Below are 226,312 nucleotides of genomic sequence, written 5' to 3'. Positions count from 1 at the left end.
TAGGGGCTGGGGGAGACAAGGCCTTTAGGCCTTCTGTTGCTCCATACCAGCTTTCAGGGCGCGTTCGACCGTGGAGATCAGGGAGTTTTCATCCCAGGGCTTGTCGATGAAGGCATAAACGCCCAAACGCTGAGCTTCAATCACCATGTCTTTTTGGCCGTAGCCGGTGTGAATAATGAACGGGATATTCTGGCCGTTTTCACGCATCCACTTTAGGACATCCAGACCGGATTTCTTGGGCATCTTTTCGTCAGATAAAACCGCATCGAATTGATGAGACTTCAACAGGTCAATGCCTTCGATGCCATTGTTGGCGCGGTGGATTTCAGAGGCGCTGTCTTCAAGCAGGGACGACAAAACCTCCAGAAGTTCGGATTCGTCGTCAATAATCAGAAGGCGCCCTTTTATGGGTGCGGATGTGTTCGTAAGCATGTCCCCATTATGGCAAAAAACGGGCGCGGGGTCATGGCCCTAGAGGCTTAAGATCAGTCAATTTTTTTTGTTCATACCCCCCTGCTTAGGGGGCATAACAAGGCGATGTCTTTATTTGCTTTTTGAGGAGTTGGTGATCTTGTATTCACCGGCCTTGGAAATCGCCGCCTGAATTTGATCCTGAGAAATACTCACTCCCGATTTCGGAGAGATCACGACTTTGCCCACAGTGACGTCACACTTTTCCAGTCCTTCCATATTGCACACCTGCGCCTTGATCGCGCGAGCACAGGAACCGCAGTGCATGCCTTCCACATTGTAAGTGATTGTTTCAGCCAAAGCGGTTTGGGAAAGCATTAGGGTTGCGGCGGCTAAGAGCATTTTCATCGGGGACTCCTTAATGGGTCAGAGACTATACCCACTTTAGGAGCTTGAATAGGTGAATCTGGGGAGGTGGAGAAGGGTTTTTGCTTAAAAAGAGGGCATTAAGCGGCAGGTTACAAGATTTTTAAAAAATCTTGTTGTATTGCTCGGATAGCTTGGCTATAAAAGATTCTCCAAAACGCCACTGGGGTGGTAGTTAAGTTGGTTATAACGTCCGCCTGTCACGCGGAAGGCCGCGGGTTCGAGTCCCGTCCACCCCGCCATTTTTTCCGAAAAATGGCCAAAATCACCGAAGCTGAGTCTTCGGTTTTTTTATGCCTAAAATTTGCCGTGATTAAACTGACCTTGTTAAATTAAACAGCTCAGTCGATGTAGGAACTTCCGTATTTTTGAAATATGGACTTCAATTTGCCCGAAGTTTTGATTTCGTCGATGGCTTTATCCAAAGCTGCTTTTTTTACGCGACCTTTTCGACTGACAGAGCAGACTATAGGGTAATCGCGCAGGAAAAACTCTTCTCTGTTCTTAGTGATGTTGGGGTGATTCAGACGGAAGTAATCGATAAATATTTGGTCTGTAACGACGTATTGGATACGGCCACTAGCAAGCTTCTTTAGATTGCCCTCTTCAGAAGTATTGTCTTCACGTTTGATTTTACCGGACTCAAAATAAGGATCCAATGACGGGTAGACATACTGAAGTATCGTTCCGATGGTTTTACCCTCTAAGTCACTTATTTTTTTTGGCATGGGTGAGGGGCCTAATATAATTTCTCTTTTAATAAAAAGTGTTTTAGAGAAATCATGCTTGCCAACGGCATCATCCCACACGGTGCTTGTATAGCAGAGGATATCTAATTTGCCCTGGAGCAATAATCTATTAAGTCGGTAATGGGTCACCGTCCTAAAACTTGCTTTGCGTTCCATGGCCTCGGCCAAGGCGTTGACATAATCGACGATAAGGCCTTCGTGCTTTCCTTTATTTCCAAATACTAAAGGAGGAGCAAGTCCTTCGGGAATTGCCGCTCGAATTTCAGTCTTGTCTTCCGCTAGCACTGTATGTGACTGCGTCAGAATGAAAAAAAACAATAGAAAGATCTGTTTCATTTGCAACGTTCATTTTATTCGACTTCACAATGAACCTCAACAAATGAAAAGGGCGAGGCAGGCTTTCAAGAGCATTTGTAATTTTCGAGAAGCTGTTGATCTTCAAACTTTAGATTTTTTTGAGTTGCCCACCATTCGTCACCAACGGCCTTGATGAGCCCGGCCTTGAAAAGTACATGAAGGCTCGCCTCGCTTTGATTCTTTCAGCCAGGGGTGCAACATAATGTTTCTATGGTTCGAGCGAATCTTCTTTACAAACTTTCTTCCCGGGTCGATGTTGGGGCTTGTTACGAGATTTTTCCGAAAGGACAAGGACCCCAGATGAACACAGAGCAAAATTCAGAAAAAGCTGAGCAGGCAATACGCAAGAAAACCCTCTGGGTCTTGGGATTGACCTTTATTTTACCAGTATTGATCACTCTGGGGTTTATCTATTACGTCGTGTCCACGGACGCGAAGTGGTTTTAAGAATTCCATCAACTTAGAAATAGTAAAAAAGGAAGTCGATGGACTTCCTTTTTTTATTTGTGATTTTGAACTACCAGTTTTGCTTCTATCACCCGGATTCTTTCGTAATCTGAGAACACCTTGTCGCGATCTCCACTTAAAGCAATAATCCCGATACTGGTAAGGTAGTCGACCGTGTGGGGGACAATGTCGCCGTTCTTAAACCAGATGAAGGGTTTTAGCAGGGTGGGAAGCATATGGACGTCTTCAAGGGCTTCGGAGTTTGCAATGGTTCCCGCCGCAGGCGATCTTAGAAAAAACGGCATCACCGTTTTCTTGAACACAAAGTCTTTATTGGCAACATCCCCATCAGCATAGATTTCAACCAGCTTGTCGGCCTGACTGCTGCCAGTGGCTTCTCGGGCAAAACCGACCGTGGGACCTCCTAACATTCTGGCGCCGGTCTCAATCAGGCGGGGACCTTTTGCTGTCAGCATGACTTCCGTATGCGCCGCCCCCCAACGAATTCCCAGAGCATCCAATACTTGTTTGGTGTATTCAAACAGCTCGCCGTAGGCCTCCTGGTTGAAATCCAGAAACTCGACATGATCGTAAACCGTTTTGCGGTCTTCTGTAGAGGCTTTGGTGTATCTGATCAAGTGCACCGGATAGTGCTGGCCATTTGCGCTGACCGTACCCACCGCGAACTCGGTGCCCAGGGCTTGTTCCTGTACGACCACGGTTTCACTGATTTTTCCAGTCAGAAAAGACGGCTCGCTTAAGATATGATGGAAGGCTTTTTTCCAGTCTGCGCCAGCGGGAATGTGAAAGACCTTGTCACTGCCAGCCGAAATCGGTGGTTTGACAATGAGGGGCGTATCCACCAGATCGTTTTCATGCAGCCAGGCGGTCACCGCACTTTCAGAATCAGTGTTCAGGGTTTTTAAATAGGGAACTCCCGCTTCCGCCAGTGCCTCTTGCATGTGGGCCTTGTGTGTCCGGTGTAAGGTCCTTTTGGGATCATTGGCAAGGTCAGGGGTTAAGGCGGCTGATAAAGAATCTGCCAGTGGAACGCCAGCATCGGCCCCGGGGATGATGGCCAGAGGATTGTATTTTCTAAGAACCTCTGCCAGGTCCGGTTGGTTGGGAATCACTTCGGCAAAATCTGAATTTTGTACTTCGGTGCCGAAGCCGCGATGGTCAGACTTAGTCGAAGGGAACGTGATGGCGATGGCCGGGATGCCGCGGGCTTTGAATGCCGGGGCCAGCTCTGTTCCGGAAGACCGGGGGTCGACAATAACGATGGGCCTTTTCATGGGTGATGCTCCTTTATTTTTTCCAGAAGCGAAGTGATATTTTCCAGTGAAGCTGTGGCTTCGATGTAGGAGTCAGGTCGGACCAAAACAGCCTGATTGGAATAGCAGGAATTTTTGTTCCAGTATTTTGCTGCCTCCTGATCTTGGGATATTTTTATAACATTCACAAATTCCGGAACCTGCACCGAGGCGGCGTTACCAAAGATCAGCAGCGTAAACTTTGAATAGTCCAAAAGAGAGTAAAGACGAAGCGACCTAGGACCATCATAAACCTCTTGGTCAAACAAGCGCGAACCTGCCAAGCCCTCTTGGCCATAACGAATTCCCATTCCGGTGATGTTGCCGGCACGCTTTTGTACAATTTTGACATAGTCTTGCGCGTGCGTATTGTTGTCGGAATACTTGGTTGAACGCACAAGTTCACCCGAGGTCGCAATCACGCTTTGAGCCACAGGCAGGCGTTCTGATTCATAGCTTTTTAAAAGCTTTTTGTCGGCGCCGTTATTGATCACCATGTTCATCTTCCACATCAGGTTGAATGCATCAGCAAGACCGGTGTTCAGTCCCTGGCCTCCGTTGACGGAGTGGATGTGGCAGGCATCCCCGGCCAGAAAGATGCGATCTTGTGCGATGAATCTTTCGGCGACGGATTCTTTGACTGAAAATTGGGAAAACCAAATGATTTCGTCAAAAGTCAATTTATGCGGAGCCATGGCGCGATTGATTTTTGCGATCGCGTCGTCCATGGAAAAGTCCTTGGTATCCATTCGCACATAGAAGCGGTCGATGTTTCCTTCGCGGGGAATCCAGGCGACATCCGAGGTTTCGGCCTGAAAAACGATGATCTCTGGAACTTTGGCAAAGTCCGTATTGATGACGCCATCAAGGACGGCCCAGACGATCTGCGGGCGGACGATTTCAAAAGGAATTTGAAAATGTTCGCGCACGAAGGATCTGTTGTTTTAATCGATGAGCCTGAAATCAGTTTGCACCCAAATTGGCAGGTGGATTATATCAATTTCTTGAAGAAGATTTCGGCGAAATTTCGAGATTGCCACTTTGTTATAGCGACCCACTCACCTCATGTTGTTTCAGGTGCAAGTTCTAAAGAATCAAAAGTTATTTCATTAAAGTACGTAAACGGTAGTTTGGCTGTGGATGAGATCAAATATGAATTAGGCGGTTGGTCGGTGGAGAAACTGCTATTGGATATTTTTGGAATTCAAAATGTCTCTAACTCTGAATTTGAGAGACAGGTCGCTCAGGCCATAGAGCTAATTGCTGATCCTGAGTCTCCAAATCGGAAGGAAAGGTTGATGAAGTTAGTCAATCGCTTTGAGCAGTTCGAGCTCGCTCCCTTGGATCCATTACAAGATTTAATTGATGACGCAAAAGAGGTCATTGGTGATATCTCTTAATTGTAACTTTAGAACGCCTGCAAAATTTCGGGGCGCTTTGAGTAGAGCGTATAAACTGTTGAATAATCAGGATGTTAATAATATATGGGACAACGAGACTCTCAGGGCTAACCTTTCCGCTCAAGACAAAGATGATTTAGAGGAGTTCAGGAAACTCGTCAAAGAAAAGCTAATTTCCAGCTTTGGGCCATATTGTACTTATTGCCATTGGTATGGAACCTCGCCCGGTGTGTTCCATATTGATCACTTCGTGATCAAAGCAAACAAGGCTGGTTTAGGGAGATTTACATATTGTCACAAAAATTTGATTTTAAGCTGTGCTGCATGCAATATCTCAAAGGGAAGAAAGAAGACATTTGATGATAATTCGGTGATACCTGTTACTCTGAAGTATCAATCACTGCCGTTTATCGTGTTTCATCCATACTTGCATAAAGCAGCTGACGAGTTTTCTTTTTACAGGGCGACGGTTGCTGGGAAAACAAAAAGAGCAGAGCGGTATCTAGGTATGATTGGTTATTACGATGAGCGTCAGCGTCGTCAGATAATGAATCAACTTAAAGAACGAAGAATGGCAAGTGAAGATCGAGATAAAGTGCGCTTAATTATTTCTAAAACGCGGCGATCCAGAAAATAAAATGAGTCGGGAGTGTGAATCCTTAAAGTTACCCTAGATTTCGCGAAAATGGATATGTCATTCGGGGGAGGGTAGGGGCGTATCTGCTTTAAATTCTATGTTTTTCTAATGTTTTATTGCTATTGCGTTAGTTCCTTGTATCCCTCAGATGAGTTCTAAAATCGTCCCATACGGCCCGCCATTTTTTCCGAAAAATGGCCAAAATCACCGAAGCTGAGTCTTCAGTTTTTTTATGCCTGAAATTCGGTCTTAGTTATTATCTGCCAACGCAACTCAAAACTCAAAACCCATCCCCGGAGGTATAGAGAATATCTTCGAGAAGATCCAGATTTTCTCCGCGGGCAGGCTGCTTGTGGTTTCAAGTCGTACCGAGGCTGGTTGCCCATTTCCTGCGTAAGAGATCAGAATTTCAAAGGAAGGGACTGCGATCCAACCATTTTCGTCTTCAGGTTCTCGAGCCCAATAGGAAAATTTGACCGTGGATTCTTTAGTGACCAAGTGTTGGCTGTGAACAGTAAACGGATGTTCGTCCTGAGGAAGTAGAAAATGAAACGAAGATTCGCCATTGTTGATGACAATGGCCTTCTTGTCGGCACTTAAGCTCAGCGAACATTTTCGATTCTGCTCCTGATTGGTTGCCGGATCTTTGATGATACAACTTTCGTTGATGGCTTGATATTTGACCCAGCCAATCAGATTTTTTAAGTCTTTAGCTCCATTGTCTTCAGCCGGTCCCATTCGCAGCGCGGAGCCCACGACTCTTTCATCGAAGCCAAGGCCAAGAAGATGCACTAAAATTTCGTCCGAAGTTTTTTCTGAAGCGGAGTCCATCAGCAGGTGGGTTGCCTCGCGGATTTTGGGATAGTCCGACGCTGTCAAAACCGAGTACAGGGATTTCGGTTTGGCGGAGGTTGTGTCGGCACAGAATGGGGACTCCGGGAAAAGATCCTTCATACGCAGGCAGTAGGCATTTTTGAGAGGCGCAAAATCTTCCGGATTTTTATCGCCGATGTTACGAACTTTAGACAGAACATAAAGGTCCATGACCGTCTCATGAATAATCAGATAGGCTTGAGTTTCTGGCGACAGGTTGTTGAATGCAGCACTGTCGATCCAGACTTCGCCCTCGGTCTGAAAGGCATACTGTTCATAATCCTTCGTTCTGAATTCCATCCCCATCTTTTCAGCATCAATGCGATTCAGCTTCTGAGGAACGAAAATCCAGGTTTTCTTTTGTAGTACATTCAACAGAGATGGGTTGAAGGAAGAGGTTCTTTCCAGAACCTTGTTGATCTCTGTTTTCCAGATGTCGAGGGTTTCAAGTTTGGTGATGTATTGTTCGTACATTTTCGAGTTAAAGCCAGTGCCGCCACCGCCATCCCCGGTGTTTCCGCCACCTCCACTGGTTTCGGTAGGGCCGGTGCTGGTGTGCTCACTGGGTTGACAGGCGACGATAAACGTCATGAAGCCGCAAAGAAGCCAGGGCATAAGGCTCAATAAGAATCTGTTTCGCGATGCTTGCATGGTCATATTCGGCTCCTGCCACTTTGAAGAGCAAGTGCCGTGCCCCGCCATTGGTCCCGAAATCTCAATATGAGACAGGAACAAGGTCTTAATTTTTTGCGTAAAAACCGAAAAACAGGTCGGGCTTTGTTTACCGTTAGTAAACTGGGGGCATGCTGGATATCTACAACTACGATGACTACAGGCTTTTCCTTAAGGACGTTCTTCAATCACAAGAACGCACTGATAAGAAGTACCGGGGACGGCTGGTTGAAGCCATGCGAATCAGTACCTCGTTGTTTTCCCAAATCCTGAAAGGTGAAAAAAATCTTTCTTCAGAACAGGGGTTGGAGGCTGCGGCTTTCTTCGGTTTCGGTGACAAAGAAACCGATGTCTTTATGCTGATGATCGAACTGGGACGAGCGGGCTCCGTCAAATTACAGTCGCGTCTTAAAAGCAAGATCCAAGTTCTACAGTCAGAGGCCAAGTCTATCAGTGCCCGTGTTCCGAAAGATGTTGTGCTAAGCGATGTTGATAAGGCCACTTATTATTCCTCCTGGCTTTATACTGGTGTCAGAAATCTGTTACCGACCCCTGCGGGAAAAGAATTGAAAACCATTGCCGAAAAGTTGGGTGTGCCCTTGGAAAAAGTGGACACGGCCATTCAGTTTTTGATTGAAGTGGGTTTGTGTGAAAGAAAGAACGGTCAGCTTTACTATAAGCAAGGCTTTACGCATCTTGATTCAACTCATCCGATGATTTTAAGGCACCATCAAAATTGGCGCCAGAGAGCCATTTCGAAAATGGATTTTTACAAAGACCCCCATGTTCACTATACAAGTCCCATGTCGTTGTCTGCCGAAGGGGCCGAGAAGATCCGGGACTATCTGCGTGCAAACATCAAGGAAATCATCAACTTATCGCGCGACGGGGGCCCCGAGGTCGGCTACTGCCTTAATATAGACTGGTACGAATACTGACTTTACCAAAAGTAAACTGAAACCCGGCCGTTTTAACCAACCGGACTTCGCGAAATTCTTTCGAGTTCTGTAAAAAGCTTCTTATGCGAAATGCATCGTATGAGGAGTTGTTATGAAGTTTTCCAAGTTGATCTTCGTGTTCTTGGTTCTGGCTCAGACGCAAGCCTACGCCGGACCGTTATGTCTGAATGACCGGTACCAGCCGAAATGGACAGCCGAGGCTTTGGCTGAACAACTGCAATCCCTTCAAGAGCGAGCCCAGGCGGCAAAGCCTCTGTGGGCACGTCTTCAGGGTGAAGACCTTCTGATTAAAGAAGACACGCTTCTGATCCTTCCCGAAAATCAATCTCAATATCGGATTGGCAAAATGACCGTCCGAAATAATGCCATGATTTTCTACGCTCAAAATGCGCGGCTGGTTGTGTCAGAGGTGATGAAGTCCTCACGCGTTCAATTAATGGATGTGGCGGCGCTGAATTTGTCAGCGGAAATAGATCGCAACCATCAGCTTGTTTCTTTAAGCGAGCTGAAAAACAACCCTGATCAGGCAGAGCCATTCAAAAAGTGCAGTCTGATGTCCTGTGCAAGTGTTGCCGCAGCCAATGGAGGTCACGGCGGTGCCGGAGGCAATGGTCGTGATGCCGGGGGAAAAATAAAATGGGGAATTCCCAAATCCACACCCAGCTCTGACGGAGGAGCGGGATCTGCTGGAGGCGCCGGGGCGAATGGTCGCAATGGAGACAACGGTGCTCAGGGCGTTGCGGGACTTAATGCTCATAAGCTTTTCATGCAGCTTGAAAATGTGGACTTGTGCAGCGGGGTGGAAATTGTTGCTGCCGGTGGGGCCGGCTTAGCGGGACTTAAAGGTCTTAACGCGCAGGATGGCGGGCAAGGCGGCAGCGGCGGCAAAGGCGGACGCGGTGGCGGAGCCAAGTGGGATCGCAAAGCCAGTCGCGGTGGGCGCGGTGGTGACGGCGGTGCGGGAGGCAACGGAGGTCATGGTGGCTTTGGCGGCGACGGTGGCAAAGGCGGCGACGGCGGTCTGGTGGTCATTGTAGTGAAGCCAAGATTTCTGGATATGGTGAAAGTGAATGACAACATCAATGTGCTGGTCGCTGGCGGGAAAGGCGGGCCGGGTGGAGCCCAAGGGCTTGCGGGCAAAGGTGGTCGTGGTGGCCTTGCTGGCGAAGGTGGTAATGGGGGAGACGGTTCCGTCTTCAGTCATGGCGGCAACTCGGGTCTTGCCGGAAGTGCGGGCAAGCAAGGTCTGGATGGCAAGGACGGCCAAGAAGGTCGCCCCGGTGTGGAAGGCCGCGAAGGACTTGTGACCCGGGCCGAGATTTATATTTCAAACGATATCTCAATTGAGAGCTTTCAATTTTAATAAGGAAAATGATCATGAAAAATTTTTTTAAAAAATTGATTCCTTTGGCCGCGTTCGTGACTTTTGCGGATCCCGCTTCAGCCCGGATATTGGGGGACCCTTCAGAAAGAACACGTGTTTTGCTTGAAGACCAAAAATTTCTTTGCAGTCAGGATGAAACCCTCGTGATTAACGGGGATGTGGAATTCACGCGCAAGAATGAAGACCTTCATAAAGCACCTCTGAATGTTGATTTGATCTGCAAAAACATTGAATTCAGAAACGGGGGAAGAATTCTGACTCAATCAAATCTGCAGATCGTTGCCGACTCTATCACGGGCTTCATGAATGTTGAAAGCATCCGAGGATTAAAAGGACAGCAAGGTGAATTTGCCTCTGCGGTGCTGGAGCTGGCCAATAATGGCTCGGCTGGGGCACGAGGTGCCAATGGCAGGGCGGGAAGCCTGACAGACTCTCCTGATGACGGAGGACGTGGTCAACACGGTTACAACGGTATGGATGGGCGTGACGGAAATAACGGAGCCCCGGGCGCAGCGGGAGGCCATGCTTCGGATATCGTGCTAAAAATCAACAGAATCGAAGGCACAGTAGGCTTTCGCATCCGCGCTGTTGGTGGCGAGGGTGGCACTGGTGGTAAAGGCGGACGCGGACAGCAGGGTGGTAACGGCGGCGTCGGAGGTGAAGGCGGTCGTGGTGGTCATCAGAAGTACGCGATTTGGAATCGTTCCGGAGATGGCGGGGACGGAGGTGATGGCGGACACGGCGGAAATGGGGGGAATGGAGGAGCCGGTGGTGACGGAGGACGTGGCGGCAACGGCGGCAAGATCGCATTGTACGTTGCGGAAGTCTTCAACACGCTGGAGCTGACCGGGGATGAATTCGATAACCGTGGAGGCCCTGGAGGCCAGCCCGGCATGGGAGGCGAAGGTGGTATCGGTGGTACAGGCGGTGATGGTGGCAAGGGCGGTTCTTCCGGAGCTGCATTGGTGACCACTCGTTGCGAGATTCCTCCTTGTGAAGGCGATAATGGCCGTCATGGGAAAAGAGGCCTTGACGGTAAACCGGGACTGGCGGGTCCTCAGGGACGCTTGGGACAAGATGGATTGGCTGGAGTCAAAATTCTTGATCCAAAGTTCAAATTTGTGAAATCGGTACCAGACGACTACTTCGACAGGCTGCCAGAACTGGGAACTGAAAAGAATCTAAAAATATTCAGAATGAAACTTCCTTAACAGGCGGGTAAAGTTATGAAAAAAATTATTCTATCGATATTGCTACTATCAGTGCCGACGTTCGCGCAGACCATCAGCTACAGCGAAAATAGCTCCTTAAGGCTGGGGGCTGGTGTAGATATGGATCACCCGGACAAAGCCCGCGCAAATTGCGTTAAAAGCACAGATCGCGAATGGCTGGATGGGAACACGCCGGTTTCGACTTCGTTCGATCTTAGTATGATTGAAACTTCCAATGAGCTGGAAAGAAAAATGAATTTCGATATTCAGCTGAATGCGGCGGGGACAATCAAGGCCGTGAACATCGACAGTCAGAATTCTTATCGTGTGATTCATAAGTTTTTGGAAAATAAGAACAGTTTGAACTTTGCGCTGACCGCGGAATTTTCCTACGGGCGCAAAGGCCTGACGGAAGAATCCCTGAAGCCCGAGTACCAGACCCTGCTGAATGATGGCAAGTGGCAGGAAGTTTTAAGAAGATGCGGGACTCATTTTGTTTCCGAAGAAATTCACCGTTCCAAGGTGATAGTGCTGATTCATGTGAAGAATTCCCGCACGGAGGACATTAAGGAAAAAATTCTGGATTTGAAGAATAAGTTGAAAGTTCCCAAGTTGAATTTCGGTGCGGATCTTAATGTTCAATATAAAGAATTTATCCGCAAGTTGGATAAGATTGGTTCGGTTGAGGTGAAGGTGGTTTCTGTCGGCGGGCAGGGTGCGGATGCGCTGGGTGTCTTTGCCAACGAAATTGCGGTGGATGATTTGCAAAGTATTAAAAATGCAGCCGAAAGATACTTCAGCAGCTTTACTATCGAGAACTCCCCGGTGTTTGCTTATGTCGTGAAACCACTGGATATATTCGAGGGGGCGGAAAATATCCATCCAAAGCAGAAAAAGTGGCAGCAGTTAAAGATCCTGGCAGACTGGCTTTTTGAGCACGAGGAGCTGCTGACGGAAATCAAAAGCATGCAAGCAAGGGCCAGCAGAGCACTTTATGTCGGGTATTTTGAGCCCAAACTTGCCGCCCTGGAAGCAAAGATCAACGAGGTCCGATTCCGCGCGGAAGAATGTCTGGAACGCTACAACTGTGACAACCTTCCTGCTGTGGCACCATTCTCTGTTCAGGTCCCGTCAAGGGCTGTTGGGGCCGTAGCACTGAACACACAGTGTGGGTATTTACCAGTGAGAAATTCGCGAATGCAGATTCTCAGTGATGTGCGTGTTGGGCTGGATGTTGACTTGATGTATTCAAAGGACATTGAAAATATAGAGATGTTCCGTCTGGATCAAAATGGTGAATTCCAAAATGCAAACTACGGACAAAATGAAGAGATGGTCCTCGCAAACAATATTCTGGAATCCGAAGTGGGACGGGTAAGAAGATATCAATCCGTGAATGAGTTTTCCGCGAATCATGTGCTTTCGGACCGAGCCATCCTGTCGGCGCAGGACAGTGTCGGAAAGGCCCAGGAAATCTTCAATGCGGCTTTCAACTCCGTTTACATCCTGAAGATCAGATTCAAGCAAGGACAGGACCTGACGCAAATTTTGGGCGCTCCTCCCATGAAGGACTGTTCTGTATCCAAATAGCAGAGAACTGACGGGAGCCTTCCGGCTCCTGTCTGGCTACCGCCAAAAAAACAAGATGTTTACGAAACCGAATTTCTCTTTTTCAGTTCTTCCGCATTTGAATATCCTTGGTTGTCTTTATACCTATTTGTTTTAAATCTTCGTTTCGGGAATAATAAAAGAGCAAATACGAAGATCGCGACCAAGCCCGCCCAGAATACTCAGGATTTTCCTTTACAAATGTTCCTGTCTGTTCAAAGTTAATAGCGGCATTTTCTTTTGAAAAAGGGACAGGCATGAATACGGACAACGACTCTCAGAAGGCAGAAAAAGAAGTACGTGTTAAAACTCTATGGGTCCTTGGACTGACTTTTGTGTTGCCGGTGCTGATCACCTTGGCGGGTATTTATTACGTCCTATACACTGAGGCTAAATAAGCGGGTCTTGCTTTTACAGCAGCCCATGGTGTTTTAGGGGGATTGTTTCAGGAATGGTGATAAAATTTTGTTAGAACTTAAAGACACGCCGCGGGCATCCTGCTAGGATAGGACCAATTCAAGGAGTCTTCATTGAAAACAAAAGTTCTGATTGCATTGTTCATGTTATTTATTGCCTCCTGTACAAGTGTTCCGACAAGGGAAGAAAACCTTGCCGCGACAGAAAAGGCAACTTCTCGGGCACTCGATCAAAATCAAGGACTTTTTCAGGCCTGCGTTCAAGACGCGGTTCGACGCTCCCCAGGGCTTAAGGGAACCGCCACGCTGGTGTGGATTCAGAATGACGAAGGCTATGTCAGAAGTCCGCGTATTCGCGATATGACCTTTAAGGATGCGGATTTTGAAGACTGCGTCCTTACTAAAATCAAGTCCATGCGCTTTCCGCCTTCTGCAGAAGATTCCAGAGCCAAGGTCAGTCTTGAGCTGATCGTTCAGTAGGCCTGGATGTCTATGACTGCCAGGCCCGCTTTGCGCAAACGGAAAACGATAGACCCTTGTCCGACGTGTTTTTTGCATCGTCAGCGTTGCATTTGTGATTCGATCCCGAAGCATGACCTGAAAACCCGGATCATTCTGATCATTCATGCCAAAGAACTTAAGCGAACTACAAACACGGGGCGGCTGGCACTTCATGCGCTGGTTAATTCAGCCATGTATGTGCGAGGGCAATCCACCGAGCGTCTGGATCTAAGCTCTTTGTTGGTACCAGAATATGAAAGCTATGTGCTGTTTCCTTCAGACGATGCTGTGAACTTGGAAGATATTAAGCCGCAAAAGCCGATTCAACTGATTGTGACAGATGGAAACTGGCGTCAGGCCAGTAAGCTCAATACCCGGCACCCGGAACTTAGTCATCTGCCGCGTGTGAAAATCGGCGCTGCCAATACGGCCCGCTACCATTTACGCAAAGAGCACTTTAGCGAGGGGCTTTCCACGCTTGAAGCCATCGCGCTGGCTTTGCGAATCGTTGAAGGCGAGGATGTCGGGGACAGTATGCTGGATTTGTACCGGAAAAAACTTGCCGCAACCTTACAGGGGCGTGGGCAGAACGTGAGTTTTTAGCGGTGTTTAATCATCAGGGCCTTGGCTGTTGACGTTTTGATGGTCGGATCAGTATAGTCGGATTTGTGATTGGGGAAAAGACAATGAAAAACAAAAAATGGTTCGCCGTTAAAACGCTTTATATCACTCGTGCCGTAGGTAAATCCAGTGCCAAGGGCAAACAGGCTTTTGCAGAGCTGCTTGAAGAGCGCGTGGTTCTGTTTCAGGCTGCAAATGCCAATGCTGCGGTAAAAGCGGCGGAAAAAGATGCCAAGGAATACAGTCAATACACATATACTAACTTTGAAAATCAAGCGGTGCGCACAGAGTATCTGAATGCTTGTGACGTGTTTGAGCTTTATGAAACTCTGGAAAACGGTGTTGAGCTTTTTGCTTCAACAGAAGTTTTGACAAAAAAAGCTTCCAAGGCAGATTTGATCGTTCGCAAACTGGGACGATTGGAAACTCAAAGCACGATTAAGATGCGCAAAAGATTTATGAGCAAGGAACTAGGTTCCTACATCTAAAGATCTAGGAAAAGCCCCGGGAACGGGGCTTTTTTGTTACAAATCTTTATCTTGGATTTATCCCTGCCACAGGCTTAAAATTTCAGAAATTATGCCGTTTTGGGGGTCACTATGAAGGTTGGGATTTTTATCTTAAGTCTGTTCTTTGTCAGTATTCTTTCCGCCAAGGAAAATGAATATGTAAAACCCTCCGATGCGGAGTTGAAGAAAACACTCACACCGTTACAGTACCAATGCACCCAGCAGGCTGCCACGGAAAGACCTTTTGATAATGCCTACTGGAACAATAAAAGAGATGGCATTTATGTTGATATCGTCAGTGGAGAGCCGCTTTTCAGCTCGACAGATAAATACGACTCCGGAACGGGGTGGCCCAGCTTTACCAAACCCATTGATGACAGCGTAATAGTCACTCGACCGGATCATGAGCTGTCAGTTGAACGCACAGAGCTGCGCTCGAAAAAAGCCAATTCCCATTTGGGACATTTATTTGACGACGGTCCGAAGGATAAAGGGGGCAAGAGGTTCTGTGTGAACTCTGCAGCCCTGAAGTTTATTCCGTTAGAGGAAATGGAAGCCAAAGGCTATGGTCGCTATCTGTCGCTGTTCCCGAAAAAGGAAGAGAGAAAGAAAAAGTAATCTGCCCTAGTTTGTCACCCCATTAGGGAGCTAACAGCTTTAAGTGCTTTAAAATGATTATAAGCCATCTGGTGCGGGCAGGCCCCTTGCAGCAGCAGGTGGTGGTATAAAAAATTGGAGGCCTTATGAAAAAGTGGATCTTGTTTTCTTTGATGTCAGTTTTTGCGTCATCTGCCCTGGCGGATGGAACAATCACTTGCAAAGGCTTTGATGCTGTTAAGAGCAAGACAGAGGATGTTCTGATGATCGAAGCGGATATCGCCATTCTTCTGACGGTCTCCAACGATGAAGGCTTCCTGTCACCACGCTGGCAGAATGGTCAGGTAAAGGACTACGCCAATGACAAGTATGTTGTGACTGTGGATCATGACAATAAAACCATCACCACTGAAAACCGTCTTAGCGGCAAGAAGCAGATTCACACAGATGCCAAGTGTCGCTATAACGGTGAGCCCGACGAAGAATACTAGTCCTACTGAATATCCAGAACAAAATAGCCATCAAAAGCCGAACGATCTTCTGTCGCAGTAACAGTCGCGTTCGGATTTTTTGTTGTGTAAAGGTCCGTGGTGAAACCTGCGATCACGGCTTGGATGTAAAAATCATCTTCTATGGCCAATTCTTGGATGTCGAAAGAGTTGTTCACTACAATGTTCTGTAGCGGCCTGCCATTTCTGCTAATGATGAACGTTACGGATGACATCGTCGTCTTTTGGAACTGCAAGACATTTGGGCTGGAGGACGGAAGTGCTATCACATTAAATTCGTAAGCACCCTGAGACGGAACCTGTATCACCTGGGCAAGGAATTGGGTAGGACCGGAAACATCCAGAGGGGCCGAAGTGTAAGTGTTGCCGTCGATAATGGTTACAGCTGTCACTTGAAAGGTATCATCTGTGGGAATGAATACTTGAGAGTCGGGTGCAATTGAAGGTATGCGGGCGATGACCAGACGTCCTTTCATGACAGTGTAATTCGCTGGATAGCCCGTCTGATTTTTAAGTGTCATACCAGCCTGACTGAACAGTGGAAGACATAGGATGACCGTCATTAAGGCTGCTTTGATATTCAAAAATACTGATTTCATAGAATCCCCCATAAATGGCGTTTGTTATACCTTCAAATAAAGCATCGACCATGCCGGGCTTTAGGGGGCATCAAATGTGTTTTTATTATATCTGAATACGGGGCTGCCGAAATTCCGGCAAGGCCCCCTGTCGGGGGACTGGCGCTCTGCCGGGAACTCGGCAGAGCGACCCACAAGACCATCGTGGGTAAGACTTGTGGCACCAGCATGATGTTGGTGCCGCGGCTTTGCTTAGTTGGCGCTCAACTTCAGGATTTTGCTTTTGATCTCTCGGGTGCGGGTCATATCTGTTGTCAGAACCGCGGCCTTGTCGTACATCGCCTTGGCTTCCTTGTTCATGGCCTGCATCGAATACGCATCTGCTAAATGCTCAGCGATGATACTGGCAGAGGATTGATAGCCGTAGGCTTTTTCCAGAATCTGGATTGATTCAGAAAACTTTTTCTGTTTGAAAAGAACCCAGCCCAGTGTATCCAAGACATAGCCATCCGTCGGCTCCAACTCCAGAGCGCGACGGGCCAGTCGTTCAGCTTCAGGCAGATGCTGGTTCAGTTCGGCCAATGTGAAGGCCAGATAGCTCATGCTTTGCACGTGGTTAGGCTCTATTTCCAGTACCTTTTTCATCTGCGCGATCATCACATCCTTTTTTCCCAGTCGATCTTGCATCAAGGCATGCTGGAAAAGAAGACCCACATTGTGAGAGAACTTTGTCAGCCCCTCTTCCAGAACGCGGGCAGCCCCCAGATAATCTGACTTTGCATCCAGCAAAGAGGCGTACATTGTATAAACCTGAGGCTTGTCGGCTTTTGCTTTAAACCCTTTGGCTGTGATATCCAAAGCTTGATTGAGTTTTCCCTGACCTTTCAGTAAATGGGCGGCATGCACAATGGCCTCACTGAAGTGGGCACTTGACGACGGAACCTGCATGTATTCGCGAATGGCATTTTCCGCCTCGCCGGTTTCTTCATAAACGGCGGCAAGATAATAGCGAGCCGTATCCGCGTTCGGAGACTTGGTCACGATGTCCTTTAGTTTGGCTGCCGCCTGATGGAATCTTTTTTGTTCAATCAAAAGAAGCGCCATCTTTAGCTGAGTGTCACCAGACCCTTCAGAGTTTCCGGCAATGAGTTCCAGCTGCTCATAAGCTTTATCGGATTCTCCATTTTCAATATAAATTTGGGCAATGATGTCAGCCACGCTGTGGTTGAAACGGCTTTGCTTTTGAAATTCAAGACAGAATGAAAGAGCTTTGGCACGCTCGTTATTCTGCAAGTAAAAGTTTGCCAATGATACGGCAGCATCCTCAAAATCAGGCTTGATCTGCAAAGATTTTTTAAAGGCCTTTTCCGCGGCGACTTGGTGCACAGACCCTTTTTGATCCAGGCGGATCAGGCCAAGGTAGTAGTGTGCCACATGGGGGCTGTCATAGTTCGGGTTCTTTAAAAGTGACTGGAAATAGTGTTCGGCCTTTTTAAAGTCTTTTTTATCAGCATACAAAGAACCAATGTACACAGGGGCTTCATCATTTGTGGGTTGCAGGCGCAGAACCACATTGTACTGCGCAATGGCCTTGTCGTAGAGCTTTTCGGCGGAATACAATCCACCTAAAAATAGATGTGCTTCGATGTTCTTGGGGTCTGTGGCCACGGCTTGTTCAGCATGGAAGATGGCTTTCGGCATCTTGTCGGTTTTTAAGTATTCTGCCGACAGGCGCATATGAATGGTAGAGGATGTCTGATCCGCAGTTAGAACCTTTTCGAAGGACTCGATGGCACGGGCCGCATTTCCTTCCCGGCTATAGACTTCACCCAAAATAAAATTGTAGTCAGCATCTGTACGAACACTGACGGAATCCGCCACGGAAGCGGGAAGAAAGATATTGTGTTCAGGGGATTTCGTTAGCGGGGATTCTTTCGTGGGTAAGCTTCCACAAGCGGTCAGGGCGAGCAGAACGGCGATACTTGCAGGGGTCTTGAAGGATGGGCGCATCGATTCTCCTTGTCAGATTGCATTGTAAAGAACTTTACAAATTTAAAATGAAATTAATGATCTTCGTCACAAGGACTCGTCTTTGATCATAATGAGATCGCCGGAAACCTAGGCCAATAGGGGGTTTTATGACGAAGAAGAATCTGAATAATCGTATCTTTCGAGAATAACCTGGCATAGCCTGAAGGCGACTTTTAGCGAAGGAGTTTTTTATGCAGACCTCACAAGCCAAAGGCACTCAATCTTCAGTTCACAAGCAATCCACACCGACAGCAAAGCTGTTGGAGATGGATCGCAAGTTTAATGTCCCCGTCGATCAGCTTTTTGCCGCATTCGCAACTTCAGAAAGTTTAAAGAAGTGGTGGTGGCCGGAAGGAATTTATACAGATCAAGTTGATCTGGAGTTCCGTGAAGGGGGCCGATACTTCATCAATATGAAAGGTTACGAACAAGGCTCCGGTGGAATGACCGGGCACTTTGAAGAGATCGTGACAAATCAGCGCATCGTGATGACTGATCAGTTTGCGGACACGGATGGAAATGCCATTTCCCCTGAAGAAGCCAAGATGCCGGGACAGTGGCCCGAGATGGCATATATCACCTTTGAATTTGAAGCTTTGGACAACAACACAAGTCGCTTCAAGCTTTCTCAAGAAGGAATTCCCAATGAGTTTCAAAAGGATTGTATCCAGGGCTGGTCCGAGTCCTTTGATAAGCTTGAAAAATACCTAAGCGACCGCCGCCATTAGGGGTCGCATTCTGTCGGTTACATTCCTTTGTTGCGGCGCAGGGGTGAGGTGGGCGTCTTTCAGAGCGAACAGTCGTTCGCTTGAGCCCACATTTGATTTTCATCTGTCTTCTGAATCCGGCATTTATTGGACAAAAAAGTCTGCTGATTGATACCCCTTGGTGATCTTGAGATTCGACAGGGGGGACTGTGAATTCAAAGTCTTTATCGCTGATGTTGGTTTCGCTTTTACTGCAATCCTTTGCAAATGCACAAGGGGTGAGCAGTGTTGAAGAAAAATCCTATCTATTGGATGCCATTCAGGTAACTGATGAAAAGGAAGACGGCAAGAACCGCGCTTACGAATCCATCAATTCAGAAACAGTCATTCCCCGAGCAGACCTTCTTAAAGGCAATCCACGGGATGTCAGTGAAATTCTGCAAAAAGTCCCCGGCGTCAGTGTTATTGGCGGCGGCGAACTGCAAAATAAAAAGATCTCGATCCGGGGCCTTGATGGTTTTCGGGTTATCCAGAAAGTCGATGGGGCCCAGCGCGCAGAATCCACCCAGGATGGCATGGCCTCTGGCGTGGCTGTTGAGACCGAAATGCTTTCAGACATCACTGTTCAAAATGGAGCTGACTCGGTGAGCTCCATCAACGGCGCCATTGGTGGAACGATTCAGTACAGAACTATCACACCGGAAGACATACTTATTGGGAAAGAAAATGTTTCCACAAAAGTCAAAGTGGCAGGTGATTCTGCCACGGAAGGTACGGCGCGCTCGGTTCATACCGCAGCCCGTATCAATAAAACATCCTCGGTTTTGGCAGGGGTGACTTTAAGAAACAGCAGTCGCGTGGAATCAGGTTCTCCGAATGAATCCGACGACAGTCGTCAGACTGAAAGTGGGGAATCCAAGCGCAGCACCTATCTTGGGAAATACGTTCATCAAACGGGCACTGCAAAGACGGACATTAAAGCCGAGTATTCCGATACGCAAAGCAATGATGCTGCTTACCTTGCGGGTTACGAAGAATCCAATTCGGACTATCGCAGCACCACTTTTGAAGCGGTGGTTAACCACGAGCAAAGTCTTAGTTCTAACTTCAAGTACGAATTCCTTTCCTATTTCAATAAGACGGAATCCATTAAAAACACGCACACGGCTTTCCGGGGGACGCAGTCCACGGTGGGCCGGGTGGAAGACCGCTTGGAAAACGGCGGGCTGAAGCTGGCCGGAGTTTCCGTGTTCCCGTTGTCACCGACATTGATGCTTCAGTCAAAAAACGGAATTGAAGGTGTGGGAAGCCGGATTTCTGAAGATGACGGCACGAACAGTCCGTACTTTGGGGAGTCTCAGGGATATGATGGCAGCGTGTTTTCAGAAAACAGTCTTAGTATCGCAGAGGATAAGGTGGTGCTGATGGCCGGGGTCCGCTACAGCAGTTATCACCGCGAATCCAATAAGCTGAGCTTAAACAGCCCCAGCCGTGATGATGATACGCTGTCCAGTATGGTGGGTGTTTCCTATGCTCCGGCAGATTGGGTGAAGATTTCTGGTAAATATGGAGTTTCCAATCGTGCACCGAATGTTCGTGAGATGTATTACGGCACGGGAAAGCCGTGGCGCTGTCATCGTCCGTCGAAGGAATGCACCAGCACCCCGAATCCGGCTTTGAATGAAGAGCGTGCGCTTTCCAAAGAGGTTTCGGTCTTGTTCAAAACCCCGGACTCTGTCGAGCCACGTCGTTTGAAGGTGACTTACTTCGACGAAACCATTGGTGACTATATTGAGTGGATGCCGGAAATGTACCGGCTTGAAAATGGCAAACGTATTCCGGCGGGGCCGGCAACTGCCACGCACCGGGATTATAGATACCGTAATCTTTCGACTGTTCTGCGTCGTGGGGTGGAAGCACAGGCTCAGATGGATTGGGGCAATTGGGAGTTTGAAACCATGTATTCCATGATTCGCATGGATTGCAAAGACTGCCCGGACATGTACACGGCCACCACGCTGAGCGAACCGCTGGTATCGGCTCCGGCGGACAAGTTTGGAGTTGCAGCAGGTTATGAGTTCCGTTCTTTGAATCTGGAAGTCGGCGCAGACGCTCAGTTTGTAAGCGCGCAAAGAAATCTTTCTGAAAGATATTTGTTGGCGGGGTATGGTACGCCATCTTACGATGTGTATGGTTTGAATATGCGTTGGTCACCACGAGTTCGTGAACTGGGCCGCTTGGATGTCGGGCTTGGAGTCAGCAATTTGTTTGACCGCAAGTATTCGGTTCATAACAGCCCCAGCGGGACATTTGAACTGGGACGAAACTACAGTCTGTCGCTGGCAGCGGTATTCTAATTTTTAGGAGATTAAAATGAAAAAGATGATCTTTGTTCTTGTAACTGTTTTCTCCATGAGTGCTTTTGCGGATAAAAATTTCGGGGCAGGGGCCAAGTTTGCCGATGCGGTGCCGATGTCCAAAATCATGAAAAATCCCGAATCCTACGTCGGTAAAGAAGTGACAGTTTCCGGAGTGATCGTGGATGTCTGCGAAAAACGCGGCTGCTGGATGCAGTTGACCAGTGACTATCAAAACGAAAAAGTCAGAATCAAGGTCAATGACGGAGAGATCGTTTTCCCTCTTGAATCCCGTGGCAAAAAAGCGGCAGCCAAAGGGGAGTTTAAAAAGATCAATCTGTCATTGGAACAGACCAAAAATTATTTGCAGCACATCGCTGAAGAGAACAAAAAGCCCTTTGATCCAGCCTCTGTAAAAGAAGCCATGGTGGTTTATCAGGTTCAAGCCACTGGCGCTGTGATCCAGGGGAACTAAGAAACATGCAGCGATCCGGTGAAAACGGCGTTGATTGGCGAAAAAAGTTGTTCGTCCTGAACAGGTCTTTTCACCGGGATATCGGCTATTTCTGTGTTGGTTTGATTCTAATTTATGCGATCTCTGGAATCGCCGTGAATCATATTGATTCCTGGAATCCGAGCTATGTTATCACCAGGTCCGAGCAGGCGGTAAGTGATCTGCCAACGAATCCAGAGTCTGACGAGTTTGAAAAGGCCTTGTCGCAAAAACTTGGGATCACCACTTCTTTCCGCAGCCGGGTGCGGGATACTCAGGAAGAGATTATTTTCTTCTATGAAGGTTCCCGCGTCGTGTGGAACGAAACCAAACAACAGGCCTATGTGGAAACCACCGAGAAAAGACCGGGCCTGTTTTTCGCAAACTATCTGCATCTAAATAAAGCCAAACGCGTATGGACCTATGTCGCCGATGTATTTGCCATACTGCTGATTTATCTAAGCCTCTCGGGACTGTTTATGGTCAAAGGCGCCAACGGCTTCGGCCGCCGCGGCTGGGTTTTGGTGATTGCGGGGTTAGTCATTCCGCTGGCGTTCTATTTTCTTTATGTTTAACTAAGGCTATTTATGCAGCCAATGATCGCAACAGGACAGATCGCCTGTGCGGCTTTGCATTCCTGAAGTTCCTTCTCTGACTGCGGCTGGCGGTACACGTAGGCTGAGGCTTCAATGTCATGGCTTCGGAAATTGCTGGGGGCCTCTTTCCAGCAGGCTCCGCAGCTTAGGCAGTCGGCTCCCACAAAGAATTGGGGGAAGTTGACGGGGTTTGCGGTGTTTTCCTTTTCCATAAGATCTCCAACAGGGGGGACGATCTTAGATTACGGAAAGAGCGGTCCTTCGGCGTTGATCCGGATCAAAAAAGAACAGGTTTTTTACAACCTAGGACTCCATCCGCCCCACGAAGGACAGGCGCGGGCATGATCTGAAGGGCCGCGCAGAAGGCCCCAGCGGTATTCCGCTCGTTCATTGGGGTTGTTGGAAATCCATCCTGCAAACAGACGGCGCTTGAATTCGGCCATGTCCATGCTGCGGCTGGAAGAGTAGGTCACCACACAAACAGAGTCTTCCGTGACATTCTGTACAGGCATTTGTCGGGCTTCACTGGCAGCGCTTTGACTGATGTATGGGAAAATCTTGCGCAGCCGGGCCTTCTGATCAGCACTTAAATCACGGCCGTCATTGCGTTGAAGCACTTCCCTGTAAGAGCGCCGTAACAACATCAGATCATCAAAGATCCGTTCGTCCCGACTGGGGGAGGAATAAATATCAAAGGCTTCATAGGACATGCAGCCTGGATACTGACGTTTATAGGAAAGCGCATCGTTAACGTAAGATACACGGTCTTTAAATCCGACACAGACGTTGTCGATCAGCCGCGTGATCATTTGACCGTCCTCTTCGTCGCGCAACTTCAGACGAGATTGCAGGGTCTTGGCCCAGCTTTGCAGTGGAATACGGAATTGTTCTGTGCTGTAGCCGGGGACTTCCCAAATGGGTTTACCAAGGCTGGCAATAGGCCGCCAATAGCGGAATCCCGCCCCGCTGGAAGAACTGTAGTCGCCTTCAAACACCCAGTTTGGATTGGGCCAGGACTTTCGTTCCTGCATTCCAAAACCGGAATGTGACCCGACAACAGAATTGTAAACCAGATAAGGAACACCGATGGGCAGAATTTCTTTGATTGTCCATGAATGGTGATTGACGGGAGTTGTTGTCAGCACGCCTCCAGAGCGCATGGTTTTTCGACCAATAGCCACCGGATAGGTGTCAGAAGGCAGCGAGCGTGTACTGCCGGTTTCATGGATATAAAGCAAAAAACCGCGAACGCGATCAATTTCCCGCAAGCGATCCCAACGGCTCATTTTATTGGAAATCCGTGACGATGAATATGTGGGATCTTTCATGGCAAAGGGAAGACGATGTTCGTAGGCAAAGATAATTCGCATTGAATAAACGGCATCGGCGCAATCCACACGAAGACCATAGTAAGGATTGGATTGCCCGTTGGGAAGCTGCGTGCGGGAAAAGAAGTTCTTATTCCATTCGCTTTTAACCCAGGCAGAGTAGCGGTTTTCCCACTCTTCAGACCACTGGTTGACATCCGTCCAGACAGCGGCGTTGCTTAATGATCCCAGCAGAAGAATTGTGATCTGTATCATCATTCGTGTCATGGCTTCACTCCGTACTATATGAAACCATGATCCAGATAAGCCTCCACATCTTCATTTTTGTTCTTGTTAAGAATCTAAGGCGGGGTCGAGTGTTGCCTTACAAGGGCAAGATCAGGATATTCACCTTGCGGCTGTCGCGACTGATGATTTCCAAAGCATAGTTGCTATTGGCTTTCAGTTTAAAGCGCAGGGATTTGTTCATGGTGCTGCACCCCCGAACCGGTCCCCAGGCGTCGGCTGTCAGGGAAACATTTTTGTCAGCAAGGTCCAGAACATTCATGCGTGGGTAAAAGTCGGAAAGGATATAGTAGTCTCCATCCTTAGAAACTGTGAATTGGACAAAGCCACTTGAGTCCTGGTCCTTCTGCTGAAGATAGACAGAGAAACGGGTTGCTGCCTTTATCATCGGAGCATCTTCCTGCGCCCTTGCAGAATGGACTTCTTCAGGTGGCTTTTGCCAAAGACTGTAAGCATCTGGTGGAACATTTTTTCCAGTACAACCAGTTGGAAGAGTGGTTGTACTGGCACAGCCAAAAGTGAAAAACAAGCTTAAGAAGATGATCAAAAAGCGCAGAGTCATAAATATCCTACTTACCGCGAAGATTTTTGCCATGAACATCACGATAAGATGGGAAGTTCCCCAAAGCTGTGGCCTCATAAACTCCGCGAGCCACCGCACGCGCCAGGCAGTCGGCAGCAACCAAGCCGATACGATTCACCAGATCTGCGCGCTCTTTAATATCCTGACCCCACATGCCGGTGGAGGCAGCAAATACGGTGTCTCCGTCAAACGGGGTATGCACCGGACGGATCGAACGGGCGTAACCGTCCTGAGCCATGATCGCCACACGCTGGGCTTCCGATTTTGTCAGGCGCGCATTGGTGGCCACAACTCCGATGGTGGTGTTTTCCCCCGCCAGACTGTCCAGCGGAGATCCCGTCCAGGCCTCTGCGGCAGAATTAAAATCAATAGAGGATGTTGGCACTGGCTGACCTCCCATTTCGTTGGCCTGCTCAAAGGGCCATGCCCAGAATGAGGACTGGCCCGGCATAATCGGACTGCCGACGCAGTTCACAGCCACAATGGCACCAACTTGCAGTCCGTCTCCGGAAATAGAAGAGGCACTTCCCAAGCCGCCCTTCAATGGACCGGCTTTGGCCCCGTAACCTGCACCGGCACAGCCTAGTTTAAAATCCAAAGACGCTGCATCCAGAGCTTTACGACCCAGTTCTGCGTAAGGGGATTTATCATTCCAGCTTTTGTTGCCTCCATTCAGCAGATCAAAAAGAACCGCACTGGGAACAATCGGGGCGCGGGCCGGGCCAATAGGGAAGCCGATACCACGGGACGCCAGCACATCTGTCACTGCAGAGGAGGCGCCCAGGCCGAAGACCGAGCCCCCACTAAGAACAATGGCGTCAATTCTATCCACCAGACAGCTGGGATTCAGGGCATCAGTGTCACGAGTTCCGGGAGCTCCACCGCGAACATCGACTGCTGCCACAGCCGAAGCATCAAAGAGAAGTACGGAAACGCCACTCCATACTTGGGTGTCTTCTGCTTGGCCGACGCGGATGTTTTCGACGTCAGTGATAAGATTGCGGGGGCCAGGGCGGAAGTTGTATTTCATCTGGGAATCTCCTTGTTGTCGTTGCTTAAAGAAGACCTAATGATATGCAAACGCCCCTGACCCTGCAAGTTCTATAAGGTGGCATAATGCTCCCACCTCGGTTGGTATCAGCCTTGCTAAAGGAAAGCCCCGGGGGGAATTTATGAAAATCCAATTGTTAACAAGTTTGATCTTTTTGTCTCTGTGTAGTCATTCCATTCTGGTGAAGGCCGCAGAACCGTCGCAATCTGAAAAACAACTTCTTGAGGAAGTCGAGCGTCGTCGCATTCGCGCAGGACAGGCTGAAGCCACAGAAAAGGTTGTCGCCGTGGGGATCGACCAAAATGACTGTGTGGAACAAGCCCGCTATCGCGCCAGCCGTATTAGCAGTGCCGTGCTAAGTCGCTGTGACAGTGACGCGCGTGAATTCTACCGCTGCGAAATCGTGGCCCAAAGAATTGTGCAATATCCGACTTACATTTCCTCTGTATCAGGTTTTGGCGACTATAATGAAAACAAAACGACAGAGGAGGCATGTCGCAGTTCAGCTATCCATGAGGCCGAGCGTGATGCCTTGTCGGATTGTTCTGAAAAATACGGAGTAAGCTGTCAGATCACTTCTCGCGGAACAGTGACCAGTCACAGAGCTTATGAACGTCGCAGATACTTTATCATGGGGCCTAAAGAGCTAAGACACGAATGTAAAGCCAATGCCGCCGCAGAGCCTGCTTCTCAATACCGTTATCAGTGTGCTGTGGAAGTTGTTGCCAAGGCCCGTTTGTAAGACGCAGAATAAGAGGCATGACAAAAAGATTCTTTTTAGCTGTGCCGGTGTTTTTAGTTGTTGTGGGTTGCGCTTCATTGAAAGCACCTCTGCGTTCAGATGCCCTTTGGAATATTATCAGTGAAAAATGCCTGCCTCTGGCAAAATCAGGGGATCAGGCGAAAAATCCCTGTATCGAAGTGAATCTGGCCAAGGGCGAGCCCCATGGCTATGTTGTTTTTAAAGACCGGGTGGGAGAGCTGCAATACCTTCTTATGCCCACCGCTAAAATTACCGGCATTGAAAGTGCCGAGCTGCTAAATTCCGATGTCACCAATTACTTTGATCTGGCCTGGAAGGCGCGCAGCTATATGGAAAGAAAGCATGGGTCCGCCATCGCTCCGGAGGCGGTATCTTTGGCCGTTAATTCTCAGTACGGGCGCAGTCAGAATCAACTGCATATTCACGTATCCTGTCCCAAACCGGAAGTACAAGCGCAAATCGCCAAAGATCTGATGCTGTTTCATGCCGGATGGGCTGTGGTGCCCGGTGGAGTTTTGGGACACGAATACTTCGCCAAAAAGATTTCCGTACAGGACTTGGAAAACAAAAATGCTTTCAAGTTGCTGGCAGAGGAAGTTCCCGGCGCCAAAGAGCACATGGGTGAGTTCGGCCTGGCCTTGGTGGCTGTAAAAAATAAAGCGGAGCCTTTAAGTCTGGTTCTGTTGGCAAGTCGGGTGGATCGTACCACGGGCAGCCGGGGGTCCATCGAGGAAATCCAGAATCACGACTGTCCCCAGCTTAAGGTTGCAAACAAGTAAACTGGGGAGTGGGGCCTCACAACGAAGCTGTGTGAGGCCCATGTTTCTGCGTTTTTCGGGAACAGCAAAGTCTTTGGACAGTCTTGGACATTTTATCGTTTTCCCGCGTGGGGTCTTGTAACCCGAGAGAATCTTTAATAGAACTCCTTATCCAATTTTACCAAGGAGCCTATTATGAAAAAGATTGTCGTTGTCGTGTTATGCAGTCTGGGAGTGTCTTTCACCGCCTCCGCTAAGCTGGTGAAAATGACTGATGCTGAAATGGGTGAAGCCACCACAGGACAGATCGTTTATCCGACTTTCAGTGTGGCCCAGGCCACTATCATTTTGGAACTTCTGGCAAACAATGATCAGTCTGTGGCCTTGTTGACTAAAAAAATCAATCAGCGTCTTTTGCAGTTGCAGTTGGAACAGGTCGCTGAAGCGCACATTCAGTATCTTCTTCGTCGTATTAACGCGGTGGAGTTTTCTGATGTGATGTTGCACAATAACCTGCAGATCGTAAATCAAATGATGATCAACAATCATTTCTATGAAAAGCAGGTTCTGGCCGATGCGCAAAGACGCGCGATCATTCAGACCTTTATTTCCGCTGTCGTGAACTCCAACTTGCAGAAAAATCCTTCTGTTGGAAATATTCTTGCGGTTGTTAGTGTCTTAAATCCAAATGCGCTGTTGCAGCAGTATCCGGGCTTAATCACTCCGATTTATAGCTACGGTAAACCCAACACTCCTAATATTGATATCCGTCCCAATAACTAATGACTTGTTTGGCAAAACTTCTTTTATTGCTGGTGGCTGTGGGCTGGACTGTTCCGGCTTTCAGTCAATCAGTTGCACCACGCCCTTTGATTTTGTGGTTGCACGGCTGCACGCAGTCGGCGCAGGAATTCATGGACCTGACGGGCCTTGCGGAAAAACAGCAGTGGATGGGGCTGGATGCGATCATCTATACTCCCGAGCAGTCTGTTCTTAAGAATCCATTGACCTGCTGGAACTGGTTCCTGCCTGCCAATCAAAAGCGCAATCAGGGGAAGCTGAAGGAAATCACAGACCATATTCAAGAACTCGTAAAAAAAGGTCTGGTGGACCCGGAGCAAATCTATGTGGGTGGCTTTTCCGCCGGAGGTGTGCTGGCGGCTCACTTTGCCTATTGTTATCCGGATATTTTTAAAGCCGCCCTAATTCATTCCGGCGCCCCCTACAGAATTTTAAGCCGTTACAGACAGGGCGAAAATGACCTGGGCGAAAAGGCCCTAAAATGCAGTCGCGACATTTCCCACAGGAAATTGCAGGAAATCATCATCGTGCGCGGTGAAAAGGACAAGATATCCACCAGCAGTCATGCCCAGAAGTCTTTGCAGCAGGGACTTTATTTTTTGGATCATTCGGATGACGGTCAGCTGAATTCCTCTTTCACGAAGGTCGCAGATTCTGAAGATTTCATTCGTTGGAAGGCTTCCGGGGGTGCGATGGTTTCTTATATTCGTGTGCCGGGCATGGGGCATGCGTGGAGTGGCGGGGCCGCGGGATACACCTTTGCTTCGCCGAACACCTTCGATGTGACGATTCTTTTTCTCAGTATGATAAAGTCCCGTTCCCGCTAAGCGTTCGCACAGAAGTTCGAGACGCTTTGTCTTAGGACCTCTGTACTTTTTTGAGACAAGGTCTCCCCTGATATTTCACAATGAGTAGAATAATAGTCAGATATCCGGGGGGATGTGTGAAAAAGAATAGGTTGGCGGCTTTGGCCGGGGCGTCCATATTGGTTCTTTCTTTTCAGAACTGTGCACCGCAAAGTTTGCGTTTTGATATGGACTCTGAAACGGCCTATCGAATTGACGGTGAACTTCCCGAAAATGCCAAAGTGTCTGAATTCCAAACGGAAGAATCTGTGGAATACCCATCGACACAGTTGGTTCTGGTGGTCGATAACTCTCAAACAATGAAGCAATCACAGGAAGAACTGGTGGCTCGCATCGACGGCCTGCTGGCCTCTTTGGCCACGAAAAAGGTGACTGTGCAGCTTATGTCCACCTCCAGTTATCTTAACGCCTCTGGCACTTTGATTTATGGAAGTCTGAAGACAGGCAGTGAAGTTTATGTGAACGACATTTCAGAGCTGGCTGCCAATGACACTCAAGCCATTACTAAAACGATTTATGGTGGAAGTCCGCAGTCTATCGTGCTGGACCCCCGCGATTCGGCGTCTGTTCGTCAGTCTCGCGTGAATAGTATCAAACAATCCGTGCTGAATATGGGAACGGCGGGAAGTGATAATGAGTCCGCTCTGTGTTCGATTGTTCAGTGGGCGACAAACAAATATCAGAAACCAGCGACAAACGAAAAGGTGGTCTTCTTCGTTCTGACGGACGAAGACAATTATCAAGGTCGTCACTGTATGAACGATCTGGTTTATAACTATGACCGCACAATGTCTGTCGTTTATAAAAGAGTCAGCATCCCATTTACGTTCACTGGGGTGGGTTATCGTGACGGAGTCAGCACGAACGTCGAAACGCGCACTTTCTACGGTTACAATTATCTGGCAAAAGGACAAAGTGAAGTGGGCCTTGCAGGACAGAACTGTCAGGGCGAGGACTTAAAGCGTGTTCAGGACAGTATGGCTGCACTGGTTGGCAAGACGGCCTCTTATAACGGGGTGAATTTCCATTTTAACGAGGTTCAGCTGACTGAGTGCAAATACACCGAAGTCGCTTCCACATACTATGTCGAGGAAAGCGAAGGTCTGACTGATTATTGTTCTCAGGCCTATCGTGGGCATGCGAATATTATGGCTTATCTTGCTTCCATTTACCCAGGGACTGCGGTGACTCAGGCCTGCAAAATGACGGGTCCAACAGGGGTGCGCCGTGGGATTGTACGCTCGGGGTATTTGCTGGAGGGTGGGACCGATGTTGCCGCGAACTTCCTTAGCGATATTTCCAAGACGGCTCTGCAAGGAAACTACTTTATGGCGGTGGTGGGCAATACCCACGGTCAAAGCTGCGAGCTGAAGACCGGGCAGTCTTATGTGGAAACCTTTGAACGCCTGCAAAGCTCCAGTCCTGGTGTTGTGCAGACCTATTCCTTGTGTCAGGACGACGACGGTTATAAAAAGGCCTTTGATAAAATCGCTTCGTCTGTTTCGTATATCAGCCAGGAGTTTCCTTTGGAGATTCCAGAGGGTATGAAGGTTCGCGACGTGCTGTTAAAGCGTAAGAGCGGTACAGAGCTTGAAAAGGTCCGGGCCGATCAGTACGATGTGGCTGATGGTAAAATCAAATTCAGCCTGAAACTTGCCAAGGGAGACAAACTGACAGTCGTTGTCTTCTAAGGCGCAGAGCGGCGGTCCCCGGAATCTCAACGACAAGGCTGATTTCTCCAGTGACATCGTAAATGGTCGTCAATACCATGAACGGATGATCAGCTTTTCTCAGATGAAGTTCTCGCGGAAAATCTTTGTGGCTCTTTTTGGAACCGGAGCCGGGGCAGCCATCATCATCTGTCTGATTTTAAATAGCACCTTATCGAATTTCCGAATCAGCGAATTTGAGGACTCTTACGTTGACCACATGAACTTGCTGGCCAAGGCTTTGTCGCGGGTCGAAGAGTCTCAGGCACGTATTGCGTCCAATGCTGGTCAGTTTTTGCAGATTCAACACGCCCAAGGACAACTGACGCTTCTTAAAATTCACGACATGACAAGGAACCTTGGCGTGAGTCGTATCACTTTATACGACCGTACCGGCAGTCAGGTCTTAATGACATCGGCGGGAAAGCCGGGATCGTTGTCTGTTGATTTTCCCAATCAGTCTTTTGAGTCCGTTTATCAAAGTGCCTTGGTGCGCGGGGAGGACGGGCAGGTCGGTCAGCATACGATCATGCCCAGTCTGGACAAAAGGAATCTGATCGAAGTGGTGATTTACTTTGATGACGTGACCCAGCTTCTGCGCGAAATGGCAGAACATGACGAGGACAATCTTTCCATCGAGCTTGTAGGTATCAAGGGTGAGTCTTTGGGGCATATTCAAAAACCGGGTTTCGTCAGAGCCTGGGATTTGAGCGAAGGCCTGAAGTGGAAAGAGGGCGTTCACTGGTTTGACGATAAAATGGTTGTGATGACTTCGGTCAAAAACGACAACCTAAGACATTATCGCCTGTTGACCACAGTGTCCGCCAGAGCCCTGAATGCAGAGCTGCACAAAATGCAAATCACGTTGCTGATTCTGGCGGCGGTGCTGATTGTTCTTTCCGGCTGGCTGTCGGCGATACTGACAAAAACCCTGCTTCGCAAGGTGGAAGCCATTCGAGGGTTGCTGAATCAGATCTCGGTAACTCAAGACTATTCCCATCGTGTGGATGTGACTGCCAATTCTCAGGATGAACTCAATGACTTGGGTCAGAATCTGAACAACATGCTGGCAACCTTGCAGTCGCATCAGGCGCGTTTGATCGAAAGTGAGCGGGACAAGGCACGCACGCAAGTGGCGGCGCAGGTGGCGCACGACATTCGCAGCCCTTTGATGAGCATGAACATGGCACTGGCACAGATTGAAACCTCTCAGCAGGAACCATTGGCGATTCTGAAAAGTGCCATCGCCAGAGTGGCGGGAATTGTGCAAAAGCTGTCGGCATCAACTGTCAAAGCTGATGAAGAACCTGCGACAGAAGCCCCCAAGTTGACCTTGATGGAGCCTTTGATTTTAAGTGTTTATAACGAACACCGCGTGCGCAAGCTGGATAGTCAAAAAATTTCTTATCAGGGAATTTCCATGACTCCGCATCTGTGGAGTGTTGTGCAGGTCATTGAACTGCAAACGGCATTTTCAAATATGATCAATAATGCCTTTGAGGCCGGAGCGACCGAGGTGTCTTTACTTCTGACCGAGGCGCCAAAAAAATGGACACTGGAAATTAAGGATAACGGTCAGGGGATTCCTACCGAGATCATCGAGCGCATTTTTGAACGCAGTTTTACCTCTGGCAAAAAAACCGGAACTGGGTTGGGCTTGTTTCAAGCTAAAGCCGCCGTGGAATGGTGTGGTGGTTCTTTGACGGTTCAGAGTATTCCCGGTCAGGGAACAAGCTTTATTGTCGAAATTCCCCGTGAGAAACCCCCAGCCTGGCTGTGTACTTCGCTGGAGCTGGCGCAGGGGCAGACCATTGCCTTTGTGGATGATGATCTGAATATTCTGAAAACCTGGCAGGAAAAGTCCCAGGCTTTGGGGCTGAGTGGGGCTGTGTTCTTTGACTCGGTCAAAAAGTTTGAAATGTACAGACAGCAGAACCCATGGTCTGAAGAGGCCATTCTGGTGATTGACCAGAATCTGGGGGACAGCAAAAAAGGTCTGGATGTAATTCGTGAAATGGCCTTGGAGCAAAGGGCTATTCTGTGTACGACAGATTTTGATGAAAAGTGGATTCAAGATCAGGTTCGCCAGAACAAGGCGCGTCTGATTCCCAAGCTTTTGGTTTCTCCGTTTGAATTAAAGATAAGGAATTCATAATGCGTATTCTTATTGTTGATGACGAAACACTGGTGCGTAAAACAATGCAGTCTCAGATTCCGGAGCCCCACAAGGTTCTTTTGGCGGATTCCATGGAAGAGGCTCTGGAGGTTCTGGATCGTGAACTGGTCGATCTGGTTTTTACGGATCTGTCTTTGGATGAATCCTCCGACCGTCAGGGGTTGCAGTTGATTCAGGAAATTTCCAAAAATTATCCTACCACGGTTGTTGTGGCGATGACAGGGCATGATGAGGCTCATTTGGTCGAAGCCTGCATGAAAGCCGGGGCAGTGGACTATCTGCTAAAGCCTTTTGATGCCAAAACTTTGACTCAGGTGTTGCGTAAGGCGCCGGTTCTGCATCGTCTTTTGCGTCGTAATCAGACTTTGAAACATCAAGCGGGTTCGCGTTTGGTGAAGCACATCAATCTTTATACGAAATCCCCGGCATTCAAAGCGGTTCTGGAAACGGCCAAAAAGATCCGTGGATCAGGTCAGTCAGTTCTGATTCGCGGGGAAAGTGGTTCGGGTAAAGAAATCATGGCCCAGTATCTATGGAGCCTGGAAAACGACAACTCTCGTCCATTTATTGCCGTAAACTGCGGGGCGATCCCGGGCCACTTGGCGGAATCCGAACTGTTCGGTCATAAAAAAGGTGCTTTCACCGGTGCCACGGAAACCCGCGCTGGAAAGTTTGAAAGTGCTGACGGAGGCGACATATTCCTGGATGAGCTTGCGACTTTAAGCATGGATCTTCAAGTAAAGCTTCTGCGTGTATTAAGCAGTGGCGACATCTATCCGGTCGGTCAGGACGTGGGCAGAAAAGTAAATTGCAGAACCATTGCGGCCACCAACGAAAATCTGGAAGAGCTGATCAAGGAAAAGAAATTCAGAGAAGACCTGTTCTTTAGAATTAAAAACTTCACTGTCACACTGCCACCACTGCGTGAACGTAAAGAGGACATTCTGGATCTGGCGCAAGAATTCCTTAGAAACGGTAACTATCGCGACAAACATCTAAGCCCGGAAGCTGAAAATTTGCTGCTGACTTATTCATGGCCGGGAAATATTCGTGAATTGAAATCCGCGATTGAAGTGGCCTGTGTGCTGGTGGATGGCAGTGAAATCAAACCATCAGACTTGACGCCGCATCTGGTACAGTCTGCTCCGGTTTATGAAGAGATCATCAAAAGCACATCTGTCGCAGAAATAGATGAAAAGGCCCTGGAGGGCCGGTACAGTCATGTCGTTTCTGAATTTGAACTGAAGCTGATTGAGTTTGCCTTAAAGAAAAAAGGCTCTGAATCTGCGGCAGCCAAATATCTGGGCGTTCCGCGCAGCACCTTGGGTGATATTCGCCGTCGTTTGCAGGGTCTTAAGAAGTAAACCACGGGCTGCCGGGCTCTCGGCAGCTTTCCGAAAACCCGGCAGGACTCCCTGCCGGAATCCCGGCAACGAGTGCCTCAACTCGAAATGAAGCGATTTCTACAGAAAAAATCAGTGGCACCAACAGTGCTTTAGTGTCTGGCATCAGATCAACAACGACGTTGAATCTGCAACCGCCAGGGACGGCGTAACGTAAGGAGTTCGTTATGAAAGCACAATATCAAACATTCGTTAACAAAGCTGAAGAAACATTCTCTAACATCTTGGCCTTGAATGGTCTTTGCGATCGCGACACAGCCTTGCATCTGCAAGCTGTAGTGCAGGAATTCTATCCGCAGACTTTCGGTCTGAGTGCTTTGGATCTGCACTCTGGACGTGGCGTGGGTGCCATGGCTCTGGCAGAGATGGGCTTTAACGTGGCTGCTTATGATATGTACAGAAACTCCATTTCCATTCTGCAAAGAATTGCCTTGCAACAGGATCTGAATATCTCATTCGGAATGGGCGGGGCCTTTCAAGCCGAAGCTTTGGATCAAAAATTCGATTTGATCCACGACGGGGACTGCCTGAACACCATGATCAATGAAATGGATCAGATGCAGTATCTGATTAGTTTGCGCAATATCCTGAATATGGCTGGAAAACTTGTGATCACCGTGAAAGTGCAAAGTAAAACCTATGTTCCGGAAGAGGGATTTGAATCTGTGCGCATGGATGAAAATCACATCCTGTGGAGACAAACCCCAGAATGTGATATTCCGGGCGTGAACGAACATGAAAGCAAATTCTGGACTGCCCACAAGTGGGTTCCGCCAGTGGATGTGGTTCTTAAAAAAGTGCAGGCTTTGGGGTTCCAAATCCTGTCCGAGGATCTGGAAATGGTTCCCGGTAATAATCCGGCGGTCTTGCGCCTGACTCTGACTCCACAGCTGGCAGTTGGTGAGGCTAAAGGGGCGTAAGTGATAGTCTGGAAAGAAAGGTGCTCTGAGTGAGCACCTTTTTTGTTTCAGAATGAGAATATGACGCGGATAAAATTATTAACTCCTTAACAAGGCCGGGGTGGAAGCCGATGAGTGATCCATGAAGTTTCGTGAACGTTCGCTCATACTTCTGACTCTGTCGTGTTTCCTTAGGGGATGCACCATGTATCTTTTCGCCGATTACGCCAATAATCGCATTCTGTTGCTTAAATAGCATCCCCGGCCCGGCGCGTGGGGGTTGACCCTTTAAAAATTGAGAATAGACTTCAGAGCAGGATAAAGAGGTATTTATGCTGTTCACAGATGAAGTCTATAAAAACCGTCAAGCCAAAGTGGCCACTGCCTGGAAAGATCTTCTGGGGTCTGCGGATTTAATTTTGGTTCACAGTGGTGAATCCGTCCAGAAACCCGGTGGGCTGGATCAAACCTATGATTTCCTGCCGCATCCGTCGTACTTCTGGTTGTCAGGGCACCGTCGTGCAGAGGGCGTAATGGCCTACTCTTTGACAGAAGGCTGGATTGAATACCAAAGACCTTTAAGCCCCGTGGACATCGTCTGGGAAGGTGCCGAAGGGAACTTCGTGTGCGAACATTCCCTGGAAGATTTGAAAAAAAAGATTTCCGGTGGCACTTACAAGCGCATTCTTCATTTGGGGCAAATCACAACGGGCACGGCCACAGACGAAATCACCCGGGAGCTTGCCATTCGTCTGGATCAAGTGCGCCGTCGCAAGGGGCCGGAAGAGGTTCGTCTGATTCGCCAGATTGCTGAAATGGCTAATGCCGGTTATACGGCTTTAAAAAAGGCCATCCGCCCGGGAGTCTCAGAACGCGAATTGCAACTTCATTATGAAAATGCGGTGTTGATGGCTGGTGCTGACAAAATGCCTTATGGTTCAATCGTCGGCAGCGGTGAAAATGCGGCGATTCTGCATGCAGTTCCCACTGCCAAAAAAGTGACATCAGGCGAATTAATTCTGGTCGATGCAGGGGCTGACGTAGAGGACTACTGCGTCGATATCACGCGTATGTTCACCGTGGATGAAAAGTTCACGTCCCAACAACAGGAAGTCTATGATCTGGTTCATCAGGCGCACAAAGAAGCCGTGAAAATGTGCCGTCCGGGCACAGAGTGGCGCGACGTGCATATGAAATCCGCACGCGTGATTGCAGAAGGCCTGAAACAATGGGGCCTGTGGAAAAGCTCGGTGGATGCAGTTTTGGAGTCCGGGGCGATTTCTGTGTTCTATCCTCACGGTGTGGGGCATTTGGTGGGCTTAAAGGTGCGTGACACCGGAAATCCGGAAAATACAAATCCAAAAAGATACTATGGATCTCGCTTGCGTGTGGATCTAGCCTTGGAAAAAGACTATCTGATCACTGTAGAGCCGGGGTGCTATTTCGCCCGTGCCTTTATCGAAGATCAGGCGATCCGTGAAAACTACAAAGATCATATCAACTGGTCCGAGGCGGAAAAGTGGAAGACCTTTGGGGGGGTACGCATCGAGGATGACATCCTGATCACCGATGGCGACGCCGAAAGTCTGACCGACTGCGTGCCGAAGTAATGCCAATTGAGGCCAGGCCCTGTCTTTATTTCATGGCAGGTCTTTAAGAAATGGGCTCAGCTCTTATCTGTTCGTATCTGAGCCCGGGCACAATTCGTGGACCTATGCCCTTGTTACATTCAACAAGGGACAGGAATATGTATAAAAAGTGGACAGATAAGCTTATTTCATACTTCGTACTTCTTTCTTTCGCAGGTGCGATGGCACCGATGACGGCTCATGCCGCTTCAGACCTGGATGCTCTTTATGATTCTCAGGCCGAAGTGGAAAGCATTGAAGCCAATCTGGATGAAGCCAAAGGCGGATTCAATCAAAGCAAAGAAGAGCTGCAAACAGCCCGTACCGATCTAAAGGCCACTACTCGCAAGAACAAAGAAACGGCGGCGCGCACCAGTCGTGAAATTCAGCGTCTGCAAAATGAGCAGGCCAAAAATGCCAAAGAAACAGGTGTTCTTACCGGCAAGATCGAAGTCTTGAATAAAGAAATCAAAAAGAACGAGCAGGAAGAAACCCGCGTTCGCACGAAGGCCGAAGCCGTGGCGGCGAAACTGGACAACACTCGTAATAATTATGAAAACTCTGTAGAACAACGCCGTAAAACTTTGCAGTCTTTGAAGCAGACAAATGCGGATTTGGCTAATTTGCAGGTGGAATTAAAGGACTTGCAACAAAAGCACAAGGCGGCGAAAGCGGCAGAACAATCCAGTGCCCGCTCCTTGAAGTCGGCTCAGGCAAGTCTTGATAAGTTTGAAGCCTCTGCCCGTAAAGAAGCCCGTCGTTTGGATGATATGACCAAATCTGCCCTGGCGCAGGCTGAAAAGAACAACCACAAAGCTGATGTGTTGATGGAAAAGAAAAAGCTGATGGAAGAAGCTTTGGAAAAGAAACGTCAGCGTCTTAGCGAAGCCAAGGAAAAGCAAAAGAAGGCTTTGGCTCGCGTCAGTTCCAACTAATTTTTTTGATTCCGTCATCCTGTGAAAAGGGGCTCCTGGCAGCCCCTTTTTTTATTTGTCTCAATTCAGGATTTTATGAAGTGCCAAAGCCATTGGCTTTCTCGTCCCCTTCACGAGGGGATGAATGATCCCGGGCGGTCGCCGGATCAGGACTGGCTGGCGTTGCTGGAGGCGGCGTAATGCTCAGCTTTGGTTGGGTCAGAATCGTGGCAATCACTAAAACTAAAATAATCAGAATCACATATCTGGTACGCATACGGTCGCCCCTTCGGAATATGGATTTGGGTATTGCAAAGCCGTGCCGTGGCTCGTCTGCATTTTATCCACCGCAGGGCTCGCCAAAGATTAGACAGCGTTTAGGCGCTGGACAAAGCCCGGTAAGTGTTCGAATCAACATCGAAAACACTGTCCCCCTGAGATGAAATTGTACAATCCCCATGCTCTTTCAGCAGATTATGGAAGATCACTGTAAAGTCCTTGGACGCGGCGTGAAATAGCAAAAGAATTCAGGACAGACCCGCGGTTCTTGAATATGCTTTTTGCCATCAGAAGGGGACACTATGAAAAAACTCGTATTTTCATCGCTGTTGGTGGCATTGGCGATGCCAGCATTCGCAGGAACTTTGCCTGAATATGCCGCGCCAGAGCTTTTGGTGCGTGTTCACTTTATGGACACTTACAATCTTCCACCTTTGACATATCTTAGTAACACATCGCCTGCGATTAATAACCACGGTGATGTGGCCATCAAGCTGATGGCGGTGGATGGTATGCCCAACCAGGCCATCTGGTTTAAGCCCCACAACACCCCGGGAGAAGTGATTTATATCGCTCCCGACGATCACTACGTCACCGATCCGACAGTGAACGATCGTGGACAAGTGACCTTCAGTCCGTTCAATGATTTTGAAAGTCTGGGTATTTTGGCTTACGACAGCCACACTAAAAACACCGAAATGAAAGTGTCCGGTCCGGAAAACAAGATTGCTTATGCAGGCTATGCACAGACTCTGAATGACGGGACGGTGATCTTCCGTAATTTCGCAAAAGATTTTGATCGCAGTTTTGTCGAATACAAGGATTCCTACGTCACTATTGCCCGTGAAGGGGAAAGACGTTTTGAAACTCCGGCGGCTTATCTGTTCCGTCCGGCAGTGAACGATAAAAAACAGTGGGCCTTTAAAGTGCGTCTGGGCGAACGCGGTGAAATCAGTGATGCCCAGTCAGATCAGATTCTGCTGTTGCAAAGAAAAAACAACGGGGAATACCAAAAAACCCTTATTGCTCAGGATCGCAAAGGTGACCCCAACTCCAACTACATCGGTTTTGGCAACACGTTGGCTTTGTCCCAAAACGGCATGGTTGTTTTTGTGGGGCATCTTCCGGACAAGCGCAAATCTTTGGTTTTGTATAAAGACGGCGAACTACAATCTTTGGTCACCGAGGGGCTGGATGATATTTCCGAGCTGGAGCTGTTCACGCCGCGCCTGAATTCCTCGGGCATGGTCGCTTTCAGAGCTAAAAATTCCAAGGGCCTGCGTGGTCTTTATGTCGCCAATGAATTTGCAGTGAAGCGCCTGTTGGGCGAAGGTGACAGCATCATGACTGACAAGGGCTTTGGATACATTCTGTTGCAGAAGGATTTCCCGGGCTTTGCAGGGGACATTGATTTCAATGAAAAGGGAGAGCTGGCTTTTGCCTGCGTCCTGGCTTCGCCGGATAATAAAATCATTGGTGATGCGATCTACAAACTGTCGCCGAAATAGTTGTGTGAAAAAGGACCCGGAAGGGTCCTTTTTTTATCGTGCGCATTCATTCAGCAGCTTTTCACAGCGGTCGATAATCGTGGCCCGAATTTTATCCCGATGCTCTATAAATTCCGGAAGCTTTGTGGTTTGCACGATCTTGTAAAGACTGATCGTGCGGACCAGATCAACCAAGCGTTGCTTCTGGGGCCCCTTGGACAGGGGATACTTCGGGATGTCCGTATTGTCTGAAACGGCACGCAGAACCGCCTCGGTCCAGTCGATTTCAGTCTGGGTCAGATAGATTGTGGGAACAAAGCCGCTTTTTTGCAGGGCCTTTTCTTCATTTTTAATTTGTGTTTGCAACCAGCGCAGTTCGCTGACGATTTTATCCAGCTCGGCATCATATTTTTTGCCGAACAATCCAAACACCGTTTTCTTCCAGGCGGCACAGAAGTCCTCGAACTCGATATTCTCGGCCTTTTCAAAGAAGGGCGGATGCGTGATGTAGTGCAAAGTTTTTGTCAGCACATCCATTGAAATCACCGCGCTGTCTGTTTTATATCCCACGCGCATCAGGTTGTGAGCCCAGTTGGCCAACCCGGCGACAGAACGTGAACTGACACTGGCCGTGCGGAAATTTAAATGGAAACCGGCAAAGACCGAGCTGTGCATCGGACGGTCCAGCAAACGATCCAGTTCACTTTTGCGGCGATCATGTTTGGGAAGGGCAAAGAAATGATCCAGATGTTCGGAAAATTTCTCAAAGCTTTCGGACCATAAGTTTTCCTGCTGGCAGGTTTTGTACAACTGAAAGGCTTTGGCCTGACTGGGTTCGGCTTCGTCCAGCAGGGCGTTGATTTTTTCTTCAATCAATCTTGGAAAGTTCTGCCAAAGCTCTTTGATCATAGACCTAAGTTTAGCACGAAGTTTTTCCAGAAGTGGGAATCTGTTTTTTTGTCGAAGTTTTTGACGATTTCCTAATTGCGCACGCGGGTCAGAATCTCATTCAGCAGGTTCATGTCCACGGGCTTGCTTAGATAGCCGTCAAAGCCATTGGCCAGACAGCGAGTCTGCCCCTCGACACTGGCTTGCGCGGTCAGTGCCACAATAGGCTGACGGTATCCTTGTTCACGCAGCTGCGAAGTCGCTTTGTATCCATCCATCACTGGCATCTTAATATCCATCAGGATCACATCGTAGGGGCGAGCCAAGGCCTTGCTGACGGCCTCTTGTCCATTCTCGGCTGTTTCCACCACTGCATCCTGGCGTTTCAGATAACGAGTCATCAGGGCACGCAGGTCTTCGGAATCATCGACCACCAGAACATGGCGGTCCTTTAAAAAGCCTGTTTCCCTGGCAAGTTTAATTCGCTCTTGCATTTGCATTTTTGTCGGTCCCGGAGATATCAGCTTTAGATTCTGAATCTTCCCCAGCTTCAAAGAAAATTCAAACGTACTGCCTTGTCCCGGGGCTGAGTGCAGCAGGCGCAGTTCTCCGCCCATCATTTTGGCAAGACGTTCTGAAAGAGCCAGCCCCAAACCTGAACCCTGAAGCCGTTGCACTTCCGCGCTTTCTCCGCGCACGAAGGGTTGGAACAGATTTCTTTGGGTGGCCTCGTCCATGCCCATGCCGGTGTCAGACACTGTGATGGACAGGGTGCCTTCCATTTCAATATTGGTGGAAAAGGCCACACGCACGGTGATAGTGCCCTCGCGGGTGAACTTCACGGCATTGGAAAGCAGATTGATCAGCACCTGACGAAAACGCACGGAATCCGATAGAATGGTTTCGGGAATTTGCGTGTCATAGGAAATTTCCAGATGATGCTTTTCCTCTTCCAGTGCAGAGCGGATAACAGACAGGGAGTCTTCCAGTTCGTGCATGGGATTCATCGGGGCTTTTTGGATATATAAACGCTTGGTTTCGATTTTGGAAAGATCCAGCAGGTCATTCACCAAAGACGCCATAAAGTTACCCTGACGATAAATCGACTGCACGTCCCGGCGACTTTGTTCATCCAGCGAATTGTTGCGCAGCAGAGTTTCTGCAAACCCCACAATCGCGGCCAAAGGTGTGCGTATTTCATGGCTGGCATTAGCCAGCAAAATGGATTTGGCGTTGTTGGCGGCTTCGTGCAGATCGCGGTCCCGGCGCAGATTTTCTTCGTTGCGTTTTGTGGTGATATCCCAGGCGATTCCGGTGGCACGATAAGGTTCGTTTTCTGAATTGCGATAGAATTTTCCGCGCAGGGCAATGTGACGGTCCTGATCATTGGCGTCTTTGATCAGGGCTTCAGAATCCAGATCCGTGGTGGTGCTTAAGGATTCTTCAAGGATGGTTTTTAGCTGGCTGGTGCCCTCGGGGAACAGGGCCGAGTTTCCTTCGCAGTGAACAGTGTCATTGGGAATATCCCAGTCCCAGCTTAGGGCATCTGAAGAGGCCATTGACATGCGCAGATGTTCTTCATTTTTTTGCAGTTTTGAATCCAGAGTCAGCAATTGAATCAGGGCGATGTGCAGGTTTTTTCCGATGACCACCATTAAAAAGCAATAAACCGAAATCAGCCCGCCGACGGGAATGTGATAGGGCAGATCGGAAAATAAATAACCCAGTCCCCAGAACGCCATCGCAGGAATCACCACACAAGCCATGGCAATGCGCGAGGATACATAGGTGATCATCGCCCCGGCAGACATCGAGCACACCAGCAGGGCGGTGATAATCTGTTGAGCGGTGTCGCCATAAGGTGCCAGCCAGCCAATGGTTCCCCAGCACAGACCGGAAATGCCCAGCAGAACATACATGGCATAAAGCCAGAAACGAGTCTGATGAATGTATGTCAAAGAGGTTTTGATTTTATTCCAGCGGCGTAAAAAGACCAGACGGACAGTGGCGGAGGAAAGTAAAACCACAGTCCAGCCAATTAGATAGGCATGAGCAATATTGTCCCAGGCGATGTAAACGTAAACCGAAGCATTGGCAAGAATCGCCACAATACCAGTGACGTTTTGCTGGTAAACCAGATCGACTTTGCGGATAGCAAGGTCCAAAGATTCCTGATTGGTTTTGTTCGGAGAATGAGTCTTTAGATCCGTCTTTGCCATTTAATGCGATAGTACAATTTTGTCCCTATGAATTCAAATTGCATCCGATCCATGTTGGAAGAGGTGATGAATTCGTTCCCATTTTTCACAAGGCGGGGCCTGAATGGAAATTTTTTCCCCGCTCCATGGATGTTGCAACTCAATGGCTGTGGCCTTCAGACAAAGTCCCTGAATTTGCAGGGTGTCGCGGAAGAAACGATTGTGATGGGAGTCCCCGTGTTCAATGTCACCCAAAAGTGGATGCGCAATGCGGTCAAAATGCCGGCGGATTTGATGCCAGCGGCCCGTAATGGGATGGACTTGCACCAATGAATAGCGCGAGGTCGGATACTTTTTGCCGACGGGATAAGGAAGCTCAATTTGTGCCAGTGTCTTGTACTGGGTTTGAGCTTCAACAGTGATACGCCCTTCGTCAGCCTCCAAAGGCAGATCAATCAGTCCTTCCGGTTCAACGTACCCACGCACAACGGCCTGATAAGTTTTGTGCATCTGGCGTTCTGCAAAAAGGCGATTCAGTTCGCGGGCTTTGTCCCGGGACATTGCAAAAAGCAAAACACCACTGGTCGGAGCATCCAGACGGTGCACAGGAATGACATCTTTTTTCATCGTTCGGCGCAGATGATAAAGACAGATCTTTTCCTTCGGGACGGGATAGGGGGACAGTTCCGGAGGATGAACGAAAAAGCCCGCAGGTTTGTCGATCGCAAAAAAATGTTCGTCCTGATAAAGCAGGCGGAAGGGGAGTTCCATAGGCGCGTAGATTAGGCGTTTTGCAGTGTGAAAGCGAGAAAAATGTGGCGTAAAGAGGACACCTTTGCTTCAATAGCTCCATGAAAATGATGGGCCATCGCGGGGCACGGGATCGTGCGCCGGAAAATACGCTACGTTCCTTTGAATTTGCCTTGCAGTCCGGGGTTAAAGCAGTCGAGTTTGATATTCACGAAACTCTGGATGGGATGTGGGTGGTTCATCATGACGACACCTTAAATCGCACGACCACGTCAGAAGGCAAAGTGGCCTTTAAAACCTGGACAGAGCTTTCTGAAGTGCGTACCAAAGAAGGGGACCCCTTGCCACGTTTGGAAGAGGTCTTGAAGTTATTTTCCACCAGCTCCATGGAGCTGCAAATTGAACTTAAGTCCTTTGGGAACTACGCTCAGTTGGGCGATCTTTTACGCCAGTTCGGAACGACTGAAAACATCACGGTGATTTCTTTTAATCATCGCTGGCTGTTGGATTTTAAAAATAAAAATCCGCAGATTAAAACCACCTGTTTGTTGTTTGGACTGCCGACCAACCCGGTGGAGATTGTGCAAGCGGCCAAGGCGAATGGATTGTCCTTAAGTGTGAATTGGATTGATTCGCAGCTTGTCAAAGAATGCCATGCGGCGGGACTGAGCGTGACGGCTTGGAATGCAAATGATGTCGAAGTCTTTGGGAAGATGAAGGAAATAGGCGTGGACTATCTGGGGACAGACGTTCCCTTTACGGCTCTGCACTGGAATTAGAGCTTCCTTCCAATTAGAACATGTGCTCTAGTTGCAGTCATAAAAATGGAGTTTTTTATGACGAAGAAGAGAGTCGCCAAAGCCAAGTCACCACGCACGCAAGCTATTCATGGCGAGTTCCTGTCCAAATCCTGGGAGTTTTCTCACCATCTGATTCCGCCGATGACGGCTTCCACGACGTTCCGTCTGGAATCGTTGCAAAGGGGAGCTGAGGGCTTTAGCACTTTCGGGGCTCCGTCTGATAAAGAAAAGCCGATCTGGATTTACGACCGTTTGGAAGAACCCACAACTAAAATGCTGGAAGACCAACTGGCCCTTTTGGAAAAGGGCGAATGCGCTGTCACCTTTGGCAGCGGGATGGGGGCCATTGCTTCCACGTTGATGTCGTTGCTGACCAGTGGTCAGAAAGTTGTCGCTCATAAAACTTTGTACGGATGCACTTACAGCTTGCTGACGAACTGGTTGCCTCGTTTGGGAATCCGCCATGCCATGATGGATGTCAATGATCTGAAGGATCTGGAAGCCGAGCTGGCTGATCCGACCACACGAGTGGTGTACTTTGAAACCGTGTCAAATCCGATTCTGGAAATCGCTGATCTGGAAAAAATCACGGCTCTGGTCAAGACGGCTAATAAAAAACGTTCCAAAGAAGAGCGTATCTACACCGTCGTGGACAATACTTTTGCAACGCCGTGGGCATTGCGCCCGATAGAGTGGGGCGTTGATTTCGTTATTCAAAGTTTGACGAAAAATATTTCGGGCTTTGGCACTGAAATGGGTGGCGCAGTGATTGCCCCGAAATCCCATGAAAGCATGTTGCGTGTGGCCCGTAAGGATTTTGGTGCGATCATTCATCCGTATTCGGCCTGGCATATTCTGGTTTACGGGATTTCCACGCAGGCCATTCGCTTTGAACAACAGCAGGACTCAGCCATTGCCGTGGCAAAGTTCCTGGAAAGCCATCCGAAAGTTGAAAGCGTCACGTATCCGGGGTTAAAAAGTCACCAACAGCACAAGCTGGCCAAAAAGTACCTGAAATCCCCGGAAGGTAAGTTTGCTCCGGGCACGATGATTTCCTTCAAGCTGAAAGGTGACATGAAAAAGTGTCAGAAATTTGTCGATGATATTGCGACAAATTCCTATGCCATCACTTTGGCGGTGAGTTTGGGACTGACGAAAACTCTGATCGAGGTTCCGGGCTTTATGACCCATTCCGCAATTCCCGATGACAAGCGTGATCACAGTGGTATTGACCCGCGAGCGATCCGCCTGAGCATCGGCCTTGAAAATGTGGTGGACATTATTGGGGATCTGTCCGAGGCGTTAAAGAAGGTCTAAGACTGTCCTCTTGAAGTTTCTACTGTCCATTTTTTTGACAGTGAACTATCCGTAGGGGGCTGGCGGATCTTGCGGTATTCTTCCCGGAATATTTCTTTCGGGAGGAGCCCTTTTGAAGTCCGGCAAACTCATACTGACATTCTTGTGCCTGTTGCTGGCGGCGTGCTCCTCTAAAAACGAATCTTCGCTGGCAGCCTTTCCCCAGGCCATTGTTGGTGGGGAGGAGTCCGGTCCGGGCGATGCTGTCACCCAATCCACAGTCTCTTTGATTGCCAATATTGCCGGTGTGCCGGTGTCGGTGTGCAGCGGTGTTTTGATTTCTTCCAATCTGGTTTTAACCGCTGCTCACTGTGTGGTGAATTTTGATCAGTTGCCGTTGACGGTTTATTTCGGGGTAAAGTTGCCAGCGACTTTTGCAGATCCCGGTTTCGTGGCTGTCAGCGAGGCCACCTTTCACAAACAATACACCCGAGTCAAAGATGCCTGGGGTCGCTATGTCACAAGCCTGAACGATGTGGGTCTGCTGAAGTTAACTGGCGCACTGCCGGACGAAGCCCAGCCTGTGGGTATTTTAGATCCGGACACCAAGCTGCCAGCGCAGACTTCGCTCCTGTTGGCCGGCTATGGCATTGTGAATGAAATTGGTGAGGTGCAGGCGGCGACAGGTTTGAATAAAGTACGTGTGCCTGTGGTGAAAGTGGAAGGCTCTATTCTGGTGGCTGATCATCGAGCGGGGCTGGGGGCTTGCCGTGGGGATTCCGGTGGTCCTGCATTTTTAGAAAGTTCCACAGGGCTGGTTCTTGCGGCCATCACCCGCGGTTCCCATGAAGCGGCCCTGGACTGCCGCAGTTTCGGTGAATACACCAGTGTCTCTTATCACAAAGAAATGATTCTTGATCAGGCTCAACTGATGCAGGCAGAGGCGCCGAAGTTTATAGCTGTGCCTGAGCTAAACTAGAAATTTGTCTGTGCTGACAAGGTCAGCAATCGCTCCATTCCCGGATACAGATAAATATGGCCGTACTGTGTGGGTGATTCTTTCCAGTATTTTTGATTCAGCACATTTTCCACGGCCAGTCGAAGCTCTGTGCCTTTATCCATCGGACCGAAACGATAAGTGCCCCCCACATCCCAGCGTGTCCAGGCATCAAGCATGATGGAATTATCCACAACCACGGCGCGTTCACCTTCATAAGATGCTCGTGCATCAAGGCTTAAACCCGGCACGGAGGAAAGATAATAGACTCCGCGAAGGCGCACCGTGTGTTCCGGAAGATTTACCGGACGTTTGCCGTTGATCGTGGGATTTAGCGCGCTGTCCGTCCGTGCAGCCTGTAGCCACATTCCTGAAACGGTGAGCTCTGTTTGCGACCATTTTTTTTCTAAATCCAGTTCAAGTCCCTGATGCACAGCTTTGCCATCAATTTGGAAATCGGGGCGTGCATCTTCGACAACGGGGCGACTGATGTGGAAGGCTGCCAGTCCCCAGCTCCATGTTTCGCTGCTTTGGCGCAAGCCCAGTTCAAACTGTCTGCTGATCACATCCGGCACAAACTGTCCGGGGGAGGAATACCCGCTGCGATTGGGAGTGACGTAAGTTTCAACCCCTTCGCCATAGCTGATATAGGTCAATAAATCTTCAGAGATTTGATAAGACAAAGCCACCCAGGGCAGAACAAAATTTTCCCGGAAGCTGGTGGCGCGGGAACCATCAGTGCGAACACTGCTGCGTTCGATATCAGTCACCCGCACGCCCAGCCAGCCTTTCCACGCACCAAAAGAAGCCGCATCATGGAAAAAGAACTCGGAAACGGCAGAATCACGATCGGTGTTTTCATCGTTGAGTGTTCCGTTCCCCGGCAATTGCACACGGCCATTGATGTTGCCGGTGCCGACAAAGTTATAGGCCTGTCGTTGATAGTCTTCCTGCATTTTTGCGCCAATATAGCCGGCATTTAATTGATGCAGTATCTGTCCTGTTTGCGTTTGCAACTGCAAGGCGGTTTTGACTGATTGGGTGTTGCGACGCTCGTTATCGCTGCGGAAATCATACATATCAAAACTGCCATCAGAACAATAGCGATCATAATTATTTTCAGCCGAACAGCCATAGGGGTAGGCCAGGCGGTCATCGGTTTTTAAATTCTGAATTCCCGCCGTGGTGGTCCATATCAGATAAGGATTTAATTTCTGTGTCCAGCGCAGGGTCGCGGTCAGAGCTGCAAATACCACAGGTTCGGACCAGGATTGGTTATTCAGATTCACACGGGGATTTTGAACGGAAGGCAGTGTGTTTCCCAAAAGACTGAAGGCCGCTTGCGTGGGCTGGGATTTGCGGGACCATTCAATATCAGATTCCAGCAGGGAATTTTCCGGGGCTCGCCAGTCATGGGCAAGACTGATAACAGACCTATGGCCGCTGGAACTATCAATCGGCGGACGAAGATTTTCGTGGGCGACGTTCAGACGATAGCCAAACTGTTCGGCTCCGCTGACCCGGCCCCCAGTGTCAGCCCCCAGCAGCCAGTTTCCTTCAGAGCTGATTTCTGTATTGAACACTAAAAGCGGCTTGTCGGTCGGGCGTTTTACCACGAAGTTGACCATGCCGCCCGGGGACGCAGATCCGGCTTGAATTCCACTTAGTCCTTTAAGCACTTCGATACGATCTTTGTTGTCCAGAGGAATGGAGGTCTGTGCATTTATCGGCAGCCCTTCACGCAGAAAATTGTAGCGGTTATCCAGAGTAAAACCACGAATGGAAAGATAGTCCCAATAACCGGAAGCATTGTAGCTGTCCGTCACAGAAGCATCCAGTAAGGTGACATCAGAAAGGCGATGCACGCCCTGGTCTTGCAGAGCTTTGGTTGAAATGATCCGCGTGGACAGGGGAAGGTCACGGAAGGGGACATCAAATCCCAGGGCATCCAAAGAGCTGCTGTCTTGATCTTGCACTGTCACTGTGCCCAGTTCATCAGCCACAACGGTCATTGGGATTAAAAAAGCGGCAAAAAGTAAAAGTGATTTTTTCATGTCCATTCCCTTGGGGCAGGGAAGGCGAAAACAGAAATCGCATGTTTCTGTTTTCAGCTTCCCTGCGCGAGCATTATCTCTATCAGGTTCAAAGGGTTAATCTCAGCCGGGACTGCAAAGTCCCAACACCCCTAGCGTTTCGGGAGCGTTATGGGCCATGGCCCCCATCTGAGTCAAATCTTTTCTGGCAAGGGCAAAACTTGGCGTTATTTTTAAGAATTCCATTTCTTTCCGGGAAGTCATGCTAAGCTTTATATATGACGCCGAATCAAGAGTTGCTGTTTTCATTTTTAAAGATCCCCCCGAACGGCGAGGAGCTGCCCTTTCGCACCCTGACCGCCGAGGAAAAAGCAGCCTTTTATGTGGACCTGACTTTTTTGGAATCAGCCATCAGGTTTATGCAGGATGAACAGTGGCTTTTAGCCAAACAGACCGACTTCTCTGAACAATATCAAAACTTTCTTCACGGCATCTTTTCCTCAAATCTTCTTTCGCTTCAATATCTTCAGGAACTTCTGGCTGCATTTACAGCCAAACAATTTAAATCACTGGTAAAGCGTGCCGAAGAGCAGGAACGATATTTTATCGCACATATTCGCCAGATGCCCGTGGACGAACAGCGACGTTTTATGCGCAAGGCTTTGCAGCTGATGGTGCAGGTGTTTCAGCACGAGCATGTTCTGGTTCAAGGCGGAAACATCCGGGCTCGGTCCCTGGCGTTTTCCCTGTATCGTACCTTTGATGGGCTGGATCAGATTTTCGGATTGGACTATTCCGCCGACATTGGCATGAAGACGGATTTAAAGATCAATGAAAGACTGTATGAAGGCGCAGGGCTGGGCGTACAATCCTCTTATTCAACATTGCTGACAGCTTTACGGGAAATCAAACCTTCGGAAGGGTGTCGGTTTATTGACCTGGGATCAGGTTATGGACGGGTGGGGCTGGTGATCGGCTTCCTGCGCCCGGATATTGATTTTATCGGCTACGAATACGTCAAGCATCGCGTGGATATTTCCAATGTTTCAACGGCTAAGTTCGGGCTGGAAAAAAATGTCCATTTTTATACTCAGGATCTGGCAGAAAAGGATTTTAAAATTCCCGAGGCCGAGGTTTATTATCTGTATGATCCCTTCAGTAAAGAAACCTATTTGCATGTTTTAAATCAACTGGTCGAGGTGTCCCGGCATCGTCGCATTGTGGTGGTCACCAAAGGCAATGCCCGCTTGTGGCTGCAAGAAGTCGCCGATCAGGAAGGCTGGCCTCCCGGCCGGGAATTTGATCAGGGAAATCTTGCGATCTTTGTCAGCCAATAGATTATTTGGCGAACTTGACTTGAAACTTTTGTCCTTTGATACGCCCATCGCGCAGTTTTTGTAAAGCTGTGTCGGCGACTTTGTTGGCAACAGCCACATAGGAAATACGATCCTGAATTTCAATCTTGCCGACATCCGCACCGGACAGTCCGGCGTCACCAGTCAAAGCCCCCAGAATATCCCCCGGGCGAAGTTTGTCCTTGCGACCGCCCGAAATGGAAATGGTCTTCATCGGAGCTTCGCGCAGATTTTTGTTCAAGCCATATTGGTTTTTGAATCCCAGTGACGGGCGCTGGAGCTTAACTCCCGTCAAATCACTGAAGGCAGTCAGCTTCAAAGTGTCTCGGGGGTGGGCCAGTGTGACGGCGATTCCGCTTTTGCCGGCCCGACCTGTGCGCCCGATGCGATGAACATAGATTTCAGGGCTTAGCGGCAGATCAAAATTCACCACCAGTTCCAGATGATCAATGTCCAGACCACGGGCTGCGACGTCGGTGGCCACTAAAATACGATGAGACTTGTTGCGGAACAAAGCCATCACACGGTCACGCTCGCGTTGTTCCATGTCTCCGTGCAGGGCTCCGGCCGGAACGCCCTGGCTGGTTAGCAGTTCGGCAATACTGTCCACAGCAAGTTTTGTATTGCAGAAGACAATGGTTGAATCTGAAGGATGCTGTTGCAGCACGCGCATCAGGGTGTTGGTTTTGTCGTCATCTTCGCTGTCATAGACAATCTGCTCGATGGCGTTGGTGTCATTCTCTTCCTCGATGGTCACTTGGGTGACATGGCGCTGGTATTTACGACTAAGATGTTCGATGGATTCAGGGAAGGTGGCAGAGAAAAAGACCGTCTGACGTGACCCTGGAAGGTCCCGCATGACGGTTTTGATTTCATCGGCGAAACCCATATCCAGCATTTTGTCGGCTTCATCGAGCACCACTGTTTTTACACCGGAAAGATCCACACGACTGCGAGTCACAAAATCCGCCACGCGCCCCGGAGTTCCCACGGCAATCTGCACTCCGTTTTCCAAAGACTGCACCTGTTCGCGACCGGACTGCCCCCCGGTCAAAGACAGAACTTGCAAGCCGGGCATGCGGCGGCCCAGTTTGCGGATTTCACCCACGACCTGTGCTGCCAGTTCACGGGTGGGGCACAGAATCAGGGCTTGTAAATAAGCCTCTTCAATTTTTATTTTGTTTAAGATGGGCAGTGCAAAGGCGGCGGTCTTGCCGCTGCCGGTTTTTGCCTGACCAATGATGTCCTTGCCAGCCAACAGCAGCGGCATGCTCTGCTGCTGAATGGGTGTCATCTCTGCAAAGCCCAGTTCCTGAAGTACTGTCAACAGTTCTGAAGAAAGCGGCAGGGATGAAAAGTGATTTTCAGACACAGAAACCTCGATGAAAAATTGAAGTTATTCCTTAGCAGAATTTGCAATGAGGGGCCAATAAAATGAGCCGGTAAGAAATAGATTCCCGAAAGGGGGCTTTTGTGGCATCACTGGCGTCACTATGGTTCAAATTGGTCAGATCAATAAGCTTAAAGTCATTAAACGTGCAGAGTTCGGGGTTTTCCTTGATGGAGACAGCGATGGCGAAATTCTTTTGCCTCGCCGATACGTGCCGGAAAAATGCGAGCTGGGTGACGAGCTGGAAGTTTTCGTCTGTTACGACTCTGAAGATCGTCTGATGGCGACGACCGAGATGCCTTTTGCCATGGTCGGAACCTTTGCCAACTTGCGTGTTAAATCTTTGGAGCGAGTCGGGGCCTTCCTGGACTGGGGGCTGACGAAGGATCTGTTTCTGCCTTTCAGCGAACAGACGCGGGACTTGAAAATGGGGCAGTATGCTGTCGTGTATTTGTATCTGGATAAGAGTGATCGTATTTCTGCATCCATGCGTCTGGAGCGCTTCATAGACAAAGAGCCCGGCACCTATGAGCCCGGTCAGGTTGTGGACCTGTTCATCGCTGCGAAAACAGATCTGGGATATAAAACGATCATCAACAACCGCCATTGGGGGATGTTGTTTGGGAATGAAGTTTTCCAGCGTTTGGATTATGGACAGAAGCTGCAAGGGTACATCAAGAATGTGCGTGACGATGGCAAGATTGATCTGACTTTGCAGCAGCAGACCGGATACAAAGCTGCTGCCGGTATTGCAGAAAAGATTTTGCAGGTTCTAAAAGAGCGCGGCGGTTTCCTGCCGATCAATGACAAGACCGATGCCGAAGTGATCTATGACCTCTTTGGGGTCAGTAAAAAGAAGTATAAAATGGCCTTGGGCGGGCTGTACAAGCAGCGTCTGGTGACAATCTCGGACGATGGATTGCGCCTTACCGGGCCGTCCTAGACCTGGCGGCGGGGGCACACCTTGGCTCCCTTGGAACTGCCTGTTTTGTGGGTTTTTCTGTATAAGTATTTGATTTTATGAATATTTATTGAATTTTTAGCGTTCTAGCCTGTACTTCGGGTCGGACCGGAATTTCTCCAAAATCTGCTCATTTGCACAAAACCTATTTTAATTGTTTCACTTTTGCCCGGAAGTTCGCTAGAAAATCTATCTAGAAGAATTTAGTCTCTGGAGAGTTTTCGGGCATAGGGCCCAGGACCTCTTAAGAGCTTCCCAAAAGCAAATCTTAGGAGGTTTATATGGGTAAAAAAATCTACGTTGGAAATCTGTCTTATTCACTTGATGATCAGTCTTTGGCTGATACTTTCGCTGAATTCGGTAACGTTGAATCTGCACGCATCGTGATCGATCGTGAAACTGGTCGTTCTAAAGGTTTCGCATTCGTTGAAATGTCAACTGATGACGAAGCTGCAACTGCAATCGCTAAATTGAACGGCGTTGAGTTGATGGGTCGTGCGATGAACGTATCTGAAGCTAAACCAATGGCTCCTCGTGAGAACCGTGGTGGCTTCGGTGGCGGTCGTGGCGGCGGCGGCGGTGGCCGTGGTGGCTTCGGTGGCGGTCGCGGTGGTAACCGCGGTTAATTTGAGATTTTCATCTTAAATTCCAAAGGGCAGGTTGATAAAACCTGCCCTTTTTTTATTTCCCCATGTCACATCTCAATCTGTCCTCAGAGCCAAAATATATTGGCATCTTCTTTGAAATAGTTTCCGTAACAGAGTTTTCTGGTGGCAATGAGGCCCCAGAGATTTCTTGGGGGGATTATGATTCGACGCACACTTCTGGCAGCTTTTTTCCTTTTGATTTCCTATCAGTCCAAGGCCGCACAAATTGGTTTTGTTGAAACTGCAGGAAATGCGTGCGAGTTGACTCCCGGTCGTTATGATCTGCAAGCCGCAGGGGAAGGTCGTGTCGTGATCCCCTCGGGTCTTTATGTGAAGAAAGAAGAAAACAGCCGCATCGCCCGAGGTACATGTACTTTCGCACTGACCTTGCAGGCTGAGCGCGGGAAAAAAATCATCGTGAAAGACAGCCGACAGTTATTAAGTCTGCGTGCTTATCCTCAGAATACCAAGGTGCGCGCCGAACTTGAAATCTTTAAGGCCGGGTCTCAGGGAACAAAGCAAGGCCTGGAAGCGCAAGCCACCGCGACAGCAGAAAAGCTGACCCAATATCTGGGACAGCAGGATGTGATTGTTGAAACGGCCTGCGGAGGTTCGGAAATACTGCGCGGAAATCTTTCTGCGACCATCATGGGTGAAGGCAAAGCCCGCGCCTTTGCCAAGAATCTGACTGTGGCGATTGAAGAGGTGGCTTGTCAGTAAGCCACGCACCACGGGCGGGGTGTAATAACCTTGGTGATTTCATTGGCCCGCATATACAGAAATTCAGGTCCCACCGACAAGCGCAGCCGTTCCCGGCGTTGAGAAATGCGTGAAACGGTGCGGATCTGGCCGTACCCCAGACCATCAGTCACCACTGCGCCACTCATTCCCTTTAAATTCCACTTTACTGTTTTCCCGGCAATGGGATTCACATCAGCATCTGTCAGGATCGTGGACACGGTTCCCTCTGTATCCCGGCAGAGCAGTCGGAAGTGCAGAACTACAAAGACCTCTTTGTGACAATCCTGATTGCGGGAATATCCGTATCCGGCCTCGCAGGTGTTGAAAACTCTTTCACTATAACCAAGTTCCTCTGAACCGCGGTCCAGCCCCAGAAAGGTCTGAAGGGCGACATAATCAATTTTGGCCGGGGCTTCTGGTTCTGTCGTGGCTGTCGCTGGCACAGTGGGAGAAATTTCTTTTTTGGGAGAGCTGCTGCATCCTGCAAGAAGGCATACCAAGGCTGCAAAAATCCACTTCATAGTCGTCACCTCAAATCTTCAAATAGGGTAGGTCAATTCTGGTAAATTACAAAGCGATCTATTTTGGATAAATTGTAAAACTATTTTACCGTCAAAGGATAATAACGGAGGACCTATGTTTAAGTTCTTAAGTAAAGGTCTTGTGCTGCTTTTGGTGGGAATTCATTCTGTTTCAGCTCAGGTGGACCCTATTGCCATTATTATTCGCAATGCCAAGGGGGAGCAGGTGGGGAATGCCACGCTTTCAGAGGTGCCTAATGGTGTGCGGGTTCAGATGGAGTTAAACAATCTTCCTCCCGGTCCCAAGGCTTTTCACATTCATGAAAAAGGACTGTGCACCCCACCGGATTTTAAATCCGCAGGATCTCATTTTGCACCGGACAGAAAGGTGCATGGCTTTAAAAGCAAGGGTGGCCCTCATGCCGGAGACATGGAAAATCTGACGGTTAAAGAGGATGGAACGGCTCAGATTGATATTGTGAATCCGATGATAACGATCCGGGCCGGGAAAAATTCAATCGTGTCTGCCGAGGGAACATCGCTGGTGATTCACGCTAAAAAAGATGATTATCGCACACAACCCGCAGGCAATGCGGGAGATCGCATCGCCTGCGGCGAGATTAAGTCACCACCGGAAACGAAGCCGGTGATTAAATAATTTATTTTGCAAAGGCGTAAATCAGGCTTCCGCCTTTCAGCAGGCCGATCACTTTATCGCGCAGATTGTTGGCCACGGCGGGACAGCCCCAGCTGCGGCCCTGAATCACGCTGGATTCACGCACGTAACTGGCGCCATGAATAACCACAGCGCGGGCGCGGGCGTTGGAATTCGTGCTGGAAAGTCCATCCAGTTTTAAAGATAAACCATGCTTGCCGGAATAAGTTTCCGCGGCACGATAGTAGCCCAGGGAACTGGCGTTGGAGCCGGACTTGTTACTGAATTTTTCAGCATAACCATCGTGGTTTGAGTCCGAGCCTTTTCCGTGGGCGGTATGGATGGCCCAAACCTCACCAGAGGCCATATTAACGATAAAGAAGCGGGCCTGGGTGGAACGTTTGCCGAAATCAATCAGGGAAATGTATTTCGTGTTTTTAAAGCGGGACTGATTTTTTTCAAAGTACACCACCGCTTCTGCCAGTGCCGTCGTATTTATCAGGCGCTTGGGATCAAGGTGATCGTATTTTTTCAGGATGCTGGCGGTGTCAGTTGTATTCGCCTCAGTCCCTACCGTCGTGGTGTCTTCAGTTTCAGTGTTGTCGATATCCGCAGCAGAGTCAGTTTTTTCAGTATTGGGAAGTCTCTGTTCGGTTTCGGTGTCGTCAGGAAGTTTTTCGGCAGCGCTGTAGTCTTCGCCAGAGCAGGCTGCCAGAGTCAGGAAAGTCGCGCCAACAAGGGAAAATTTGGTGATCAGGTTCATTCATCCTCCGTGATGAAGTGTTCAGTTCTTGGAAGGATGCTAGCTGACATGTGTTAACTGACGGAAAAATAGTTACGGGAACATAATTTTTAGGACCAAATGCCATGCGGAATCCGAATACACTCGGAATATTCCTGTCCAAAGTTCAGTGAACAAACTCAGGTTCGATGACAAAGTCCTGTGCGGGCTTAAGAGACAGCAAGGTTGCGGGTTTGGGGTTTTTATCCGGAGCAGGAAGAGTATTATGAAAGCATGAACTTGCGATGAATGAAGTTAGCAATAACAGAAGCTCGCAAGGACAAAGAGGAACGTGAACGGATCAAATGTTTGATCCCTCGCTAAAAAAGGAGAACTAACGAGCCATATGTTTCTTGGAAGATGAAAATAGAGATTGCTTTTCAGTGTCTCTGATTGAATTCAAAAAAGAACATTTCGTTTCCTCCAAATCCTCTGTGCCCATGTGTTTTTCACATGGGCATTATTTTTTAAAGGCACCGGAGAAAATGCTTTTTATACTGGGAGCTCCAACAAAGGAGTTCCTATGAATATCTGCGGGTGGTTTGAAATTCCGGTCAGCGATATTGGGCGTGCGATGAAATTCTACGAACAGTCTTTCGGTGTCACCATGAAAACCATGGAAATGGGGCCGACCAAGATGGCGTCTTTTCCCTGGACAGAAAAAGACGAAGGGGCCACCGGTGCACTGGTACAGGGGGATGGCTACAAACCTTCACATAGTGGCAGTCTGGTTTATCTGAGCGTTCCCAGTATCGAGGACACGCTTCAGAAAATTGAAACCAAAGGCGGAAAGACCCTGTCCCCCAAAAAAAGTATTGGTGAATGGGGCTTTATTGCCACCTTTGAGGACTGCGAGGGCAATCGTGTGGCCCTGCATTCCCTGAAGTAGGTATTGTTGAAAGCCAATTAAGAGTCCCGCAGGGGATTCTTGCAAAGTGGGAGGGGCTTCGGGTAGAAGTCCCCTCATGAAAACACTGATTTTGTCCTCCCTTTTATTCTTGTCTGTTCAGGCTTCTGCCGTGCAAAAACTTGTCTGTGTTCCCGGTTACGAGGAAATGCGCAAGGATGCGGTGATCGAAGTCACCTTCAAATATAATATTGATCCGCTAAAACCTTTTGTCGGTCGTTATGATCTGGGGGCGGAGCTGACCTTTAAAGATCTGGTCACACGTCAGCTGTACACGCGCCCGGACCTTGTGATGCGCCCTGAAGCTAATACCGCTGACGTCAGCATGCGTGGCGGAGCTGCCGGGATGGTTCACCTGCGTTTAAGCCCGGTTTTGAAAAATGGCAGCTTTGCCGGTCGTTATACAGGGGATCTGTTCATCAACGATCTGGATGTACGAGCTTATTATAATTTAGTTGGCACATCCAAAGAGCCCGGTATTCTTTGCGAAGCACACTAAGGTCTTCATTATTCATCCATAGTTTCAAAGTCCCGTCCTGAATCGGGACTTTTCCACCATACCTCCATATTTCCCTTCTAACCTGAACGGGAAACAGGAGGTCGTCATGACTCTAAAACAAGTCCACAAAACTGTATTTGCCCTGTCCGTGTTGTTGTCCCTTACATTTTTTGGGGCGCAAGCCTCAGCCCAGCAGCAAAAATCCCACGAGGCGATGCGAGAAGCTTTCCGCGCCTGCAATGAAGAGCTGGGAATTGAAAAGCCCGAACCCGGTCAGCGCCCTCAGGCTCCTGATGAAGAAACCCGTGCTAAAATGGATGCATGTTTAAAGGAAAAAGGATTTGAGCCACCGTCTAAGTTTGGCCCGGGGCCTGGTGGCGGTCGTGAAGGTCAGGAACGCCCCGGTGGGGGCGTTCGCTAAGTCTCTGCGGGCTTAGTTGCCGCAGACCTGATCCAGAGTCACCTGGTCTTTGTCCGGATTGAAGATGCGGCCCAAACGGCCTTTGATACCACCGGAGCTGCGGCGTTCGATTTCGCAATTATCCACTTTTGCGAACTGATCAGAAATCATCAGACGGTGCAGGCTGACACGCAAAGTGTTCAGCGCCGTCTGGGCTTTTACTTTCGTCATGATGGAATTAGTCAGCTTGTTGGCTGCATCCAGGACGTGCATCAGATCTGTCATGCCCACGTTGAAACGCAGAACTTCGGCTTCATAAACTTTCACCATATTGGCGTGAGCCTGAACAGAGGCGTCGTACTGTCTTTGGGATTCAATCAAGGCACCCAAAGTCACTTCCACCAGATTGGCTTGTTCAAACTGAAGCTCTTTTTTACGCAAGCGCAATTGTTCGATATTCAGATTGCTGATTTTCAAAGACGGGAAGTAAGCAAAACCGAAGTTCACAGAACCCGTTTGCTGAAGATCCCCGAAAGAACCATTGGAACGAGTCGCGCCCAAAGAACTGCCTCCCAGGAAGCTGAAGGCCTTGCTCCATTTGGCCACTTGCGCTGCCAAAATCATGGAGTTCATTTGCTTGTTTTCCGGGGACTTTTCAAAGATCTGATTCAGCATGTCCTGCGGTGACCAGGTTTCAGCCGGGGAGGCGGTCACTGTGGATGCCTGGAACACGATTTCTGAAGTCAATGGCAGTCCCAGAAGCTCACGCACGGCTGCTTTTTCACGGCGGATCAGTTCGTCAACTTGAGAAACCTGAACCAAAGCCATTTGCGTCTGCGCCTGAGCTTGCAGGTAGTCTTCCTTGCGGATGATACCCAGTTCTGCCGGAAGGCGAAGCTGCTCTTCGATGCCTTTCATATTTTCGTACTGAACTTGCAAAGCATCGCGAAGTTCCATGTCACCCAGGATGGTCATGTAGATGGAATACGCCGAAGAAAAACCATTCAACTGGGCGATGTAGTAAGAATTCCCCTGAGCACGCAACAAGTGCGCACTTTCTTTCAGATCCAGCCAGTTGCTTGGCATCAGGAAAGGCAGCAGGAAGGAAACGGAAGTCAAAGCAAAGCTGGGTCCACTGGAGATCACCGCGCCCAGATTAACGGAAGGCAGCAGGTTGCCACGGGCCACGTTCACTTTTTCCTTGGCTTGATAAACTTCGTTCAGAGAAATCGCGATTCCGACGTTGCGCTCAAGATACATGCGACGCAAAGATTCTGCGTTGATAGTCACAGGTCCCTGTTGAACTTTAGGTGCGGCAAAAGCACCGGATGCAGACACGAAGAAGGCAAGCAATAGCGCCGTTAGAACTTTCATGAAATCCCCCAGAAAATGAACACCGAAAGATTTATTGGGGCGCCGCCGCCTTGTCAAACGGAGTGTTATACGGACCCCAAAATAGAGTGAAAACTCCGGTGGAATCGAATTAAAACGCTTTTCAGAAGAGGCCTCGGGTCCCTGGCTGCGGGATGACTCAAGTTGAGCAGTCCCTCACCTAAAAGTTTGATCTCTGACAGGCTGTGATAGAATGGGAGCCAATCAGGAATTCGATTTCTAGGAGTTGTACGTTGGAAGATCAGAAGTCGTTTCAATATAGCTTTAATCAGCGCAATAACATGCTGGTGGTTTCCTTTTCAGGGGAAATCAGCACGCCGGTTTTGTCGGCCTTGGAAGCCTGTCGGCAGGAGTTGCTGGCAAAGTCCGAAGTGCGTTGTGTGGTTCTTTACTTTCAGGATGTCGGGTCGATCAGCACTGATGCGATTCCGTGGCTGGCCCAGGTCCAAAGGGATATTCGTCTTAAGAAGGCCGAAGTCCGCTTGTGCGCTTTGCCGGGGGCTTTGCGGGAACGACTGGTCCGTATGGGCGTCGTCCGGGGGTTGGAGGTTGCCGACGACCTGAAGTCCGCACTTTTGTCTTTCAGCCGCGTGGCCTGACGTGATATCGTGACCGGATGAATTCATATAGCTTTAAAAAATATCAACCTGCGGGTTTGCGTCTGTGGCACTGGCTGAATGCTTTGGCCATTCTGGGTTTGCTGGGCACTGCGTTTCTGCGCAAAACCTTTCTGAGCTGGCGTGGAAATGCCGCTCTTATTGAACAAAAAATTCAGGCGGCAGGCGGGGCCATCACCCCTGAACTGGCCAAGGACATTGCTGTCAGTATCCGCACTCCGATGTGGGACTGGCATTATGTTTTGGGCTTCACTCTGGGGGCGTTACTGGTGATCCGGATTCTGGTGGGGATTTTTTCTGTAAAATCCTGCCCGGCGACTCATGCAGTGAAGGCGACGTGGAATCTTTCCAGGGTTCCGGCGGCGGAAAAAGCCAATGCGATTCACTACACGTTGGTGCGCACAGGCTATGCACTGTTTTATTTGGTGACTGTCTTTATGGTGGTTTCCGGGGTCGTGATGTATTTCAAGGAAAATCTGGGGCTGGACAAGGCCGTGATAAATCCGATCAAGGAAATCCACGAGCTGTCCATGTGGTTCTTCGTGGTGTTCGTGGTCGGGCATCTTATCGGGGTCGTGATCGCAGAGCTTCGTCATGACCAGGGCCTGGTTTCTGATATGATCCACGGCGGGAAAAAATAGCCGTCACACGATTTAGGAAAAACAAAAGGCGTCGATCCCGGCGCCTTTTTTATTATTTGCAGATGGAAAGCTGTCCGATAACTTTTTTGATTTCCTTGAATTTTTGCCCCACACCCTGAGGGCGCAGAACATCCCAGTAGGATTTTCGGCTGAATAGTTTACCTTCACGGCGAAGCTGATCATCCATCATGTGCAAGGTGCAGCTGAACGTGGTTTCTGGTGTTTTGGAATCACCTTTATTGCAGCCCGGAGAGTATTTATGCTCTTTTCCACTGTGCAGTTGGATCACGCCGGCCAGACGTCCGTTCGGGCCCTGGGCTCTGTTCATGCGTGGATCTGTTCCGCAGGTGGACTCACCGATGGACATGACATTAATGATGGAAATCCAGATGATCTTCTTTTCAGAGTTTTTCAAAGAACTGTAAGACGGGCAAATCAAACGCAGGTCATCTGTACCTTCAAACAGATAGGAATAATCATTGGCGTTCAGATTGCGGGAAATGGACTTGCCCCATTTTCCCAGACCATTTTCAGTTACGAAGTTAGAGCAGTTGGCTTCCTGCTTGCGACCTTTGTTGTATTCAAACAGATCAAGCGGGGACTGGTCTCCTCCAACAGAGCTTCGCAGCTGGCGCAACTGATCGACAGTGCTGGAGGATGAAGTGCCACTTAAACAGCTGGCTGAAGTGCAGGGAGCTGCGGCACCATCGCGTTGGTACAGGGTGCCTCCGGTCGTTGATACTTTGGCTGCGGCGTTTACGGCAACCAGTGAGAATGCAAATGTAAATATCAATCGTTTCATAGCTTAAAGTCTCCGACATTACTGCAAAGCAAGTATGATGCCGAAGTCTCAAAACGAAATGAGGAGACTCTTGGAGTCTCCTCATGTTCATTTCCAGTACACTGTAATGCCGAAACTGCGCTGTCTCAGAGTGAGACGGGCGTCTTAGTCGCGGTACTGACGCTTCGGAGCGCGATGGCGTTTGATGCCACTGTGCTCACGACGCTCAGGAGCAAAACCACCACCACGTTCACTGCGCTCGCTGCGTTCCGCACGGAATGGACGCTCTGAACGCTCACTGCGTTCGGCGCGCTCTGTGCGTACCGCCGGGCGTTCGCTGCGTTCTGCCGGAGCGGACTCTGTACGAGGGGCTGCATTGCCACCACGGAAGCTTGCGCTGGCGCCGCCTCCAGAGTTGGAGCGGAAGCCACGGGAAGCCCCGGAGTCACGACGGCCTCCGCCGAATGGACGGCGCGCACGGTAATCATCACGATCACCGTCGTTGTCGCGGCTGCGTGTGAAGCGGTTGTCTTTTGGATCACGAGGCAAAAGCTCGCGAGGAACGCGGTCGCCCATGTAATCCAGCATCAAATCTTTTTTCACGAAGACGTTCGGGAAGTAAGCAGCGATAAAGCGCGCCAGAAGTTCTTCTTTGGAAAGAGCTTTCATGTCGATGTCTTCCGCCTGGATCAAATCCTGGATCAGGTCCATTGCCAGTTGCAATGGCACGGATTCAGGGTCCATGGTGCTGACTTTATCCATCACGTCTTTGATTTTCAGACCCGCCACTTCATCAGCAGAAGGCACAACACCTTTGGTCAGAACCGCTTTCGTGTTTTGCATCACACGGCGAAGCAAGGTCAATTGCTCTGGATTTACCAAAGTGATCGCAGTTCCTTTTTGACCATTACGGCCGGTACGACCGATACGGTGAACATAAGATTCAGAATCCCAAGGCAAAGAGTGATTGATAACGTGAGTCAGGTCTTTGATGTCCAGACCGCGTGCCGCAACGTCAGTCGCCACGATGACTTTGACATGACGTTGTTTGAATTTTTTCAAAGTCGCTTCACGTTCCTGCTGGGATTTATCACCGTGCAGGGAATCTGCCGGGAAACCACGTTGAGTCAGAATGTCAGCAAGCTCTGCCACTTCCATTTTCGTCTGACAGAAAATGATGCCATAGAATTCCGGAGCTGTTTGCAACAGGCGTGCAATCACTTCGGTCTTATAGGAATTTTTAACTGTGTAGTAAACCTGATCAATGGTGTCAGCAGTGCCGCCGACTTTGTTCACGGATACAGTTTCAGGGTTTTCAAGGTAAGTGGAAGTCAAACGACGAACTTCTGTGGACATGGTTGCAGAGAACAACCACGTACGGCAAGCCGCACGAACAGAGTCAGAATCTTCCGGCTGAGTTGCGGAAAGGATGGTTTCCAAAGCCTCTTTGAAGCCCATGGAAAGCATTTCATCGGCTTCATCCAGAACAACAGTTTTCACGCTTTGAAGCTTGATCATTTTCTGTTCAAGGAAGTCCACCAGACGACCTGGAGTTGCCACGACGATGTGAGCACCGCGTTTGATGCCGTCGATTTGTGTGCGGTAAGAAGCGCCACCGTAGATAGTCACTACGCGGACGCCTTTTTTCTTACCCAGCAAAGTCAGCTGTTCTGCCACTTGCAGAGCCAGTTCACGAGTGGGGCTAAGAACCAACGCCTGAGTGTCTTTGGTTGTGCTGTCGATGTTTTCGATCAGCGGAATACCGAAGGCAGCGGTTTTACCGGTACCAGTGGAGGCCAGACCGATAAAGTCATTGGCACCAGCCAGCAGAATCGGCAAAGCCTGACGCTGGATTGGGGTTGGAGTGGTGAAACCCATGTCTGCCATCGCAGCCATCACGGGTGCACTCAGTCCAAAGTTTTCAAAATTATCTACGGTTGTCAGTGGAGTCATTAGAGACCTTTCAGGTAATAGGAAGTGGTCTCAAATAAAAAACACCATATGTGCATTGATACCGCACTACTTGCGGCAGATCCAAGCCCACTTCAAAAAGATGCGCCAAGATAGTCGATCTTGGCGCGAAAAGCTTTATATATTTTTAATATTTCCCAGAATAATGAACTATTTGCACAACGGAAGGGTCTTGACGATAGCGGCGATGTTATTGATTTGTTGGTACTTTCCGCCGGATTTGATGACGGCCCAATAGACCCCGGAACTGACGACAATGCGACCTTTACTTTTGATTTGGCCAGCCATGATGCCGACTCCGCAGTGCAGGTTGATGTATGGGTCCAAGATGGTTTTCTTCGGATCGGTGGAGGCAAGGTTTTTATCCTTCTGCCAGTCGAACTTACAGTAGCGTGCCCATTGAACGTCCTGATAGGATAACTGAAGCAATCCCTCGGAATAAACCGCTTTGCCAGTCACAGGATCTGTGCCCATGGTGGTTTCCTGCATGCGGGAAACGGGACTGTAGGCGCTCTCATATTTGGCTATTGCCACGAAAAGTTGAGCCCAGGCATTGGCACGTTGGTTGTTGTCCAAAGAGTTGTAGCGCGGGCAGAAGGTCGTGATGTCATCAGCGCCCGGCAAAAGACTGCTCCAATCGTTTAAGATGATCTCTTGCAGATATTCAGACCATTTGGTTCGTTCCGGATATTTGCTGCTTTCCCAGGCCAAGGCCTGCATTTTATAGCCTGGCTCTGGATCTGGCGTCGGAGTCGGTGTTGGCTCTGGCGTTGTGCCGCCAGTGTCGGTATTGCCATCATCCGTGCCGGGATCAACAACCCCGCTGCTGTTGTTGTCGTCCGGGACAACGCTGGGAAATTGGCTGGATTTTGAACAACCTGTGAACAGAACAACGAGTGAAATCAGCATGGCTGCGAACGTATTGTTTTTAACTGCATTGTGATTCTTTGTTGCGATCATGTGGAACCCCCGCAGGGCTAACAAAGCAAGGGCAGGACCATGTGAGGGGGCTCTATGTTCGTCGAAGTGCTTGATATCCTTTGCAGTTTTAAGAGAGAAAAATCGCGAATTTGACCTTTTTTGTGTACACTCTTTGTTGTGCCCAAAAGACAGGCATATTTTCTCAAAATTTTTGCAGCCACCGTGCTTAAAAGAAGTTATACGAAGAGCCTATGATTCACTTATCGAACATCACCAAACAGCAAGGTAACAAAGTTCTCTATCGCAACGGATCTTTTCAGATCAATGCCGGAGAAAAAATCGGTCTGGTCGGCCCCAATGGTGCCGGTAAAACCACCATTTTCCGCATTATCATGGGCGAAGAGGGCATTGACGGCGGGATGATTTCCAAGTCCGATCGCACGGTGATTGGTTACTTTTCCCAGAACATCGAAGAGATGAAAGGGAAGTCCGCTATTGAAGAAGTGAAATCGGCGGTGGGTAACATCGGTGATATGCAAACCCGTATGCAGGAATGCGAAGTCAAACTGGCAGACCCGGATTTGGACCCTGATGAAATGATGAAGATTCTGGAAGTGTACGGCGAGATGCAGGCGGAATTTGAACGTCTGGGCGGTTATGACCTGGAATCCCGTGCCGCAGAAATTTTGACTGGTCTTGGTATTGGGCCGGATGACTATCATCGTCCGACAGAAAGTTTTTCCGGCGGTTGGAAGATGCGTATCGCGCTGGCCAAAATTCTGGCGCTGAATCCTGAAGTCTTACTGATGGACGAGCCGACGAATCACCTGGACGTGGAATCCATCGTCTGGCTGGAAGAGTGGCTGGTGAACTTCAAGGGCGCGATTCTGATGACAAGCCACGATCGTGATTTCATGAATCGTCTGGTTGGAAAAATTGTCGAGATCGCCAATAAAACTATCACGGTTTACGGCGGTAACTATGACTTCTATGAAAAAGAACGCGACATCCGCAAGGAACAATTGATCGCAGCGGCCAAACGTCAAGAGGACATGCTGGCGAAAGAGGAAGAATTCATTGCGCGCTTTGCCGCCCGTGCTTCCCACGCCGCGCAAGTTCAGTCCCGAGTGAAGAAGCTTGAAAAAATTGATCGTATCGAAATTCCTGAAGAGGAAGCTGAAATCAAATTTGAATGGCCGGTGCCACCGCGTGGTGGGGACGAGGTTGTCAAGTTTGAGGGACTTTCCAAAGTTTGGAAGCGTGATGACGGCAAGGAAAAAATGGTTTTCTCCGGAGCGAACGCTTTGGTGAAGCGCATGGACCGTATTGCGGTGGTCGGAGTCAACGGTGCCGGTAAATCCACTTTGTTGAAGATTGTGGCCGGTCATGCTGACCCGACAGACGGGAAGGTGGCGCTGGGGGCTTCCATCAATGTGGGGTATTTCTCTCAAAACTCTTTGGATGTTTTGGACCCGAAGATGACTATCGTTGATGAAGTTCATTCGCGCATGCCGAATGCGGGCCTGGGAACTGTGCGAAGTCTTTTGGGGGCCTTTAAGTTCTCTGGCGAAGAGGCGGAAAAAAAGATTTCCATCCTTTCCGGGGGTGAAAAATCCCGTGTTGTGCTGGCGTGTATTCTGGCGCAACCGGTGAACTTCCTGATTCTGGATGAACCGACGAATCACCTGGATATCAAATCCCGTGAGTTGCTTTTGGAAGCCATCAAGGACTTCCCGGGAACAGTTATGATCGTAAGCCACGATCGTCACTTCCTGCGTGCCGTGACCACTCGTGTGTTCGAGGTTGATAAAAATCAACTGCGTATCTACGAAGGTGACTACGAATACTATCACCACAAGAAACAGCAGGAGCTTCGCGGCTAGTGAACGCGCAGCGGGACTGAATCCCTGAACCTTGTCTCGAAATGGGATTGGGTTCTGCCGTTTATGCCAGAATGATTCATCTACATTAAATCCTCCATCCCAGGGCAGAATTATCACCGGGCTTCATCAAGCTTCCCGAAAGTCCTGCCGAAAAGTTCTACGAAATAACCGAATATAGAACGTAGGTGGTGGTTATGAATTCAGAAATGGGTGCATTTGCGCTGAGGCAGGTGCTTGCCTCGATGGCTGTTCTGGGGCCGATACTTATCCTGGTGGGCCTGTGCTACTTCCTTTTCAATCAGGATCGACGCAGTATCATCATGTATATCGGTGGTGGTCTGGTGTTGACGGTGATTGGGGTGGCTTGTCTGTACTCGGAACTGCGCACAGAGGACTCGCGCGCTTTGGATCGTGAGGCCGAGGTGCAGGAACGAGCGGACTCTCTGGTCAGTGAATCCGCTCAAAAATAAGTTAGTGAGTTTTAACCTCAGTCCAGGCGTCTTCAAAGAGTTTGTTCTTATCGCCTTGATCCTGAATGCGTTCCAGCTTTTTCAGGGTTTCTTCATCCGGGAAAAGGGCTTTGTTGTTTTGCAGTTCTTTCGGCAAAGCGGCTCGGGTGTTCTTTAGTACCGGTCCCCCCAAAATGGTTTTTACGCGATTGATTTCCGCTTGTTCGCTAAGCAGGAAGTTAATCAGCTTGTGAGCCGCTTCTGAATGTTTTGCGCCTTTCACAATCACCAGATTGTCGATGGCAAAGGTGCCACCTTCCTCTGGCAGAATATATTCAATCTTACCCGGAGACTTTTCTGCCGCCTGAAGGGCGTCAGAGGAATACGTCTGTGCTGCGGCGACCTCTTTGTTGTTCAGAATGTCGATCGTGTCAGAGGCAAACATTTTCAGGGATTTCTTGGCCTTCAGAAGACTTTGTTTGGCTTTGTTAATTTCTTCAGGGTGGGTGCTGTTGACGCTGAACCCGTGCATTTTCAAAGCCGCCCCCAGAGTTTCGCGAACGTCATCGAGCAGGGCGAACTTGCCTTTTAGTTGTGAATTATCCAGAAGATCCTTCCAGCTTTTGATCGGCCCTTTGTAAAGATCACGGTTCACCGCGATGCCTGCCGTCGTCCAGATGTACGGTAAAGAGAACTTATTTTCCGGATCGAAGTTCTGTTTCAGGAACTTATCGGCAATCAGAGTTTTGTTAGGAATCTGTTCGGATTTCAACGGTTCCAGCAGGTTCATCTTGGACATGACTTCGACCATGTAATCCGAAGGCACGGCGACATCAATGCCGGAAGAACCCATTTGCATCTTGGCCAGCAGTTCTTCATTCGAGGAATAGTTGGAAATGTTGATTTTGATGCCGGTTTCTTTTTCAAACTGAGCCTGAAGTTCCGGGGAAAGATAGTTGCCCCAGATGGACAGATTCACTTCCTTGGCGTCGCTGGTTTCCGCTGATTTTTTTGTACATCCCGCAAGAAGCCCACAAAGAACCAGTCCGGCCATCAATATTCTCGACATTTTTTTAATTCCTTCATATTGTTAAAAGCATGTTGGAACTTCTGAATATCGGCAAAAGTTTTTCCAGTCAAACGGCGTTGAAGGGAATTAATCTTTCCATCGGCGAAGGGGAGTTCTTTTCCCTTCTGGGACCCAGTGGATGTGGAAAGACAACACTCTTAAGAATTATTGCCGGTCTGGAGTCGGCCACTGGCGGACAGATTCTGCTGGACGGTCAGCGTGTGGATCAGCTTCCAGCTCAAAAGCGTCCTTTCAATATGGTTTTTCAGCGCTATGCCTTGTTTCCGCACATGAGTGTCGGGGAAAATATCGCCTATGGACTGCGCCTGCGGGGATTGTCGAAAGATGCGATCGAAGCCAAGGTTGCAGAGGTTCTGGCTTTGGTTGATATGGGGGAGTTCCGTGATCGCAAGCCTGATACTTTGTCCGGAGGGCAAAGCCAACGCGTGGCCGTGGCTCGTGCCTTGGTGAATGAACCCCGGGTTCTTCTTTTGGATGAACCGCTGTCGGCTTTGGATCACAAAATGCGCGAACACATGCAAAAAGAACTTCGCGCTTTACAGCAAAAGCTGGGACTGACGTTCATTTGTGTCACTCACGATCAGGAAGAGGCTTTGGCTCTTTCTGACCGCATTGGCATCATGAGCCGGGGAGTTCTGGAACAAGTCAGCTCGCCTCGTGAAATCTATGAAAGCCCGGAAACCATCTTTGCTGCCCAGTTCGTGGAATCCACCAGTATGTTGCGTGGGGAACTGGTGGAGGTCAGCGAGGACCTGGCCACCATCCGTTTGGGGGATGGCAGTTTGATCAAGGGTAAAATCAATGTGCCGTCGGACCAAATTCGTCTGGGAATGAGCATTGAGGCCTATGTTCGTAAGGCCATGGTTTTTGGAGAGCGCGCGAAGTGAAGCTGCGCGATTTTTTTCTTTTGCCTGCGGCTTTGTGGTTTACGGTCTTTATTCTGCTGCCGTTGCTGATTGTTGTTATTGTCAGCTTTGCCACCCGGGGCACATACGGAGGGATCGAATGGTCATGGACGTTGCAAAATTATTCCCGGGCTTTTTCCCCGACCTATCTGGGGATCTTTCTTGAAAGCTTTCAACTGGCGTTGGTGACCACGGTGGTCTGCCTGGTGTTGGGGGTTCTGATTTCCTGGGCGATGGCCACGGCTTCCCCAAAGCTTCGTCAGGTTTATTTGATGGCGATAGTTCTGCCTTTTTTGACCAATCTGGTGATTCGTATTTATGCCATTCGTATGTTTGTCGGTGCCGAGGGGCCCTTGCAGGCGGGGCTTGAATTGTTGGGGATTCCCTTTGATCCCTATGCGCTGACTCAGAATAAAGTACTGGTGCTGTATGGGATGGTGACGACCTATCTGCCGTTTATGGTGCTGCCTTTGTATGGGGCGTTTGAAAAGTTTGATTTTTCCCTGGTTGAAGCGGCTCAGGATTTGGGGGCGGGGCTGTGGAAAATTCTTTTCTCTGTGATCCTGCCGAATCTGAAAACCGCGTTGTGGGCGGGGGCTTTGCTGGTGTTTATTCCCTCTTTGGGGGAATACGTGATTCCCGACCTTCTGGGCGGGGCGAAGAACATGCTGTATGGAAACCTGATCACCGAACAGTTTTTGAAATCCCGGGATTGGCCTTTTGGGGCGGCGCTGTCTGTACTGATGATGGTGCTGCTTTTGGCGATGGCGGCTTTGTTCCGTTTGCGGGAGGCTCGTCATGACAAGTAATGCAGAACGCCGTCGTCCCGCAGCGCCTCGAACTGCAACAGTGGTTTTGTGGCTGACATTGCTTTTGTTGCACACACCGATTGTGGTGATGATTGTGGGTGCGTTGATTGAAAAAAAACCGACGGCATGGAGCTGGACGCTGCGCTGGTTTGCGGAAGTGATCTTGGATCAGGCCCTGATGGATGCACTGGTGAACAGTTTAAAGGTGGGGTTCGCTGCCAGCGTGTTTTCAACTTTGATCGGAACAGCGGCGGTGGTGGGTTTATACCGTTCCGCCGGAATGTGGAAATGGGCTGTGGAAGGTCTGTCGGTGGTGTCGTTGATTTTCCCGGAAATTGTTTTCGCCCTATCGCTGTTATCGCTGTTCTTCGTTTTGAAATTTGAACTGGGTCTTTTGACGGTGGTGATTGCCCATGTCAGCTTCAGTATTTCCTATGTGATGATGACTGTGGGCGCGCGCCTGGCCACCCTGGACCGGTCTTACGAAGATGCTGCACGTGATCTGGGTGCCAGCGAATGGCAAAGCTATCGCACGGTGGTGTTGCCGTTGCTTTTGCCGTCTATTTTGGGTGGCTTTATCCTGAGCTTTCTTTTGTCCTTTGATGATTTTCTGATTACTTATTTTGTAAACGGGGTCGGCAAGGACACACTGCCGGTGAAGCTTTACACAGCGATGAAGCTGGGGGTCAGTCCGAAGTTGAATGCTTTGTCCAGTTTGATGTTTGTTATGACTTTGCTGGCGCTGATTTTCTTCTTCCGTTCTTCCGCGTTCCGTGTTTTCTTTGAGTCTGGCCGGAGGACTCATGGAGAAAACACAAAGAAAGAAAATTCTTAGCTGGGCGTTTTATGACTGGGCCAACAGTGCCTATTCAACGACCGTCATGGCGGCCTTCTTCCCGGTGTTCCTTAAACAGTATTGGAGTGTGGGGGCGGACCCGATAGTCACCACGGCACGTTTGGGTGTGACGATTTCTGCCTCCAGTCTGGCGGTGGCCTTGATGAGTCCGACCTTGGGGGTTATCGCCGACATGAAAGGCTATAAAAAGCTTTTCTGTATGCTCTTTACTATCATGGGTGTGATTTCCTGTGCCTGGATGGGTTTTATTCCCAGTGGGGATTGGGTCAGCGCTCTGTGGGCTTATGCTTTGGCTTTGTTTGCCTTTAATGCCAGCAGTGTGTTTTACGATTCTTTGCTGCCTTATGTGGCGCCACCACGTTACATGGACTATGCCTCCAGTCTGGGCTACTCGCTGGGGTATCTGGGGGGCGGCCTGTTGTTGCTGTTAAATGTTCTGATGGCGTTGCAGCCGCAAAGCTTTGGTATTCCTGATGCGACGGCGGCAACGAAGTTGTCGTTTATGATGGTGTCGGTGTGGTGGCTGGCGTTTTCTTTGCCGTTGTTTAAAAATATCCCCGAACCACAAGGGGGGCGTTCATCCCACAATGTCTGGAAGCTGACTCGAAGCAGTTTGCAGACGCTTAAGAAAACGTTGAAAGAACTTCTGCGCGAGCGAAATTTATTTTTGTTCATGGCTGCTTATTGGCTTTATATCGACGGTGTTTACACGGTCATGACGATGGCGGTGGACTATGGAATTTCCATCGGCTTTGAATCCAAGGATCTTATTGCGGCTTTGTTGATCACTCAGTTTATCGGATTCCCCTGTGCGTATTTGTTTGGAACCATGACCGGACGCTGGGGTACGAAAAAGCCCATTCTGGTTTGTATCATTGTCTATGGTATTACGGTGATTGCGGCGACGCAGATGTCAGCTGCATGGCATTTTTATTTGCTGGCTGTGGTGATTGGAATGGTTCAGGGCGGGGTGCAGTCGCTCAGTCGTTCCATGTTCGGTCGTATGATTCCGAAAGAAACCAGTGGTGAATACTTTGGTTTGTTCAATCTGGTGGGTCGGTTTGCCTCTATTTTAGGCCCTTTGGTGGTCGCAGGCGGGGCTTTATTAACAGGAAGCTCACGTCTGGGTATGGTGGGGCTTCTGGTGCTGTTTGTGATTGGTGGTGGCCTGTTGGCGATGGTGAAGGAACCAGAGCGCCTGTAAGGGGCTTGAGCTTACCTTTTTACCGAGAATTCTGATAATGGTGGACTTTGCGCGGGGATAGCGACATAACCCTCCGATATGACTTACAATCCTCGCGATCACTACTTTAGAAAAGCCAAACAGGAAAACTTTGCGGCTCGTTCCGTCTTCAAGTTGGAAGAGATCGACAAGAAATTCAAAATGTTCAAGCCGGGGCAGGTGGTGCTGGATTTGGGAGCTTCTCCGGGGTCCTGGTCACAGTATGCTTCCAAAGTGTCTGGCGAAAAAGGCCGGGTGCTGGGTGTGGATTTAAGCCCGGTCACCGTGAAGTTGAAAAACGCGGTTTTCATTCAAGCTGATTTGCGTGATTTGAATCTGGAAGAAATTTTTAAAGAACACGGTTTTGAACCTCCATTTGATATTGTGATGTCGGACATGGCTCCAAAGACCACGGGCATTCGTATGACAGATCAGGCGCGTTCCATGGAGCTGTGTGAACTGGCGCTGGATGTGGCCCGTCGCTTTTTGAAAAAAGACGGTCATTTTGTCTGCAAACTTTTTCACAGCGATGACTTTGGCAAGCTTCGTGATGAAATGAAAAAGACTTTTGCCAAAGTGGAGGCCGTGAAGCCGGACTCCACCCGTAAGATTTCCAAAGAGATCTTTTTAGTAGGCCTTAGTAAGCGATGATTCGCATCGTATTTGAAAATTCTCATTTTGTTATCTGTGACAAGCCTCATGGAGTTCTTTCCACACCCAGTCGTTTTGAAGAGGACGATGAACGTCAGTGTCTGGGGACGGCTTTGCAAAAATCTCTGGGTGTGCAGATTTACCCTGTGAATCGTCTGGATTTTGAAGTGTCCGGCCTGATCGTTTATGCCAAAACTGCAGAGGCCCATCGCAAAGGCAATGCGTGGTTTGAACACAAAGAGGTCAGCAAGACTTATCGTGCACTGACCACAGGGCAAAGCTACGCTCATATTCCCGCCAATGTTGCCAATCCACGAGTGACACTGAACCTAGAGTTGGGGAACACTTTTGAATGGCGCAGTCGTGTCTTGCGAGGCAAGCGTCGTGCGTATGAAAGCCCTCAAGGGAAGGATTGTCTGACGTTGGCCAAATACCAAGGCCAGCGCGGATCTCAGCAGGTTTGGGACTTGAATCCTGTCACTGGACGTTCGCATCAGTTGCGCTTTGATCTTAGTCGTCATGGTTTTCCGATTGTCGGTGATAAGCTTTATGGCTCCAATGTGGAACTGGACGCGAACCAGATTGCTCTTCGCTCTTACAGAATTGATTTCTCGCGTGCAAATGGAGCCTCAGCTCTAGGGCTTCCGGACGTGATTGAGATCGAAGCACTTTGATTCTTAAAACCTTTGCAAAATGTCATGTATGGCAGCTCATGTAAAAAGAGTTTGCACGAAGTCTGTGAATAGTTCTTAATAAACGCATGAGTATGGATTCGGTTTCTGAGTATCGTTCTGAGGTGGGTGAGGTCATGGACTATATCCGCCATATCTTCAAAGCCCTGCGTGTGTCATCCAGCCAATTTGAAAAAGAGCTGGGCCTGAGTGCGGCGCAGATATTCGTTATGAAAAAACTGAAGAAGGAGCCGGGTTTGTCCATCAACGACCTCGCGCTGAGGACCACGACACATCAAAGTTCCGTGTCAGTCGTGGTTAAGAAGTTGGAAGAACAAGGACTTGTATCCCGCATGATATCCAAAGAAGACTCCCGTAAAGTGGTGGTCTCTCTCACTTCCTCCGGTCTGGAGAAGCTCAACGAAATCCCTCGTACAATTCAGGAAGAGATGCTCGATGCTCTTCAAAAAATGAATCCCGAAAAAACTGCTGTGCTTGCTCAGGTGATGAAAGAGTTTGTATCCAATGCAGGAATCATTGAGGGCACTCCAGCTCCGATGATTGGTGAAATTCAGCGCGGGGAAAAATCCTAAATTTCCCTTTTGATTTGTTCAAGATAGGTTTTGATGAAGGCGATGCGATGCTCGCCTTCTTTTTTTGCCGCTGATGTGTTCAGGTGATCCACCAGTTTGAATAGCTTTTGGAAAAAGTGATCAATGCCATAGCTTTTGTCATCCAAAGCCCGGCTTTCCGCCCAGGGGTCTTCTTCAGCGTAAAAGGGGCGGGTCATTTGGGTGGAGATGGCAAAGCAGCGGGCAATACCAATGGCTCCCAGACTGTCCAGACGATCGGCATCCTGTACAATTTTAGCTTCACGAGTAGTGGGCTTGATGCCGGCACTGAAGCTGTGGGCTTCGATGGCGTGACGGATTTCCTCGAAATGGTCTTCGGGGTAGTTTACGGATTTCAGATATTCCACTGCGGCCTCGGCGGAAAGTTGCGAGGCATAAGGGCGACGGGGATCACTCTTGGGAACGTTGACGTAGTCATGAAAAAAGGCGGCGGGCATGACGATTTCCCAGTTGGCGCCTTCGGATTCTGTCAGTTGTTTGGCGGTGTTCACTACACGCATGATATGAAGATAGTCATGCGCGGGATCGGTGCTGGGATAAAGCACACGAGCCTTGTTGCTGAACAGATGAAACCACTTTTTTTCCTCAAAAGCCATGAACCAATCCTATCTTAGGGTTCTGTGACTCTCACCATGGGACCGGTCAGTTTGTCAAAAAACGCTGTTAATGGCTGGTCGGAATAACCATCGACATGATCGAAGGTGACAAAGCCATAGCCGCCCAGACCCCAGTCCTCACCCCAGGAGTTTTTAAACAGGAAGACTTTTTTCTCGTCATCATAACCGACGATCAGCACGGCATGACCACCGCAGGAGATTTTGCCGGAATTACATTGTTCGTCGATTTCCGGTGAATACGTAAAGGTGCCCTTCTTATCATTGATATGAGGAATAGCGACCTTCAAAGTCACAACCACCGGACGGTTCTGATCCAGTTCCTGCATGAAAAGTGCGGACCATGGACGACGCACCCACATCTGAGTCAGAATCTTCGTGCGCAGACTGCGATAGTCCACGCGGGCAATGTTCTTTTTGCCCAGATTATAGAACTCATCCTGTTCGGCAGACAGCGGCTGAGTGAAGTCCGGGCTGCTGACCTGATAAGGCAGTTGATGCTCTTGATAAAAGCTCATGCCGTTGGAAAACTGAGTCAGCAGATCATAGGTGTTGCCAAATTCAACTTCAGGACGCCACGGGGACAGAACCTTGTGGCGGAAGATTTCATATTCTTCGGAGATATCAAATTCCTGACCGAATTGGGTCTTGAGAGTGGATTCCACCAACGCGTTCACGGCAAAGTAAGCACAGGTGTCGCGATTTTTTTGGTTTTTGACCGGAGTTTGCAAGTGACGCAAATCCACTTGTTTGGCCAAGGCCTGCTCCAGCAAAAAACTGCAAAGCAGAACCAGTGTCAAAATCACCCGTGTGATCAATATCTTCATTAAAATTCCCCCGAAACCATACTGACTTGTGGCTGGCACAAGCGATGCGGCGAAGATAGCTGAAGACGTGGGGATTTTAAACTGTCAAAAATCTATACATGCGAAATGTTCACGGTGGCAGTTTATTCTGCCTCGGGCAGATTGATCAGCGTGTTTTGATAGGGGGCGGGCTCCCACAGTTCAATCCGGTGACCTTCAGGATCATACAGCCATGCAAAAGATCCAAAGTCATTTTCCACCACCTGATCTTCCACACGAATACCCTGAGCATTCAGTTGCCGAAGCAGGGCGGGAAGCTGGTCCACACGGAATTGAACGGCGGCGGGTTCAGAGGAAGGACTGAAATCCTGCGTGTCCACCTTGGGTAGTTTGCCCAGAATATTTTCGCACCAGGAATAAAGGTATTCATTGCTTGCCATGGGTTTATTTTCAAAGCCGATGGTGGCACTGGCAACAGGGATTCCCGTGTTCTGCAAAGAAGCAGAAATCTAATTGTTGGCCGGCTGGCGCAGGGCTTTGCACCAGTCAGGATGTTTTTTTGTTCCACCATCGTAGGCATAGGCCAGATTGTTCTTTATCAGAATTTCTGACAACGAACGGCCATCGACCATCACGTCAGCCAGAATGCGGAAGTACTTATCACGCTGGACATTGTGCAGTTCCACGCTTTTGGCGTTTTTCAAAGTGCTGGCCACCAGATTGCGCGCTATGCGTCCGGCCTCTTTTTCACATTTGTTTTTGGTGCGCACTTCCGGGGTGTCGATCCCCAGAACCCGCACACTGATTTTCTTTCCGATCAAAGCGGGCACATCCGGAATATTCACCGTCAAGGTGTCGCCATCATAGTTTTTCAGCACTTCCACACAGCGAAAGGTTTTGTCATCGTGCTGGCAGGAAGGGGGAGCTGATGATGATGCCAGGCTTGTGTCAGAAGCTTGCAGGCTTTGCGAGCAGGCCGTCAGGGTCAGGATCAGAAAAGCCGAGGTGAGGAACGTGCGTAGAGAAGTATTCATCTTTTTAGTCTATGTGATCTTTAACAGAAGGGCAAGACACCTCCGTTTGAGCTTTACTCCAGATTCAGACCGGCCTGCAGACTGGAAATGCGAGTCTGTGAACGGATTTTCTTACTTAACAGACGGTCCTTGATCCCCTTGCTGACCAGAACTTTTTTAATATCCTGTGGTGTCAGGGTTTCCCAAGGATGGCGCAGCATCAAAGCTGCCGCCAGACCACTGACCCAGGCCGTTGCCTGCGAAGTTCCGCTCATATAGCCGTACTTGCCATCAGGAAGAGCGGAAAAGATATTCTTTCCCGGCGCCGCAATATCCACCGAGCGTGTGCCAAAGTTACTGCTGGCCAGAAGGCGTTTTTGTGAATCCATTGCCGCCACTGAGATGATATTGGTCAGCTTATAACCTGCGGGATAATAGCCAACCACATCGGTATTACGCCCTTCATTGCCGGCGGCAGCGACAAACAGAATGCCCTGATCCTGGGCTTCGCGAATCGCAGCCTCTTCCATGGGGCTTCTTTCGTCGCCACCGCCGGAATAGTTAATAATATCCGCTTTCATGCGGGTGGCATAGCGAATGGCCTTTACAGTATTCAAAAGGTTGTCGCTCGCCGAAATGGACGGGTCATAATACTTAAGAATCATAAACTTCACGCGGGAAGATCCGGCCTGTTGCTGAATAATCCCGGCCACATGAGTGCCATGACCATGATGGTCTGACAGGTCATGATTGTTGGAAACAAAGTTCCATCCGTGGAGATCCCCGGCAAATCCATTGCCATCGTTATCTTTTTGATTGTTCTTTTCCCGTGGATTGCTCCACAGGTTGTCCTTGATAAGCGGATGACTCACATCCACACCCGTATCAATGATTGCCACCACAATATCGCGATCAAGACTTTCTTGAGAGAAAGAGTTCATCGACATCCCCAAAAATGTAGTTACGAAAAACAGAATTGCCTTCATGCAGAAGCACTAAAGCAAGGGCAGGGCCAGCATCAGACATGGATGATTTTCTTCTGAGCTGGAAATGTACTGCGAGTGTTTAGAAATCTCTGAACATAAAAAAAGCCCGAACGTTTGTTCAGGCTTTTCTGGTCACTAATAGTATGTGGACGACTGTCTGAAAGTTAGACAGCCCTTAAGCAACACGTTTGATCTGGGACTCTTTGGCGACGGTGTACTTGTTACGACCCGTTTGTTTGGACTCGTACAGGGCCTCATCAGCTCTTTTATAGAGTGAATCGGCTTTTTCCCCCGGCAAAACCTCCGCAATACCCATGGAGATAGTGAAGCGGATTTCATAGTTCTCGTGAACGAAGACCTCTTTACGGATGCGGTTCATGGCTTCTTCCGCCATGCGAGTGGCCGCTTCGCTGTTACAGCCCGGCAGAATCACTGCAAACTCCTCACCCCCCAAACGGGCAATGAAGTCCTCCTCGCGCGAGAAGCTTTCCTGAATCAGGCGCACACATTCCTTCAGGACAAAGTCCCCGATGTCATGCCCGTAGGTGTCGTTGATCTTTTTAAAGAAGTCGATATCCATAATAATCAACGTCATGGGATCTTTGTCGATTTCATGCAGTTGCAGATAGCGACGCACTTGTTCGTCATAGCTGCGACGATTGTGAGCCCCGGTCAAATGGTCCTTGCGCATGGTGGTGTTGGCCTCCATAAGCTGCTTTTTAACCGTGGTCAGGCTCTTTTTGATAGTCTCCATGCGCTTGGATCTGCGGTCATTGTGAGCGCTTTGGTGTTTCAGATAGAAGTTAATGAACTCGCGCGATTTCATGCGCAGCTCTTCAATCGAATTGGATTCTACCGCTTCGCGCAGCTGTTCCAGACTTTGATTGACGTCGCCCGAGGCGGCATTCTGTTCCTGAATCTCTTCGCTGAGGTGATCGGCGAAATCCCAGATGATGCGTTTGAAATCATCAAAAGTGTTTTGCACATAACTGTATTCGTCAATGCGGTAGCTGGAAATAAACTGACGGATTTCAAACAGAACACGCTCGGTGTCCTGACCGTTGGGATTCACCAGTTCTTTGGCAAAGCCGTCCAGCTTGTTGCGCACCTTGCGCACAGAGTGGTTTTGAATTTCAAAAAGATGTTTATTGAAAACATCCAAGATGAAGAGCAAGGTGGCTCGCTCTTCAGAGAGGCTCGGGACGCTTTTGCCCTTTTCAACGTCACCTGCAGAACCCCAGTCCATGTCAAATTGCTCAACGAGCTTCTTTACCCACTGTTTCAAGTAAGCCTCCTGGGAAGGATACAACACTATTTTATCGGAGCAGAAGGCCCCGGTCTTAAGGGGACTTGGGGCTGAATCTGTTCTGCAGGTCTCAGGTTGAAACAAAAAAGTGAAACCTTGCACAGATGACAGATTGACTCATCTTGAGAATTTCTTTTTTTTCGTTGGAAGATGCTTTTTAGCAGTTGTGGCCGACTGAATATTCTGTCCTGACAGAAAGATTCCTATGATAAAGCCCTGAATAAGGAGTCAATCATGGGACGTTCTGCCAATCTAAGTGGACCTGATTTTTCCAAAGGTATTGATGCTGGACAGATTTCCGAAGGACAAAAACTGTTGGGTTATGTGGGGGATGAGCCTGTCCTGCTGGTGCAGCATGAAGACGAATACTTCGCCGTCGCAGCGACATGTTCCCATTATGGCGGCCCTTTGCATGAAGGTCTGATTGTCGGGGAAACCGTTCACTGTCCCTGGCACCATGCCTGTTTTGATCTGCGCACCGGGGATGCGCTGAAGGCTCCGGCCCTTAATCCGATCACGGCCTGGAATGTGGAAATGCGTGCGGGAAAGATATATGTCACCAATAAAAAGGCTTCAAGTCTTCGTCCACGGGAATGGAGCGAATCCCAACGATACGTTATTGTAGGTGCGGGGGCGGCTGGAACTGCTGCGGCGATCATGTTGCGCAAGCACGGGTTTATCGGTTCTCTTTCTGTTGTCACGGAAGATAAGAATCTGCCTTACGACCGGCCCAATCTGTCCAAGGACTATCTGGCCGGAAACGCCCCGGAAGAATGGGTGTCACTGGAGGCAGAAGAATTCTATCAGCAGAACAAGATCCATTTCGAGCTCGCGGCCAAGGTGGAAAAAATAGATTCTCATCGCCGCAGTGTCTTTTTATCCAATGGAAAAACCCTGCGCTATGACCGTCTGCTGTTAGCGACCGGAGGGGAACCGATCAAACCGAAAATCCCCGGCGTCGAAAAGCCTCAGGTGTATTATCTCAGAACCCTGCAGGACTGTCGGCGTATTATCGGCCGGACAACCTGGGCTCAGAAGGTGGTTGTCGTTGGTGCCGGGTTTATTGGGCTGGAAGCTGCGGCCGCCCTTCGTCAGCGCAACCTCGAGGTGCATGTTGTGGCTCCGGAGGAAATGCCGCTTTTGCGGGTGGTTGGAGTCCACGTCGGCAGTGTTTTAAAGAAGCTGCATGAAGAACACGGTGTTCACTTTCATCTGGGCCATGGGGTGAAGGAAATTCGCGAGCGCAGTGTCCTGCTGGACAGTGGGGAAAGCGTGGATTGTGATTTTGTGATCGTCGGCACCGGGATTCGCCCAAATACCTCTTTAGCTGAACAGGCCGGATGCTGGGTGGAAAATGGCGTGCTGGTGAATGAATATCTTGAAACCAGTGTGCCCGGAATTTATGCCGCAGGTGATATCGCCCGCTGGCCGGATCCACGCAGCGAACGCACCATCCGGGTGGAACACTGGGAAGTGGCAGAACGTCAGGGGCAGACGGCGGCCTTGAACATGATGGGTGATCGGGTGAAGTTTCAGGATGTGCCGTTCTTCTGGACCAAGCACTACGATCTGACTTTGGGGTATGTCGGCTATTCGGACCGCTTTGACAGAATGGATGTAATGGGGGATCTGGACAGCCGGGATTTTGCAGTTGCCTTTTATGAGGATCAAAGAGTCGCTGCTGTATTGACCGTGGGACGGGATATGGAAAGCCTGATGGTGGAAGATGCCTTCAGTCGTTTTGACGACCGCAAGCTTCATGAGGTCCTGCGTTCAGAAGATCACCATGCCCCGCCATCCTAGCGGGGTATGATGAAGCAGATTGTTAATGAGCGTGTTGGGACGGGGACATGGTTTCATGAAAGTCGATATCCAGGGTGATATCGGCTTTTAAAAGTTTTGAGACCGGACAGTTCACTTTTGCATCCTGAGCAATGGATTCAAAAAGTTTTTTGTCGATGCCGGGAACCTGCGCACGCAGCTTCAGCCTGGAACTGTTGATGGTGAAACCATCACCGTTTTTTTCGATGGTAACGGTGGCGGACACATCCAGAGTGTCGGCATTGAAACCTTTTTTCGCCAGGGCTCCGGACAGGGCCATGGCATAACAACCGGAATGAGCTGCCGCAATCAGCTCTTCGGGATTGGTGCCCGGAGCGCTCTCAAAACGGGTTGCAAAAGAATACGGAATATCTTTTAAGGCGCCACTTTCAGTATTGAGTGTGCCTTTGCCATACTGAAGATTGCCCTGCCAGCGGGCCGAAGCTTTGCGTTGCATGGATTCCTCCTTCAGAAAGGGGCCGCTACCGCGGTCCCTTTTTTCCACTTAAGAGATTGATAATAAAGCTGATGATCGCCAGGGCCAGGAAGACGAAAAGCAGCAGACGGCCGATTTCAACGGACAGTCCGGCAATTCCACCTGCGCCCAGAAGATAGGCAACGATCGCAATGACGAAAAATATGATGGCGGCTCTAAGCATGGGAATTCCTTTCTGTTGGGGCGGGAGAAGTCACGTGGATCACGGAATCCTCGAAGTTGTCCCGGGCACTGTTCATTTGCGAGGGGTATGGCACGGTTTCGCGCTGATGCCGACGGGAGGCTCTTTGCATCTCGTCCAGCTCCCACTCGTGGTAAATGATTTTTCCGGTTTCTTCCAGGGTACGGTGTTGCTCCGACATAGATCCTCCTGCGCTATGATGCTTAAAGAATCCGTGCGAAGGTGATTGAAGCCAAGATTTTGAAAGGAATTGTTTTAGAAAACAAATATGTGGCGAGGCAATCCCCGAGGGAAAGCAGAGACCACCTCGCCACGAGGGAACTTATTTGCAGAAGGACAGACTTTTCACCATGTCAGAAATAGGTGTGATTTTCTGGTATTTGCCACCGCTTTTCACGACAGCCCAGTAAGCTCCGGAACTGACCGTAATAGCGCCTTTGTTTTTGATCTGACGGGCCATAATACCAACGCCGCAGTAAAGATTCTTATACGGGTCCAGAATGGTTTTCCGTGGATCTTTGGAAGAAAGGTTTTTATCTTTGCTCCAGTCAAATTCACACCAGCGTGCCCACTGTACATCCTGATAAGACAACTGCAACAGGCCTTCGGAATAAACGGGGTTTCCGGTCACAGGGTCCGTGCCCATGGTGGTTTCATGCATGCGAGAGGTCGGGTCATAAGCACTTTCATACTTTGCCATCGCAGAGAAAAGGGCCGCCCAGACATTTGCACGCTGATTGTTGTCCAGACTGTTGTAGCGGGGACAGAAGCGGTCCATGTCATCTGCGCCACCTAACAGTGTATTCCAGTCCTCCAGGATGATCTTATGCAGATATTCACTCCATTGGCGGCGTTCGGGTTTGGTGGAGCTTTCCCAGGACAGTGCCTCTATTTTATAGGCGCCGGGGGTTTCAGGAACAGAGGGGACCGACGGTCCTGCGGGAGTTTCTGGTTCTGTGGGTTCTGGTGTTTCCGTGTTTCCCGGAGTTTCGGCACTGTTATTCCCATCGTCGATGGTGCTGGCCAGATCTTTGATGGAAGAAGTTGTCGGGGAGCACGCAGCGGCCAGAAGGAAGGCAATCGTGATTGCTGCCACGGACACCGTTTTGGTGAGATGTTTTGAGTTCGTCAATGGACCTCCACATAGCTGTGTGTTGTAGGCCCCTGCGGTAGAAACGGTAGAACGGTGCCGGCTAAACTTTGTTTCGTTCAAAAAAATGTCGCCGCTGTAAGATCAAGATGTACTTTCACATTACTTGAAGCCTTAAGACGGGTGTTAAAATTTAGGATGCAACATAAAAATTAGGACCAAAGACGAAGAAAAAGTGAGAGCAGTGCAAGAACTCCTCGACTATGGTGCAATCAGGGCATGAGTTTGGAAGCATACTTTCAAAAGTTAATAGAGCAGGCGGAATCGTCCGAGGAAATTTCCAACGCAGGCAAAGACAAGGACGGCTTCTATAAGCCCACTAAAACCATTCTGCTAAGACATCTGAATCTGTTGAGGGATCTGCACGGCAAGCCTTTGGCAAAGAAGATGTGTCAGGCCTCGTGGGCCTATGTGACCGAACATGTGCCGCCGGAATGGCTGATCGCCGGGCCAGAGGAAAAACAGGCATTAAAGAAAATGCTGGAATAAAAAAGCGCAGAAGAGTCTTTCTGCGCTTTTTGTTTTTTAGTTATGGCACTGAACAGTGGCGAAGTCCGTGTCCGGCAGACGATCCATCCACCAATCCACACAACCGCCAGAGTCATATTCGCTGCACTGGATTTCTTTGGCAGACAGGACGCCAGCAACACAAGTTCTTACGCGTGCGACAGAATCACAGGTGTAAGCAGGTCCCAGAGATTTGGTGGGATTTGCGCTGTAGTAAAGCTTCACGGTCAGGCCATCAGGGATGATCAGGCCATCCGCAGACACACAGTCCTGGGCGTGCGTGATTGAGGCCATAGCGAAAGACGCTGTCAGCGCCATCAAAAGTGCTTTCATGGGGTTCTCCTTGTTAGAATGCCTGCGCAATATAACGAAGATAAGCCGATGAGGTTGTCAGGAAATTGTCAGGGGCGTGTTTGAAGACGGTAGGGAACCTGTCGGTATTGCCGATGTCTTCAGCAATACCGACAGAAAAAGGTAATTTTAGTCAGCCTTGTAAGTGGCCGGGACGATCTGAGACTGTGCATCCTCGATGACGATATCGCGAACGGATTTGTTCTGTGGTGTGTACAGAATTAAATCTCCGGCACCGTAGCCCTTGATCAAAGACACTTCACTTGCGGAATCTCCGGCCAGCTCCAGAACTTCCGGTAGGTTGGTGTAGGCCTGTGCCATTGGATTGGCAGAGATCTTTTCCCATTTGTTTTCATGCGCACTTAGATAGTCATCGTACTCCACTGCGCCATTGTCATTGTGAGTGGTGGAGATCTTGATATTCAGTTCTCCCGTTGCGGCATAAGCAAGCAGGGAAATATCCGCTTCAATGATCGCCAGCGTGGAGTTGTCGAAAACTCCCATCGGACGCAGATCCAGAACCGCGTCTGTGTAGTCCTCTTTGGCTTTTTCCGGGTCTGTCGCGTATTGTGCTTCATATTGCTTGCGCATTTCGCGGGCTTGATTTCCATCCAGCAGCAGACTGACGAAGGTTTCCTCGGTCAGGCCCGGCAGGTCTGATGCCGGCATACCGGACAGTTCCTGATCGGCCTTGCCATCACCGTCAGCATCAATTTGCACGTTCACTTCGCAGCGGTGCCATGTAGTCATGCCTTCGAATAATTTGACAGCCACTTGAAGAACACGGCCACCGTCTTTTTCAATCACACGGTAACCGGCGGATTGCATGTCGCAATTGCGGTTGTGAGCCAGGTCGGGTTTGTTTTCTTTTTTACGGCTGTCAGAACCAATAAGGTTGAACAGATAAGCTTCCCCGGCATTGATGCTGGAGTTTTTTAATTGAAGCTCTGTCAGACTGCCGGCGCTGTCGCTTGCAGAAGTGGAGTGAACCACCAACGAGGTCGCTTCAATTTTGGAAATCTGACGAGCCACTGCCAAAGCCGGCAGGTGAGCCAGAACTTCTTTATCCGCAACTAGATTCAGGTAACCATCCAGTTCGTCGTTGGCAGAAGCCATCAGGGAGCCGGTGATTTTTGCCTTGATTAGAACTTTTTTACTTTCACCGGCAGCCAGAGTTACGGAAGGCGCGCTGATCTGCAAAGCCTTGTGCCCTGACCACTGAGGTGTCACCGTCACGGATTCAGAACTGATGTTTTTGATCGTGATTTCCTGAGCCAGTGTTTTTTGCTGTTCAATGTCTGTCAAGCCCAGGGACAAAGTCGCCGGGATCGTCACGATTTTGGCATTCAAAGATTCCGCCACCTGCACACGGCCAGCGCCCTGACGGCTGATAGAGTATGTTTTCTTGTCGGCGTCGTTGATAACTTTACCATGCGCCAGAAGAACAGATTTCAGTTCATAAGGATTCAATGCGGAATGTTTTTGCTTCAAAAGCGCCATCACGCCGGCAATATGCGGACCGGCCATGGATGTTCCGGACATGGTGACCCCTTTGTCACCAGCGCCGCGGGCTGCGGAAATAATATTTGTTCCCGGAGCTGAAATTTCAGGTTTGATCAAACCATCTTCAGAACGGGGACCGCGAGAGGAAAACGGAGAGATCGTGTCCACCAACCAGGCTTTTTCAATTTTTGCAGAACTCTTCAGGTCCGCAACAACAACCCCGGCTTTTAAAGCGTCTTTGATTTTGTTTGCTACATCCAGAGTGATCATCACCGCAGGAACAGTGAATTTGCCTTCACCGCCCATGACAATCGCATCACCCGGGGCATTGTTCGCGACGATCACAGCCAAAGCTCCGGCATCCTGACCGCGTTTGATTTTATCAGCAAAGGCCACCACACCACGGTCAATCAGGGCAATCTTGCCTTTGATCTTCGCTGCTGTTTCAGCGTCAAAATCTTTATCAGCCACGCCGACAAAGACCACCTCTGCCTTGGCTTGCGCAACTTCTTCCAGTGGTTTTGAAACAGCCCCTTCAATGGCCTCACCCAGAATAGAGCCTGAAGCGGCTGTGAATTCCACGGCAGGGAACAGAACGTTCTGGTTCATATTGTCGATACTGGAAGCCACAGAGATCGCATCATCAGACACGCCCGGCGCACCCACAATATAAGACTGATCCCCGGAGTTTCCTCCGGAAGCCACAACAATCGTTCCGCCACGCACCAGATTTTTGATTGCATGATTGTACATGATGTGGGGATTTCCGTAACCGCTGCCCAGGGACAGATTCACCACATCAAGTTGGTTGGCAAAGCTCAGATCCCCTTGAGGGTCCGCTGAATATTCCAAGGCTGCGATAACCACTTCGTCACTGGTGGATCCTTTGGCACCAAAAACCTTAATAGCATAGATATCCGCCTCCGGAGCAACACCATCATAAGTGTTTACCCCATCACCCAAACCAGCCACGGTTCCTGCAACGTGAGTCCCGTGGGTTGCTTCATCCAACGGATTGGCATCAGGAACTGGGATGCGTTTCATGTAATCCGGAGACCCGGAGTTATAGGCCGAACCAACCAGATCAATCCCGCCAACAACTTTTTTATTGGGGAAGGACGCGTGAGGTTGGGAAGGGTCCACGGCCGTGTAGGCTTCCTTGGTTCCTGCACCGCCGAACATTTTATGAGTGTAGTCCACACCAGTGTCGATGACGCCGACTTTCATTCCCTGACCTCGGATATTCTGTGCATAAGCAGCTTCGCTGCCAATGAACTTCACCGAGGTGTTGTTTCCGACCATGCCTTTTTCATTAATCTCTTCATCTTCCTGAGGACGAGAGAAAGATCCGGACTGTTCAGACATGGTGATATTCGGAAGAGCTTTAATTTTTTCAAAAACGGCTGCCGGAGCCCACAAAGCCATGCCGTTTAGAACGCGTTTATAGCGAATCAAAACACGGATTTCAGAGGAAATCTTTTGAAGCTCGGCAATGGTTTGTTCCTGCTCGGCTTCGATGGCTTTCAAAAGTTTTTTGTCGATGATGACCTTGCCATCTTTTTTTTGTGCCGTTTCAAGCAAGGCGGGATTGGAAAGCTTGACGATAAAGATATAAGGTTCTTCAACAGTGGGGCGTGTGCTGTACAGGCCTTCCAGGAAATCGGAATTAAAAATCTCGCCTTTGGGCGCCTGGGCAGATGGACTGCACGCAGTGAACAACAAAGCTGAAATTAGCAGGGATGAAAAATATTTTAGCTGTGTAGGTTTTTTTGATGCTCTCATTGTCCGCCTTTTTCGTTTTGGGTGTCAAAGCGACACCGAAATCGAGTTAATTTCTTACCAGTCGGACAATATTCCAAGAACCGTGCCGGGAATTTTGCCACCAGAATAGGCAGATTTTGTAGTGCTTTAGGGGGCTTAGAGCAAGAGAAATGGCGCTCAATACAGTGCGTTTTGTTACGCGAAAGGATGATTAAGGGGCCAGAATTTCGGCGACACCACTGAGGTCGTTCTTTTTATAGATAAATACCAAACTATCACGGGAAGGGACATAGCTAAGGCCGAACCCATCACAGGTCATTCCCGGCACGCCAGCCAGTGAAATCTCGCTTTCGACGCCGGAAGAAAGCTCTTTCTTATAAAGCTTGCCGTCCGAGCCACAATAGAAAATCACCTGAGAATTATTCGGGCGGCGATAGTAAGTCATCGCCCGCATATTCTGGGTGACGTTGGTGAAGGAGGCAACATTTCCGCCCGGAGGCAGTTGATAGATATTTTTTGTGCCTCGACGGGCATGAAGCCAGAATCCGTCAAGACTGTCATAGAAAGTGCGCAGGCTGGAATCAGCCGCACTGAAGGTGCAACTTGCAACAGCGGTTCCCGTGGCACAGTAGGCGGGATTGGTGTTGCTGTCGGTGCCCATGAAATGGCTTTGGCGGTAAGAGTCCGTTGAATCATAGATCTTCAACATGGATCGGTGAGTCCCTCCAATGGCGACATTCGACCAGTTGCTGACCAGCATCAGCTTGTTGTTTTCAAAAGCCAGCGGGGTGACGGTGGTGTTGAATTCGATGGATGTTCCCACCGTGTTGTCCGAGTTATAATAGTCAGCGGTGCCGCCACCGACGACACGGCTCCAGCGATTGGTAGAGCGATTCAACAGACCGATGTCCTTGTCATTGAAAATATAATAGAGATTTCCGTTGCTCTTATTCAGGATAAACTGACTGCTGCGGGGACTCATGCTGGTGGTGTGGGCATCCAGGCCGGTGTTCGGTTGCAGGGCATTGCCATTTCCGGCAATGGTGGTGATGGCTCCGCCAGCCACAGGGAATTCGCGGATGCGCGCGGCCCCGATATCCAAAGCGGTGGTTTTAAGAACGCCACCATCATTCCAGGTGTCCACAGAAGTGATGTTGGTAAAGCGGGCATTGATGGCGTCAAGATTGTCTCCGAAAGACAGGTTCTGTCCGGCTAACGTCAGCAGAGTGTTGTCGTCGCGTAAAGCGCGGATGGTGTTATTGTCAAACAGGTACATCTTGCCGTTGGCGTTGATGAAGGCGTCTTCCACGATCAGGCGGCACTCGGCGTTGAGCACATCCAGACTGTCTTCGCAGATGCCTTTTCCTTTTCCGGCGATGGCACTCCAGCTATTGGTGTTAGGGTCTAACTGATACACGACTCCGGCTTCGCGACGGACGAAGTAATTTTTAAAGTCTTTACCCAGAATGATCGCACCGTGCCCCAGAGCATTGACATTGCTGACGAAGTCTCCGTTCAAGTCAAAGTAGGCCTGGAAGTAGTTCCAACCGTTATTGTAAGTACAGTCGGCATCTGACGATGGCGGCGAAGTAAAGAAGGACACCAGATACTTGCTCAAGGTTCCGCTGGAATCCACCACCGGAGCCGCACTGAGCAGCGTGCAGTTCTTCACGTCAATTTCCGGATGTCCGGGAACCGCAGGTCCTTGGAAAGTGACGGAAGAAATAGAGTTCGTACTGTCATGAAAGATACGCAGACGGGTGGAGTTGGAGCCATTTTCCGGATACTTTTCGCTTTTAAAGATAAAGTCCCCATTCGGGAGCGGAGAGAACGTGGCATTTCCGAAGTTGAAGGAAGAACCGATATCGGTAAATTTCAGATTCAAAGGCGAAGCATAAGTCTGGCTTGCAGAATCGTTGCCACCCCCGATGATAGTTTGAATCTTCGGTGGATTTTCAGAAAGGTCAATACGACGAATGCGATCATAGTCCCAGACCAAAAGGCGATTTTGATAATCCAGATTAATTTTTAAAGGCGTCTTCGCGGTGGCATCGTAAACCGACCCACCATCGCCCGAGGTTGTTCCGGTGCGTTTTAAGAAGACTTTCAGCAATCCATCTGCCGGATCAATTTTCATAATCCCGGTATTGTCTGCGGATGGCGCATTCCCATTGGAAATTCTGGCAAGCCTTGGTGCCTCTGCGGCCTTGCATGCTTCTGACATTCCGTTCAACGGTCCAACAGCTGCGGTTCAAGTGGCTCGCGTGGATGGTCAGTTCATCGCCAACCCAACCCCACAGCAGATGGAAAAATCTGACATGGACATGATCGTTGCGGGAACTCGCAATGGTTTGTTGATGGTGGAAGGTGAGACAAAATTCATCTCTGAAGCAGACGCGTTGGCAGCTTTGAAGTTCGGTCACCAGTCCATCATCCCGCTGTTGAATGCACAGGATGAATTGCGTGAAAAAGCGGGCTCCGTTGCGAAGCGCGCTTTCACAGCTCCGGCTATTGATGCAGACTTCAAAGGTAAAGCTGAAGGCCTGTTGAGACCTAAAATTGCAGCGGCTCTTTCCATCAAGGAAAAACAAGACCGTTATGCAGCTGCCAACGAAGCGGCGGCTGAAGCTGAAAAGGCTCTTTTGGCAGACATCACTGACAAAGACGTTTTGAAGCAGCGTAAAAAAGAACTGAATTCCATCGTTGAAGATCTAAAATACCAGGAAGCTCGTTCCATGATTCTGGATCGCGCTGTTCGTATTGACGGCCGTGACGTGAAAACTGTACGTCCGATCGCGAACGAAGTGGGTATCCTGCCTCGCGCTCACGGTTCCGGTTTGTTCACTCGTGGTGAAACTCAGGTTCTGGGCACTGTGACTTTGGGTACGGCTGATGACGAACAAATGGTTGATTCATTGTTGGGTCTTCAGAAACGCAAGTTCATGCTTCACTACAACTTCCCTCCATACTCTGTGGGTGAAGTGGGTCGTATGACTGGTACCAGCCGTCGTGAGATCGGTCACGGTAACCTGGCTGAACGCGCGATCAAAGCGGTTCTTCCTGAGTTTGAAAAGTTCCCTTACACAATCCGTATCGTGTCCGAAGTTTTGGAATCCAACGGTTCTTCTTCCATGGGTACAGTTTGTTCCGGTATTATGGCGTTGCTTGACGCCGGTGTTCCTTTGAAAGCCAACGTTGCCGGTGTGGCAATGGGTCTGATTAAAGAAGGCGACCGCGTGGCAGTTCTTACTGATATCCTTGGTGATGAAGATCACTTGGGTGACATGGACTTCAAAGTGGCGGGTTCCCCAACGGGTATCACGGCTTTGCAAATGGACATCAAAATTGACTCTGTATCGTTTGAAGTGATGGAGCAGGCTTTGGCGCAAGCTAAAGAGGGCCGCGCTCACATTCTAAACGAAATGGAAAAAGTGATGAAAGTTCCTCGTGGTCAGATTTCTGAATTTGCACCGCGTATCGAAACTATCAAAATCAAACCAGACAAGATCCGTGAAGTGATCGGTTCTGGTGGTAAAGTGATCCGTGGTATCACTGAAGCTACAGGTGTTAAGATCGAAATCCAGGATGATGGTACGATCAACATCGCGTCCGCTGATCCAGAAGCAACGAAAAAAGCTATCGCCATGATCAACGACATCATCGCTGAAGCCGAAGTGGGCAAGACCTACAAAGGCCGCATCGTGAAGATCGCTGAATTCGGTGCTTTCGTTGAGATCCTGCCAAACACTCAAGGTCTTTTGCACATCTCTGAAATCGCCAACGAACGTGTACGCGCAGTCACTGACGTACTTAAAGAAGGTGAAATCATCGACGTTAAAGTTCTTGAAGTGGACCGCGCAGGTCGTATCAAGCTTTCCCGCAAGGCTTTGCTTCAGTAATTGTGACAGACACTAAGTTCAAAAAATCTGAACTTTCTAACGGGATCCGGGTGGTGAGCGAACTTCACCCAGGGTCCCGTGCCGTTTCTATGGGTATTTGGGTTTTGACGGGGACGCGGGATGAAACTCCTGAGGTTGCCGGCATTTCCCACTTGCTTGAACACTTGGTTTTTAAAGGAACCAAGACTCGTTCCGCCTATCAAATTGCAAAATCTTTGGAAGCTTTGGGTGGTGAGCTGAATGCTTACACCACACGCGAGTACACCTGCTATCACGCTTTGGTCCTGAAGGACCATTGGGAAAAGGCGCTGGATGTTCTGGCGGACTTGGTTTCCAACATGAAGCTGGTGCAAAAGGAATTCGACCTTGAAAAAGGTGTGATTTTGCAGGAAATCGCCATGTCCGAGGACAGCCACGAAGACATGATCTATGACGTGTTCTATGAACAGGTCTATGGCAAGCATCCTCTGGGACGTCCTATTCTGGGGACGCCCGTGTCTGTGGCGCGCATGAAGCAGACTCAGGTGATGGATTATTACCGTCGTAACTATACTGGCAAAAACATCATTATCAGTGCTTCAGGTTGTATCGACCATGAAGACCTGATGGCCGGTATTCAAAAACGCCTGGGATCTAAAAAGAAAAGTGAACTTAAAAACACCCGTCGTGTCCCGCGTTGGCTTAGCCGACGTCATGTCGTTGAAAAGCAGGCCGAACAGGTGCATATGCTGTTGGGGTTCCCGACAGCCAGTTTCCAGGACAAACACCGTTTTGAAGCGGTGGTGACCAACACTCTTTTGGGTGGCGGTATGACCTCGAAGCTGTATCAAAGTGTTCGTGAAAAAAGAGGCTTGGTGTATTCCATTCACTCCAGCCTGAACACGAACATTGATTCCGGCATGCTGACAATCTATGCCGGAACGGAAGCCAAGAACGCCCGTAAGGTGGGGGATTTGATCTCCAAAGAGTTTGCGAAAATCCGCAAGCAGGGTGTGACCAAGGCTGACGTTGAAATGTGTAAAACCCAGATCATCGGCAGCATTCTGCTGGGATCTGATGATATTGAAAACCGTATGACCTCTTTGGCGGTGAATGAAATGGTGTTCGGTAAATACCGTGCCGTGGAATCCGTGATTGAAGAAATCAAAGCCGTGACGGTGGATTCCGTGAATCACTATATCCGCCATGAACTGGATTTGGATAAAGCATCCGGTGTTCTGTTGGGACCTGAAGTGAAGTCACTGGAGTCCTGGTGGAATGATCTGAAACTGTAATTTTAAGAGCGAGGATTGAAATGCAAAAGTTGCCTGTAAAAATCAAAAAACTTGAAAACTTCCGTGGTGAACTTCCAGCTTATCAATCTTTGGGGGCCAGCGGGTTTGATGTTCGCGCGCAGCTTGCCGGGGCGGTGACTTTGAATCCGGGCGAAAGAGCCATGATCCCGACAGGATTGAGCTTTGAAATTCCACTGGGTTATGAAATCCAATCCCGTCCGCGCAGCGGTTGGGCTGCGAAAAGTGGTCTGACAGTTCTAAACACTCCGGGCACGATTGATGCTGATTATCGTGGTGAAGTAAAAATCATCGTGATCAATCTGGGGAACGAGCCTGTTGTTATCAACGATCAGGAACGTTGTGCCCAGTTGGTGCTGGCGCCGGTGATTCAGGCCCAGTTCGAGGTCGTGGATGAACTGAGTTCCACAGAGCGTGGGGCAGGTGGTTTTGGCTCCACGGGCCGCGCTTAAAAATTCCTAGAATTAGGAATCCATTCCTCAAAAATCCACAAAAACATCCGGGGAATGGCCTTAAAAGACATATATCGGATCTGGGGTCCGGAATACCCCTTGCTTTGGGAGGATGCTGACAAAAGGAGATATTATGTCAGCAAAAAACACTTTCAAATTATTTATGCTTGCGATTTTGTCCGGACACCTTCTGGCGTGCCAGGGTTCCGGTGGAAACACTTCTCCGACTCCGACAACTGGTGGGAGCGAGGCTCAGGAGGTCAACCCGCGCCGTGTTCTGGCTGAAGGCGTGGTGATCGAAGTAAAAAAAGTCGCGGATCTTCGCGAAGACCGTTCCAATTATTCTGAATTTAAAAACAACCTGAATATCTATGAAACGAAGCTTTCGATTCCGGAAAGTCTTTACGTCAACCAACTTGAAATCAAACGTTCGTTTTCCTCATTGGCAGTGAATCCGGCCTATGAATCCATTTCCAAAATCGACGCCAAGTATGTGTCCGGTCAGTATGTGATTTCGGATCGTCTGGATCTTTGGAAAAACGATCACGCTCAAAAAACAGTCACTTACAGAATCTATTCCAAAGAAAAGCTGATTGCCGAAAGCACTTATACTCTGTTGCCGGATTTGCTGGTGTCCTCTGAAAGCAAAGTGACAACCTTGCAGTCGTTGGGAATTTCCTCTGGCGCTTATAAGTTTGGAATCATCTTTATCGAAAAAGACAATGTCTTGCGCACAGAAGGTCAGGAGGTTTATCTGGAAGCTGGTCGTCTGTATGCGGAAGACACAGCCACGATTGAAACTTTCTCTGCTGAAGAGGCAGAAAAAATTCCGGCCCCGGGGCAGGTGGGTAAAAACGGCGGCTATCTTTCCTTGAAGGCTGGCTATGCGATGGGAGATTTAAAACTGCACATGCGTGGCACGGCTGGCGGGGAAGGTTTGCCAGCGGCAGCTCAGACCGGGATTGGAGCAAAAGGGGCTCGTGGTGTGGATGCCACGTCCCGCAGAATGTGTGAACCCGGTGGTGGTGTGTTTTTGATGGCACCAGAGCTAAGACGTGGGGCCACTTTTTGTGAAATCATCTGCACCAGACAGCCGACCAATGGTGGTGCCGGGGCGCAGGGGCCTAAAGGTCTTCGTGGTGGCATGGGCATGATTGGTGGGCATTCCGGTGCAGCAGACATTGTCATCGCCAAAGGCCCGTACTTTACTGCAAGCCTGTCCGCGGAAGCGGGCTTGGGTGGCCTTGGTGGAGCTGGCAGCGAAGGCGGTAAGGGCGGCGAAGGTGGTGATCCGGGATCGACTCGCGGAGATTGCAGAACGGCTTCAAAAGGTCCTCAGGGTGCGCTCGGTGAAAAAGGTGATATGGGATCTTCCGGTCCTCGCGGTGTGGAAGAGCGCAGTTCAATCACAGTTGACGGTCATTCAATTCTGTAAGGAGTCTTGAAATGAAAAAGCAACTTGTCGTCTATTCAACCGCATTGGCCCTGTTTATGTCGGCTTGTGCTCCCACAGAAAAGGGGGCGCATACGGCCGGACCGAAGAAGCAGAATCTGAATCAATATTCTGGCTGGGAACAGTTTCAAAAGCTGATCTATTCTGAAAATGCCAATTTGCCTTTGGCCGAAGCTTTGCGCTCTTTGTTGCAGGAACAAAATCCGGAAGTGTTGGGATTACTAAGAGCCCAGTTGGAACAGGGAAAGGCTTTGGCCTTCCCTGAGGAGATCAGTCAAAGATGGGACATGGCCAAGAAAAGCATTATCGTCGGGGATTCTGGTGCTTTGGCCGACACCGATCTTTTGCTGAATACCTTGAATCTGAATCTGGACGAGGTTCAACGCAGTAATGCCTTTCATCATCAGTTGGAAGGTAAAATGGCGGGATTGGTTCAGTCGGTGGCCCTGCGCAACCTGCTGCAAACGTTCAATGAACAAATTAAGAAAGACAGCCGCGATATCGCGGTGGATGTTGTGGTGAAAATCAAAAGAAACCACCCCGAGGTCTTGGATAAGATCGATAAAACCAAAGCCATTGGTGATCGTTCCGCACAAATTGAGCAGATTGTGACTTACCTAAAGCAGGCCGATTATCTGTTCTACCAATATGGATTTAGTGAAGACGATCAGGCGCGTCTGGCTCTTTACACGGCGGTGGCGGGGGCCATGGCTTCGGTTTTGACGGAGTCAGCGACAGTGAAGGTATTGTTGGCGAATGTTCAACAGATTCGCGATGTGGCGGAAAAAGCCAAAAAAGTGGTCGCTTTGGCCGAAGCTTTGGGGAAATACAGCCAGTCATTGAAAGACGATGCTGTTGTGATGGGCGGATCTGTCAAAAATATCTATGGTAAAATCAAAAATCTGACAGACAGTATTGAACTGTCGTTGTCGGATTCCGGAAAAATGCAGGCGCGTGAGATGATGGATGATCTGCTCAACGGTCGTGCTGCGACGATCCCTTCCCCGGAGGTTGCGTCAGAGCTGGAAAAGACCGGATTCTTTCAGCGTAAGAGAGAGCTGGATTCGGACGTGCAAAAATTTGTGAACAGTGCCGAAAATGCGTCCAAGTCCCTGGATAATATCCTGAAGACCACCATGCAGGTGACAGACGTTCTGGGTATTAAGTTGGACCCGGGGGTAACCAAGGCCATCGATACTGCCATGAAGATCAATCAGGGCATTCAGGCGGTCAGTGCAATTTCCAAAGCCTTTAGTGCGGGTGGTTTTGTCGGGGCCTTAGGCGCTTTCTCGGGCGGTCCTGCGACGATGGCACTGGCGGCTTTTGGTGGCTTGGGTGGCGGCGGACCGGACCCGGCTATTATGGCGGAACTGGCAGCAATCAAACAAAGTCTGGCTGAAATCAAAGCCATGCAGAAAGAAATTCTGGAAAACCAAAAGAAGATGATGGTGATGATCAAGGATTTGGCACTGATGATGGAGGAATATCATAGAGAGCAAATGATGCTTATCATGGACACGCGCGAAGAGGTGCTGAACAACCGTAGCGCCCTGACGGAGATTGATGAAAAATCATTCCGTTCCTGTGAGGCCATGACGACGTTTGCACTGAGCAAGGCTCCATCTTACCGGGCCTCTGCGAAAAGTTCTTTGAGCATCTCAAATATGGATTTGGTTCAGGGGATTATCCGTGATGTGACGACGTCGCGCAAAGAGCTGATGCAATTTATCAATAACGGTTCTTCGGAAAACTTCAAGACCTGTCAGCAGGAAATGAGCACGGTCTTTATGACCCGGGATTTCCGTAAATTCAGCCGCGCGGCCTGGACGGATGAAAAAACTTCCGGCGAAGAGGCAAAAGACGGCGGTCAGATTGTTAAAAGATATTACGCCCCGGCGTTTAGTTATCTGCAGGAAGTGACAGTGGATAAAGAGGCGCGCTGGAAAAAGCTGGGACTGCATCTGCCGGTGCTAAACGTATCCGCCCTGGTCTCTAAGAAATCCCGTTATGTGGATCAGCCGGGGAAAATCAGCAATCTGATGGAGCTGCAAAATCTGACAGCAACTAACAAACTTGAAAAGTATGTGACCGCCTTGCTGGTTCTGCACCCTTATTTGACCGTGGATTATGAAGACTGGAACTCATCTTTGCAGGATGTGCTGTCCGCAGCAGTCACAGAGCAGACCCGAGAACGCACGCGGCAGTTATTGAGCAATGCTTTTGAACGAGTGCAGATGGCAGTTGCTCAGGAGGCTTTGCTGGCCGGGGAACCGCTGTTGCCGAACTTAAGCCTGCATTGGGCGGAACTAGTGAAGGAAAAAAGTCAGTGCGGTAAAGATCACGAAAAATTCTGTTTTGTGCGTGAAAACAGTCTGATGATGCGAAATCTTTTGACCTATGTTCTGGTGCAAAGAACCGGTGTGATTCCGAATACAGTGGAAGCTTCAAGAAAGCGTCAGGAAATCTATCAGCAATGGTTGAATGACCCGGCAGTACTGGCGCAGGTGCTAATGGTGCCGAAAGAGGCGATTGTAAAAGATGAAAAGGGCAGGTTGAATCTGGTGTTGGCAAAAGGTGACGCTTTGAATATAGCGCTGCCTGAAGCCGAAGAGGTGGCGACAGGGCACCTGCAGTACACCGAGGCCATGTCCCGTATGATTCAGCTTCAGCATCGGGTGGCTGATGAGCTGGCCAAGATTTCTTCTTTGGGATACACGTCTCAGGAGCAGGAAAAACTCGCCAAAGCGATGTTCTTGAAATAATAAAAAAGGGGACAGGTTCAGTCTGTCCCTTTTTCTTTAGCCCAGTCGCTCCAGACGACTGATGTCGATGCGGTTCCAAAGCCAGATGATAAACACAATCGCGAACAGTATTGTGACCAGTCTTAAAGACCGGCGCTTTTCCATCTGGAAGTTTTCTGTCAAACCCACGGCCATCAATAAAGCTGTGAAGGCAAACCCCACCAATGTGATTGGGGGAATCAATTCAGAACCCACTTGGAAGATAAAAAATGGAATGTTGGCAAAAAGCAGCAGGGTGAAGATCTTGCGCAAGGAGCACGTACGCTTTTCAAAAACCTGGAAGTAATAATAAATAAACAAAGAGCCAATGAAAGTCGTCACGATTCCCACGATAGGGGAAACAATGATCCCGCCCATAATGCGGTAAAAGTTCGGTGGTACAAGGCCTGTCAGCACTCCGGAAATAATCGACAAGGCCACCAACGTCATCAAAAGCAAAGGCCAGTTCCAGTCCGGCAGGGTTTTGATTTTTTCGATGGGATGACGAAGGTAATTGATGATGTAGCGGACGACCTCTTTGGTCATTTCAAAAGAGGGCTGTTGCTTGTTCGGGGTGACGTCTCTGTAGTCGCTCATAGGAATATCTCACCACCACGCATTAAATCTGGCAAGGTGTATTTAGGAATCGCGCAGATCCATCTCCGCTAAAGTTTGAGCTCTTTCCAACAACAATAATGAATTGTTTAAGGCGGATTCCGGTAAAGCCCCCAAAGAGCTTAAACTGTTTAAGTTCTTCCGGCGCACAAACTGCTTGTGCAGATGATAGCTGATATTTAAGAAAACACTGCCTTTCGTAAAGACCGGCATTTCAATGTCCGCAGTCGGAATGGGGAAGGCCTGTAAGCCCTGAGGGCTGCTTTGTTCGGGATCAGTGATCTCGGTGATGCTGATCACACTGGCAGAGCGGCGCTGACGCAAAAGATCCTGAAACTCCAGCCATGTCGGAGCATCCACTACCAGGTGAAAATGACGGCCCAGATCTTCTTGCTGCTTTAGGAAATGTTCAAAGCGTTCTTTGCGCAGGTTTGTTTTATTCCACGGCAGATGCAGGGTGAAGACCTCATAACCATGTTCGGCCAGAAAGGCCGTGTATAGATTCCAATAGCTGCTGAAATAAAAAATAGAACGAGGGCCGGTGACAAACAGCAAAGGCCAGCGAGTCAGCAGACAATTGGGTTTAAGTTCAAAGGCAATATCCTGCCGACGGCGGGCGCGATTGCTGATCAAAGCCAATCCCAGAAGAAACACAGTTGTCGCCATCGCCAAAAGAAGAATATCCACGCGTTATTATATTGAGATCCCTTTGCAAAAAGCAAGAAGGGGAAATTAGAAGCGCTTCAGCCACTCCAGCAACGTCAACACCACATCCGGTCGCTCGTCAGTCTGGCGCAGTTCGGTGCGGATGGACCATGGACCGCCAAGGCGGCGACGGACCGTGAATTGTCTTTCTTCTGAAAAATCTGATCCCATGCTAAGTGTCGTACTGTCATCCAGGCGAACGCGCGCGGTATAGGACTTTGTCACCGGATTGTAGCTGACCGACTGAATGGGCGTGGATGACAGGAACAGCAGCGAGAACAATCCGAAAGCCCCGTCCGACATGGCCCGGCTCATGCTGGCGGTGGAGTTGACTTCCTCTTCGTTCAATTCATCCAGTGATTTGTTAAACAAAAGCACTGACACGATTTGCTGACGATTCAAAGGAGGGTCGCTTTCAAACTCAATGCGTGGTTTTTCCAGACTGCCCAGAAGTAAAATACGAATGTCCACTTCCGGATTGGCATAGTTGATCTGACCGGATAGTTCCGGTACGTGGGAGTTCGCATGGAAAATCAGGTCCACGTTCTTAACCACAGCCTTCTTACGGAATATTTCAAACGGGAAACTCTGCACGGCCACGGTGCCCTTCATCAGGCCGCTGTCCTCGATGTGCAGATCCATGGCGACCGGAATGTTTTGCGGCAACAACGACGACAAAATTTGAATTGGCTGTGCGGTTTTTACACCCACGGTCCAAGTCAGGGCGAAAGGAAGCTTGTCCTTCAAGGCTGAACTTGCCTTCGCTGCCGGAAGTTGTTGGATCGTGGGCTCGGCCTTAAGAACGAAACGTTTATCGGGCAGGGCCTGTGGTGGGGGTTCCAGACGCAGCGGTGGAGCCTCTAAGCGAATGTCTTCCAAGGTGCTTTGTACAGTGACGTGCATGCCGACGGGCTTGGGCATGGGGCCTGAGGTTTTCACTGTGACTTCAGTTTGCGTCCATAGTTTTTGTGTCTTTGAGGCCAGCCTGGTTTGAAGCTGCGCCGTGGCCGACAGCGGGGATTTTAAATCCGGCAGATGAGCTTCAGCCTGCAAGAGCACTTCACCTTTCAGGACATGTAAGGGGGCGGGAATGGCATAGGGTGTTTTTTCAAATAGATCTTTCCACACCGTAAAGTCTGGAATTTTCAGATTGGCGGTAAGATCAAACACGGCTTTTGCCAGTTTCGCTTCAGAGGAAAGGTCTGCGATTTCTGCCTCCCCTTGGGCGGACAGGGTGCCGGTCAGGAAGGCGGTTTCCCCTTCCAGTCCGGCAGAGCCTGACACCGTCAGAACTTCGGCATCACCGGCCCCTTGAGTGCGCAGTCGCACGTCGGCACTTAAACGAGTTTCGACGGTGTGCAGGTTTTGAATTTTCTTGCGGGGCTTGGCGGCCAGAACGCAGTTCAGTCGGGCTTCAGAGGGAAAACCTTTTTCCACATGCAGAGCGCTGACAATGTAACAGTCAGAAAGACGCAGCTCGCCTCCCAGCCATATTTTTTTGGAACTGGCCGGACCAGCGCGAAGCTCCAGTCTGGATTGAGACCACGTTAAGGCCACTTGCGGGCGGAATTTTTCCGTCAGCTTTTCAATTTTCACCTGAAATTCAGGGCGGGCTTTTAAGGTTAAAACTTCAGCCCATGCCAGATCCAATGGAGTCTGGATCTTAAACGAACTTGTGGTCACGGAAGTCCGTCCCTGCACAGTGAGTGATTGCGGATTCAAAATTCCTTGGGCCATCAGCGTGGCTGTGAAAGAATTTTCCTGAGAGGCCTGGGCAGTTATGGAAAAATCCACCTGTTCGCCGGGGGCGGAGTTGTTTCGTTGCAGACGGGCTGTGGCTTGCAGCGGGGGCTTTTCCGGCGAAAGCAGGCGGAACTGATCCAGTGTGATATTCAACTGTCCCAGTTTTTTTAGGTCCAAAGCACGTGGGAACAAGCTGGCAAAAGAAGGCAGGCGCAAATCTGGTAACAAAGAAGTAGGTTCTGTCGGTTCGGTTTTTTTCGGCAGTTGCAAATCCAGATGGCTGATGTGCAGGCTGAGCTCACCCAGATTGGTCAAAACGGGTTTAAATCCCTGTACGGCAAAGGACACATCAATTTTGACCGTGGGAACGCAGGTGGAAAGCTGGGGCTTGTATTCCACACAAAGATCGGCGGAGTTTAACAGCACACGCTTTTCATTCCAGCGCAGGTTTTCAAAAGTCACATCCAGTTTTTCCCACTGAACATAAAGCTGCGCGGGGGCGTAGGTCAGAGCTTTTTTGATATTGTTTTCAGTGATGATCAAAGAAGGATAGAACCAAATAATCACCACTGCTGCCACCATGACAGCGACAAGGAAAGATAGAACTGCACTTGCAATCAGCAGAGTGTTCTTGAAGATTTTCATCCTTAGAACTCCTTCCCGAAGCTGATAAAGAATTGATAGCCGGGATCAATACTGCTGGGGTCGCGATCCACGACAAAGCCGCGTCCCACGGTGCCGCGAATGGTTCCAATCGGAGAGCCCCAGCGCAAACCCACACCCGGAGAATAGTAAATCGCTGAGTCCAGTTCCGCAGCCAAAATACCGGCCTTCGCCGCATCCACAAAGATCAGCGGTTGCAAGTTGTAAGGAAGAATGTCACTGGCCCGCAGTTCCAACCCCTGATACAGCACCGTTAAAAAACCGTTGTCAGAAGACGGCAGTTGTTTACGGGCAAAGCCACGCAGGTCGGCGTCTCCCCCCAGAAAGAAGCGCTGAGTGACCGGAATGTCCGGACTGTCATGAAGGCCATCAGGCAGCAGGAAGGTTCCGGCCCAGCCTCGCCAGCCTAAAATCAAAAATGGTGGATCCCATTCATTCAGATTCCAGATCACCTGATGGCGCAAGGTCACGCGATGGATGTTGTCTTTGGAAAGGGCTCCTTGCACCTGCGAGGATGCATTCAAAGTCACACTCCAGCCATCTTGCGGATTGGTCAGGAAATATTCGTACAGGTGACTGGTTAGATTGATTTCTCCGGCGATACGAAGGGCATCAATTTGATAGGGCTCCGGCCCACGCATAACATCGGTGCGCTCTAACAACGGCCCCAATTGCGCCATGCCAGAATATGGTAAAGCTTCCCAGCCAAAGGCCAGACTTGTTCCCAGTTGATAGGTCATGGCCTCATAAGAGCTTTCTGATTCACGTTTGATCACAGCGCTTGTAAGCAAATGCAGGCGGGAGGTCAGATCCGAGGAAAAATAATGACGATGTTTCCCGGTCAGAGTTTGCTCCAGCAAGGAGGTAAACAAAGAGGCTTCCAGATTGTCTGCCGTTTCATTCAGACGGGCTTGTTTTAGTGTCGAGCGAAACAGTGCGCCGCCTTCAGAATCAAATCCCAGCCCGAAAGTCAAAAGACGGGGTTTGGCCGGGATCATACGACGAACGATTTCCACCTCGCCTTTAGCGGTGCAGGTGATGTCGTAGTAGGTGCTAAGGTAAAGGTCTTCCTGCAATACACGGTTGGAGGTGATTTCCAGCAGGCGGATGTCAAAAGGAGCACCGGGGAAAAAGGCCGAGAAACGATCCAGAATCGCGGGGTTTAAATCCTCTTCGCCGACAGTGATGATGGCTCCAAAGTGATAGGCTGGGCCGGGCTGCACGGTAAGATCAAATTTTTCCTCCAGTACCAAGGCCTGCGCATCGACACGGGGGCAGGGATGGCCGTGTTCCTGCAAACGGCGGCGGGCCCAGTTGGTGATTTCGTCCAAAGTCGCCGGTGTAAAAGGGCGGTTCTTGACATAGCGACGCTTGCGCCAGTTCCACTGTGCCGGGGCATTGTGAACTTCCAGCGACTGCAAGGTGGAAAGGGGCCCCAGCTCCACGTTCAGGCTGTCGGCTGTGGTGGTGAATGTGGATTGATGATAACCCCGGCTTTGCAGAAAGCCTTTCAGAAAAAGAATGCGTTGGGAATTTGGCATATTCTGCCAGGCCGGGCTTTTTGCTGAACCGCAAAGCCAGTCGTGTTCGGTGTCACTGAATTCAATTTTTTCAGAACCTTCAATACGGATGCCGCACAGACGGGTTGTTTCAGCCTGCGAGGTGAGCGCAAAAAATGTAGAGAAAAACAGCAGAGACCAAAAAAAACGCATGCCTAGAGTTAACAGGTCTTGGGCATGCGGGCAAGTTTCTGAATTACAAAGAAGTGTTTAGGCGGAACGCGAAGTCAAAAGAGTTCTTGTCAGATGTGCTGTTCACCATGGCGGTGTGGGCACTTAGTTCCGCACCGATGGAAAGATGCTTGTGAACCTGAGCACTGAAGCCCGTGGAAACAATCAAGGAAGGGGTGGTTTCATCCACATGGATACCCTTGGAAGAGTCTGAAAAACGCAGGAAGCGGTTGGAAAGGCCGGAGCTGATGGAATAAGACCAGATGCTTTCCAGGCGGTTGGTGTAACCGATTTTCAAATCCAGTTCACGCAGGGTCATTTCCTCGTTGCCGGAAGAGGTGACGCCGTAGTTTTTAAACACACCTTCGGAATACCAGTTCGGGGAAAACAGATCCATACCCAGCGACAACTGAATGCCGTTGGCGTGGCGGTTGAAGTTTTGATTGTGAGTGGAAATGTTCGTGAAAGAATTGGCATAACCAATCCCTGCATGCAGGCGAACATCGTCAAAAGAACTTTCAGACTTGCGGGCGATGGTGTTCTTTTTGGCGCTCAATTCGTTCAGAAGATCGTCATAGCTGACCTCTTCATAGTCAGAACCGTTGGAAGCGGCCTGGACCAAGGTGGGAGCGGAAAACAGAGCACAAGCGATCAAAGCGAACTGGATTGTTTTAATGATTTGCATACTCCTATTCTAGCAAGGCTTTGTCATTTTTCAAAAATTGATCTTTCGTTCTGGACCTTGTTTTTGGCACACTAGATATATGTTGTCGTTCTTTCACACCCGTCATAACTGCTATTGTGCCTTTTGCAAAAGTCCGCGCCGAATTTATCGTCGCAAAAACATCTCTTTTATGAATGTGGTGGGCAGTGCGCTGGCTTCGCTGGTGCTGATGTTCGCGCTTTGGCAGCAGTATGACCCGCGTGTCTTGATTGTCTTCGTCATCTGTCTGGCAATCTCGGAAGTGTTCGTTAAAATTCGCTGGAGACTGTCAGTGGTTTGCCGCTCTTGCGGGTTTGATCCGGTTCTGTATCTGAAGCATCCGGAACAAGCTGCAAACAAAGTGAAAGAGCAGTTGGATCAACGTCGCCAGGATCCGAAATATTTGCTCGCAAAGCCATTGAATTTGCCCGCAATTCCCGCAGATAAAGCGAAGGCTCTTCAGGAAAAGGGCAAAGGCCGCCTGGTCTCCAGATCCATTTGAGCAAAAGATTGCAAGTCGGGGCTCTTTATGACAGCTTAGAGCCATGAAAAATCTGGTTGTCATTCCTACGTACAATGAAAAAGAAAACATTCAGGCGCTCGTGCCTGCCATCTTTGCCCGGAGTCTGGGCGTGGAAATCCTGGTTGTTGATGACAACTCTCCGGATGGGACGGGTGCTATTGTACGTGAAATGCAAAAAAGCATGCCGCAGCTTCATTTGCTTTCCCGTCCGGGCAAGCAGGGGTTGGGGAAAGCTTATATTGCGGGTTTTCGCTGGGCCATGGATCATGGCTTTGAAGGCATCGTTGAGATGGATGCGGATTTTTCCCACCGACCGGAGGACCTGGGGCCTTTGTTAAAGACGATGCAGGCCAATGATTTTGCTGTGGGTTCACGTTATGTGCCGGGTGGCCGCACCGTGAATTGGGGCATCATCCGCAAAATCATCTCCCGCGGGGGCGGAATTTATTCACGCATGATTTTGGGTTTCCCGCTGAATGACTGGACGGGCGGCTTCAATGCGTGGAAGAAGGAGGTTCTGCATGGAATTGATTTGTCCTCTGTGGAATCCAATGGCTATAGCTTCCAGATTGAACTGAAGTACAAGGCTTTGAAAAAGGGCTTCAAAGGGGCCGAGTCTCCGATTGTTTTTGAAGACCGTCGTGTTGGACAAAGTAAAATGTCCCTGAAGATCGTACTAGAGGCGTTCTATCGTGTTTGGCTCATGCGTTTTAAATAGGGCTTTGGCTGCTCTGCTGCTGGTGTGGCTGTTGCCGTTGAGCGTGTGGGCTCAGGCACAGCAGGCGACCGTCGTTATTGAAGGCGCGATGGTTTATCAGGATGCGGATTTCGATGCGCCAGTTATTTCCACTTTGAAGTTGGGTGGTGTTTACAGTGTTTCCACCAAGAAAAAAGGTCCGTTTTACAAGATCCGTCTGAAGCCGGGATACACCGGGTGGATTGCAGACACCGATGTGAAGCCCGGGGTTATCAAGGTGGCCATTCCTGAAAAAACGAAACCCGAGCAGGAAGAAAAGCGCAAGAAGCCTTTCTTTGCAACTCGTTATCGCGGGCCTGTTTTGCAATATACAAACTACATGGAAGACACCCTGGGCAAAGAGCGCACAGACGGACTGCTTTTCTATGGAGCAAAGATTCACGGTTTTAACACCATGTTCACGGGCGAAATTTACACCGACGCCAATCTTTTATTTTTCTTCGGGGCCCCGTCTTACTATCAGGATTACACCAAACGTTCGGCCGACGGATTTATTTTTATTGCCGACTTCCTTTTGCAGACGGTGATGCCTCAGGGGAAAAATATGCTTTTCTTCTATGGGTTTGGGCCGATGTTTAAATATTCGCACTTCAATCTGGATGTTCCCAGCAGCGGCTCGACGGTAAGTTATTCCGCCGACGACATGACCTTGGGAGCTGTCTTTGACCTTGGGGCGGCTGTTCGCATGGGAAGCTGGTCCTTGCGCGGCGACGCAAAATACTACTGGGAGCGCACTAAGTACCTCGCGTTCGGCCTGAGTTTTTCCCACGATTTCTGACGCGCAGCTTCGGAAAAAGTAAGCAGGTACCTTTTGATGGACCTTTGACTTGAGGGGGGAGCTCATGCAAATTCCCCCTATGTCGATTCAGATTTTATCTCCTGAAGTAGTGGACCAAATCGCCGCAGGCGAGGTGGTGGAGCGTCCGGCTCATTTGGTCAAGGAACTTGTTGAAAACAGCATAGACGCCGGTGCGACCCGCGTGCACGTGGAGTTTTTCGACGGAGGCCGTATTGTCAAAGTTATTGATAACGGCAAAGGCATGTCACCGGAAGATCTGCCCAAAGCTCTGGAACGATTCGCCACCAGTAAAATTTCAAAAACCGATGACCTTTGGAGCCTGCGCACTTTTGGATTCCGTGGGGAGGCTCTGGCCAGTATCGCCGCGGTCAGCAAGTTGACGCTGACTTCGCGCCGTGAAGGGGACGAACAGGCCCATCAGTTGATCAGTGAATACGGACGAAAAAAAGATCTTGATAAAGTCGGCGGTTCGCAGGGCACGACGATCCTGATTGAAAACCTTTTTGACAACACGCCGGCACGTTTGAAATTCCTGAAATCAGATTCGGCGGAAAACACCGCAATCAAAACAACTTTGAAGGCGATGGCTCTGTCCCATTTCGATGTGGAATTCCGCATTCAGGAAAACGGCAAACTGGTTTCCTTCTGGCCTGCTTGCAAAAATCGCAAGGACCGGGTGGAACAAATTCTTGAAATCAAACCGCTCTTTGAAGGTGAGGCCGTGCGTGAAAATGTGCGCGCCTATGCGGTGTTTGCTGATCCTCACAATGTGGCGAAGACCTCTAAAAATATCTGGCTGTTTGCGCAGAATCGCTGGATTCAGGATCGCAGTCTGCAAGCCGCGGTGAACGAAGCTTACCGAAATCTGCTGATGCACGGGGAATATCCGATTGCGGCCGTGTGGGTGGAAACAGATCCGGATTGTGTGGATGTGAATATTCACCCGACCAAATCTCAGGTGAAATTCCAGGAGCCTTCACTGGCCTTCCGTGCGGTGGCAGGTGCTTTGCGCAGCACTTTGGAACAAGCGCCCTGGATTGTGCGCAACACGGAAAGTACGATTCCGGCGACGGCACCTGTTGCCGGGCATGCGGTGATGGCGTCCATGCCTCAGCAAAATCTGAGCTTTCAGGATAAGTCTTTGGATGTGACTCAGTTCCAGAAAAAAGAATTCAACTTCCCCAAGTCCGTTTCTCCGTCTTCAGTGCAGCAACCGCAGACGACGTATCAGGCCCTGGCGGAAGCGGCCAGTGATCGTGAAAGCTTTGCTCCGGCGATGACTTCGAGCTCTGCGACGGAAGCCCCGATGGGCTATTGGTCCTCGCTGGAGGTTTTGGGCCAGGCAAATTTGACTTACATTGTGACCCAGTCCCGGGAAAAAATTGTTTTTGTCGATCAGCACGCGGCCCATGAACGAGTGGTGTTTGAAAAGCTGATGACCGCCTGGAAGGGCGGCAAGATTGATATTCAGGACTTCCTGTTCCCACTGGCAATTGACATGTCTCCGGAAAAAGTGGAGGCGCTGTTGGCGATGGGGAAAGAGATCGAACGACTGGGCGTGCATATTGAAGCGCTGGGGCCGGGAACGGTCGGCGTGAAGGCGGCTCCGTTGATGATCAAGGAATCCAGCCTCAGTGCCGTTCTGGATAAAATGGCAACCGAGATCGTCGATCAGGGCGGCAGTTATTCTTTGGAACGCACGGTGGGTGATATTTGCGCGACGATGGCCTGCCATTCTGTGGTGCGAGCCGGGCAGTCCCTGAGCCATGATCAGATGAGAAATCTTTTGCGTGATATGGATATGTTCCCGCTTTCCAGTTTCTGCCCGCATGGACGTCCGGTCAGCGTGGAATATCCGTTCTATAAACTGGAAAAAGATTTCGGACGAATTGTTTAGATGGCACAGAGGCACGTGATCTTTGTAGTGGGCGCAACCGCGACTGGAAAGTCGGAGTGGGCGTTGAATCTTGCCCGGGAATTTGATGGCGTGATTGTGAACTGTGATTCGGTTCAGGTTTATAAAAAATTGGATATCGGATCGGCCAAGCCCTCGAAAGCAGAGCAGGCTTTGGTGCCGCATTATCTGCTGGATTACGTTTCCGCACCAGAGGAAATGACTGCGGGAAATTACTGCCGTGATTTTTACGAGGCCTTAAAAAATATTCCTGAAGAAAAACCGGTGTTTGTCGTGGGCGGCACAGGTTTTTATTTTATGGCCATCGAAAAAGGCATGTACCCGGTAATTCCAGTGCCTGCGGAAATCCAAAGTCAGGTTGCAGAGGAACTGCAAACAGAAGAGGGTGCTGTACGCCTGCATGCGGAAATGACAGCGGCGGACCCTGAATACGGTGCCAAGATTCATCTTTCGGACCGGTATCGGATCGGGCGAGCGGTGGAGCTGATTCGCAGTCAGGGAAAAAGTGTCACCCAGATTCAACGGGAATTTGAAGTTCAGCGTGCGCCGTTTCCGTATCCGTTGTTGAAGATCGGCCCGCAGTGGGACCGCGAGGTTTTGCGGGAGCGCATCCGGGTGCGAGTGCAGAATATGATGCAGGCCGGACTGGTGGCCGAGGTGCAGGGGCTTCTCGATGAAGGTCTTGCTGCGTGGGCCCCGATGAGCAGTGTGGGTTACAAAGAGACATTGGATTTTTTAAAAGGAACACTGAATCAAGAACAGCTCTTTGAAGAGATCGTGAAAAACACACATCAGCTCGCCAAAAGGCAGAGAACCTGGTTTCAACGAGACAGCGAGATTCAGTGGTTTGATGGAAGTTCGGGTTTTGCAGAGGCAAGAGCCGTGGTCGAGAAATTTCTCAAACCTTGACCCTGATTCAGGGGCAAGTCGAGAATAGAGGTAATTATGAAAAGTATGACTGGGTACGGCACCGCAAGAGTTCAGACCAAAGACGTCACTGTGGAAGTGAGCATCCGTTCCGTGAACGGTCGTTTTTTGGAGCCGCGATTTCATTTGCCAAGAGAATTTGTTCCCTATGAAGGGGAGTTGAAGAAGGTTCTGGGCGCGACTTTGTTGCGCGGGACCGTGGATATTTTCGTATCCCGCCGTGTGAAAAATGTGGCGACCAAGGCGCAGATGACCGTGAACGATGCGCTGGCCAAAAAATATATGGCGGCTTACAAACATCTGTCCAAAGAGTTGGGCGTTCCCATGAATGTTCATCTTGAAGCTTTGGCGCGTCTGCCGGAAATTATCAAAATCGAGGACAGCTATGAACTGTTCAGCGGTGAAGATAAGATTCTGAAGAAAGCTTTTACCCAGGCGTGTTCCAATTGTGACAAGGAACGCTCGCGTGAAGGCAAGTTCCTGCAGAAGGATCTTCAAAAACTTCTTCTGTCTTTGGAAAAACAGATCAAGGTTATCAGTGAGTTGCGCGGGGAAGCCAATGCACAACTTCAGGATCGCTACGAACAAAAAATCCGCGCCCGACTTAAAGGCAATGAAATCGACAGCACTCGTTTGTCCCAGGAAATCGTGATTCAGCTGGAAAAGGCTGACATCAATGAGGAACTGACCCGTCTGGCGGAACATATCAAAAACTACCGTCAGTTGGTGGGGGCGCAACAGGCCGAAGGGAAGAAACTTGATTTCTACACCCAGGAGCTGCTGCGCGAAGTGAATACGATCGGGTCAAAGTCTCAGGTAGCCAAGATCACATCGGCTGTGGTAGAAGCTAAAACCCTTATTGAAAGACTTAGAGAACAGGTACAAAACGTACAGTAATTATGAAAACGCGCATGATTATCGTCGCCGCTCCAAGTGGCGCAGGAAAAAGCAGCTTTGTTGAAAGGATCACTCGGGAAGATGCCCGTTTGGTGGATATTATTACTTTCACAACGCGCTCCATGCGCAAAGGGGAGTCCGAGGGACAACCCTATAACTTCATCACTCACGAGGATTTTGAAGCCAAAATCAAACAGGGCTTCTTTGTTGAGTGGGCGAAGGTTCATACCAACTTTTACGGCACTTCTTTTGAGTCTTTGGAATCGGCTTGGAAGCAGGATAAAACCGCGATTATGGATATTGATATCCAAGGGGTTGTGACCTTTAAATCCAAGTTTGAGGACGCCAAGACCATCTTTATCCACCCACCATCCATTGACGAGCTGCGCCGCAGAATCGAGAAAAGGGACGGGAAGGTGCCAGCGGACATCGAGGTTCGTATGGCCAATGCGGAAAAAGAGATCCAAGAGGCCTCTAAGTTCGATTATCAGATCGTAAACGACGTGTTTGAGCAATCCTACGCGGAATTCAAAAAAATCGTTGAAAAATTGCTAACTTAGCAGTAATTTAGCCAGATATATTTTTTCGGAGGCGTAATGGCTCGTGTAACCGTTGAAGATTGCTTGGAAAAAGTTCCTAACAGATTTGCTCTTGTCCTAATGGTGGCTAAGAGAGCGAAGCAACTTCTTAAAGGAGCGGAAGCAACAGTTTCCACTCGTAGCAACAAATACATCGTCAGCTCTTTGCGTGAAGTGGCAATGGGCAACGTGGGTTACCAGGAAAGTTTGGAAGCCACAGAAGCAATTCGTCAGATCGAAAAGGACTTGAACAAGTAGTCCCTGACAAAATGCGATTTCCCCTCGGGGGAAGATGAAAAGGGAGGTCAAAAGCCTCCCTTTTTTGCGTTTTAAGGGTCCCTAAAGATGAACCGGTCTCCACTTTGGGCGAGTCGGCAAAAAACCAGTAAAATTAGTAATTTATTTCAGGTAGGCTAACTTATATGTTTAGTCTCCTGAAAGAGGATGGCTTATCCAATAAGCCGGTCAAAACAGTCGAAGATCTCCTGATTCGCATTCGTGCTTACTATCCGAATGCGGATCTGAAAGTTATTGAAAAAGCATATTCGTTTTCAGAGAAAATGCACGAAGGTCAAATTCGCCGCAGCGGAGAGCCATACATTTCTCATCCTCTTTCTGTCGCGGCCATTCTTGCGGATTTCCATTTGGATTTGGATACAATTGCCACAGGTCTTTTGCATGACACTGTTGAAGACACCGCAGCCACTTTGGAGGACATCCGTCGTGAATTCGGGGATGTGATTGCGCATCTGGTGGATGGCGTGACCAAGATCGGCCAGATGAAATTCAAAAACAGTCACGAAAAGCAGGGCGAAAACATTCGCAAGATGATCGTGGCCATGGGTAAAGATGTGCGCGTGGTTTTAGTGAAACTCGCGGACCGTTTGCACAACATGCGAACGCTGAACTTCATGCCGTTTGAAAAGCAGGAGCGCATTGCTCTTGAGACTTTGGAAATTTACTGTCCGCTGGCGGGGCGCATGGGTATCAGTGCGCTGAAGATTGAACTGGAAGATCTTTGCTTCCGGTACTACCGCCCGGACATGTATTACGAGCTGGTTCAACAAATCAAAAAGTCTGAATCCGAACAGAATCGCTACATCGAAGAGGTTAAGCAGCTGATCGGTAAAGAGCTGACCAAGGCGGGCTTCCGCTTTGAAGTGTATGGACGTTCAAAGCACTTGTGGTCCATCTATCGTAAAATGCAATCACGTAACATCGACTACGATCAGGTTTATGACGTACTGGCGTTCCGTGTGCTGGTGGATTCCGTGGCGGAATGTTATGCGGCGCTGGGACTGGTGCACTCGTTATGGAAACCGATCCCGGGGCGATTTAAGGATTTCATCGCCATGCCAAAGACCAATAACTATCAGTCTTTGCACACCACGGTGATGGGCCCGGGTGGGGAGCGAATCGAAATTCAGATCCGTACACAGGAAATGCATCTGGTGGCGGAAAAAGGGATCGCCGCACACTGGAAATATAAAGAACGCGGCAAGATGGTGGATGACGGTGATTTGCAGCAGGCGAACTGGCTGCGTGATCTGGTGAGCTGGCATCAAAATGTGCGCAATCCGGATGAATTCCTGGATACCGTTAAAACCGATTTGTTTGAAACTGAAATTTATGTCTTTACGCCCACAGGTGATGTGCGTGAGTTCCCGGAAGGGGCCACACCGGTGGACTTTGCCTTTGCTGTGCACACGGAACTGGGGAACCGCATTGTCGGAGCCCGCGTGAACGGGCGCATGGTGCCGCTGAAATACCAGCTGCAAAACGGGGATACGGTGGAGGTTGTGACCTCCAAAACGCAGGTGCCATCGAAAGACTGGCTGAAGTTTGTTGTTACCAATAAAGCCAAATCCAAAATCCGCGCCTTCGTAAAAGAAGAACAGCGCCGTCGTGCAATCATGCTGGGCAAGGAGCTTGTCGAAAAAGAGTTCCGCAAGTTTGGCATGGCTGCGGTGAAGTATCTGAAAGGCCCGGTCTTTGAGTCGTACTTGAAAGATCACGGTTTGGCGGATCTGGATGAATTGTATGTCACGGTCGGTTACGGAAAGCTGGAAACGCGTATTTTGGTGGAAAGACTTTCCCCGGAAAATATCGCCAAGGAAGCTGCCAAGACCGAAGATTCCAGCTTTATGGAAAAGGTCATGCGCGCGGCGACTCAGAAAACGCGCAAGACCAATTCCCTGATCAGTGTGGATGGAATGGACGACGTGCTGGTGCACTATGCGAAATGCTGCCATCCGATTCCGGGGGACCCGATTGTCGGATTTATCAGTCGGGGACGTGGTATTTCCATTCACCGTAGTGACTGTCGCAAGGCTTTTGAATTTGATCAATTACGCAAAGTGGATGTGACCTGGAATGTGAAGCAGGCCGGGGAAGGTCAGGAGCGCATCGTGCGCCTGAAGATCGTTTCTCAGGACGTGCCGGGGTTGTTGAAGCTGATGTCCGAGGCGTTTGCGCAACAGGGGATCAATATCCAGTCCGCGCAGATTCGCACCACCAAGGATAAAAAAGCGGTTTGTAATTTTGAGGTCAGTGTCCGTGACTCCAGTCAGCTGAATCAGGCGATATTCGAGATTCAGAAGATCAAGGGGATCATTGGAGTCACCCGTGTTATTCACTAAATTAAAACGAAATTTGCATTACGTGCTGGCGCTGTCAGTTTTGACAGTGGCCTGCGTGGTGCTGTTGGGCTGGGTGATTCAAAGCGCTTCTGCGGTTCAGGTGCGCGAGGACTTTGCCCCGATGGTGGTGAACACCGCCATCAGTTTTTTCCTGATCAGCCTGTCATTTCTGATTCAGCAGGGGAAGTTTCACAGGCTGGCCAAGTATCTTAGTGTCTTTGTCGGATTGTTGTCTGCTTTGACGTTGCTGGAGTATCTGACGGGTTTTGATTTCGGGATTGATCAGCTTTTTGTCCCGGCCTTTTATTCCATGGGGGTCAGCGCCCCTGGGCGCATGGCGATCAGCACGGCTGTGTGCTTTTTGCTTTTAAGTCTGTCGGATCTTTCCATTGGCAGCACTTACGCCAAGCGCATGGCGAAAGTCACCATGAGTTCTTTGGTGTTTGGGTTTGGTCTTCTGGGTTTTCTGGGATATTTCCTGAACTTTAGCTCTGAATACGGCTGGGGTAATTTTTCGCGCATGGCGATTCATTCCGCCCTGTGTTTTATATTTCTGGCGACCGCCCAGATTTGGAAAGTGCGCATCAATGTCCGTGGTGAAGAAGACGGACGAACGGCCACCGTGCCAATTTATGTGGTGCAGATCGGTGTCCTGTTGTCTGTGATCATCTGGCAGCTGTTGCTGTTTAAGGACATCGAAAGGAACCGCAGTGTCACGGCGGTCCGGGCCGAGGGTTTTAAAATCAAGTTGGACGGATCTTTTATACCACTGGAAAAAGCTTTGGGGCACATGGCCCGTCGTATGGCCGCCGGAGCTTATGACAATGAAAACATGTGGCGACTGGATGCCAAGTTTTATTACGAGGAGTTCAAGGGCATTCGTCGCCTGATGTGGGCGGACCCGAAGCTGACCATGCGCTGGCTTTATCCGCTGGATGATTTCAGTAAAACCATTTTGAACAACACGATGGGGCGTTCTGAGGAAATTTCGCAGGCATTGGAAGAAGTCCGTGTCAGCGGGCAGCCGCGTGTGTCCCGGGTCTTTGAAATGAAATCCGGCGGACGGGGATTTGGAATTCTGGTGCCTGTGATGAGCAATCAGAAGTTCCTGGGTGTGGTTACGGCAGCGATGGATCTTAAGACCTTCATTGACCGCTTCGCGCGCACTGAAGGTTATCATGTGTCGATTCTTCAGGACGGTAAAGAGGTCTATCGCAGTTATGAATGGGACCCGGTTTTTTCCCGGGATTGGGCATCGCAGGTTCGTTACAGTAATTTGGGTGTGAACTGGGTCATTTCCTTTACTCCGACAAGCGGGGTGATTCGTCAGAACACTTCGGCACTGCCGCAAATGGTTTTGGTTTTCGGGGTCAGCATTACAGTTTTGCTGGGGTTGGCGTTAAGCTTTTATAACCGCGCCACTGAACTGGGAAAAAGAGCCCGGGCCGTGGCGGACTGGAAGTCCGCAGCGATGGATGCGACACCCCTGATGATGGTTTCGTTGGATGAAAACGGCATTATCCGTGAAATGAACAGTTCTGCGGAATCTTTGACCGGATGGAAATCCGAAGAACTGGCCGGGAAAGCGGTGCTCGCCTTGTTCCATGATCATCAGGACATGACTTTGTTCCGCATGAAAATGGAAAAGGAAATGGGCCGGCCTTTGCCGGGATTAGTGGACCTGATTGAAGCCATGTTTACCCTGGGTTACAACACCGCTTCGGACTGGGTGTTTGTGGGACGTGACGGTCGTCGTTTTGAAGGCACGCTGTCCGTTGGAAAAGTCGTCGATGAAAAAGGCCATACAACAGGCTATCTGGCGGTGGTTGAGGACGTGACGCAAAAACGTCTGAAAGAACGGCAGCTAAAAGAGCAGGAAACCAAAATCATCACGTCTTCGCGTCTGGCCTCGTTAGGGGAGATGGCGGCGGGGATCGCTCACGAAATCAACAATCCGCTGACCATCATCAACGGTCACTTAAGTGTTTTGCGCAGACTTTTAAGCACGCGCGGACTGGCTTCGGACATGGAAGTGCAGAAGCGTCTGGAAGTGGCCGAATCGACCACCAATCGCATTGCCAAAATTGTCAAAGGCCTGCGCTCTTATGCACGGGAATCTGATCAGGGTGGTAAAGAGCAGGTGGTGGTGGAGGCCATCGTGGAGGACACGCTGGCCTTCTGTGCGGATAAATTCAAAAGCGAGGGCATTGAGCTGGTGACTCGTTTGGAGCCTCATCTGGAGGTTTTTGTTCGTCCATATCAGATTTCCCAGGTGCTCTTGAATCTTCTTAACAATGCGGCAGATGCCGTGGCGGGATGTTCTGAGCGTCGTGTGGTGATTGAGGCTGCGGCCCGTAAGAACGGCGTGGAAATTTCCGTGACTGATTCCGGGGCGGGAGTGCCACCTTTCTTAAAGGAAAAAATCATGGAGCCATTCTTTACGACCAAAGAAGTCGGCAAGGGTGTGGGGCTGGGGTTGAGTATTTCTCAGGGGATTATTCAGGCCCACGACGGGAAGTTCTATCTGGACGACAGTTCGCCGAAGACACGTTTTGTGATTTGGCTTCCTAAAGATTCCAGGCCCAGCCGGCTTTGATGGAAATCATGCTGGCTTTGACGGTGTCTGAAGGCGGGAACATATTGTATTCGATGCTGATGGGGACATAGTTTTTGCGGCTCATCTGTACATCCACGCCGCCACCGACAGTGAAAACCTGATTGGTGGAAATTTGTGATTCATTCAAAGCGCTGCTGCTTTTGGAAAGCGCCAGCAGATAGCCCATGCCACCGCCCACCCAGACGCGGTACTTGTCCTGCAAAGGATACCATTTCAAGAGCCCATACAAAGACAGGTAGTTGATCTTGGCATCACAGTTTGTACTGCTCTGACAGCCAGCCGACGATGCGGAACCCGTGACATTGAACTGTTCAATGCCAGCAGCGCCACGGCCCACCAGACTGGAGTTCAGAGCATAATCATAAAAGCCACCCACGCCAAAACCACTTCCGGCCATGCTGGCGGAGGTTTTTAAAACAGTGCCAAAACCAGGATCACGATAGGTGATATCCGCATCCATCGTGGACATCAGGTAACCTCCGGTCACACCCCAGGAGTCTTTCAGGACACGCAGGAAGCCCGAACTGTTGCTGACACTGCTGCTGGATTCAGAAGGGGAGGTGACATCGGCACTCATTGAAGACGGGGCTTTGGCTTGCAGGGTAGAACCGCTGACGGCCTTTCCGCGCAGAACATCACCCAGGGCTTTTCCCGGTTTAATTTGTTTAATACGAATGATGGCGATGCGTTTATGTGTGTCCGGATTGATCAGATAAAATTCATCGCCCACTTCGGCGGTATCACCATCCAGGTTGATCAGAACACGTTGTCCTTTGACGGCGGATACGGTGGCGGCAAAGGACGCAGAAGAAAAACTAAGAAGCAGGCAGATGGTAAAAAGGCGGGCTCTGAAAATCACGGGGCCTCTTTCTATTCAAGTGTCATCAGGTTGTTTTCAAGCTCTCGGATGAATTGATCTTTGTAAAGTGTCCAGACAGTTTCATTGGCGAACTGATAAATGCAGGATTGCGTGGTCTTGTCGCTTTTTTGCAGGGCTTTGACTTCGATGGCAGAGCCGCGCTGAGTGCGCCAGATTTCCAGATCCGGTTCGGAAAGAACCAGTTCGTAGGTGTGGGCGGGGAATTCCTCGTGGAACCAGGTTTCCAGTTTGCCTTCTTTTTTGCAATTAATGAGCTGGAAAGAGGCACCCGCAACTTTACCCGGAGCTTCGGATTCAAATTGCTTACGGCCATCCGAGCGGTAAACCGTGCAACCGCCAAGAAGAAATACAGCAAGGGTGGAAAGTACAAAAGCCTTCATAACCCTTTTATTATAGGGCATTTAAAAGGCAAAAAAAAAGCCCCGAATTTCTTCAGGGCTTTCGGCTTATCTAAAACGGGATTTCGTCGTTGCTGTTGAAGCTTGGCTCCGGACCGAAATCTTGGAAGTTGAAATCGTCGTTGCCACCCATGGAGTTGCTGGAGGATTTTTCACCTGTCGCGCCACCCAGGAATTGAACAGTGCTGGCCACGATTTCAGTCGTGTAGCGCTTTTGACCTTGTTGGTCTTCCCATTGACGAGTTTGCAGTTTGCCTTCCACGTACACTTGGCGACCTTTGGAAAGGTGTTTGCCACAGATCTCAGCAAGCTTGCCCCAAACTGTGATGCGGTGCCATTCAGTGCGCTCTTGTCTTTGACCGTCTTTAACCCATGTTTCACTTGTTGCCAGATTCAAACGCGCAACAGTGCTGCCGCTGCCGATAGCTTTCACTTCAGGATCAGCACCCAAACGACCAACAAGGATAACTTTATTTACTCCAGACATATTCCCTCCAATAATTGACCCATTCGTTTTTGGTCAGTTTAAGAGTGAAGTCAATAAGGACTTCATACTCGGATTTTATTGTGAAGAGGGGTGAGCAATTATTAGGCAGAGCCCCGCATCAAGTTAACCAAGGCGGGGCTGAATGGGGCGTCTTAAATTCGGACTAACGCACAGCCCCAATACTCGGCGGCATCATGGGATTGCTGGCAGAGACCTTAAACTTGTACTGAGAACCATCGGACGTCTGTGTTTTATAGCCGTCAATAAACGTCAGGAACAGGGCTGCACGCTCTTGGAAGCTGCGTTTGGTGCGCAGATCCACTTCGATATTATAGGCCCCGATTTGATGTCCAAATGAGTTTCCACGGTTCACGATTGTCAGACCGATCTTACCTTTGATCGTACCGTACAGCTCATCTCCGGGTTTGCCAATGGTGCCGGTTTCAATCACGAACTGACCGGCGGCCAAACGGCCTTTTAATTCCACTGTGCTCAGTTTCAAATCCGGCAAAGTCAAAGGCCCCATCGGGGTGTTGACGTTGGAAGGGGGAAGCTCGAACTGATTGATGGAAAGATTCATTTCAATATCGGGCTGTTCCTGAAAACTCAGATCCGCCAGCACTGTGGATTCCAGATTCAACTGACCTTTCAGCAGAACTGGCAGATTGGCCATTTCGCGCAAATCGTGCAGGGAAATTTTCTTCGCGCTGACTTCGATCTTGTGGCGTTCGGCTCCGTTTTCAGTTTTGGAACCTTTACCGACCTGAACATCCACGTCGCCTTTTAATAATCCCTTGGCAGAAACATGCCCATAGGGCTTTTGCTGAATCAAACCACGCACCGATGGCGTGATGACCAGTTCCTGCGCGGAAATTGCCGGAGTTCTTAAGGACTCGATATAAACCTGATCCATCTGTACGCCGGGCTGCGGGAACAAGCTCATTTTCAGTTTTTCAAACTGTACATACACCGAGTTGTTGCTCAGGCGGGACACTTGCGAGGAAATCAGATCACTTAGGTCATCAAACGGGAACAGCAGAAAAACAAACACCAGTGTGGAAAACACCATCACGGCAATTTTGCCTTTGCTTTGTCCGATCAATTTCAAAAGCTGACGAAGTTGTTCCATGCTTATTCATCCCCGCTGTTGCGGTTTTTACGACCACGAGGAGGCTCCGCGGGTTCTGGAGCAGGGGGTGCCGGAACGGCCAGTGCCACCAGCTTGTAAACCACATCAAAGTAACGGCTGTCTTCGCGATTGGCCGTCATGATCAGGTCTTTTAATTTCACGCTGGAGTTGATGCTCTGGAACTGATGACCCAGATCCAGAACCTGACGCAGATTCAATTTCACCAGACTGACCTGCAACAAACCTTCCGTCAGATTTTTAGGAACCAGGTTGGAGGTGTTTTCCTGAATCTCTGTTCCCTGAACTTGTTCCGGCAAAAGATTGGCGGCTTTGATCTGGTTGTCCACGTTATTGCGAATCATATCCATGGAAGGGGCCTGGGGAATCTGCGGAACGTCCGAAGATTCACGGCTGACCTTCAAAAGCTCGCGAATGGTCATGCGTTTGCTTTCAAATTCACCCACATATTCGTTGGACTGTGTGTATTTACCATAGGGAATGGACAGAACAAGCAACGTCAGCAAAGCCGCGCCACCCACCACAGTCAATTTCTGCATGGGCGGGGTCATGTTTTCATAGCGGTCACGCATTTGATTGTAAGCGGTGCTTTCCTGAATACGTTCCCAAGTGGCGCGAGAGTCAGCGATAAATCTTTCTTTCAAATCGTCAAAGCTGCTCATCGGGCCACCTTCTCAATATTGCGATCCACGTTGAAACTGAATGAAAACGCCGTGCGACCCGGCATCGGATTCAAGCGGCTTTGTCCCTGTTTCACCTGACCATCTGTGGAAACATTGGTCAGTGCCTGTTGTAGCAGGCTCATTTCTTTTGGTGAATTCACATAGCCTTGCAAAATCACCTGCTGGTCCTGCACAGAAAGCTGCTGAATATCCAGAGTGATTGTGGATTTCGGAGGAACGGCATCATTGATCTTTTTGGTAATGTCCAGGGCCGAGTTCATGTTGGCAACACTGGCCAGAGTCTTCAGATCAGCCGCGCGTTTTTTGTTGTCGCGAATGTACTTGCGAATGCCGTTTTCAGAGGCTGCGCGGCCCTTAAGACCCGCCACTGTCTTGGCCTGGGATTTCAACACTTCCTGAGTGCGATCCGCCAGACTTAAGGAAAAACTTTCGCGCAAAGTGGTATAGACAAACAAAACCACCAAAGCCGCAGTTGCAACCTTGATTGTGGAGCCCCATTTTTCCCAGAACATTTTGAACTGATGATTTTCCTTGGCGAAATCGCCACGCAGGAAGTTCAGCGGAGGGTTGCGCGGTTTTTTGAAGCCTTCCAATGCCAGCCCCAAAGCCACGCCCATCTTCGCACCGTTAGCCACGGAACGTTCAAAGTTGATGTTCGGGGTTTGATCCAAAGCGGACACGCGGTTCACCGGAACTTCCAGAACTTGTGTCAGGAAAGGCCCCAGATTCTGAATCTGCGAAACGCCACCAGTCATACTGATGCTGTTGATCTGGGCGTTAAATTCACTCTTCAGTTCCAGAATAGCCAGTTGCAGATCACGCGCCATTTCACGAACACATTTGGCAATGGTATCAGAGAAGGTGACCTGATCGAAAGTCGCACCCTGTTTGTTGGTCAGAATAAACGCCTTGGTCTGCAATTCCTTGATGGCCTCGATAAACGGAATTTCATACTTTTGCGCAATGGCTTCTGCGATATTTTTGCCACCCCAAAGGATGGAGCCGACCTGAATCAGCGAGCTGCCTTCAAAGGCACACACCAAAGTGCGGCTGTGTCCGATGTGCAAAGCCAAAGTCACCTGTCGTGCCGGCTTGGCCTCATCATCCATGGCAATGGCCGGAGCGGCCACCGCTGGCGGAGCTTCATTCCATTTTTCAAAAACGTTGGAATAAGCTGTGCCTTCAGCTGAAATCAGGAACGGGTCCATATTGGAATCCTGCGCCCGTTGAATCATGTTCTGAACGTGAATTTTCGGAGCCGCACACGCCAGAATCTCAGCCCCCGAACCCACGGTGCGGATGATCTTTGCATCAAAGATGGCGTTGTCTGCGGAAAAAGGCAGATCCTCTTCCAGTTCAAAAGCCAAACTTTTGGCGATTTTCAGACGATCATTGAACGGGAAGAATTTGTGACGAACCGCCACACGATTTTGTGGCAAAGCAAAAACAAAACGAGTCTGAGCCGGATCATAAAGGCTGGCAAAGTCGCGCAGATATTCCAGAATCTCAAGTTCCTGATCGTGTCCTGGAGCAATTCCTAACGGATGCTCCATGCACTGAGTGACTTGAAATCCTTTGGAAGTGGACTGCACTTCCACAATTTTAATACTGCTGGAACCGATGTCTATGCCGAGAGATTTCAAAGCAATTCCTCCATGAACTGGCTTTGGTCTAAGTCTATGCGAGGATCGCCTTGGTGTATAGCCCTAAGTTGTCGGCACGCCATCCATGGCTTGGCGGTGTAGAGCTGGTTTTTGGTCCAGCCCTTTTTGTTATCTTTCGTTCCAATAGACTATTCTTGGGGGGCCTTTTTGGGTTTGCGCGGATTGGGATTGTTGTTGGCCCTGCTGGCCTTGTTGACCGCTTTGTTGTTGCTGCTGTTGTTGGCCCTGGGTCTGTTCTTTTTTGACGTAGGACTTTACCTTGTCGGCGGTTTTTTGCAGGTTCATCACGATGGCGGTGATCTCGCGGGAGGCACCGGCGAATTCTCCGGTGCTGCGGATTTTGAAATTGATCACGCTATCACAGATCAGGGGAATTTCTTCGACTTTGCCTTCCGGGCGGACGCCTTTGCTTTCCACGAAGTTCCAAAAATCGTCGCTGCCGCCGGTTTGGTTGCATTTAAACGGGCCACCTTCGTCGGCATTGTCCCTGCGTTTCATGATTTCTTTCACCACTTCCGTGGTCATCGCCGGGTCCAGGGATTTTAACACTTCGGCGCTGGCCAGATTCGGGTTGATGCCCTTCATGCCGTAGATGGTGACCCTTGGGGCCAGCAGGTCAAAGAAGACGTCGTTCATTCCCGGAACCATGTGCAGTTCTGCAATTGTGCGGAAACCGCGATTGGGTGGGTAGTAATCGCTTTGAGATTCCTGATTTAGCTCGGCGTAGTTGGATCTTTTGTCGCCACCGTTCAGGGATGTGGATTTGGCGCTCATCCAGTCGGCAATGCTGTTGATCAATTCATCAAAGCGGGTGCCGGAATATTCTCTTTCAAAAGCTTCATCTTCTTTTTTCTTCTGTTCAAAAATATTCAGAAGTTGCTGCTTTGTCACTTCCCGCAGGGATTTTGACGGGGAGGCCAGATCGTTCAAATCGATTTTAGAACCTTCATCCTCGATAGTGACAAAATAACCGGCATCCATTGAAGAATCTTTGACGGCTTTTTTGAAGTTGTCCTTGTCGATGGCGCTCAGTTCATCCGGGATGGGGAGCGGCCACGCAAACGGGAACTGCCAGATTTGATCCAGCATTTTTGTATCACCCAATTTGTCGCCCAGTTTGCTTTGGGCTTGTTGATAAATTTTGATGCGCAGAAGACTTAACTGCATGCCGGACTTTGCGGCGTAGTACGCCTTGATGCGGTTTAAGCCCTGGGAATTTACAATGTATTCCACGTTGGAATCATACGAAACCTCCATGGCAATCCACATAATCAGCATGATACAGGCAATTGCAATCATCAGGGCGATGCCGCGGCGATTATTGAGCGGGCGGTTGAGTTCTTGGCCAAGAGCTTTGATTGCCTTGAGCATTTGCACCCTCCTCAGGATTATTCGGGAAATGAATGGGAACGATCAGTTGCATGGAATATTTTTTACTTTTCCCGGCGATTTTTTTGTCCACCGTCACGGAAATTTCAACGGCTTGCGGGAATTTTCCTTTGCTGGCAGCGTCGCCCTGGGCATCTGTTCGCCACGAAGAGGCCCAGTCCTGTTTGCCCTTACCCATGTAGCGCAACTTGAACTCGGTCACGTGCTCCAGTAACGCCACTTCGTCGCCACCTTTGGTGACATCCAAATCAACATACGGGGAGCTTCTGCGCCACAGGCATTTCGAGGAGCCTCCGCCCTCTGTCAGGCTTTTGCAATCACGCAGACTGTAGCCGACTTCGATGAAATCCGCCTGACGGGAGTTGCGCACAGTGCGCGCATTGTTCATGGTCACAAAATTCAAACTGTCTTCGGTGCCAACCCAGTGAGTTTCAGGATCACGACGGGGGACCTCGCGGCGTTCTTCCTGTTGCTGGGTTTGGGCTTCGTTGGTCAATGGCCCCGGATCGCCACCGGGGAATGAACCACCTGCGGGGATGGTGCCGCCGCCGGATTGGGTTTGATTTGCGGGCTTTTTCTTGACCAGTTGCTCGATTTCTTTTTCCAGATCGCGATAGTGATAGGCCAGATTGATGTCGCGTTCAAGCAGGCGCAAGGCATCGCGCATGCGGGACACATCGTCGATCTGGTCCTGTAGTTTTACTTTGGCTTTCACAGCCTGTTGAATGGACTGTGCCGTCAGCAGGGTCAGGGTGCCCAGAATCGTGATCGTGATCATCAGTTCAATCATGGTGAAGCCCGAGGATTTTTTCATCATCACATCCCCGGCATCGAAGGAAGTGGAAGTTCCTTGTCATAGTCCACAAAATACTGAGTCGCGGAAAATTCCATCGGTTTTTTCGCGCCTTTGTAGATCACCGTGACTTTGACCTCTTTGATGGATTTTCCCAAATGTTCTGTCAGGGTTTTCATCACGGTTAAAGCCATTTCATCCGCACCACCAGCCTGGGCTGTCAAAGTGGCGGAGATATCAGGCACCTCAAATTCTTTGGAGGTCATTTTCCACGAGTATTGAGAGTATTCAGAGCCGAAGTCGTCTTCGGTTTCTTCCGGAATGGAGTCCAGAGGTTTTCCGGCATATTCCAGTTCGATTTCGGTCATTTTGCGTTCAAGTAAAGCGGTAACTTCGGTGGAAAGCTGGGTCTTGCGCACGCGCATGAAACTGCCGCTCCAGGAGTTTGCCAGAAGCATAATCCCTGAAGACAGAATCACCATCGCAATGACGGTTTCAATCAATGTGAATCCGTTTTTTTTCACCGTTGGATGTCCTTTAACGAAGAAGCTTTCTCTATGATATCAGCTTGACCCGTTAAAGGATTAAAAACAAGAGTCCAAGTTAAATTATTTCCATTTGTGATCTGCACAGCAGAGGCCTCCACAAAGCCTTCGGGGAAGAAATGGATGTAGGCGACTCCTGAAGTCATAGGGGACTTCATATTCACAGTTTCCACAGAGCCAAAGCGCAGGCCACCGGGAAGCTCTTTTTCCTTTTTCAAAAGGGACTTATCCATCTGAAACAGAGGAGGTGGGGCATCATCGCCGGTCGCTTTTTCTTTTTCATAGGCTTCTGGGTCCACGGCTTGCGGGCCATTGGCGCGCTCAATCCAGTATTTGGGTTCATCAGCTTCCATACTGATTGCCAGACGATATGTGGAGTTGGTTAGACGGGCTTTGTTGCGAAGTTCTTTGCTAAGAACGATAAAATTGCGGGCGACCGCTTTGATGTTGCCTTCGTTGTTCTTTAAAAGGCGAGGGGCTCCCACTGTGATCAAGGCGGCCATAATGGCCAGCACAATCATGATCTCGATAAGAGTGAAGCCCCTTTGAGAAGACATCGGGATTAGTTCAAATCCTCAAGTGTGATGTCTTTGTCGAAACCGGAACCGCCTTCGCGGCCGTCTTTACCCAAAGATTTCAAAGAGTACTCGCCACCATCCAGTTCGTAAACCAGATCATGACCGAATGGATCTTGAAGTTTTTTAGTGTAGTAAGGTTGTGGACCCCAGTTAGAGCAATTTGGATCTTGCTTTGTCAGACCTTCCAAAGATTGAGGATATTTGCCGCAATCAGTGTAGTACATGGAAAGCGCGTTCACGATTTGAGTGAGCTGGATCTTGGCTTCTTTGGCTTTGGATTTATCCAATTGTCCCGTGATGTTTGGGAGAAGAAGAGCTGCGATACCACCGATGATGGCAAGGACGATCATGATTTCAATCAGAGTCATACCCTTGCGATTTTTGAGAAGAGACATACTTACTCCTTTTTACAGATGCTAATCCTAGCAGAGCCTTGGCCTAAGGTAAAGCAAAGTGCAGAGCGGCTGCTCGACCTATGTCACATAATAATCCCTGATGGCGTGTTTCGGTTTGATAACGATATTTGTCCCCAGACTGAGGGCTTAGGGATTGGAGTTGAGAGGTTACTTGAGGTTCCAAACTGGACCCAGCTGTATTTCAATGTTGAACAGGCGGGGCCTACCCCGCCACGTTGGCCATTTCAAACATTGGCACCATCACGGCCATCACGATCATACCGATCGCCGCCCCCATGATGACGATAACAACCGGGCCCATGATGCTGGTCAGACCTTCCAGTTTGGTTTTGACCTGAAAGTCATAGGCGTCAGAGACCTGACTTAGCATGTTTTCCAGTTCCCCGGTTTTTTCCCCGATGTTCACCATGTGAATGACAATCGGAGGAAATTGTCCGGATTTTTTCAAAGGACCGGCAATGGATTCCCCTTCGGAGATATTGCTGCGGGCCTCATCAATGGCTAATGCCAGAACGTGATTATCAACAACGTTACGAACGATATCCAGTGCCGCCAGCATCGGCACACCACCGTTCAGCAGGGTTGCCAGAGTGCGGGTGAAGCGGGACACAGCCACCATACGAACTGTCGGGCCCACCAAGGGAAGTTTTAGAGAGATTGCATCCCACTGATTTTTTCCAGCCGGGGTGTTCTTCCAGTTTCGGAACAGCAGGTAAATAATCATTATGCTGCCGATAATCAGATACCAATAATTCACGGCAATCTGGGACGCATCAATCAAAGCCACCGTGTACCAAGGAAGCTGTAATTGCGGTGCAGATTCAAAGACGGTCACCATTTTTGGGATCAGGAAGATAAAGAGGAAGCCCATCAAACCAAAGGTTACCACCAGCATGATGATCGGGTAGGTCATGGCGCTGCTGACTTTGGCGCGCAGATCGGCCTGAGCTTCGGTGAACTCTGCCAGACGCATCAGGATGACATCCAGACTTCCTGACATTTCCCCGGCTTCCACCATCGACACATAGATCGTGGTGAAGACGTTCGGGTATTTCAACATGGCTTTGTGCAGGGTCGAACCTTCATTAACCATGTTTTTACAGTCCGCTAGTGCTTCTGAAAGCGTTGGGTTTTCCACCTGCTCAGACACCGCGGTCAGGGCATCAACCAAAGGAATATTGGCTTTAATCAGGGTTGCCAGCTGACGGGTCATCAGGGACAGGTCTTTAACGCCGACAGCTTTTGTGGTGCGTGGACCGGATTTCTTTTTCGGATCGATTTTCTTTTTATCTTTGATGTCGATGACAAAGATATTGTCTTTTTTGAGTTTGGTGCGGGCCGCACGCTGATTTTCAGCGTCGATGGTTCCTTTGACATTTCTTCCGTCTTTCGACAGACCTTTATACTCAAAAATAGGCATTCGTGGTTACCTTAGTTAATTTACACTTCAATTGTGGCGGCGAGCCGCCTTTTTCTTTTGGGCCGGAGCTGGTTCAGCGCAGGGGCGAAGCCCCCGCGGCTCTCCGCGGCTGCCGCCGCCCTAAATATCCAATTGCGTATTGGAAGTCAGTTCTTCGATTGTGGTGATTCCGGCAAGGACTTTTTGAATGCCGTGGTCACGGAAGGTCTTCATTCCATTGGCAACTGCTTGTCTTTTAATTGTATTACCGTCTTTACGCTGCATGATCAATGAACGGATGTCATCTGTCACGACCAGCAGTTCTCCGATATTGGTACGACCGGAATAGCCTTTCTGCGAACAATGGTTGCAACCCATGGCTTTGCAGATGTTGGCTTTGTTGGCTTCTTCGCGGGTGATACCTAGAAGCTGGATTTCAAAATCCGTGGCTTCATGCGGAGCTTTACAGTGCGGGCAAAGAACGCGCACCAAGCGTTGGGCAATAACACCTGTGATAGAGGTCGCAATCAGGAATGGTTCCACCCCGAAGTCAATCAGACGTGGGAAGGCACCGGCAGAGTCATTCGTGTGCAGCGTGGAAAGAACCAAGTGACCCGTCAAAGAGGCCTGGATCGCAAGTTCGGCTGTTTCCAAGTCACGAATCTCACCGACCATGATGATGTCGGGGTCCTGACGCAGGAACGAGCGCAATCCGGCGGCGAAAGTCAGACCGATTTTCGAGTTCACCTGCACCTGACCAATCCCGTGGATACGTTGCTCCACCGGATCTTCAACTGTCAGGATGTTCACGTCCGGCTGATTCAACTTGGACAAAGCACCGTAAAGGGTCGTGGACTTACCAGAGCCCGTCGGACCCGTAACCAGAAAGATCCCGTAAGAGCGGGTCAGCAGGTCCTCTTCCAGGCGGGACAGGTTGTCTTGAGAAAAGCCCAGAGCTGCCAGTTCACGCACGACGGAAGATCTGTCCTGAATACGCATGACCAGACGTTCGCCAAAGGTCGTTGGAACGCAGGACAGACGGATATCGATGTCTTTACCGCCGACTTTCAACGGAATACGACCATCCTGAGGCAAACGCTTTTCGGCGATGTTCAGATTGGCCATAACTTTGATACGGGAAGTGATCGCATTTTGCAGTTTCTTAGGTGGTTTGAACACGTCGAACAAAATACCGTCCGTACGGAAACGCACGGCCATGTCTTTTTCATAAGGTTCGATATGGATATCAGACGCTTTTTCTTTTACAGCACGGAAAAGCAGACTGTTCACCATCTTGATCACCGGGGCATCGTCTTCGCCTGCCTCCAGCAAATCCACGATAGGATCGTCCAAATCATAATCTTCTTCGGCGATCTCGTCCAAGCCGGACAGATTGGCCGTGCTTTTTTCATAAACTTTATTGATGGCATCCTGAACACGCATGGACGTCGTGATCAGGGGGCGCACGCGTTTTCCGAACAACACTTTCATGTCGTCCAGAGCTTTCAGGTTCACCGGATTGCTGGTTAGAACCACCAGCAAATCAGAGTCCTCCTTGTAGGGAAGGACATTGTGTTGTTTGGCGTAATTGATGGGAAGATCACGGATAAGATCCACTGAAATTTCGCTGACAGGGATGTCGCGGATAAAATCCAGCCCCAGCTCCTTGCACAGGTCCGAGACCACTTCATCCGCCGTGGAAAATTCCTTCGCTGCCAAAGCCTCCCCGACGGTGACAGGTCTGACCACCGAAGGGTTGTTCAGGACCGAACGAATCTGGTCCTGAGTCAAAGAGGTTGATTTGGCTAGAATCGTTGAAACATCCACAGAGGCCATCAAGATAGGGCTGACCATTCTCTATGGATTGTTTAAAGAGATTAAATCCTAAAGAATGAAAGTCGCACAAAATAGGTGCACTTCCGTACTTATCAAATTCTGGGTCAATTAAATATCGTTTCATTTTCAATCTCTAATGCTTTGATGAGCCAACTTCTCTAATAGGGGGCATTGGTAAGGGTCCACGCCGCCTTGCGCTTTTACGAATTCCACGCGCTCATCCAGTTTTTTGGAAACAATGGCATTGGCTTCCACTGTGTTGCGCACGATCTTCGGCGTCAGGAAGACCACCATGTTGGTTTTGTCCTTCACGATAGTGCGGGATTTGAACAACCAACCGATGATTGGAATATCACCCAGCAAAGGCACCTTCGTAACTGACTCTTGGTCCTGTTCTTTCATCAAACCGCCCAGAACCACCGTGTCGCCGTTATTCACATTGATCACAGTCTTCAAGGACCGCTTCGCCAAAGGCTGAGTCGAATCCTGGAAGGCTTTCGGTGTGGAAGCCGTTGAAAGCTGTGCCACTTGTTGTTTGATTTCCATGCGGATCTGGTTGGAAGCCGGGCTGATAAATGGCTTGATGGCCAATTTGATAGTCGCGTCTTCAAACTGAGGTGTTCTGACTGTGGTGCCGCTGGTGCCGACGTTTTGCACGTTTTCACCGACGACGACTTTATCACCGACTTCCAATTCACCCTCTTGATTGTCCAAAGTCATCAACTGAGGTGTGGAAAGAATATTGGCTTTTTTCGCCGTTTTCAGGAAGTTGATAAAGCCCAAAAGACTTGGGATCTTCAAAGTCTGTTTAGAAACCGGATCGGTGACTTCCACGGTTTTACCCTGACCAAAGCCGATCACCGCACCAGAGCCTCCTGTCGGAGACAGGAAGTCATTGATGTTGGATAGTCCATTGAAGCCCACTTTACCGTAACCGCTGTCGCCGTATTGATAGTAACCAATACCCCATGAATTACCGTCATTCACAGACATTTCCATGATGATCGCTTCCACAAAGACCTGATCACGAGGGGCATCCAGTTTGGACAGAATGCTTAGAACTACGTCATAGTCCTGCTTGCTGGCGGTGACAACCAGACTGTTGGTTGTCTTGTCAGCGGTGATCTTAACATCGCCACCGAAGATTTCCTGCTGAGCCTGCATTTGACCGCTGGCGCCGATCGGGGACAGCAGGCTGCCGCCGGTGGATGGTTTTGGAGCGGCATCTTTCGCCACACCTTGCAGGGTTTGCGCGATTTTTTCGGCGTCACCGTACTTAACGTTATAAACGTAAACACCACCGGATTCTTCGGCGCGGATTTTGAAGTCCAACTGAGAAATCAATTTTTTGATACGCACAATACCGGATTTATTCCCCACCACGATGATGGAGTTTGTACGGTCATCCGGAATAGCCATAAAGAAGCTTGCACCCTGTTGGGACGTTGCTCCCGCAGAACGGGAGAAGCGCGGAACGCCCGCTGTGAATGTGCCCGGCGCAGACCCTTGGGTTTTATTTCCTTTATTGACGATTTTATCCACCAGGTCGGCAAGATCCTTGGCTTTAGCGTACTTAATAGGAATAACTTCAAGTTGTTCTTCAAATCCCGGAACGTCCAACTGACTGATGATTTTCATCACGCGGTCAATGTTGGAACCATAGTCCGAAATGATGATGGAGTTTGTTGGTTCGTAAATGTTCATCTCACCATCTTTGGATGGTAAAATACGCAGATCACGATTCACTTGAGATGCAGAAATGTGCTTCAAGTGAATGATACGGGTGATCATCTGATCGGCGTTGGGATAGTAAGCACCAGAATAAGTTTCGATATTGTCACGCTGGGCGTTTCTTGCGGATTTTACTTTCAGGAAGCTGCCGGAAGGAACAACCGTGAAACCATTGATGGCCAATGCTGACAGGAAGGCTTTGTAAGCTTCAGCCACAGTGATTTTTGTCGGAGCTGTGATCGTGATTTTACCACGCACGCCCGGATCAATGATAAAGTTCTTACCCGTTAATTCACCAATGGCTTTGATCAGATCCGTGATTTCCACATTCGGGAAGTCGAAGGATTCAATCGTTTCCGGGAAATTTTTGCTGTTGATGTCCTCAATAGGGGCTTTCGCCAGCTTGTCTTTTTCTGTTTTATTCAAAATATTCGCCGTGCCGCCAGAATTACTGTCGGAACCACCACGAGGTGCAAAGCCGGACGGGCCGGAGTTGCTGCCACCAAAATCAGGAGGCGGAGCTGGCTCACTGCCTCCCATGTCACCGAAATCCGGTGGCGGCGGTGGAGGAGGGAAGTCCTCAAACTGAGCATTTGCTGCAGGGCCCACCAATTGGGCTGTCATCAATGAAGCAATTCCTATGCTGACGGTTTTTTTCATTTTGCCTTCTCCTCCTGAGGAGTTGTCTTAAAATCCTTTTAAGTCAAAGTTACTTTAGCTTTCGCGCTTGCCAGCGCTTCAGCTCTGTCGGCTGGAGCCGATCTCTGCCGGCGTCCGCCGAGTTACTGAATATTATAAGTCATGGTTTCGGTTTTACCGTTTCTTTCAACTTGAAGGGTCACTTTAGGTGAGTTCTTCAATGTGTTGTAAAGTTCCATGGCTTTGGCAGGGCTATCGACGGGAGTGCCATCGACAGACTTAATGACGTCCATTCTTTGGATGCCCAGTTGTTCGTAAATACTGCCAGGTTGCATATCCAGAATGCGGAAGCCGTTGATGTTTCCAGTGCCGGGTTCGCGGTTGGGAACGGCGCGGGCTTGCATCAAAATGCTGGAAAGATCGTTAGTGTATTTCAAAAGGTCCGCACGCTTGATCACGAAATTATTATCGCCCACCTTTTGAACTTCTTTGTCGCCGCCACCGGAAGAGGGGCGACCGGCGCCGAAGGCCACTTTACCGTCTTTTTTCATTTCTATATATTCAAGACGGTTGGAGTTCAGATTGCGGAAGATCACTTTTTGGCGCTCCACTTTCATGATGGAGGCCATGCCTTCGATTTCTTTACCGGGATTGTAGGAAACCACGCCCTGTTTGCCACGAACTTCAATCGCCGCCAGGGATTTGTCGGGATTGGAATGCACCAAGGTTCCGATCAGGGTCAGGGGCAACTGGGATGGAACCGGATCTGCCTCTTTTTGTGCTTCTGCGCCTTTGGATTTATCCACCAGGGCATCTGGAATCACGCCGTTGGAGGCAAACATATTACGGCTGGTAATGGAATTGTAAGCCCCACGACTGACACCGGCATCGAATTGAGAGGATTTGGGATGAGACGGGGGGGCTGATTGAGGCAACATTTTATCGCGATAGGCAAGAATACCCAAATCGGCCACGCAGTAACCAATAAATGCAAAGAGAATATAGGGATACCACTTTTCAAGTGGTGGTCTTTGATTCTTCGAGTTGCGTGAAGTCACGGTTGTACAATCCTTTGTCTTTAACCAGCGTTACCGCTGTCAGCACCTAGTCCTTGGGCCTCTGTTTAGCCTATCAAAAAGGCGAGGTGACTGCACTAAAAAATACATGCTGGACTCTGGTCTGGGTCTTGCGAATTCTGAATAAAATTCTGCACAAATTTCGTAAAGATAGGTCATGATAGTGATATGAGAATTCTCTACTTCACGGATGGAGCAGGAATTGATCTTCTGGGTATTCGCGAATCTGTTTTGCGTATTCCAGAAGTACTCACCTCTCTACGTCGAGGCCAGGAACAGGCGCGATACGTAGATTTGATGCAGGTGATGTCGTTGCCGGACGAAGAATTTCGTCTGGTCCCTTCTGTATTGCGAAACTACCTGATCAATCTTGTACAAAGAGGGCTACACCAACGCTGGATCAACCGGGATCATCGTGCTGATTTGATTCTTCGCCGTATCAATCACCGCAATTTCACAGAAATCAAAAATGAAGTTTTGAACTTCATCCGTGGCAAAACAGAAGGTAAGCCGGTCGCCACCAAGGATCTGCACCTGTTGCATTTCTTCAGTCATATCGAAATCACCATCATTGGTCCGGGTTATGACGAAATTGAACTTTGGCTGCGTCGGGAAATCTCAACCCGAAGTGACATCAAAGTCCTGATTAAAGACGTTATTGCCTCAGACCCTCAATTGGATTGGTTCTGGCCACAAGTTTCCGAGACTGTGGTCGCGGATTCTGCACTTATCTAAATAAACAGTAATAAACTGCTTAGGAACTCATAGAAATTCACCGAATAGTCCTCACAACTTAGTTAAAGGATTGTTATGAGTGTTTTTGCCAAGGTTCGTTTATTCAATTTCCTGTCAATCGGTTTGGTGCTGGCTCTCTATGTCTGTATCGGGACCGCATTTTACTATCAAAGCACCCTGAATACTGCGCATGAATCAAAATTCGTGTCCATGCAGCTGGCGCAAAAGATGCGCGATGATTCCGCCGGTTTGACTCGCAATGCACGCACCTATGTTGTGACGGGTGAAAAGAAGTATGAAGAAGCCTACAATCAGATCGTGGCTGTGCGCAGTGGAGAAGCCGCCAGACCCGATGGTCGCAAGGTTTCCACTAAAGCTTTGATGCAGGAAGCTGGCTTTACCCCGGAAGAATTTGCTTTGCTGGCAGAGGCGGAAAAGCGCTCTAACGAGCTGGTGAAAACAGAAACTGCGGCGATGAATGCGGTGAAGGGTCTTTTCGCTGATGCCTCTGGTAAATTCACAGTGCAGAAAGATCCGGACATGAACTGGGCACGCCAGTTGATGCACGATGAAAGCTATCATAAGTTCGTGGCGACCATCGGCGAACCCATTGACCAGTTTGAAAAAGTGCTGGAGGCCCGTGTGCGCGGGGCGGTGGGGCAGGCTTTGTGGTATGCAAAACTGGCTCTGGGCAGTGTTGCGGTGATGATTATTGCTCTTTCTGTGACGATGTTTATGTCTTCGTTCTCTTTGAAAGAGGGCATTCGTTTGCAGACGGAAGCTTTGGCCAGAGCTTATGCCCAGATCCGTCGTTTGGTGACAGATCTTTCCGGTTCCAGCTCGGCCTTGTCAGCCGCTTCAACGGAATCGGCGGCTTCGCTGGAGGAAACAGTGGCTTCCCTGGAAGAGCTGACCAGCATGATTAAACTTAATGCGGACAACGCGAAAATCGCATCGGATGTTTCGCAGGTGTCAAAGACCACAGCGGAAGAGGGTGCGCGTGAGATTGAATCCCTGACTCAATCCATGGGCGAAATAGCCAAGTCTTCCAAGAAAATTGAAGAGATCGTGAACGTGATTGATGACATCGCTTTCCAGACGAATTTGCTGGCATTGAATGCGGCCGTGGAAGCGGCTCGTGCCGGAGAACAGGGGAAAGGTTTCGCGGTTGTTGCGGAGGCTGTGCGTGCGCTGGCGTTGCGCAGTGCCACTTCGGCAAAAGAGATTTCAACTTTGATCACCGAAAGCGTGGGGCAGGTTGAAAAAGGTCAGATGGTGGCTGAATCCAGTCATGAAGTTCTGAAAAAGATCGTGGATTCCGTGAATAGGGTGGCAAATTTGAATAATGAGATCGCCACTGCCAGTCAGGAACAAAGCACCGGTGTGTCACAGATTTCCCAGGCGATGAATCAATTGGATCAGGCGACACAAAGCAATGCGTCCTCCTCCGAAACGATTTCAGAGGCGGCTGGCAGTCTGGATCATTCCACAGAAGGCCTGACAACAACGATCGTCAATCTTGAGACTCTGACGGGTCTTAAGAAATCCGCGTAAATTTATTTGTTACAGAAGGCCTCGAAGGAAGATCTGCCTTCGGGGTATTGTTTGCAGACTTTCGCGGCAAAACGGGCTCCGGCCACATGCTGCGAAACTGTCCAGTCAAAGTCCACTTCCCAGGAACGGATTTTTTTGACGGCTTTACGACAAGCGTCCATCGTCAAACCGTTTCCGCAGATATTCACATGAACTTCGGTGTTTGAAATCAACCATTGCAGGAATGGATGTGGACCCCACAGTTGGGCCTGTGAACAGGGCAGACTGATGCCAGCCACTTCACCACTGATGTGCCATGAGGCATAAAGCCCACTGGCAATCATTTCATCCATATAGTTTGTCAGCAGATCCTGTGTGCGTTTTTCCATTTGCGGTCGGCTGATGTCAGCAGGTGCCCCAACCACTTTCAGCAGGCGACAAAGAGCATCGGTGCGAGTGTCTTTGACAGAGCACTTTTTATTGCGGGCGCGATCCATGGCTTTTTCCAAAACGATTTCTTCAAACGTTTTTCCAAAGGGACGGAACGCGACTTCGCGATGACGCTGTAAATCCCAGAAAAGATTGCCGGGAATTTCAATGCTTTGACACAGGCGAATACCACGATACAGGTTGGCCGCCATGGATTCCACCTGAATAGCCAACAGGGGATTCAGTCCGGCTTCAATCATCTGACAGGTCATAAAGGCAGCACCCATCACGTGATAATTCTTAGCGGCAATTTGCACGGCTTTTTTACCGGGATATTGAATGCTTAAAATTTTCTTTTTCAAGTCGTCGGCAATGTCAGAGGTTTTGGAAAGACCGCCCGCCACATAGAAATCGGCATACTGTGAAGGGCAAACGGTTTGCGAATAGACCAACTTAAAGTATATCCACCAGCGTATTGTCCGCGGTTATAATCATTACTTCGGGTATAAACAAAATTGTTTATAAATGGCAGCGCTAACATTTCACCAATAGAAAAACATGCAATACATGCCAATGCCAAAACAATAGGCATAGTAGGGGGTAATATTAAAAAGACAAATGAAACGCCGACACAAAAAGTGCCTGCAATAATGTAAAAAACTGGTTTTCTTTTGCAATTGGATTTCGACATCCTGATTGGCGAAATGCCCCTGGTTTTTGTCATCGTGCCCGCACATGCCAATCAAACTGATGGCGGCATTGGGATTTCCGTTGGAATACTGCAGGGCTTTTTCATACAGCCAGCCCGGCTTCAAATCAGTGCGATTTCTTCCGGCCACATCCCCCAGGCTGGGGCGGCGGTGACGGCTGCTGTCTGTAAACGCAGCCTGTTGTTGACGCGTGTTCAGGCGCAGATCGCGATAGAACTTATAGGCATTTTCAGAAAAACATTTGTTTTGATTGAAATGTTGTTCAAAGAACAAAGCCAGCCCGGTGTTGGAAACCGCGACTTCGGCGTCATCCGTGTATGATTTCAAAGACAGAATGGAATAGTAGCGTTGCAGTCCGGCTTTAACCCCGGAATTAGGTAGCTTGCTAATCAGGGTCAGTGCAATTTTATCGGCAGAGGTGATGTTATTGTTCCCCAGATTGGGGGTCTTGTCCGCGGCGGTGGCGGTTAAAGAAAGGCCCAGGACTCCGGTAAAAAGAAGTCGGCAGAACTGTCTCAAATTGAGATATTTTTTATACATCAATCCCATGTGCTTTTATTCAGCAATTCCAAGGCCGGGACGGCAAGAAATACGGTGGTTTTAAGCCCCCCACAGGTGTCCAAGTGCCCAAAAGCGGCGGTAGAGGTCGGCCAGACTGCCTGCTTTGACAGCGCCCCGTGGTTCTGTGAATGTACTCGCATTGATGGCCGACCTTTTTCAGCAAAGCTCGCGTTTCCACTTCTACAATATGCCACAGAATCAAATAAGTGATCTTACGTTCCGTGCGCGACAGCTTCTCGACGCGATTTAATAATTCATGATTGGAAACTTGAGATAAATCCATAACAACCTCCTGATCAAAAAAATCTGAAGAGGTGTTCCAGTGGTTGGATGTTGCTCTTAGCCACAGCTAAATACTGAGAGCCCCGGCTAAAAATCCTGAAAATGATCCGGATCAAGGTTTGCCCGGGAACTTTCGGATAATTTGTCGGGCATGATCGAAAGTAAATTATCTCTGCAAAAGCTTCCCGGCACATTTTTGATGTGGCTGATTTTACTAAATGAATTTCTGGTCTTCGCAGGCCTGATCGTCGCATGCGCACTTTTCCGGGTCAGGGAAAAAGATCTTTTTCTCAGCTCGGCAAAACATCTGAATCTGCAATCAGGTATCACTGCAACCCTGTTTCTTTTGGCGGGTGGATATTTCGCCGCGGAATTTATCAAATACTCTGAAAAGAAGCGCTCAAAAAGGGCGGTTGCAGGACTGGTTGCCGCCATTGGCGCGGGCTTTTTGTTTTTACACCACAAGTGGCAGGATCTAGGAGCGCTCAGTACGCAGGGATTTGATTTTGCCAGGGATGATTTCTGGCTTTTTTACTGGGGCATTATGACCTTTCACTTTGCCCATGTTCTGGTGGCGGTGGGAATTTTACTTTATATTCTGTTTGCCTATTTGAAGAATGAAAAAGAGTCCGAGGAAAGCTCCCGCTTTTTTGCCTCGGGCGTGCTGTTCTGGCATCTGTGTGACGTGATTTGGGTGATGATCTTTCCGCTGTTTTTCTGGAGACCTTGAATGAACTTCCTGATTTTACTGATACTGGTGGCTTTGGTGGCAATGACGGCTTTTACGTCCTCATTTCCAGCGCTTTTATTGCTGGCACTTTTGAAAGCCCTTTTGATTTTCTGGTTTTTTATGGAGCTAAAAACCGCCAAATACTGGGGCCTGCTGGGATCAGCAGGGATCGGCATGTTTTTTATGGTCATTTATCTGCTTCATTAATTACAAAGCAAAGAACGGTTCAATCTCCACGGGGTTTTCATTGTTCGGGTGCAGGAAGGCCGGCACTTCGCCGTCGGGTGGCAGCAGCAGATAAACTCCGAAAGGCATCTTGGCAGAAATCCAGTTGCGGGGACGGCGATAGATAAACTCAGAACGAGTTTGCGTGTAAAGCAGGAACTCATTTTCCTTGGCATCATCAAAGGCCTTCCACAGAAGGCTTTCAAAAATGTCACCGTTATCGGCAAACAGGAAGTTCAAATATTTGAAATTAAACCCGGCTTCAATTTTCAGACGGGAATAAGGCTTCGTCAAAGTGCGTGTCCAGCCCAGCATTTTGCCGAACTTCAGGAACTGACGGAAGTTGTGCGCGCGCAGGGAATACTGCATCGGAATAAATTCCTGCATGCCTCCGGCAGTCCACGGAGCCACGCAGCCGACAATGTTTTCATTCTTGTCAAAGGCGATGATGAAATCTTCCAGCTTCAGGCCCTTCCAGCGTTCCAGTTTGTCAAAGAAGCTGGGCACATCCCACGCGGTTGCCAGATCCCGCTGGCGGGATTTCTGGGTGATGTAGTAAATCAATGCATCCACATTCGCCAGACTGCCCCGGCGCATGCGCAAGTGAGGCAGCGGATTTTTCGCCCACGGCAGCCGTCCATGCACCGACACCATGTTAAAGCGGCGGAACAGGTGATAGTTGGGAAGAGGACGCTTTAAGGTGCGAGGACGGACAAAGGCATTCAAGGCCTGGACATCAGCCATGCTCATCACCGAAAACAGATATTTGCTGCCCAAAGTTTGCGACACTTCGTTCATGACGGGCAAAAAGTGCTGTGACCATTCCAAAACCGCACGGCGGTTTGAAGAAATCCGCAGATCACGACCGAAAGCCACTTTGGTGATATTTCCACCAAGCAAGACATCGCGAACCACGAAGCTGGCCATGCCCTCGATCTTTCCTTCGTCATCTTTTAACTGGTAAGTCAGATATTGTTCGGCCTGCACCTCATAAGGGGCAAAGAAATCGCCATCGCGATCAATCTTGATTTCAACCAGGCCTTTTAGCGGAAAACTTTTATAGAACTCAACCAGTGCTTTAGAGTCCTCGGGTTTGGCAATCTCAAGCTTCATCTAGGTCTTCTTCCAAAGAACGTCAGTCACGCCATTTTTCTGGTTGGCCCAGCGAGCCGCCACGAAAAGATAATCACTCAGGCGATTGAGGTACTGTAAAGTCTGACTGTAGCGTTCGTCATGCACGGCAATTTCCGCAGAACGACGTTCACTGCGACGGCACAGTGTGCGCGCCACATGCAGGTGCGCCGCCGCCGGGTGACCTGCGGGCAGAATGAAGTTGCGCAGTTCGGGAAGTTCGACGGTCAGTTCATCAATTTGTGTTTCCAGATAACGGATCTGTTCGTCGGTGATTGCCGGTAAAAGTTTGAAGACCTCATCTTTTTCAGTCGCCAGCAGACTGCCAATGTTGAACAGCTCGTTTTGGATTTTCTCCAAAGAGGCATTGAGTGTTGACATGGCAGGGTGGGGTTCCAGATGAGAACGCACCACACCCAAATAGCTGTTTAATTCATCCACGGTCCCATAGGCCTCCACGCGCGGATTGAATTTTTCGACGCAGGAGCCATCCACCAAGCGGGTGTTTCCTTTGTCGCCGGTGCGCGTATAAATTTTTGCCTTGGGAGCATTCGTCATAGATTTGACCCTTTATGCTTTTAGTGTCACGTTTAAGGTCTATCAGGTCAAGAAGTGAGAGTGTTTATGGCGAATGAAGTACCCTTGATTGTGACGATCCCCCATTCTGGTGAAAAAGTTCCGGAGCAGGCTCCGTGGCTGAACACTTTGCCGGAAGAAGTTCTGATGTGCGACGTCGATCGTTATGTGGACTTTTTGTATGAACCCACTTTGCACAAACTGAAAATTCCCTTCGTGAAAACCGAATGGCATCGTTATGCAGCGGATTTAAACCGTGTGCCAGAAGACGTGGACGCAAGTTCGGTGATCGGTAACGCCAACCCGGCGGGGATGCACAACCGCGGATTCCACTGGGTCATCACGACTTACAAGCATCAACTGATGCCGGGTCCAATGCCCCAGCAGATCCACGATGAACTGGTAAAGCTGGTGTATGAACCCTTCCATGCCGGAGTTCGTAAGCTTTATTCAGATCTCCACGCGCAAGGATTTACGAAGACTTATCACATCGATGCCCACAGTATGCCCTCTGTTGGTACCAGTGAACATCGCGATCCGGGTGAATTGAGAGCCGATATCGTTGTCAGCGACAGTAAAGGAAAAAGCTGTGACCCGCGCTTCAAGGATCTGGTGATTGCGGCCTATGCGACAGCAGGTTTTAAAGTTGGCTACAACTGGCCGTACTTTGGTGGCCGTGTCACAGAGCAGTATGGTGATCCAAAGCGCGAACAGCATACACTGCAGGTGGAGCTGAATCGCTCTTTGTACATGGATGAAAAGACTAAAAAACTCAAGCCCGACGAAGCTCGCAAGGTGCAGGAAAAACTGCTCGCAGCTGTGAGTTATGTCCGCAACAATTTGCTGCACATAATGTAGGGCGTCGAAAAGCCAAAAAGCGTGGTCTTAAAAGCCGATCTAAATTATTGATAGCTAACGGAAAATATCAACTGGCTCTCAATAAGGTTTGGAATAAGACACGCTATGTCTCAAAAGTCTCTTTTAAAAAGAATCAACAAGCCCTTGGCTTCCTTGAAACTGGCCGTTTTTATTATCGTGTCCATGGCCGCCATCACGGCGGTTGGAACTTTTGTTGAAGCCAAATACGATGCTTACGCCGCAAAAAAATTAGTTTACGACACTTGGTACATGTACAGCGTGCTGGGGCTGTTGGTGATCAATCTGACTGCGGTGATGGTGGATCGTCTGCCTTGGAAAAAACGTCATGTCGCTTTCGTGCTGGCACACATCGGAATTATTATTCTGCTGGCCGGTTCCTGGATGACATGGCAGTGGGGCCTGGATGGTTCCATGCGTGTTGGTATTGGTGAAAGCAACAATTTCGTCCAGACAGCAGAAACAGACATGGTGGTTTACACCTCTTTCGATGGGGACCGCTATTCCAAAACGATGGAACAGGAAGTGGACTTCTTCCGCCATCCTCCGACTGTCGAAAAGCCCTTTGTCATTCCGGCCTATGAGGGCGAGATCAAAGTTGTGGATTATAAAAAATATGTCGTTCCTTCACGCAAGGTTATTGAAGGGGAGGCGGGTAAAGCGGGTGCGGGTCTGCGCTTCCAGTTGCAGAATGACAACGTGAATGTGATTGAATGGATCGTGCAGAAAAAACCAAATGCACTGGCCAGTCATAACTTCGGCCCGGCCCAGATTTTCCTGGGGCCAGCGCCGGAAAAGCCTCGTGGTGCCAATGAAGTGTTTCTGACTCCGGAAAAAGACGGGCTTCGTTATGTGGTTTTCCAAAAGGATTCTGCAAAACCTTTGAAAAAGGGTTTTGTGAAAGAAGGCGATGTCTTTGATCCGGGCTTTAAAATGGCTTTGCAGTTCCGTGTTCTGCGTTTCCTGCCTGCTGCGATTGAAGACTGGGATTTGAAGGACATGGAACGTCCGACACCGCTGACGACTTCGGCAGTGAAGATCATCTTTGACGGCAAAGAACACTGGGTGCTGTTGAATGATATGGTGAAGTTGTTCACGAATAATGCGGTCTATCTTTTGACCTATGGCAATCGTCGTATCGACATCAACTTCCCGTTGAAATTGAAAAGCTTCAATGTGGCCCGCTATCAGGGCACGATGAGAGCTGCAGCCTACGAAAGTGTTGTCGAGGTTCCGGACCTGGGTGAACATCTGATCTCGATGAATGAACCTTTGAAATACAAAGGTCTGACAGTTTATCAGGCCAGTTTCCAGGAAGAGGAAGGCCGTCCGGTGGCTTCCATCTTTTCAGTGAATCATGATCCGGGCCGTTTCCTGAAGTATCTGGGGTCTCTGGTGCTGTCATTGGGAATTGTTTTGTTAATGTGGTTTAAGCATCTGGATTTCAAACTCGCTCGTAGCAAAGGGGCAGGGAAGAACGAATGAAAAAAATATTGCTCGTTATCGCATCGTTGTTGGTGAGCTTCGCGGCGGTTGCCAAGCCGGGGGACGCATTAAAGTCCATGCCGGTTCAGGATGGCGGCCGTATCAAGCCCTATGACAGTTTCTCCAAGGAAATGTTGGAGATCATTTATGGTAAAACGAAATTTGAAGGCCGCAATGCCACCGAAATCGTTTTGACCTGGATGAAGGAAATGTTGGAGATCATTTATGGTAAAACGAAATTTGAAGGCCGCAATGCCACCGAAATCGTTTTGACCTGGATGCTGTCGCCGCAGGCTTGGGAAGGAAAAAAAATCTTTGAAGTGCGCAACCATCAGGTCTTGAAGGCGTTGAATCTGCCAAATGACCAGCGCTACTTCACCGGGGCGGAATTGTTTGCCGGAGATCGCTTCACTCTGCTTCGTCAGGAGCTTCAGGCCAAGCGTGAAACCAAGGAAAAGCTGGACCCTTACTTCCAGGCTTTGCAGCGTTTGGAAAATCAATTCTTCATCTTCCAGGAAATTGCGGCAGGCCGCATGATGAAAGTGGCTCCGCCCAAAGAGGGCGATGCGTGGATCGCGGTGGCGGATTTGCCGGAACCGTTGCAGGAAAAATTCCTGGATGTAACCAAGGCCTTTGTGACTCACTTGGGGGCGATTGCCTCTGAAGGTGATCTGAGTGCTTCCGGCAAGGCTTTGGATGAAGCTGTGGTGAAGTTTGAAGAGGTGGCCAAAGCGGAAAATCCATCTTTGTACACAGTGGGTGGCAAAATTGCCGCGGAAGTTCACTACAATGATTTCCACCCATTCCGTTGGGCGTATATTTTCTATTTCCTGGCTTTCACGGTTTTGTTGTTGGTATGGACATTAAGCAAAGAGTCGCTGATGAAGGTGGCCTGGGTTCTGATTGCCATTGGTTTTGCTTTGAACACCTACGGCTTCGGTCTGCGCATGTACATCATGGATCGCGCGCCTGTTTCCAATATGTATGAAACAGTGATTTGGGTGTCCTGGGGGACCGTGCTGTTTGCGGCCGTGCTGGAGTTTATCTATAAGTATCGTCTGATTCTGATGGCGGGGACTTTGGTGGGGGCTTTTGGTCTGGTGATTGCGGATTTTGCTCCGGCAGTTTTAGATCCGACCCTGCAACCTTTGGAGCCGGTTTTGCGCAGCAACTACTGGCTGACCATTCACGTGATGACTATCACTATCAGTTACGCTGCTTTCTTCCTGGCGTTCGGCTTGGGGGATATTGGTTTGATTTACTATCTGCGTGGCGAGGAAAAATTCCAGCCGCAGATCAAAGCGATCACTATGAGTATTTATCGTGCGATGCAAATCGGTGTCGCGTTCCTGGCGCCGGGAATTATTCTTGGCGGTATCTGGGCGGATTACTCATGGGGCCGTTTCTGGGGCTGGGACCCGAAGGAAACTTGGGCTTTGATCGCGCTTTTGGGTTATCTCGCGGTTCTTCACGCGCGCTATGCGGGGATGTTGAAGCACTTCGGAATGGTAGTGACAGCAATTATCACTTTCTCTTTGGTGATCATGGCTTGGTATGGAGTGAACTTTGTGCTTGGCGCGGGGCTTCATTCTTACGGCTTTGGTGCTGGGGGCGTGGAGTATGTGTCTGCTTTCGTGGCAGCACACATCTTGTTAGTGATTTATGTAGGTGTAGTTAGACAAGGAAAAGGGAAGAAGGTGACGAAGTAGTCTGAAATTGGCGTGCACATTTTTTGGGCGAAGGGCGCCGGAGTCTCCTTCTTTTTCATTTTGTTTGCAAAAAGAATATGGACAACTGGACTTTTACACCATTAAATAGGAGCAAACTAAAATTAGGACAGCATTCGTTTGTCTTTGGCCCACATCGTAATGAGTTAGCGAAGGATGATTATGCATCGGGTATTCAAAAGAACAGCGGCGGGCGCAATGGCGTTTATTGGCGCGCTCATGGTTACAACACTTCTCACAGGCTGCAAATTCCAGCCGGGTTGGGGATATAATAAAGGATACGCTCCAGAACAGCCGATTCCTTTCGATCACTCCCTGCATGCCGGTACACACAAAATTCAGTGTCAGTACTGCCATAACCAGATTGAGAGAACGAAACACGCAAACATTCCTGCACTTTCAACGTGCATGAACTGTCACTTGCAGGTTGCAACTGACAAACCTGCGATTCAAAAGCTTCGTGAAGCCTATGACAACGGGGACTCCATCGAATGGACACGCGTTCACATGCTTCCTGACTTCGTTCACTTTAATCACAATGCGCACATTGCAAAAGGTGTGAACTGTCAGACGTGTCACGGTCCGATCGAGACCATGGCGAAAGTTCAACAGTTCTCTGACTTGTCCATGGGTTGGTGTGTGAACTGTCACCGTCAGCCAGAGAACAAGGCTCCTCTTAACTGCTCAACTTGTCACTACTAAGGGTTTGGTACAATGTCTGAACATCATCATGATCATGATCACGATCTAGAAATGAAAAAAGCGCTTCGCCCGAAAGTGGAGCGCGATACAAAATACTGGAACAGTCTTGAACAGTGGAGCAACGATCCAGAGTTCAACAAGATTGCCACCACAGAATTCCAGTCCTCTCCATTGCGTGAGGCGGATGACGAAGGCGGCTGGGCACGTCGTGAGTTCCTGAAACTTATGGGCGCTTCCATTGCAATGGCCTCTGCGGGTTGTATCCGTCGTCCGGTGCAAAAAATCGTTCCTTACAACAAGCAACCTGAAGAAGTGACTTTGGGTATTGCGAACTATTATTCTTCCGCTTATTTCGATGGATCTGACGCTTTGGGTGTTTTGATTAAAACACGCGAAGGTCGTCCTATTAAAATCGAAGGCAATCCTTTCCCACAATCAGCGGGTTTCCGACAATTTGTTTTTGGATGTGCTCAGAAAAAGCAACACACCTCAAAGTGAAGAAAAGCGCTCCGGAAGTGTCAAAAAGTTGGATAGTGCCGCGAAAGTGGCTGCGGACCTTTGGGCCAACCAAGGTTCCTCTTTGGTTGTGGCGGGTGGTATCACTGCGCTGACTGAAAAATCCAAAGAACTTCAAGTGGCTGTGAACTTCCTGAACTCCATCCTGGGTAACGACGGCAAGACTGTTGATCACAAAGGTGGAAACCCGGCTCACAAAGCTTCTTACTCTGATCTTGCAAGCCTGATTGCGGACATGAAAGGTGGCAAAGTTAAAACTTTGATCATCCACCGCGTGAATCCGGGCTTTGTATTGCCTGTTGAAATGGGCTTTGCAGATGCAGTTAAAAAAGTTGAAATGGTTATCTATACTGGTGACCGTATTGACGAAACAGGTGTGTTTGCAGACTACATCACTCCGGATAACCACGCGTTGGAATCCTGGAGCGATATGGAATTGGCAGCAGGCGTTTACAGCATCTGCCAACCGGCAATCCGCCCAATGTATGACACTCGTTCCTTCCAATTGTCTTTGATGACCTGGGCTTACCTTGCAAATCAAGGTCCGGCTCGTCTTCGTGACTACGAAACATTCTATGACTATCTGCGCGTGTTCTGGAAGTCTGACATCCATCCTAAGTACGGCAAAGGTCAGGGCTTCGAGGACTTCTGGCAGTCTGTTCTGCAAAAAGGTTTCACGGGTGATTTGAACAATGGTTCTTCCGCTCGTTCCTTCAAGCTGGATGCATTTACATCCATTAAACCGGCAGCGACTAAAGAAGGCTTTGAGCTGGCGCTTTATGCGACTTCTCAGCACGGTGATGGATCGCTCGCGAACGTTTCCTGGTTGCATGAACTTCCAGATCCGGTAACAAAAGCTGTTTGGGATAACTACGTAATGGTTTCTTTGGCGACAGCCGAGAAACACGGTTTGAAACAGGCAACTGTTGTGGAACTGACTGTCGGGGACAAAACTTTGGAGCTTCCGGTTTTGATCCAACCAGGTCTGCATGACGATGTTCTGGCTGTAGCAGTTGGCTTCGGTCGTACACGCGCGGGTAAAGTTGGTAACGGCATCGGTAAAAACGCCTTCGCTGTTATGTCTGCTAAAGACGGTAAAGTTGTTGCTTCCGGTCTGACAGCGACCTTCAAGAAAACTTCCAAGAAGTATGAGCTTGCGATCACGCAGGGTCACCACACAATGGAAGGTCGTACAATCGCGGTTGAAGCGACACTGGCTGATTACAACAAAAAGAAATCCACAGGCATCCCGCACCCTCACGTATGGTCCATCTGGTCCGGTCACGAATACAGTGGTCACAAATGGGGCATGGCGGTCGACCTGCACACTTGCACAGGCTGTTCTTCCTGCGTGATTGCATGTCAATCCGAGAACAACATCCCGGTGGTGGGAAAACGTTACGTTATCGAAGGCCGTGAAATGCACTGGTTGCGTATTGACCGTTACTACATCGGCAACCCTGCTGATGCAGAAGCTGTGTTCCAGCCGGTTATGTGCCAACACTGTGACAATGCTCCATGCGAAACGGTTTGTCCGGTTCTTGCGACTGTTCACTCTGATGAAGGTCTCAATGACATGGTTTACAACCGTTGCGTGGGTACTCGTTACTGCGCGAATAACTGCCCTTACAAAGTTCGTCGTTTCAATTGGTTCAACTATGCGAAGTTGATCGAAAAGCCGTTGCACATGGCTTTGAACCCATCTGTGGGCGTTCGTACTCGCGGGGTGATGGAAAAATGTACATTCTGCGTTCAAAGAATTCAGGATGCTAAAACTGTTGCTCGTAATGAAAAACGTCAGTTGAAAGACGGGGATGTTAAAGTTGCCTGCCAAACTGCATGTCCTGCAGGTGGTATTGTGTTCGGTGACTTGAATGATCCAAACAGTGCGGTGGCCAAAATCTTCAAAACTGAAGAACGTGGTTATGCACTTCTTGAAGAATGGCATGCGAAGCCTTCCGTTCGCTACCTTTCCAAGATCCGCAACAATGATAAAGAATCAACTGGTGATCAAAAAGGTCACGGTACTGCAAAACAAGGTGAGCACTCATGATGAAGCGTAACCCATTGGTCCTTGGCAATAAAACTTTGAAAGATGTTACTGACGACATCTGCGCTCCGGTGGAACGCTTCCCATCCAAAGGTTGGGTGGGAATGTTCCTGGGTGCGAAGACGTTGCTTCTGTTCTATATCGGTATCCTGGCTTCTGTAGTCGGTGTGGGTATCGGTCTTCTAGGGGTGAACAGCCCGGTGTTCTGGGGTACGATGATCGTTACGTTCGTATTCTGGATCGGTATCGGTCACGCCGGTACTCTGATTTCCGCAGTTCTGTTCCTGTTCCGTCAAAAATGGAGAACTTCCGTAGCCCGTACCGCAGAGGCGATGACCGTCTTCGCGGTTATGACCGCCGGTCTGTTCCCGCTGTTGCACACGGGGCGTCCTTGGTTGGATTACTGGTTGTTCCCGTACCCGAATCAACGTGGTCCATTGTGGGTGAACTTCCGTTCTCCGCTTCTTTGGGACGTTTTCGCGGTATCCACTTACGCGACAGTTTCCATGGTGTTCTGGTACATCGGTTTGGTTCCTGACTTTGCAACTATCAAAGACCGTGCGAAAAACAAACTTCGCCGTACCGTTTACGGTGCGTTGTCTTTGGGTTGGAGAGGAACTGCGAAAAACTGGAGCCACTACGAGATGGTGTACTTGCTTCTGGCAGGTCTTTCCACTCCGCTGGTTCTGTCCGTTCACACGATCGTATCCTTCGACTTCGCGGTTTCTAACTTGCCTGGTTGGCATACCACGATCTTCCCTCCATACTTCGTTGCCGGTGCGATCTTCTCTGGTTTTGCGATGGTTGTGACTCTGATGACTTTGGTTCGTATCGGATTCCCTGAATTCAAGAACTACGTCACTTTGGATCATATGGAAGTGATGAATAAGATCATCATGACCACAGGTATGCTGGTTGGTTACGCTTACGCGTCTGAGTTCTTCATCGCTTGGTACTCTGGCAACCAATACGAGCGCTTTGTCTTTATTAACCGTGCATTCGGTCCTTACGGCTGGTCTTACTGGATCATGGTGTCTTGTAACGTTATCTTCCCTCAGTTGTTCTGGTTCCGCAGATTCCGTCGTTCCATCCCTGTGATGTTCGTGATCTCTTTGCTGGTGAACGTGGGTATGTGGTTCGAGCGTTTCGTGATCACTGTGACTTCTTTGCACAGAGATTTCCTGCCATCTTCATGGGGAATGTACGCTTGGTCATGGTTCGACACCGGGGTCCTGGTTGGTTCCTTCGGTATGTTCCTGACATTGTTCTTGTTGTATCTAAGATTGTTCCCTGCGGTTTCTATCGCAGAAGTGAAGCCCGTATTGCATGTAGGCTACGACGATAAAGGAGGGCACCACTAATGGCTAAATATACTAAAGGTATTGCTGGTATCTGGCTGGAAGAAGCTCAAATTCTGAAAGCGGTTCGCAAAGTGCGCGAATCCGGTTACCAGAAATTTGAAGCGATCTCCGCTTATCCTATCCACGGTATGGAAGAAGCTGCGGGCATCAAGCGCTCGTGGATTCCATATGTGGCATTCGTTATGGCCGTTGTTGGTTTGGCTGCCGGTCTTGGATTGACTTGGTGGACATCGGCGGTGGACTGGGCCGTGAACGTTGGTGGTAAACCGTTCTTCAGTTTGCCTGCGTTTGTACCTATCATGTTTGAATTGACGATCCTGTTGTCGGCGTTGTCGTCTGTGGGCGCTTTGTTCTACGCTTGCGGTATCCCTCGTTTGGACCCGCCGGTTATTGACCCGGATCTAAGCTGCCACAAATTCGCGATCTTTATCCCGCACAACGATACTGGTTACGACGAAGCGAAAATTGAACAAATGTTCAAAGAGCTTGGCGCAACTGAAGTGAAGAAGACGGAGTACTAGAAATGAGAAGTCTTGTGAATATTTCTATGCTGGCAGCTGCAGGTTTGGCCGTGATGGCTTTGACCAGCTGTGGTCCTCGCGGCAACAAGCCGAACGTGGAATTGATCAGCGAAAAATAGGCTGAGTTGAGGGCAAGCGGACGTTTTTTTGAAATTTCCGCTTGCAATCCTTTGATCTGAAAGCACAAAGATTTTTTCCGGTTCACTGGGGAATGTTCTCTTTGGCGTTCCATTCCTGGCTTTGTTGCCTCGCAGTGCTAAGAGAAACGACACGAACGTGCTGGCGATCTCTGCTCTGGTATTGATTATGCAATATGTGGACATCTACTGGATGGTTTATCCGAACTTCTTCGACGGCCATGTGGTCTTCGGATTCTGGGAAATCGGCGTATTCGCTGGTTTTGCGGGCGCCTTCCTTCTGACAATCATGTCCTTCTGGTCCAAGCACTCTTTGGTTCCTGTAAAAGACCCAAGAATGCACGAAGCTTTGAATCACCACGTTGCTTACTAATTGCAACGTCCGGTGGGGGAGTCGGGGGCTTTGAACCTCAAATCCTTCGGACACATCCTCGCAAAAAAGGGAGCCCTTTACTGGCTCCCTTTTTTTTGCCTAAAAGGTGCCTGGTGTTTTTTTACGTCTATGGTGCGTTAGGCTTGTTAAGTGGCTTTGATTTTGAGTGTATTTTGTCTGGTTTTTTCGACTTTTGTTGTTTCTCCTCCTTATTGGCACATTCTTGGGGATGTGTGGAGGACGTATGAGAAACTTGCTCTCTGTGCTTGTGATCTTGTTGCTCTTGACGACCGTGGATTCCTTAGCGGTTCCTTCTTCCGAGGCAACCAAAACCCAACAGCTTGTGGATCAATACTATGCGGTTCCAGAGTTGTGGGCTTCCATCTTGGGGAGTCCTCCGCGGCCCTTGCCTCCTGAAGATTATCCCCCTGACAATCCCAGCAACCCCGGCAATCCTCCACCGAATCGACCTCCGAATTGTCCGCCGGACAGTGGGGGTGGGGGAGGTTTTCCCGGCCGTTGTGTCGAGGCTGTTTGCAAGCAGCTCAGTCGGTTTGAATGCGATGATAAAGACGACATGTATGAGGTCACCCGGGCCTGTCGCAATGTTAGTGGTCCTTGTGTGACCAGTATTTGCAGTCGTATGTCCCGATTTTCTTGCGATGAAAAGTTAGAGGTGTTTGAGGTGGCCAATATTTGCCGGGGGCTGGTGGATGTGTCTTGTATCGACTATGTCTGTTCGCGTCTGTCGCGTTTTGATTGCGACGAGTTTTCAGAGCTTCGCCAGATCGCTCTGCAGTGTCGTTAAGCCCTAAAAAAGAGCCCGGAAGACCGGGCTCTGGAAATCGTCTTATTTGCTCACTTCATCTTTGACGTCTTTTGCCGCATCAACGGTGGCATCTTTGCCCTCTTCGATGCGATTGCCAGCTTTTTTGGCGGCGCACTTCATGTCGCCTTCCATGCAGACAGCCTCTTCAGCGCGATGAACTCCTTTTTTCGCCATGCGCTTGGCTTTGCGTCCGGCTTTTTTAGCTTCAACTTTGGCATCGGCAGCAGCTTCTTTGGTAGCCTCTTTTGCTTTGTGCATTTCGGCGGAGGCTTTTTCAGACAAAGTGGGCTCTTCAGCATGAGCCAGCGAGGCCATGGCAAACACGGCTACCAGAGCTACGAAAATAGTTTTCATGTTTTCTCCTTATTATTAGCGAATGACTTGTGAACTTTCTTTGGAAATAGTGATTTGTATTTTTACTTAGGTAAATCAGTAATTTAACAATGTTGTTTAAAGCATTCTATACGCCTGTCCACGAGCTATACGGTGTTCTCAAATATAGACGGGGCTGATCCGTGGGCTTCCGTTTTGCAATGAAGTCCTTTATGCGAAATGAACCTCTTAAGGATCTTATTTATCTCAGTTCGAGTCAGATTCTGCCCCTGTACTTGCAGAAATTGCGAGGCGTGCGTTGGTATCGTTCTCAAAGTGCTTCTGAGTTAAAGGAAGTTCTTAAGTCTCAACAAGGAGAAATCTACGTGATTGTCCGCTCTGATTACTTGAGTCTTCGTGCCGTTCAGGCCTTCCTTAGCTGGGGACATGCAAAAGTTAAAGCGTCCTTTATCTTTATCGCTCAAAGTATTGAAAACTCAGTCCATCAGGTGGTGTTGAATCATCCGCAAATTCTGGTGCTGCGCGAATCTGAAAGGGAACGCATTGAAGAACTTATAACGCAGCGCCTAAGCGGGAAGAGTGTTCGCAGCCGTAAGCAAGAGCGGATGGCGGTTCTGTCGCAGGTGATGCTAAAGAAATCCGTGATGGCCGAAAATTCACCGACCGGAGCATGGGTTCAGTTCCTGCGTGAAGGTGTGATGGTGGACTTTTCTTCCGGCGGGGCTCAGATCACCTTGGGAGATGAGCCAGTTCAGCGTAAAGACTTCATCAGTTTAATGTACAAGAACCAGCATGGCACCTGGGTGTCTGTGGAATCGCAGGTCCGTTGGGTGACGCAATCGCCGGAGGGTAAGCGGGTCATCGGGGTCCAGTTCCTGGCCGTTTCCTAGTGTTTAACAGCTCTGATTTAGGGTTGACCCTGCCCGTCGGGGGGATTACTACTAATGTGATGCAAATGCGCAATTATTCATCACATTTTCTAACCAGAGTGCACACACGCTAATGTCACAAATTACAATCATTCTGCCGGATAACTCTACGAAGGTTTTTGACCATGAACCGACAGCGCTGGAAGTGGCGTCGTCCATTGGCCCTCGCTTGGCCAAGGAAACCCTAGGTGCGAAAATCAACGGATCTACTGAAATTTCCGATCTTCGCACCGTTTTGAAAGATCAAACCAAGGTGGCGCTGGTCACGACAAAATCCCCTGAATCCGTTGAGGTTGTTCGCCATTCCTGCGCACACATCATGGCCCAGGCAATTCAGGACATCTGGCCTGAAGTGAAAGTGACCATCGGTCCGGTGATCGACAATGGTTTCTATTACGACTTTGATTCTCCGTTTGCCTTCACTGAAGAGCACTTCGAAAAAATCGAAAAGAAAATGTCCGAGATCGTTTCCAAGGATCTGCCAATTCATCGCGAAGACTGGCCGATTCAAAAAGCAATCGACACCTTCAAGGGTATGAACGAGCGCTTTAAGGTCGAGTTGATCGAAGACCTGGCTAAAAAGGGCGAGACCACTGTGGGTATCTATTTCAACGGCACCAGCTGGTTTGACCTGTGCCGTGGTCCTCACATCCAGTCCACCGGCCAAATCAAGGCGTTCAAGCTTTTGAGCGTGGCGGGTGCCTATTGGAGAGGGGATGAGAAAAACGCCCAGCTTCAGCGCGTGTACGCGACAGCCTTTAACGATAAGAAGGACCTGGAAACGTATCTTCACAACATCGAAGAAGCGAAGAAACGCGATCACCGTAAACTGGGTAAAGAACTGGGCATGTTCTATTTCAATGAACTGGCTCCGGGTTCTCCGTTCTTCACTGGCAAGGGCGCGACCGTTTACAACTCTTTGCAGACTTATCTGCGTGAGCTGTATTTCGAGACGGGCTATCAGGAAGTAATCACGCCGCAAATTTTTGATGTGAACCTGTTCCATACTTCCGGTCACTATCAGAACTACAAAGAAAACATGTTCTTCACCAAGGTGGATGAGCGTGATTTTGCGTCCAAACCAATGAACTGTCCTTCTCACTGTTTGCTTTATAACTCTGAGAAGTACTCTTACCGTGATCTGCCAATCAAAATGGCGGACTTTGGTCGTTTGCACCGTTATGAAAAATCCGGTGCCATGCACGGTTTGACCCGTGTTCGTACGTTCTGTCAGGACGACGCGCACATCTTCTGCCGTATGGACCAGTTGCAGGAAGAAATCGCCAAGTTCATGAACCTGCTGAATCGTGTTTACGACAAACTGGGCATGAGCAACTACAAGATCTTCCTTTCCACACGTCCAGACAACCGTATGGGCAGTGAAGAGTACTGGGATATGGCAGAGGGGGCTTTGGCCGAAGCGCTGAATTCCCTGAATTTGCCATTTGAACTGAATCCCGGCGACGGGGCCTTCTATGGACCAAAGTTGGATATCATGTTCGTGGATGCATTGAATCGTCCTTGGCAGTTGGGTACACTTCAAGTGGATCCGAATCTTCCGCAGGCGTTTGATCTGAAATACACGGGCGAGGACAACAAGGAACACCGTCCAGTGATGCTTCACCGTGCGATCCTGGGTTCTTTGGAACGCTTTATCGGCGTTTATCTGGAACACACCGCAGGTCATTTGCCACCGTGGATGATGCCCGTGCAGGTGGCGATCCTGAATGTGACGGATCGGGTGAATACGTTCTGTGAAGAGTTACAAAACTCTTTGAAAGGGCACGGCGTTCGCGTTGAGTTTGACCGCCGTAACGAGAAGTTGAATTATAAAATCCGTGAGGCTCAGCTGCAAAAAATCCCATACATGATTATCGTGGGAGATAAAGAGGCTGAATCCAGAACGGTTTCATTGCGTCTGCGCGACGGTTCAGAACACAAAGGTCTGACTGTGGAACAGGTGATGAATTTGATTACGACTGATATTAAAACAAGAAGTTTGCAGAGCTCTCTTGCGAAGTCTGCAACGACAAACTAGCTGTCACGCTGAAGTGACACTGGTACTTAACTAAACCCCGGAGGTTTACCATTAGCAAGTTTGAAGGTAATTTTAGAGGCGGTCGTTTTGACCGTAATAAAAAAGACTCTAAAGACTCTTTGAGAGTCAACCGCGAGATTCGCGCGCAACAAATTCGTGTTATCGACGATGAAGGTAACATGTTGGGCGTGATGACCGTTCCTGAGGCGTTACGTATTGCTGAAGATAGAGGCCTCGATCTTCTTGAGATTGCTCCAACAGCGACTCCACCGACTTGTAAAATCATGGACTACGGCAAGTGGAAGTACGAGAAAAAGAAGCAGGCCACTGCGGCTCGTAAAAAGCAAACCGTTGTGACCATCAAAGAGATCCAAATGCGTCCGCGCACGGATCAGCATGACTTTGAAACCAAGATGAATCACGCCCGCCGTTTCCTGTTGGAAGGCGACAAAGTGAAAGTGTCTTTGCGTTTCATGGGTCGTGAGATGGCCCACCAGGAGCTGGGTATGGAAGTGATGAAGAAATGTATCGCTTTCGTTGATGATCTGGCTTTGGTTGAAGCTCAGCCGAAAATGGAAGGTAAGAACATGTTCTTGATGCTGGGGCCAGACCCACTTAAGATCAAGGAATACCAGAAGCTTCACCCGAACAAGTCCAAGCAGGACACTAAAGAACTTGCTGAGCTTGAAGAAGTTGAAGGCGACGACGAGGAATAAAAACCACCGTCGACAAATGCAAAACCCACATGAAAATGTGGGTTTTGTTGTTTTAGGAGGTCGCAAATGAAAGCAGTCGTGCAACGGGTTCAAAATGCCTCGGTCGTGGTTGACGGAAAAACCGTCTCCAGTATCGACAAAGGTTTTCTGACTTTGCTGGGGGTTGCCAAGGGTGACAGCGAAGAACAGCTGCAAAAGCTGATGCAAAAAATCCTGGCACTGCGAATTTTCCCGGACGAAGCAGGCAAGATGAATCTGTCGTTAAAAGACGTCGGTGGAGAGCATTTGCTCGTGTCGCAGTTTACTTTATTGGGGGATGCCTCAAAGGGGAACCGTCCAAGCTTCATCGGGGCGGAGTTTCCGGATCGCGCCAAAGAGCTTTACGAAAAGGCTTTGGCATTCAGTGAATCCCAGGGAGTCAAAACATACGGCGGAGTATTCGGGGCCGACATGAAAGTCAGTCTGCTGAATGACGGCCCGGTGACTTTGATTCTGGAAGTTTGATTACGTTCTCCATTGGGTGGACAACCAGCGCCACGCTTCAATGCGCCTTTCACCGATGTCGAAGTGGTTGCCGTCAAATTCCACATAGTCGTGATTGATCCCATTCTTTTTAAACATCCCGGAAATCTGGCGACAGCCGTACTGTAAATGGAAGTTATCTTTGTTGCCGACATCCAGATAGATCGCCGTGTTTTTTAAAGCATTCAGGCGCTTTGGCAAAAAGTGCAGAGGATCTTTTTCCAGGATCATTGCCCACACAGTCTCGTTGCGGGTGCCGTCCTTTTCCAAGGGGAAGTGAAAGTCGCCGTGATCGCCCTTCGGCGCATAACAAGCGGCCATTCCGAAAGCGTTTAAGAGTGTGTGCCAGTTGCGCATTTTAGTAAGTCTGCCGTTGCGCAGTTCTTCCAGAGCTTTCAGGCCGGACTGATACTTTTCCCACAGAGGGGCCGTTTGATAAAACTCAGATAGCAGACTTGCTTCAAAGAAAGAATCCGGTGCGATCGCGGCAATCACACCAAACACTTCAGGGTATTTTGATCCCAGATGAAGGGCACCGTAACCGCCGCTGGACCCACCGGTCACGCACCAGTGTGACGCCTTATCAGACACTGGAAAGTGTGACTTCACGGCCGGGACCAGTTCCGTCATAATATAATCTTCGTAATTTCCCACGGCAGTTGAGTTTATAAACTGCGAACCACCCCAAGTGGTCAGTGCATCAACGAAAACGTAAAGGGCCTGTGGGGCTTCGCCACGGGCGGCGGCTTCGTTGATAACCTGAACGGGGTTTTTTTCGTTGAATTTGCCATTAAAGTTAAAGGGCGCATTTCCAGTAAAGCCGCTTAAAACCACCACCACCGGCCAGGGGCCGGGACCTTGCGGGAGCAGCAGGGGATTAAAGCGCACGGAAGGATCTTGCAGCGGATTGGCTTTAAGAGCGTCGCTTTCAATTCGCAAAGTTTCAATTTTGAACTGAGGGGTTTCGTAAGCGCGGTAGTTTGGCAGAACTTCGGTTGTTATCATGACTGAAATTCTGCCACGTTTAAAAGGAAGGTCAATATCCTTGCCATTTGTGAATGAACGTCGGGTGATAGATACCGTTGGCGGTGCCCGGGAAGGTTTTGAAACTTCCGGCGTCCACGAACCCGAAATTATTTCCGTGCGCGCGGCCCACGCAGCGAACTTCTCCGCCGGAGGTTTTTCCGCAAGTCGCATAGTTCGCGGCATAAACGGCGGTATAGGTCGTTGTTCCACTGTCCACGACAGTGGGCAGGTGATTCACAGAGTTACTTCCCACAAAGTGGGGTGTTCCCAGTCCTGATGCTGTCGAGTTCCCCCAGCATTTGATTTGTCCTGCTGAAACACCGCAAGTGTGCGTTGGTGCTGCTGAGATGTCAGAGTAATCAGCTGTGGCATCGGTCGGAGTCGGAGTATATCTGTTCATGGTGGTTCCGTCTCCCAGCAGGCCGTTGAAGTTCTGTCCCCAGCACTTCAGTTTGTTCGCGGCGGTGATGCCGCAGGAATGATACGGTCCCACGGCAATCTTGACATAGGCAACACCGGAATCCACCACATCCGGCAGATAATAAGAGCTGGTGCCGGAATTTTTTGCAATTTGTCCGGCGCTGTTTGATCCCCAGCATTTTAAAACACCTGTTGTGGTGATTCCGCACATATGGCCTGCGCCGATGTCAATGTCACTGTAGGAAACACCGTCATCCACAACTGTGAAAGTCGTGCGGTTCGTGGTGTCCCCCAGTCCCAGTCGTCCAAAAGCATTGTAGCCGGAACATTTCAAAACGCCTGTGGTGGTGATTCCGCAAGTGGCATTTTCGTAGGAAATAACCTTGCTATAAGAGGCGGTGCTGTCTGCCAATTTCGGAGAAGAGACCGTCTGTCCGACGGCGGCAGCTTCGCCCAGTTCTCCGACTGTGTTGGTTCCCCAGCATTTCATTTGGCCGGTGCTGGTGACGGCGCAGACATCAAAGTGACGTTTTGGCGACAGATAACTGTAATTCGTGGTTGGATCAATCATCACCGGAGCCGAACGACGCACAGATGTGGCCTCTGTGCCATCCCCGAAGGGGCCGTAGGCGGTGGACATACTGCCCCAGCAGAAAAGTTTATTAGAGGAAAGACCACAGGTCCCCGAGGATGAATCCCCGATGGCATCCGCGCCGAATACAGACAGCTTGGTGAAGGTTGTATCCAGAACCGGAACCATTTTTGGCGAGAACATATGATAGAAATTTCCGGAGCCATAGGCATATCCGTTATAAGGCGCTATATCGCCATTCAGGTTCCCCCAGCATTTCAGGGCACCGGTTTGAGTAATACCGCAAGCTCGGGCTGCAGAGGTGCGAACATCGCTGTAAGTCGTTCCGGCATCCACAACGGTTGGCTGATTCCGTGCTGACAGGGACGGGTCCGCCACCTGCATCATCATATTGGCACCCCAGCATTGCAGCACATCGGCCGTGGTAATGGCGCAAGTAAAGCCACGAGCTGTGGAATTCGTGCTGTCGTCATTGACGGAGATAAATTTATAAAGTCCGCCCCCATAAACGGCCACCGGTTGGGAGCGGGTGGTTAGGCTGTTGTCTCCAACCTGACCGTAGTTGTTCGTGCCCCAGCATTTCATGTTGTCAGTTAATGTGATGGCACAACCATGCTTAGAACCCACTGCCACCATTTTATAAGATTCCGTTGCATCGATGGCAGCAGGCAGATTTTTAGCTGTCGCAGAACCATCGCCCAGTTGGTAGTTTGCATTATATCCCCAGCAGAACAGCTTATCATCCATGCGGATTGCACAGGTCGAACGCGAACCAGCTGTCAGATATTTGTAAGAAGAAGCATTGTCGGTGTCCGTCGGGGAAGTTCTTTCGGTGGTGTCCCCCAGACCCAGTTGTCCGTAATCGTTGCGGCCCCAGCATTTGATTTTGTTGTCAGTGGTCAGGGCGCAGGTGTGCAGATCTCCGGATACAACCGACAGATAAGTCGTACCAGTATCAATATGCAGCGGAGAACTCTGAGTTCCCGAACTGGAACCACCGCCGACTTGACCGTCGTCAGTGTTTCCCCAGCAGAAGAGTCTGTTGTCCAAGGAGACAGCGCAAGTATGAGCCTCACCCGTGGCGACACTGCGGAAGCCCGCAACACCTGCGATTGTGACTGGGACGGCAATGTCCTGGAAGTCGGTGTTGGCGCCAGTCACTTGGCGGCTCATATTACCACCCCAGCAGCGCAGGGAGGTGTCTTCCATGATCGCACACTGGTGTCCGCGGCTGATGGACAGAGCCGAGGCCTTCAGGTTCATTTCGTCATCGGCGATGAAGTACTGGGTTTGATAGTTAATACCCAGTACGGCGGCCGGAGCGTCGGTATGGGTGAAGTGCAGATTCATCAGTTTTTCACCGTCTGTCAGATTGTTATCCGGGAAGTTGACGGTGATATTGGCTGTGGTGGTATTGGCCGGAATGGTGATAAAGCCCGATGTCAGATTGTGATGATCCGGATTTACGGCATCACCTGTGATTTTATAGTAGGCAGTCACGTCGTAGAATTTCGCAGGACTTAGGCTGACGGTGATCGTCTGATCTCCAACACCTTCCTGAACCCGGTTCATCAGGGTGCTGGTGATATTCAAAGTGGAAATGCTGTCCTTGGACCATGTTACAGAAACGGCATCTGCCGGACTCTGGAACAGATTCACCTGATCGCCACCCAGAACGCACAAGGTGACTGGCCCATTTGGCAAGGCGGAAATATTGTCGGTGATCACGGTGCTCGCAGCCACGGCTCCGGAATAGGATGCTGTCGCACAGGTGCCGGATGTGATGATGGCTTTTTTGTATTGGCTTACGCGGAAACCGGAAACTGTGACATTCAGAGTGGTCGTCAGAGAAACACCCACCGGGTATCCGTTCAGCGTTGGCGTTGGTGCCGGATATGGGGTGCTGATTTCCCAAGTGCCGACGACATTACCAATGGTGACACTGGCGGTATGAGTTTGAGCATTGGCACTTGGGGACGTCATGCGAAGTTGGATGACGTTGCCGGAACTGACGGGCACAGAAGTGCCCCAGTAGCTGCCCGTGGTCACATTGCGAATGAGCGCATCATGGCCGGTGATGGTGGCAATGGAAGCCTGGCTGATGGTACCCAGCGTGACATTGGCAGTAGTATAGCGCGTATTCAATGTTGCATTGTGAACTTTCGTGAATATAGGGGCTGATGACATTAATGGGCCCACGTTGCCCCAGTAGGCGATCCAGCCGTCGCGAATGGCACTGCCGTCAGAGGTGAATCGGAACGTCATCTTGCCGGAGTTGGCCGTTTGACTTGCGGGAATTGCGGTCCCGGACACATTGTTCAGCAGAACGGTTCCTGCTGTCGTGCCATCATAGACAGTCACCTTATCCCAAGCAGCCTCGGTGTTGAAGGTCAGGAAGGACAGCGTGATCGGTGCGCCCGTGTTGATTTCAAACTGACATGTTTCGTTGTTGTTATACATGCCACTTGGTCCGCCCGAGTCATACAGGAATCCGGCTGTGGCGGTGGTGGCAGAGTTTACGCACAAAGTATTATGATTTTGAACGTTGTAGCGATCCCATTGATATTCACTTGGATGCCACAGGGGCTGCCAGGTGCCATTGGTGTGTTTACCCAAAAGACAAAGCTTCAGGCGCTCGTCGTCAGGGAGGGTGGTGAGATCCGCCGTGATATTGGCGCTGATGTCCGTTTCTGCACTGTATGAAGTGGCAGCCAGACAGTCTGTCGTTGCCGCAGTACCCAGTTTGTATTTGTAAGCCACCACGTTCGTTCCGCCGACGGTGACATCCAAAGAGGTCGCGGCTGAATTGGAAGCCGGAACATTTGTGGCATAGGCAATCACCGCAGGATAGCCCTCAATAATAATATCTTTTCGGCCCGCCAATGAATTTGCGGAACCCACTGCTGGCAGCGTTGTTGTGGCATTGTTGTTCAGGACATCTTTGATGGAGGTCCCATTTGTGACGGAGGTTGTGGAATAATCCAGATCGGCGGCAGTGTTTTCATAGGTCACTGTATAACGGAACGTTAGTTCGGTCGAACCACTGCCGCTAAGATAAGTGGCCAGAATACCAGAACCCGAATTTAAGGACAGGGACGGGGTCGGACTTACCACGGTCACAGGTTTTGTAAAGACCACCTGAATATCAATGACATCGCCGGGCTTATAGGTGCCATTGGCGTTGCTCGAGGTCACATGGGAAACCGCCGTCGGTGTCAATGGCGTGGCCACTGTCCAGTAGTAACTGACATCACCAGCCCGGATGTGCGCCAGACGATACTGGTCGTTGGCGTTAGGAGAGGTCATGCGAACTTCAACGCTATCCCCCGGCGCTACCAAAACTGAAGATCCAAAACCAGTTCCGGCAGTGATATTGCGGATTTCCGCATCATAACCCGAAACTGAGAACACTGTTGCCGTGCTCAGGCCCAAAGCTGTGGCTGTTTTTGTGTAAACAGTATTGGGCGTGGTATTTAGAGTTGAGGCAAAAGCCAGCGTCGGGGATAAGTTGGGAATGCCGCCCCATGAAAGGATGATTCCGGATTTCACTACAGAAGTGTCACTTTTAAACTCGGCATACAGGGTGCCTGAAGTTGAAGCTACAGGAGTGTTGTAAACTGTGCCTGCAACAGGCCCGAGAAGAATGGCTCCCGCAGCTCCGGTTTCGCGCAGTCGTAAGAAGTCGTAGTTCGTATTGTTTTCCGTATCATAGGATATCAAGGCCGAAATGGCGGCGCCCGTCGTGATGGAGAAGTAGCAGTTCGCAATGGTTTCATTGTTGTTATAGTCTGCGGTAGGTCCTCCAGAGTCATACAGACGGCCTTTGGGGGCCGTGGATGATTTCACTGTGTCGCAAAGATTATAGGTCGGGATGTTTTCAGAGTAGTGCCACTGCGCCTGCGTGGCCGTGAAGGTCTTTTGCCAGTTTCCGGAACTGTCTTTGCCAAGGACGCAGATTTTGAAGATCGAATATCTTGGGTGAGCACTAATATCGTTGGTGATCGGCGTGGCTGCGGCGATTTCGCCGGAATAGTCTGCGGCGCTGGAACAATCCGTCGTATCGTAAAGTCCCACTTTGTATTTGTAGGCCACCACATCAAGGCCGGTGACGGCGATGTTCAGGCTGTCATTGGAGTCTGCGCCCATAGGGACATTGCCTAAAATGGCCTTGGCTAGCGGACTTGAGTAGGCGTCGATATTGATATCTTTGGTGCCGGCCAAAGAATTCGCAGAACCCGGTGCTGGCAGCGTTAATGTGGCATTGTTGTTCAAGGCATCACGAAGGGTGGCCCCGCTAAGTGCCAAAGCCGAAGTGCTGGTGTAATCCAAATCCGGATTTTGATCGTTGGCCTGTACTTGATAGGTAAAGACCAGAGACGTCGTGCCAGAACCGCTGGCATACATCGCCTCACGATCCGCGCTGCCGGTTTCCAAAGTCAGGCGGGGAGTTCCTACGACCGTCACGTTTTCATCAAAGTTCACACGGACCTGAATGGTCTGGCCCGGACCGTAGATGCCATCAGCAGTGATGGCATCTACATTCAGAATCACCGGACCTTGTGTGTCACGTACCCAAGTGGCTTCAGTGGCCGACGTGGCCCAGTTCCCAGCCGCATCGCGACCAAAGACACACAGTTTGTAAGATCCCTGTGCGGAAAGAGCGTCAGTGATTTTCGTGGCAACAGCAAGGTCACTGCCCGTGTAGGCAGCGCTGTTGGTGCAGACTTCGCTTCCTCCCGGGGGTACAATAAAATAGCGGTAATGACTGATGTCCGTGCCACCCACGGTGACATTCAAATTATTCACCAGATTGGTTCCCGTCGGCGCCCCGGATAAGGTGGCCGCCGCCGGAGCTTGCGCATCCTTAGGATAAGTCGAACTGGCAGTGATGTTGTTACCACTGACACGGCTGTGTGATGCCACAACCGTGTAAGGAGTGCCGGAGGTGTTTGCAAGGGAACTTACGTCAAGAGTCGTGGACCAGGTGTTTCCCGTACAGGTGGCGCTGCCAGTGACACCTGGCTGGTCGGTGACAGACAGATTCACCGCCTGACCATTTTCAGAACAAGCGCCTGACAGGGCAAAGGCCACCTGATTGATGGAATTAATAAATGTTCCCGCCACCGGAGAAGTCAAAGACACGGTGGGCGTCACAGAGTCATGAATGATCGAATCAAACGCACAATCCGATTCATTGCCCGCAACATCGCGAACTTTGAAATAGATGGTGTTAGTGTTGTTCGCTGTAGGAAGCGTCCAGGACTTGCTGGTCGCAAAAGTTTCCCACGCGCCGCCACTTAAGCATAATGCCGTATTAGTGGCGTACATCTGAACACCGTCAGTGGTGGAGCTGGAAAGGGTCGCACTCAAACTGTTGGTATAGACATCGTTATTATTGATGACAAAACTATCCACGGTGGGGACCACGGTGTCTTTGGCAAAGACCTTGTTCACTTCCGAAGCAGCCGCCCCATTGGCGCGAGTGTGGTTCAGCGTGAAAGTCAGATTGCCTTGAGGTGAGGCACTGAGATCCAAAGTTTTCGTCCAAGCCCCGCTGGCGCAAGTGGCTGACGTTGCACTTTGCCCGGTCACAGAAATACTTACGGGACGTCCTTCTTCTGAACAAGCTCCGGAAAGCACAAAGGCCGAAACATTGGCAAGATTGACATAGCTTCCATCCACTGGTGATGCCAGTGACAGGGAAGGAATGGTGCTGATGTGAGTGATGTCGTCACTATAGCAAGGAGATGTATTTCCCGCACTGTCTCTGTACTTAACATAGACGGTGTTTAAGGTGTCCGCCGTAGGCAGTGTCCAGGTTTTGCTGGCGGCAAAGCTTTCCCATGTGCCGCCCGTAGAACATCCTGCTGTATTTGAAATATACATTTCATCCGCATCGGTGCCCGTAAGGCCCAGAGTCACATCCAGATCATTGGTTGTCGCGGCCCCGGCATTGATGCTAAGGGCCCCTGTGGGACCGTCCGTGTCTTTCAGGTAAGTCGGGGAGTTCGCCGCCTGAGAATTCCCCGCAGCATCATTTAAGGTGGCGGTCAGCTGGAATGTTCCCTGGGGCAGCACACTGAGGTCTAAAATAGCAGAAAAACTGCTGCCGTTACAGAGAGTGGTTCCAGTGAAAGAAGCCGGTCCTGAAAGTGTGATGGAGCGGGTGTCTTCGGAGCAAGTGCCACTGACCGTGAAGGCCGTGACATTTCCTGAATGCACCAAAGCGCCGGCAGTCGGCGCAGTAAATGCCAGTGTCGGAGCGATATTGTCGTGCAAAATATCATCGTTTAAGCACGCAGTTTCATTGCCATTGGCATCTCTGAATTTTGCATAGACCGTGTTTGTTGCATTGGCACTGGTTAAAGTCCAGGAAGCTGAAGTATTGTAAGCAACCCAAGATCCTCCCGTGCAAGTGGCATTCGAGGTCAGAAGCATTTCTGTGACGTCACTGACAGCACTGTTCACAGTGGCCGACAAAGAGTTGGTCACCGCCGCGCCATTGTTCAAAGCCAAAGACGAAACCACAGGGCCAGTGACATCACGGCTCACAGTGGCCGAGGCAGTTCGTGTGTTCCCCACAGGGTCTGTATGAGTTGCTGTCACTGTGACAGAGGCTCCTGACAAAGCCGTCAGATCCAGAGTTTTTGTGTAGGTGCCACCAGTGCAGGGGACGGTGTCCTGAAGGGTTCCGCCGGTCACCAAGCTCACCGCACGACTGGCTTCTGAACAAGTGCCGCTGATAATATAAGCTGTCTGATTTAAGGACGTGATCACAGGCAAACTGTCCAGTGTGATGGTCGGAGGCATCACGTCCTTGGTGATAGCCAGACGGTATTCTTTCGGAGTCCCACTCGGAGCGGTCACCAGTGCAATCAGATCCCCGCTGAAAAGAGTGGGAAGCGGACTTAGATCCAAAGTCTCGCTCCACTGGCGGTCAGTGCAGGTGAAAGTTTTTAAATTTGTGACAGCGCCTGCGGAAAACTCGATCACAGAGCCTAAAAGACAAGTTCCCTGGAAAGGGGCGCTGGCAACGTTGTTTTCATTGATCAGGGATTGCGACAGACTTTCGACAGAAAAGGCACCCAGATAGGTGATAGGGTTGGAACAGGATGATGAACTCATGCTTCCGTTAGATAGAAGAATGAAAACCTTGAACGTGTATTCAACACCGTCTTCAGGAGTGAAGGTCGGCAGATGAGATGATTCGGACGGGCCGACATGGGCCACGGGCAGGATCGGGGTTTCGCAGGAATCGCCGCGGAAATAAAGGATTTGCTGTTCTTTGATGTCGGCTTTGGAAGGACGGTTCCATTCGGCTTTCAGGACACCTTGCTGAGTTAAACTGTCGCCATTCCATTTCAAAGTTGTGGGGATGGCGTGTTCACCGGCCAGTTGCAATTCCAATGTACATCCCGCCAGAATCAGCGGAAGGAATAGCAGGAGGGATCTGAACCCCCAGCTGGACAGCTTAGTGGTATTAAGTAACGTTCCAATCATAGGTTCTTATTCGGTTTTTTGAGCGCAATGCTAAATGGTCAAAAACCTGTAAAATGTTCTGGAAATTCGTGGAAACACTGGGCTTTCCGCTTGGAATTTATGAGGAATAGCCATTTTGAGGGCAATATTAAGCTGCCGCAACGTCCTCAAGATTCTGCCAAAAAGGATTATTATTCATGTTTTAGCGGGATTCCCTCTAAGTCCTCAAAAAGCTTGATTTCCCAGCTCTTTCGACCTAAAACGGTGAGTCCGTAATTATCACTGGCTAAGGCAATGGTTAAGAGTCCTCCCTAATCTAAATTTATTAAAGAATTATTGTCTTTTCTGTGCCCGGCTAAGTCCGTGGCGTAATGAGGTTTAAAATGGCTCGTGTAAAATCTGGTAAAACAAATCGTGCTCGTCACAAAAAAGTTCTTAAAAGAGCAAAAGGTTACTACAGCGCTGGTTCCCGCGCTTACATCCACGCGGTAGAAAAAAATGACCGTGGTATGGCGTTCGCTTACCGCGACCGTAAAGTTAACAAACGTAACTTCCGCACTTTGTGGAATCAACGTATCAATGCAGCGGCTCGTTTGAACGGGACTACATACTCTCGTTTGATCGGTGGTTTGATTAAAGCTGGCATCCAAGTTGACCGTAAAATCTTGGCTGACCTTGCAATCAACGACGCAGCAGCATTCACTGCGCTTTGCAAACACGCTTTGGCGTAACTGATCGGCCCTTCGGTTCTTCCGAAGAAGCTAACCGAGGCAGGTAAATGAATGGACGAGTCCAACAGCCAGTTTGAACAAAGAAAGCGCGATCATATCAGGATCGCGCTGGACCCAAGGTCTCAGACCGCGGGACAAAATGGATTGGACTCGATCACTTTAATTCATGAAGCTCTGCCGGATCTGAATTATAAAGAGGTCGATATTTCGACCTCTTTTATTTTTTCCGGGGATGTCATCCCACTTTCTTCACCGATTTTTATTTCCTCTATGACTGCCGGCCATGAAAAGGGCCGTGAGATCAACGAGGCTTTGGCGCGCCTCAGTGACCGTCGCCAGATTTTGATGGGTGTGGGATCACAACGTCGCGAGCTGGAAGATTCCAATGCGGCCGAAGAATGGGCTAAAGTGCGCAAACAGGCGCCGAAAGCCCGACTCTTGGGAAATATTGGAATCGCTCAACTGATCAGATCTCCGATTGATAAAATCCGCCGACTTATTGATTCCACAGAGGCGGTGGCATTGTTCGTTCACCTGAATCCTTTGCAGGAGGTTCTGCAACCCGAAGGCACCACCGAGTTCCGCACGGGTTTGCAGGCCATTGAAAATCTGGTGAAACTGGCAGGTGTGCCGGTGATTGTGAAAGAAACCGGTTGTGGTTTTTCCGTTGCGACATTGAAACGTCTGGAAAATACGGGCATTTTTGCCGTGGATGTCAGCGGCAAGGGTGGGACTCACTGGGGCCGCGTGGAAGGCTATCGTTCCGAAGAATCTGAAATGCTGTACCAGGTGGCGCAAACTTTTGCGAACTGGGGGATCAGCACGACACAAAGTCTGCTCAACGCGAAAGAGGCCCGGGTAGAGTATCAGCTCTGGGCATCGGGCGGCGTGAGAAATGGTTTGGAAATTGGTAAATTAATGGCGTTGGGTGCTTCCCAGGTCGGGGTTGCAAAACCTTTTTTGGAAGCGGCCCTTCAAGGCGATGAGGCTCTTGAAAATCTGCTAACCCGTTTGGAAACAGAGTTGAAAGTAACGATGTTCTGCACGGGCTCCCGCAATCTGAAAGACCTCCAAAGCAAGAAGGTGATTCAATGACAAAACAACTTCAGGATATCTTTAAAGGCTTTTCAAAACTTTCCCGCGAAGAGCGTCTGAAAGCACTTAAAGAAGTCGGTGCATTGAACGAAGCAGAAGCCGAGTATCTGGCCAAGGGCGGTTTGAAAGACACGTCTTTGGGCGAAAAATTTATCGAAAACGTGATCGGCTATTTCCAGCTTCCGCTGGGTGTTGTGACCAATATGCGCGTGGACGGCAAAGACTTCGTCGTGCCCATGGCGGTGGAGGAAACTTCCATCGTGGCAGCCTGTTCTAAAACTGCGAAATGGATTCGTGAATCCGGTTCCATCACCACAGAAGTTGTGGGGAACGAAATCATCGGTCAGATTCAACTTGCTAAGATTCGCAGCTTTGTTGATTTTGAAAAACAAATTCTTTCCCAGAAAAACTATTTGATTGAAGCGGCCAACCGTGAAGTGGCCTTCGGCCTGGTTCGTCGTGGCGGTGGTGTGCGCGATCTGCAAGTGCGTCGCGTGCCTCGCGGTGACGGCAGCGACATGGCCGTGATCCATATTCTGATGGACCCTTGCGATGCCATGGGTGCCAACATCATCAATCAGGTCTGTGAATTCCTGAAAGAGCCGATTGAACAATTCACCGGTGAAAAGGTCACGATGTGCATCCTTTCCAATCTGGTGGATTCCAAAGTCACTCGCGCCGTGGTTCGTATCAATGATATCGAACCGGAACTGGCTGAAAAAATTGAAGAAGCCTCTTTGTTTGCGCAACAAGATCCCTATCGTGCTGCGACCAACAACAAGGGTGTGCTGAACGGGATTGATCCTATCTTGATCGCGACAGGAAACGACTGGCGCGCGGTGGAGGCGGGGATTCATGCCTATGCCTGCCGTGATGGTCAGTACCGGTCGATCACTCGCTGGTACCGTGAAGGCAAAAGCCTGGTGGGCGTCTTTGAAGCGCCTTTGGTTGTGGGAACCGTGGGTGGTGTGACTACTTTGCATCCGACCGCCATGCTTTCCATGAAAATGCTGGATACGAAGTCCGCCAATGAACTTTCCCGTATTATTGCGGCTGTGGGCTTGGTGCAAAACCTGGGGGCTTTGAAGGCTTTGACGACTGTCGGAATCATCGAAGGCCACATGAAGCTTCATACCAAGAATCTGGCTTTGGGTGCTGGCGCGGAAGAAAAAGAAATTCCGATGGTGCAAAAAAAATTGGAAGAAATTCTGGCGATTCGCAAGCGCATTTCCCTGAGCAATGCCATCGACGTTCTGAAGGAACTTCGCGCGGCTCAGAAGGCTCAGGCGACAACGACTCAACATCATTCTTAGGGGAAGGCCTTGTCTTTGGTCTTCTCGGTTCCCGGAAAAACATTTCTAGCTGGTGAATACCTGGCTCTCGCAGGAGGGCCGACGCTCGTATTTTTGTCCCAGCCTTGTTTTGAAACGGAAGTTTCCAAAGGTTCGGGAAAGACCGAGGGGATTCATCCGGAATCCCCGGCGGGGGCTTTTATGGGAAAGCACCGCGATTATTTCAAAAACTTCGACATTCAATTCCGAGATGCTTATGCCGGTAAAGGGGGCTTTGGGGCTTCCACGGCACAGTTCCTTTCTGTGTACGCTCTGTGGCTTCACAAAGAGTTGCACCAGCAGGACATGGAAAGATACTTGGATTTTAAGCATCTCTTAGAGGCATACTATGATGTGGCCTGGAATGGGCAGGGTCAGCGTCCCAGTGGTGCGGATCTGATCGGACAGCTCAAGGGATCGTTGACGTTCTTTGAAAAGCGTCAGGGATTGATTTCGGTAAAAAGTTGGCCGTTTGCAGATCTGGAATTCCATCTGGTTCATACGGGTAATAAACTGGCCACGCATGAACACCTGCGTACATTGCCGGTTTTTCCGACGCATGGGTTGGAATCCGCGTTTGCGTTAATTCGAGAAGCCTTCGACAAGCAGCAAAGTTCGTTGTTTGTCGAAGGGATCAAGTCCTATGCGCAGGAGTTGCAGCAACTGGGCTTCACCTGTGATCCAACCTTGCGGTTGCTGTCAGAAATCCGTCAGCTGCCGGGGGTGCAGGCGGCAAAAGGATGTGGTGCCTTGGGGGCGGATGTGGTTTTAGTGATCACCGCACATGGTACTGCTCAAGAATTTAAAAACTATTGTGAAAGCAAGGGGCTGTCCCTGCTTTCGTCCTCAGATAAAATCTCTCAAGGACTGAAAAATCGGGGAAGCTTATGAAACAAGTGACTGTCTCTGCTCCGTCTAATATCGCTTTGATCAAATACATGGGTAAGATCGAAGGCTCTGGCAATAAACCGACGAATGGTTCTTTGTCCTACACTTTGGAAAACCTGCGCACCTTTGTGCGCCTGACTGAAATCGAAGGTGGTGCTGATCAGTGGAAGCCTTTTGTGCGCGAAGATCTGCAAAAGATCGAATTGTCTGAAAAAGGTCAGCAGCGCTTTATCAGGCACCTGCAAAACCTAAAAGATAAATGGGGCGTAAAAAAAAGCTTTCTGATTGAATCAGCCAACAATTTCCCTTCTGACTGTGGGCTGGCAAGTTCGGCGTCCAGTTTTGCGGCTTTGACTTTGGCGGCGGCAGAAATGTTCCAGCAAATCAACCCGCAGCCGTGGGGTGCAGACAAAAAATATCTTTCCGAGTTGTCCCGTCAGGGGTCAGGCTCGTCCTGTCGTTCTTTGTTTACGCCGTGGGCGTTGTGGCAGCATGAATATGCAGAGCCCATGGGGTTGGAGTTTAAAGATCTGCACCACATGGTGGTGATCGTGGAAGATTCCAAAAAAGAAGTGTCCAGTTCCGAGGCTCACAAGCTGGTAACCACCAGTCCAAGATTTGAAGGTCGTCCGGAAAGAGCTGAAATGCGCTTGAAGGATCTTTCCAATGCCATGCGCTTTAACGACTGGCATTTGGCGCGTCAGATTGTGTGGGATGAATTTATCGACATGCACCGTCTGTTTGAAACCAGCACGCCGTCGTTTAGTTACATGACTGACGGGTCAAAAAAAGTTCTGGAAGACTGTCAAAATCTTTGGAACAAGTGGCAGGATGGCCCGCTGGTGACGATGGATGCCGGGGCGAACGTGCATCTGCTTTTCCGTAACGATCAGAAAAAACAGTTTGAACAATACCGCGAACATTTCAAAAAGGACTTCAAAGTTTTGGCTTTTGAAGGTGTGAAAGACAATGTCCATTGATTTCACCTGCAAGTCCTATGGTAAGTGCATTTTAGTCGGGGAGCATTCGGTGTTGCGAGGCTCTCCGGCACTGGTCGTTCCGATTCAGTCCCGCAATCTGGATCTTAGCTATTCCAAAGGTGAAAACCCGTTGGAGCTTCGTCTGGTCGGCGACCATGGCAAGGAATTACAACTTCTGATCTGGGGCGTTTTGGAAAAAGCCTGCGAGCTGAAAAAAATCTCGCGCTCTGATTTAAAAGGCACTTTGCTGTTGGAATCTTCAATCCCGGTCGGGGCGGGCATGGGGGCCTCGGCGGCCTTGTGCGTGGCTTTGACCCGTTGGCTGGGGTTCTTGGGTTATGTCGATGAAGCTGACTTTTATGAGTTCGCCCGGACTTTGGAAAACCTTTTCCACGGTGAATCCAGCGGCGTTGATATTGCCGTGGCATTGTCGGGCGAAGGTCTGCGCTTTGTGCGTGACGGTGCAAGAACTCCGCTGGTCATGGCCTGGCGTCCACATTGGTATATTTCATATTCTGGCAAGCGTGGTGTGACGGTCGATGCTGTGAACAAGGTCAAAGACCTGCTGCTGAAAGATCCCGCTTTCGGAGAATCCATCGACACACAAATGCGCGAAGCCGTTAGTGCGGCCGAAGCGGCGTTGAAAATGGATGCCGCTCAAGGTTTGCCTGCCTTGGCCAAAGCCATCGACCTGGCCGCAGGCTGCTTCGAGAAATGGAACCTGAATGAAGGCGAGCCCGAAAAACACATCCAATGGCTTAAAGATCAAGGGGCTTTGGCCGTAAAGCCCACCGGTTCCGGCGGTGGAGGCTACGTCCTTTCCCTTTGGGAAACCCCAGCCCCTCAAACCCTAAACCTAATTCCCTGCTAAAGGTACGCCGTACCTTTTTGCAATGCGCCGCACTCCAAATAGGTACGGCGTACCTTTTAGGGGTGTGAGCAGGAATAGCTGTATAGGGCAATACTGGCTGCGACAGTGGCGTTCAGGGACTCCACACTTTGCGTGGCAACCGACAGGCGCTGTAAACCTTTAAGGCCGCTAAAGCCCGGACCTTCTTCGCCGATTGCCAGGCGTAGATTTTTTGGCCACTTAAAGCCCGCGACATTTTCGCCTTTCATGTCCAACGCATAGATTTGCTCATTGGCTGCGACAAAGTCTGTGAATTTGCCGATTTTATATAGTGGCAATTTCAATAAAGCCCCCGCAGAGGCCTTGATCGCCTTGGGGTGATAAGGGTTGCAGGATTCTTCGGTCAGAATCATTTTGCTGGCGCCAAAGGCCAGGGCTGAACGGGCCAAAGCACCCAAATTGGAAGGGTCTCCCAAGGGGGAAATCACTTCCAGACCTTCGGGCTTTCCGCCTTCTTTCAGCGGTGCGATTTCTTTTGGTTCCAGCACCAGCAGGTTGAAGTGAGTGCCGACCACATCAATTTCATTGAAAAGCGCTTTGGGAAGTTTAAAGACCGGAATGCGCTGACCTTTTAAAGAGGTTGCCGTCATCGTCAGGGATTTCAGATCCTCATTGACGATTTCAGCCTTCACACGGAAGGAGGGATTATCCAGAAACTCGTGAATAAGTTTTTCACCCATCAGGATAAATTCCTGATGCTTTTTGATTCCGCGGGCCGAGGAAAGATCGGCCCAGCGACGGAAGTGATCGTTGGTTTTAGAGCTGATTTCGATCATGAATTCCGGTCCTACTTGCGGTTGTAGAGTTTAAGGTCAAAGAACTTGTTTTTGCCCTGGATCACGCGAACCTTGGTGCCATCTCTGTCGCGGAAGACAATGACGTCATAGATATGATTGTCGTCCATGGCTAGCTTTCCATAGAACAGACGATCTCCCGGTTCCAGCCAGCCCGTCGCCTTGTGAGTGAACAGTGCATTGGAGGACAAGCGAATCGTGGAAAGAGCATCCGGACGCATCTCAAGATTCACAAACCAGATGGTATTGTGACTGAAAGCCACCCATTCGCCCTGCAGATCTTCGCAGGTGAGGCTCTGCAAAGAAACACTGGTTGGCCATGGCACAATCGGGCCGTCTCCGGGGCCACGAGCCGCGGCAGAAAGACTGAAAACTGTCAGGATTAAGAGTATGAGGTGTTTCATGTTGTCATTTCCTCCACATTTTTAAACTGAATGTGCGATTGGGGATTAAAGTAATATCCTTTGCGGTCACGCAGGATATAGCGTGGACTTTCCAGATCGGGCTCCAGCAGAGTGCGCAGGCGCTTGATCGAGACGTAAATTAAATTGTCGTGCAATTCCGGATCATACGGTTGATGCCAGATGGTTTCGACAAGATCTTCTTTGGAATAGCGCTGTCCCGCATTTTTTATAAATAGCAAAGCCAGGTCATACAGGATGTGTTGATTCTTGAAATCAATGGCGCCTTTTTGTTTCTCACGTACCACACGCGCGGCTTCATCGATGACGAAGTCAAACTTTGTTTCTTGCGTCTTAATGCCCTCGGGGCACAGGCTGGAAATCAAGCGATAGATACGCGGAGCCCTTTCCTGACTGATTCCGCGCAAGGCCAGCTCTGCATAGATACGATGTTGCTCGGTATGCCCCTGATCGCGGTGCACGCGTGCCATCTGTGCCAGAATACTGGAAATTAAAAGTATAAATCCATGGGCCTTGGCTTTTTCATAGCTGTCCCACAGAAGCTCCAGAGCACGGTCAAAACTTCTGGTTTGGCTATAGATAAAACCGCGCAGTTGATTTGTGCTTAACTGTATTTCGGGACTGCTTAGCTCTGTCAGAATAATGTCGAGCTTGTCCAGTTGTTGCAGGCATTGGCCGTAAGTTTCAGAATTAAAGGCCTTTCCTAAGGCCAAAGTGAACAGGGCGCGGGCCAGGGTTTCCAGATCATGAGTTTGTGTGGCCTTGGCGATGCTGGAGTGGATATACATCTCAGACTCCTGCACTTTGTTGTTGGCTAAGAGCCAGGCGCCGATCAGATTTTCCGCCCGGGACTGTTCATTGGGAAGCTGAGTGCTGTGATGGAAGGCCATGACCTGCTCCATAACACTTTTAACTTCATCCAGTGTTTCAAGCTCATGGCAGCATTGGAAGAACAGGCGGGCGGCCTCGATCCAGTCAGAGTTGTTTTTTTGATTTTTAGCCACCACCATTGCTTCTTCGCAGGCATGGCGAGCCTCATGCAGATCACCTTGACGGTGCTGCAGGCGCGCAATCTGAAGAGAAGGGTTGAGTGTGGCGATGGTCATTAGTATTTAGCCCACCGTCTTTTTTCATCGCCGGACAGTTCGTCCATCAAAAGTTCTTCGCCTTCGTCTTCTTCAGGCAAAGGCATGTCTTTGATTTTCTCATAAACCACCAGACGTCGTTCATGCGGTGTGTTTGGAAGAGAGTAAGCCACATCCTGAACCAGTTTGTAGTATTGAGCCCACTGGTCCTTGGCGGCTTTGATTTCTGGATCAACGCCGGGACCTTTCATGAAGTAAACTCGGCCGCCGACTTGCAGGCAGCTCATGACGTTACCCAGAGTGTTGCCAATGTCTTCAACCGCGCGAGTGATGGCGCCGCGAACCGGGTACACGCAATGGCGGTTGATATTGCGGCCTAAAATGTCCAGATTTTGCAGATTCATTTCGCTGCGCACGTGCTTTAAGAATTCCACGCGACGTTGTACGCCTTCACCCAGAAGGATTTGTTGATCGGGGTACATGATCTTCAGCGGAATGCCCGGAAAGCCCGGGCCGGTGCCCACGTCCAGCAAAGGGAACTGCAGGTCTGTATATTTGGTGATGATAATGCTGTCGATAAAATGCTTAATGGCAATATCACGTAGCTTCAGCAGGCGGGTGAAGTTTTCCTTTTCCTGATTCAGCATCAAAAGGCGGTAGAATTGCGCCAGTTGCTGTCGTTGTGCGTGGCTGACCAGATCGAAGCCGTGATTGCGGAAAACATCGGCCAGGCGGTCGTTCGCCTCGTGAATATCGTAGATGGTTTCCGGTTTTTTGTGGCGGCCCATGTTGCCTGTGCCTGCGGAAGTGGCAGAATTAGCAGAGCCAACGGCCTTGCGGGCTTCTTGACGGGCTTTATAAGGGCTGTAGTTGGTCTTATTCTTATGGGCCATAGTAGGTGGGGGAAGATAGGTCTAAAGGCCCTAAACCTCAAGCTTTTTCTGCGCCGTGTGTAAAAGCTAAATCCTTGAAAATAGGGGCCTCTGGGGCGATATTGAAAGCCTATGTCGACGACCAAACTTGATTCCATCAAAGATACAGCTCTGGCGGCCTTTAAAGCGGCTTCCAGCTCCAAAGACCTCTATGATCTGAAAGTTCAGTACCTGGGTAAAAGCGGGTCCCTGACTGAGATCATGAAAGAAATGGCCACTTTGCCTAAAGAGGAAAAACCTCTTTTTGGTAAAAAAGTAAATGAAGTGAAGCAGCTTCTTGAAACGGCTTACACTGAAGCCGAAGACGGTCTGAAGCGTAAAGAAATCTCTGCCAAGATGGTGGCCGAAGAAATCGATATGACATTGCCGGCTTTCACTCAGCCCAAAGGCAGCGCACATCCGGTGAATATCGTGGTGGAGGAGATCTTCACGGTGATGTCTCGCCTGGGCTACAGCGTGCGCACAGGGCCGATGATCGAGAAAGATTATTATAACTTTGAAGCTCTGAACATTCCGGCAGATCACCCGGCGCGCGATATGGCGGACACGTTCTTCGTTGATAAAACGCATGTGTTAAGAACACACACGTCGCCGATTCAAATTCACTCTTTGGAGTCTGAAGAACTGCCTTTGCGTGTGATCGGAACCGGACCCGTCTTCCGTTGCGACAGTGATATTTCGCATCTGCCAAACTTCCACCAGATCGAAGCTTTGTGTGTGGATGAAAAAATCTCCATGGCCGATCTGAAAGGCACGATCAGTTTCTTCGTGCGTGAATTCTTCGGTCCGGGTTTGAAGACGCGTTTCCGCCCCAGCTATTTCCCATTCACAGAGCCTTCTGCGGAAGTGGATTGCTCCTGCCCGATTTGTAAGGGCAAAGGCTGCTCTTTGTGCAAACAAAGTGGCTGGATTGAAATCGGCGGTTGCGGTCTGGTGAATCCGAAAGTGTTCCAGGCAGCAAAAATTGAATATCCTAAATGGCAGGGCTTCGCGTTCGGCTTTGGTGTTGAGCGTATGGCCATCATCAAGTACGGCATCGAAGACATCCGTTTGTTCCCTGAAAATGACGTTAGATTCTTAAGGCAGTTTGTAAAATGAAGATCAGTTTAAAATGGCTCCAAGATTATGTTGATGTGACCGAATTCTTCCAAAAGCCAGAAGTTCTGGCGGAAGCGTTGACTCGCGGTGGACTTGAGGTTGAAGAAATCACCAACCGCGCCAAAGACTTTAATCACGTGGTGATTGGTCACATTTTAGAAAAAGACAAACATCCGAATGCTGACAAGCTGTCCTTGTGCCGTGTTTCCACGGGCGAGGGCGTTGTTCATCAGATTGTGTGCGGGGCGCAGAACCACAAAGCCGGTGATCGTGTGATCGTGGCTTTGCCGGGCGCTGTGCTGCCGGGTAATTTTGCGATTAAAAAATCTGCTGTTCGTGGTGTGGATTCCGCGGGGATGCTGTGCTCTTTGAAAGAGCTGGGGCTGGCGACGGAATCTGACGGTATCGCGATTCTTCCTGCAGATGCGCCGGTGGGTAAATCCTATGCGGAGTATGGCGGTTATGATGATGTGACTTTTGAATTGAAAGTGACTGCCAACCGCGCGGACTGTTTGTCGCACTTCGGTTTAGCGCGTGAGGTGTCCACGTTGTTTGGTAAAGAGCTGAAAGCTCCGAAAGCGGATGTGGCGGCTTCTGGCAAATCCACGAAGTCTGAAATTGCCTTGGATGTAAAAGCCTTTGATCTGTGTCCGCGCTATACGGGGCGATCCATTAAAGGTGTCAAAGTTGGACCAAGTCCTGCGTGGTTGAAACAACGCCTTGAAAGTGTGGGCATGAACTCCATCAATAACATCGTCGATGTGACGAACTATGTGATGATGGAACTGGGGCAGCCTCTGCATGCGTTTGATGCGGCTTTCATCGGTGGTAAAAAAGTGATCGTGGATCGTGCCACCAAGGGTGAAAAATTTGTCACTTTGGACGGCACTGAAATCACATTGACCGGCGACGAACTGACCATCCGTGATGCCAGTCATCCGGTGTGTTTGGCGGGCGTTGTTGGTGGTAAAAACTCCGGCGTTTCTGACGCGACCACGGACGTATTCTTAGAGGCAGCTTATTTCCTGCCAATGAGTGCACGTAAAACATCCCGCTCTCATGGGATTGATACGGATTCTTCTTACAGATTCTCTCGCGGGGTGGATCCGGATGGGACTTTGCGTGGTTTGAACCGTGCAGCAGCTTTGATTGCTGAAGTGGCGGGTGGGGAAGTTTATGGTGACAATCATGACTTCTATCCAAATCCGGTGAAAAAAGATCCTGTGACGATCACGTTGCAAACGGTGACAGACCGTTTGGGTTATGAAGCGGAAGAATTTAAGTTTGTAGATTTCATGAAACGTCTGGGCTGTCAGGTGGACAAAAAGGGTGATGTGTTCACAGTTCTTCCGCCGACGTTCCGTTTTGATATCGAACAAGACATGGATCTGGTTGAGGAATATGCGCGTCTGAACGGGTATGAGCATATTCCGGAATCCTTGCCGAAGTTCGCAACGGCTCCGTCTTTCCATGACAAAGCCTTTATGCTGAATCGTACAACCAGCGAGTTGCTGCGTGCGGAAGGTTTCCAGCAGGCGGTGAACTTTGCTTTTGTTGGTTCTAAAGCACAAAAAGTCTTTATGGGGAACCTGGAGTGCTTGAAAGCTGCGGGTCTGTCTGTGAACGAAAAAGAAATCCGTCTTTTGAATCCGTTAAACGAGGAATTGGACGTGATGAGATCTGTACTAAGTTACGGTCTGTTTAAAAACCTCAACAATAACTTCCACTCTGGCAACATGAATGGTCGTTTGTTCGAGATCGGCAGTGCCTTCCATGTGAAGGAAGACGGCAGCTTCGTTGAAGGCTCCCGTTTGGGTATGGCTATTTGGGGGCGTGCAAGCAACCTTTGGAATAAGTCTTTGGACTATCCGGTTGTGTACGAACTTAAAGCAGCAGTTGAAGTTCTTTTGAAATCTTTGAATATTTCTTCTTACACTTGGGTGACCCCGGCTAATAAGTCTGATGTCCCTGAATTCCTGCATCAAGGGCAGTTTGCTCAGTTGTTGGTGGAAGGTAAGAAGGTCGGTTTTATCGGAACACTTCATCCGATTCTTTTGGATGATAACAAGATCCGTGTGCCGGGGGCTTTGGCCGAACTGGATTTGGATCAATTGTACAAAGGTCAGCCTCGTCCGTATCGTATTCAGAGCATTTCCAAGTTCCCGGTGGTAGAACGTGACTTTGCCTTCGTGATGCCAAAGACCCTGAAGGTCGGCGACGTGATGAAGGATATCCGCAAAGCGGCGGGTGGTTTGTTGCTGAATGTGGACGTCTTTGACTTGTATGAGGGCGACAAAATGGAAGCCGGGAAGAAATCCGTGGCGATCCGTTTGTGGCTACAAGATAAAAATGCCACACTGCAAGAAGCGCAGATCACAGAGGTTACAAACAAGGTTCTAGAGAGCTTAAAAAAGAATTTTGATCTTTCTGTGAGATAAATTCTTGATTGTTTTCAGTTAGTTGTTACGATTTTAGGAAAGAATCCGTTAAGGCCTTGGTTTTAGCGGAATAGCGATGGAGTGAAGGACACTATGGCAGGCCAAAACTTAGGTAAATCAACTGTGACTAAGGCCGATATCGTCGAGAACGTGTATCAGAAGATTGGTTTCTCTAAGAAAGAAGCTTCTGAGCTTGTGGAGTTGGTTTTCAATACCTTGAAGACTGTTCTGCAAGAGGGTGAAAAAGTTAAGATTTCTGGTTTTGGTAATTTCGTTGTTCGCGGCAAAAACGAGCGTATTGGGCGCAACCCTCAAACAGGGGAGCAAATCAAGATCTCTGCACGCCGTGTTCTTACCTTCCGTCCGTCTCAAGTTTTGAAGGCGATGCTGAACGGTGAAGAGTACGCTCACTTAAAAGATGAGGACGATGATGATGACTACGACGACCATGAGTAATCCTTCGGACCTCGAGATGGAAAGCTCTGAGCTTTCTCTTGGGGATCATCACATAGACTTTGTTGAAGAAGCGGAAAAAGAATCCGTTCCTTTGACAGCGTCAGCGCCGATTTCCATTCCAGCCATGCTTTGCGATGAAAAGCTGCTGGAGGAAATCAACTCCATCCCGGATAAAATGGGTTTCAAAATCGGCGACGTGGCTGAGATCCTGGGCATCAAACAATACGTTTTGCGCTACTGGGAAACAGAGTTTGAAGTTCTTCGTCCGAAGAAGGCCTCTAACAACCAGCGCATGTACACTCGTAAAGACGTGGAAAATGCGCTGTTGATTCGTAAGCTTTTGCACCGCGATCGTTTTTCGATTGAAGGGGCAAGAAATGCGATGAAAGAGTTAAAGGCTCACGTGAAGAAGGAAAAGGACATGACTCAAGTGTATCATAAGCTTGAGGGCATCAACGAAACGGTGGAAGATCTGATTCTGGACATCCGCAAACTTCGCCAGCTTTTCAAATAGATTTAAAAAACAAAAGCCCTGATCCAAAAGATCAGGGCTTTTTTATTTCTTTAATTTGGTTGAACTTCAGGGCAGGTCGGGAAGGTGAAGCGCTTCCAGAAGCTCTGATCAGACTCGCCACGAGTCAGGAACACTTGTGTGTCGATGGTTTGTGGAACTGTCACTTCGCGAGTGCCGAACTCCACACATTCGTGGGATTCATCGCCGCGGCCTCTTAGCTCCAGACAAACAGGCTGTTCATAGGTACGAGGCACGGAAACAATTTTTGTTTCGTAGCGTGCACAAACCCACTCGGTGATGTCACCCGGTCCATCTCCGCCGGGGCCACGCACGGTTCTTGGCACGAGTTCGGCACACTCTCGGGTAGCCTCGATTGCATGAACCTCCGTGTCGGTCATACAGGCGTTGTCCAGCCTGATTCCTGGCAAAGTGTATCCGTGAGTCACGACAGCATCACGATCAGCAAAAATTTGTGACCAGGAACTGTTGGCATGAACAGCATAAGCACTTGTGGAAACCAAAAGTGTTGCCAGAGAGAACAGGATTTTTTTCATAAGAACTCCTTTGTAGGGTTGTTGTTTGTTGAGCGACTTGCAAATGCTTGTCAGCACTCGGCAACGCTACAAAGGAGCTTCCGGAACGGTCTAAATACAAAGTTGTAATTGTAAAGTGACATGAAAAATCACGCAAATTCCGTCGAAATCATGACTATTGGCAGACACAAAACGGTGCATTGACAATGTTGCAAATTCTCGAATTTGTTTACAGTGGACACTTTGAGTTCACAAGATGGACAATGAGGAGACTGTCCGGGGATCAGGGATTTTGTTCTAAGAAATAATGCAGTAAACGGGTATTGGCCTCTTCCAGAGATGGTGTGGAGGTCGTAGAAAGCTCATCACGAATCGCCAGTGTCATGGCCCGCTCCAGACGCTTCATAAGATGTCTTTTTTGTTCCGGATTGGCAGGCATGTTCTTTCCAATAAAGGACCGCACCAAGGACAGCTTGGTGTGTTCATCGGGATGGGCATGCAGCTGTTCGGCGGAATGTTCATGGGCGAAGTTGCGAGGCTCGATATAGACCTCTTTGTTGGCCGGGATCTGAGGGTAATAAAGAGCCTTGTACATCACCGCAGGGTCGTCAAAGAATATCACCGCCAGTGCATCCGCATAAAGCTCTGAATAAGCGGGTAGAGTTTTGAAATACAAACTGTAAGCGTCTGAATTGGCCAGTTGCGCCGACATCTGACGAACAGCGCGAGAGGAAATCTTTAATTCCAGATTGGTTTCTGCAATGGTGGAAATTTCCTCCAGTCCGGTAAAGAGTTCTCCAAACTCCTCGTTAAAGTCCTGGGCCCAGATCTCTTTTAAAATTGCGTGACCGTATTCGTGAACCACCACAGTTTTTAGTTGTTCAGTATTGGCCTGATAAGTGCCGCCTTGAGCATCAGAAAAGACCAGATGTTGAGGAATGCGGATGATGTGACCGTTATCGAAGCTGGCATTTCCAGCTTGTTCTCCGATCACCAGCGTGACCGGCGGAGCCATCAGAAAAGTGCGACGGACCTGATCCAGAGTGTCCACCAGATCCTGGGCTAGACGGCAGTTTTCCTCTGTGGGTTTAGCGACAAAGATCAGATTCTGAACGGGCCCCTCAGAAGGCAGGGGGCAGGGTGACTCTTGAGCTGTGGCAGACAGGGTTGTAAATGTCAGCAGGCTTAAGATAAAAGGGCGCAAAGTCATTGAATCTCCAGAGTTACCGGTCAGTGGGGACTGAAGATCCTTATAGGAAGAAATGTGCCAGGGTAAAGCGCCTTGACGTCGTTTTCAAGAGGGCTTTGATGTCTAGAAAATTGACGGTGCCGCTGGAGAGCGGCCTTCTTGGGCGGGGGCCGTCAGTTATTTGCTGCTGCCATTACGAGGCGGCGAGTCCCCGGTGCCGCCAGCGCTGCCACCTCCGCGAGCCACACAATGGTTGGAAGAGGTAAGAATTAAAAGGAATACGCCATACAAAAACAGCTTCATTTTCAAGACTCCTGAAGAGTGTCGGTAACATTGAACATAAAAGCGGGAATTTTTCCCCGGGATGCGGGGTTTTCCAGAATCTGGATCTTGGCTTTAAAGGCCTGTGTGTCAATTTCAAGCCACTTTCTATAGGTGCTTTCGGAAACGGATTCAAAAAACAAATTCATATAGTTTGCGTAGTTTTCATCGGTGCGTGCGGGCTTGCTGTATCTTTCTGCCAGTCGCAGGCCAACAGTCTTGATCGTTGCTGCGGAAAAGGTGGAGCGATGTGATCCCAGGCCATAGCGGCCGTTATCCAGAAGTCGCAGGACATTCATTTGCAGCATCTTGTGCAGAATCTCGATGCCGTATTCACCAAAGCGCCCGCGCACAAATCCAAGATCAAAAGGCCGGGTTTCCGCCAGCACATACAGTTCGGAAAAGCAGGGGTCTTTCAGCATTTCCTGTTCGGTACTGACTGTGTATTTAAATAGCGGCGAGGACTTCACCTGCGGATCGGTGCGTTTTAACTTTTCCCGCACAACAGCCGGAGCGGCCAGAAGGATCTGATCGAAATCCGGAGTGCCAATCAGGCAGGAGTAAAGCTTATACAAAGTTTGGTATCCGGGGTTATGCTCTTTTTCAATCAGACGTCTTAAGGTTTTGGTGTGAATTTGAGATTTGCCTGCTAGTAAAGCCAAACCCTTGCGCGGGTCTTTGTGGCGACGAAGAAACAATCCGATATCCTGACTGACCTGATCTTGAATGGAGGAAGGCTGATCTAGCATGGCATACCTTTGTTTGGGCTTTCAGACGGGGTATGACGACCACAGGGGGTTGGCAAGTTTTCAGGCCGTGGATGCGGAAAACCCGGGGCTCAGGTTTCAAGCCCCGGGTGATTTTTGCAATTAGTGGCAGGAAGGAACGGTCAAAGATTTGTTGAACAGGAATTTATAAGTGTCATTACGAGGGCTGACAAGTTTGGAAATCTTCACGTTCACAGTTGTTGGGTAAGTTCCGGATACGATCTTGTCTTTGCAAACTTCGCGGTTCTTACCGATATAAGTGCACTCAGAAACAGTGCGGGTGTAGTTGATCGGAGTGTAAAGGTATTTGTAACCAGTGATTACTTCTTTAGAACGGTTTTTGCCGATGAAGATGGTTTCTTTTTGTGCCACAGCTTTTTTTGTTCTTAGCATGTTTCCATCCACACATACGAAAGTATAGTCAACAGCGTGACCCATGAAAACGACAGGTGCATCGATTTTTAGGGTTTTGTCCTGCATAAGAACTTCCCAGGAAGTGTCAGCAGTGTAAGCAAAAGAAACAGAAGACGCGATCAGAAGGCCGATAACAGCAAATACATTTTTCATTTTGATTTCTCCTTTTTGTTTGGTTGATGGACCTTGAATGTTCTGCCGCAGGAAAAGTTTCAATGAAATAAGCCGGAAGGTGGAAGAATCCGGGACAATATATTCCATGTCCGGAGTAAAGAGGGACATGTCAGAATTTGTCCGGAAAATTCTATATGAGGCGCCTGTGTCAGACTACAGAGGGCGTCTTCGGCACTTTGATTTTTGTCAGATCATGACGGGATTTTCCACTTGCCTTGAGCGGGGCGGGGGAAGGTTTGCTATTCTGGTCGTGAGCTTTTGAACAAAGGAGGCTGGCAATGTCTGGTCATCATAAAAACAAAGGTTTCAGTCAAACAAGCAAGCGCTTTGACGGGGCTTTAAAAGCCCAGCACCAGCGCAGTCGCAATAAACAGATGGACCATTCTGCGGATCATCACGAAATAGAATCGGAAAATCGTGAATCACAGAATGTGCCTTCTCAGAAAAAATCACCACGGTCATAGGGGGCTTCCATGAGAATGAATCCATTGCAGGACAGTGATACCGCCAAAAGCATTAACTTTTGCTTTACCACGTACCGATGTTGTCTGGAGACCTTAAATCACGTGCAGGAACAGGGGATCAAGTTTGCCCAAACGGATCTGGCATTGCTGTTACAGCTTTGTGCTGACACCTGTGACCTGCATGCCCGCATGGAGATGGCGGAGGTCGAGTTTGCCAGTCAGGGGGCCGAGTTGTGCTATGAGGTCTGCACGAAATGCGCGACAGAATGCGGAAAGTTTCCTGAAGATCATATTGTCGCCAAATGTGCCGATATCTGTCTGAAGTGCGCTGAGCATTGCCGGGGCATGATGGGCATGACGGTGCCAGTAAAGAACTCGCAGGTTTCCGCCCGGTTCTGAAAATAAAAAAGGCGTCTCATCGAGACGCCTTCATTTTTAGTGGCGGATCATTTCCGGCGTGGTTTCTGTTGCCAGATCATTCAGGCAATCCACAAAGAACTTGCAGATAATGAACAAGTGAACCTGTTCGTTAGCATCCAAAGATGGCTCCAGTTCCGGGGACATGAACAGTTCTTCAATGATGTAGTTCAGAATTTCAGGTTGACCGCCAGCGGCCGCTTTTTCCTGAAGGTCTGCGATCATGTCGTCATTGATTTGCAGATATTTTTCAAACTCTGCTTCATTCTTTTCAAATCTTTGCACAACTTCATCTTCAGTCATTGCACGCAGGGACTGGTACTGGTCTTCAAAGGAACGGTTCAGAATCAAAGCCATCATAAAGCCCAAATCCTGAGCGCCTTCGCTCATGTCTTCGATGAACTCCATAAAGAAGCCACCAAGATCCGGCTGAACTTCAAACAAATGCTCAGACGCTTTTTCAAGGTCACTTTCTTCCGTGATGCTGCAGATTTTATCGATGGAATTTTGCACGACTTGGAATGGGATTTTTTGCATAAACGACCTCTACTTTAGCTTTCCTTTAGCCCGAAAAGGGCTTTATAGTTGCAGAATACACAGGGAGTCTGGAAATATGCAATTTATTAACGTCATTGTCTTTTGTTTTATTTCAGTGGTGTCACTCGGTGCGACAGCTGAATCCGCCGCTGTGCTGACAGAAGACTTTTACAGTCGACAAATCCAACCGATTTTTGACAATCGCTGCCTGGCTTGCCATAGCTGTTTTAATGCTCCCTGCCAATTGAACCTGCAAAACTATGAAGGCTTCCAGCGCGGGGCCAATAAGCTCAATGTTTATGACGGAACTCGTCTGAAAAGCGTTGCCCCCTCACGTATTTGGATTGATGCCCATGGCAGTCAGTGGCGTGAGCGTGGTTTTTACGATGTCAGTACCAACAAGGACCCGGAACAAAATCTGTTCTTCCAGATGATTCAGCTGCGAAACTCAGCACCGGGAAAGGCCGTGAAAAAACAGGTTTCAGAATCCCAGGTCTGTGCTCAGACCATGACGGACTTTGCGAGCGTCGCCAAAAATACACCGGAACTGGGAATGCCGTATGGTTTTCCAGCCCTGAATCATGAAGAACTCAAAGCCCTGAAATCGTGGGTGGAAAAAGGAACCCCGGGACCGGACAAGGCCAGTCTGGAACAGCAGGAAAAACCATCACTGCCGTTGCGTAAACAAATTGCGGAATGGGAGGCATTTTTCAACGAGGAAAATAGCCGCCAGCGTCTGGTCAGTCGGTACATCTATGAGCATCTGTTCCTGGCTCATCTTTATTTCCCGGAAAAAAACGATGAGTTCTTCCGTTTGATTCGTTCACGCACCCGCTGTTCCAAAGGAACCGAGGAAATTGCCACCCGTCGTCCGAACGACGCTCCGGGGGTGACTAAATTCTGGTATTGTCTGCGCAAGTTCCCGGGCAGTGTGGTGCTGAAAACCCATATTCCTTATGAACTGAATGCAAAAAAAATGGCTCGGTACAAAGAGCTTTTCCTGAAGGAAAAATGGACAGTGTCCGAGCTGCCAGGCTATGAGCCGGGTGTAGCGGAAAACCCCTTTGTGGCCTTTAAGGATATTCCGGTGAAAGCCCGGTATCAGTTCCTGCTGGATGATTCCCAGTACCACGTCAGCACCTTTATTAAAGGCCAGGTGCGCAACCGCAGCCTGGGCTTCGTCTACCAGTTCCACCACCTGCTGCCCGAGTTCAGCGACAAGGAGGCCAACGGCCTCCGCAAGGCCAGGGTTATTTCAAAAAATGGAGTTTTCTGGAGGGCATCCGCATTATTCCTGGCCTTCCTGCCTGCGGAAGAACGTCTGTCTTATCGCCGGGCCTGGTATCGCGGTTTGCTGGCGCAGGTGAAGATGGCATATATTTTTCCGACCGTGGGTTCTGCGGAACCGACCGGGGTTAAATTCAATAACGAAAATCACACAAAAAAACAATTCGTGGAAAAAGCCCTGTTCTTCCATATGAATGAAAAAGTGCGTGGCTCTTTGGATTTTGTAAACTGGAAGGTTTTACAGGTGCCCGACAGCATGAAGCCGCTGTGGAAAGTGGAAGGCACTGAAAAAGAACTACGAAAAATGGCTTCGGTGAAGGCGCAGAAGAAAACACCGTTCGCCCGGAATTTTCCGGATCTGGCATTGTTGAAGATCAATGGTGCCGGTGAAAAACAGCAGGTGTATTCACTGATCCGAAATAAAGAGCACGAAAATATTTCGTGGATTCTGGGCGAGTCCCTGCGTATGGACCCGGCTGATGACACGCTGACGATTCGCGAAGGATTCTGGGGTTCTTACCCGAATATGATTTTTGAAGTGAAGGAAAACGAACTTCCGGCGTTTGTTTTGCAGGCTCGAAATATCAAAAATGAAAAAGATTATCAGGGGCTGGTGCGTCGCTATGGGGTGCGCCGAAGCAATGATAAGTTCTGGCGTGTGTACGATGATCTGGGTCGTTATATGAAGCAGTCAGATCCGGTGAACTTTGGATATCTGGATCTGACCCGCTATGATCTGCACTAAAAAATAAAATCACCTGAAGCCGGGTTCCAGGTCACTGTGTAAACCACACAGTTTGGCGTGGGCAGGGCTTCGGTTAGATCCGGTCGCAGGGAATGCAGGAACCGGCGCATGATCAAACCGTGCGTGCAAAGACCCACGGCTTTAAAATCCTTTTGCTGGCACAGATCTTTCAGTCCGGCAGCAAAGCGTTTGATAGCTTCCTTCGAGGATTCAGCCTCTGGAAAACGGAAATCCGCATTGTGATCCTGAACGGCCAGCCAGTTTTCCCAAACCGGTGTGCCAAATTTTTCAGCGACCTCTTCGCGCGTCCAGCCTTCGATTTCGCCCAGATAGACCTCGCGAAAGTGCGGTGAAATCAAAAGAGGATGCGACAGCTGTGTGTTGGCAATCTCGGCGGTCTGTCGGGCCCGGGTCAGGTCACTGCTGATAAAAAAATCCACGGGGTTTCTGTTAAAAAAATCCTGCAAGGCCAGGGCCTGATTGCGGCCTTCATTGTTCAAAGGAATGTCGGTGTGTCCCTGCAAACGGCGCTGATGATTCCAGTCAGTCAGCCCATGTCGGAAGAGATGAATGATTTTCTGCATAGTGGCTCTATTGAAGCACTTGCCACACACGACGGAAAGGGAAAAAATCTGAATATGAACAACATTTTTCGCGCCCTTCGTCAGTCTTTTGAAGCCCTGTTAAAAATTCGCATGTTTTTGCTGATTCTGGGACCGCCCGTGCTGACTGTACTGGGGCTGATGATTTTATTTGTGATTTTCTGGTCCACGTGGACCACGGGGCTGGCACAGCTTATTTCGCATGTCTGGGGCTATCAATGGATTCAAAGTGCCACAGGATTTACCGAGCTGGCATTCTGGATGGCGGTGCTGTTTTTAATTTTGATTTTTATACCACTGGCTTATGTGCTGAGTGTTTTAATTGTCTCCATTTTTGTGATGCCGGTGGTGCTTAAGTGGGTCGGCGATGGGGAATATAAGAATTTGGAAAAGCGCCGGGGTGGTTCGGTCGTGGGCAGTCTATGGAATACACTGAAGGCCACTGTGGGTTTTGTGATTGGCTTTGTCGTGACGTTGCCCCTGTGGTTTGTGCCAGGATGTCAGGTGTTGGTGCCGCTGTTGTTGACGGCGTGGCTGAACAAGAAGGTGTTTTTGTATGATGTCCTTCAGGACTATGCCGACAAAGACGAGCGTCAGCGTATTGAAAAAGAAGAGTCCGCCGGACTTTACGGCATGGGACTTTTATTAGGACTCCTCTCATATATTCCGCTGGCCTTCTTCTTTGTGCCGATTATTTCGGCCCTCAGTTACACCTATTACGGTTTAAATGCTCTACAGGCCCGCCGCCGCTAAATCAGTGGATTTTGGGGGCAAAGTGGTGTATTTCCTTGGCTTATGACGAAGTGCGGCCATGAAAGAAAGAACATTGATATCGACTCGCTAAACGAGCGTGTTCGCAAGGCGGGGATGAAGTTGACTCAGCAGCGCAGTCAGTTGCTGAAGATCCTGCTTCATCATCCAGAGCCGATTTCTGCCGACGAGATCTTCAAAAAAATCGACGACAAATCCGATGGTATGGATCTGGTGACGATCTACCGTATTCTGAAAAAATTTGAAGAGGCCAGTCTGGTGTCCCGTTTGGAATTCGGTGACGGGGTGGCACGTTTTGAACTGACTTTGGAATCCGGCCATCACCACCACCATGTGATTTGTCGTTTGTGTCAGCGGGTTGAGGCTTTGCATATCTGTGATCTGGATCAGCATATCAAGATGGTCGAGGCGATGGGATACAAACAGGTGGCGCATCGCCTGGATTTTTTTGGTGTGTGTTCCCGCTGTCAGTAATCCAGCGCGGTCTCTTCCTGCCAGCGTGGCAGTTTAATCACAAATGTCGTGTTCGGGGCTTCGCTGTGCAGACGCAGATCGCCTTTGTGACTTTTTATAATTCCCGCGGAAATACTTAAACCCAGACCCGTGCCCTTGCCAACCTCTTTGGTTGTGAAAAATGGCAGCATGATCTGATCGGCAATGGTGGCAGGAATGCCGCCGCCGGAATCTGTGACGAAAATCTCAATACTGTCCTCTTGTTCGGCGACGTTGATACGAATCCACTTGTCTTTAAGATCGGCGATGGCATCGAAGGAATTATTCAAAAGATTCAGCAGAACCTGCTCGATTTGAATCAGTCGGCATTCCACTTCCAGATCCGGATCAATGGGGCCGACTTCAATTTCCACGCCGTGATTGTAGAAACGCGTGCGACAGAACTCCAGCGTCTCTTCGATAACCTGTTTGACCGGAACAACTTCAAATGGATCGTAAGTTCCTTCACGGGCAAACGAACGCAGTGACTTGATGATGCGGGCGATTTTGTCAGCGGTGCGACTGATACTTTCGGCGGCCTGTTTGATTTTTACCGGGTCGGTTTTTCCGGCATCGACCATTTGTTGCAGCTGGAAGGCGCGGGCCTGAATAACTGTCAGGGGATTGTTGATTTCATGGGCGATCCCACCGGACATTTCACCCAGAGCTGCCATTTTGGTGGAGGAAATCATCTTGGCTTTGGCTTCGGCCATTTGCATTTCGGTTTGAATTTCCTCGGTGGAGTCCCAGGCAACCCCGTACATGCGCGGGGTTCCTGAAGGGGTCATGAACTTTCCGTAGCACTTGATATGATGAACTTCTTTGTTTTGATAAGCCACGCGATAGGTGACGTAAAAATCCTGGTGGTTGGTGACGGCTTCGTTGACCTTGCGGTTCACGTTTTCCATGTCCTCACGCAGGGCGCGCTTCCACACCTCGGTCATCGGATCAATGCCGGGTTCTTGCGGGACATCGTGCATGGAGTACATCTTGCTGTCCCATTGCAGGCGGTTTTGTTCAATGTCCCATTCCCACGTTCCCATATTGGCGGCAGACAGGGACAGATTCATTTTTTCGATGGTTTTCTTCAGGGTTTCTTCGTAGCTTTTGCGATCATTGACGTCGGTGGCAATACCCAGAATGCTGTTCACTTTGCCGTGTTCGTCACGGGAAAACGGGGTGATGCGATCGTTGATCCAGTGATACTGGCCCTTGCTGTCCTTGAAGCGGTATTCGATGGAAATGACTTCGCCTTCCTTAAGCTCCCGGGATCTTTCAATGGCCGCATTAAGCACGGGAACGTCATCGGGGTGCATGGACCGGGCGTAGTATTCGGTCCCTTGGGCACGAATTTCCGCCAGAGTGTAGCCGTAAAGATCCTTCACCCGATCGTTGAACCACACCATATTGACCTCGTTAAGGTCGAATATATAAACGCTGTTGGGGATCGTTTGATTGATCTTCTCAAGAAGGGTGTTTTTATCGTTCAAAAGGTCGGCTATTTTCATAAATGGCTTTTAGTCTAATTCAAGATTCTTGTAACGCGAAACGGCTAAAAACGGCCAAAATCATAATAAAACCTTAACATTACACCCAAGAATGCTGGTGCTAGACTTTAGCCTATAAATCCATAGGAGATTTTTATGCTTACCAACTTGGTTGCGGCTTTGTCTTTGATTGTCGGCGTGTCTGTATCTTTGTCAGTGGCTCAGGCGCAGGTTCCTGTTATCAAGATCGACGGTTCTTCAACAGTGTTCCCGATCACAGAGGCGATGGCGGAAGAATTCCAAACAGCTCAGCGTGGGAAAGTGCGTGTGACTGTGGGGATCTCCGGGACTGGCGGTGGCTTTAAAAAATTCTGCCGTGGTGAAATCGATGTTCAGGATGCATCCCGTCCGATCCAAACATCCGAGCTGGAAGCCTGCCGCAAAGCCGGGATCAAATTCCTGGAGCTTCCGATTGCTTACGATGCCACGGCTGTTGTGGTGAATCCTAAAAATACCTGGATCAAGTCCATGACCGTGGCAGAATTGAAAAAAATGTGGGAGCCCGCAGCGCAAGGCAAGGTGGGCAAGTGGAGCGATGTCAATCCTGCGTGGCCTAAAGAAAACCTGAAACTTTACGGTGCGGGTTCTGACTCTGGGACATTTGACTACTTCACCGAAGCTATCGTTGGGAAGTCGAAGTCTTCTCGTGGTGACTATACTGCCAGCGAAGATGACAACACTCTGGTAACAGGTGTTTCCAACGATCTTTATGCGCTTGGCTATGTTCCATTGGCTTACTATGAAGAAAACCGCGCTAAGCTGAAAGTCGTAGCGATTGTGGGGGGCGATAAGGCTCCTAAGAAAAACGAAGCAGTGCTTCCAGGGCGTGAAACCGTTGAAAACGGTACCTACTTCCCATTGTCCCGTCCGATCTTTATCTATGTCAGTGAAAAGTCCATGGCGAAAGCGGAAGTAAAGGACTTTGTGAATTTCTACCTCAGCAAGTCTTTTGAGATCGTGCCTCAGGTTAAATATGTTCCACTTCCAGCCAAGGCTTATGATGCCGTGAAAGAGCACGTGAAAAAGAACAAAGTCGGCACAGTCTTTGGCGGTCACTCTGAAATTGGTCTTAAAATTGAAGAGTTGATGAAGCGCGAAGGTTCGTTGTAGTTTAAAGCACGTGAGTAAAAGCCAACTTAGAAAACTTTCTGAATTTACATCCGCTGACCATCCGGTTCGGCGGATGCGTCGTTTAAGGGAACGGGCCATTGAAACGGTGCTGTTTCTGGCGGCGGCGTCCTCGGTTTTGGTGACAATCGGTATCGTGGGTATTCTGGTTGTGGAAAGCATTCCGTTCTTTGAACATGTGACGTTCAAAGAGTTCCTGACGGACACCCAATGGACTCCTCTTTTTGAAAATGCCCATTATGGAATTCTGCCTTTGCTAAGTGGAACTTTGCTTTCCACGGTGATTGCATTGTCAGTGGCGATTCCTCTGGGGACCGTGGCAGCGGCTTTCCTAAGTGAATACGTGCGCCCCAGTTGGAGAGAGTTTTTAAAGCCCATGCTGGAGCTGCTGGCAGCGGTTCCCACCGTCGTGTACGGCTATTTTGCCTTGCTCTTTGTGACACCGCTGTTGCAAAAAATCATTCCTTCCTTAAGTGGCTTTAACGTGCTGAGTGCCGGGATTGTTATCGGGGTGATGATCGTGCCTTATGTCAGCAGTCTTAGTGAAGATGCCATGCGCTCTGTGCCGAATCATCTGCGCGAGGCTTCGTTTGCAGTCGGGGCTTCCCGTATGCAGACAGCATTCCGCGTGGTTATTCCAGCGGCCTTTTCGGGAATCACATCTGCGTATGTTTTGGGGATCTCCCGGGCGTTGGGGGAAACCATGGTGGTGGCTATTGCCGCTGGTATGCAGCCGAATCTGACGATCAACCCCACAGAGCCTGCCGCGACGATCACAGCCTTCATTGTCCAGGTCAGTCTGGGGGACCTGCCGCATGGATCGATTGGCTATCAGTCCATCTACGTGGCGGGGTTAAGTCTTTTGGTGCTGACTCTTTGCTTTAACATCGTCGGCCTGTGGCTGCGCAAAAAGTTCCAGGAGAAAGAATAGTGGAAGCTCATCAGGATCTTTTAGCCAATATCAAGCGCCGCCAGATGTGGGACTTTGTATTTGCATTGATGGGGCTGTTGGCCTTGCTGTTTGCTTTGGTAACCTTGTTGGCCTTGATTGTTGATTTGGCGATTACCGGTGTTCCGCGCATCAACGCTGAGTTCTTTGTGAATTTCCCATCACGTTTTGCTGAAAAAGCGGGGATCTTGTCAGCGTGGGTGGGATCATTCTGCATCATGATCACGACGGCGTTCTGTGCCATTCCATTGGGGGTGGCTGCCGGGGTTTACCTTGAGGAATACTCCAAAAAGAACTGGATTTCACAGCTCATTGAATTGAACATCATCAATCTGGCGGGGATTCCTTCGATCACTTACGGTCTGATGGCGCTGGGGTTGTTCGTTTATAAATTAAAACTTGGGCAAAGCATTCTGACAGCGGGTTTAACTCTGGGGCTGCTGGTGCTGCCGATTATTATTGTCACAACCCGTGAAGCGATTCGTGCCATTCCCAACACCATTCGTGAAGCCAGTTATGCCATGGGTGCCAGCAAGTGGCAGACGGTGCGCTATCATATTCTGCCTTATTCTTCCGGTGGTATTTTGACGGGCGTGATTATTTCCCTGTCGCGCGCTATCGGGGAAACCGCACCGCTAATCACTATCGGAGCTCTGACCTTTATTGCTTTCCTGCCGACACCGCCGGTTGACGGGCAGTTCCCGTACTTGAACTTTAAGTGGCTTATGGACCCATTCACGGTGATGCCGATTCAGATGTTTAACTGGTTGTCGCGACCTCAGCCCGAGTTCCATGTGAATGCCGCAGCGACCGGGGTGGTATTGCTTTTGATGACTTTGATTATGAACGGGGGGGCGATCTATCTGCGTTCCCGTTTCCGTAAAAAGATGAAGTGGTAATTTATGCAGCAGTTGAATTTGCGTGCTGAAGTTAAGAATTTGATTTTTTCCTATGGCGATAAAAAGGTGCTTAATGGCATCACGTTGCCGATCTATGAAAACCGAGTGACGGCGTTGATCGGTCCTTCCGGTTGTGGAAAAACCACGCTGCTTCGTTGTTTTAATCGCATGCATGATTTATACGCCAATGCGCAATACCACGGCGAAATTCTGCTGTATCCGGATCAAAGAAACATCCTGGGTAAAGAAATTGACCCGATGGAAGTGCGCATGCGTATCGGAATGGTTTTTCAAAAACCAAATCCGTTCCCGAAAAGTATTTACGACAACGTCGCTTACGGCTTGACTGTTCGCGGGGTCAAAAAGAAAAGCTTCATCGAAGAACAAGTCGAAAAATCCCTGCAACAGGCCAGTCTGTGGAACGAAGTCAAAGATCGTTTGCATTCCTCCGCCACGGCTCTTTCGGGCGGTCAACAGCAGCGTCTGTGCATTGCACGTGCTTTGGCGACAGAACCGGAAATCCTGCTTCTGGACGAACCAACCTCAGCCTTGGACCCGATCTCCACTCGTCACATTGAAGAACTGATTCAGGAACTGCGTAAGGACGTGACGATTGCGATTGTCACCCACAGCTTGCACCAAGCCGCTCGCGTTTCCGATTTCACCGCCTTCATGTATCTGGGCGATCTGATTGAATTTGGTGCAAGTGACCAAATCTTCACCAATCCAAAGGATCAGAGAACCGAAAACTACATCACCGGCCGCTTCGGCTAAAAGGTACCTGCTTACTTTTGCAGAAGCGTTGCGTTGTTTTTTTAGAAGATGACGTATCTTAGGCTTAGTTTGGCGTAGTAGGCGTTGCCGATATCGACGGGGTTTTTCGGGTTGATTTCGTAGTTTTCAGCCTGGAAGAAGCGACGGTCGAAAGAGTGGCCCAGCTCCAAGTCTGCGAATGTTGTTTTTGATAGTGGTGATTTGAAGCCGACAAAGAATTTCTTTTCATCGTAAAACAATCTGTCGGCACGGTTGTTGCGACCATAAGGCAGATAAGTGACTTGGGAAAAATCCAACCCCGCGTAGGCTTGCGCATACTCGTTCACTTTGTAGTACACAGATCCTTTTACAATCCACGGAACCAGCGTGAAGAAGTTAACACCCCATTTGTCGGCAAACTGCCAGTTCATAGAGGCAAAGGGGGCCCCCAGGACCAGACGGAATTCCTTGGACGGATAGTAGAACCATGCAAAGCCCGGCAGGGGAATGTTGTTCAGGATCGGTCGGTTGTTGGAATAGTTTGCCAGCAGAAGCCAACTGCTTTTTTCATCGCTAGGATAAGAGTAGAAGGCCGTTAATCCCAGTGTGGAAACAGTCGGGTCGTAAAAAGGCTTATCACTTGCAGAACCATAATTCATTATCACGGACCACATGCGCTTTTCACTCAGCATCTGCGTATAGCCCATGCCGAACTGAATGTCGTAAAGTTCTGAGTGGCCGTTTTGAGAAGGGGCCACTGTCAACTGAGTCCCGGACAGGGAAAGGCTGACGGCTTCGCTGTCTGTCTTGTAAACGGGGACAGAGGCGCTGAGGGACTGGTATCTCATGTTGGCGCGTTCTTGCGGGAATTCGGCTTTATCAAGAAAAGTTCCCATATAACTAAAGATCGTGCGTTGCTGCCCCGGAGGCGTCAGGCCTTGAGCCAGTTCAAAGGCATTGGCAAAGATAGGTGCGCTGAAAATCAGGACAGAAGCCAAAAACTTGTTCATAGAAAATTAGCATAGCGAGGTCTTTGTCAGTTCACAATGCGATTTCGCTGCGGGGGTCGAACTATCTGTCGAAAATTTACTTACAGGATCTTAACTCGAGTTTTCCGGAAACCTTGGCTAGCGTGGGTTATCCCTTTCAAAGCAGGTGAATCATGTTAAGCCGAGGCAGAATTTTTCTCTTCGCTTTTGCGGCGGTGGGAGTCCTTGGGGCGATGGCCTTTAAAGAACTGATCCCGAAGCAACAAGGCTCTTGTCTGCAGATCTTTTTTGATCCGGAAGGTGACGGGCAGGTACAGTCAGGTCGCGGTTTTGCGATCGCTTTGCAAAGGCTGTTGTCGCCGTATGAAGGGGTGCAGATTCGCAAGGCATCCATTGACCTCTATCAGCGGGGTATGGTGGGGCTTTGCGGAAAGAATATTTATATTGGAACTCATTTTGACCATCGCGTTCCCCGGGTGTTCGTTGAAGACTTTATGAATGCCAGGGGGAGCGTTGCGTGGTTTGGCTACAATATCTGGCAAATGGGCCCGCGTTTGGAGCAGGACTTGGGACTGCGCTTTCTGCGCTCGGCCCGCCCTGATGCGCGTGGATCTTTTGACGAAATTGTCTATGAAGGGGGAACCTTCAAAAAAAGCCGTAGCAAGCGCGCCTTTGAACAGGTGGAGCTGTTGCCTGCGGATGTTTCCAAGTTCGTGACATTGGCTGAATCCAGAAATTCCCGCACGCGAGAACTGGTGCCTTACATCGTGCGTTCGAAAAACCGCTTCTACATCGCCGACATCCCAGAGATTGAAAACTCCGACCACGTCAGTCTGATGCTTGCCGAAATCCTGGCCCGTTTCATGGAAGACCCCACTCGCCCAAGATCCAAACCCAAATTCATAGCCGCCACCGAATAAAAGGGGACTCTCCGTCTTCTTTGTGGAGGTTAGTCTTCTGTTCTTATCCGAAAATCGAACTCTTTCGCCAGGGGATGCCTGCCTCGGCTTATCCCGTGGTTCTATGTAAATTGCAGTTAAAACAGATATTTATGGTTGTGCATATAGGATATGTACAAAAGGAAAGGTCTGTTTTATAATGAGGATAGAATTTGTGTGGAGTGCCGCTAAGGCAGATTCTAATCGAAAGAAGCATGGAGTCTCGTTCGAAGAAGCCAGCTCTGTTTTTTACGATGAGAATGCGTTGCTGATTCGTGATGATATGCATTCCGTTGGCGAAGAGCGGTTTATAATTCTGGGAAGAAGCTCCAAGGGAAATATTCTAATTGTTGTTCATCTTTATTGGGAGGCTGAGGAGGTTGTCAGGATTGTGTCTGCTCGCAATGCAACCCGAACCGAGATGAATCAATACTTTTCAAGGTGATATGTATGAAAAAAGAGTATGACTTTTCAAAAGCACAGAAGAATCCATATCTGAAGAAATTGAAAACTCGGACGACGATTCGGCTTGATGATGAAGTGATTGAATACTTTCAAGAGCTGTCAGGTTCGACCGAAATTCCTTACCAGACGCTTATTAACTTCTATCTTCGAGATTGTATGGAAAAGCGTTTGAAGCCAGACCTGTCCTGGGGAAAAAAGCGCAGATAGACGGATTGCGTTATTTAGACGAAATAATTGGATATGAGCCAGGGGAGTCGCTAGGCTATTGGGATGACGTCATTGCAAACAGATAAATACTTTATTCGTGAGAGCATGTTCAATCTTGTCGAGCTGTCTTTGTTAGCTCGTTTCTACGAAGAGTATTGCACGCCTGCGGCGTCCTCGGGGAAAATCAACCCGGAATCTTTGGCGCAGACCCTGCTTAAAATGAAAGCCACCGAAGGCAAGGGGCAATTGAGGGTTGCTATTTACGAAACGGATCCCATTGGCTTCTTCTGGAGTTACGAGGGGAAAGTTCTGGCTCACTGGGTTCACCCGGATCTTCTTCTGGAGTTACGAGGGGAAAGTTCTGGCTCACTGGGTTCACCCGGATCACCGCAATCAAGGCGTTGAACAAAACCTTCTAGGCGGCGCTTAAATCAATTTGAATCTGCTTATATTCGACGAGAGGTGTTTTGATCTTTCGACCGTTTTGAGTGGATTCGCGGATTTTAATTGCACCCACTTCTTCCAGAAAAAGAATAATTTTATTGAGATTTGAGACATCCATTTTGGCAATCTTTGCCAGCTCATAGACTGATTTGGGTTTGTGAATGATGATAGTCGATAACAATGCAATATTCTTAGCGAATCGATCAAAATCTTTTTTATTGTCAAACGAGATTTCAAAGTGATCCTGTTTGCGTTTTTGTTTGCGAGCTGCACTTAAAGCAGATTTGAAATCATTCAAAGCTTCTTCAGGACTTTTAATCGAGACTACAAGTGTTTTCATAGCTTAACTCCCAGTTCATCCAGGGCTCTTAGTTTAAAATCCTCGATGAGTTGATTTTCGTTTATAAAGACATAGGGAAACTCTTGTTTTCCTATGTGGTAATGCGGACCCTTCGGATGGTGATTGTCGAATAAAACAAAGTGCCCGCTTTCTATGTCCTTACAAATTAAACCGTACTTAACTCCATCAGGATATGTTTTGGATCGGCCCACATCGTGGATAGTCATTTCGATCACAAAACGGCCCTGTACCCAAGCTTTATGATAAAAAAGCAGGTGGGCTTTCATATTGGTTTATTATTACCTATATTTGATTTTTTGTCCATAGTTTCCTCTTTTTGGCGGTCTGTGCAAGTTTTAGGCGCATTAAATAGCTTTTAAGAGAGGACTGTCAGAAGTTGGAGTCTGAAATTCGGCCAAAAAGAGAGTGATTGATGGCGCAATAGCCGCTAAAACTACCTTATGACCACCACCAAAAATTACTGGAGCAATAAACGCGTTTTTGTCACTCAGCCGACCGGCTTTTTGGGGGCGTGGGTGGTGAAGACTTTGTTGGCTCAAAATGCTCAAGTGTTCGGCTTCGGTGAAGCTCCGGCAACGGCAACGAATCTTTTTGATCTGGAAAATCTGGGGCAGAAGATCTCTATGACTTTCGGAGATTTGCGCGATGAGGTGGCTGTCCGTGAGGCGTTGTCATTTGCCCAGGCTGATGCTGTTATTCACTTGGGCGAATCGGGGCTTTTGCAGGAAGCGCAGGCCCGAGCGTTGGAAACATTCAGTAAGTCGGCACTTGGCACTGCGACGCTGATGGAGCTTATGCGTGAAACGGCTTCTGTGCGCGCTGTCGTGGTGGTCAGTTCTGACAAGGTATATGCGCGAAAGCCCTCTCAAGACGCTTACACCGAAGAAGACAGTGTGGCCGCTTCCGCAGTTTTACCGACCGCCAAGCTTTGCGCAGAATTGATTGCGCTTTCTTATCGGCAGACGTTCTTTGCGCCGGAAAAATATAACAAGCATAAAATAGCCATTGCCACAGCTCGGATGGGTTCTGCCGTCGGCGGCGGAGATTTCACAGAACAGGCTTTGATTCCACAGGCTGTAAGAGCCTTCATCGGTGGAGAAGTTTTTGCCTTGAGGAATCCCCAATCTTTGCGCCCGTGGATCGCCGTTCAAGATCAGGTCGAGGGACTTTTGGCACTGGCGCAAGGGTTGATCGAAAAAGGTCCAAAACTTGCGGCAAGCTATAATTTTGGTCCTGAGGAAATGCACGCCGTTGGCGAAGTGGCGCGTATTTTAGCAGACGAATGGGGTGCAAAGGCACAACTTTCTTTGAATCAGGAAATAAAATCCAACATCTCCCGTCACGGTGAGCTAAATTCGCATATGGCAAAGCGGGATCTGGGCTGGGAACCACAGCGAAATCTGCAAAACACTCTAAAAGAAACCATTCAGTGGTATAAAGAATTTTATTCTTCTGCGACTTCTGCTAAGTTGTAGGGATGGCCTTTTTCGGATTAACACTGCAAAAAATTTCTCATTTAGTCAGCCCCAAGGATCTTGCGACCCTGGAGCAAATGCCCATTGCTGAAAAAGCGTTTAAAATTCTTAAAGCTCTGGCGCTGGACAGTCATCGAATTCAAAAAGCCGATGACGGTGGGCTGGAGATTCAGTTCGTTTTTGCCGAAGAAAGTTCTTTAAAAAAATCCTACGTCAGCGTCACTGAAGATGGTGAAGGCGGTGAGCTGACTTTCCATTGTGCTCAATGTGCGGAAAGTCGCAAGGATGCGGATGATATTTGTCAGCATGAATGGGCGGCGTTGATTCTGATCTGGTGGGCCTTGTCGGTGGACCGCGGATTCCTGCGCAATCACAGTTTCCAGGTTAGTAACTTTTGTGAAGACTTCTGGGATCTGACGGAAGAAAAGAAAGCCCAGCGTGGGGAAGGCGACACCAAGGGGCTTCCCGCAGATCTTAAGCTTGAGTCCCTGTCCCTGTGCACGGAGCCTCTGTCTTTGGATGAGGCCCTGCCGTTGGAAGACTTCCTACCGGAAGCGTCCATGCCCTTTGAGTTGGCCCATGTTGCCGACAGTGAAGACGGTTCCACCGGGGCCGTGTGGGGACTGCCGCAGGCCTTTAGAGGAAACCCGCAGAAAGAAACTGTTTACTGGGCGGATAGCAAGAATCAGCAGCAGCTTGCGGGAATTCTTCGCTATAATTTCAGCGATGGGGTTTCCGTCAGCAGTAAGGATATTCTGCGTCACGCTTATCGTGCGATTGTACCCCGTGATCTGTTGCCGGCGCCTGCACGTAAGGAAAGTTTTGAAGTGCTTTGGCCATTGTTGCCAAGTGATCCGCACAGATTCTTCAGTCGCGATTTGCTTGATATCGAAGCTGTGATGCAGGAACTGCTGAATCGTATCATTCGTCGCGTGAACAAGGGCGATTTGAAGTTCTTTGTGCAGGACCTGAAGGATCTGGGGAAGGCTTTGCAGATTCGCAATATCTCTGTCGAGGCGGAACATTCCTTCCAGTGGCAGGTGGAATTCAGTGGTGAAGAGGATGTTCGCACCTCTGCGGTTTTGCGCGCGAAAAAAACGCAGGAACGCTACGCCTTCTTTGATAACTTTGCGATTGATTTCGGTCTGGGACATTTGGTGGCGTTCGGATGGAGAAAAGAGTTCGAGGCCATTGAGCAGTTTTATTCCCGGAAACTGGGCACAGAAAAACCGCTGCATTTTTCTCATTTAAATGTTGAAGGAAAAACCGAGACAGCGTCGTTCATGAAATTCCTGCGCAGCCGTGCTTTGCCAGTCAAAGTTGAAGGTGGCAGTCATGATGTAGGCGCTATTGGCAGTATTTTAAATTTACATCATCAGGATGACTCCGGATTTACGGTGGAAAAGGTCTTTAGCCTGTCCGAAGCCCAGAATGTTTCACAAACGGGTTTTAGCACGCCAGTGGTGATGATTTTGCGCACGATGCACGAGGGCTTGGGTTTTCTGCTGCAAAGTGAAATTAAAACTTTGGCCTCTACAAGTTTCAAGAAACGCGAATGGGATCTGAAGCTGTTGAAACATCTGGGAACTTTACAGTATCTGACGCTTGAAACGTTGAGCTTGTATTTTGATAAGCAACTGACTGACGGGACGACATGCAGTCCTCAGAATTTATTCAAGGTCGTATCCCCTAAGATTCATTCTCTGATCGTGACGGGGGATGGGGTCAGTTTAAACAAGACCCAGCCGTTGGATGAACTGTGTTCCAAGGGCACGTTGAGTGTTTTTGAAGACTATGTGGCAAAAATCCTGAAGATGTTATCAGAGCGCGAGGCCGTCTATAGTCCAAAAGGTGAATATCTGTTCTCGGGCTCTGTTGAGCGAGAGTTCCGTGTTGTTTACGAGATTTTAAAATATATGGCTCTTTCCACTCAAGGGTCGGCCTTTAAACGGGCTCGTACCGGGATTTTAACCAAGATCTGGAATGGCAAGATTGAAGAAGATCCGATGTTGGAAAAAGGTCATTTCTTTATGCCAAGCTGGGGGAAAGAAGATGTCACGCCAACGCAGTCCTTGGGGTTGTTGCAGCCCTTGATGGATCACGGAATTCGTCTGTATGTGCGTGGTCAGCGTTTGGAGGAATTGGCAAAAGACGAATTTGTCGTCGATTTCCAGATTGTCAGCAAGCTTGATGAAGGCATGCTGAATTGGTTTGAACTGAATCCACGTTTCTTCCTGCAGGGGCAGGAGATTGATTCCAAACAACTGAAAAGTCTGGGTGGCGGAGGAGTCATTGAATACGACGGCAGATTCTATCTGGTTCCGCGTACAGAGATTCCTTCTTTGCGCCGTCTGGAAGGTTTTTGGAATAAGCTGCAAAAAGGTAAACGCGAATCCAGCAAGAAGCCGTGGACGGATAAATACTATCAACTTCCGAAGCATCAGGCGCTGGAGCTTTTGGCATTGCGTGCATCCGGTTATAAATTCCGCGGTGACGAAGAATGGAAAAAGATTTGTAACTTCTACGATGGTTTGGGGTCCCGCACGGACCTTGTGAAAGTTCCTGATACCGTCAAGGCGGATCTGAAAACTTATCAGCATGAAGGCTTCCAGTGGTTGTTGGATCTTTATACATTGCGTATGGGGGCGTTGCTTGCTGATGACATGGGTCTGGGGAAAACCCTGCAAGCGTTGTGTTTCCTGGAATACCTAAGAACTCAGAACCAGCTGGGACAGGTGTTGATTGTGGTGCCTTCCAGTCTGGTTTACAATTGGGAAAGCGAAGTGGCGAAGTTCACGCCAAGTCTGCCGTTTGAAATTTTCACCAGCAAAGATCATGAGCGCGTTGGAAAACGTCTGGAGGCGAAAGAGCCTTTGGCGATCGTGACCACATATGGTCTTTTGATGGAAAACGGCGAGTTCCTGAGTCAGTACAATTGGAATGTCCTGATCTTTGACGAGGCTCAGAATCTAAAAAACATTTCCGCCAAGCGCACCAGCTCGGCTCGTATGTTGAATGCACGTTTTAAGCTGTGTTTGACGGGGACTCCGCTGGAAAACCATTACGGTGAATTCTATTCACTGCTGGATTTGGTGGTTCCGGGAAGTCTTGGCAAGTACGACGACTTCCGTCGCCAGTTTGTGAACACGGAAGTGGTGCTGCTGGAAGATGTTGAAGATCTAAAGTTAAAGACAAAGCCTTTGATTTTGCGCAGGTCCAAAAAAGAAATTCTGAATCAGCTTCCTGAAAAACAGGAAACCAAAGTCAGCATTGCCTTTGAAGAAAAGCAGAAGAAAATTTATCGCGACATTGCGATTGCTTACAACGAGCGCATTCAAAGCTCCATCAAAGAGGTCGGGGAAAATCAGTCTCAACTGCAAATGTTGACGGCTTTGTTGCGCCTTCGTCAGGCCTGTTCTGATCCGGGGGCTTTGCCGGAAGTGAAGTACGATAGAACCCCACCGAAACTGGAAGCTCTATTGGATTCCTTGCAGGAAATTATCGAATCCGGCGAAAGCGCACTGGTCTTTACGCAATTCCTGCAAACGCTGGAAAGAACCGAAAAGATTCTGCGGGCCGTGGGGATTCCGGTCTTTGTTCTGCACGGAGCGATTCCGACCAAGCAGCGTCAGAAGATTCTGAAAGACTTTAATGAAACGCCGGGTGGTGCCGTTCTTGTGATGACGCTAAAAACGGGTGGTGTGGGGCTGAATCTGACCAAGGCCAGCTATGTCTTCCATCTGGAGCCATGGTGGAATCCTTCTGTGGAAAATCAAGCCACGGACCGTGCCCACCGTCTGGGGCAGCGAAAAGCGGTGCAGGTTTTCCGTTACATCATGCACGAATCTTTGGAAGAAAAAATGGAACTTCTAAAAGAGCGCAAAAACCGCAAGTTCCAAAGTCTGTTCTCAGAAGCTGAAGCGACAACCGAACTGGCCGGTGCCAGCGGAGCCTTGAGTAAAGAGGACTTCGATTTCCTGTTGGGGTTGAAGTAAAGAGCTGTTTTTACCGGAACAGCTCTTCCTGTGATTCCTTAATATAGCTTAAGCCCTCTTCGTACATCTTGTCGCCCTGAGGCGGGCAAGGTTGGGGATGGGCGAAGCTCATGTCGTTTTTCCAGTTAAAGCATTTCTTTTCACCGGGGATGCGGATGTTAAAGACAACACTCCAGTCGCCCTCAAACCACGCGGACTGGCCAAGATGGAAAATACTGGCTCCGGCGCTGAAGTCCTGAGGGCGCAGCAAAGAACGACCGATAAATTCTGGAGCTTTGGTGCCCGTCAAATCTGCCAAGGTCGCAGCGACATCAGGTTGGGAGTAAGCTCCGGGGAGTAATTTATGTTCGATCGGAGAAGATCCTTTTTTTTCCACCGAATGATATTTAATCAAAAACGGAATGGCATAGTGTTCAAAAATGCTGGCGCCACCATAAGTGGTGTGATCAGCGACCAGAACAAGAACCCAGTCTTTTTTCCATTTTCGTTTCAGCAGCTTTTCATAAAAGCCCTGTAGTTCATGATCCGCCCAATAGTGCGGGGTCTTGTAACGCTTGCGATCTGCTTTTGCCGGCAGGCGGTCGTCGTGGGTGGAGTTGGTGTTCACACCAATCAACAGTGGCTCGGAAAGTTCGTTCATTTTACTATCGACGAAGTCGTAAAGACTTTCATCGAACACACCCCAGGCATTTTGCTCCAAAGACTCGACGTTGGGAATTTCACGCTTTCCATAGGAAGCCTGGAAACCACTTTTCAAGACCAGCAAAGCCGTTCCGCTGGTAAACTGATCGGACCCTTGGAAGAAAGCAGAACTGTAACCTTTTTCTGTCAGCAGGCGAGGCAGGCAGGTGAAGTCCTTGCTCTCGATCTCTGAAAACATAATGCTTTTCCCCAAAGGATTCGGAAGACTGCATAGAGATGCAAAGAGTCCCTCTGTGGTGCGATGGCCCCCGGCTAAAAAAAGTTCTGTACTTAAAGATTCCCGGCGAAGCTTGTTAAAGAACGGCAACACCTCGATGCCATCGGCGTCAACTTTGTCGACATCCGTGCCCCACCAGCTTTCAAGGAAAACGATCACCACGTTGCCATCGAATTTTCCAGTGGGCTCTTTGATGCCGCGTTTGTCGCGCCAATTTTTATAAACTTGCTCGGTGTTGATGCCGTTCCCGGACTGGATGACTTCCTTGCTGCTTTTCTTTCCACCCAGTGCGGCCCAGACAATTCCATAGGCCCCGTTTAAAGCAACCACCGCTCCCTGCGGACCGCCGCCTGCGCGATAGGCCCAGGAAACATCCTGAGGAATGCCTTCAAATCCGCGGAAGCCCACCACGGCAATGACGGCCACCATCAGCATGGCAAAAAGGCGGCCGATAATGCCACTTTCAGATTTGTAGGTTGGTGCCAGCCACAGATTCAGGAAGGAAGTTGAAAGCAATGACACCAGTACAGCCAGCCAGTAGCGGGCAAAAAGATTCAACATTGAACCTTCCACGGTGAACAAAGAATAGACTTCGTAAGACAGATGGCGTCCGGTTTCGCGGGCGTAAAGGCTGTCGGTCACGATAAAGACGATATAGCTCCACAGGAAAAGGAAAGTCCATCGTTTGGTGGCTTTCGGCGAAAGCTTAAACAGCAGAATTAGCCAGTATAGAAGCAGGTACACGACAGAGCCGATGGCCAGATCGAAATGCCAGCCATACAGAAAGGCCCCAAAGGTGTCCGGGATTTTAGAAAGCTCGGTGAACTGCCAGATGTTCAGATAGAAAGCGACAAAGGCACGCAAGAGCATGCCCAACAAAGTAATGCGAAAAAGAAAACCAAAAGATGACAAAAGAAAGCGCATTCCTAGTTCGTACCATAAATGCCCAAAAGGTACCTGCTTACTTTTGCCGAAGCGCTGCGTTGCAAAAAGGTACGGTATGATTAAGGGGATAGGATTTCTTTGGCAAACTCTCTGAAGGTGTCTAGGTGGTCATTGGCGACGCTGGATACGATATCCCAATCAATCTTCGAGTACTCATGGACTAAAAGATTACGTAAACCCACGGACTTAACAAGGGCGTGGGCGATGTTCTGAGATATTCTTTTTTCCTCGGCAAGAAGGAGGAATGATTCAGCCATTGTAGCAGGAGTTCGTCCTCCACTTGCTGCAAGAATGTGGGAGGCCAGGTCCACGCATACCTGGACGGCTCTTTCAAGATTGATTGAAATAATGTCCTGAAGATCAAAGTCTTGGCGGAGCTGCTCTGCATTGAAGGGTTTTTTGCTTTCAATGCGCTCGATACAATTTCTTAAAGACTCAATTTTTTGATGGAGGACTTCGATGGTCATGATTTGAGGAACCGATCTCTTTTGGCTTTAAGCATACGCTGATAATAGGGCTGAAAGTCAGCTTGGTCAAAAAGCATCCGTTTTAGAATCTGTGCATAAGATGTGGGCTCTTTTCGAACCCATTTTGATGTGTGTAGAGCCTCTTTCAAGATGACGCCGTTTACGGCATGAAGATCGACAAGATCAATCTCCTTTTTTAGCAGCAAAGTAAGCTCATTAATATACTGAATCTTTTTTTCCGTGCTAAGTGGGCGCTCCTCGGCAATGCAAATATCAATATCACTAGTTGTCTTTGCCGTGCCCTTTGCGTACGAGCCAAAATAACCTAGAACAGTCACCTCAGGTGTGTTCCGAAGAAAGCTTTGTAGTACGGCCTCAAGGTTTGCGATATTCATAGGCATATCAAATTATACGAAAGAGTCAGTCCGAAAGCTACTGCAGAAGGGGCCTACGGGGACCCCTCTACACTTTTGCGGAAGCGGCGCGCAGAAAAATGGGTATGGCGCACCTTTTTTAAGAGGGTTTTCGGACTTTTATCTCCATTTTAAGGCCTGCACGCTTCAGGGAGTCATGAATTGCACATTCGACAGCAAGGACTTCCGACAGGCCACATTTTTTTGCGATTTTCGCAGCCAGTTCAATGCTTACGTTTTGGCGGCCTTTTTCTATATCGCAAAGAGTGCTCTTTGAAAGATCCAGAAGCTTGGCCATGTCTGTCTGGGAAAGCTCTTTTAAGGTTCGGGCTGAACGCAAGAATCCTCCAAAAGAAATAGGGCCGAGTTCCTTTTCGAGCAGTTTTGGAAGACTTTTAGTACTCATGTGTGGATATCCTATACCGGGGCTTTGTACGGTAATTTGCCGTACAACCTTAAGGATGTCAATGTAGAGAGGGGGGCAGTACCCATAAACAGGGGTGCCGAGGGTGGGCTCTTTATTTGAAGACATAAGGGAAATCGTCCAAAAACTAGACAGAGCGAGCTCGTCATTTTGAATAGAGCCTGAATCATATTTTGCACGCACATAGTGCATGAAAAACACAGTTCTGTCTTTATTGCTATTCTGTAGTTCTTGGTCGCAAGCGTCTGTCGTAGGCGAGTTAAGTCGTATGCCGGTGACGGACACCACGACCCAGGCTTTTCGCATGATTGGTCAGGTTGAAAACCTCTGTACGGGAACGCTGATTTCTCCACGACTTGTATTGACGGCGGCTCACTGTGTTTTTGATCAGAGCACTCAGACATGGATGGATGTGAAAACTTTCACTCCGGCACGTAATCTAAGCGCTGATCCATTTGGCTCTGTCGAAGTTGAGCGTATTCATGCACCAAACAGCTATATTGCCGGTGATGATCGTCAGGATCTGGCCGTTTTGGTATTGAAGCAACCCATCGGCCTTAAGACAGGCTGGTTGAAAATCGGCTGGGATTTGCAAGGGTTTCAGTCGCACACGTCGGTGCTTGGTGGATATAAAGCAAACGGCACAATTACAGGTTATCCGGGCGACAAAGCCGATGGCAGCATGTGGGTGGCCGCTTGTGAGTTTTATGTGCCCAGCTTGATGCCCTTGTTACTGTGCGAAGTGCTGATGAAGTGCCTCATCGTCGATGGAATAAGGCAAATTGCCTACATAAAGATTTTCAAATCGACACGTCTAGGGTGAGACCGGAAAAAAGTGAAGTATTTAAACTTTTGGCGACTTCAGAAAAACTGCAACAAGCAACATCATGGAAGCCTAGAGTTTCTCTTGATGAGGGCCTAGCGTCTACGGTCGATTTTATCACAAGAAATGGAAATCAGTTTAATGTTGGGAAATATGAAGTTTAATAGCGGTCGCGTATGTGCTGTTCTTATGGCTGGTGGCAAGGGGACAAGATTGAAACCTTATACCACTTATGTTCCTAAGCCACTTATGCCAATTGGTGATTTGCCAATTATTGAAGTAATTATTTACCAACTAAAACATTATGGTGTTAAAGATTTCTATATTTGTATCGGTCATATGGCTCATCTCATCCAAGCCTTTTTAGGAGATGGCAGCCGTCTTGGAGTGAATATTGAGTACTCATTTGAAGAGCAGCCATTGGGCACGGCTGGCCCAATCGGCCTATTGAAAGAGCGCCTCTTAAAGTACGATAGTTTTATATCTATGAATGGAGATGTTCTTACAACCTTAGATTACTCTAGAGCGATAAGTAGACATATGGAAAGTAATGCAATTGCAACCGTATGTGTTAATCAACGTTCCGTTAATATTGACTTTGGAGTTCTTGAAGTAGGTGCCGATGGCATATTGATGGAGTACAAGGAGAAGCCTACTCTTAAGTATAACGTTTCAATGGGTATTAATATTTTCTCGTGCGATGTTTTTGACTATATTAAGGTGAGGGAGTTTTTGAATATTCCTGACTTGCTTATAAATATTCGCGATAGTGGGAAGTCTGTATATGCTTATGAAGAGAGCTGTCAATGGTTGGATATAGGGCGTATTGAGGACTACTCTCAGGCATGCGAGGATTTTGAGACAAACCGTAGGCTTTTTTTACCTCATGAATAGCAATAGTGCAGTAGTTAGTGGGGCATCTGGAGTAATTGGATCTGGAGTTCTTTCTGCTCTGAGAGAAAGAGGTTACTCTGTCTTAGGGGTAAGCTTAAGAAAATCTGATAGCAGTGATCTGTACGAGATTTTAATGAAAGTAAAACCTAGATTTTTCTTTCATTGCGCCGCGGTTCTTTCGGACTTGGATCCACTATATCAATATACCGAGAATACCCGGATGATTGCAGAGGTAGCTGCAGCAATTGGTCGAATGCCGATTGGTTTGAGGCCCCGCCTAGTTAATATATCATCTGCAGCTGAAATTGGTGATCCTGGAGAGAGGCTGGTAGCCGAAAGTTATATATGCAAGCCGCTATCGCATTATGGTTTGAGTAAACTCTGTCAAACAGAAATAGCTATATCATCCGCACGAATTTATGGATTTTCGTGTGTCTGTCCTAGAGTTTTTAATATTATTGGTGGTCCATCCGAAAAGAATCTGTTTAATCAATGGATAGAGCAGATAAAAAAGATTGAAGGTGCGGGTGCCGCCATTCAAGTTGGTCACATAGATATAAAGCGGGATTTTTTAGTTTATGACCAAGTTATCGAATATATAGTAAGTTTGGCCTTAAACTCTCAGATTGATGGGGTGGTGAATGTCTGTAGTGGAGAGGGTATTGTTTTAAATGACTTACTTGAGCGAATAGCTGTTGTAAGGGGAGTAGTTATTTCTCCTGTTTTTAATCCCATCTTTGCTAAGGGAAATCCAGCTTTATCAGTCGTCGGTGATCCGGCGATTCTAGAAGCCGCAGTGGGGGGAGCTTTGAATTTCCGTAGAGCTATAGAAGAACACATCTCTAGGGCGTTGCTGAGTTAGTGTCGGCTTTGTATGAGTCGTGATAGATAGTTTGTTTGGGCGACCAATTTCATATTTTGATCTTATTCAATAGAGTCTTATAGCCGTACTTTTCTATTTTCTTCTTTGTCAGTATATTTTTGACCAAGCTTTTTGGCATAGATGGAAGCGTCTGGAGCGGTGATGGTGATTATATCTGACCTCAATTGCTACCTCTCCGCAAAAGTGCTCAGGCAGACTTTTGCCTTCAGTTAAAACTCGCGCAGGATGGTGGGGGACGATGATCTTCCGGAGGCGTTTATGGTCAATTGTTGTATTCGCAACTATACTTATCTCCGTGGTGTACATGGATGGAATCAGCTGTAAGATGGCAAATTTATACCATGGCATATTCAGTAAAAATCTATCGATAAGGACTATCTCCGGCTTAGTAAAAATTGAAAGAAACAAAGTAATTAGAAACGCTACGATACTAATTCTAAAAAAATGCATTTTATCCTCGTAGTTAGATTGAAAAAAACTTTTCTCCAATTCTGTATATTATCTTTATTTTTAATAAGGGATATAGTGGAAGTAAGATAGGTACTCTACGAATTAGCTCTAGGTAAGCATCGAGTCCATGGAAGTGCTTTCCATTTTCGTTTTTGACGGAAAGACCCTTGTTCATTTTGAGATTTTCTGTTGAGTAATAATAGTCGGATATACGGATATTTGTTGTCCATGCAGTTATTATTTGTGCCGTTCTTTTTGAAATGCCCTCGTTGAATACTGAGAGGGCATCTGTTTTACTGGAGATCTCATAGGCTAATATTGACAAAAGCATGCCACAAATTGGGCCAAGAGCATCAAGCACCTCCAGGGACATTGCAATAAACATCCCCGAAATAAGGAGCAAGCTAAGTATCGGTCCAAAGATCCCTGGAATTAAAAAAGTTATTCCTAGGGATGCCTCGCCAACTATCGCAAGTTTTGAGAACAATGATGGGCCCAGAAGCTTATAGAGATGAGTATGGGTCCACATCAGATTTTTAATATAGTCTCCACTCCACCATCCTTCAGTCGCCTTTCCTAGGGATGCGCAGAGAAATATCATGGAGCAGATGAACTTTCCTATCCAGAGTGATTGTTTACTTCTATCGTGCTGTGCCAGCCAGAGGCTCGTCCAGAATACGGTTACAAAATGTTGAACGCCAAGAGTATTTGGGTGAGCCATCAGTACCCAAGCAAGAATTGCCGCAAATGCATTCAAGATTCGATTTGGTGCAATTACGAAGATAATTAGCAATAAATTCAAATAGAATGGGTTCAAAACGGAAAAAAGAGAGGGGAAGTATGTGTTGCTGTTATATCCAAAATGACCAGTCGCAAATCCCTTTTGTATAAGTTTTAAATTCGCTGCAAGGAAGAAAAATTTGTAAAACAGTACTTCTGAAAAGACTTTGGTGTGTTTTTTCCTGTTGCAACGGGGAAGGCGAAAGTTCATTTAAATTTTCTCAACGGTTCAGGTTGGGGGCGAGAGTGTGTTATGTAGCATAATGTCGTTGCGGAATCATATGAGTCAAGGGCTTTTGTTTAGAGTCTTTTGGATGGGCAGTGATAGATTTTATCACTGCAAATATTAGTAGCTATTTTATATAGAAGAAGTCTTGAACCTTTTTAAAGGAACCAATGTCCTTTTCCAGCTCTTCTTTGCTAACTAGGTGTGGAGAGATGTTAAACCTTTTAAGTAGAGGTGTTGCAATGAAACCTCTGAGCTCGTAAACCTCATGATTTCCCTTATATCCAACAAGAGAATTTTTTATGAAGTCGTTGCCAACGGAAGTGGCATGATACTTGTTGGGAATTACCAGTAAGCTATTTAGGATTAGTACTAGAAATATAAATATTCCAAGATATTTTCGGCGCCGAGATGGTGCATAAATGGTACTGCTGTAGAGGGCGAGGAGAGTTGGGAGTGCTATCAGTTGAGGGGAGTATCTAGCCCACCAAGACTCGGGATGTACAACTGTCAGAAGTACAATCAGTATAAGTGGTGTGCTTAGGACTATCCCTAACGTTCGATAGTTCACCGCAAAGAAACTTGATATCAATGCCAGTGAAAATAGAACCCCCCAGCCAGCAAGCCTGACGTCTGGTATTTCAAACCCTAAAAGCTCGCTTCGGAAAACCGTGCCGGGTACTTTGAGTTGTGGGGTTTTTCCGGAAAGTTCTGAAATGTTCTCTGACTTCGAGAGTATTGATACCCCTAGGTTTGTAAAACGATTTCTTGTAGTAAAGCCGGGTGGTGAATTGAGGGCCATAATATCAACTTTACCTTGGCCATAAAGAGGATGCAAAAGATGCTTACCATGTAAGAGATTCTTGATGTAAGGATCAAAGCCTAACGTTCCTAAGGCAATAAAAAGAGCAATAAGTCCAGCTAGGAGACATTTGTTAAATAGAGTGAAGTTGCGCTTAAGTAATGTGTATGCCGTCAGGAATGAAAAGCCTAAAAAAGGTGGCGCAAAGCCGCTAAATTTTAAATTGATAGCGATAGTTGACGATATGATAAGTATAAGCCAATCAAAACGATTGTCTTCTTTGATTATCAGAGTAACAGAAAAAATGATCGCGAAAGTAAAAACACCCAGTGTACTGTCCAGATAGAATGTTTCCATTTGAGAAATGGATATTGGATTAAATGCGATGATGCTAGCGAAGAAATACTGGGCCCATTTGTAATGAGTAATCTTTGAAGAGAAGCGTAAGCTATATGAAAAAATAAACAAGGCAGCCAGCCAGTGATAGATTTTTCCTGGTTGGATGTCGCCAAGAGAGCGATATACTTCAGCTGCAAAATACCATGTGGCTTTTGGATAGTAATCTGCCCAAATTGAGCCGCTGCTGCTTAAGAGCAAATTCTTGTTTTCGACCATATGTTGGATAGCTCTTTGATGGTAGGCTAATCCATCCCATGATAAATCAAAATTTAAGTACGATACCAAAAGGAAGGCTATCAAAAATGATAAGTATACACAGATTCTATACCACGGGGTTTTGAATGCAAAAACTGTTAAGCCGACTGATGCAATAATGCTTGCTGGAAATATATTAGGTAGGGGCTGTATCTTAAAAAAGAACTCTAAAATAGAACCTGTGGATGCAGATAGAGCCGGGAGAGTCAAAACTAAAAGAAAAAAGAAACTTGTTTCTGCGTAGATTTTTTCTATCGAGGACTGTGGTGCTATTTCTGAGGTCTCTGTAAGTACGCTAAGTTGCATTTCTTTCCACTTTTTTTATGATCTTAATTTTCGAGAGGTTGTTTTTGGTAATAGGATCAGCTTCTCTATTTGTAGCACTATAACACGAAGAATTTCTGCAAATATGACAGTAACAATGACATTTATTGTGAACATTATTGGTAATTTAGCGGCCCAAGGAAGTTGGATAAGAGGATTGAGGGATAGTAGGAAAGAGCCACCGATGGCCTGCGCGATATAATAAAATAGGGCGTTTTTTCCAATATGTTGTATTCGTAAATATTTTAAATTTGGATTCCAGGCCAGTATACATAGCCCAATGGAAAGGGTTGATGCGACTCCATAGGGAAGCGTAAGGGGAAATTTAAAAATTTGTAAGTTAGAAATCTTAATACTTGGGTCGATAAACGAAAGGGCTGCGAAGCAGCTTAGCGATAGGCCAATAATAATCGCTCCAATCTTTCGCATTTTATCTATAGGGAATCTTTGTGCGTGGAATAAGTATCCACACATATAGATTGTTAAGTAGAATAAAACAAAATTGGCATTGGCGCCTAAAACTTGCATAGTTGAGATGGATGTAGTGTTGGTGAATGTGGCGATATAGTAAAGCGCACACAGGGCAAAAAGGGTATATGTAACCACTCTTGATAGGCGGAGAAGTATAGCTGCAAATATAGAAACGACGCAATATGTGGGTACGAACCAGAATGACCCCTTCATGAGAGGGATTTTTTCGTAGTCGGGATAGTTTAACGTTAGTGCGTTTGAGAGATTGCCGACATCAAGTTTGAAAGTAAATAAGCTGTATAATAATGCAGTTGTTGAAAAAGATAAGATGAATCTCAGTATGGCAGATATTACTAGATCTCCCTTTGTCAGGGATCTTGTGCATCCAGCGATAAAGAAGAACAGAGGAACATCAATGAGTAATGCAATACCTTGTAGTATTTTTGGAGTGTACCCCTCTCCGCTCCAAAAGACAGTGTGGATAAAAATTATTGAGATCGAGCAGATGCCTCTTGCTATATCTAGGTACGAGTCTCGTTCCGTAATTTCGTTTTTATTCAGAATATCTTCTTTCATGATACTGTTACATTGCTATTGCAATTGTGAATGCAATAAAGGCTAAACAAATCCACGAAATTTTATCCTTAATTGCGAATACAACGGGATCATCATGGACTTCGTCCCGACAAGTTAAAAGCCAGAGTCTACCGAGCCAGTATAGAAGTACTGGAGTCAGTAGCCAAAGTCTGTCTTGATTTGTGTAAAGTTGTCCCACATCTGGGCTACGTAAATACAAAAGAAAGACGAGTATAGAAAGTAGGCCAGTGCCTATCCCCAAATTAAGCACAGCCGTTTGATCGATGTTGCGGTATCCTCGGCCATCAATGCTGGGTTTGTTTTTACTTCTAATTAGCTCGGTGAATCTCTTAACGCATGCTAGGCTAAAAAAGAATAGCGTCGAGAACGACAAAAGCCAGTGGGAAAGTAAAATACCTGTTGCGGCGGCTCCGGCAAATAGGCGTACGGTATACATTCCAGATAGTAAAATAATGTCCAGAATGACTTCTTTTTTTAGATAAAATGAGTATAGAAAATTTAGACACCAATAGGCAAAGATGACACCTAGAAAAGATATGCCGACGTGTAATGCAAAGATGAGCGATAGAATAGATGCTCCACCAAGGGTGAGTAGGGCATCTTTTATGCTAATTGAGCCTGAAGCTAGTGGACGATTCTTCTTGGAGTGATGGTTCCGGTCAGCATCAATGTCAATAAGATCATTAAGTATATAAACGGCTGATGCCGCAAATCCAAAAGAGAAAAAGCCAATTGTGACATTTAGAAATGAAGTGAGATTAAGTTGATGTGCAGCAAATAACGGAAGAAAGAGAAGTGTATTTTTTGCCCATTGGTGAACTCTCATTTGCTGGAGAAGAAGCTTGGACTTTGGCAGCTTGTCTGATATTTCTTTTATGAGTATGGATTGATCTCGAAGTTTCTTAATGACCTTTGGAGTTGCATTGACTGTGATCGCTGATCCACAGTTACTCCAGATTTCTAGGTCAGATTTAGAGTCTCCAACGTATTTAAAATGGCCAGTTCCTATTGTGTCTTTTACGTGATGATACTTTGATAGGCCTTTTAAATTGAAATCTTTGGACCCGATGGCATGGTCAAATATCCCTAGGTGGTTTGCAACACGTTGGACCCATACCTGTGGCGAAGCGCTTGCCAGAACTATAGTGTGGTGCTGTCTTTTTTGTTCGTCTATGTAAGCCAGTACTTCTTTTCTATAAGGTAGATTCTCAACGGTCGGATGAATGACTGCTGCCATGTTGTTTTTCAACCCTAGTCGGCCTCCCGTGAAGAGCCACAAAAGCATCCTGAAGATATTAAAAGGGTTCTTTTTTAAGAAAGAAAATGCCTGTTCATAGAGCAAGTCTGTTTTTATTAGAGACTCGTCCAAATCAACAACTAAGTAATTCATAAATAACTCATAGTTCTGTTAAAGGTGAGAGATTACTGAGTCTTTTTTTGAAAGACAATCATCCTTTTGCTTTATTGGCGAAGAAGAACTGGCGCATCAAGGCGGTAGTGGTTGGATTTTATAGCTACCTTACTTATACAGATGTATCTTTTCTTGCCCTTGAGGTGTGACTCTTTTTTGAAGAGAGATTTGGGCATTATTTTGTAGGTATCTTCACGAGGAGGCTAAGTTTTGAAGCGCTTGGTCATCTGTGATGCTTTATAGAGTTAGAGATGAATGATACGGTCTTTCTATGAAAATCCTAGTTACCGGCGGCGCCGGATACATCGGTTCACACACAGCGCAGGCTCTTTTAAAAGCCGGGCACCAAGTTATTATCCTGGACAACATAACCACAGGTTTCCGCGAAGCGATTCCGGCTGGTGTTGAGTTTGTTCAAGGAGATGTCCGCAATAGTTCTGCCTTGGGCGAGGTCATCAAAAAATACTCCATCGAAGCCGTTGTTCATTTTGCGGCCAAGCTGATCGTCCCAGAATCCATCGAAAAGCCGATGGAATACTACGAAAATAACACCATGGGCGTTCTTTCTCTTTTGCAGGCTTGTGCAGTAAATAACGTCAAAAAGATCGTGTTTTCTTCAACAGCAGCGGTCTATGGCGATGCGACTGCAGACGGTCTTATCACCGAAAAATCCCCAACAGCGCCACTGAATCCCTACGGCTCCTCGAAACTAATGAGCGAACAAATCCTCCGCGACTGCGAAGCTCCACACGGTATCCGCTCCGTCTGCCTGCGTTACTTCAACGTCGCCGGCGCCGCAGAAAACGGTCACAACGGCCAAAGAACTAAAAATGCCACGCATTTGATTAAGGTTGCCAGTGAAGCTGCCTGCGGCAAGCGAGCTTCCGTGGGCATCTTCGGCACCGACTATCCTACTCCGGACGGTACTGGTGTTCGCGACTACATCCACGTCGAAGACCTTGCGGATCTGCATGTGCTGGCGTTGCAATACCTGAATGAAGGCGGTAAGTCCGAAGTCTTTAACTGTGGTTATGGCCATGGATTCTCAGTCAGAGAAGTGATCGACACCGTCAAAAAAGTCAGCGGTGTTGACTTCAAAGTCCAGGAACAACCCCGAAGAGCAGGGGATGCAGCCACCTTGGTGGCTGATTCTTCAAAAGTGCGCAAAGCCTTTAACTGGACCCCAAAGCGCGACAATCTTGAGCTGATCTGCAAAACCGCTTACGAGTGGGAGAAAAGATAAGGTGTGGCCTGCTTTGTCTCTACGTTACCCTCGATCATTCATCGAAGAAAGACCCCAACCCAATACCTGCAAGGCCTAGAATTGCCACGCCTGCGACAACAGGAAGGCCGACAGCTGTGCCAAGTGCTGCAACCCCAATGTTTTTCCTATAAAGGCGCCCGTAGCGGCTCCGCTAACGCCACCAATGATCTTTCCTGTATTTGATTTTTTATTTTTTGGTTTCTTTTTTGCCATGCTCAGTTCCTCCGGCAAATCTCAATTTCGTTCATTTCTGATTGTCTATTTGGGAGCGTCAAAATCTGTATTGATCCAGTAGCCACGCCAAGCAATGAATTTTCCACTTTCTGGATCAATATCATCTGTTTCGACTTTATGACAAAGCCAGTGCTTTTCCTCTCTTTCAGCTATTGTGATCATAAATAGTAGGCCGCAAAGTAGTAAAAAATTTTTTCCGTCGCCAACTGCATTTTCGACTGCCTCCTCAACGTAAACGATATCCTTGTGCGGGCTTGCACTTTTCCGTCCCATCATTTTTGCAAGCCGAACCCATATTAACTGACTATTGGTAGAGGGTTGTTGCGAATCCAGAAAAGAGTTTATTTTTCGAAATACGGCTGTCACGGTACTGGGGTGCGCCTTTTGGATAAAGGCCTGATAGTGTTTCATATTCTTTAGATCTTCGGGGACTACGAGGTGGCACCCATTTGTAATATCAAACAGCATGCGTAAACTCCCTTTTTAAAAGACGTTATGCTTATCGGTTTATTGCAAATAAACTTTAGTTTGATTTAGCATTTTAAATATTGATTTACATAAAATTTACACATAAAAACCCATTAAAGGTTCGTAGGTAAATAGAAAAAGGATGATATAGTAACTTAGGTTAATATATTGCCCATTTGGGGGTATTAATGTATTATGATTTTCAGGTCTTAGTATGAGCAAGAGCGGGCTATTAGAAGTTGTTGATTCAATCGGAGGCCTAAAGGTTGAGATCTGGGGCGAGGATTTAGAACATGCGATTTTGGGGCATCCAGAGGTAACTATACAGCGAGTAAAGGAAACTTTAAGTGCTCCCTCGAGAGTTGTTCAGAGCAAGAGCTCCAATAATGCCTGTCTTTTTTATTCTATTGAGATCAAGGGCAACGATGTTGAAAATATTTTCTTTTGCGTCGTAGTTGCAGTTAAGGACTCAGGGGTGGGTAAAATTATAACTGCATATGAGACGGACTTTATGAAAACAGGAAAAGAGCTGTTTTCAAAGGAGGTAAAAAATGAATCTTAAATACCTAGCTGAGAATGATCTTATGTATATGTACTTTGAGATGAATGTTCCTAATACACAAACTCGTACTGAGCATCCCGAGGTTTTTAAATTTGTCGCGAAGGCGGATAAGAGCACAGTTGTTGGTTATGAAATCGAAAATGCGGCTAGCAATCTTAAGTATATTTTGACCAGCCTGAATCTAAACAGCAAACAAAAGCTGGCAATTTGTTTATACTTTATTCGCGAGCGCGAAGGAAAAACACAGAAGGATTTTTCATCAGCTCTGGGCATTTCTGAAAGCACATACAAAAGCTTGGAAAGGGCCGACCATAATATTAGCTTTGATACACTTGATGGAATTTTCGGCAAGTTTGCTCACGAGCCAATCATGGAAACAGTTTTTCATCATGCGGGTTAAGCCACTTCGGGTGTAGATGATTATTTAGAGTTTTGCGCAAAAGAGGGAAAGACTCCTGAAATTATTTTATCCGGAACTTTGAATTTAAGAATGGGGCCGGAAAAGCACCGCATGGTCAAAGTATTCGCAGAGCAAGAGAAGCGTAGGCAGGTTGCCCCCAATCAACTTTCCTCCCAAAGTCCTGCCTTTCGCCTCAAAAAGTTGTCTCTAGGCAACTTTTAATGGACTTCACCGCCAAAATCTCTAAAATGTTTATTGTAGGCAACTTTTTGGAGGTCAGGTGGAATATACACGTATTACAAGTGCATCTCAGCTCGCAGAAGAAGTTCGAAAGGTTCGAAAGGACCAGGGAATTTCAAGTGAAAAGCTAGGGCAATACGCGGACCTTTCCCGTTATGCTGTTTTGAATTTCGAGAATCAAAAATCAGATATCAAGCTTTCTACACTTCTTAAAATACTGAAGCTGTGCAATATCGAGATCTACATCAAGGTAAAAAGAAAATGAAGAAGCCCTTGAATGTCTTTTATAAAAAGCTGCCTGTCGGAGTTCTGGAAAAAAAAGAAGATGATACTTTAGGATTTACATATTCTGCGGCCTGGTTGGGGAGTAAAGAAAGATTTGCGCTGTCTCCAGCACTGCCTTTGCAAGAAGAGCAATTCAATAACCGCATTACAAAGTCGTATTTTGATAACCTTCTTCCTGAAGGGGAGACACTCAAAATATTTGAACAGATTCTCAAAAAAAGCTTCGAAGATCCGTACCAGATTTTGGAAAGTTATGGCCTTGATTGTGCCGGCGCTCTTGAGATAACTCCGTTACAGGGCCCTCCAGATCATACAGCAGGCGGCGATCTGGAAAAGATATCTTTTGATGAAATTGATCAAGTCATCGCAAACAAAGACAGTTTGTATGTGCATAGCCTTGTTAAGCACAAAGGAAGATTTTCATTGGCAGGGGCTCAAGATAAGATTCCTGTCATCGTACAAGATGACGAGGTATTTCTTTCTATTGATGCCAGACCGACGACCCATATTTTGAAGCCCCCCGCAAGAATATCTGGCGTTTTAAACTCGGTACAAAATGAATACCTTTGTATGCGCTTGGCACAACTGTGTAAGTTAGAGGTTCCAACTGTTAAGTTGGTTGGCAAAGAACACCTGCTATTTTTAGTCGAACGCTATGACCGAGCCATAGTGAACGGACGGGTGGAAAGATTGCACCAGTATGATATGTGTCAGGCCCAAGGTTATCCGTCGGCAGAAAAGTACGAGGAAGACGGCGGTCCTGGCTTTGCTCAAAACTATAAGACAATCGAAAAGGTTTCCGACAACAAAATCAATGATCTGGAGGCGGCTCTAAGTTGGTTGGCCTTTAATCTTTTAATTGGAAATAACGATTCTCATTCTAAGAACCTGTCATTTTTGTATGTCGATGGCGAAACTCGTCTGGCTCCGATGTATGATCTTCTTAGTACAAGTATTTATAAAAACATGTCGTCTGATTTTGCCTTTTCAATTGGTGGGCAGCGTAATCCTTCCAAAATGAAGAAAAAGAATTTCGAAATGCTGGCAGAAGATCTTGGATTCGAAAAAAGGAAGGATATCTTCCTGAAAGTGATGGCTTCTATGGCATCGTTAGTGCAGCAGCAGGTCGAAGTTTTATGGGCCGAGATTTCTGGCGATGACAGATTTAAGTATATTCAGAAAGATCTGCGGGCTGAAATTCACAGTCGCGTGAATCTTTATAAAACGCTTTAGTGTGGCAAAGATCTTTATTAGATCTTGAGCTGATCTGCAAAACCGCTTACGAGTGGGAACGAAGATTATATAAATCAGGCCATTGAAGAAAAAATCGCAAGAGAAGCGTAAGTTAACAAAGGGCCTCGCGCAGGCCCTTGTACTCTGATCTATTAGGGATGTGTCGTTGTCTCTCTTGAGATCTCAGCACGCTCCTCAAGCCCCAACAAATACCCAACAACATCCCGCGCACTATAGGACTTTTTCCCATCCTTCAACATACGCGTCACATTGTTCAAGTCATCTCCCGCCGTCAGCAAGGAAATCTCTTCCTGACCACCAGCTTGGATTTGCCCCATGCCCACATCCGCCATCAGGGCATTGCACAGACATTTGCGACCGACCGTATCTTCAGCCAAGCCACCTTTTTTAACGTAATCATTCACAGGTTCTGCCGGACAACGCTGGCCAATGCCGCCGTCTTCTTTCTGATAAGCGTGGCGCAGGTACCCCAGGTCACAAATGCGTTTGCGGCTGGCATAGATGGTCTCTTCAGAAATCGTCCCGGGAATGCGCGCAGCTTTGAACGGAAAACCTGTCGGCGATGAACGAGGATCAGTAAAGATCCAGCCGCCTTCAGGTGCATTTTCAGTCATAATTGTGTGCAGGGCTTTTTCTTTAAGCTCCTGTTTTACGCCAGACTCATTTGAAAACGCAAACAAGGTTCCGACCTGAACTCCATGAGCCCCCATCGCACGAACTTCCTGCAACTTTTCCGGAGTCGCATAGTAACCCGCCATCCAGAACGGAAGCTCTAAAGCCGCCATTTCCTTCAGGCAAACTTCATCGCGCTCGCCATAGATCGGCTCGCCCTTGTCGTTTAGTTTCATCGGACCACGTGGGGGAGCATTGTGCCCGCCAGCCAAAGGACCTTCGACAATAAAACCATCCACGCGGCCCGTGGATTTTTTCTTCAAGTTTGCAGCCAAAATCGCGGAAGAAACAATAGGGAAGAAGAACGGACGTTTCAGTGGAGCCAACGCCGTATCCTCCATGACTTCCTGAGGATCAAAAGACGTCACCACTTCTTCCGCAGCACCGGCTACAGGAACTTTTAGAGTGGCTTTTTGATTTTCACTTAGCAGATCCAGAGCTCCTGGAATTTCACGCGGAATTCCGGCACCCATGATGACGTAATCCACTCCCGCCAGCAGGCCGCCATAAAGGCACGCCAAGTTTGGCAGAACGACTTTTTCCAGAAGATTCAGGCCGACAACACCATTGTGACCTTCACGAGCCAACCAAACCTCAACGAAGCAGGCCGCGACAGTCAGTTGCAACAACGCTTTCGGGGATTCGATAGAAAACATCGGAGGACGTTTGTAAGGCTGCTGAGGCGCTTTTCCGCCTTCAACATAGTAAGTATCCAGGATTTTTTGTGCAATCGCCTGGGACGGGAAGGCCTTTAAGGCGCGACGGCAACTGCCATCAAGATCGCCATCTTGCAGACGGCGAACCAGCACAGAGTTGATCGCAGTTCCGGAAACAACACCCAATTGGCCTGTTTGAGAAACTGTTTTTGCCAAACGCCAGTCAGAAACCGCGATCCCCATGCCACCTTGAATAACTATCGGATGATTGTATTGCATCCGAGCAATCTATTGGCCCCCGAATCAAGTCGCAAATAAAAAGAACCTGTTTATGGAATTTTCTGCCGCTCTGGGTTAATGGGTGTTCCGTTAGAATCTAATTCGAACCCCAATGCCTGCGTCCAAATCAACATCTGTGTCGGGCGCAAGATCCAAAGCCAGTGACAGCTCACCAAAGAACTCCAGATTGGGATTGTTGATATTGTAAACCAACCCCAACGGGGCGCGTGGGCCAATCGCGATATCGCCATCGTGCTTTCCGCTGTTGATGGAAATCAAACGTACACCCAGGCCGTAGTACATTTCAATCGGACCGCTGCGCTCGACCGAAAATACGCGTGCCCGGTCCCACAGATAAGTTCCATGCACATGCAGTCCGGAATGATGCCCGGTGGAATAGGCTAAGGCACCTTCCAGCGAGTGTTGCCCGTCAAGGCTTGTTCGTCCTGAAAAGCCCGTCGGGTCGCCCAGCACCACACCTAGTGCGCTGTCGGCAAAAGCGTTGTTGGTCATCATCAGTGATAGAGCAAGCATCGATGCTGTCATGTACTTCTTCATGAAGTCCTCCGCTGGGGTCTATTATCCCGAAGTCAGAAAAGAACTCCAATGAAAACACCGAAATGTTTCAAGGTGAGGAGAACTGTAAAAAACTTCAACAAAATGCGCTATTTTTCTAAGAGGCCTTTGCGCAGATATTCGATCATCAGTGATTGATATTTCTTTCCATCAGCCTTCGCTTTTAGCTTCAGGCTTCTCAGGATATTTTCGGGAACTCTTAGGCTGATTGCCACAGTGGGCTCGTCAATTTGTGAAGACATGACTCGCATATCTTCAAGAAATCTGAGGGCAGATTCAGGGGAGATTTGCTCTGATTTATTTTTCTTTGCCGAGACCTTACTTTTTTTCACGCAGTTTTGCCTTTATGTTTTCGATATCAACGAGATCCTGAGGGCGCCCTGATTCGGTTTTCATATGAAGGAGTTCAGTATTGTATATACAATGGCAATATTAAAGCGAAAACCGTCCCAAGGCGGGACTTTGGGCCGCTAAATTCTTTTCAGAACCACCAACTCTTTATACCCCGTATGCCCATCGTTTTCCCGCTGGAATGTCAGTTGCGGATTTTCCAGCAGCATGATTTCCGCAGTGGTGTAAATCTCAGACCCGTCCATCAGGTGGCCGCCAACGACTTTGCCTTCAAAGTCACTGACAGAGATATGCAGATGGGCACCGGTGCTGTTAACGGTTCCGCTTAAAGACACAATTTCAAAAGGCCCCTGAAATTCCACGACATCTTTGCCATTGGACAGACGAAGGTGGGCTTTGTTCAGGCTTCCGACGCAACTGACCACACAGGCCGCATGTAAGTGATGCAACTGACAATAATAGATAAGCTCTTTTTTAAGGTCTTGCCCGGGTCTCAAACGGAAACAATAGCTGGTTACAGAGCTGGAAAAAGGTTCAGTTGCCATATAAGCCCCCCGTATTAACGAAATGAAAACAAACTTTTATAAACTTCAACTTTGTCAGCCCGACCGATGGGAGTATCATTAAAAGATAGGTCGTAATCTCTCCACTCAAGACAGGCAACATATGAAAATATATTCTGATATCACAAAAACCGTTGGTCAAACCCCCTTGATTGAAATGCAAAGAATCGGGAAGGGTTTGCCCGGGAAGCTCTTGTTGAAACTCGAATTTTTTAATCCCCTGGGCTCTGTGAAAGACCGTATTGGTCTTGCCATGATCGAGGATGCTGAGCGCAGTGGAAAACTAAAACCCGGAATGACTATTATCGAACCCACCAGTGGTAACACGGGTATCGCGCTGGCTTTTGTGGCGGCAGCAAAAGGTTACCAGATCACTTTGATCATGCCTGAAACCATGTCGCAAGAGCGTCGCACGTTGTTGCTTTTACTGGGGGCAAAAATCATTCTGACCCCGGGGCCTCTGGGTATGAAGGGGGCCATCGCAAAGGCCATGGAGCTTATTGAAAAAACTCCGAACACATGGACGGCAGGACAGTTTGATAATCCGGCCAATCCGGCCATTCATAAAGAAACCACCGGTATGGAAATCTGGAATGACACCGACGGCAAGGTGGATATGGTCATCAGCGGGGTGGGAACATCCGGCACGATCACTGGGGTTGGATCATTCTTAAAATCCAAAAAAGCCAGCGTGAAAATGATTGCGGTAGAACCTGTGGAAAGCGCCGTGCTTTCCGGTGGCAAGCCCGGTCCTCACAAAATTCAGGGTTTGGGCGCAGGGTTCATTCCCAGTGTCATGGATCGCAGTGTGGTTGATGGGGTGGAGCAAGTGTCCTCTGAAGAATCCATTAAAACCGCCCGCGAAGTGATCAAGGCAGAAGGTATTCCTGTGGGGATTTCCTCCGGGGCCGCCATCGCTGCCGGGCTTCGTCAGGCCGCTAAGGAAGAAAATCGCGGAAAGAATATTGTCGTTATTATTCCAAGTTATAGTGAGCGCTATCTATCGACCTTGCTGGCCGAACAAGAACGCCAAGAGGCTCAAAACTTACAAGTAGCGACAGTGGATGAATCGTATTTAAGCAAGGTGAAGTAAAGAAATGGTGCCCTTTGTAGTTCCGGCGAAAGAAAAAGTTCTGTTAAAGATAGGCGAGGGAGCCACGCTTCCAGCGCCCCCTTCGGAATTGAATATCTTTGTCTGGAACGTCTATAAGGGGCAGCGCGCAGCCTTGTTTGAAAATGACTTTAAGCGACTGGGGCAGAATAAGGATTTTATCTTCCTGCAGGAGGCATTGCTGGATCAGAAAATGCCCCAGATCTGGCGGAATGATTTTTCGGCCTACGAATGGCATCTGGCGCAGAGTTTTCACTACAAGAAGGATCTTTCCAGCACGGGTGTGGCGATCGGTTCAAGGCTGACCCCGACATCGGTGGATTTTATTCGTGCAAAAACCCGGGAACTTTTCTGGCTGACGCCGAAGTTGACTCTATTTAGTGAATACAAATTCGGTGATAAGACTGCTCTTTTCGTTTGCACGCATGTTTTGAATTTTGTGACTCTGAATGCTTTCACAGCATCCTTGTATGAAATCGCCTCGCGCATTTCTCAGTTTGATGGACCTATCGTTCTGGCCGGGGATTTTAATACCTGGAATTTCAAGCGCTATATGATTATGAAAAGCATTTTTCGCGATCTGGGATTGGAACATCTCGATCTTGAAGATGACGGTCGTATTCTTAAGCTGGATCATGTATTCGTTCGGGGCTTTGATGTCCTGAAAGGGCGGGTCCATCACACCATCGTGAGTTCGGCTCCTTGCCTTTAAAAACAATCATGCAACCGGCGATTGAGCTGGCTGAAAACGGGTTCCCTCAACTCGGGATAAATCTTTTCTAGTTCCTGAGCGATGAATCCCAGTTGAGGGCGGCGCCCATGCTCTGGATTCTTCCAGTTATAACTGACGCCTTGAACTTGAAGAATTTTATCCAACTCTGTTGCCGGATCTAAAGAGGCGATATCCCGTTTTAAGCGGACATCCGAAGAATCCGTGATACCAAAGGCGCGCAAAGTGCCGTTGACGTCGAGCTTGTATCCGGGGGTTGTTGTGCCGATACCAATGTTACCATTGAGCGCAAGGTGAATGCGTGGCACCGCATTAGTCCAAATTTGCAGAACTCCATCGGAAACCCATTCAAGTCCAGTGTCATTATCCCCAATGGCCAGTGCAATTGCTGGCGTGGTTGAACCCCAAGCGGAAGTGTCATACACGTACAGTTTGTCTTTTACAAAAGCATTGCCCTCGACGTGCAAGGTCGTATTTGGAGCACTGGTGCCAACGCCCAGCTTTCCGGTGAAGACGTTTGTGGAGTTCACATCGTCCTGATACAGGCCATATTTAGCGGTTCCGGCCACAGCTCCTATATAAACACCATATCCGGTATCGATGGTCCCGCCACCTGTATTGCTGACGGTGAAGCTTGCGGCCTTGGCTGTTGTGATAGCTCCAGTAGAAGTGTTTTGAATGATACCTTGAAGGCCTGTGGCTGCATTAATAGTCGAGACAGATTTATGATGAACATCGTTGACCGAGCCAATAGCAGAGTTGATGTTCCCGGTCTGCGCGGCGGAGTCCTCAATACGGTTCACAGCGCCGTAAAGTCCGCCGGTAAAGTCATAAGAGGAGCCGGGTAAGATAGTATTCCAGCTTGCGTGAAGATTGGTAGCGGTATTGGCTGTAAGCGCGGGGGACAGAGACATGCGACTTAGCACGGCAGGCGGGGATGCCGCTGTGCTGCTGACATGCAAAGGCGAAGATGGGGCCAGCGTTCCGATACCGACATTGCCGACATTATCAATGCGCATGCGCTCGGGGTTGCCACCACCGCTGGTGTTTGTTGAAAAGGTGATTGCGGTATTAGAGTATGTGACAATTTTTAAAGGATTGGTCGAGTTGGATTCGATATAAGTGGAGGATCCTCCGGCAGAAGCTCCCCAGGTTCCTATACTAATGTTGTTCGAACCGGCTTTGGCGCTGAGATAAGCTCCACCTGAAGCATCCGTGTTGTACATAAGAATGTTTTTACTGGCTGAGGCGGTCGTTGTGCGAACTTCCAGTTGTGCAGTTGGAGCATTGGTGCCAATACCGAGGGTTCCAGTACTGGTGAGGGTCATTCTGGTTGTGTTCGCAGTTTCAAAGTTCAAAGGTTGTGCATCATTTGTTCCCAAAATGGCCGGGGTTCCAAAGCTATTTCCACCGTGGGCGAAGAGGCCCGAAGAGGAAAAGTTAGTACAGCCCATGATGCCATTGCCGTCAAAGGTGACCAGTTGGTTCATTCCACAAGTAAAGTCTGTTATAGCAGAACCGGAGCCGTTGCTGGCTAGAAGACGGTTAGCGGTCAAAAGACTTGTTCCTGTTCCACCGTTGCTGACACTCAACGTGCCGGTGACTGCGGCCGATTGTGCAAGATCCATGGCGCCGAATGATGGTGCCCCACCTGCTCCGGGAACTCTTAGAACCTGATGGGCGGTTCCAGCTGCGGTTGAAGCCATGGTGGAGGCGGAGTCAAAGTAAACCAGTCCGCCAGAAGTTCCTGACGTCAAACCTGTACCGCCCTTGCTGACCGGAACCACTGGAAGTTGTGAGGTCGCGACCGCGCCCGAGATATCCGCAAATCCCAGCAAAGCATTGACCCAGTTACCACCATCGTAGCGCAATGTCTGCCCTGCCGTGTAGGCGACAGGAGAAACGGTCTTGCCTTTAATGCGATCCACGCTAATTGTGCTGGATATGCCACTGATATCGCCAGCAAACGTGGAAGCTGTGCTTAGTTTTGCGTTAAAATTATTCCAGTCAGTGAAGCTTAAATATCCGTTTGTTGTGGCATTAGCCTGGGCAATCGTGATGTTCGGTGTTGTTCCTGCCGAAGCTGATAATGGGGATGAAGCCGTTACTGCTGTAACGCCATTTGCACCCGCGCCATCACCGATTTTCACCCAAGCACTGCCTGTATCCCGATAAAGAGAATTGTCATCTGTACCCACATATAATCGGCCATTGACGCCTGCGGATGGACGGGCAGCGATAGTGCCGCTTTGCACGCTGGGCGTATCACCGGTGTTGAGAATAGCATCGGTGATTCCATATCCGGAAAGTGTTGTGGGTTTTCCTGAAGTGATCTTGCCCCAATCCAAAGACGGAATATCCGCGGCAAGCAGAGTTGACCCGGAAAGAACCCGGCCTTGAGCATCGGTTGTGACTTTCACGTGGGTGCCCGCAGTGCCGGTGTTTTTCAAGGTCACAACTCCGGCTTCTGAAATAGTGACATCGCCGCTAAGTGATGTGGGGGTGTACTGAGAGGAGTTGTAAATCAATATCTGTCCCGAGGTCGGTGCGGAAGCAGAAACAGCCGCCCCTTGAATCTTTGTGACAGTGGGAGCAGGATACGTACCGCCCAAATCCCCGGAGGCTGCTCCTGTCGGTGCGCGGGAGTCACTGAAGCGGGCATCATTGCCTGCCGCAACACTACCCGCTGTTGTGCCAACGTTTAATGTGAATGCTGGTGTTGAGGTTCCATTAGTGACAGTCAGATATGGGGTGCTGTTGGAGATGACTTGGGTCACGGTTCCGCCTGAGGCGCCACTGACCGGAGCGCAGTCAAAGGCACTTCCTGTCCAGATCAGAAACTCATTGGCATCACAGGTCGGCAGGCCTGCTTTCAGCAGAAAGTCACTGGCCACTTTCGATCCGAGTTTTTCAGCGGACAGGGCATAGGCAGCATAGGGAACTGAACGAATTTCGTTGGCAGGTGAAATCACTTTCCAGCCAGAGCCATCGTGGAACTGAACTTTCAGCAGACGGCCGTCACCTGTTCCTGCGGGATAGAGCGCGCCGCCATAGCAGTTGTGGTCGATAGAGTTGTTAAAAGCATCCAGCAAGGTGAACAGGGGATCAGAGGGAAATAGTTTCGTGCCAGATCCGATGGGAACATCGAAGATGCCTTTGGAGTTTACCATGTTCACTCCATCACGCTGTTCGCGATAGATCACACAGTTGCCGTTGGGGCTGGTGATTTCAAAAAGAAAACTGGTATTGCCATGCTCCAACGGAGTTCCGTCGGTTTTAAGAATTCGCCCTTGATAAGTAAGATTAGCAGGTGCGGCCTTTCCTGACTGGCTCCAAAAGGCACAGGCGGACAGGATCAAACAGAGCACCCATGACGTTCTTTTGCTCATGCTGTTCTTATCGGCTTTTTTACTGTAAGCTGCATGAAATTTCAGGTTCTTAAGACAACTGTCTCAGTGTGAGACAAGACGGGAATTAAATACTGAGAAACAATCGTTTCAAGGCCTGCTTACGGACCGTCATCAGTTCCGCCCCCAGCGCAGCTCCGAAGAACCACAGCAGTGCACTTTCCCAGGTGACCTCGTGGCTGACAGCGGAAAAAACACCCAAAGAAACAAGCGCCACACTGGCAATGCTTAGCGTGCGGTTTTTCAAAAGCACCAGCCACTCTTCGCGATTTAGAATCATTCGCGCCAGCAGGAAGGTCGCTGCCAGATAGTAGGCTCCACACAGAGAATGACAGAAGGTCTCGCTGATATTCATAAAGGAATGCATCAGATCGTGTCCGGTGTTGAACAGAGTCACACCAAACTGTGAACAGGATGCCAGGGTCAGGGCTGTCCCCACGGCATGGGCGGCGCCTAATTTCGTGGCCACTTTCCATGCAGAAGGCAGTTCTTCCGTTAAAGTGGAATTGATTTTATTTAAAACAAAAGAGGACCCGGCCGGGGAGCTATCTTCCGCAAATGACTGGAAGTCTTTTTTTAGATCTGTCATTTTGATGCTCCTTTCACTTTATGTCCTCGCAGGAATTTCAGACTGCGTGAAACAATCTGGCGAACATTGCTTTCAGATTCCTTCAGCAAGGCCGCGATCTCATCATACTCCATTTCGTCCAGATAGCGGAGTTTCATGACTTCCTGTTCCCGGGGCTTGAGGCCCTTTAAAAGGGCCGCGGCCTCTTGACTGTCATCTATATTAGGAGTCGGGGCGGCGGTTTGTGACAGGGATTCCTCCCATTCGAGGAAATCTTTAATTTCGCGATTTCTATAGTCTTTTAGCTCACTTCGCGTGATGACATAGAGCCAGGCCAGGGCCGAGTGCTTGGGATCATAAAGGTGTTTTTTGCGATAAATCTGCAGGAAGACGATCTGAAGCAGATCCTCGGCGCGTTCCTGCGGCAGACGGCGCTTTAAGGCATAATTCAGCACGCGACCGGAGTGTCTTAAATAGAGGATATCCAGGGCCTTGCGTTCGCCCTCGGAAAGTTTAATTAATAGTTCCTCGTCACTCAGTTCATTCATCTGCCATGAAGGTACGCCGTACCTTTTTGGAGTGCAATGCATTACTAAAAGGTACGGCGTACCTTTCGGGTTTGCTTAATGGTTGAGCAAAGAATCTCTGATGCGGTGCGAATTCATTTAGTACGGGCCCCTCCTAGATTGACTCGGTGTAATGAGTTCAGGTAACTCTAAGCCTTCGTAATTAAAACGAGAAATCATAAACGGAGTGCAACATGTTTAGTGAATCTTTACTGATCTCTCCTGCGATTGCAGGGGTCGTTGGTTTGATCGTTGCTTTGGCTCTGTACCTTCGCGTGAAGGCACAACCAGCGGGCAATGAGACAATGAATCGTATCGCGGCTTACGTGCGCGAAGGTTCTATGGCGTTCCTTGTGCGTGAGTACAAGGTCCTTTTCGTCTACGCAATCGTCGTAGGCTTGGCTCTTTGGTTCGCCTTGGGCGGAATCGCTGCAGGATCTTTCATCCTGGGTGCTTTCCTGTCTTTGCTTGCGGGCTTCTTCGGTATGAAGGCGGCAACTTATGCCAACGTTCGTACCTCTCAAGCCGCAGCTGGCGGTTCTAAAGCGGCGGCTTTGCTGGTTGCTTTGGATGGCGGCGCTGTAATGGGTCTTTCCGTTGCGGGTCTGGGTTTGATCGGTCTTGGTGCATTGTATGTTTGCTTCGGTTGGTCTTTTGATCTGGAAATGGGGTGTGGAAAACCTAAAATGGAAGCCACTTTCAAAGAAAGTGACAGGTGTATCGCTCTATTTGCGCGTATCGGTGGTGGTATCTACACTAAAGCGGCGGACGTGGGTGCCGACATCGCTGGTAAAGTTGTAGAAAACATCCCTGAAGACGACCCTCGTAATCCTGGCGTGATTGCCGACAACGTTGGTGATAACGTCGGTGACGTTGCGGGCATGGGCGCAGACATCTATGAGTCCATGGTTGCTGCGATCGTTTCTGCTATGGCGATTGCTTTGACAATCCCGGCAGAAGGTTTGTCTGCTTTGATGACAGGTGCCGATGCAGAAGCTGTGCGTATTGCCGGTGTTGCTTTGCCAATCTTGTTGTCCACTTTGGGTCTGGTGATCTCTATCATCGTAATCTTTGCAGCGCGCGCGTTTAAAAACGGCAAGCCTGCAACTGTATTGCGTAATGCTTTGATCTTCCCTCCAATTCTTTTGACTGCGGCTGCGTACATCATCCTTCCGATGTTCGGTATCAATCAGGGCGTGACTGTGGCTTTGGCTGCGGGTGCGTTCGGTGGTGCTTTGATCGGTTTGATCACAGAGTACTACACAGCGGCTCGTCCAATCCGTTTGGTTGCTGAGGCAGCTTTGACTGGTGCGGGTACTGGTGTGATCCGTGGTTTGGCAGTGGGTATGGAATCCACAGCGATCCCGATGTTGATCGTTGTTATCGCAGCTTACGTGGCTGATCAGGCTTTGGGTCTGTACGGTATCGCAATGGCGGCAGTGGGTATGTTGGCAGGTACTGCAGTTGTAATGACTGTGGATGCTTACGGTCCAATCGCTGACAACGCGGGTGGTATTTCTGAAATGTCCGGTTTGGGCAAAGAAGTTCGTGCGATCACTGACGAATTGGATGCTGTTGGTAATACAACTGCAGCTATCGGTAAAGGTTTCGCGATCGGTTCTGCGATCCTGACAGTTGTGGCGCTATTCTCTGCGTTCAACATGGAAGTAAACCACGTTCGTGAGAATGCGGGTCTTGCTAAAATGTCCTTGGATCTGACTTCTTCCGGCGTATTGATCGGTATCTTGTTGGGCTCTATCCTGCCATTCCTGGTGGGTGCGACAACAATGACTGCGGTTGGTAAAGCGGCTCAGAAAATCGTTCAAGAGATCGCTCGTCAATTCAAAGAAATCCCAGGTCTTCGTGAAGGTAAAGCGGAACCACAACCAGCTAAGATCGTGGACATTGCCACTCAAGCGGCATTGTTCGAAATGATCCTGCCAGGTATGATCGCGATCCTTGCTCCAGTGGCAGTTGGTTTCTTGTTGGGGCCTCAGGCTTTGGCAGGTCTTCTTGCTGGTGGTTTGGCAGTGGGCGCAACTATGTCCCTGTTCATGGCGAACGCGGGTGGTGCATGGGATAACGCTAAGAAGTTCATCGAAAAAGGCGGCCTTCCAGGTCATCCAAAAGGTTCCGATGCTCACAAAGCAGCGGTTGTTGGTGACACTGTCGGCGACCCGTTCAAAGACACTTCCGGTCCAGGCGTTGCGATCCTTATCAAAGTTATGTCCGTCGTATCTTTGTTGATCGCTCAGCTGATCGCTACTATCGGTGGGTAAGATCGGCCCCGGCCGAGGAGGCTGAAGGCGCCATCAGGCGCCGTAAGCTGGACTCCGGCTCTGCCGAGGAAGCGCAGCTGGACTCCGGCTCTGCCGAGGAAGCGCAGCTGGACTTATCTCTGAATAGAAAACAAACCCCACAGCACACCTGTGGGGTTTTTCTTTTTTGTCCACAGGACTTGGGACTATTCTTGTTTCAAGAGTGTGACAGACGAGCCTTAAGAATTTTATAAACAAAGTATGCACAAAATCACCACTGTACTTTCCGGAAGCTTTTTGGTTTTTGCACTTTCATCCTGCGGGGGCATCGGCACTTATCTGGGCCCGGCAGAAGAGCTTAAAACAATTCCCCACGACATGTTCTATCAGACGACAGGCAACTGCGCTCAAGGCGATTTGGAGTTCATTCGCTTGCAGGCCGCTGGCATCAAGCTTTGGACAGATCCTTCTGCCGTCTTGATGGCGCAGCAGGAACTGTATCTGCATCAGGATTTAAGCTTTGATGTGCGCTATCGCGAGTTTGATATGGAGGGTGTGACGTTTGATAAAAGGTTGCATTCAAAAGTGTCGCTGGATTCCGCGACGGGTGCGATCAGTTTGTCGGGACTGGGTACAGGGCAAATCGTTGAAGAAGACGGCAGAAAATATCTTGAAGTGAATTTCAGACATAATGTGAACTCACCAGAACTGGTGGGAAAAACAGCACGCTTTAGAATTACAAAGTCATTTAGCGGGCTCGACACAGACCGAGCCCAGTATTGCGGTTACTAGGCTTTTGCTGCCAAAACCCAGATTCCAACCAAAATAAATAAACTCCCAGAGACATATTTCATGATTTGGGGGCTTAGCATTGTTCCCAGAAACTTTCCGAAGATGACTCCCAGCGCACCAGCAAGACCCAAGGCCAAGACAACGGCGACCATTACTGTCATAGTGGACTTGGTTTGCGAAGAGGCGGCCAACGCGGCAAATTGGGTCTTGTCTCCCATTTCAGCCAAGAATATCGTGATAAAGGTGCTCGCAAAAATCTTCCAGTCCATGTGGGTCCTTTTCGGTAAGAAATGAAAACCTAGTGATAAGAGCTTAGGTGAGGGATGGCAAGTTTGAAAAGTCGATTTATTTCAGCCATGGATCTTTTGCAGGAGGAGGCCTCTAAAGGGGACCTCACTTTGCGAAGAGTCTTCGTCTTGCTGGGCGAAGAGGGGCATGCCGTTCTGGTGCTTTTCTTGTGTCTGCCGTTTATGCAGCCCATTCCCATCCCTGGACTTTCAACTCCTCTGGGGATTTTAATCTCTCTGGTGGCGATCTTTCTGTTTCGTCAAAGAGCCCCGTGGTTGCCCAAGCGGTTTGAAAATCTCAAGATCTCTGCCGACGTGGTGATCAAAGTGTCCGAAGTGGCGGAAAAGATCTGGACCTATGTTTCCCGGGTGGTGAAAGAACGTCTGACCCTACTTCATGATTTCTGGGCATTTCGTTTTATCAATCTGGTGGTTTTTATTGGCAATGCGGTGTTGTTGTCATTGCCTCTTCCCATACCCTTTTCCAACACGGTTCCGGCAATAGGTATCATTCTGTGTGCTATCGGCCATATGGAAAAAGACGGCGTTTTTATCCTTTTTAGCTACTTGTGGTGTCTGATTGTTGCGAGCTTCTTTGCAACGCTGGCCATGGGGGCGATTCACTTTGTCTGATCTTACTTTGGTCCAGCCTCAACAGAAAGGACCATAGGACCTCAAGCTCTTTGTTTCCGGATTCCTGCTGCTGTTACCATCAAGGTAATGGGGGTACATAATGGGAAAATGGATTGTTGTTACCGTGATGCTTTGTTTTGGAATGAT

The 226,312-nt window shown here is 49.0% G+C and carries 220 protein-coding genes, 1 tRNA gene, 3 pseudogenes and 1 riboswitch (1 of these 225 running past the window's edge); of the genes and pseudogenes, 125 read left to right on the top strand and 99 right to left on the bottom strand.

What is annotated here, in order from left to right:
* Positions 1-24 precede the first annotated feature (24 nt).
* The gene (locus tag EZJ49_RS12980) at positions 25-432 is read right to left on the bottom strand and encodes a response regulator (protein WP_262552600.1); all 408 of its coding nucleotides are present in this window, start codon (positions 430-432) and stop codon (positions 25-27) included.
* Between the two features lie 111 nt (positions 433-543).
* On the bottom strand, positions 544-819 hold the full coding sequence (locus EZJ49_RS12975; RefSeq protein ID WP_262552599.1) for a heavy-metal-associated domain-containing protein: 276 nt from the start codon (positions 817-819) through the stop codon (positions 544-546).
* Between the two features lie 183 nt (positions 820-1,002).
* On the opposite strand from EZJ49_RS12975, the gene EZJ49_RS12970 reads away from it, so the two are divergent.
* Positions 1,003-1,079: transfer RNA gene (locus tag EZJ49_RS12970), tRNA-Asp, on the top strand.
* 99 nt (positions 1,080-1,178) lie between these two features.
* Here the strand turns inward: EZJ49_RS12970 and EZJ49_RS12965 are convergent.
* From EZJ49_RS12965 to EZJ49_RS12955, 3 genes and pseudogenes are all read right to left on the bottom strand, one after another.
* Entirely contained in the window at positions 1,179-1,922 is a 744-nt protein-coding gene (locus tag EZJ49_RS12965; protein WP_262552598.1) for a substrate-binding periplasmic protein, read from the bottom strand.
* Positions 1,923-2,443: 521 nt separating this feature from the next.
* Complete coding sequence (locus EZJ49_RS12960) at positions 2,444-3,685, bottom strand: ATP-grasp domain-containing protein (RefSeq protein ID WP_262552597.1); 1,242 nt, start codon at positions 3,683-3,685, stop codon at positions 2,444-2,446.
* Positions 3,682-4,644 (bottom strand): annotated as a pseudogene (locus tag EZJ49_RS12955) (FAD-binding protein); the annotation flags it as partial. The pseudogene EZJ49_RS12955 and the gene EZJ49_RS12960, both read right to left, overlap by 4 nt.
* Here EZJ49_RS12955 and EZJ49_RS12950 point away from each other — a divergent pair.
* Together EZJ49_RS12950 and EZJ49_RS12945 are read left to right on the top strand one after the other, a co-directional pair.
* Positions 4,621-5,103: an ATP-binding protein gene (locus EZJ49_RS12950; RefSeq protein ID WP_262552595.1), complete on the top strand. Its 483-nt coding sequence runs from the start codon at positions 4,621-4,623 to the stop codon at positions 5,101-5,103. The pseudogene EZJ49_RS12955 and the gene EZJ49_RS12950 sit on opposite strands and share 24 nt — an antisense overlap.
* A complete protein-coding gene (locus tag EZJ49_RS12945) occupies positions 5,090-5,740 on the top strand; it encodes an HNH endonuclease (protein ID WP_262552594.1) in 651 nt (216 codons plus the stop codon). Before EZJ49_RS12950 ends, EZJ49_RS12945 begins: the two co-directional genes overlap by 14 nt.
* Before the next feature lie 273 nt (positions 5,741-6,013).
* On the opposite strand, the gene EZJ49_RS12940 is transcribed toward EZJ49_RS12945, so the two are convergent.
* The gene (locus EZJ49_RS12940) at positions 6,014-7,204 is read right to left on the bottom strand and encodes a hypothetical protein (protein ID WP_262552593.1); all 1,191 of its coding nucleotides are present in this window, start codon (positions 7,202-7,204) and stop codon (positions 6,014-6,016) included.
* A 212-nt stretch (positions 7,205-7,416) separates the two neighbouring features.
* Here EZJ49_RS12940 and EZJ49_RS12935 point away from each other — a divergent pair, with 212 nt between their 5' ends.
* From EZJ49_RS12935 to EZJ49_RS12890, 10 genes are all read left to right on the top strand, one after another.
* Positions 7,417-8,223 (top strand): TIGR02147 family protein, encoded by an 807-nt coding sequence (locus EZJ49_RS12935; protein WP_262552592.1) that lies wholly within the window; start codon positions 7,417-7,419, stop codon positions 8,221-8,223.
* 112 nt (positions 8,224-8,335) lie between these two features.
* A complete protein-coding gene (locus EZJ49_RS12930) occupies positions 8,336-9,607 on the top strand; it encodes a hypothetical protein (protein ID WP_262552591.1) in 1,272 nt (423 codons plus the stop codon).
* Positions 9,608-9,621: 14 nt separating this feature from the next.
* Positions 9,622-10,839 carry a hypothetical protein gene (locus EZJ49_RS12925; RefSeq protein ID WP_262552590.1) on the top strand — a complete coding sequence of 406 codons (1,218 nt, stop codon included), beginning with the start codon at positions 9,622-9,624 and terminating at the stop codon, positions 10,837-10,839.
* 15 nt (positions 10,840-10,854) lie between these two features.
* Positions 10,855-12,429, top strand: coding sequence for a hypothetical protein (locus tag EZJ49_RS12920; RefSeq protein ID WP_262552589.1), 1,575 nt, complete (start codon positions 10,855-10,857; stop codon positions 12,427-12,429).
* Positions 12,430-12,704: 275 nt separating this feature from the next.
* Positions 12,705-12,845: a hypothetical protein gene (locus tag EZJ49_RS12915; RefSeq protein ID WP_262552588.1), complete on the top strand. Its 141-nt coding sequence runs from the start codon at positions 12,705-12,707 to the stop codon at positions 12,843-12,845.
* A 132-nt stretch (positions 12,846-12,977) separates the two neighbouring features.
* Positions 12,978-13,343, top strand: coding sequence for an AgmX/PglI C-terminal domain-containing protein (locus EZJ49_RS12910; RefSeq protein WP_262552587.1), 366 nt, complete (start codon positions 12,978-12,980; stop codon positions 13,341-13,343).
* Between the two features lie 6 nt (positions 13,344-13,349).
* Entirely contained in the window at positions 13,350-13,967 is a 618-nt protein-coding gene (locus EZJ49_RS12905; RefSeq protein ID WP_262552586.1) for a tRNA-uridine aminocarboxypropyltransferase, read from the top strand.
* An 83-nt stretch (positions 13,968-14,050) separates the two neighbouring features.
* Positions 14,051-14,473, top strand: a complete 423-nt coding sequence (locus tag EZJ49_RS12900; RefSeq protein ID WP_262552585.1) for a DUF4288 domain-containing protein — start codon at positions 14,051-14,053, stop codon at positions 14,471-14,473.
* Positions 14,474-14,584: 111 nt separating this feature from the next.
* A complete protein-coding gene (gene msrB / locus EZJ49_RS12895; protein WP_262552584.1) occupies positions 14,585-15,112 on the top strand; it encodes a peptide-methionine (R)-S-oxide reductase MsrB in 528 nt (175 codons plus the stop codon).
* 125 nt (positions 15,113-15,237) lie between these two features.
* Positions 15,238-15,582 carry a hypothetical protein gene (locus EZJ49_RS12890; protein WP_262552583.1) on the top strand — a complete coding sequence of 115 codons (345 nt, stop codon included), beginning with the start codon at positions 15,238-15,240 and terminating at the stop codon, positions 15,580-15,582.
* 2 nt (positions 15,583-15,584) lie between these two features.
* Here EZJ49_RS12890 and EZJ49_RS12885 read toward each other — a convergent pair whose 3' ends face one another.
* The gene (locus EZJ49_RS12885; protein ID WP_262552582.1) at positions 15,585-16,199 is read right to left on the bottom strand and encodes a hypothetical protein; all 615 of its coding nucleotides are present in this window, start codon (positions 16,197-16,199) and stop codon (positions 15,585-15,587) included.
* A 231-nt stretch (positions 16,200-16,430) separates the two neighbouring features.
* Entirely contained in the window at positions 16,431-18,188 is a 1,758-nt protein-coding gene (locus EZJ49_RS12880; RefSeq protein WP_262552581.1) for a tetratricopeptide repeat protein, read from the bottom strand.
* A 212-nt stretch (positions 18,189-18,400) separates the two neighbouring features.
* Between EZJ49_RS12880 and EZJ49_RS12875 the strand changes: the two genes are divergently transcribed.
* The 4 genes from EZJ49_RS12875 to EZJ49_RS12860 all read left to right on the top strand — a co-directional run bounded on the left by EZJ49_RS12875 (position 18,401) and on the right by EZJ49_RS12860 (position 22,341).
* Entirely contained in the window at positions 18,401-18,937 is a 537-nt protein-coding gene (locus tag EZJ49_RS12875; protein ID WP_262552580.1) for an SRPBCC family protein, read from the top strand.
* Between the two features lie 188 nt (positions 18,938-19,125).
* Positions 19,126-21,273 (top strand): TonB-dependent receptor domain-containing protein, encoded by a 2,148-nt coding sequence (locus EZJ49_RS12870; RefSeq protein WP_262552578.1) that lies wholly within the window; start codon positions 19,126-19,128, stop codon positions 21,271-21,273.
* A 16-nt stretch (positions 21,274-21,289) separates the two neighbouring features.
* Positions 21,290-21,748: a DUF4920 domain-containing protein gene (locus EZJ49_RS12865; RefSeq protein WP_262552577.1), complete on the top strand. Its 459-nt coding sequence runs from the start codon at positions 21,290-21,292 to the stop codon at positions 21,746-21,748.
* Positions 21,749-21,753: 5 nt separating this feature from the next.
* Positions 21,754-22,341, top strand: a complete 588-nt coding sequence (locus EZJ49_RS12860; protein ID WP_262552576.1) for a PepSY-associated TM helix domain-containing protein — start codon at positions 21,754-21,756, stop codon at positions 22,339-22,341.
* Here EZJ49_RS12860 and EZJ49_RS12855 read toward each other — a convergent pair.
* The 4 genes from EZJ49_RS12855 to EZJ49_RS12840 form a co-directional block, all read right to left on the bottom strand.
* Positions 22,338-22,574 (bottom strand): ferredoxin, encoded by a 237-nt coding sequence (locus EZJ49_RS12855; protein ID WP_262552575.1) that lies wholly within the window; start codon positions 22,572-22,574, stop codon positions 22,338-22,340. The two genes, EZJ49_RS12860 and EZJ49_RS12855, sit on opposite strands and share 4 nt — an antisense overlap.
* 84 nt (positions 22,575-22,658) lie before the next feature.
* Entirely contained in the window at positions 22,659-23,957 is a 1,299-nt protein-coding gene (locus EZJ49_RS12850; RefSeq protein ID WP_262552574.1) for a hypothetical protein, read from the bottom strand.
* A 97-nt stretch (positions 23,958-24,054) separates the two neighbouring features.
* Positions 24,055-24,537 carry a hypothetical protein gene (locus tag EZJ49_RS12845; RefSeq protein WP_262552573.1) on the bottom strand — a complete coding sequence of 161 codons (483 nt, stop codon included), beginning with the start codon at positions 24,535-24,537 and terminating at the stop codon, positions 24,055-24,057.
* Between the two features lie 7 nt (positions 24,538-24,544).
* Positions 24,545-25,588, bottom strand: a complete 1,044-nt coding sequence (locus EZJ49_RS12840) for a P1 family peptidase (RefSeq protein ID WP_262552572.1) — start codon at positions 25,586-25,588, stop codon at positions 24,545-24,547.
* Between the two features lie 142 nt (positions 25,589-25,730).
* On the opposite strand from EZJ49_RS12840, the gene EZJ49_RS12835 reads away from it, so the two are divergent.
* The 10 genes from EZJ49_RS12835 to EZJ49_RS12790 all read left to right on the top strand — a co-directional run bounded on the left by EZJ49_RS12835 (position 25,731) and on the right by EZJ49_RS12790 (position 37,547).
* On the top strand, positions 25,731-26,351 hold the full coding sequence (locus EZJ49_RS12835) for a hypothetical protein (protein WP_262552571.1): 621 nt from the start codon (positions 25,731-25,733) through the stop codon (positions 26,349-26,351).
* A gap of 17 nt (positions 26,352-26,368) precedes the next feature.
* Positions 26,369-27,151: a CDP-diacylglycerol diphosphatase gene (locus tag EZJ49_RS12830; RefSeq protein ID WP_262552570.1), complete on the top strand. Its 783-nt coding sequence runs from the start codon at positions 26,369-26,371 to the stop codon at positions 27,149-27,151.
* Positions 27,152-27,325: 174 nt separating this feature from the next.
* Positions 27,326-27,913, top strand: coding sequence for a hypothetical protein (locus EZJ49_RS12825; RefSeq protein ID WP_262552569.1), 588 nt, complete (start codon positions 27,326-27,328; stop codon positions 27,911-27,913).
* A gap of 8 nt (positions 27,914-27,921) precedes the next feature.
* Positions 27,922-28,758 (top strand): alpha/beta hydrolase family esterase, encoded by an 837-nt coding sequence (locus EZJ49_RS12820; RefSeq protein WP_262552567.1) that lies wholly within the window; start codon positions 27,922-27,924, stop codon positions 28,756-28,758.
* A 116-nt stretch (positions 28,759-28,874) separates the two neighbouring features.
* Positions 28,875-30,488 carry a hypothetical protein gene (locus EZJ49_RS12815; RefSeq protein WP_262552566.1) on the top strand — a complete coding sequence of 538 codons (1,614 nt, stop codon included), beginning with the start codon at positions 28,875-28,877 and terminating at the stop codon, positions 30,486-30,488.
* Entirely contained in the window at positions 30,478-32,661 is a 2,184-nt protein-coding gene (locus EZJ49_RS12810) for a sensor histidine kinase (RefSeq protein ID WP_262552565.1), read from the top strand. Before EZJ49_RS12815 ends, EZJ49_RS12810 begins: the two co-directional genes overlap by 11 nt.
* Positions 32,661-34,046 (top strand): sigma-54-dependent transcriptional regulator, encoded by a 1,386-nt coding sequence (locus tag EZJ49_RS12805; RefSeq protein ID WP_262552564.1) that lies wholly within the window; start codon positions 32,661-32,663, stop codon positions 34,044-34,046. The genes EZJ49_RS12810 and EZJ49_RS12805 overlap by 1 nt, the downstream gene beginning before the upstream one ends.
* A gap of 206 nt (positions 34,047-34,252) precedes the next feature.
* Positions 34,253-35,005, top strand: a complete 753-nt coding sequence (locus tag EZJ49_RS12800; RefSeq protein WP_262552563.1) for a class I SAM-dependent methyltransferase — start codon at positions 34,253-34,255, stop codon at positions 35,003-35,005.
* A gap of 311 nt (positions 35,006-35,316) precedes the next feature.
* Positions 35,317-36,594, top strand: a complete 1,278-nt coding sequence (locus tag EZJ49_RS12795; protein WP_262552562.1) for an aminopeptidase P family protein — start codon at positions 35,317-35,319, stop codon at positions 36,592-36,594.
* 137 nt (positions 36,595-36,731) lie between these two features.
* Positions 36,732-37,547 carry a hypothetical protein gene (locus tag EZJ49_RS12790; RefSeq protein WP_262552561.1) on the top strand — a complete coding sequence of 272 codons (816 nt, stop codon included), beginning with the start codon at positions 36,732-36,734 and terminating at the stop codon, positions 37,545-37,547.
* 73 nt (positions 37,548-37,620) lie between these two features.
* Here EZJ49_RS12790 and EZJ49_RS12785 read toward each other — a convergent pair whose 3' ends face one another.
* Positions 37,621-37,803 (bottom strand): hypothetical protein, encoded by a 183-nt coding sequence (locus tag EZJ49_RS12785; protein ID WP_262552560.1) that lies wholly within the window; start codon positions 37,801-37,803, stop codon positions 37,621-37,623.
* 304 nt (positions 37,804-38,107) lie between these two features.
* On the opposite strand from EZJ49_RS12785, the gene EZJ49_RS12780 reads away from it, so the two are divergent.
* Complete coding sequence (locus EZJ49_RS12780) at positions 38,108-39,313, top strand: hypothetical protein (RefSeq protein WP_262552558.1); 1,206 nt, start codon at positions 38,108-38,110, stop codon at positions 39,311-39,313.
* Positions 39,314-39,346: 33 nt separating this feature from the next.
* Here EZJ49_RS12780 and EZJ49_RS12775 read toward each other — a convergent pair whose 3' ends face one another.
* The 3 genes from EZJ49_RS12775 to EZJ49_RS12765 all read right to left on the bottom strand — a co-directional run bounded on the left by EZJ49_RS12775 (position 39,347) and on the right by EZJ49_RS12765 (position 43,149).
* A complete protein-coding gene (locus tag EZJ49_RS12775; RefSeq protein ID WP_262552557.1) occupies positions 39,347-40,201 on the bottom strand; it encodes a hypothetical protein in 855 nt (284 codons plus the stop codon).
* A gap of 71 nt (positions 40,202-40,272) precedes the next feature.
* Positions 40,273-42,399 (bottom strand): response regulator, encoded by a 2,127-nt coding sequence (locus EZJ49_RS12770; RefSeq protein ID WP_262552556.1) that lies wholly within the window; start codon positions 42,397-42,399, stop codon positions 40,273-40,275.
* A gap of 33 nt (positions 42,400-42,432) precedes the next feature.
* Entirely contained in the window at positions 42,433-43,149 is a 717-nt protein-coding gene (locus EZJ49_RS12765; protein ID WP_262552555.1) for a pseudouridine synthase, read from the bottom strand.
* Positions 43,150-43,229: 80 nt separating this feature from the next.
* Between EZJ49_RS12765 and EZJ49_RS12760 the strand changes: the two genes are divergently transcribed.
* The 3 genes from EZJ49_RS12760 to EZJ49_RS12750 all read left to right on the top strand — a co-directional run bounded on the left by EZJ49_RS12760 (position 43,230) and on the right by EZJ49_RS12750 (position 46,203).
* The gene (locus tag EZJ49_RS12760; protein WP_262552554.1) at positions 43,230-43,907 is read left to right on the top strand and encodes a glycerophosphodiester phosphodiesterase; all 678 of its coding nucleotides are present in this window, start codon (positions 43,230-43,232) and stop codon (positions 43,905-43,907) included.
* A gap of 57 nt (positions 43,908-43,964) precedes the next feature.
* Positions 43,965-45,245 (top strand): trans-sulfuration enzyme family protein, encoded by a 1,281-nt coding sequence (locus EZJ49_RS12755; RefSeq protein ID WP_262552552.1) that lies wholly within the window; start codon positions 43,965-43,967, stop codon positions 45,243-45,245.
* Positions 45,246-45,357: 112 nt separating this feature from the next.
* Entirely contained in the window at positions 45,358-46,203 is an 846-nt protein-coding gene (locus tag EZJ49_RS12750) for a S1 family peptidase (RefSeq protein ID WP_262552551.1), read from the top strand.
* Here the strand turns inward: EZJ49_RS12750 and EZJ49_RS12745 are convergent.
* Positions 46,200-48,275, bottom strand: coding sequence for a TonB-dependent siderophore receptor (locus tag EZJ49_RS12745; protein ID WP_262552550.1), 2,076 nt, complete (start codon positions 48,273-48,275; stop codon positions 46,200-46,202). The two genes, EZJ49_RS12750 and EZJ49_RS12745, sit on opposite strands and share 4 nt — an antisense overlap.
* Before the next feature lie 42 nt (positions 48,276-48,317).
* Positions 48,318-48,418, bottom strand: a riboswitch (TPP riboswitch).
* Between the two features lie 114 nt (positions 48,419-48,532).
* Between EZJ49_RS12745 and EZJ49_RS12740 the strand changes: the two genes are divergently transcribed.
* The gene (locus EZJ49_RS12740; RefSeq protein ID WP_262552549.1) at positions 48,533-49,591 is read left to right on the top strand and encodes a class I SAM-dependent methyltransferase; all 1,059 of its coding nucleotides are present in this window, start codon (positions 48,533-48,535) and stop codon (positions 49,589-49,591) included.
* Between the two features lies 1 nt (position 49,592).
* Here the strand turns inward: EZJ49_RS12740 and dbpA are convergent, their stop codons facing one another.
* Entirely contained in the window at positions 49,593-50,981 is a 1,389-nt protein-coding gene (gene dbpA / locus EZJ49_RS12735; RefSeq protein WP_262552548.1) for an ATP-dependent RNA helicase DbpA, read from the bottom strand.
* 121 nt (positions 50,982-51,102) lie between these two features.
* Here dbpA and EZJ49_RS12730 point away from each other — a divergent pair, with 121 nt between their 5' ends.
* From EZJ49_RS12730 to EZJ49_RS12720, 3 genes are all read left to right on the top strand, one after another.
* Complete coding sequence (locus EZJ49_RS12730) at positions 51,103-51,942, top strand: S1 RNA-binding domain-containing protein (RefSeq protein ID WP_262552547.1); 840 nt, start codon at positions 51,103-51,105, stop codon at positions 51,940-51,942.
* Positions 51,943-52,241: 299 nt separating this feature from the next.
* Positions 52,242-52,586 carry an RNA recognition motif domain-containing protein gene (locus EZJ49_RS12725; protein ID WP_262552546.1) on the top strand — a complete coding sequence of 115 codons (345 nt, stop codon included), beginning with the start codon at positions 52,242-52,244 and terminating at the stop codon, positions 52,584-52,586.
* Between the two features lie 180 nt (positions 52,587-52,766).
* The gene (locus EZJ49_RS12720; RefSeq protein WP_262552545.1) at positions 52,767-53,327 is read left to right on the top strand and encodes a hypothetical protein; all 561 of its coding nucleotides are present in this window, start codon (positions 52,767-52,769) and stop codon (positions 53,325-53,327) included.
* Here EZJ49_RS12720 and EZJ49_RS12715 read toward each other — a convergent pair.
* The gene (locus tag EZJ49_RS12715) at positions 53,321-53,869 is read right to left on the bottom strand and encodes a hypothetical protein (protein ID WP_262552544.1); all 549 of its coding nucleotides are present in this window, start codon (positions 53,867-53,869) and stop codon (positions 53,321-53,323) included. The genes EZJ49_RS12720 and EZJ49_RS12715 overlap by 7 nt on opposite strands.
* Before the next feature lie 115 nt (positions 53,870-53,984).
* On the opposite strand from EZJ49_RS12715, the gene EZJ49_RS12710 reads away from it, so the two are divergent.
* A complete protein-coding gene (locus tag EZJ49_RS12710) occupies positions 53,985-54,527 on the top strand; it encodes a superoxide dismutase family protein (RefSeq protein ID WP_262552543.1) in 543 nt (180 codons plus the stop codon).
* Between the two features lies 1 nt (position 54,528).
* Here EZJ49_RS12710 and EZJ49_RS12705 read toward each other — a convergent pair whose 3' ends face one another.
* Entirely contained in the window at positions 54,529-55,287 is a 759-nt protein-coding gene (locus tag EZJ49_RS12705) for a murein L,D-transpeptidase catalytic domain family protein (RefSeq protein WP_262552542.1), read from the bottom strand.
* A 541-nt stretch (positions 55,288-55,828) separates the two neighbouring features.
* Here EZJ49_RS12705 and EZJ49_RS12700 point away from each other — a divergent pair.
* The 3 genes from EZJ49_RS12700 to EZJ49_RS12690 all read left to right on the top strand — a co-directional run bounded on the left by EZJ49_RS12700 (position 55,829) and on the right by EZJ49_RS12690 (position 57,132).
* Positions 55,829-56,194 (top strand): VOC family protein, encoded by a 366-nt coding sequence (locus EZJ49_RS12700; protein WP_262552541.1) that lies wholly within the window; start codon positions 55,829-55,831, stop codon positions 56,192-56,194.
* A gap of 76 nt (positions 56,195-56,270) precedes the next feature.
* Positions 56,271-56,711 (top strand): hypothetical protein, encoded by a 441-nt coding sequence (locus tag EZJ49_RS12695; protein WP_262552540.1) that lies wholly within the window; start codon positions 56,271-56,273, stop codon positions 56,709-56,711.
* 106 nt (positions 56,712-56,817) lie between these two features.
* Entirely contained in the window at positions 56,818-57,132 is a 315-nt protein-coding gene (locus tag EZJ49_RS12690; protein WP_262552539.1) for a hypothetical protein, read from the top strand.
* Positions 57,133-57,144: 12 nt separating this feature from the next.
* On the opposite strand, the gene EZJ49_RS12685 is transcribed toward EZJ49_RS12690, so the two are convergent.
* Positions 57,145-58,485 carry a TolC family protein gene (locus EZJ49_RS12685; RefSeq protein WP_262552537.1) on the bottom strand — a complete coding sequence of 447 codons (1,341 nt, stop codon included), beginning with the start codon at positions 58,483-58,485 and terminating at the stop codon, positions 57,145-57,147.
* A gap of 251 nt (positions 58,486-58,736) precedes the next feature.
* On the opposite strand from EZJ49_RS12685, the gene EZJ49_RS12680 reads away from it, so the two are divergent.
* Positions 58,737-59,102, top strand: a complete 366-nt coding sequence (locus EZJ49_RS12680; RefSeq protein WP_262552536.1) for an STAS domain-containing protein — start codon at positions 58,737-58,739, stop codon at positions 59,100-59,102.
* Between the two features lie 17 nt (positions 59,103-59,119).
* Positions 59,120-59,761, top strand: coding sequence for a cytochrome b/b6 domain-containing protein (locus EZJ49_RS12675; RefSeq protein ID WP_262552535.1), 642 nt, complete (start codon positions 59,120-59,122; stop codon positions 59,759-59,761).
* Positions 59,762-59,813: 52 nt separating this feature from the next.
* On the opposite strand, the gene EZJ49_RS12670 is transcribed toward EZJ49_RS12675, so the two are convergent.
* From EZJ49_RS12670 to EZJ49_RS12660, 3 genes are all read right to left on the bottom strand, one after another.
* A complete protein-coding gene (locus tag EZJ49_RS12670; RefSeq protein WP_262552534.1) occupies positions 59,814-60,563 on the bottom strand; it encodes a hypothetical protein in 750 nt (249 codons plus the stop codon).
* 144 nt (positions 60,564-60,707) lie between these two features.
* Positions 60,708-62,495 carry a DEAD/DEAH box helicase gene (locus EZJ49_RS12665; protein WP_262552533.1) on the bottom strand — a complete coding sequence of 596 codons (1,788 nt, stop codon included), beginning with the start codon at positions 62,493-62,495 and terminating at the stop codon, positions 60,708-60,710.
* 168 nt (positions 62,496-62,663) lie between these two features.
* The gene (locus EZJ49_RS12660; RefSeq protein WP_262552532.1) at positions 62,664-63,473 is read right to left on the bottom strand and encodes a hypothetical protein; all 810 of its coding nucleotides are present in this window, start codon (positions 63,471-63,473) and stop codon (positions 62,664-62,666) included.
* Between the two features lie 212 nt (positions 63,474-63,685).
* On the opposite strand from EZJ49_RS12660, the gene EZJ49_RS12655 reads away from it, so the two are divergent.
* Both EZJ49_RS12655 and EZJ49_RS12650 read left to right on the top strand, forming a co-directional pair.
* Positions 63,686-65,317 carry an ABC-F family ATP-binding cassette domain-containing protein gene (locus tag EZJ49_RS12655; RefSeq protein WP_262552531.1) on the top strand — a complete coding sequence of 544 codons (1,632 nt, stop codon included), beginning with the start codon at positions 63,686-63,688 and terminating at the stop codon, positions 65,315-65,317.
* A gap of 194 nt (positions 65,318-65,511) precedes the next feature.
* On the top strand, positions 65,512-65,787 hold the full coding sequence (locus tag EZJ49_RS12650) for a hypothetical protein (RefSeq protein ID WP_262552529.1): 276 nt from the start codon (positions 65,512-65,514) through the stop codon (positions 65,785-65,787).
* A 1-nt stretch (position 65,788) separates the two neighbouring features.
* Here EZJ49_RS12650 and EZJ49_RS12645 read toward each other — a convergent pair whose 3' ends face one another.
* On the bottom strand, positions 65,789-66,835 hold the full coding sequence (locus EZJ49_RS12645; RefSeq protein ID WP_262552528.1) for a spermidine/putrescine ABC transporter substrate-binding protein: 1,047 nt from the start codon (positions 66,833-66,835) through the stop codon (positions 65,789-65,791).
* A 29-nt stretch (positions 66,836-66,864) separates the two neighbouring features.
* Between EZJ49_RS12645 and EZJ49_RS12640 the strand changes: the two genes are divergently transcribed.
* The 7 genes from EZJ49_RS12640 to EZJ49_RS12610 all read left to right on the top strand — a co-directional run bounded on the left by EZJ49_RS12640 (position 66,865) and on the right by EZJ49_RS12610 (position 72,563).
* A complete protein-coding gene (locus tag EZJ49_RS12640) occupies positions 66,865-67,743 on the top strand; it encodes an ABC transporter ATP-binding protein (protein WP_262552527.1) in 879 nt (292 codons plus the stop codon).
* On the top strand, positions 67,740-68,570 hold the full coding sequence (locus EZJ49_RS12635) for an ABC transporter permease (RefSeq protein ID WP_262552526.1): 831 nt from the start codon (positions 67,740-67,742) through the stop codon (positions 68,568-68,570). Before EZJ49_RS12640 ends, EZJ49_RS12635 begins: the two co-directional genes overlap by 4 nt.
* Entirely contained in the window at positions 68,560-69,405 is an 846-nt protein-coding gene (locus EZJ49_RS12630; protein ID WP_262552524.1) for an ABC transporter permease, read from the top strand. The genes EZJ49_RS12635 and EZJ49_RS12630 overlap by 11 nt, the downstream gene beginning before the upstream one ends.
* On the top strand, positions 69,374-70,630 hold the full coding sequence (locus EZJ49_RS12625) for an MFS transporter (RefSeq protein WP_262552523.1): 1,257 nt from the start codon (positions 69,374-69,376) through the stop codon (positions 70,628-70,630). The genes EZJ49_RS12630 and EZJ49_RS12625 overlap by 32 nt, the downstream gene beginning before the upstream one ends.
* A 78-nt stretch (positions 70,631-70,708) precedes the next feature.
* Positions 70,709-71,299, top strand: coding sequence for an RlmE family RNA methyltransferase (locus EZJ49_RS12620; protein WP_262552522.1), 591 nt, complete (start codon positions 70,709-70,711; stop codon positions 71,297-71,299).
* Positions 71,296-71,973 (top strand): RluA family pseudouridine synthase, encoded by a 678-nt coding sequence (locus tag EZJ49_RS12615; RefSeq protein WP_262552521.1) that lies wholly within the window; start codon positions 71,296-71,298, stop codon positions 71,971-71,973. The genes EZJ49_RS12620 and EZJ49_RS12615 overlap by 4 nt, the downstream gene beginning before the upstream one ends.
* 92 nt (positions 71,974-72,065) lie before the next feature.
* Positions 72,066-72,563: a MarR family winged helix-turn-helix transcriptional regulator gene (locus tag EZJ49_RS12610; RefSeq protein ID WP_262552520.1), complete on the top strand. Its 498-nt coding sequence runs from the start codon at positions 72,066-72,068 to the stop codon at positions 72,561-72,563.
* On the opposite strand, the gene EZJ49_RS12605 is transcribed toward EZJ49_RS12610, so the two are convergent.
* From EZJ49_RS12605 to EZJ49_RS12580, 6 genes are all read right to left on the bottom strand, one after another.
* The gene (locus EZJ49_RS12605) at positions 72,560-73,198 is read right to left on the bottom strand and encodes an HD domain-containing protein (protein WP_262552518.1); all 639 of its coding nucleotides are present in this window, start codon (positions 73,196-73,198) and stop codon (positions 72,560-72,562) included. The genes EZJ49_RS12610 and EZJ49_RS12605 overlap by 4 nt on opposite strands.
* Positions 73,199-73,212: 14 nt before the next feature.
* Positions 73,213-74,043, bottom strand: a complete 831-nt coding sequence (locus tag EZJ49_RS12600; protein WP_262552517.1) for a C1 family peptidase — start codon at positions 74,041-74,043, stop codon at positions 73,213-73,215.
* 122 nt (positions 74,044-74,165) lie between these two features.
* On the bottom strand, positions 74,166-74,519 hold the full coding sequence (locus EZJ49_RS12595) for a VOC family protein (protein WP_262552516.1): 354 nt from the start codon (positions 74,517-74,519) through the stop codon (positions 74,166-74,168).
* Between the two features lie 12 nt (positions 74,520-74,531).
* Positions 74,532-75,056 (bottom strand): thermonuclease family protein, encoded by a 525-nt coding sequence (locus tag EZJ49_RS12590; RefSeq protein WP_262552515.1) that lies wholly within the window; start codon positions 75,054-75,056, stop codon positions 74,532-74,534.
* Between the two features lie 53 nt (positions 75,057-75,109).
* Positions 75,110-75,976: a S8 family peptidase gene (locus EZJ49_RS12585; RefSeq protein ID WP_262552514.1), complete on the bottom strand. Its 867-nt coding sequence runs from the start codon at positions 75,974-75,976 to the stop codon at positions 75,110-75,112.
* A gap of 220 nt (positions 75,977-76,196) precedes the next feature.
* On the bottom strand, positions 76,197-77,306 hold the full coding sequence (locus EZJ49_RS12580; RefSeq protein WP_262552513.1) for a GGDEF domain-containing protein: 1,110 nt from the start codon (positions 77,304-77,306) through the stop codon (positions 76,197-76,199).
* Positions 77,307-77,561: 255 nt separating this feature from the next.
* Between EZJ49_RS12580 and EZJ49_RS12575 the strand changes: the two genes are divergently transcribed.
* Entirely contained in the window at positions 77,562-79,130 is a 1,569-nt protein-coding gene (locus EZJ49_RS12575) for an FAD-dependent oxidoreductase (RefSeq protein WP_262552512.1), read from the top strand.
* A gap of 22 nt (positions 79,131-79,152) precedes the next feature.
* Here EZJ49_RS12575 and EZJ49_RS12570 read toward each other — a convergent pair whose 3' ends face one another.
* From EZJ49_RS12570 to EZJ49_RS12555, 4 genes are all read right to left on the bottom strand, one after another.
* Positions 79,153-79,605, bottom strand: coding sequence for an OsmC family protein (locus EZJ49_RS12570; RefSeq protein WP_262552511.1), 453 nt, complete (start codon positions 79,603-79,605; stop codon positions 79,153-79,155).
* A gap of 25 nt (positions 79,606-79,630) precedes the next feature.
* Positions 79,631-79,807 (bottom strand): DUF1328 domain-containing protein, encoded by a 177-nt coding sequence (locus tag EZJ49_RS12565; RefSeq protein ID WP_262552510.1) that lies wholly within the window; start codon positions 79,805-79,807, stop codon positions 79,631-79,633.
* Positions 79,800-80,006: a hypothetical protein gene (locus EZJ49_RS12560; RefSeq protein WP_262552509.1), complete on the bottom strand. Its 207-nt coding sequence runs from the start codon at positions 80,004-80,006 to the stop codon at positions 79,800-79,802. The genes EZJ49_RS12565 and EZJ49_RS12560 overlap by 8 nt, the downstream gene beginning before the upstream one ends.
* 141 nt (positions 80,007-80,147) lie before the next feature.
* Positions 80,148-80,957: a hypothetical protein gene (locus EZJ49_RS12555; RefSeq protein ID WP_262552508.1), complete on the bottom strand. Its 810-nt coding sequence runs from the start codon at positions 80,955-80,957 to the stop codon at positions 80,148-80,150.
* A 237-nt stretch (positions 80,958-81,194) separates the two neighbouring features.
* Between EZJ49_RS12555 and EZJ49_RS12550 the strand changes: the two genes are divergently transcribed.
* Positions 81,195-81,464 (top strand): hypothetical protein, encoded by a 270-nt coding sequence (locus EZJ49_RS12550; protein ID WP_262552507.1) that lies wholly within the window; start codon positions 81,195-81,197, stop codon positions 81,462-81,464.
* Positions 81,465-81,500: 36 nt separating this feature from the next.
* Here EZJ49_RS12550 and EZJ49_RS12545 read toward each other — a convergent pair whose 3' ends face one another.
* From EZJ49_RS12545 to EZJ49_RS12535, 3 genes are all read right to left on the bottom strand, one after another.
* Positions 81,501-81,815 (bottom strand): hypothetical protein, encoded by a 315-nt coding sequence (locus tag EZJ49_RS12545; RefSeq protein ID WP_262552506.1) that lies wholly within the window; start codon positions 81,813-81,815, stop codon positions 81,501-81,503.
* 147 nt (positions 81,816-81,962) lie between these two features.
* On the bottom strand, positions 81,963-85,118 hold the full coding sequence (locus EZJ49_RS12540) for a S8 family serine peptidase (protein ID WP_262552505.1): 3,156 nt from the start codon (positions 85,116-85,118) through the stop codon (positions 81,963-81,965).
* A 190-nt stretch (positions 85,119-85,308) separates the two neighbouring features.
* Positions 85,309-87,234 carry a hypothetical protein gene (locus EZJ49_RS12535; RefSeq protein ID WP_262552504.1) on the bottom strand — a complete coding sequence of 642 codons (1,926 nt, stop codon included), beginning with the start codon at positions 87,232-87,234 and terminating at the stop codon, positions 85,309-85,311.
* Here EZJ49_RS12535 and pnp point away from each other — a divergent pair.
* The 5 genes from pnp to EZJ49_RS12510 all read left to right on the top strand — a co-directional run bounded on the left by pnp (position 87,185) and on the right by EZJ49_RS12510 (position 94,955).
* Positions 87,185-88,996, top strand: coding sequence for a polyribonucleotide nucleotidyltransferase (gene pnp / locus EZJ49_RS12530; protein WP_262552503.1), 1,812 nt, complete (start codon positions 87,185-87,187; stop codon positions 88,994-88,996). The genes EZJ49_RS12535 and pnp overlap by 50 nt on opposite strands.
* A 53-nt stretch (positions 88,997-89,049) precedes the next feature.
* The gene (locus EZJ49_RS12525; RefSeq protein ID WP_262552502.1) at positions 89,050-90,270 is read left to right on the top strand and encodes a M16 family metallopeptidase; all 1,221 of its coding nucleotides are present in this window, start codon (positions 89,050-89,052) and stop codon (positions 90,268-90,270) included.
* A 20-nt stretch (positions 90,271-90,290) separates the two neighbouring features.
* Entirely contained in the window at positions 90,291-90,740 is a 450-nt protein-coding gene (gene dut, locus EZJ49_RS12520; protein ID WP_262552501.1) for a dUTP diphosphatase, read from the top strand.
* Positions 90,741-90,873: 133 nt separating this feature from the next.
* Positions 90,874-92,175: a hypothetical protein gene (locus EZJ49_RS12515; protein ID WP_262552500.1), complete on the top strand. Its 1,302-nt coding sequence runs from the start codon at positions 90,874-90,876 to the stop codon at positions 92,173-92,175.
* Positions 92,176-92,186: 11 nt separating this feature from the next.
* Complete coding sequence (locus EZJ49_RS12510) at positions 92,187-94,955, top strand: hypothetical protein (RefSeq protein ID WP_262552499.1); 2,769 nt, start codon at positions 92,187-92,189, stop codon at positions 94,953-94,955.
* Between the two features lie 36 nt (positions 94,956-94,991).
* Here EZJ49_RS12510 and EZJ49_RS12505 read toward each other — a convergent pair whose 3' ends face one another.
* From EZJ49_RS12505 to EZJ49_RS12485, 5 genes are read right to left on the bottom strand one after another with little or no spacing between them, the layout of a single operon-like run.
* Complete coding sequence (locus tag EZJ49_RS12505; RefSeq protein ID WP_262552498.1) at positions 94,992-95,570, bottom strand: Yip1 family protein; 579 nt, start codon at positions 95,568-95,570, stop codon at positions 94,992-94,994.
* Positions 95,571-95,612: 42 nt separating this feature from the next.
* Positions 95,613-96,275, bottom strand: a complete 663-nt coding sequence (locus tag EZJ49_RS12500) for a hypothetical protein (RefSeq protein ID WP_262552497.1) — start codon at positions 96,273-96,275, stop codon at positions 95,613-95,615.
* A gap of 45 nt (positions 96,276-96,320) precedes the next feature.
* Positions 96,321-98,681, bottom strand: coding sequence for a translocation/assembly module TamB (locus EZJ49_RS12495; protein ID WP_262552495.1), 2,361 nt, complete (start codon positions 98,679-98,681; stop codon positions 96,321-96,323).
* Between the two features lie 2 nt (positions 98,682-98,683).
* Positions 98,684-100,411, bottom strand: coding sequence for an autotransporter assembly complex protein TamA (locus EZJ49_RS12490; protein WP_262552494.1), 1,728 nt, complete (start codon positions 100,409-100,411; stop codon positions 98,684-98,686).
* A gap of 43 nt (positions 100,412-100,454) precedes the next feature.
* Complete coding sequence (locus EZJ49_RS12485; RefSeq protein ID WP_262552493.1) at positions 100,455-101,114, bottom strand: hypothetical protein; 660 nt, start codon at positions 101,112-101,114, stop codon at positions 100,455-100,457.
* A gap of 79 nt (positions 101,115-101,193) precedes the next feature.
* On the opposite strand from EZJ49_RS12485, the gene EZJ49_RS12480 reads away from it, so the two are divergent.
* The 10 genes from EZJ49_RS12480 (at position 101,194) to EZJ49_RS12435 (ending at position 112,763) form a co-directional block, all read left to right on the top strand.
* Positions 101,194-101,634: a hypothetical protein gene (locus EZJ49_RS12480; protein WP_262552492.1), complete on the top strand. Its 441-nt coding sequence runs from the start codon at positions 101,194-101,196 to the stop codon at positions 101,632-101,634.
* Between the two features lie 43 nt (positions 101,635-101,677).
* On the top strand, positions 101,678-102,373 hold the full coding sequence (locus EZJ49_RS12475; RefSeq protein ID WP_262552491.1) for a polyprenol monophosphomannose synthase: 696 nt from the start codon (positions 101,678-101,680) through the stop codon (positions 102,371-102,373).
* Positions 102,348-103,190 (top strand): SH3 domain-containing protein, encoded by an 843-nt coding sequence (locus EZJ49_RS12470; protein ID WP_262552490.1) that lies wholly within the window; start codon positions 102,348-102,350, stop codon positions 103,188-103,190. The genes EZJ49_RS12475 and EZJ49_RS12470 overlap by 26 nt, the downstream gene beginning before the upstream one ends.
* A gap of 64 nt (positions 103,191-103,254) precedes the next feature.
* On the top strand, positions 103,255-105,108 hold the full coding sequence (gene mutL, locus EZJ49_RS12465; protein WP_262552489.1) for a DNA mismatch repair endonuclease MutL: 1,854 nt from the start codon (positions 103,255-103,257) through the stop codon (positions 105,106-105,108).
* Positions 105,109-106,035, top strand: coding sequence for a tRNA (adenosine(37)-N6)-dimethylallyltransferase MiaA (miaA, locus tag EZJ49_RS12460; RefSeq protein WP_262552488.1), 927 nt, complete (start codon positions 105,109-105,111; stop codon positions 106,033-106,035).
* A gap of 36 nt (positions 106,036-106,071) precedes the next feature.
* Positions 106,072-106,950 (top strand): YicC/YloC family endoribonuclease, encoded by an 879-nt coding sequence (locus tag EZJ49_RS12455; protein ID WP_262552487.1) that lies wholly within the window; start codon positions 106,072-106,074, stop codon positions 106,948-106,950.
* Positions 106,951-106,952: 2 nt separating this feature from the next.
* The gene (gene gmk / locus EZJ49_RS12450; protein WP_262552486.1) at positions 106,953-107,510 is read left to right on the top strand and encodes a guanylate kinase; all 558 of its coding nucleotides are present in this window, start codon (positions 106,953-106,955) and stop codon (positions 107,508-107,510) included.
* A 36-nt stretch (positions 107,511-107,546) separates the two neighbouring features.
* On the top strand, positions 107,547-107,786 hold the full coding sequence (gene rpoZ / locus EZJ49_RS12445) for a DNA-directed RNA polymerase subunit omega (protein WP_262552485.1): 240 nt from the start codon (positions 107,547-107,549) through the stop codon (positions 107,784-107,786).
* Between the two features lie 164 nt (positions 107,787-107,950).
* Positions 107,951-110,167: a RelA/SpoT family protein gene (locus EZJ49_RS12440; RefSeq protein WP_262552484.1), complete on the top strand. Its 2,217-nt coding sequence runs from the start codon at positions 107,951-107,953 to the stop codon at positions 110,165-110,167.
* Positions 110,154-112,763, top strand: a complete 2,610-nt coding sequence (locus EZJ49_RS12435) for an ATP-binding protein (RefSeq protein WP_262552483.1) — start codon at positions 110,154-110,156, stop codon at positions 112,761-112,763. The genes EZJ49_RS12440 and EZJ49_RS12435 overlap by 14 nt, the downstream gene beginning before the upstream one ends.
* On the opposite strand, the gene EZJ49_RS12430 is transcribed toward EZJ49_RS12435, so the two are convergent.
* The 15 genes from EZJ49_RS12430 to gspC form a co-directional block, all read right to left on the bottom strand.
* Positions 112,735-113,643: a porin family protein gene (locus EZJ49_RS12430; RefSeq protein WP_262552482.1), complete on the bottom strand. Its 909-nt coding sequence runs from the start codon at positions 113,641-113,643 to the stop codon at positions 112,735-112,737. The two genes, EZJ49_RS12435 and EZJ49_RS12430, sit on opposite strands and share 29 nt — an antisense overlap.
* A gap of 11 nt (positions 113,644-113,654) precedes the next feature.
* Positions 113,655-114,044, bottom strand: coding sequence for a hypothetical protein (locus EZJ49_RS12425; protein WP_262552481.1), 390 nt, complete (start codon positions 114,042-114,044; stop codon positions 113,655-113,657).
* 70 nt (positions 114,045-114,114) lie between these two features.
* Positions 114,115-114,549, bottom strand: a complete 435-nt coding sequence (locus tag EZJ49_RS12420; protein ID WP_262552480.1) for a single-stranded DNA-binding protein — start codon at positions 114,547-114,549, stop codon at positions 114,115-114,117.
* A gap of 163 nt (positions 114,550-114,712) precedes the next feature.
* On the bottom strand, positions 114,713-115,678 hold the full coding sequence (gspN, locus tag EZJ49_RS12415) for a type II secretion system protein GspN (RefSeq protein ID WP_262552478.1): 966 nt from the start codon (positions 115,676-115,678) through the stop codon (positions 114,713-114,715).
* A 2-nt stretch (positions 115,679-115,680) separates the two neighbouring features.
* A complete protein-coding gene (locus EZJ49_RS12410) occupies positions 115,681-116,358 on the bottom strand; it encodes a hypothetical protein (RefSeq protein ID WP_262552477.1) in 678 nt (225 codons plus the stop codon).
* Entirely contained in the window at positions 116,355-118,022 is a 1,668-nt protein-coding gene (gene pilM / locus EZJ49_RS12405; RefSeq protein ID WP_262552476.1) for a pilus assembly protein PilM, read from the bottom strand. The genes EZJ49_RS12410 and pilM overlap by 4 nt, the downstream gene beginning before the upstream one ends.
* Positions 118,023-118,151: 129 nt before the next feature.
* On the bottom strand, positions 118,152-119,414 hold the full coding sequence (locus tag EZJ49_RS12400; RefSeq protein WP_262552475.1) for a general secretion pathway protein GspK: 1,263 nt from the start codon (positions 119,412-119,414) through the stop codon (positions 118,152-118,154).
* Positions 119,362-120,249 (bottom strand): type II secretion system protein GspJ, encoded by an 888-nt coding sequence (locus EZJ49_RS12395; RefSeq protein ID WP_262552474.1) that lies wholly within the window; start codon positions 120,247-120,249, stop codon positions 119,362-119,364. The genes EZJ49_RS12400 and EZJ49_RS12395 overlap by 53 nt, the downstream gene beginning before the upstream one ends.
* Positions 120,249-120,749 (bottom strand): type II secretion system protein, encoded by a 501-nt coding sequence (locus tag EZJ49_RS12390; RefSeq protein WP_262552473.1) that lies wholly within the window; start codon positions 120,747-120,749, stop codon positions 120,249-120,251. Before EZJ49_RS12390 ends, EZJ49_RS12395 begins: the two co-directional genes overlap by 1 nt.
* Entirely contained in the window at positions 120,746-121,327 is a 582-nt protein-coding gene (locus EZJ49_RS12385; protein WP_262552471.1) for a Tfp pilus assembly protein FimT/FimU, read from the bottom strand. The genes EZJ49_RS12390 and EZJ49_RS12385 overlap by 4 nt, the downstream gene beginning before the upstream one ends.
* 5 nt (positions 121,328-121,332) lie before the next feature.
* Positions 121,333-121,743, bottom strand: a complete 411-nt coding sequence (gene gspG / locus EZJ49_RS12380) for a type II secretion system major pseudopilin GspG (protein WP_262552469.1) — start codon at positions 121,741-121,743, stop codon at positions 121,333-121,335.
* Between the two features lie 223 nt (positions 121,744-121,966).
* Positions 121,967-123,184, bottom strand: coding sequence for a type II secretion system inner membrane protein GspF (gene gspF, locus EZJ49_RS12375; protein WP_262552468.1), 1,218 nt, complete (start codon positions 123,182-123,184; stop codon positions 121,967-121,969).
* A gap of 120 nt (positions 123,185-123,304) precedes the next feature.
* Complete coding sequence (gspE, locus tag EZJ49_RS12370) at positions 123,305-125,017, bottom strand: type II secretion system ATPase GspE (protein ID WP_262552467.1); 1,713 nt, start codon at positions 125,015-125,017, stop codon at positions 123,305-123,307.
* A 108-nt stretch (positions 125,018-125,125) separates the two neighbouring features.
* Positions 125,126-127,390: a type II secretion system secretin GspD gene (gene gspD, locus EZJ49_RS12365; RefSeq protein WP_262552466.1), complete on the bottom strand. Its 2,265-nt coding sequence runs from the start codon at positions 127,388-127,390 to the stop codon at positions 125,126-125,128.
* 122 nt (positions 127,391-127,512) lie between these two features.
* Complete coding sequence (gene gspC, locus EZJ49_RS12360; RefSeq protein ID WP_262552464.1) at positions 127,513-128,427, bottom strand: type II secretion system protein GspC; 915 nt, start codon at positions 128,425-128,427, stop codon at positions 127,513-127,515.
* A gap of 186 nt (positions 128,428-128,613) precedes the next feature.
* On the opposite strand from gspC, the gene EZJ49_RS12355 reads away from it, so the two are divergent.
* Together EZJ49_RS12355 and EZJ49_RS12350 are read left to right on the top strand one after the other, a co-directional pair.
* The gene (locus EZJ49_RS12355; RefSeq protein ID WP_262552463.1) at positions 128,614-129,180 is read left to right on the top strand and encodes a hypothetical protein; all 567 of its coding nucleotides are present in this window, start codon (positions 128,614-128,616) and stop codon (positions 129,178-129,180) included.
* Positions 129,181-129,255: 75 nt separating this feature from the next.
* Positions 129,256-130,734, top strand: coding sequence for a methyl-accepting chemotaxis protein (locus EZJ49_RS12350; RefSeq protein ID WP_262552462.1), 1,479 nt, complete (start codon positions 129,256-129,258; stop codon positions 130,732-130,734).
* A gap of 2 nt (positions 130,735-130,736) precedes the next feature.
* On the opposite strand, the gene EZJ49_RS12345 is transcribed toward EZJ49_RS12350, so the two are convergent.
* The 3 genes from EZJ49_RS12345 to EZJ49_RS12335 form a co-directional block, all read right to left on the bottom strand.
* Positions 130,737-131,594 (bottom strand): hypothetical protein, encoded by an 858-nt coding sequence (locus EZJ49_RS12345; RefSeq protein ID WP_262552461.1) that lies wholly within the window; start codon positions 131,592-131,594, stop codon positions 130,737-130,739.
* A gap of 90 nt (positions 131,595-131,684) precedes the next feature.
* Positions 131,685-132,401, bottom strand: coding sequence for a hypothetical protein (locus tag EZJ49_RS12340; protein ID WP_262552460.1), 717 nt, complete (start codon positions 132,399-132,401; stop codon positions 131,685-131,687).
* 10 nt (positions 132,402-132,411) lie between these two features.
* A complete protein-coding gene (locus EZJ49_RS12335) occupies positions 132,412-132,696 on the bottom strand; it encodes a hypothetical protein (RefSeq protein ID WP_262552459.1) in 285 nt (94 codons plus the stop codon).
* Between the two features lie 150 nt (positions 132,697-132,846).
* Between EZJ49_RS12335 and EZJ49_RS12330 the strand changes: the two genes are divergently transcribed.
* Positions 132,847-133,425, top strand: coding sequence for a hypothetical protein (locus EZJ49_RS12330; RefSeq protein WP_262552458.1), 579 nt, complete (start codon positions 132,847-132,849; stop codon positions 133,423-133,425).
* Positions 133,426-133,632: a hypothetical protein gene (locus EZJ49_RS12325; protein ID WP_262552457.1), complete on the top strand. Its 207-nt coding sequence runs from the start codon at positions 133,426-133,428 to the stop codon at positions 133,630-133,632.
* Here the strand turns inward: EZJ49_RS12325 and EZJ49_RS12320 are convergent, their stop codons facing one another.
* Both EZJ49_RS12320 and EZJ49_RS12315 read right to left on the bottom strand, forming a co-directional pair.
* Positions 133,633-134,763, bottom strand: a complete 1,131-nt coding sequence (locus tag EZJ49_RS12320) for a hypothetical protein (RefSeq protein WP_262552456.1) — start codon at positions 134,761-134,763, stop codon at positions 133,633-133,635.
* The gene (locus tag EZJ49_RS12315; protein WP_262552455.1) at positions 134,764-135,339 is read right to left on the bottom strand and encodes a cob(I)yrinic acid a,c-diamide adenosyltransferase; all 576 of its coding nucleotides are present in this window, start codon (positions 135,337-135,339) and stop codon (positions 134,764-134,766) included. It abuts the gene before it with no gap.
* A 66-nt stretch (positions 135,340-135,405) separates the two neighbouring features.
* On the opposite strand from EZJ49_RS12315, the gene EZJ49_RS12310 reads away from it, so the two are divergent.
* From EZJ49_RS12310 to EZJ49_RS12265, 10 genes are all read left to right on the top strand, one after another.
* Positions 135,406-136,215, top strand: a complete 810-nt coding sequence (locus tag EZJ49_RS12310) for an N-formylglutamate amidohydrolase (protein WP_262552454.1) — start codon at positions 135,406-135,408, stop codon at positions 136,213-136,215.
* 105 nt (positions 136,216-136,320) lie between these two features.
* Positions 136,321-137,718, top strand: a complete 1,398-nt coding sequence (locus tag EZJ49_RS12305; RefSeq protein WP_262552452.1) for a cytochrome c biogenesis protein ResB — start codon at positions 136,321-136,323, stop codon at positions 137,716-137,718.
* Positions 137,715-139,427, top strand: coding sequence for a cytochrome c biogenesis protein (locus tag EZJ49_RS12300; RefSeq protein ID WP_262552451.1), 1,713 nt, complete (start codon positions 137,715-137,717; stop codon positions 139,425-139,427). Before EZJ49_RS12305 ends, EZJ49_RS12300 begins: the two co-directional genes overlap by 4 nt.
* 180 nt (positions 139,428-139,607) lie before the next feature.
* Positions 139,608-140,147 (top strand): cytochrome c3 family protein, encoded by a 540-nt coding sequence (locus EZJ49_RS12295; RefSeq protein ID WP_262552449.1) that lies wholly within the window; start codon positions 139,608-139,610, stop codon positions 140,145-140,147.
* Between the two features lie 12 nt (positions 140,148-140,159).
* Entirely contained in the window at positions 140,160-140,645 is a 486-nt protein-coding gene (locus EZJ49_RS12290) for a TAT-variant-translocated molybdopterin oxidoreductase (protein ID WP_262552448.1), read from the top strand.
* Positions 140,614-142,716 carry a 4Fe-4S dicluster domain-containing protein gene (locus tag EZJ49_RS12285; protein WP_262552446.1) on the top strand — a complete coding sequence of 701 codons (2,103 nt, stop codon included), beginning with the start codon at positions 140,614-140,616 and terminating at the stop codon, positions 142,714-142,716. Before EZJ49_RS12290 ends, EZJ49_RS12285 begins: the two co-directional genes overlap by 32 nt.
* Positions 142,713-144,074 (top strand): NrfD/PsrC family molybdoenzyme membrane anchor subunit, encoded by a 1,362-nt coding sequence (nrfD, locus tag EZJ49_RS12280; RefSeq protein ID WP_262552444.1) that lies wholly within the window; start codon positions 142,713-142,715, stop codon positions 144,072-144,074. The genes EZJ49_RS12285 and nrfD overlap by 4 nt, the downstream gene beginning before the upstream one ends.
* Positions 144,074-144,595, top strand: a complete 522-nt coding sequence (locus EZJ49_RS12275; RefSeq protein ID WP_262552443.1) for a DUF3341 domain-containing protein — start codon at positions 144,074-144,076, stop codon at positions 144,593-144,595. The genes nrfD and EZJ49_RS12275 overlap by 1 nt, the downstream gene beginning before the upstream one ends.
* Before the next feature lie 276 nt (positions 144,596-144,871).
* The gene (locus tag EZJ49_RS12270; RefSeq protein WP_262552442.1) at positions 144,872-145,105 is read left to right on the top strand and encodes a hypothetical protein; all 234 of its coding nucleotides are present in this window, start codon (positions 144,872-144,874) and stop codon (positions 145,103-145,105) included.
* Positions 145,106-145,349: 244 nt separating this feature from the next.
* Complete coding sequence (locus tag EZJ49_RS12265) at positions 145,350-145,913, top strand: hypothetical protein (RefSeq protein WP_262552441.1); 564 nt, start codon at positions 145,350-145,352, stop codon at positions 145,911-145,913.
* Positions 145,914-145,955: 42 nt separating this feature from the next.
* Here the strand turns inward: EZJ49_RS12265 and EZJ49_RS12260 are convergent, their stop codons facing one another.
* A complete protein-coding gene (locus EZJ49_RS12260) occupies positions 145,956-146,288 on the bottom strand; it encodes a hypothetical protein (RefSeq protein WP_262552440.1) in 333 nt (110 codons plus the stop codon).
* A 191-nt stretch (positions 146,289-146,479) separates the two neighbouring features.
* On the opposite strand from EZJ49_RS12260, the gene EZJ49_RS12255 reads away from it, so the two are divergent.
* The 4 genes from EZJ49_RS12255 to dtd all read left to right on the top strand — a co-directional run bounded on the left by EZJ49_RS12255 (position 146,480) and on the right by dtd (position 150,454).
* Entirely contained in the window at positions 146,480-147,157 is a 678-nt protein-coding gene (locus EZJ49_RS12255) for a PilZ domain-containing protein (protein ID WP_262552439.1), read from the top strand.
* Positions 147,158-147,269: 112 nt separating this feature from the next.
* On the top strand, positions 147,270-149,234 hold the full coding sequence (gene thrS / locus EZJ49_RS12250; RefSeq protein WP_262552438.1) for a threonine--tRNA ligase: 1,965 nt from the start codon (positions 147,270-147,272) through the stop codon (positions 149,232-149,234).
* A 119-nt stretch (positions 149,235-149,353) separates the two neighbouring features.
* Positions 149,354-149,950, top strand: coding sequence for a translation initiation factor IF-3 (infC, locus tag EZJ49_RS12245; protein ID WP_262552436.1), 597 nt, complete (start codon positions 149,354-149,356; stop codon positions 149,948-149,950).
* Between the two features lie 66 nt (positions 149,951-150,016).
* Positions 150,017-150,454 carry a D-aminoacyl-tRNA deacylase gene (gene dtd, locus EZJ49_RS12240; protein ID WP_262552434.1) on the top strand — a complete coding sequence of 146 codons (438 nt, stop codon included), beginning with the start codon at positions 150,017-150,019 and terminating at the stop codon, positions 150,452-150,454.
* Here the strand turns inward: dtd and EZJ49_RS12235 are convergent, their stop codons facing one another.
* Entirely contained in the window at positions 150,455-151,477 is a 1,023-nt protein-coding gene (locus EZJ49_RS12235) for an alpha/beta hydrolase (protein WP_262552433.1), read from the bottom strand.
* Positions 151,478-151,508: 31 nt separating this feature from the next.
* Positions 151,509-159,917 (bottom strand): CUB domain-containing protein, encoded by an 8,409-nt coding sequence (locus EZJ49_RS12230; protein WP_262552432.1) that lies wholly within the window; start codon positions 159,915-159,917, stop codon positions 151,509-151,511.
* 455 nt (positions 159,918-160,372) lie between these two features.
* Between EZJ49_RS12230 and rplT the strand changes: the two genes are divergently transcribed.
* The 6 genes from rplT to EZJ49_RS12200 all read left to right on the top strand — a co-directional run bounded on the left by rplT (position 160,373) and on the right by EZJ49_RS12200 (position 165,885).
* Complete coding sequence (gene rplT / locus EZJ49_RS12225; protein ID WP_011164103.1) at positions 160,373-160,720, top strand: 50S ribosomal protein L20; 348 nt, start codon at positions 160,373-160,375, stop codon at positions 160,718-160,720.
* Positions 160,721-160,771: 51 nt separating this feature from the next.
* A complete protein-coding gene (fni, locus tag EZJ49_RS12220) occupies positions 160,772-161,815 on the top strand; it encodes a type 2 isopentenyl-diphosphate Delta-isomerase (protein ID WP_262552431.1) in 1,044 nt (347 codons plus the stop codon).
* Complete coding sequence (locus EZJ49_RS12215) at positions 161,812-163,128, top strand: hydroxymethylglutaryl-CoA reductase, degradative (RefSeq protein WP_262552430.1); 1,317 nt, start codon at positions 161,812-161,814, stop codon at positions 163,126-163,128. The genes fni and EZJ49_RS12215 overlap by 4 nt, the downstream gene beginning before the upstream one ends.
* Positions 163,129-163,308: 180 nt before the next feature.
* Entirely contained in the window at positions 163,309-164,037 is a 729-nt protein-coding gene (locus tag EZJ49_RS12210; RefSeq protein WP_262552429.1) for a hypothetical protein, read from the top strand.
* Positions 164,034-165,014, top strand: coding sequence for a diphosphomevalonate decarboxylase (mvaD, locus tag EZJ49_RS12205; RefSeq protein WP_262552428.1), 981 nt, complete (start codon positions 164,034-164,036; stop codon positions 165,012-165,014). The genes EZJ49_RS12210 and mvaD overlap by 4 nt, the downstream gene beginning before the upstream one ends.
* Positions 165,004-165,885: a mevalonate kinase gene (locus EZJ49_RS12200; protein WP_262552427.1), complete on the top strand. Its 882-nt coding sequence runs from the start codon at positions 165,004-165,006 to the stop codon at positions 165,883-165,885. The genes mvaD and EZJ49_RS12200 overlap by 11 nt, the downstream gene beginning before the upstream one ends.
* A gap of 56 nt (positions 165,886-165,941) precedes the next feature.
* Here EZJ49_RS12200 and EZJ49_RS12195 read toward each other — a convergent pair whose 3' ends face one another.
* Genes EZJ49_RS12195 through rsmG form a run of 4 tightly spaced genes read right to left on the bottom strand, consistent with a single transcriptional unit; the run spans position 165,942 to position 169,118 of the window.
* Positions 165,942-166,700 (bottom strand): TrmH family RNA methyltransferase, encoded by a 759-nt coding sequence (locus tag EZJ49_RS12195; RefSeq protein ID WP_262552426.1) that lies wholly within the window; start codon positions 166,698-166,700, stop codon positions 165,942-165,944.
* An 11-nt stretch (positions 166,701-166,711) separates the two neighbouring features.
* Positions 166,712-167,122: a hypothetical protein gene (locus EZJ49_RS12190; RefSeq protein WP_262552425.1), complete on the bottom strand. Its 411-nt coding sequence runs from the start codon at positions 167,120-167,122 to the stop codon at positions 166,712-166,714.
* Entirely contained in the window at positions 167,119-168,246 is a 1,128-nt protein-coding gene (locus EZJ49_RS12185; RefSeq protein WP_262552424.1) for a helix-turn-helix domain-containing protein, read from the bottom strand. The genes EZJ49_RS12190 and EZJ49_RS12185 overlap by 4 nt, the downstream gene beginning before the upstream one ends.
* A complete protein-coding gene (gene rsmG / locus EZJ49_RS12180; protein WP_262552423.1) occupies positions 168,246-169,118 on the bottom strand; it encodes a 16S rRNA (guanine(527)-N(7))-methyltransferase RsmG in 873 nt (290 codons plus the stop codon). Before rsmG ends, EZJ49_RS12185 begins: the two co-directional genes overlap by 1 nt.
* Positions 169,119-169,229: 111 nt before the next feature.
* On the opposite strand from rsmG, the gene pheS reads away from it, so the two are divergent.
* From pheS to EZJ49_RS12160, 4 genes are all read left to right on the top strand, one after another.
* A complete protein-coding gene (gene pheS / locus EZJ49_RS12175; RefSeq protein WP_262552421.1) occupies positions 169,230-170,255 on the top strand; it encodes a phenylalanine--tRNA ligase subunit alpha in 1,026 nt (341 codons plus the stop codon).
* Positions 170,252-172,693 carry a phenylalanine--tRNA ligase subunit beta gene (gene pheT / locus EZJ49_RS12170; protein WP_262552420.1) on the top strand — a complete coding sequence of 814 codons (2,442 nt, stop codon included), beginning with the start codon at positions 170,252-170,254 and terminating at the stop codon, positions 172,691-172,693. The genes pheS and pheT overlap by 4 nt, the downstream gene beginning before the upstream one ends.
* Before the next feature lie 123 nt (positions 172,694-172,816).
* Positions 172,817-173,149 (top strand): integration host factor subunit alpha, encoded by a 333-nt coding sequence (locus tag EZJ49_RS12165; RefSeq protein WP_347359097.1) that lies wholly within the window; start codon positions 172,817-172,819, stop codon positions 173,147-173,149.
* Positions 173,121-173,663 (top strand): MerR family transcriptional regulator, encoded by a 543-nt coding sequence (locus tag EZJ49_RS12160; protein ID WP_262552418.1) that lies wholly within the window; start codon positions 173,121-173,123, stop codon positions 173,661-173,663. Before EZJ49_RS12165 ends, EZJ49_RS12160 begins: the two co-directional genes overlap by 29 nt.
* A gap of 50 nt (positions 173,664-173,713) precedes the next feature.
* Here the strand turns inward: EZJ49_RS12160 and EZJ49_RS12155 are convergent, their stop codons facing one another.
* The 5 genes from EZJ49_RS12155 to EZJ49_RS12135 form a co-directional block, all read right to left on the bottom strand.
* The gene (locus tag EZJ49_RS12155; protein ID WP_262552416.1) at positions 173,714-174,217 is read right to left on the bottom strand and encodes a hypothetical protein; all 504 of its coding nucleotides are present in this window, start codon (positions 174,215-174,217) and stop codon (positions 173,714-173,716) included.
* Between the two features lie 262 nt (positions 174,218-174,479).
* On the bottom strand, positions 174,480-175,406 hold the full coding sequence (locus EZJ49_RS12150; RefSeq protein ID WP_262552415.1) for a hypothetical protein: 927 nt from the start codon (positions 175,404-175,406) through the stop codon (positions 174,480-174,482).
* Between the two features lie 156 nt (positions 175,407-175,562).
* A complete protein-coding gene (locus tag EZJ49_RS12145; RefSeq protein WP_262552414.1) occupies positions 175,563-175,688 on the bottom strand; it encodes a hypothetical protein in 126 nt (41 codons plus the stop codon).
* Positions 175,689-175,690: 2 nt separating this feature from the next.
* Positions 175,691-176,455, bottom strand: a complete 765-nt coding sequence (locus EZJ49_RS12140) for a hypothetical protein (RefSeq protein WP_262552412.1) — start codon at positions 176,453-176,455, stop codon at positions 175,691-175,693.
* A gap of 120 nt (positions 176,456-176,575) precedes the next feature.
* Complete coding sequence (locus EZJ49_RS12135) at positions 176,576-177,040, bottom strand: hypothetical protein (protein ID WP_262552411.1); 465 nt, start codon at positions 177,038-177,040, stop codon at positions 176,576-176,578.
* Between the two features lie 299 nt (positions 177,041-177,339).
* Between EZJ49_RS12135 and EZJ49_RS12130 the strand changes: the two genes are divergently transcribed.
* Both EZJ49_RS12130 and EZJ49_RS12125 read left to right on the top strand, forming a co-directional pair.
* Positions 177,340-177,525: a hypothetical protein gene (locus EZJ49_RS12130; protein WP_262552410.1), complete on the top strand. Its 186-nt coding sequence runs from the start codon at positions 177,340-177,342 to the stop codon at positions 177,523-177,525.
* Between the two features lie 9 nt (positions 177,526-177,534).
* On the top strand, positions 177,535-177,924 hold the full coding sequence (locus EZJ49_RS12125) for a four-helix bundle copper-binding protein (RefSeq protein ID WP_262552409.1): 390 nt from the start codon (positions 177,535-177,537) through the stop codon (positions 177,922-177,924).
* 36 nt (positions 177,925-177,960) lie between these two features.
* On the opposite strand, the gene EZJ49_RS12120 is transcribed toward EZJ49_RS12125, so the two are convergent.
* A complete protein-coding gene (locus tag EZJ49_RS12120) occupies positions 177,961-178,479 on the bottom strand; it encodes a hypothetical protein (protein ID WP_262552408.1) in 519 nt (172 codons plus the stop codon).
* 76 nt (positions 178,480-178,555) lie between these two features.
* On the opposite strand from EZJ49_RS12120, the gene EZJ49_RS12115 reads away from it, so the two are divergent.
* Positions 178,556-180,511: a fatty acid cis/trans isomerase gene (locus EZJ49_RS12115; protein ID WP_262552407.1), complete on the top strand. Its 1,956-nt coding sequence runs from the start codon at positions 178,556-178,558 to the stop codon at positions 180,509-180,511.
* Here the strand turns inward: EZJ49_RS12115 and EZJ49_RS12110 are convergent.
* The gene (locus tag EZJ49_RS12110; RefSeq protein ID WP_262552406.1) at positions 180,508-181,095 is read right to left on the bottom strand and encodes a histidine phosphatase family protein; all 588 of its coding nucleotides are present in this window, start codon (positions 181,093-181,095) and stop codon (positions 180,508-180,510) included. The two genes, EZJ49_RS12115 and EZJ49_RS12110, sit on opposite strands and share 4 nt — an antisense overlap.
* Positions 181,096-181,149: 54 nt before the next feature.
* Here EZJ49_RS12110 and EZJ49_RS12105 point away from each other — a divergent pair, with 54 nt between their 5' ends.
* Both EZJ49_RS12105 and EZJ49_RS12100 read left to right on the top strand, forming a co-directional pair.
* Positions 181,150-181,866 (top strand): EI24 domain-containing protein, encoded by a 717-nt coding sequence (locus tag EZJ49_RS12105; RefSeq protein ID WP_262552405.1) that lies wholly within the window; start codon positions 181,150-181,152, stop codon positions 181,864-181,866.
* A gap of 42 nt (positions 181,867-181,908) precedes the next feature.
* Positions 181,909-182,358, top strand: coding sequence for a Fur family transcriptional regulator (locus tag EZJ49_RS12100; protein ID WP_262552404.1), 450 nt, complete (start codon positions 181,909-181,911; stop codon positions 182,356-182,358).
* Here EZJ49_RS12100 and EZJ49_RS12095 read toward each other — a convergent pair.
* On the bottom strand, positions 182,352-183,884 hold the full coding sequence (locus tag EZJ49_RS12095) for a sensor histidine kinase (protein ID WP_262552403.1): 1,533 nt from the start codon (positions 183,882-183,884) through the stop codon (positions 182,352-182,354). The genes EZJ49_RS12100 and EZJ49_RS12095 overlap by 7 nt on opposite strands.
* Before the next feature lie 135 nt (positions 183,885-184,019).
* Here EZJ49_RS12095 and EZJ49_RS12090 point away from each other — a divergent pair, with 135 nt between their 5' ends.
* The 4 genes from EZJ49_RS12090 to pstB all read left to right on the top strand — a co-directional run bounded on the left by EZJ49_RS12090 (position 184,020) and on the right by pstB (position 187,673).
* Positions 184,020-185,033 (top strand): PstS family phosphate ABC transporter substrate-binding protein, encoded by a 1,014-nt coding sequence (locus EZJ49_RS12090; RefSeq protein ID WP_262552402.1) that lies wholly within the window; start codon positions 184,020-184,022, stop codon positions 185,031-185,033.
* Between the two features lie 73 nt (positions 185,034-185,106).
* Positions 185,107-185,982, top strand: a complete 876-nt coding sequence (gene pstC, locus EZJ49_RS12085; protein ID WP_262552399.1) for a phosphate ABC transporter permease subunit PstC — start codon at positions 185,107-185,109, stop codon at positions 185,980-185,982.
* A 44-nt stretch (positions 185,983-186,026) separates the two neighbouring features.
* Positions 186,027-186,899 carry a phosphate ABC transporter permease PstA gene (gene pstA, locus EZJ49_RS12080; protein ID WP_410468768.1) on the top strand — a complete coding sequence of 291 codons (873 nt, stop codon included), beginning with the start codon at positions 186,027-186,029 and terminating at the stop codon, positions 186,897-186,899.
* Positions 186,900-186,902: 3 nt separating this feature from the next.
* Positions 186,903-187,673 carry a phosphate ABC transporter ATP-binding protein PstB gene (gene pstB / locus EZJ49_RS12075; RefSeq protein ID WP_262552397.1) on the top strand — a complete coding sequence of 257 codons (771 nt, stop codon included), beginning with the start codon at positions 186,903-186,905 and terminating at the stop codon, positions 187,671-187,673.
* A 41-nt stretch (positions 187,674-187,714) separates the two neighbouring features.
* On the opposite strand, the gene EZJ49_RS12070 is transcribed toward pstB, so the two are convergent.
* Positions 187,715-188,662: a hypothetical protein gene (locus tag EZJ49_RS12070; RefSeq protein WP_262552396.1), complete on the bottom strand. Its 948-nt coding sequence runs from the start codon at positions 188,660-188,662 to the stop codon at positions 187,715-187,717.
* Between the two features lie 212 nt (positions 188,663-188,874).
* Here EZJ49_RS12070 and EZJ49_RS12065 point away from each other — a divergent pair, with 212 nt between their 5' ends.
* The 4 genes from EZJ49_RS12065 to EZJ49_RS12055 all read left to right on the top strand — a co-directional run bounded on the left by EZJ49_RS12065 (position 188,875) and on the right by EZJ49_RS12055 (position 190,656).
* The gene (locus tag EZJ49_RS12065) at positions 188,875-189,561 is read left to right on the top strand and encodes a hypothetical protein (RefSeq protein WP_262552395.1); all 687 of its coding nucleotides are present in this window, start codon (positions 188,875-188,877) and stop codon (positions 189,559-189,561) included.
* 175 nt (positions 189,562-189,736) lie between these two features.
* Entirely contained in the window at positions 189,737-190,024 is a 288-nt protein-coding gene (locus tag EZJ49_RS16450; RefSeq protein ID WP_410468767.1) for a BrnT family toxin, read from the top strand.
* 5 nt (positions 190,025-190,029) lie between these two features.
* Positions 190,030-190,251, top strand: coding sequence for a BrnA antitoxin family protein (locus EZJ49_RS12060; protein ID WP_262552394.1), 222 nt, complete (start codon positions 190,030-190,032; stop codon positions 190,249-190,251).
* A 63-nt stretch (positions 190,252-190,314) separates the two neighbouring features.
* Positions 190,315-190,656 carry a hypothetical protein gene (locus EZJ49_RS12055; RefSeq protein ID WP_262552393.1) on the top strand — a complete coding sequence of 114 codons (342 nt, stop codon included), beginning with the start codon at positions 190,315-190,317 and terminating at the stop codon, positions 190,654-190,656.
* 10 nt (positions 190,657-190,666) lie between these two features.
* Here EZJ49_RS12055 and EZJ49_RS12050 read toward each other — a convergent pair whose 3' ends face one another.
* Positions 190,667-191,035: a hypothetical protein gene (locus EZJ49_RS12050; RefSeq protein WP_262552391.1), complete on the bottom strand. Its 369-nt coding sequence runs from the start codon at positions 191,033-191,035 to the stop codon at positions 190,667-190,669.
* 461 nt (positions 191,036-191,496) lie between these two features.
* Between EZJ49_RS12050 and EZJ49_RS12045 the strand changes: the two genes are divergently transcribed.
* Together EZJ49_RS12045 and EZJ49_RS12040 are read left to right on the top strand one after the other, a co-directional pair.
* Positions 191,497-192,531: an NAD-dependent epimerase/dehydratase family protein gene (locus EZJ49_RS12045; protein WP_262552390.1), complete on the top strand. Its 1,035-nt coding sequence runs from the start codon at positions 191,497-191,499 to the stop codon at positions 192,529-192,531.
* A gap of 77 nt (positions 192,532-192,608) precedes the next feature.
* The gene (locus EZJ49_RS12040) at positions 192,609-196,526 is read left to right on the top strand and encodes a DEAD/DEAH box helicase (RefSeq protein WP_262552389.1); all 3,918 of its coding nucleotides are present in this window, start codon (positions 192,609-192,611) and stop codon (positions 196,524-196,526) included.
* 10 nt (positions 196,527-196,536) lie between these two features.
* Here EZJ49_RS12040 and EZJ49_RS12035 read toward each other — a convergent pair whose 3' ends face one another.
* The 4 genes from EZJ49_RS12035 to EZJ49_RS12020 form a co-directional block, all read right to left on the bottom strand.
* Positions 196,537-198,369 carry an LTA synthase family protein gene (locus EZJ49_RS12035; RefSeq protein WP_262552388.1) on the bottom strand — a complete coding sequence of 611 codons (1,833 nt, stop codon included), beginning with the start codon at positions 198,367-198,369 and terminating at the stop codon, positions 196,537-196,539.
* 80 nt (positions 198,370-198,449) lie between these two features.
* Entirely contained in the window at positions 198,450-198,857 is a 408-nt protein-coding gene (hepT, locus tag EZJ49_RS12030) for a type VII toxin-antitoxin system HepT family RNase toxin (protein WP_262552387.1), read from the bottom strand.
* On the bottom strand, positions 198,854-199,252 hold the full coding sequence (gene mntA / locus EZJ49_RS12025) for a type VII toxin-antitoxin system MntA family adenylyltransferase antitoxin (protein WP_262552386.1): 399 nt from the start codon (positions 199,250-199,252) through the stop codon (positions 198,854-198,856). Before mntA ends, hepT begins: the two co-directional genes overlap by 4 nt.
* Before the next feature lie 118 nt (positions 199,253-199,370).
* Positions 199,371-199,886, bottom strand: a complete 516-nt coding sequence (locus EZJ49_RS12020; protein WP_262552385.1) for a helix-turn-helix transcriptional regulator — start codon at positions 199,884-199,886, stop codon at positions 199,371-199,373.
* Here EZJ49_RS12020 and EZJ49_RS12015 point away from each other — a divergent pair.
* Positions 199,885-200,250 (top strand): annotated as a pseudogene (locus EZJ49_RS12015) (trypsin-like serine peptidase); the annotation flags it as partial. The gene EZJ49_RS12020 and the pseudogene EZJ49_RS12015 sit on opposite strands and share 2 nt — an antisense overlap.
* Before the next feature lie 174 nt (positions 200,251-200,424).
* On the opposite strand, the gene EZJ49_RS12010 reads toward EZJ49_RS12015, so the two are convergent.
* Positions 200,425-200,475: a hypothetical protein gene (locus EZJ49_RS12010; RefSeq protein ID WP_262555957.1), complete on the bottom strand. Its 51-nt coding sequence runs from the start codon at positions 200,473-200,475 to the stop codon at positions 200,425-200,427.
* A gap of 168 nt (positions 200,476-200,643) precedes the next feature.
* Between EZJ49_RS12010 and EZJ49_RS12005 the strand changes: the two genes are divergently transcribed.
* Both EZJ49_RS12005 and EZJ49_RS12000 read left to right on the top strand, forming a co-directional pair.
* Positions 200,644-201,411, top strand: coding sequence for a sugar phosphate nucleotidyltransferase (locus tag EZJ49_RS12005; RefSeq protein WP_262552384.1), 768 nt, complete (start codon positions 200,644-200,646; stop codon positions 201,409-201,411).
* Positions 201,404-202,273 carry an NAD-dependent epimerase/dehydratase family protein gene (locus EZJ49_RS12000; RefSeq protein WP_262555956.1) on the top strand — a complete coding sequence of 290 codons (870 nt, stop codon included), beginning with the start codon at positions 201,404-201,406 and terminating at the stop codon, positions 202,271-202,273. Before EZJ49_RS12005 ends, EZJ49_RS12000 begins: the two co-directional genes overlap by 8 nt.
* A 484-nt stretch (positions 202,274-202,757) precedes the next feature.
* On the opposite strand, the gene EZJ49_RS11995 is transcribed toward EZJ49_RS12000, so the two are convergent.
* From EZJ49_RS11995 to EZJ49_RS11980, 4 genes are all read right to left on the bottom strand, one after another.
* Positions 202,758-203,735, bottom strand: a complete 978-nt coding sequence (locus EZJ49_RS11995) for a hypothetical protein (RefSeq protein WP_262552383.1) — start codon at positions 203,733-203,735, stop codon at positions 202,758-202,760.
* Between the two features lie 142 nt (positions 203,736-203,877).
* Positions 203,878-205,512, bottom strand: coding sequence for a hypothetical protein (locus EZJ49_RS11990; protein WP_262552382.1), 1,635 nt, complete (start codon positions 205,510-205,512; stop codon positions 203,878-203,880).
* Between the two features lie 15 nt (positions 205,513-205,527).
* Positions 205,528-206,577, bottom strand: coding sequence for an acyltransferase family protein (locus tag EZJ49_RS11985; protein ID WP_262552381.1), 1,050 nt, complete (start codon positions 206,575-206,577; stop codon positions 205,528-205,530).
* Positions 206,578-206,584: 7 nt separating this feature from the next.
* Complete coding sequence (locus tag EZJ49_RS11980) at positions 206,585-207,988, bottom strand: UbiA family prenyltransferase (protein WP_262552380.1); 1,404 nt, start codon at positions 207,986-207,988, stop codon at positions 206,585-206,587.
* A 292-nt stretch (positions 207,989-208,280) separates the two neighbouring features.
* On the opposite strand from EZJ49_RS11980, the gene galE reads away from it, so the two are divergent.
* Complete coding sequence (gene galE / locus EZJ49_RS11975; RefSeq protein WP_262552379.1) at positions 208,281-209,252, top strand: UDP-glucose 4-epimerase GalE; 972 nt, start codon at positions 208,281-208,283, stop codon at positions 209,250-209,252.
* Positions 209,253-209,327: 75 nt separating this feature from the next.
* Here the strand turns inward: galE and EZJ49_RS11970 are convergent, their stop codons facing one another.
* Both EZJ49_RS11970 and EZJ49_RS11965 read right to left on the bottom strand, forming a co-directional pair.
* Complete coding sequence (locus EZJ49_RS11970) at positions 209,328-209,486, bottom strand: hypothetical protein (RefSeq protein ID WP_262552378.1); 159 nt, start codon at positions 209,484-209,486, stop codon at positions 209,328-209,330.
* 45 nt (positions 209,487-209,531) lie between these two features.
* Positions 209,532-209,975, bottom strand: a complete 444-nt coding sequence (locus EZJ49_RS11965; RefSeq protein ID WP_262552377.1) for a hypothetical protein — start codon at positions 209,973-209,975, stop codon at positions 209,532-209,534.
* Positions 209,976-210,189: 214 nt separating this feature from the next.
* Here EZJ49_RS11965 and EZJ49_RS11960 point away from each other — a divergent pair, with 214 nt between their 5' ends.
* The 5 genes and pseudogenes from EZJ49_RS11960 to EZJ49_RS11950 all read left to right on the top strand — a co-directional run bounded on the left by EZJ49_RS11960 (position 210,190) and on the right by EZJ49_RS11950 (position 212,695).
* Positions 210,190-210,537, top strand: a complete 348-nt coding sequence (locus EZJ49_RS11960) for a hypothetical protein (protein ID WP_262552376.1) — start codon at positions 210,190-210,192, stop codon at positions 210,535-210,537.
* Positions 210,527-210,937: a helix-turn-helix domain-containing protein gene (locus EZJ49_RS11955; RefSeq protein WP_262552375.1), complete on the top strand. Its 411-nt coding sequence runs from the start codon at positions 210,527-210,529 to the stop codon at positions 210,935-210,937. The genes EZJ49_RS11960 and EZJ49_RS11955 overlap by 11 nt, the downstream gene beginning before the upstream one ends.
* A 33-nt stretch (positions 210,938-210,970) precedes the next feature.
* Positions 210,971-211,159 (top strand): annotated as a pseudogene (locus tag EZJ49_RS16445) (toxin-antitoxin system HicB family antitoxin); the annotation flags it as partial.
* Between the two features lie 58 nt (positions 211,160-211,217).
* A complete protein-coding gene (locus tag EZJ49_RS16440; RefSeq protein ID WP_410468738.1) occupies positions 211,218-211,442 on the top strand; it encodes a helix-turn-helix domain-containing protein in 225 nt (74 codons plus the stop codon).
* A complete protein-coding gene (locus tag EZJ49_RS11950; protein WP_262552373.1) occupies positions 211,439-212,695 on the top strand; it encodes a type II toxin-antitoxin system HipA family toxin in 1,257 nt (418 codons plus the stop codon). The genes EZJ49_RS16440 and EZJ49_RS11950 overlap by 4 nt, the downstream gene beginning before the upstream one ends.
* Positions 212,696-212,847: 152 nt before the next feature.
* Here the strand turns inward: EZJ49_RS11950 and EZJ49_RS11945 are convergent, their stop codons facing one another.
* The 4 genes from EZJ49_RS11945 to EZJ49_RS11930 all read right to left on the bottom strand — a co-directional run bounded on the left by EZJ49_RS11945 (position 212,848) and on the right by EZJ49_RS11930 (position 215,795).
* Positions 212,848-214,323 (bottom strand): nitronate monooxygenase, encoded by a 1,476-nt coding sequence (locus EZJ49_RS11945; RefSeq protein WP_262552372.1) that lies wholly within the window; start codon positions 214,321-214,323, stop codon positions 212,848-212,850.
* A gap of 90 nt (positions 214,324-214,413) precedes the next feature.
* Complete coding sequence (locus EZJ49_RS11940) at positions 214,414-214,881, bottom strand: hypothetical protein (RefSeq protein WP_262552371.1); 468 nt, start codon at positions 214,879-214,881, stop codon at positions 214,414-214,416.
* A gap of 107 nt (positions 214,882-214,988) precedes the next feature.
* Entirely contained in the window at positions 214,989-215,231 is a 243-nt protein-coding gene (locus tag EZJ49_RS11935; RefSeq protein ID WP_262552370.1) for a BrnA antitoxin family protein, read from the bottom strand.
* 138 nt (positions 215,232-215,369) lie between these two features.
* On the bottom strand, positions 215,370-215,795 hold the full coding sequence (locus EZJ49_RS11930; RefSeq protein WP_262552369.1) for a PPC domain-containing DNA-binding protein: 426 nt from the start codon (positions 215,793-215,795) through the stop codon (positions 215,370-215,372).
* Positions 215,796-215,916: 121 nt separating this feature from the next.
* Between EZJ49_RS11930 and cysK the strand changes: the two genes are divergently transcribed.
* Entirely contained in the window at positions 215,917-216,906 is a 990-nt protein-coding gene (gene cysK, locus EZJ49_RS11925; protein WP_262552367.1) for a cysteine synthase A, read from the top strand.
* A gap of 4 nt (positions 216,907-216,910) precedes the next feature.
* On the top strand, positions 216,911-217,636 hold the full coding sequence (locus tag EZJ49_RS11920; RefSeq protein ID WP_262552366.1) for an endonuclease/exonuclease/phosphatase family protein: 726 nt from the start codon (positions 216,911-216,913) through the stop codon (positions 217,634-217,636).
* Here the strand turns inward: EZJ49_RS11920 and EZJ49_RS11915 are convergent.
* From EZJ49_RS11915 to EZJ49_RS11905, 3 genes are all read right to left on the bottom strand, one after another.
* On the bottom strand, positions 217,633-221,043 hold the full coding sequence (locus EZJ49_RS11915; RefSeq protein WP_262552365.1) for a tail fiber domain-containing protein: 3,411 nt from the start codon (positions 221,041-221,043) through the stop codon (positions 217,633-217,635). The two genes, EZJ49_RS11920 and EZJ49_RS11915, sit on opposite strands and share 4 nt — an antisense overlap.
* A gap of 85 nt (positions 221,044-221,128) precedes the next feature.
* Positions 221,129-221,650 (bottom strand): hypothetical protein, encoded by a 522-nt coding sequence (locus EZJ49_RS11910; RefSeq protein WP_262552364.1) that lies wholly within the window; start codon positions 221,648-221,650, stop codon positions 221,129-221,131.
* Entirely contained in the window at positions 221,647-222,177 is a 531-nt protein-coding gene (locus tag EZJ49_RS11905; protein ID WP_262552363.1) for an RNA polymerase sigma factor, read from the bottom strand. Before EZJ49_RS11905 ends, EZJ49_RS11910 begins: the two co-directional genes overlap by 4 nt.
* 212 nt (positions 222,178-222,389) lie before the next feature.
* On the opposite strand from EZJ49_RS11905, the gene EZJ49_RS11900 reads away from it, so the two are divergent.
* Positions 222,390-224,474: a sodium-translocating pyrophosphatase gene (locus EZJ49_RS11900; RefSeq protein WP_262552362.1), complete on the top strand. Its 2,085-nt coding sequence runs from the start codon at positions 222,390-222,392 to the stop codon at positions 224,472-224,474.
* Positions 224,475-224,714: 240 nt separating this feature from the next.
* The gene (locus EZJ49_RS11895; RefSeq protein ID WP_262552361.1) at positions 224,715-225,245 is read left to right on the top strand and encodes a hypothetical protein; all 531 of its coding nucleotides are present in this window, start codon (positions 224,715-224,717) and stop codon (positions 225,243-225,245) included.
* Here the strand turns inward: EZJ49_RS11895 and EZJ49_RS11890 are convergent.
* On the bottom strand, positions 225,242-225,514 hold the full coding sequence (locus tag EZJ49_RS11890; protein ID WP_262552360.1) for a TMEM165/GDT1 family protein: 273 nt from the start codon (positions 225,512-225,514) through the stop codon (positions 225,242-225,244). The genes EZJ49_RS11895 and EZJ49_RS11890 overlap by 4 nt on opposite strands.
* 54 nt (positions 225,515-225,568) lie before the next feature.
* On the opposite strand from EZJ49_RS11890, the gene EZJ49_RS11885 reads away from it, so the two are divergent.
* Together EZJ49_RS11885 and EZJ49_RS11880 are read left to right on the top strand one after the other, a co-directional pair.
* The gene (locus EZJ49_RS11885; RefSeq protein WP_262552358.1) at positions 225,569-226,165 is read left to right on the top strand and encodes an exopolysaccharide biosynthesis protein; all 597 of its coding nucleotides are present in this window, start codon (positions 225,569-225,571) and stop codon (positions 226,163-226,165) included.
* A 100-nt stretch (positions 226,166-226,265) separates the two neighbouring features.
* Positions 226,266-226,312, top strand: the beginning of a protein-coding gene (locus EZJ49_RS11880) for a cysteine rich repeat-containing protein (protein ID WP_262552357.1). The gene runs 331 nt beyond the window's last position; 47 of the gene's 378 nt are visible here — the first part of the coding sequence; it begins with the start codon at positions 226,266-226,268; its stop codon lies off the right edge, out of view.

This window comes from Bdellovibrio bacteriovorus, assembly GCF_025558485.1.
GTDB lineage: Bacteria > Bdellovibrionota > Bdellovibrionia > Bdellovibrionales > Bdellovibrionaceae > Bdellovibrio > Bdellovibrio bacteriovorus_G.
This window is presented reverse-complemented; position numbering and strand designations above follow the sequence as displayed.

Excerpts from the sequence above, each read along its gene's own strand:
- EZJ49_RS12775 (WP_262552557.1), bottom strand. The coding sequence starts at position 40,201 with ATGATCAAAGAGCTTTGGCAGAACTTTCCAAGATTGATTGAAGAAAAA.
- cysK (WP_262552367.1), top strand. The coding sequence starts at position 215,917 with ATGAAAATATATTCTGATATCACAAAAACCGTTGGTCAAACCCCCTTG.
- EZJ49_RS12805 (WP_262552564.1), top strand. The coding sequence starts at position 32,661 with ATGCGTATTCTTATTGTTGATGACGAAACACTGGTGCGTAAAACAATG.
- rplT (WP_011164103.1), top strand. The coding sequence starts at position 160,373 with ATGGCTCGTGTAAAATCTGGTAAAACAAATCGTGCTCGTCACAAAAAA.
- EZJ49_RS12050 (WP_262552391.1), bottom strand. The coding sequence starts at position 191,035 with ATGAAAACACTTGTAGTCTCGATTAAAAGTCCTGAAGAAGCTTTGAAT.
- EZJ49_RS12720 (WP_262552545.1), top strand. The coding sequence starts at position 52,767 with ATGATTCGACGCACACTTCTGGCAGCTTTTTTCCTTTTGATTTCCTAT.
- EZJ49_RS12235 (WP_262552433.1), bottom strand. The coding sequence starts at position 151,477 with ATGATAACAACCGAAGTTCTGCCAAACTACCGCGCTTACGAAACCCCT.
- EZJ49_RS12505 (WP_262552498.1), bottom strand. The coding sequence starts at position 95,570 with ATGAGCGACTACAGAGACGTCACCCCGAACAAGCAACAGCCCTCTTTT.
- EZJ49_RS12000 (WP_262555956.1), top strand. The coding sequence starts at position 201,404 with ATGAATAGCAATAGTGCAGTAGTTAGTGGGGCATCTGGAGTAATTGGA.
- EZJ49_RS12920 (WP_262552589.1), top strand. The coding sequence starts at position 10,855 with ATGAAAAAAATTATTCTATCGATATTGCTACTATCAGTGCCGACGTTC.
- EZJ49_RS12290 (WP_262552448.1), top strand. The coding sequence starts at position 140,160 with ATGTCTGAACATCATCATGATCATGATCACGATCTAGAAATGAAAAAA.
- EZJ49_RS11960 (WP_262552376.1), top strand. The coding sequence starts at position 210,190 with ATGAGCAAGAGCGGGCTATTAGAAGTTGTTGATTCAATCGGAGGCCTA.
- EZJ49_RS12200 (WP_262552427.1), top strand. The coding sequence starts at position 165,004 with ATGTCCATTGATTTCACCTGCAAGTCCTATGGTAAGTGCATTTTAGTC.
- EZJ49_RS12210 (WP_262552429.1), top strand. The coding sequence starts at position 163,309 with ATGGGAAAGCACCGCGATTATTTCAAAAACTTCGACATTCAATTCCGA.
- EZJ49_RS12950 (WP_262552595.1), top strand. The coding sequence starts at position 4,621 with ATGTTCGCGCACGAAGGATCTGTTGTTTTAATCGATGAGCCTGAAATC.
- EZJ49_RS12120 (WP_262552408.1), bottom strand. The coding sequence starts at position 178,479 with ATGCAAAAAATCCCATTCCAAGTCGTGCAAAATTCCATCGATAAAATC.
- EZJ49_RS12965 (WP_262552598.1), bottom strand. The coding sequence starts at position 1,922 with ATGAAACAGATCTTTCTATTGTTTTTTTTCATTCTGACGCAGTCACAT.
- EZJ49_RS12905 (WP_262552586.1), top strand. The coding sequence starts at position 13,350 with ATGTCTATGACTGCCAGGCCCGCTTTGCGCAAACGGAAAACGATAGAC.
- EZJ49_RS11910 (WP_262552364.1), bottom strand. The coding sequence starts at position 221,650 with ATGACAGATCTAAAAAAAGACTTCCAGTCATTTGCGGAAGATAGCTCC.
- galE (WP_262552379.1), top strand. The coding sequence starts at position 208,281 with ATGAAAATCCTAGTTACCGGCGGCGCCGGATACATCGGTTCACACACA.
- EZJ49_RS12440 (WP_262552484.1), top strand. The coding sequence starts at position 107,951 with ATGTTTAGTCTCCTGAAAGAGGATGGCTTATCCAATAAGCCGGTCAAA.
- EZJ49_RS11995 (WP_262552383.1), bottom strand. The coding sequence starts at position 203,735 with ATGAACTTTCGCCTTCCCCGTTGCAACAGGAAAAAACACACCAAAGTC.
- EZJ49_RS12585 (WP_262552514.1), bottom strand. The coding sequence starts at position 75,976 with ATGAACTCTTTCTCTCAAGAAAGTCTTGATCGCGATATTGTGGTGGCA.
- EZJ49_RS12830 (WP_262552570.1), top strand. The coding sequence starts at position 26,369 with ATGACAAAAAGATTCTTTTTAGCTGTGCCGGTGTTTTTAGTTGTTGTG.
- EZJ49_RS12675 (WP_262552535.1), top strand. The coding sequence starts at position 59,120 with ATGAATTCATATAGCTTTAAAAAATATCAACCTGCGGGTTTGCGTCTG.
- EZJ49_RS12630 (WP_262552524.1), top strand. The coding sequence starts at position 68,560 with ATGACAAGTAATGCAGAACGCCGTCGTCCCGCAGCGCCTCGAACTGCA.
- EZJ49_RS12475 (WP_262552491.1), top strand. The coding sequence starts at position 101,678 with ATGAAAAATCTGGTTGTCATTCCTACGTACAATGAAAAAGAAAACATT.
- EZJ49_RS12880 (WP_262552581.1), bottom strand. The coding sequence starts at position 18,188 with ATGCGCCCATCCTTCAAGACCCCTGCAAGTATCGCCGTTCTGCTCGCC.
- EZJ49_RS12110 (WP_262552406.1), bottom strand. The coding sequence starts at position 181,095 with ATGCAGAAAATCATTCATCTCTTCCGACATGGGCTGACTGACTGGAAT.
- EZJ49_RS12855 (WP_262552575.1), bottom strand. The coding sequence starts at position 22,574 with ATGGAAAAGGAAAACACCGCAAACCCCGTCAACTTCCCCCAATTCTTT.
- EZJ49_RS12980 (WP_262552600.1), bottom strand. The coding sequence starts at position 432 with ATGCTTACGAACACATCCGCACCCATAAAAGGGCGCCTTCTGATTATT.
- pstC (WP_262552399.1), top strand. The coding sequence starts at position 185,107 with ATGCGTCGTTTAAGGGAACGGGCCATTGAAACGGTGCTGTTTCTGGCG.
- EZJ49_RS12190 (WP_262552425.1), bottom strand. The coding sequence starts at position 167,122 with ATGAAACACCTCATACTCTTAATCCTGACAGTTTTCAGTCTTTCTGCC.
- EZJ49_RS12650 (WP_262552529.1), top strand. The coding sequence starts at position 65,512 with ATGAATTCAGAAATGGGTGCATTTGCGCTGAGGCAGGTGCTTGCCTCG.
- EZJ49_RS12045 (WP_262552390.1), top strand. The coding sequence starts at position 191,497 with ATGACCACCACCAAAAATTACTGGAGCAATAAACGCGTTTTTGTCACT.
- pheT (WP_262552420.1), top strand. The coding sequence starts at position 170,252 with ATGAAGATCAGTTTAAAATGGCTCCAAGATTATGTTGATGTGACCGAA.
- EZJ49_RS11930 (WP_262552369.1), bottom strand. The coding sequence starts at position 215,795 with ATGGCAACTGAACCTTTTTCCAGCTCTGTAACCAGCTATTGTTTCCGT.
- EZJ49_RS12590 (WP_262552515.1), bottom strand. The coding sequence starts at position 75,056 with ATGAATACTTCTCTACGCACGTTCCTCACCTCGGCTTTTCTGATCCTG.
- EZJ49_RS12260 (WP_262552440.1), bottom strand. The coding sequence starts at position 146,288 with ATGAAAACTATTTTCGTAGCTCTGGTAGCCGTGTTTGCCATGGCCTCG.
- EZJ49_RS12255 (WP_262552439.1), top strand. The coding sequence starts at position 146,480 with ATGCGAAATGAACCTCTTAAGGATCTTATTTATCTCAGTTCGAGTCAG.
- EZJ49_RS12455 (WP_262552487.1), top strand. The coding sequence starts at position 106,072 with ATGAAAAGTATGACTGGGTACGGCACCGCAAGAGTTCAGACCAAAGAC.
- EZJ49_RS12770 (WP_262552556.1), bottom strand. The coding sequence starts at position 42,399 with ATGGCAAAGACGGATCTAAAGACTCATTCTCCGAACAAAACCAATCAG.
- rsmG (WP_262552423.1), bottom strand. The coding sequence starts at position 169,118 with ATGGCCCATAAGAATAAGACCAACTACAGCCCTTATAAAGCCCGTCAA.
- EZJ49_RS12825 (WP_262552569.1), top strand. The coding sequence starts at position 27,326 with ATGAAAAAGATTGTCGTTGTCGTGTTATGCAGTCTGGGAGTGTCTTTC.
- EZJ49_RS12730 (WP_262552547.1), top strand. The coding sequence starts at position 51,103 with ATGGTTCAAATTGGTCAGATCAATAAGCTTAAAGTCATTAAACGTGCA.
- EZJ49_RS12915 (WP_262552588.1), top strand. The coding sequence starts at position 12,705 with ATGAATACGGACAACGACTCTCAGAAGGCAGAAAAAGAAGTACGTGTT.
- EZJ49_RS12975 (WP_262552599.1), bottom strand. The coding sequence starts at position 819 with ATGAAAATGCTCTTAGCCGCCGCAACCCTAATGCTTTCCCAAACCGCT.
- EZJ49_RS12115 (WP_262552407.1), top strand. The coding sequence starts at position 178,556 with ATGCAATTTATTAACGTCATTGTCTTTTGTTTTATTTCAGTGGTGTCA.
- EZJ49_RS12140 (WP_262552412.1), bottom strand. The coding sequence starts at position 176,455 with ATGCTAGATCAGCCTTCCTCCATTCAAGATCAGGTCAGTCAGGATATC.
- gmk (WP_262552486.1), top strand. The coding sequence starts at position 106,953 with ATGAAAACGCGCATGATTATCGTCGCCGCTCCAAGTGGCGCAGGAAAA.
- EZJ49_RS12890 (WP_262552583.1), top strand. The coding sequence starts at position 15,238 with ATGAAAAAGTGGATCTTGTTTTCTTTGATGTCAGTTTTTGCGTCATCT.
- dut (WP_262552501.1), top strand. The coding sequence starts at position 90,291 with ATGCAAAAGTTGCCTGTAAAAATCAAAAAACTTGAAAACTTCCGTGGT.
- EZJ49_RS12100 (WP_262552404.1), top strand. The coding sequence starts at position 181,909 with ATGACGAAGTGCGGCCATGAAAGAAAGAACATTGATATCGACTCGCTA.
- EZJ49_RS12565 (WP_262552510.1), bottom strand. The coding sequence starts at position 79,807 with ATGCTTAGAGCCGCCATCATATTTTTCGTCATTGCGATCGTTGCCTAT.
- EZJ49_RS12800 (WP_262552563.1), top strand. The coding sequence starts at position 34,253 with ATGAAAGCACAATATCAAACATTCGTTAACAAAGCTGAAGAAACATTC.
- EZJ49_RS12335 (WP_262552459.1), bottom strand. The coding sequence starts at position 132,696 with ATGGATTTATCTCAAGTTTCCAATCATGAATTATTAAATCGCGTCGAG.
- EZJ49_RS12550 (WP_262552507.1), top strand. The coding sequence starts at position 81,195 with ATGAGTTTGGAAGCATACTTTCAAAAGTTAATAGAGCAGGCGGAATCG.
- EZJ49_RS12570 (WP_262552511.1), bottom strand. The coding sequence starts at position 79,605 with ATGCAACGCAAAGCTTCGGCCCGCTGGCAGGGCAATCTTCAGTATGGC.
- EZJ49_RS12560 (WP_262552509.1), bottom strand. The coding sequence starts at position 80,006 with ATGTCGGAGCAACACCGTACCCTGGAAGAAACCGGAAAAATCATTTAC.
- hepT (WP_262552387.1), bottom strand. The coding sequence starts at position 198,857 with ATGACCATCGAAGTCCTCCATCAAAAAATTGAGTCTTTAAGAAATTGT.
- EZJ49_RS12425 (WP_262552481.1), bottom strand. The coding sequence starts at position 114,044 with ATGAAGGCTTTTGTACTTTCCACCCTTGCTGTATTTCTTCTTGGCGGT.
- EZJ49_RS12300 (WP_262552451.1), top strand. The coding sequence starts at position 137,715 with ATGAAAAAAATATTGCTCGTTATCGCATCGTTGTTGGTGAGCTTCGCG.
- EZJ49_RS12320 (WP_262552456.1), bottom strand. The coding sequence starts at position 134,763 with ATGAAGCTTGAGATTGCCAAACCCGAGGACTCTAAAGCACTGGTTGAG.
- EZJ49_RS12765 (WP_262552555.1), bottom strand. The coding sequence starts at position 43,149 with ATGGAACTCCCCTTCCGCCTGCTTTATCAGGACGAACATTTTTTTGCG.
- EZJ49_RS12795 (WP_262552562.1), top strand. The coding sequence starts at position 35,317 with ATGCTGTTCACAGATGAAGTCTATAAAAACCGTCAAGCCAAAGTGGCC.
- EZJ49_RS12275 (WP_262552443.1), top strand. The coding sequence starts at position 144,074 with ATGGCTAAATATACTAAAGGTATTGCTGGTATCTGGCTGGAAGAAGCT.
- EZJ49_RS11950 (WP_262552373.1), top strand. The coding sequence starts at position 211,439 with ATGAAGAAGCCCTTGAATGTCTTTTATAAAAAGCTGCCTGTCGGAGTT.
- EZJ49_RS12850 (WP_262552574.1), bottom strand. The coding sequence starts at position 23,957 with ATGACACGAATGATGATACAGATCACAATTCTTCTGCTGGGATCATTA.
- EZJ49_RS12340 (WP_262552460.1), bottom strand. The coding sequence starts at position 132,401 with ATGGGATTGATGTATAAAAAATATCTCAATTTGAGACAGTTCTGCCGA.
- EZJ49_RS12090 (WP_262552402.1), top strand. The coding sequence starts at position 184,020 with ATGCTTACCAACTTGGTTGCGGCTTTGTCTTTGATTGTCGGCGTGTCT.
- EZJ49_RS12835 (WP_262552571.1), top strand. The coding sequence starts at position 25,731 with ATGAAAATCCAATTGTTAACAAGTTTGATCTTTTTGTCTCTGTGTAGT.
- EZJ49_RS11945 (WP_262552372.1), bottom strand. The coding sequence starts at position 214,323 with ATGCAATACAATCATCCGATAGTTATTCAAGGTGGCATGGGGATCGCG.
- EZJ49_RS11990 (WP_262552382.1), bottom strand. The coding sequence starts at position 205,512 with ATGCAACTTAGCGTACTTACAGAGACCTCAGAAATAGCACCACAGTCC.
- EZJ49_RS12725 (WP_262552546.1), top strand. The coding sequence starts at position 52,242 with ATGGGTAAAAAAATCTACGTTGGAAATCTGTCTTATTCACTTGATGAT.
- EZJ49_RS12645 (WP_262552528.1), bottom strand. The coding sequence starts at position 66,835 with ATGTCGAGAATATTGATGGCCGGACTGGTTCTTTGTGGGCTTCTTGCG.
- EZJ49_RS12780 (WP_262552558.1), top strand. The coding sequence starts at position 38,108 with ATGAAAAAACTCGTATTTTCATCGCTGTTGGTGGCATTGGCGATGCCA.
- EZJ49_RS12740 (WP_262552549.1), top strand. The coding sequence starts at position 48,533 with ATGACGCCGAATCAAGAGTTGCTGTTTTCATTTTTAAAGATCCCCCCG.
- fni (WP_262552431.1), top strand. The coding sequence starts at position 160,772 with ATGGACGAGTCCAACAGCCAGTTTGAACAAAGAAAGCGCGATCATATC.
- EZJ49_RS12860 (WP_262552576.1), top strand. The coding sequence starts at position 21,754 with ATGCAGCGATCCGGTGAAAACGGCGTTGATTGGCGAAAAAAGTTGTTC.
- gspD (WP_262552466.1), bottom strand. The coding sequence starts at position 127,390 with ATGAAAAAAACCGTCAGCATAGGAATTGCTTCATTGATGACAGCCCAA.
- EZJ49_RS12700 (WP_262552541.1), top strand. The coding sequence starts at position 55,829 with ATGAATATCTGCGGGTGGTTTGAAATTCCGGTCAGCGATATTGGGCGT.
- EZJ49_RS12410 (WP_262552477.1), bottom strand. The coding sequence starts at position 116,358 with ATGAGCAGCTTTGACGATTTGAAAGAAAGATTTATCGCTGACTCTCGC.
- EZJ49_RS11915 (WP_262552365.1), bottom strand. The coding sequence starts at position 221,043 with ATGAGCAAAAGAACGTCATGGGTGCTCTGTTTGATCCTGTCCGCCTGT.
- EZJ49_RS12485 (WP_262552493.1), bottom strand. The coding sequence starts at position 101,114 with ATGCAAATCATTAAAACAATCCAGTTCGCTTTGATCGCTTGTGCTCTG.
- EZJ49_RS12185 (WP_262552424.1), bottom strand. The coding sequence starts at position 168,246 with ATGACCATCGCCACACTCAACCCTTCTCTTCAGATTGCGCGCCTGCAG.
- EZJ49_RS12060 (WP_262552394.1), top strand. The coding sequence starts at position 190,030 with ATGAAAAAAGAGTATGACTTTTCAAAAGCACAGAAGAATCCATATCTG.
- EZJ49_RS12545 (WP_262552506.1), bottom strand. The coding sequence starts at position 81,815 with ATGAAAGCACTTTTGATGGCGCTGACAGCGTCTTTCGCTATGGCCTCA.
- EZJ49_RS12125 (WP_262552409.1), top strand. The coding sequence starts at position 177,535 with ATGAGAATGAATCCATTGCAGGACAGTGATACCGCCAAAAGCATTAAC.
- mutL (WP_262552489.1), top strand. The coding sequence starts at position 103,255 with ATGCAAATTCCCCCTATGTCGATTCAGATTTTATCTCCTGAAGTAGTG.
- EZJ49_RS12095 (WP_262552403.1), bottom strand. The coding sequence starts at position 183,884 with ATGAAAATAGCCGACCTTTTGAACGATAAAAACACCCTTCTTGAGAAG.
- EZJ49_RS12295 (WP_262552449.1), top strand. The coding sequence starts at position 139,608 with ATGCATCGGGTATTCAAAAGAACAGCGGCGGGCGCAATGGCGTTTATT.
- EZJ49_RS12490 (WP_262552494.1), bottom strand. The coding sequence starts at position 100,411 with ATGCGTTTTTTTTGGTCTCTGCTGTTTTTCTCTACATTTTTTGCGCTC.
- EZJ49_RS12540 (WP_262552505.1), bottom strand. The coding sequence starts at position 85,118 with ATGAGAGCATCAAAAAAACCTACACAGCTAAAATATTTTTCATCCCTG.
- mvaD (WP_262552428.1), top strand. The coding sequence starts at position 164,034 with ATGAAACAAGTGACTGTCTCTGCTCCGTCTAATATCGCTTTGATCAAA.
- EZJ49_RS12020 (WP_262552385.1), bottom strand. The coding sequence starts at position 199,886 with ATGCACTATGTGCGTGCAAAATATGATTCAGGCTCTATTCAAAATGAC.
- EZJ49_RS12620 (WP_262552522.1), top strand. The coding sequence starts at position 70,709 with ATGACTTACAATCCTCGCGATCACTACTTTAGAAAAGCCAAACAGGAA.
- EZJ49_RS12655 (WP_262552531.1), top strand. The coding sequence starts at position 63,686 with ATGATTCACTTATCGAACATCACCAAACAGCAAGGTAACAAAGTTCTC.
- EZJ49_RS12615 (WP_262552521.1), top strand. The coding sequence starts at position 71,296 with ATGATTCGCATCGTATTTGAAAATTCTCATTTTGTTATCTGTGACAAG.
- EZJ49_RS12605 (WP_262552518.1), bottom strand. The coding sequence starts at position 73,198 with ATGGCTTTTGAGGAAAAAAAGTGGTTTCATCTGTTCAGCAACAAGGCT.
- EZJ49_RS11900 (WP_262552362.1), top strand. The coding sequence starts at position 222,390 with ATGTTTAGTGAATCTTTACTGATCTCTCCTGCGATTGCAGGGGTCGTT.
- EZJ49_RS11895 (WP_262552361.1), top strand. The coding sequence starts at position 224,715 with ATGCACAAAATCACCACTGTACTTTCCGGAAGCTTTTTGGTTTTTGCA.
- EZJ49_RS12005 (WP_262552384.1), top strand. The coding sequence starts at position 200,644 with ATGGAAATCAGTTTAATGTTGGGAAATATGAAGTTTAATAGCGGTCGC.
- EZJ49_RS12515 (WP_262552500.1), top strand. The coding sequence starts at position 90,874 with ATGTCAGCAAAAAACACTTTCAAATTATTTATGCTTGCGATTTTGTCC.
- EZJ49_RS12845 (WP_262552573.1), bottom strand. The coding sequence starts at position 24,537 with ATGACTCTGCGCTTTTTGATCATCTTCTTAAGCTTGTTTTTCACTTTT.
- EZJ49_RS12195 (WP_262552426.1), bottom strand. The coding sequence starts at position 166,700 with ATGATCGAAATCAGCTCTAAAACCAACGATCACTTCCGTCGCTGGGCC.
- EZJ49_RS12935 (WP_262552592.1), top strand. The coding sequence starts at position 7,417 with ATGCTGGATATCTACAACTACGATGACTACAGGCTTTTCCTTAAGGAC.
- pstA (WP_410468768.1), top strand. The coding sequence starts at position 186,027 with ATGTGGGACTTTGTATTTGCATTGATGGGGCTGTTGGCCTTGCTGTTT.
- EZJ49_RS12600 (WP_262552517.1), bottom strand. The coding sequence starts at position 74,043 with ATGAAGATATTGATCACACGGGTGATTTTGACACTGGTTCTGCTTTGC.
- dtd (WP_262552434.1), top strand. The coding sequence starts at position 150,017 with ATGAAAGCAGTCGTGCAACGGGTTCAAAATGCCTCGGTCGTGGTTGAC.
- EZJ49_RS11885 (WP_262552358.1), top strand. The coding sequence starts at position 225,569 with ATGGCAAGTTTGAAAAGTCGATTTATTTCAGCCATGGATCTTTTGCAG.
- EZJ49_RS12660 (WP_262552532.1), bottom strand. The coding sequence starts at position 63,473 with ATGATCGCAACAAAGAATCACAATGCAGTTAAAAACAATACGTTCGCA.
- EZJ49_RS12610 (WP_262552520.1), top strand. The coding sequence starts at position 72,066 with ATGGATTCGGTTTCTGAGTATCGTTCTGAGGTGGGTGAGGTCATGGAC.
- EZJ49_RS12355 (WP_262552463.1), top strand. The coding sequence starts at position 128,614 with ATGAGAATTCTCTACTTCACGGATGGAGCAGGAATTGATCTTCTGGGT.
- EZJ49_RS12385 (WP_262552471.1), bottom strand. The coding sequence starts at position 121,327 with ATGTCTTCTCAAAGGGGCTTCACTCTTATCGAGATCATGATTGTGCTG.
- EZJ49_RS12865 (WP_262552577.1), top strand. The coding sequence starts at position 21,290 with ATGAAAAAGATGATCTTTGTTCTTGTAACTGTTTTCTCCATGAGTGCT.
- EZJ49_RS12840 (WP_262552572.1), bottom strand. The coding sequence starts at position 25,588 with ATGAAATACAACTTCCGCCCTGGCCCCCGCAATCTTATCACTGACGTC.
- EZJ49_RS12960 (WP_262552597.1), bottom strand. The coding sequence starts at position 3,685 with ATGAAAAGGCCCATCGTTATTGTCGACCCCCGGTCTTCCGGAACAGAG.
- EZJ49_RS12065 (WP_262552395.1), top strand. The coding sequence starts at position 188,875 with ATGGCCTTTAAAGAACTGATCCCGAAGCAACAAGGCTCTTGTCTGCAG.
- EZJ49_RS11965 (WP_262552377.1), bottom strand. The coding sequence starts at position 209,975 with ATGCTGTTTGATATTACAAATGGGTGCCACCTCGTAGTCCCCGAAGAT.
- EZJ49_RS12310 (WP_262552454.1), top strand. The coding sequence starts at position 135,406 with ATGGCGAATGAAGTACCCTTGATTGTGACGATCCCCCATTCTGGTGAA.
- EZJ49_RS12510 (WP_262552499.1), top strand. The coding sequence starts at position 92,187 with ATGAAAAAGCAACTTGTCGTCTATTCAACCGCATTGGCCCTGTTTATG.
- EZJ49_RS12305 (WP_262552452.1), top strand. The coding sequence starts at position 136,321 with ATGTCTCAAAAGTCTCTTTTAAAAAGAATCAACAAGCCCTTGGCTTCC.
- EZJ49_RS12745 (WP_262552550.1), bottom strand. The coding sequence starts at position 48,275 with ATGAAAAAATCACTTTTACTTTTTGCCGCTTTTTTAATCCCAATGACC.
- EZJ49_RS12925 (WP_262552590.1), top strand. The coding sequence starts at position 9,622 with ATGAAAAATTTTTTTAAAAAATTGATTCCTTTGGCCGCGTTCGTGACT.
- EZJ49_RS12785 (WP_262552560.1), bottom strand. The coding sequence starts at position 37,803 with ATGCGTACCAGATATGTGATTCTGATTATTTTAGTTTTAGTGATTGCC.
- EZJ49_RS12105 (WP_262552405.1), top strand. The coding sequence starts at position 181,150 with ATGAACAACATTTTTCGCGCCCTTCGTCAGTCTTTTGAAGCCCTGTTA.
- EZJ49_RS12155 (WP_262552416.1), bottom strand. The coding sequence starts at position 174,217 with ATGAAAAAAATCCTGTTCTCTCTGGCAACACTTTTGGTTTCCACAAGT.
- EZJ49_RS12350 (WP_262552462.1), top strand. The coding sequence starts at position 129,256 with ATGAGTGTTTTTGCCAAGGTTCGTTTATTCAATTTCCTGTCAATCGGT.
- thrS (WP_262552438.1), top strand. The coding sequence starts at position 147,270 with ATGTCACAAATTACAATCATTCTGCCGGATAACTCTACGAAGGTTTTT.
- EZJ49_RS12150 (WP_262552415.1), bottom strand. The coding sequence starts at position 175,406 with ATGACTTTGCGCCCTTTTATCTTAAGCCTGCTGACATTTACAACCCTG.
- msrB (WP_262552584.1), top strand. The coding sequence starts at position 14,585 with ATGAAGGTTGGGATTTTTATCTTAAGTCTGTTCTTTGTCAGTATTCTT.
- EZJ49_RS12315 (WP_262552455.1), bottom strand. The coding sequence starts at position 135,339 with ATGACGAATGCTCCCAAGGCAAAAATTTATACGCGCACCGGCGACAAA.
- EZJ49_RS11955 (WP_262552375.1), top strand. The coding sequence starts at position 210,527 with ATGAATCTTAAATACCTAGCTGAGAATGATCTTATGTATATGTACTTT.
- EZJ49_RS12685 (WP_262552537.1), bottom strand. The coding sequence starts at position 58,485 with ATGAAAGTTCTAACGGCGCTATTGCTTGCCTTCTTCGTGTCTGCATCC.
- EZJ49_RS12035 (WP_262552388.1), bottom strand. The coding sequence starts at position 198,369 with ATGCGCTTTCTTTTGTCATCTTTTGGTTTTCTTTTTCGCATTACTTTG.
- EZJ49_RS12715 (WP_262552544.1), bottom strand. The coding sequence starts at position 53,869 with ATGAAGTGGATTTTTGCAGCCTTGGTATGCCTTCTTGCAGGATGCAGC.
- EZJ49_RS11985 (WP_262552381.1), bottom strand. The coding sequence starts at position 206,577 with ATGAAAGAAGATATTCTGAATAAAAACGAAATTACGGAACGAGACTCG.
- gspG (WP_262552469.1), bottom strand. The coding sequence starts at position 121,743 with ATGTCTCTTCTCAAAAATCGCAAGGGTATGACTCTGATTGAAATCATG.
- EZJ49_RS12695 (WP_262552540.1), top strand. The coding sequence starts at position 56,271 with ATGAAAACACTGATTTTGTCCTCCCTTTTATTCTTGTCTGTTCAGGCT.
- EZJ49_RS12690 (WP_262552539.1), top strand. The coding sequence starts at position 56,818 with ATGACTCTAAAACAAGTCCACAAAACTGTATTTGCCCTGTCCGTGTTG.
- EZJ49_RS12940 (WP_262552593.1), bottom strand. The coding sequence starts at position 7,204 with ATGACGTTTATCGTCGCCTGTCAACCCAGTGAGCACACCAGCACCGGC.
- EZJ49_RS11890 (WP_262552360.1), bottom strand. The coding sequence starts at position 225,514 with ATGGACTGGAAGATTTTTGCGAGCACCTTTATCACGATATTCTTGGCT.
- EZJ49_RS11970 (WP_262552378.1), bottom strand. The coding sequence starts at position 209,486 with ATGGCAAAAAAGAAACCAAAAAATAAAAAATCAAATACAGGAAAGATC.
- EZJ49_RS12755 (WP_262552552.1), top strand. The coding sequence starts at position 43,965 with ATGACGAAGAAGAGAGTCGCCAAAGCCAAGTCACCACGCACGCAAGCT.
- EZJ49_RS11980 (WP_262552380.1), bottom strand. The coding sequence starts at position 207,988 with ATGAATTACTTAGTTGTTGATTTGGACGAGTCTCTAATAAAAACAGAC.
- EZJ49_RS12930 (WP_262552591.1), top strand. The coding sequence starts at position 8,336 with ATGAAGTTTTCCAAGTTGATCTTCGTGTTCTTGGTTCTGGCTCAGACG.
- EZJ49_RS12040 (WP_262552389.1), top strand. The coding sequence starts at position 192,609 with ATGCCCATTGCTGAAAAAGCGTTTAAAATTCTTAAAGCTCTGGCGCTG.
- EZJ49_RS12875 (WP_262552580.1), top strand. The coding sequence starts at position 18,401 with ATGCAGACCTCACAAGCCAAAGGCACTCAATCTTCAGTTCACAAGCAA.
- EZJ49_RS12705 (WP_262552542.1), bottom strand. The coding sequence starts at position 55,287 with ATGAACCTGATCACCAAATTTTCCCTTGTTGGCGCGACTTTCCTGACT.
- EZJ49_RS12265 (WP_262552441.1), top strand. The coding sequence starts at position 145,350 with ATGAGAAACTTGCTCTCTGTGCTTGTGATCTTGTTGCTCTTGACGACC.
- EZJ49_RS12420 (WP_262552480.1), bottom strand. The coding sequence starts at position 114,549 with ATGTCTGGAGTAAATAAAGTTATCCTTGTTGGTCGTTTGGGTGCTGAT.
- EZJ49_RS12760 (WP_262552554.1), top strand. The coding sequence starts at position 43,230 with ATGAAAATGATGGGCCATCGCGGGGCACGGGATCGTGCGCCGGAAAAT.
- EZJ49_RS12710 (WP_262552543.1), top strand. The coding sequence starts at position 53,985 with ATGTTTAAGTTCTTAAGTAAAGGTCTTGTGCTGCTTTTGGTGGGAATT.
- EZJ49_RS11905 (WP_262552363.1), bottom strand. The coding sequence starts at position 222,177 with ATGAATGAACTGAGTGACGAGGAACTATTAATTAAACTTTCCGAGGGC.
- pheS (WP_262552421.1), top strand. The coding sequence starts at position 169,230 with ATGTCGACGACCAAACTTGATTCCATCAAAGATACAGCTCTGGCGGCC.
- EZJ49_RS12790 (WP_262552561.1), top strand. The coding sequence starts at position 36,732 with ATGTATAAAAAGTGGACAGATAAGCTTATTTCATACTTCGTACTTCTT.
- EZJ49_RS12575 (WP_262552512.1), top strand. The coding sequence starts at position 77,562 with ATGGGACGTTCTGCCAATCTAAGTGGACCTGATTTTTCCAAAGGTATT.
- miaA (WP_262552488.1), top strand. The coding sequence starts at position 105,109 with ATGGCACAGAGGCACGTGATCTTTGTAGTGGGCGCAACCGCGACTGGA.
- pstB (WP_262552397.1), top strand. The coding sequence starts at position 186,903 with ATGCAGCAGTTGAATTTGCGTGCTGAAGTTAAGAATTTGATTTTTTCC.
- nrfD (WP_262552444.1), top strand. The coding sequence starts at position 142,713 with ATGATGAAGCGTAACCCATTGGTCCTTGGCAATAAAACTTTGAAAGAT.
- EZJ49_RS12055 (WP_262552393.1), top strand. The coding sequence starts at position 190,315 with ATGACGTCATTGCAAACAGATAAATACTTTATTCGTGAGAGCATGTTC.
- rpoZ (WP_262552485.1), top strand. The coding sequence starts at position 107,547 with ATGGCTCGTGTAACCGTTGAAGATTGCTTGGAAAAAGTTCCTAACAGA.
- EZJ49_RS11940 (WP_262552371.1), bottom strand. The coding sequence starts at position 214,881 with ATGAAGAAGTACATGACAGCATCGATGCTTGCTCTATCACTGATGATG.
- mntA (WP_262552386.1), bottom strand. The coding sequence starts at position 199,252 with ATGAATATCGCAAACCTTGAGGCCGTACTACAAAGCTTTCTTCGGAAC.
- EZJ49_RS12135 (WP_262552411.1), bottom strand. The coding sequence starts at position 177,040 with ATGAAAAATGTATTTGCTGTTATCGGCCTTCTGATCGCGTCTTCTGTT.
- EZJ49_RS12480 (WP_262552492.1), top strand. The coding sequence starts at position 101,194 with ATGTTGTCGTTCTTTCACACCCGTCATAACTGCTATTGTGCCTTTTGC.
- gspF (WP_262552468.1), bottom strand. The coding sequence starts at position 123,184 with ATGCCTATTTTTGAGTATAAAGGTCTGTCGAAAGACGGAAGAAATGTC.
- EZJ49_RS12400 (WP_262552475.1), bottom strand. The coding sequence starts at position 119,414 with ATGCTCAAGGCAATCAAAGCTCTTGGCCAAGAACTCAACCGCCCGCTC.
- EZJ49_RS12215 (WP_262552430.1), top strand. The coding sequence starts at position 161,812 with ATGACAAAACAACTTCAGGATATCTTTAAAGGCTTTTCAAAACTTTCC.
- EZJ49_RS12665 (WP_262552533.1), bottom strand. The coding sequence starts at position 62,495 with ATGACTCCACTGACAACCGTAGATAATTTTGAAAACTTTGGACTGAGT.
- gspN (WP_262552478.1), bottom strand. The coding sequence starts at position 115,678 with ATGGAACAACTTCGTCAGCTTTTGAAATTGATCGGACAAAGCAAAGGC.
- EZJ49_RS12495 (WP_262552495.1), bottom strand. The coding sequence starts at position 98,681 with ATGAAAATCTTCAAGAACACTCTGCTGATTGCAAGTGCAGTTCTATCT.
- EZJ49_RS12900 (WP_262552585.1), top strand. The coding sequence starts at position 14,051 with ATGAAAAACAAAAAATGGTTCGCCGTTAAAACGCTTTATATCACTCGT.
- gspE (WP_262552467.1), bottom strand. The coding sequence starts at position 125,017 with ATGGTCAGCCCTATCTTGATGGCCTCTGTGGATGTTTCAACGATTCTA.
- EZJ49_RS12670 (WP_262552534.1), bottom strand. The coding sequence starts at position 60,563 with ATGAAACGATTGATATTTACATTTGCATTCTCACTGGTTGCCGTAAAC.
- EZJ49_RS12885 (WP_262552582.1), bottom strand. The coding sequence starts at position 16,199 with ATGAAATCAGTATTTTTGAATATCAAAGCAGCCTTAATGACGGTCATC.
- EZJ49_RS12640 (WP_262552527.1), top strand. The coding sequence starts at position 66,865 with ATGTTGGAACTTCTGAATATCGGCAAAAGTTTTTCCAGTCAAACGGCG.
- EZJ49_RS12070 (WP_262552396.1), bottom strand. The coding sequence starts at position 188,662 with ATGAACAAGTTTTTGGCTTCTGTCCTGATTTTCAGCGCACCTATCTTT.
- EZJ49_RS12160 (WP_262552418.1), top strand. The coding sequence starts at position 173,121 with ATGATGATGACTACGACGACCATGAGTAATCCTTCGGACCTCGAGATG.
- EZJ49_RS12535 (WP_262552504.1), bottom strand. The coding sequence starts at position 87,234 with ATGAAAATTGATCCGGCAGATGGATTGCTGAAAGTCTTCTTAAAACGC.
- EZJ49_RS12325 (WP_262552457.1), top strand. The coding sequence starts at position 133,426 with ATGAACTTCCTGATTTTACTGATACTGGTGGCTTTGGTGGCAATGACG.
- EZJ49_RS12130 (WP_262552410.1), top strand. The coding sequence starts at position 177,340 with ATGTCTGGTCATCATAAAAACAAAGGTTTCAGTCAAACAAGCAAGCGC.
- EZJ49_RS12625 (WP_262552523.1), top strand. The coding sequence starts at position 69,374 with ATGGAGAAAACACAAAGAAAGAAAATTCTTAGCTGGGCGTTTTATGAC.
- EZJ49_RS12330 (WP_262552458.1), top strand. The coding sequence starts at position 132,847 with ATGATCGAAAGTAAATTATCTCTGCAAAAGCTTCCCGGCACATTTTTG.
- EZJ49_RS12395 (WP_262552474.1), bottom strand. The coding sequence starts at position 120,249 with ATGATGAAAAAATCCTCGGGCTTCACCATGATTGAACTGATGATCACG.
- EZJ49_RS12145 (WP_262552414.1), bottom strand. The coding sequence starts at position 175,688 with ATGAAGCTGTTTTTGTATGGCGTATTCCTTTTAATTCTTACCTCTTCC.
- EZJ49_RS11920 (WP_262552366.1), top strand. The coding sequence starts at position 216,911 with ATGGTGCCCTTTGTAGTTCCGGCGAAAGAAAAAGTTCTGTTAAAGATA.